Source organism: Leclercia sp. LSNIH8, from assembly GCF_002920195.1.
GTDB lineage: Bacteria > Pseudomonadota > Gammaproteobacteria > Enterobacterales > Enterobacteriaceae > Enterobacter.
In genome coordinates this window covers 114,650-345,335 of the sequence record NZ_PQJY01000001.1, presented here as the reverse complement: position 1 = coordinate 345,335, position 230,686 = coordinate 114,650, and the positions used below count along the sequence as shown (strand labels likewise).

Annotated in this window: 220 protein-coding genes, 1 tRNA gene, 1 other RNA gene, 3 pseudogenes and 1 other annotated feature (2 of these 226 cut by a window edge); of the genes and pseudogenes, 100 read left to right on the top strand and 125 right to left on the bottom strand. The window is 57.2% G+C overall.

Annotated features, from left to right (window positions below; translation table 11 throughout):
- Both mtnC and C3406_RS01655 read left to right on the top strand, forming a co-directional pair.
- Positions 1-146, top strand: the 3' end of a protein-coding gene (gene mtnC, locus C3406_RS01660) for an acireductone synthase (protein ID WP_103824187.1). 544 nt of this gene lie to the left of the window's left edge; only the last 146 of its 690 coding nucleotides appear in the window; the start codon falls outside the window, past its left edge; its stop codon occupies positions 144-146.
- Positions 143-685 carry a 1,2-dihydroxy-3-keto-5-methylthiopentene dioxygenase gene (locus tag C3406_RS01655; RefSeq protein WP_103824186.1) on the top strand — a complete coding sequence of 181 codons (543 nt, stop codon included), beginning with the start codon at positions 143-145 and terminating at the stop codon, positions 683-685. The genes mtnC and C3406_RS01655 overlap by 4 nt, the downstream gene beginning before the upstream one ends.
- A gap of 83 nt (positions 686-768) precedes the next feature.
- Here the strand turns inward: C3406_RS01655 and mtnA are convergent, their stop codons facing one another.
- The gene (mtnA, locus tag C3406_RS01650; RefSeq protein WP_103824185.1) at positions 769-1,800 is read right to left on the bottom strand and encodes an S-methyl-5-thioribose-1-phosphate isomerase; all 1,032 of its coding nucleotides are present in this window, start codon (positions 1,798-1,800) and stop codon (positions 769-771) included.
- Positions 1,801-1,905: 105 nt separating this feature from the next.
- On the opposite strand from mtnA, the gene mtnK reads away from it, so the two are divergent.
- The gene (gene mtnK, locus C3406_RS01645) at positions 1,906-3,105 is read left to right on the top strand and encodes an S-methyl-5-thioribose kinase (RefSeq protein WP_103824184.1); all 1,200 of its coding nucleotides are present in this window, start codon (positions 1,906-1,908) and stop codon (positions 3,103-3,105) included.
- A gap of 57 nt (positions 3,106-3,162) precedes the next feature.
- On the opposite strand, the gene C3406_RS01640 is transcribed toward mtnK, so the two are convergent.
- The 4 genes from C3406_RS01640 to C3406_RS01625 form a co-directional block, all read right to left on the bottom strand.
- On the bottom strand, positions 3,163-4,404 hold the full coding sequence (locus tag C3406_RS01640; RefSeq protein ID WP_103824183.1) for an LVIVD repeat-containing protein: 1,242 nt from the start codon (positions 4,402-4,404) through the stop codon (positions 3,163-3,165).
- Positions 4,405-4,489: 85 nt separating this feature from the next.
- Positions 4,490-5,554, bottom strand: coding sequence for a sugar ABC transporter substrate-binding protein (locus C3406_RS01635; RefSeq protein WP_103824182.1), 1,065 nt, complete (start codon positions 5,552-5,554; stop codon positions 4,490-4,492).
- Positions 5,555-5,574: 20 nt separating this feature from the next.
- Positions 5,575-6,570, bottom strand: a complete 996-nt coding sequence (locus tag C3406_RS01630) for an ABC transporter permease (protein ID WP_103824181.1) — start codon at positions 6,568-6,570, stop codon at positions 5,575-5,577.
- On the bottom strand, positions 6,567-8,069 hold the full coding sequence (locus C3406_RS01625; RefSeq protein ID WP_103824180.1) for a sugar ABC transporter ATP-binding protein: 1,503 nt from the start codon (positions 8,067-8,069) through the stop codon (positions 6,567-6,569). Before C3406_RS01625 ends, C3406_RS01630 begins: the two co-directional genes overlap by 4 nt.
- Before the next feature lie 158 nt (positions 8,070-8,227).
- Here C3406_RS01625 and C3406_RS01620 point away from each other — a divergent pair, with 158 nt between their 5' ends.
- The 4 genes from C3406_RS01620 to C3406_RS01605 all read left to right on the top strand — a co-directional run bounded on the left by C3406_RS01620 (position 8,228) and on the right by C3406_RS01605 (position 11,002).
- Positions 8,228-9,325 (top strand): oxidoreductase, encoded by a 1,098-nt coding sequence (locus C3406_RS01620; protein ID WP_103824179.1) that lies wholly within the window; start codon positions 8,228-8,230, stop codon positions 9,323-9,325.
- 61 nt (positions 9,326-9,386) lie between these two features.
- Positions 9,387-10,130, top strand: coding sequence for an SDR family NAD(P)-dependent oxidoreductase (locus C3406_RS01615; RefSeq protein WP_103824178.1), 744 nt, complete (start codon positions 9,387-9,389; stop codon positions 10,128-10,130).
- A 190-nt stretch (positions 10,131-10,320) separates the two neighbouring features.
- The gene (locus C3406_RS01610; protein WP_103824177.1) at positions 10,321-10,617 is read left to right on the top strand and encodes a type II toxin-antitoxin system RelE family toxin; all 297 of its coding nucleotides are present in this window, start codon (positions 10,321-10,323) and stop codon (positions 10,615-10,617) included.
- Entirely contained in the window at positions 10,598-11,002 is a 405-nt protein-coding gene (locus C3406_RS01605) for a helix-turn-helix domain-containing protein (RefSeq protein WP_103824176.1), read from the top strand. The genes C3406_RS01610 and C3406_RS01605 overlap by 20 nt, the downstream gene beginning before the upstream one ends.
- Here the strand turns inward: C3406_RS01605 and C3406_RS01600 are convergent.
- The 9 genes from C3406_RS01600 to entC all read right to left on the bottom strand — a co-directional run bounded on the left by C3406_RS01600 (position 10,999) and on the right by entC (position 19,418).
- Positions 10,999-11,196 (bottom strand): YbdD/YjiX family protein, encoded by a 198-nt coding sequence (locus C3406_RS01600; protein ID WP_014169079.1) that lies wholly within the window; start codon positions 11,194-11,196, stop codon positions 10,999-11,001. The genes C3406_RS01605 and C3406_RS01600 overlap by 4 nt on opposite strands.
- A 59-nt stretch (positions 11,197-11,255) precedes the next feature.
- Entirely contained in the window at positions 11,256-13,361 is a 2,106-nt protein-coding gene (gene cstA, locus C3406_RS01595; RefSeq protein WP_103824175.1) for a pyruvate/proton symporter CstA, read from the bottom strand.
- Positions 13,362-13,568: 207 nt separating this feature from the next.
- On the bottom strand, positions 13,569-13,949 hold the full coding sequence (bamE, locus tag C3406_RS01590) for an outer membrane protein assembly factor BamE domain-containing protein (RefSeq protein WP_231604225.1): 381 nt from the start codon (positions 13,947-13,949) through the stop codon (positions 13,569-13,571).
- Positions 13,927-14,445 carry a hypothetical protein gene (locus C3406_RS01585; protein ID WP_233210528.1) on the bottom strand — a complete coding sequence of 173 codons (519 nt, stop codon included), beginning with the start codon at positions 14,443-14,445 and terminating at the stop codon, positions 13,927-13,929. Before C3406_RS01585 ends, bamE begins: the two co-directional genes overlap by 23 nt.
- A 160-nt stretch (positions 14,446-14,605) precedes the next feature.
- Positions 14,606-15,019, bottom strand: a complete 414-nt coding sequence (gene entH / locus C3406_RS01580; protein WP_103824173.1) for a proofreading thioesterase EntH — start codon at positions 15,017-15,019, stop codon at positions 14,606-14,608.
- Complete coding sequence (entA, locus tag C3406_RS01575) at positions 15,020-15,772, bottom strand: 2,3-dihydro-2,3-dihydroxybenzoate dehydrogenase EntA (protein WP_199182740.1); 753 nt, start codon at positions 15,770-15,772, stop codon at positions 15,020-15,022.
- Positions 15,769-16,623, bottom strand: a complete 855-nt coding sequence (locus C3406_RS01570) for an isochorismatase (RefSeq protein ID WP_103824172.1) — start codon at positions 16,621-16,623, stop codon at positions 15,769-15,771. Before C3406_RS01570 ends, entA begins: the two co-directional genes overlap by 4 nt.
- A gap of 11 nt (positions 16,624-16,634) precedes the next feature.
- Positions 16,635-18,233 (bottom strand): (2,3-dihydroxybenzoyl)adenylate synthase EntE, encoded by a 1,599-nt coding sequence (entE, locus tag C3406_RS01565; protein WP_103824171.1) that lies wholly within the window; start codon positions 18,231-18,233, stop codon positions 16,635-16,637.
- A gap of 9 nt (positions 18,234-18,242) precedes the next feature.
- A complete protein-coding gene (entC, locus tag C3406_RS01560) occupies positions 18,243-19,418 on the bottom strand; it encodes an isochorismate synthase EntC (RefSeq protein ID WP_103824170.1) in 1,176 nt (391 codons plus the stop codon).
- A 187-nt stretch (positions 19,419-19,605) separates the two neighbouring features.
- On the opposite strand from entC, the gene fepB reads away from it, so the two are divergent.
- The gene (gene fepB / locus C3406_RS01555; RefSeq protein ID WP_103824169.1) at positions 19,606-20,565 is read left to right on the top strand and encodes a Fe2+-enterobactin ABC transporter substrate-binding protein; all 960 of its coding nucleotides are present in this window, start codon (positions 19,606-19,608) and stop codon (positions 20,563-20,565) included.
- A 111-nt stretch (positions 20,566-20,676) separates the two neighbouring features.
- On the opposite strand, the gene entS is transcribed toward fepB, so the two are convergent.
- Positions 20,677-21,912 carry an enterobactin transporter EntS gene (gene entS, locus C3406_RS01550; protein ID WP_103824168.1) on the bottom strand — a complete coding sequence of 412 codons (1,236 nt, stop codon included), beginning with the start codon at positions 21,910-21,912 and terminating at the stop codon, positions 20,677-20,679.
- Between the two features lie 111 nt (positions 21,913-22,023).
- Between entS and fepD the strand changes: the two genes are divergently transcribed.
- Genes fepD through fepC form a run of 3 tightly spaced genes read left to right on the top strand, consistent with a single transcriptional unit; the run spans position 22,024 to position 24,808 of the window.
- The gene (gene fepD / locus C3406_RS01545; protein WP_103178625.1) at positions 22,024-23,028 is read left to right on the top strand and encodes a Fe(3+)-siderophore ABC transporter permease; all 1,005 of its coding nucleotides are present in this window, start codon (positions 22,024-22,026) and stop codon (positions 23,026-23,028) included.
- On the top strand, positions 23,028-24,017 hold the full coding sequence (gene fepG, locus C3406_RS01540) for an iron-enterobactin ABC transporter permease (RefSeq protein ID WP_103824167.1): 990 nt from the start codon (positions 23,028-23,030) through the stop codon (positions 24,015-24,017). Before fepD ends, fepG begins: the two co-directional genes overlap by 1 nt.
- A complete protein-coding gene (fepC, locus tag C3406_RS01535; RefSeq protein WP_103824166.1) occupies positions 24,014-24,808 on the top strand; it encodes an iron-enterobactin ABC transporter ATP-binding protein in 795 nt (264 codons plus the stop codon). The genes fepG and fepC overlap by 4 nt, the downstream gene beginning before the upstream one ends.
- 96 nt (positions 24,809-24,904) lie before the next feature.
- Here the strand turns inward: fepC and entF are convergent, their stop codons facing one another.
- The 3 genes from entF to fes are packed head-to-tail and all read right to left on the bottom strand — an operon-like array spanning position 24,905 to position 30,197.
- The gene (gene entF / locus C3406_RS01530; RefSeq protein WP_103824165.1) at positions 24,905-28,771 is read right to left on the bottom strand and encodes an enterobactin non-ribosomal peptide synthetase EntF; all 3,867 of its coding nucleotides are present in this window, start codon (positions 28,769-28,771) and stop codon (positions 24,905-24,907) included.
- Positions 28,768-28,980: an MbtH family protein gene (locus C3406_RS01525; RefSeq protein WP_103824164.1), complete on the bottom strand. Its 213-nt coding sequence runs from the start codon at positions 28,978-28,980 to the stop codon at positions 28,768-28,770. The genes entF and C3406_RS01525 overlap by 4 nt, the downstream gene beginning before the upstream one ends.
- A gap of 14 nt (positions 28,981-28,994) precedes the next feature.
- Positions 28,995-30,197, bottom strand: coding sequence for an enterochelin esterase (fes, locus tag C3406_RS01520; protein ID WP_103824163.1), 1,203 nt, complete (start codon positions 30,195-30,197; stop codon positions 28,995-28,997).
- Positions 30,198-30,451: 254 nt separating this feature from the next.
- Here fes and C3406_RS01515 point away from each other — a divergent pair, with 254 nt between their 5' ends.
- Both C3406_RS01515 and C3406_RS26240 read left to right on the top strand, forming a co-directional pair.
- On the top strand, positions 30,452-32,692 hold the full coding sequence (locus C3406_RS01515) for a TonB-dependent siderophore receptor (protein ID WP_103824162.1): 2,241 nt from the start codon (positions 30,452-30,454) through the stop codon (positions 32,690-32,692).
- Positions 32,693-33,005: 313 nt separating this feature from the next.
- Entirely contained in the window at positions 33,006-33,275 is a 270-nt protein-coding gene (locus C3406_RS26240; RefSeq protein WP_199182741.1) for a hypothetical protein, read from the top strand.
- Positions 33,276-33,582: 307 nt separating this feature from the next.
- Here C3406_RS26240 and fdhF (C3406_RS01505) read toward each other — a convergent pair whose 3' ends face one another.
- The 7 genes from fdhF (C3406_RS01505) to C3406_RS01475 form a co-directional block, all read right to left on the bottom strand.
- Positions 33,583-35,730: a formate dehydrogenase subunit alpha gene (gene fdhF, locus C3406_RS01505; protein ID WP_103824161.1), complete on the bottom strand. Its 2,148-nt coding sequence runs from the start codon at positions 35,728-35,730 to the stop codon at positions 33,583-33,585.
- 150 nt (positions 35,731-35,880) lie between these two features.
- On the bottom strand, positions 35,881-36,894 hold the full coding sequence (locus C3406_RS01500; RefSeq protein ID WP_476629924.1) for a HoxN/HupN/NixA family nickel/cobalt transporter: 1,014 nt from the start codon (positions 36,892-36,894) through the stop codon (positions 35,881-35,883).
- Positions 36,895-36,914: 20 nt separating this feature from the next.
- Positions 36,915-39,137 (bottom strand): carbamoyltransferase HypF, encoded by a 2,223-nt coding sequence (hypF, locus tag C3406_RS01495; RefSeq protein ID WP_103824159.1) that lies wholly within the window; start codon positions 39,135-39,137, stop codon positions 36,915-36,917.
- A complete protein-coding gene (gene fdhF, locus C3406_RS01490; RefSeq protein ID WP_103824158.1) occupies positions 39,138-41,288 on the bottom strand; it encodes a formate dehydrogenase subunit alpha in 2,151 nt (716 codons plus the stop codon).
- Positions 41,289-41,328: 40 nt separating this feature from the next.
- Entirely contained in the window at positions 41,329-41,874 is a 546-nt protein-coding gene (gene hydN / locus C3406_RS01485) for an electron transport protein HydN (protein WP_103824157.1), read from the bottom strand.
- Positions 41,875-42,142: 268 nt separating this feature from the next.
- Positions 42,143-42,622, bottom strand: coding sequence for an Hcp family type VI secretion system effector (locus C3406_RS01480; protein ID WP_103824156.1), 480 nt, complete (start codon positions 42,620-42,622; stop codon positions 42,143-42,145).
- Between the two features lie 215 nt (positions 42,623-42,837).
- Positions 42,838-43,527 (bottom strand): hypothetical protein, encoded by a 690-nt coding sequence (locus C3406_RS01475; protein ID WP_103824155.1) that lies wholly within the window; start codon positions 43,525-43,527, stop codon positions 42,838-42,840.
- Positions 43,528-44,127: 600 nt separating this feature from the next.
- On the opposite strand from C3406_RS01475, the gene C3406_RS01470 reads away from it, so the two are divergent.
- Entirely contained in the window at positions 44,128-44,583 is a 456-nt protein-coding gene (locus C3406_RS01470) for a hypothetical protein (RefSeq protein WP_103824154.1), read from the top strand.
- Between the two features lie 236 nt (positions 44,584-44,819).
- Here C3406_RS01470 and C3406_RS01465 read toward each other — a convergent pair whose 3' ends face one another.
- A complete protein-coding gene (locus tag C3406_RS01465) occupies positions 44,820-45,311 on the bottom strand; it encodes a DinB family protein (protein WP_103824153.1) in 492 nt (163 codons plus the stop codon).
- A gap of 432 nt (positions 45,312-45,743) precedes the next feature.
- On the opposite strand from C3406_RS01465, the gene C3406_RS01460 reads away from it, so the two are divergent.
- Entirely contained in the window at positions 45,744-46,460 is a 717-nt protein-coding gene (locus C3406_RS01460) for an SDR family oxidoreductase (RefSeq protein WP_103824152.1), read from the top strand.
- 871 nt (positions 46,461-47,331) lie between these two features.
- Here the strand turns inward: C3406_RS01460 and C3406_RS01455 are convergent.
- The 15 genes and pseudogenes from C3406_RS01455 to C3406_RS01385 all read right to left on the bottom strand — a co-directional run bounded on the left by C3406_RS01455 (position 47,332) and on the right by C3406_RS01385 (position 57,999).
- Positions 47,332-47,568, bottom strand: a complete 237-nt coding sequence (locus tag C3406_RS01455; protein WP_103824151.1) for a hypothetical protein — start codon at positions 47,566-47,568, stop codon at positions 47,332-47,334.
- A gap of 220 nt (positions 47,569-47,788) precedes the next feature.
- Positions 47,789-48,163, bottom strand: a pseudogene (locus C3406_RS01450) (cell envelope integrity TolA C-terminal domain-containing protein).
- A gap of 164 nt (positions 48,164-48,327) precedes the next feature.
- A pseudogene (gene hycI / locus C3406_RS01445) lies at positions 48,328-48,736 on the bottom strand (hydrogenase maturation peptidase HycI).
- A complete protein-coding gene (locus C3406_RS01440) occupies positions 48,729-49,061 on the bottom strand; it encodes a DUF1493 family protein (protein WP_103824150.1) in 333 nt (110 codons plus the stop codon). Before C3406_RS01440 ends, hycI (C3406_RS01445) begins: the two are co-directional and overlap by 8 nt.
- Positions 49,062-49,070: 9 nt before the next feature.
- Complete coding sequence (locus tag C3406_RS01435) at positions 49,071-49,520, bottom strand: STM2901 family protein (protein WP_103824149.1); 450 nt, start codon at positions 49,518-49,520, stop codon at positions 49,071-49,073.
- A gap of 12 nt (positions 49,521-49,532) precedes the next feature.
- Positions 49,533-50,015 (bottom strand): Hcp family type VI secretion system effector, encoded by a 483-nt coding sequence (locus C3406_RS01430; RefSeq protein WP_103824148.1) that lies wholly within the window; start codon positions 50,013-50,015, stop codon positions 49,533-49,535.
- 188 nt (positions 50,016-50,203) lie between these two features.
- On the bottom strand, positions 50,204-50,659 hold the full coding sequence (gene hycI, locus C3406_RS01425) for a hydrogenase maturation peptidase HycI (protein ID WP_103824147.1): 456 nt from the start codon (positions 50,657-50,659) through the stop codon (positions 50,204-50,206).
- Positions 50,652-51,062: a formate hydrogenlyase maturation HycH family protein gene (locus C3406_RS01420; RefSeq protein ID WP_103824146.1), complete on the bottom strand. Its 411-nt coding sequence runs from the start codon at positions 51,060-51,062 to the stop codon at positions 50,652-50,654. The genes hycI (C3406_RS01425) and C3406_RS01420 overlap by 8 nt, the downstream gene beginning before the upstream one ends.
- Positions 51,062-51,826 (bottom strand): NADH-quinone oxidoreductase subunit B family protein, encoded by a 765-nt coding sequence (locus tag C3406_RS01415; protein WP_103824145.1) that lies wholly within the window; start codon positions 51,824-51,826, stop codon positions 51,062-51,064. Before C3406_RS01415 ends, C3406_RS01420 begins: the two co-directional genes overlap by 1 nt.
- Positions 51,823-52,368 (bottom strand): formate hydrogenlyase complex iron-sulfur subunit, encoded by a 546-nt coding sequence (locus C3406_RS01410; RefSeq protein WP_103178601.1) that lies wholly within the window; start codon positions 52,366-52,368, stop codon positions 51,823-51,825. The genes C3406_RS01415 and C3406_RS01410 overlap by 4 nt, the downstream gene beginning before the upstream one ends.
- A gap of 9 nt (positions 52,369-52,377) precedes the next feature.
- Positions 52,378-54,087, bottom strand: coding sequence for a formate hydrogenlyase subunit HycE (gene hycE, locus C3406_RS01405; RefSeq protein WP_103824144.1), 1,710 nt, complete (start codon positions 54,085-54,087; stop codon positions 52,378-52,380).
- A gap of 15 nt (positions 54,088-54,102) precedes the next feature.
- Positions 54,103-55,026 carry a respiratory chain complex I subunit 1 family protein gene (locus tag C3406_RS01400; protein ID WP_103824143.1) on the bottom strand — a complete coding sequence of 308 codons (924 nt, stop codon included), beginning with the start codon at positions 55,024-55,026 and terminating at the stop codon, positions 54,103-54,105.
- A gap of 2 nt (positions 55,027-55,028) precedes the next feature.
- Entirely contained in the window at positions 55,029-56,858 is a 1,830-nt protein-coding gene (gene hycC, locus C3406_RS01395) for a formate hydrogenlyase subunit 3 (protein ID WP_103824142.1), read from the bottom strand.
- A complete protein-coding gene (locus tag C3406_RS01390; protein WP_103824141.1) occupies positions 56,858-57,463 on the bottom strand; it encodes a 4Fe-4S dicluster domain-containing protein in 606 nt (201 codons plus the stop codon). The genes hycC and C3406_RS01390 overlap by 1 nt, the downstream gene beginning before the upstream one ends.
- Positions 57,464-57,540: 77 nt before the next feature.
- Positions 57,541-57,999: a transcriptional regulator gene (locus tag C3406_RS01385; RefSeq protein WP_158250557.1), complete on the bottom strand. Its 459-nt coding sequence runs from the start codon at positions 57,997-57,999 to the stop codon at positions 57,541-57,543.
- Positions 58,000-58,232: 233 nt separating this feature from the next.
- Here C3406_RS01385 and hypA point away from each other — a divergent pair, with 233 nt between their 5' ends.
- The 11 genes from hypA to C3406_RS01330 all read left to right on the top strand — a co-directional run bounded on the left by hypA (position 58,233) and on the right by C3406_RS01330 (position 69,007).
- Entirely contained in the window at positions 58,233-58,583 is a 351-nt protein-coding gene (hypA, locus tag C3406_RS01380; RefSeq protein WP_103178595.1) for a hydrogenase maturation nickel metallochaperone HypA, read from the top strand.
- 3 nt (positions 58,584-58,586) lie between these two features.
- Positions 58,587-59,459: a hydrogenase nickel incorporation protein HypB gene (gene hypB / locus C3406_RS01375; RefSeq protein WP_103824139.1), complete on the top strand. Its 873-nt coding sequence runs from the start codon at positions 58,587-58,589 to the stop codon at positions 59,457-59,459.
- A complete protein-coding gene (locus C3406_RS01370) occupies positions 59,450-59,728 on the top strand; it encodes a HypC/HybG/HupF family hydrogenase formation chaperone (RefSeq protein WP_103178593.1) in 279 nt (92 codons plus the stop codon). The genes hypB and C3406_RS01370 overlap by 10 nt, the downstream gene beginning before the upstream one ends.
- Entirely contained in the window at positions 59,728-60,849 is a 1,122-nt protein-coding gene (gene hypD, locus C3406_RS01365) for a hydrogenase formation protein HypD (RefSeq protein ID WP_103824138.1), read from the top strand. Before C3406_RS01370 ends, hypD begins: the two co-directional genes overlap by 1 nt.
- A complete protein-coding gene (gene hypE, locus C3406_RS01360; protein ID WP_103824137.1) occupies positions 60,846-61,856 on the top strand; it encodes a hydrogenase expression/formation protein HypE in 1,011 nt (336 codons plus the stop codon). The genes hypD and hypE overlap by 4 nt, the downstream gene beginning before the upstream one ends.
- A gap of 51 nt (positions 61,857-61,907) precedes the next feature.
- Complete coding sequence (gene flhA, locus C3406_RS01355; protein WP_103824136.1) at positions 61,908-63,992, top strand: formate hydrogenlyase transcriptional activator FlhA; 2,085 nt, start codon at positions 61,908-61,910, stop codon at positions 63,990-63,992.
- A 57-nt stretch (positions 63,993-64,049) separates the two neighbouring features.
- Positions 64,050-64,694 carry an enterobactin synthase subunit EntD gene (entD, locus tag C3406_RS01350; RefSeq protein ID WP_103824135.1) on the top strand — a complete coding sequence of 215 codons (645 nt, stop codon included), beginning with the start codon at positions 64,050-64,052 and terminating at the stop codon, positions 64,692-64,694.
- Between the two features lie 135 nt (positions 64,695-64,829).
- Complete coding sequence (locus C3406_RS01345; RefSeq protein ID WP_103824134.1) at positions 64,830-65,771, top strand: D-ribose ABC transporter substrate-binding protein; 942 nt, start codon at positions 64,830-64,832, stop codon at positions 65,769-65,771.
- A gap of 11 nt (positions 65,772-65,782) precedes the next feature.
- Positions 65,783-66,391, top strand: coding sequence for a DUF2291 family protein (locus tag C3406_RS01340; RefSeq protein WP_103178587.1), 609 nt, complete (start codon positions 65,783-65,785; stop codon positions 66,389-66,391).
- Positions 66,391-67,917 (top strand): sugar ABC transporter ATP-binding protein, encoded by a 1,527-nt coding sequence (locus C3406_RS01335; RefSeq protein WP_199182739.1) that lies wholly within the window; start codon positions 66,391-66,393, stop codon positions 67,915-67,917. The genes C3406_RS01340 and C3406_RS01335 overlap by 1 nt, the downstream gene beginning before the upstream one ends.
- 1 nt (position 67,918) lies before the next feature.
- Complete coding sequence (locus C3406_RS01330; protein ID WP_103824133.1) at positions 67,919-69,007, top strand: ABC transporter permease; 1,089 nt, start codon at positions 67,919-67,921, stop codon at positions 69,005-69,007.
- 478 nt (positions 69,008-69,485) lie between these two features.
- On the opposite strand, the gene C3406_RS01320 is transcribed toward C3406_RS01330, so the two are convergent.
- Entirely contained in the window at positions 69,486-70,439 is a 954-nt protein-coding gene (locus C3406_RS01320) for a sugar-binding transcriptional regulator (protein WP_103824131.1), read from the bottom strand.
- 174 nt (positions 70,440-70,613) lie between these two features.
- On the opposite strand from C3406_RS01320, the pseudogene C3406_RS01315 reads away from it, so the two are divergent.
- Positions 70,614-70,712 (top strand): annotated as a pseudogene (locus tag C3406_RS01315) (transketolase); the annotation flags it as partial.
- Here the strand turns inward: C3406_RS01315 and C3406_RS01310 are convergent.
- Genes C3406_RS01310 through C3406_RS01305 form a run of 3 tightly spaced genes read right to left on the bottom strand, consistent with a single transcriptional unit; the run spans position 70,711 to position 72,106 of the window.
- On the bottom strand, positions 70,711-71,211 hold the full coding sequence (locus C3406_RS01310) for an Hcp family type VI secretion system effector (RefSeq protein ID WP_103824130.1): 501 nt from the start codon (positions 71,209-71,211) through the stop codon (positions 70,711-70,713). The pseudogene C3406_RS01315 and the gene C3406_RS01310 overlap by 2 nt on opposite strands.
- 11 nt (positions 71,212-71,222) lie before the next feature.
- Entirely contained in the window at positions 71,223-71,567 is a 345-nt protein-coding gene (locus C3406_RS25900) for a putative T6SS immunity periplasmic lipoprotein (protein ID WP_146052357.1), read from the bottom strand.
- Entirely contained in the window at positions 71,564-72,106 is a 543-nt protein-coding gene (locus C3406_RS01305; protein ID WP_103824129.1) for a type IV secretion protein Rhs, read from the bottom strand. Before C3406_RS01305 ends, C3406_RS25900 begins: the two co-directional genes overlap by 4 nt.
- A gap of 760 nt (positions 72,107-72,866) precedes the next feature.
- On the opposite strand from C3406_RS01305, the gene C3406_RS01300 reads away from it, so the two are divergent.
- Genes C3406_RS01300 through C3406_RS01285 form a run of 4 tightly spaced genes read left to right on the top strand, consistent with a single transcriptional unit; the run spans position 72,867 to position 77,607 of the window.
- The gene (locus C3406_RS01300; protein WP_103824128.1) at positions 72,867-73,697 is read left to right on the top strand and encodes a transketolase; all 831 of its coding nucleotides are present in this window, start codon (positions 72,867-72,869) and stop codon (positions 73,695-73,697) included.
- A complete protein-coding gene (locus C3406_RS01295) occupies positions 73,690-74,640 on the top strand; it encodes a transketolase family protein (protein ID WP_103824127.1) in 951 nt (316 codons plus the stop codon). Before C3406_RS01300 ends, C3406_RS01295 begins: the two co-directional genes overlap by 8 nt.
- Before the next feature lie 34 nt (positions 74,641-74,674).
- On the top strand, positions 74,675-76,093 hold the full coding sequence (locus C3406_RS01290) for an L-fucose/L-arabinose isomerase family protein (RefSeq protein ID WP_103824126.1): 1,419 nt from the start codon (positions 74,675-74,677) through the stop codon (positions 76,091-76,093).
- Between the two features lie 14 nt (positions 76,094-76,107).
- Complete coding sequence (locus tag C3406_RS01285; protein ID WP_103824125.1) at positions 76,108-77,607, top strand: FGGY family carbohydrate kinase; 1,500 nt, start codon at positions 76,108-76,110, stop codon at positions 77,605-77,607.
- 96 nt (positions 77,608-77,703) lie between these two features.
- On the opposite strand, the gene C3406_RS01280 is transcribed toward C3406_RS01285, so the two are convergent.
- From C3406_RS01280 to C3406_RS01260, 7 genes are all read right to left on the bottom strand, one after another.
- Positions 77,704-77,856, bottom strand: coding sequence for a Hok/Gef family protein (locus C3406_RS01280; RefSeq protein WP_103824124.1), 153 nt, complete (start codon positions 77,854-77,856; stop codon positions 77,704-77,706).
- A 351-nt stretch (positions 77,857-78,207) separates the two neighbouring features.
- The gene (locus C3406_RS26235) at positions 78,208-78,348 is read right to left on the bottom strand and encodes a hypothetical protein (protein ID WP_197080127.1); all 141 of its coding nucleotides are present in this window, start codon (positions 78,346-78,348) and stop codon (positions 78,208-78,210) included.
- A gap of 702 nt (positions 78,349-79,050) precedes the next feature.
- The gene (locus C3406_RS26130) at positions 79,051-79,191 is read right to left on the bottom strand and encodes a hypothetical protein (RefSeq protein WP_158250556.1); all 141 of its coding nucleotides are present in this window, start codon (positions 79,189-79,191) and stop codon (positions 79,051-79,053) included.
- A 104-nt stretch (positions 79,192-79,295) separates the two neighbouring features.
- Positions 79,296-80,009 carry a GNAT family N-acetyltransferase gene (locus C3406_RS01275; RefSeq protein WP_103824123.1) on the bottom strand — a complete coding sequence of 238 codons (714 nt, stop codon included), beginning with the start codon at positions 80,007-80,009 and terminating at the stop codon, positions 79,296-79,298.
- A gap of 229 nt (positions 80,010-80,238) precedes the next feature.
- The gene (locus tag C3406_RS01270; protein ID WP_103178570.1) at positions 80,239-80,727 is read right to left on the bottom strand and encodes a cold-shock protein; all 489 of its coding nucleotides are present in this window, start codon (positions 80,725-80,727) and stop codon (positions 80,239-80,241) included.
- A gap of 95 nt (positions 80,728-80,822) precedes the next feature.
- Complete coding sequence (locus C3406_RS01265) at positions 80,823-81,068, bottom strand: YmjA family protein (RefSeq protein WP_103824122.1); 246 nt, start codon at positions 81,066-81,068, stop codon at positions 80,823-80,825.
- A 44-nt stretch (positions 81,069-81,112) separates the two neighbouring features.
- Positions 81,113-81,607, bottom strand: a complete 495-nt coding sequence (locus C3406_RS01260; RefSeq protein ID WP_103824121.1) for a GNAT family N-acetyltransferase — start codon at positions 81,605-81,607, stop codon at positions 81,113-81,115.
- 147 nt (positions 81,608-81,754) lie between these two features.
- On the opposite strand from C3406_RS01260, the gene C3406_RS01255 reads away from it, so the two are divergent.
- Positions 81,755-82,876 (top strand): YbdK family carboxylate-amine ligase, encoded by a 1,122-nt coding sequence (locus tag C3406_RS01255; RefSeq protein WP_103824120.1) that lies wholly within the window; start codon positions 81,755-81,757, stop codon positions 82,874-82,876.
- Positions 82,877-82,953: 77 nt separating this feature from the next.
- On the opposite strand, the gene C3406_RS01250 is transcribed toward C3406_RS01255, so the two are convergent.
- The gene (locus tag C3406_RS01250) at positions 82,954-85,656 is read right to left on the bottom strand and encodes a cation-transporting P-type ATPase (RefSeq protein ID WP_476629923.1); all 2,703 of its coding nucleotides are present in this window, start codon (positions 85,654-85,656) and stop codon (positions 82,954-82,956) included.
- 492 nt (positions 85,657-86,148) lie between these two features.
- On the opposite strand from C3406_RS01250, the gene C3406_RS01245 reads away from it, so the two are divergent.
- Positions 86,149-86,391 (top strand): DUF1158 domain-containing protein, encoded by a 243-nt coding sequence (locus C3406_RS01245; RefSeq protein ID WP_103824118.1) that lies wholly within the window; start codon positions 86,149-86,151, stop codon positions 86,389-86,391.
- Positions 86,392-86,399: 8 nt separating this feature from the next.
- On the opposite strand, the gene C3406_RS01240 is transcribed toward C3406_RS01245, so the two are convergent.
- Together C3406_RS01240 and C3406_RS01235 are read right to left on the bottom strand one after the other, a co-directional pair.
- Positions 86,400-86,741 carry a RamA family antibiotic efflux transcriptional regulator gene (locus C3406_RS01240; protein ID WP_103178564.1) on the bottom strand — a complete coding sequence of 114 codons (342 nt, stop codon included), beginning with the start codon at positions 86,739-86,741 and terminating at the stop codon, positions 86,400-86,402.
- Between the two features lie 32 nt (positions 86,742-86,773).
- Positions 86,774-87,877 carry an MBL fold metallo-hydrolase gene (locus C3406_RS01235; protein ID WP_103824117.1) on the bottom strand — a complete coding sequence of 368 codons (1,104 nt, stop codon included), beginning with the start codon at positions 87,875-87,877 and terminating at the stop codon, positions 86,774-86,776.
- Between the two features lie 190 nt (positions 87,878-88,067).
- On the opposite strand from C3406_RS01235, the gene C3406_RS01230 reads away from it, so the two are divergent.
- From C3406_RS01230 to nfsB, 3 genes are all read left to right on the top strand, one after another.
- Positions 88,068-88,658: a TetR/AcrR family transcriptional regulator gene (locus tag C3406_RS01230; protein WP_103829355.1), complete on the top strand. Its 591-nt coding sequence runs from the start codon at positions 88,068-88,070 to the stop codon at positions 88,656-88,658.
- Positions 88,648-89,019, top strand: a complete 372-nt coding sequence (locus C3406_RS01225; RefSeq protein ID WP_103824115.1) for an MmcQ/YjbR family DNA-binding protein — start codon at positions 88,648-88,650, stop codon at positions 89,017-89,019. Before C3406_RS01230 ends, C3406_RS01225 begins: the two co-directional genes overlap by 11 nt.
- Positions 89,020-89,095: 76 nt before the next feature.
- A complete protein-coding gene (gene nfsB / locus C3406_RS01220; protein WP_103824114.1) occupies positions 89,096-89,749 on the top strand; it encodes an oxygen-insensitive NAD(P)H nitroreductase in 654 nt (217 codons plus the stop codon).
- 36 nt (positions 89,750-89,785) lie between these two features.
- On the opposite strand, the gene C3406_RS01215 is transcribed toward nfsB, so the two are convergent.
- The 3 genes from C3406_RS01215 to C3406_RS01205 form a co-directional block, all read right to left on the bottom strand.
- Complete coding sequence (locus C3406_RS01215; protein WP_103178559.1) at positions 89,786-90,073, bottom strand: helix-turn-helix domain-containing protein; 288 nt, start codon at positions 90,071-90,073, stop codon at positions 89,786-89,788.
- Positions 90,054-90,383 carry a type II toxin-antitoxin system RelE/ParE family toxin gene (locus C3406_RS01210; RefSeq protein WP_103824113.1) on the bottom strand — a complete coding sequence of 110 codons (330 nt, stop codon included), beginning with the start codon at positions 90,381-90,383 and terminating at the stop codon, positions 90,054-90,056. Before C3406_RS01210 ends, C3406_RS01215 begins: the two co-directional genes overlap by 20 nt.
- A 137-nt stretch (positions 90,384-90,520) precedes the next feature.
- Positions 90,521-91,387, bottom strand: a complete 867-nt coding sequence (locus tag C3406_RS01205) for a helix-turn-helix transcriptional regulator (protein ID WP_103824112.1) — start codon at positions 91,385-91,387, stop codon at positions 90,521-90,523.
- A gap of 107 nt (positions 91,388-91,494) precedes the next feature.
- Between C3406_RS01205 and C3406_RS01200 the strand changes: the two genes are divergently transcribed.
- Together C3406_RS01200 and C3406_RS01195 are read left to right on the top strand one after the other, a co-directional pair.
- Entirely contained in the window at positions 91,495-92,931 is a 1,437-nt protein-coding gene (locus C3406_RS01200) for an MFS transporter (protein WP_103824111.1), read from the top strand.
- 66 nt (positions 92,932-92,997) lie between these two features.
- Positions 92,998-94,242 (top strand): mechanosensitive ion channel family protein, encoded by a 1,245-nt coding sequence (locus C3406_RS01195; RefSeq protein ID WP_103824110.1) that lies wholly within the window; start codon positions 92,998-93,000, stop codon positions 94,240-94,242.
- A gap of 1 nt (position 94,243) precedes the next feature.
- Here the strand turns inward: C3406_RS01195 and C3406_RS01190 are convergent, their stop codons facing one another.
- The 11 genes from C3406_RS01190 to C3406_RS01140 form a co-directional block, all read right to left on the bottom strand.
- Positions 94,244-95,218, bottom strand: a complete 975-nt coding sequence (locus C3406_RS01190; RefSeq protein ID WP_103178554.1) for a LacI family DNA-binding transcriptional regulator — start codon at positions 95,216-95,218, stop codon at positions 94,244-94,246.
- A 75-nt stretch (positions 95,219-95,293) separates the two neighbouring features.
- The gene (locus C3406_RS01185; protein ID WP_103824109.1) at positions 95,294-96,436 is read right to left on the bottom strand and encodes a Gfo/Idh/MocA family protein; all 1,143 of its coding nucleotides are present in this window, start codon (positions 96,434-96,436) and stop codon (positions 95,294-95,296) included.
- Positions 96,429-97,454: a sugar phosphate isomerase/epimerase family protein gene (locus tag C3406_RS01180; protein ID WP_103824108.1), complete on the bottom strand. Its 1,026-nt coding sequence runs from the start codon at positions 97,452-97,454 to the stop codon at positions 96,429-96,431. The genes C3406_RS01185 and C3406_RS01180 overlap by 8 nt, the downstream gene beginning before the upstream one ends.
- 14 nt (positions 97,455-97,468) lie before the next feature.
- A complete protein-coding gene (locus C3406_RS01175; protein ID WP_103181038.1) occupies positions 97,469-98,707 on the bottom strand; it encodes an MFS transporter in 1,239 nt (412 codons plus the stop codon).
- Between the two features lie 216 nt (positions 98,708-98,923).
- Entirely contained in the window at positions 98,924-100,312 is a 1,389-nt protein-coding gene (pheP, locus tag C3406_RS01170) for a phenylalanine transporter (RefSeq protein ID WP_103824107.1), read from the bottom strand.
- Between the two features lie 103 nt (positions 100,313-100,415).
- Positions 100,416-102,389, bottom strand: coding sequence for a PhoX family protein (locus C3406_RS01165; protein WP_103824106.1), 1,974 nt, complete (start codon positions 102,387-102,389; stop codon positions 100,416-100,418).
- A gap of 119 nt (positions 102,390-102,508) precedes the next feature.
- Positions 102,509-104,695 carry a TonB-dependent receptor gene (locus C3406_RS01160; protein ID WP_103824105.1) on the bottom strand — a complete coding sequence of 729 codons (2,187 nt, stop codon included), beginning with the start codon at positions 104,693-104,695 and terminating at the stop codon, positions 102,509-102,511.
- Between the two features lie 65 nt (positions 104,696-104,760).
- Positions 104,761-105,843, bottom strand: coding sequence for a YncE family protein (locus C3406_RS01155; protein ID WP_103824104.1), 1,083 nt, complete (start codon positions 105,841-105,843; stop codon positions 104,761-104,763).
- A gap of 267 nt (positions 105,844-106,110) precedes the next feature.
- A complete protein-coding gene (locus tag C3406_RS26750) occupies positions 106,111-106,914 on the bottom strand; it encodes a hypothetical protein (protein WP_146052356.1) in 804 nt (267 codons plus the stop codon).
- Positions 106,915-107,034: 120 nt separating this feature from the next.
- On the bottom strand, positions 107,035-107,379 hold the full coding sequence (yajD, locus tag C3406_RS01145; protein ID WP_103824102.1) for an HNH nuclease YajD: 345 nt from the start codon (positions 107,377-107,379) through the stop codon (positions 107,035-107,037).
- A 361-nt stretch (positions 107,380-107,740) separates the two neighbouring features.
- A tRNA-Arg gene (locus C3406_RS01140) sits at positions 107,741-107,817 on the bottom strand.
- Between the two features lie 220 nt (positions 107,818-108,037).
- On the opposite strand from C3406_RS01140, the gene folD reads away from it, so the two are divergent.
- The 5 genes from folD (at position 108,038) to C3406_RS01115 (ending at position 112,585) form a co-directional block, all read left to right on the top strand.
- On the top strand, positions 108,038-108,904 hold the full coding sequence (gene folD / locus C3406_RS01135; RefSeq protein ID WP_103824101.1) for a bifunctional methylenetetrahydrofolate dehydrogenase/methenyltetrahydrofolate cyclohydrolase FolD: 867 nt from the start codon (positions 108,038-108,040) through the stop codon (positions 108,902-108,904).
- Between the two features lies 1 nt (position 108,905).
- The gene (ybcJ, locus tag C3406_RS01130) at positions 108,906-109,118 is read left to right on the top strand and encodes a ribosome-associated protein YbcJ (RefSeq protein WP_023334767.1); all 213 of its coding nucleotides are present in this window, start codon (positions 108,906-108,908) and stop codon (positions 109,116-109,118) included.
- Between the two features lie 282 nt (positions 109,119-109,400).
- Positions 109,401-110,900: a PTS transporter subunit EIIC gene (locus C3406_RS01125; RefSeq protein ID WP_103826473.1), complete on the top strand. Its 1,500-nt coding sequence runs from the start codon at positions 109,401-109,403 to the stop codon at positions 110,898-110,900.
- A gap of 74 nt (positions 110,901-110,974) precedes the next feature.
- Positions 110,975-111,991 carry a Mal regulon transcriptional regulator MalI gene (gene malI / locus C3406_RS01120; RefSeq protein ID WP_103824099.1) on the top strand — a complete coding sequence of 339 codons (1,017 nt, stop codon included), beginning with the start codon at positions 110,975-110,977 and terminating at the stop codon, positions 111,989-111,991.
- Between the two features lie 72 nt (positions 111,992-112,063).
- Entirely contained in the window at positions 112,064-112,585 is a 522-nt protein-coding gene (locus tag C3406_RS01115; RefSeq protein WP_103824098.1) for a metal-dependent hydrolase, read from the top strand.
- Positions 112,586-112,666: 81 nt separating this feature from the next.
- Here the strand turns inward: C3406_RS01115 and cysS are convergent, their stop codons facing one another.
- A complete protein-coding gene (gene cysS, locus C3406_RS01110) occupies positions 112,667-114,052 on the bottom strand; it encodes a cysteine--tRNA ligase (RefSeq protein WP_103824097.1) in 1,386 nt (461 codons plus the stop codon).
- Positions 114,053-114,224: 172 nt separating this feature from the next.
- Here cysS and ppiB point away from each other — a divergent pair, with 172 nt between their 5' ends.
- The 7 genes from ppiB (at position 114,225) to mnmH (ending at position 118,947) form a co-directional block, all read left to right on the top strand.
- Positions 114,225-114,719, top strand: coding sequence for a peptidylprolyl isomerase B (ppiB, locus tag C3406_RS01105; protein WP_020685026.1), 495 nt, complete (start codon positions 114,225-114,227; stop codon positions 114,717-114,719).
- Positions 114,720-114,722: 3 nt separating this feature from the next.
- Positions 114,723-115,445 carry a UDP-2,3-diacylglucosamine diphosphatase gene (lpxH, locus tag C3406_RS01100; RefSeq protein WP_103824096.1) on the top strand — a complete coding sequence of 241 codons (723 nt, stop codon included), beginning with the start codon at positions 114,723-114,725 and terminating at the stop codon, positions 115,443-115,445.
- A 143-nt stretch (positions 115,446-115,588) separates the two neighbouring features.
- A complete protein-coding gene (locus C3406_RS01095) occupies positions 115,589-115,798 on the top strand; it encodes a YdgH/BhsA/McbA-like domain containing protein (RefSeq protein ID WP_103178537.1) in 210 nt (69 codons plus the stop codon).
- A 70-nt stretch (positions 115,799-115,868) separates the two neighbouring features.
- Entirely contained in the window at positions 115,869-116,057 is a 189-nt protein-coding gene (locus tag C3406_RS01090) for a hypothetical protein (RefSeq protein WP_103824095.1), read from the top strand.
- A gap of 171 nt (positions 116,058-116,228) precedes the next feature.
- Positions 116,229-116,738 (top strand): 5-(carboxyamino)imidazole ribonucleotide mutase, encoded by a 510-nt coding sequence (gene purE / locus C3406_RS01080; RefSeq protein ID WP_103824094.1) that lies wholly within the window; start codon positions 116,229-116,231, stop codon positions 116,736-116,738.
- Complete coding sequence (purK, locus tag C3406_RS01075) at positions 116,735-117,802, top strand: 5-(carboxyamino)imidazole ribonucleotide synthase (protein ID WP_103824093.1); 1,068 nt, start codon at positions 116,735-116,737, stop codon at positions 117,800-117,802. Before purE ends, purK begins: the two co-directional genes overlap by 4 nt.
- A gap of 74 nt (positions 117,803-117,876) precedes the next feature.
- On the top strand, positions 117,877-118,947 hold the full coding sequence (mnmH, locus tag C3406_RS01070) for a tRNA 2-selenouridine(34) synthase MnmH (protein WP_103824092.1): 1,071 nt from the start codon (positions 117,877-117,879) through the stop codon (positions 118,945-118,947).
- Between the two features lie 122 nt (positions 118,948-119,069).
- On the opposite strand, the gene C3406_RS01065 is transcribed toward mnmH, so the two are convergent.
- The 3 genes from C3406_RS01065 to ybbA all read right to left on the bottom strand — a co-directional run bounded on the left by C3406_RS01065 (position 119,070) and on the right by ybbA (position 123,495).
- Positions 119,070-120,215, bottom strand: coding sequence for a porin (locus C3406_RS01065; RefSeq protein ID WP_103824091.1), 1,146 nt, complete (start codon positions 120,213-120,215; stop codon positions 119,070-119,072).
- Positions 120,216-120,397: 182 nt separating this feature from the next.
- Complete coding sequence (gene ybbP / locus C3406_RS01060; RefSeq protein ID WP_103824090.1) at positions 120,398-122,812, bottom strand: putative ABC transporter permease subunit YbbP; 2,415 nt, start codon at positions 122,810-122,812, stop codon at positions 120,398-120,400.
- Positions 122,809-123,495, bottom strand: coding sequence for a putative ABC transporter ATP-binding protein YbbA (gene ybbA / locus C3406_RS01055; protein WP_103824089.1), 687 nt, complete (start codon positions 123,493-123,495; stop codon positions 122,809-122,811). The genes ybbP and ybbA overlap by 4 nt, the downstream gene beginning before the upstream one ends.
- On the opposite strand from ybbA, the gene tesA reads away from it, so the two are divergent.
- The 8 genes from tesA to C3406_RS01015 all read left to right on the top strand — a co-directional run bounded on the left by tesA (position 123,466) and on the right by C3406_RS01015 (position 131,371).
- Positions 123,466-124,089, top strand: a complete 624-nt coding sequence (gene tesA / locus C3406_RS01050) for a multifunctional acyl-CoA thioesterase I/protease I/lysophospholipase L1 (RefSeq protein ID WP_103178530.1) — start codon at positions 123,466-123,468, stop codon at positions 124,087-124,089. The genes ybbA and tesA overlap by 30 nt on opposite strands.
- Positions 124,079-124,888 (top strand): SDR family oxidoreductase, encoded by an 810-nt coding sequence (locus tag C3406_RS01045; protein ID WP_103824088.1) that lies wholly within the window; start codon positions 124,079-124,081, stop codon positions 124,886-124,888. The genes tesA and C3406_RS01045 overlap by 11 nt, the downstream gene beginning before the upstream one ends.
- A 57-nt stretch (positions 124,889-124,945) precedes the next feature.
- Positions 124,946-125,800, top strand: coding sequence for a co-chaperone YbbN (locus tag C3406_RS01040; protein ID WP_103824087.1), 855 nt, complete (start codon positions 124,946-124,948; stop codon positions 125,798-125,800).
- Positions 125,801-126,123: 323 nt separating this feature from the next.
- A complete protein-coding gene (locus tag C3406_RS01035; protein ID WP_103824086.1) occupies positions 126,124-126,978 on the top strand; it encodes a hypothetical protein in 855 nt (284 codons plus the stop codon).
- Between the two features lie 176 nt (positions 126,979-127,154).
- Entirely contained in the window at positions 127,155-128,066 is a 912-nt protein-coding gene (locus C3406_RS01030) for an SPFH domain-containing protein (RefSeq protein ID WP_103178526.1), read from the top strand.
- Positions 128,066-128,524, top strand: a complete 459-nt coding sequence (locus C3406_RS01025) for an NfeD family protein (RefSeq protein WP_103824207.1) — start codon at positions 128,066-128,068, stop codon at positions 128,522-128,524. The genes C3406_RS01030 and C3406_RS01025 overlap by 1 nt, the downstream gene beginning before the upstream one ends.
- 16 nt (positions 128,525-128,540) lie before the next feature.
- The gene (locus tag C3406_RS01020; RefSeq protein WP_103824206.1) at positions 128,541-130,685 is read left to right on the top strand and encodes a PA5441 family protein; all 2,145 of its coding nucleotides are present in this window, start codon (positions 128,541-128,543) and stop codon (positions 130,683-130,685) included.
- The gene (locus C3406_RS01015) at positions 130,655-131,371 is read left to right on the top strand and encodes a DUF3142 domain-containing protein (RefSeq protein WP_103824085.1); all 717 of its coding nucleotides are present in this window, start codon (positions 130,655-130,657) and stop codon (positions 131,369-131,371) included. The genes C3406_RS01020 and C3406_RS01015 overlap by 31 nt, the downstream gene beginning before the upstream one ends.
- On the opposite strand, the gene cueR is transcribed toward C3406_RS01015, so the two are convergent.
- Complete coding sequence (cueR, locus tag C3406_RS01010) at positions 131,368-131,778, bottom strand: Cu(I)-responsive transcriptional regulator (RefSeq protein WP_103824084.1); 411 nt, start codon at positions 131,776-131,778, stop codon at positions 131,368-131,370. The two genes, C3406_RS01015 and cueR, sit on opposite strands and share 4 nt — an antisense overlap.
- A gap of 106 nt (positions 131,779-131,884) precedes the next feature.
- Here cueR and copA point away from each other — a divergent pair, with 106 nt between their 5' ends.
- From copA to ybaK, 3 genes are all read left to right on the top strand, one after another.
- Positions 131,885-134,383, top strand: coding sequence for a copper-exporting P-type ATPase CopA (gene copA / locus C3406_RS01005; RefSeq protein ID WP_103824083.1), 2,499 nt, complete (start codon positions 131,885-131,887; stop codon positions 134,381-134,383).
- 75 nt (positions 134,384-134,458) lie between these two features.
- Positions 134,459-135,253 (top strand): TraB/GumN family protein, encoded by a 795-nt coding sequence (locus C3406_RS01000; RefSeq protein ID WP_103824082.1) that lies wholly within the window; start codon positions 134,459-134,461, stop codon positions 135,251-135,253.
- A gap of 199 nt (positions 135,254-135,452) precedes the next feature.
- Positions 135,453-135,932: a Cys-tRNA(Pro)/Cys-tRNA(Cys) deacylase YbaK gene (gene ybaK, locus C3406_RS00995; protein WP_103824081.1), complete on the top strand. Its 480-nt coding sequence runs from the start codon at positions 135,453-135,455 to the stop codon at positions 135,930-135,932.
- Positions 135,933-136,032: 100 nt separating this feature from the next.
- Here ybaK and ushA read toward each other — a convergent pair whose 3' ends face one another.
- Entirely contained in the window at positions 136,033-137,685 is a 1,653-nt protein-coding gene (gene ushA / locus C3406_RS00990; RefSeq protein WP_103824080.1) for a bifunctional UDP-sugar hydrolase/5'-nucleotidase UshA, read from the bottom strand.
- Between the two features lie 163 nt (positions 137,686-137,848).
- Here ushA and C3406_RS00985 point away from each other — a divergent pair, with 163 nt between their 5' ends.
- Together C3406_RS00985 and ybaL are read left to right on the top strand one after the other, a co-directional pair.
- On the top strand, positions 137,849-139,054 hold the full coding sequence (locus C3406_RS00985; protein WP_103824079.1) for an MFS transporter: 1,206 nt from the start codon (positions 137,849-137,851) through the stop codon (positions 139,052-139,054).
- Between the two features lie 234 nt (positions 139,055-139,288).
- A complete protein-coding gene (gene ybaL, locus C3406_RS00980; RefSeq protein ID WP_103824078.1) occupies positions 139,289-140,953 on the top strand; it encodes a YbaL family putative K(+) efflux transporter in 1,665 nt (554 codons plus the stop codon).
- Between the two features lie 75 nt (positions 140,954-141,028).
- Here the strand turns inward: ybaL and C3406_RS00975 are convergent, their stop codons facing one another.
- The 9 genes from C3406_RS00975 to C3406_RS00935 all read right to left on the bottom strand — a co-directional run bounded on the left by C3406_RS00975 (position 141,029) and on the right by C3406_RS00935 (position 150,505).
- A complete protein-coding gene (locus tag C3406_RS00975; protein WP_103824077.1) occupies positions 141,029-142,333 on the bottom strand; it encodes an inosine/guanosine kinase in 1,305 nt (434 codons plus the stop codon).
- A 62-nt stretch (positions 142,334-142,395) separates the two neighbouring features.
- Complete coding sequence (hemH, locus tag C3406_RS00970) at positions 142,396-143,358, bottom strand: ferrochelatase (RefSeq protein WP_103824076.1); 963 nt, start codon at positions 143,356-143,358, stop codon at positions 142,396-142,398.
- A gap of 246 nt (positions 143,359-143,604) precedes the next feature.
- Positions 143,605-144,249: an adenylate kinase gene (adk, locus tag C3406_RS00965; RefSeq protein ID WP_103824075.1), complete on the bottom strand. Its 645-nt coding sequence runs from the start codon at positions 144,247-144,249 to the stop codon at positions 143,605-143,607.
- A gap of 179 nt (positions 144,250-144,428) precedes the next feature.
- Positions 144,429-146,303: a molecular chaperone HtpG gene (gene htpG / locus C3406_RS00960; RefSeq protein ID WP_103824074.1), complete on the bottom strand. Its 1,875-nt coding sequence runs from the start codon at positions 146,301-146,303 to the stop codon at positions 144,429-144,431.
- 111 nt (positions 146,304-146,414) lie between these two features.
- Positions 146,415-147,020 carry a recombination mediator RecR gene (gene recR, locus C3406_RS00955; protein ID WP_103178512.1) on the bottom strand — a complete coding sequence of 202 codons (606 nt, stop codon included), beginning with the start codon at positions 147,018-147,020 and terminating at the stop codon, positions 146,415-146,417.
- Positions 147,020-147,352 (bottom strand): YbaB/EbfC family nucleoid-associated protein, encoded by a 333-nt coding sequence (locus tag C3406_RS00950; protein ID WP_014882811.1) that lies wholly within the window; start codon positions 147,350-147,352, stop codon positions 147,020-147,022. Before C3406_RS00950 ends, recR begins: the two co-directional genes overlap by 1 nt.
- A gap of 53 nt (positions 147,353-147,405) precedes the next feature.
- On the bottom strand, positions 147,406-149,334 hold the full coding sequence (gene dnaX, locus C3406_RS00945) for a DNA polymerase III subunit gamma/tau (protein ID WP_103824073.1): 1,929 nt from the start codon (positions 149,332-149,334) through the stop codon (positions 147,406-147,408).
- Positions 148,012-148,076 (bottom strand) — a sequence feature (DnaX frameshifting element). (Overlaps the previous gene by 65 nt.)
- A gap of 89 nt (positions 149,335-149,423) precedes the next feature.
- Positions 149,424-149,975 carry an adenine phosphoribosyltransferase gene (gene apt / locus C3406_RS00940; RefSeq protein ID WP_010428187.1) on the bottom strand — a complete coding sequence of 184 codons (552 nt, stop codon included), beginning with the start codon at positions 149,973-149,975 and terminating at the stop codon, positions 149,424-149,426.
- A gap of 152 nt (positions 149,976-150,127) precedes the next feature.
- Positions 150,128-150,505 (bottom strand): DUF454 family protein, encoded by a 378-nt coding sequence (locus C3406_RS00935; protein WP_103824072.1) that lies wholly within the window; start codon positions 150,503-150,505, stop codon positions 150,128-150,130.
- 50 nt (positions 150,506-150,555) lie between these two features.
- Between C3406_RS00935 and priC the strand changes: the two genes are divergently transcribed.
- Both priC and rsmS read left to right on the top strand, forming a co-directional pair.
- The gene (priC, locus tag C3406_RS00930; RefSeq protein WP_103824071.1) at positions 150,556-151,083 is read left to right on the top strand and encodes a primosomal replication protein N''; all 528 of its coding nucleotides are present in this window, start codon (positions 150,556-150,558) and stop codon (positions 151,081-151,083) included.
- 12 nt (positions 151,084-151,095) lie between these two features.
- Complete coding sequence (rsmS, locus tag C3406_RS00925; RefSeq protein ID WP_103824070.1) at positions 151,096-151,254, top strand: pleiotropic regulatory protein RsmS; 159 nt, start codon at positions 151,096-151,098, stop codon at positions 151,252-151,254.
- 29 nt (positions 151,255-151,283) lie between these two features.
- Here the strand turns inward: rsmS and mscK are convergent, their stop codons facing one another.
- A complete protein-coding gene (gene mscK, locus C3406_RS00920; protein WP_103824069.1) occupies positions 151,284-154,631 on the bottom strand; it encodes a mechanosensitive channel MscK in 3,348 nt (1,115 codons plus the stop codon).
- Between the two features lie 119 nt (positions 154,632-154,750).
- A complete protein-coding gene (acrR, locus tag C3406_RS00915) occupies positions 154,751-155,404 on the bottom strand; it encodes a multidrug efflux transporter transcriptional repressor AcrR (protein WP_103824068.1) in 654 nt (217 codons plus the stop codon).
- Positions 155,405-155,546: 142 nt separating this feature from the next.
- Between acrR and acrA the strand changes: the two genes are divergently transcribed.
- From acrA to C3406_RS00890, 5 genes are all read left to right on the top strand, one after another.
- Positions 155,547-156,740 carry a multidrug efflux RND transporter periplasmic adaptor subunit AcrA gene (acrA, locus tag C3406_RS00910; protein ID WP_103824067.1) on the top strand — a complete coding sequence of 398 codons (1,194 nt, stop codon included), beginning with the start codon at positions 155,547-155,549 and terminating at the stop codon, positions 156,738-156,740.
- Between the two features lie 22 nt (positions 156,741-156,762).
- Complete coding sequence (gene acrB / locus C3406_RS00905) at positions 156,763-159,903, top strand: multidrug efflux RND transporter permease subunit AcrB (protein WP_103178504.1); 3,141 nt, start codon at positions 156,763-156,765, stop codon at positions 159,901-159,903.
- A gap of 489 nt (positions 159,904-160,392) precedes the next feature.
- Positions 160,393-160,785 (top strand): Hha toxicity modulator TomB, encoded by a 393-nt coding sequence (gene tomB, locus C3406_RS00900; RefSeq protein WP_103824066.1) that lies wholly within the window; start codon positions 160,393-160,395, stop codon positions 160,783-160,785.
- Positions 160,786-160,793: 8 nt separating this feature from the next.
- Complete coding sequence (locus tag C3406_RS00895; protein WP_103826472.1) at positions 160,794-161,012, top strand: HHA domain-containing protein; 219 nt, start codon at positions 160,794-160,796, stop codon at positions 161,010-161,012.
- A 265-nt stretch (positions 161,013-161,277) separates the two neighbouring features.
- Positions 161,278-161,742 carry a YlaC family protein gene (locus tag C3406_RS00890; RefSeq protein ID WP_103178502.1) on the top strand — a complete coding sequence of 155 codons (465 nt, stop codon included), beginning with the start codon at positions 161,278-161,280 and terminating at the stop codon, positions 161,740-161,742.
- Positions 161,743-161,792: 50 nt separating this feature from the next.
- Here the strand turns inward: C3406_RS00890 and ykgO are convergent, their stop codons facing one another.
- Entirely contained in the window at positions 161,793-161,933 is a 141-nt protein-coding gene (ykgO, locus tag C3406_RS00885; RefSeq protein ID WP_103824065.1) for a type B 50S ribosomal protein L36, read from the bottom strand.
- A gap of 257 nt (positions 161,934-162,190) precedes the next feature.
- Between ykgO and C3406_RS00880 the strand changes: the two genes are divergently transcribed.
- Entirely contained in the window at positions 162,191-163,759 is a 1,569-nt protein-coding gene (locus tag C3406_RS00880) for an EAL domain-containing protein (RefSeq protein WP_103824064.1), read from the top strand.
- Positions 163,760-163,791: 32 nt separating this feature from the next.
- Here the strand turns inward: C3406_RS00880 and C3406_RS00875 are convergent, their stop codons facing one another.
- The 4 genes from C3406_RS00875 to yczE all read right to left on the bottom strand — a co-directional run bounded on the left by C3406_RS00875 (position 163,792) and on the right by yczE (position 169,154).
- A complete protein-coding gene (locus C3406_RS00875; protein WP_103824063.1) occupies positions 163,792-164,145 on the bottom strand; it encodes a DUF1428 domain-containing protein in 354 nt (117 codons plus the stop codon).
- Between the two features lie 59 nt (positions 164,146-164,204).
- Positions 164,205-167,291 (bottom strand): beta-galactosidase, encoded by a 3,087-nt coding sequence (locus C3406_RS00870; RefSeq protein ID WP_103824062.1) that lies wholly within the window; start codon positions 167,289-167,291, stop codon positions 164,205-164,207.
- A gap of 104 nt (positions 167,292-167,395) precedes the next feature.
- Positions 167,396-168,469, bottom strand: coding sequence for a LacI family DNA-binding transcriptional regulator (locus C3406_RS00865; RefSeq protein WP_103824061.1), 1,074 nt, complete (start codon positions 168,467-168,469; stop codon positions 167,396-167,398).
- Between the two features lie 76 nt (positions 168,470-168,545).
- Positions 168,546-169,154, bottom strand: a complete 609-nt coding sequence (gene yczE / locus C3406_RS00860; protein ID WP_103824060.1) for a membrane protein YczE — start codon at positions 169,152-169,154, stop codon at positions 168,546-168,548.
- Positions 169,155-169,238: 84 nt separating this feature from the next.
- Here yczE and yczR point away from each other — a divergent pair, with 84 nt between their 5' ends.
- Positions 169,239-170,660, top strand: coding sequence for a MocR-like transcription factor YczR (gene yczR, locus C3406_RS00855; RefSeq protein WP_103824205.1), 1,422 nt, complete (start codon positions 169,239-169,241; stop codon positions 170,658-170,660).
- 142 nt (positions 170,661-170,802) lie between these two features.
- Here the strand turns inward: yczR and C3406_RS00850 are convergent, their stop codons facing one another.
- Entirely contained in the window at positions 170,803-171,021 is a 219-nt protein-coding gene (locus C3406_RS00850) for a hypothetical protein (protein ID WP_032616855.1), read from the bottom strand.
- Positions 171,018-171,269 (bottom strand): hypothetical protein, encoded by a 252-nt coding sequence (locus C3406_RS00845; protein ID WP_039032396.1) that lies wholly within the window; start codon positions 171,267-171,269, stop codon positions 171,018-171,020. The genes C3406_RS00850 and C3406_RS00845 overlap by 4 nt, the downstream gene beginning before the upstream one ends.
- A 367-nt stretch (positions 171,270-171,636) precedes the next feature.
- Between C3406_RS00845 and C3406_RS00840 the strand changes: the two genes are divergently transcribed.
- The 4 genes from C3406_RS00840 to C3406_RS00825 are packed head-to-tail and all read left to right on the top strand — an operon-like array spanning position 171,637 to position 173,911.
- A complete protein-coding gene (locus C3406_RS00840) occupies positions 171,637-172,668 on the top strand; it encodes a DarT ssDNA thymidine ADP-ribosyltransferase family protein (protein ID WP_158250555.1) in 1,032 nt (343 codons plus the stop codon).
- 6 nt (positions 172,669-172,674) lie between these two features.
- Positions 172,675-173,400, top strand: a complete 726-nt coding sequence (locus C3406_RS00835; RefSeq protein ID WP_103824058.1) for a DarT1-associated NADAR antitoxin family protein — start codon at positions 172,675-172,677, stop codon at positions 173,398-173,400.
- A 12-nt stretch (positions 173,401-173,412) separates the two neighbouring features.
- Entirely contained in the window at positions 173,413-173,661 is a 249-nt protein-coding gene (locus C3406_RS00830; RefSeq protein WP_103824057.1) for a hypothetical protein, read from the top strand.
- Positions 173,648-173,911 carry a hypothetical protein gene (locus tag C3406_RS00825; protein ID WP_103824056.1) on the top strand — a complete coding sequence of 88 codons (264 nt, stop codon included), beginning with the start codon at positions 173,648-173,650 and terminating at the stop codon, positions 173,909-173,911. Before C3406_RS00830 ends, C3406_RS00825 begins: the two co-directional genes overlap by 14 nt.
- A gap of 22 nt (positions 173,912-173,933) precedes the next feature.
- Here the strand turns inward: C3406_RS00825 and ffs are convergent.
- Positions 173,934-174,030, bottom strand: an RNA gene (gene ffs / locus C3406_RS00820) — signal recognition particle sRNA small type.
- Between the two features lie 178 nt (positions 174,031-174,208).
- Here ffs and C3406_RS00815 point away from each other — a divergent pair.
- Entirely contained in the window at positions 174,209-174,520 is a 312-nt protein-coding gene (locus tag C3406_RS00815; protein WP_103824055.1) for an MGMT family protein, read from the top strand.
- A gap of 33 nt (positions 174,521-174,553) precedes the next feature.
- On the opposite strand, the gene C3406_RS00810 is transcribed toward C3406_RS00815, so the two are convergent.
- Positions 174,554-175,123 carry a YbaY family lipoprotein gene (locus tag C3406_RS00810; RefSeq protein WP_103178495.1) on the bottom strand — a complete coding sequence of 190 codons (570 nt, stop codon included), beginning with the start codon at positions 175,121-175,123 and terminating at the stop codon, positions 174,554-174,556.
- A gap of 208 nt (positions 175,124-175,331) precedes the next feature.
- Between C3406_RS00810 and tesB the strand changes: the two genes are divergently transcribed.
- The gene (gene tesB / locus C3406_RS00805) at positions 175,332-176,192 is read left to right on the top strand and encodes an acyl-CoA thioesterase II (protein WP_103824054.1); all 861 of its coding nucleotides are present in this window, start codon (positions 175,332-175,334) and stop codon (positions 176,190-176,192) included.
- Positions 176,193-176,288: 96 nt separating this feature from the next.
- Here tesB and amtB read toward each other — a convergent pair whose 3' ends face one another.
- The 5 genes from amtB to C3406_RS00780 form a co-directional block, all read right to left on the bottom strand.
- Complete coding sequence (gene amtB, locus C3406_RS00800) at positions 176,289-177,575, bottom strand: ammonium transporter AmtB (protein ID WP_032616850.1); 1,287 nt, start codon at positions 177,573-177,575, stop codon at positions 176,289-176,291.
- Positions 177,576-177,608: 33 nt separating this feature from the next.
- On the bottom strand, positions 177,609-177,947 hold the full coding sequence (gene glnK / locus C3406_RS00795; RefSeq protein ID WP_032616849.1) for a P-II family nitrogen regulator: 339 nt from the start codon (positions 177,945-177,947) through the stop codon (positions 177,609-177,611).
- 196 nt (positions 177,948-178,143) lie between these two features.
- Entirely contained in the window at positions 178,144-179,922 is a 1,779-nt protein-coding gene (locus C3406_RS00790; RefSeq protein ID WP_103824053.1) for a SmdB family multidrug efflux ABC transporter permease/ATP-binding protein, read from the bottom strand.
- The gene (locus tag C3406_RS00785) at positions 179,915-181,687 is read right to left on the bottom strand and encodes a SmdA family multidrug ABC transporter permease/ATP-binding protein (RefSeq protein WP_103824052.1); all 1,773 of its coding nucleotides are present in this window, start codon (positions 181,685-181,687) and stop codon (positions 179,915-179,917) included. Before C3406_RS00785 ends, C3406_RS00790 begins: the two co-directional genes overlap by 8 nt.
- Positions 181,688-181,717: 30 nt before the next feature.
- Positions 181,718-182,176: an Lrp/AsnC family transcriptional regulator gene (locus C3406_RS00780; RefSeq protein ID WP_168194496.1), complete on the bottom strand. Its 459-nt coding sequence runs from the start codon at positions 182,174-182,176 to the stop codon at positions 181,718-181,720.
- Between the two features lie 115 nt (positions 182,177-182,291).
- On the opposite strand from C3406_RS00780, the gene C3406_RS00775 reads away from it, so the two are divergent.
- Positions 182,292-183,338 (top strand): PLP-dependent cysteine synthase family protein, encoded by a 1,047-nt coding sequence (locus tag C3406_RS00775; RefSeq protein WP_103824051.1) that lies wholly within the window; start codon positions 182,292-182,294, stop codon positions 183,336-183,338.
- Positions 183,339-183,378: 40 nt separating this feature from the next.
- On the opposite strand, the gene cof is transcribed toward C3406_RS00775, so the two are convergent.
- Positions 183,379-184,197 carry an HMP-PP phosphatase gene (gene cof / locus C3406_RS00770; protein ID WP_103824050.1) on the bottom strand — a complete coding sequence of 273 codons (819 nt, stop codon included), beginning with the start codon at positions 184,195-184,197 and terminating at the stop codon, positions 183,379-183,381.
- Positions 184,198-184,297: 100 nt separating this feature from the next.
- Between cof and C3406_RS00765 the strand changes: the two genes are divergently transcribed.
- Together C3406_RS00765 and queC are read left to right on the top strand one after the other, a co-directional pair.
- Entirely contained in the window at positions 184,298-185,998 is a 1,701-nt protein-coding gene (locus tag C3406_RS00765) for an SgrR family transcriptional regulator (RefSeq protein WP_103824049.1), read from the top strand.
- Positions 185,999-186,064: 66 nt separating this feature from the next.
- Complete coding sequence (queC, locus tag C3406_RS00760; protein WP_103824048.1) at positions 186,065-186,760, top strand: 7-cyano-7-deazaguanine synthase QueC; 696 nt, start codon at positions 186,065-186,067, stop codon at positions 186,758-186,760.
- A gap of 54 nt (positions 186,761-186,814) precedes the next feature.
- Here queC and C3406_RS00755 read toward each other — a convergent pair whose 3' ends face one another.
- The 9 genes from C3406_RS00755 to bolA all read right to left on the bottom strand — a co-directional run bounded on the left by C3406_RS00755 (position 186,815) and on the right by bolA (position 197,182).
- Positions 186,815-187,213, bottom strand: coding sequence for a YbgC/FadM family acyl-CoA thioesterase (locus tag C3406_RS00755; RefSeq protein WP_103824047.1), 399 nt, complete (start codon positions 187,211-187,213; stop codon positions 186,815-186,817).
- Between the two features lie 96 nt (positions 187,214-187,309).
- Positions 187,310-187,696, bottom strand: coding sequence for a helix-hairpin-helix domain-containing protein (locus C3406_RS00750; RefSeq protein WP_103824046.1), 387 nt, complete (start codon positions 187,694-187,696; stop codon positions 187,310-187,312).
- 148 nt (positions 187,697-187,844) lie between these two features.
- The gene (gene ppiD, locus C3406_RS00745; protein ID WP_103824045.1) at positions 187,845-189,716 is read right to left on the bottom strand and encodes a peptidylprolyl isomerase; all 1,872 of its coding nucleotides are present in this window, start codon (positions 189,714-189,716) and stop codon (positions 187,845-187,847) included.
- Between the two features lie 210 nt (positions 189,717-189,926).
- The gene (gene hupB / locus C3406_RS00740; protein ID WP_002444653.1) at positions 189,927-190,199 is read right to left on the bottom strand and encodes a nucleoid-associated protein HU-beta; all 273 of its coding nucleotides are present in this window, start codon (positions 190,197-190,199) and stop codon (positions 189,927-189,929) included.
- 210 nt (positions 190,200-190,409) lie between these two features.
- Entirely contained in the window at positions 190,410-192,764 is a 2,355-nt protein-coding gene (gene lon / locus C3406_RS00735; RefSeq protein WP_103824044.1) for an endopeptidase La, read from the bottom strand.
- Positions 192,765-192,948: 184 nt separating this feature from the next.
- On the bottom strand, positions 192,949-194,223 hold the full coding sequence (gene clpX, locus C3406_RS00730; RefSeq protein WP_103178482.1) for an ATP-dependent protease ATP-binding subunit ClpX: 1,275 nt from the start codon (positions 194,221-194,223) through the stop codon (positions 192,949-192,951).
- 127 nt (positions 194,224-194,350) lie between these two features.
- Positions 194,351-194,974: an ATP-dependent Clp endopeptidase proteolytic subunit ClpP gene (clpP, locus tag C3406_RS00725; protein WP_032616835.1), complete on the bottom strand. Its 624-nt coding sequence runs from the start codon at positions 194,972-194,974 to the stop codon at positions 194,351-194,353.
- 260 nt (positions 194,975-195,234) lie between these two features.
- A complete protein-coding gene (tig, locus tag C3406_RS00720; RefSeq protein WP_103824043.1) occupies positions 195,235-196,533 on the bottom strand; it encodes a trigger factor in 1,299 nt (432 codons plus the stop codon).
- A 331-nt stretch (positions 196,534-196,864) separates the two neighbouring features.
- Positions 196,865-197,182, bottom strand: a complete 318-nt coding sequence (gene bolA / locus C3406_RS00715; RefSeq protein WP_039032378.1) for a transcriptional regulator BolA — start codon at positions 197,180-197,182, stop codon at positions 196,865-196,867.
- 304 nt (positions 197,183-197,486) lie between these two features.
- Between bolA and C3406_RS00710 the strand changes: the two genes are divergently transcribed.
- The 9 genes from C3406_RS00710 to C3406_RS00670 all read left to right on the top strand — a co-directional run bounded on the left by C3406_RS00710 (position 197,487) and on the right by C3406_RS00670 (position 207,063).
- Positions 197,487-198,065, top strand: a complete 579-nt coding sequence (locus C3406_RS00710) for a lipoprotein (protein WP_103178480.1) — start codon at positions 197,487-197,489, stop codon at positions 198,063-198,065.
- A gap of 43 nt (positions 198,066-198,108) precedes the next feature.
- Positions 198,109-199,584, top strand: coding sequence for a muropeptide MFS transporter AmpG (gene ampG, locus C3406_RS00705; protein ID WP_103824042.1), 1,476 nt, complete (start codon positions 198,109-198,111; stop codon positions 199,582-199,584).
- Between the two features lie 477 nt (positions 199,585-200,061).
- On the top strand, positions 200,062-201,009 hold the full coding sequence (cyoA, locus tag C3406_RS00700) for a cytochrome o ubiquinol oxidase subunit II (protein WP_103824041.1): 948 nt from the start codon (positions 200,062-200,064) through the stop codon (positions 201,007-201,009).
- Positions 201,010-201,025: 16 nt separating this feature from the next.
- Positions 201,026-203,017, top strand: coding sequence for a cytochrome o ubiquinol oxidase subunit I (gene cyoB, locus C3406_RS00695; protein WP_103824040.1), 1,992 nt, complete (start codon positions 201,026-201,028; stop codon positions 203,015-203,017).
- The gene (locus C3406_RS00690; protein ID WP_103178476.1) at positions 203,007-203,621 is read left to right on the top strand and encodes a cytochrome o ubiquinol oxidase subunit III; all 615 of its coding nucleotides are present in this window, start codon (positions 203,007-203,009) and stop codon (positions 203,619-203,621) included. Before cyoB ends, C3406_RS00690 begins: the two co-directional genes overlap by 11 nt.
- Positions 203,621-203,947, top strand: a complete 327-nt coding sequence (locus C3406_RS00685) for a cytochrome o ubiquinol oxidase subunit IV (RefSeq protein WP_103178475.1) — start codon at positions 203,621-203,623, stop codon at positions 203,945-203,947. Before C3406_RS00690 ends, C3406_RS00685 begins: the two co-directional genes overlap by 1 nt.
- Before the next feature lie 11 nt (positions 203,948-203,958).
- A complete protein-coding gene (gene cyoE / locus C3406_RS00680; RefSeq protein WP_103824039.1) occupies positions 203,959-204,846 on the top strand; it encodes a heme o synthase in 888 nt (295 codons plus the stop codon).
- Positions 204,847-205,099: 253 nt separating this feature from the next.
- Positions 205,100-205,432 (top strand): hypothetical protein, encoded by a 333-nt coding sequence (locus C3406_RS00675; RefSeq protein WP_103824038.1) that lies wholly within the window; start codon positions 205,100-205,102, stop codon positions 205,430-205,432.
- A 269-nt stretch (positions 205,433-205,701) separates the two neighbouring features.
- Positions 205,702-207,063 carry an MFS transporter gene (locus C3406_RS00670; RefSeq protein ID WP_103824037.1) on the top strand — a complete coding sequence of 454 codons (1,362 nt, stop codon included), beginning with the start codon at positions 205,702-205,704 and terminating at the stop codon, positions 207,061-207,063.
- A 29-nt stretch (positions 207,064-207,092) separates the two neighbouring features.
- Here C3406_RS00670 and C3406_RS00665 read toward each other — a convergent pair whose 3' ends face one another.
- Entirely contained in the window at positions 207,093-207,584 is a 492-nt protein-coding gene (locus tag C3406_RS00665) for a YajQ family cyclic di-GMP-binding protein (protein ID WP_103178471.1), read from the bottom strand.
- Between the two features lie 129 nt (positions 207,585-207,713).
- Between C3406_RS00665 and panE the strand changes: the two genes are divergently transcribed.
- Both panE and yajL read left to right on the top strand, forming a co-directional pair.
- Positions 207,714-208,625 (top strand): 2-dehydropantoate 2-reductase, encoded by a 912-nt coding sequence (gene panE / locus C3406_RS00660; RefSeq protein WP_103824036.1) that lies wholly within the window; start codon positions 207,714-207,716, stop codon positions 208,623-208,625.
- Positions 208,588-209,181 (top strand): protein deglycase YajL, encoded by a 594-nt coding sequence (gene yajL, locus C3406_RS00655; RefSeq protein WP_103824035.1) that lies wholly within the window; start codon positions 208,588-208,590, stop codon positions 209,179-209,181. Before panE ends, yajL begins: the two co-directional genes overlap by 38 nt.
- Positions 209,182-209,264: 83 nt before the next feature.
- Here the strand turns inward: yajL and thiI are convergent, their stop codons facing one another.
- Positions 209,265-210,713 carry a tRNA uracil 4-sulfurtransferase ThiI gene (thiI, locus tag C3406_RS00650; RefSeq protein ID WP_103824034.1) on the bottom strand — a complete coding sequence of 483 codons (1,449 nt, stop codon included), beginning with the start codon at positions 210,711-210,713 and terminating at the stop codon, positions 209,265-209,267.
- Positions 210,714-210,906: 193 nt separating this feature from the next.
- Between thiI and xseB the strand changes: the two genes are divergently transcribed.
- The 4 genes from xseB to C3406_RS00630 all read left to right on the top strand — a co-directional run bounded on the left by xseB (position 210,907) and on the right by C3406_RS00630 (position 214,976).
- The gene (xseB, locus tag C3406_RS00645; RefSeq protein ID WP_103824033.1) at positions 210,907-211,149 is read left to right on the top strand and encodes an exodeoxyribonuclease VII small subunit; all 243 of its coding nucleotides are present in this window, start codon (positions 210,907-210,909) and stop codon (positions 211,147-211,149) included.
- The gene (ispA, locus tag C3406_RS00640) at positions 211,150-212,049 is read left to right on the top strand and encodes a (2E,6E)-farnesyl diphosphate synthase (protein WP_103824032.1); all 900 of its coding nucleotides are present in this window, start codon (positions 211,150-211,152) and stop codon (positions 212,047-212,049) included.
- A gap of 24 nt (positions 212,050-212,073) precedes the next feature.
- Positions 212,074-213,936, top strand: coding sequence for a 1-deoxy-D-xylulose-5-phosphate synthase (gene dxs, locus C3406_RS00635; protein WP_103824031.1), 1,863 nt, complete (start codon positions 212,074-212,076; stop codon positions 213,934-213,936).
- A 65-nt stretch (positions 213,937-214,001) separates the two neighbouring features.
- Positions 214,002-214,976, top strand: coding sequence for an aldo/keto reductase (locus C3406_RS00630; protein ID WP_103824030.1), 975 nt, complete (start codon positions 214,002-214,004; stop codon positions 214,974-214,976).
- A 62-nt stretch (positions 214,977-215,038) separates the two neighbouring features.
- Here the strand turns inward: C3406_RS00630 and thiL are convergent, their stop codons facing one another.
- The 5 genes from thiL to nrdR all read right to left on the bottom strand — a co-directional run bounded on the left by thiL (position 215,039) and on the right by nrdR (position 218,648).
- The gene (thiL, locus tag C3406_RS00625; protein WP_103824029.1) at positions 215,039-216,010 is read right to left on the bottom strand and encodes a thiamine-phosphate kinase; all 972 of its coding nucleotides are present in this window, start codon (positions 216,008-216,010) and stop codon (positions 215,039-215,041) included.
- A 78-nt stretch (positions 216,011-216,088) separates the two neighbouring features.
- On the bottom strand, positions 216,089-216,508 hold the full coding sequence (nusB, locus tag C3406_RS00620) for a transcription antitermination factor NusB (RefSeq protein ID WP_032616814.1): 420 nt from the start codon (positions 216,506-216,508) through the stop codon (positions 216,089-216,091).
- Between the two features lie 21 nt (positions 216,509-216,529).
- Positions 216,530-217,000 carry a 6,7-dimethyl-8-ribityllumazine synthase gene (gene ribH, locus C3406_RS00615; protein ID WP_103824028.1) on the bottom strand — a complete coding sequence of 157 codons (471 nt, stop codon included), beginning with the start codon at positions 216,998-217,000 and terminating at the stop codon, positions 216,530-216,532.
- A gap of 90 nt (positions 217,001-217,090) precedes the next feature.
- On the bottom strand, positions 217,091-218,194 hold the full coding sequence (ribD, locus tag C3406_RS00610) for a bifunctional diaminohydroxyphosphoribosylaminopyrimidine deaminase/5-amino-6-(5-phosphoribosylamino)uracil reductase RibD (protein ID WP_103824027.1): 1,104 nt from the start codon (positions 218,192-218,194) through the stop codon (positions 217,091-217,093).
- A 4-nt stretch (positions 218,195-218,198) separates the two neighbouring features.
- Complete coding sequence (gene nrdR / locus C3406_RS00605; protein WP_103178462.1) at positions 218,199-218,648, bottom strand: transcriptional regulator NrdR; 450 nt, start codon at positions 218,646-218,648, stop codon at positions 218,199-218,201.
- Between the two features lie 153 nt (positions 218,649-218,801).
- On the opposite strand from nrdR, the gene C3406_RS00595 reads away from it, so the two are divergent.
- Positions 218,802-219,341, top strand: coding sequence for a SadB/YajI family lipoprotein (locus C3406_RS00595; protein WP_103824025.1), 540 nt, complete (start codon positions 218,802-218,804; stop codon positions 219,339-219,341).
- Positions 219,342-219,602: 261 nt separating this feature from the next.
- The gene (locus C3406_RS00590) at positions 219,603-220,487 is read left to right on the top strand and encodes a nucleoside-specific channel-forming protein Tsx (RefSeq protein ID WP_103824024.1); all 885 of its coding nucleotides are present in this window, start codon (positions 219,603-219,605) and stop codon (positions 220,485-220,487) included.
- A 163-nt stretch (positions 220,488-220,650) separates the two neighbouring features.
- On the opposite strand, the gene C3406_RS00585 is transcribed toward C3406_RS00590, so the two are convergent.
- The 6 genes from C3406_RS00585 to queA all read right to left on the bottom strand — a co-directional run bounded on the left by C3406_RS00585 (position 220,651) and on the right by queA (position 227,602).
- Positions 220,651-221,862, bottom strand: coding sequence for a hypothetical protein (locus C3406_RS00585; RefSeq protein WP_103824023.1), 1,212 nt, complete (start codon positions 221,860-221,862; stop codon positions 220,651-220,653).
- 278 nt (positions 221,863-222,140) lie between these two features.
- The gene (gene secF, locus C3406_RS00580; RefSeq protein ID WP_103824022.1) at positions 222,141-223,112 is read right to left on the bottom strand and encodes a protein translocase subunit SecF; all 972 of its coding nucleotides are present in this window, start codon (positions 223,110-223,112) and stop codon (positions 222,141-222,143) included.
- Positions 223,113-223,122: 10 nt separating this feature from the next.
- On the bottom strand, positions 223,123-224,970 hold the full coding sequence (secD, locus tag C3406_RS00575; RefSeq protein WP_103824021.1) for a protein translocase subunit SecD: 1,848 nt from the start codon (positions 224,968-224,970) through the stop codon (positions 223,123-223,125).
- Between the two features lie 25 nt (positions 224,971-224,995).
- Positions 224,996-225,328, bottom strand: a complete 333-nt coding sequence (yajC, locus tag C3406_RS00570) for a preprotein translocase subunit YajC (RefSeq protein ID WP_032616800.1) — start codon at positions 225,326-225,328, stop codon at positions 224,996-224,998.
- Positions 225,329-225,350: 22 nt separating this feature from the next.
- A complete protein-coding gene (tgt, locus tag C3406_RS00565; RefSeq protein WP_103824020.1) occupies positions 225,351-226,478 on the bottom strand; it encodes a tRNA guanosine(34) transglycosylase Tgt in 1,128 nt (375 codons plus the stop codon).
- 53 nt (positions 226,479-226,531) lie between these two features.
- A complete protein-coding gene (queA, locus tag C3406_RS00560; protein WP_103824019.1) occupies positions 226,532-227,602 on the bottom strand; it encodes a tRNA preQ1(34) S-adenosylmethionine ribosyltransferase-isomerase QueA in 1,071 nt (356 codons plus the stop codon).
- 92 nt (positions 227,603-227,694) lie between these two features.
- Between queA and acpH the strand changes: the two genes are divergently transcribed.
- Positions 227,695-228,276: an ACP phosphodiesterase gene (gene acpH, locus C3406_RS00555; protein WP_103824018.1), complete on the top strand. Its 582-nt coding sequence runs from the start codon at positions 227,695-227,697 to the stop codon at positions 228,274-228,276.
- 127 nt (positions 228,277-228,403) lie between these two features.
- Positions 228,404-229,006: a peroxiredoxin gene (locus C3406_RS00550; protein ID WP_040076949.1), complete on the top strand. Its 603-nt coding sequence runs from the start codon at positions 228,404-228,406 to the stop codon at positions 229,004-229,006.
- A gap of 43 nt (positions 229,007-229,049) precedes the next feature.
- Here C3406_RS00550 and C3406_RS00545 read toward each other — a convergent pair whose 3' ends face one another.
- Positions 229,050-230,435, bottom strand: coding sequence for a DUF3999 domain-containing protein (locus C3406_RS00545; protein WP_103826471.1), 1,386 nt, complete (start codon positions 230,433-230,435; stop codon positions 229,050-229,052).
- Positions 230,432-230,686, bottom strand: partial view of a DUF2339 domain-containing protein gene (locus C3406_RS00540; protein WP_103824016.1) — the final stretch only. 2,367 nt of this gene lie beyond the right edge of the window; 255 of the gene's 2,622 nt are visible here — the last part of the coding sequence; its start codon lies beyond the right edge, outside the window; its stop codon occupies positions 230,432-230,434. Before C3406_RS00540 ends, C3406_RS00545 begins: the two co-directional genes overlap by 4 nt.

The window sequence follows — 230,686 nt, the reverse complement described above, 5'->3', positions numbered from 1 at the left end:
TGTCGGATATTCATCAGGAGCTGGACGCCGCGGAACAGGCCGGTTTTCGCACCCTGCAACTGATTCGCGGCGATGAGGACGGGGCCAGCCACCACCATCAGGTGCATCAATTTGACGACATCAATCCGGAGCAGATCCCTTCATGAGCGCATTGACCATTTATTCAGATAAAGAAGCCAGCCAGCCGCAGTGGCACAGTACCGATGCTGAGGCGATCCAGCAGCAGCTGAACGCCCGCGGCGTTCGCTTTGAGCGCTGGGAAGCCGACCGCGATCTGGGTCGCGATCCGTCACCGGAGACGGTCATTAATGCCTACCAGCACGCCATCGATAAGCTGGTGGCGGAAAAGGGCTATCAGAGCTGGGATGTCATCAGCCTGCGCGCGGATAACCCGCAAAAAGAGGCCCTGCGGGCGAAGTTTCTCAATGAACACACCCACGGTGAAGATGAAGTGCGTTTCTTTGTCGAAGGTGCCGGGCTGTTCTGCCTGCACATTGACGACCAGGTCTGTCAGGTTTTATGCGAGAAGAACGACCTGATCTCCGTTCCCGCTGGTACGCCGCACTGGTTTGATATGGGCTCTGAGCCGAACTTTACCGCAATCCGGATTTTCGATAACCCGGAAGGCTGGGTGGCGCAGTTTACGGGCGACGCGATAGCAGATAGCTATCCGAGATTGCCGTAGTTCCATGCCCTGCCCGTCGGCGCTGCGCTTGCACGGGCCTACACACGGTTTGTAGGCCGGGTAAGCGTTAGCGCCACCCGGCATTATTCAGACCGCACTCCCCCAAAAGCCCCCTTCGCCACCTCGTCAGGCGTCACCACCCCGCTATCCAGCACCCAACCGCTAATTAACGCCGCAGGCGTGACGTCGAACGCCGGGTTATAGACCTGCGCCTCTTCCGGCGCCCACTGCACCGCACCGAAGCTCCCCGCCACGCCGGTCACTTCCCGGGCATCGCGCTGTTCAATGGGGATCGCCTCACCGTTCGGGCAGTTCGGATCGAGCGTGGTTTGCGGGGCGGCCACATAGAAGGGAATACCGTGGAATTTCGCCAGCACCGCCAGGGAGTAGGTGCCGATTTTATTCGCCACATCGCCATTAGCGGCAATGCGATCCGCCCCCACCCACACCGCGTCCACCAGGCCTTTAGCCATCAGGCTGGCCGCCATTGAATCGGTGATAAGACTATACGGCACGTCCAGTTCACCCAGCTCCCAGGCCGTCAGCCTGCCGCCCTGCAACAGCGGACGGGTCTCATCCACCCAGACGTTGCTGACCTTGCCCTGCTGATGGGCAAGGGCAATCACCCCCAGCGCCGTGCCTACGCCCGCCGTCGCCAGGCCACCGGTATTGCAATGGGTGAGCAGGCGGCTGCCGGGCTTCACCAGCGCGCTGCCCGCATGGGCAATCGCGTCGCAGAGCTGCTTATCTTCGTCGATCAGGCGCAGCGCCTCTGCCCCCAGCGCCGGGACAAAATCCTCCTGCCACAGCGCCTGTTTCATGCGGTCGAGATTGTTCATCAGGTTGACCGCCGTCGGACGCGAGGCGCGCAGGGTCTCCAGCGCCACCGCCAGTTCATCCCGGCTGTGGCCGTTTTCCGCCAGCAGCGCCAACAGCAGGCTGGCAGACAGGCCAATCAGCGGCGCGCCGCGCACGCGCAGGGCGTGAATGTGCCCCACCAGCGCCTCTACCGTTGTCGCATCCAGCCAGCGTTTCTCCTGCGGAAGCGCCTGTTGGTCGAGAATAAATAGCTGATTTTCCGTCACCCGCAGGCTGGTCGTCTGTAATCTCTGCATGTCGTTAATTCTCTGTTGCGTTGTTGTAGCACATTGTGTCAGGATAAAATTCAGATGTATAGACGTCTAAATGTCTTTATTACCGGAACAGATGAGGAACAGGCAATGTCGCAATACCATACCTTTACCGCTCAGGACGCCGTAGCGTATGCCCAACAGTTTGGCGGCCTCGACGATCCCGCCTCGCTGGTGGAGGCGCAGGAGGTAGGCGACGGTAACCTCAATCTGGTGTTTAAAATTTTCGATAACCAGGGCGTCAGCCGCATCATCGTTAAGCAGGCCCTGCCCTACGTGCGCTGCGTGGGGGAATCCTGGCCGCTGACACTGGATCGCGCCCGTCTCGAAGCACAAACCCTGGTGGAGCACTATCAGCACAGCCCGCAGCACACGGTCAAAATCCACCACTTCGACCCGGATCTGGCGGTGATGGTGATGGAAGACCTCTCCAGCCATAAGATCTGGCGCGGGGAGCTGATTAACAATGTGTTTTACCCCCAGGCGGCACGTCAGCTGGGGGAATACCTGGCTCATGCCCTGTTCCACACCAGCGATTTTTACCTGCATCCGCATACCAAAAAAGCGCAGGTGGCAAAGTTCCTCAACCCGGAAATGTGCGAGATCACCGAAGATCTCTTCTTCAACGATCCGTATCAGATCCACGAGCGTAATAACTACCCGGCGGCGCTGGAAAGTGATGTCGCCGCCCTGCGCGAAGACGCCCAGCTGAAAATTGCCGTCGCCGCCCTGAAACACCGCTTCTTCTCCCAGGCCGAAGCGCTGCTGCATGGCGACATTCACAGCGGCTCAATTTTTGTCGCCGAGGGCAGCCTGAAGGCCATTGACGCCGAGTTCGGTTATTTCGGCCCGATTGGATTTGATATCGGTACCGCCATCGGCAACCTGCTGCTGAACTTCTGCGGCCTGCCGGGCCACCTCGGCATCCGGGATGCAGCGGCCGGGCGTGAACAGCGCCTGATCGATATCCAGGAACTCTGGAATACCTTCGCGGAACGTTTCCAGGCGCTGGCAACGGAGAAGTCCCGCGATGCGGCGCTCAGCGTGCCGGGTTATGCCAGCGCGTTTCTGAAAAAGGTCTGGCACGACGCCATTGGCTTCTGCGGCACCGAGCTGATCCGCCGCAGCGTGGGCCTGTCACACGTGGCGGATATCGACACCATCCGTGATGAAGAGATGCGCCACGAATGCCTGCGCCACGCCATCACCCTTGGTAAAGCGTTAATCGTCATTGCCGACCGTATCGACAGCGTGGATGAGCTGGTGGCGCGGGTGCGTCAGTACAGTTAGGTGCGGTCTGTTTGCCCGGTGGCGGCTTCGCCTTACCGGGCCTACAAAACCTGTGCGCTATCCCAAATACTCAATCACCGACAACCCGCCGTTGTAATCGGTGCTGTAGATAATTCCCTGGGCATCGACAAACAGATCGCAGGACTGGATCACCTGCGGACGGTTGGGTCGCGTATCCATCATCTTCTCCGGTGCGGCAGGCACCAGCGCTCCGGTTTCCACCGGACGATAGGGATCGGAGATATCATAGGCGCGCACCCCGGCGTTCTGGTAGGTGGCAAAAATCAGCGTCGAGCTGACAAAGCTCCCGGGGCGGTTCTCATGCAGGTTATGCGGTCCGAAGTGCGCCCCTTTCGCCACATAATCCCGCTCGTTCGGCTGCGGGAAGGTTGCTATGCTGACTGGATTCGACGGCTCGCGAATATCAAACAGCCAGATCAGCTTCTCTCCATCCTCCTGATTGTCGAGCACCGCTTCATCCAGCACCACCAGCAGATCCCGGTCCGGCAGCGGCAGCGCGGTGTGGGTGCCGCCGCCAAACGGTGGGCTCCAGTTGCGATGGCTGATCAATTTCGGCTGGCTGCGATCCTTTACATCCAGCAAGGTCAGGCCGCCGTCGCGCCAGCTGCCGTAGGCAGTATCCCCGGCAATAATTGCATGATGCAGGGCGTAGCGTTTGCCTTCCGGCCAGTTTGGGGTCTCCCCTGCCGCCTGGTTCATCCCCGGTAGCCACCAGCGTCCCGCCACTTCGGGTTTACGGGGATCTGCCAGATCGATGGTCAGGAAAATGTAATCGGTAAAGCCGTCGATCAGCGCCGAGACGTAGGCCCAGCGTCCACCCACGTACCAGATGCGGTGAATGCCAATCCCGTTCAGCGACAGGAAACTGATTTCCCGTGGCTTATCCGGGGTCGAAATATCAAAGATGCGCAGCCCGGCGCTCCAGCCTTTGTCCTGCACGTCGCTGACCGTCTCCCCCACCTGGCGGGTGTAGTAGACCTTTTCGTCAGCAAAGCGGGCATCGGCAAACAGATCCCGGGCGTTGATCACCAGCAGCAGGTCGTCATGGGCCTGCAGATGCACGTTCCAGGTGCCCGGCGGCGCAGGCACATAGCCCGCCGCCTTCGGGTTCTTCGGATCGCGCACGTCGACGATGGAAAAGCCCTGGGACACCATATGCCCAATATAGGCGAAGCCGCGATTCACCATCAGCTGTACGCCGTCCGGGCGTCCGCCCTGGTCGCTGTGGCCGATTAAGCGCATATTGCGGCTGTATTCGGGAGTGGGTAATGCGGTCACGCAACCTCCTGTTGCCCGGTGGCGCTGCGCTTACCGGGCCTACAGTCCGTAGGCCGGGTAAGGCGCAGCCGCCACCCGGCAAAGTTTATTTTGCCTTCGCTTCTAACGTCGCGAACCACGGGGCGATAAAGTCGTCGGTCTGGCCCCAGCCTGGAATGATCTTGCCTAAAGAGGCCACGTTCACCGCACCCGGCTGCGCCGACAGCAGCGCCTGCGGAATAGCCGCAGCTTTAAAGTCATAGGTTGCAGGCGTCGCTTCCCCGGCAATTTTGTTGGCGATCAGACGCACATTCGTCGCGCCAATCAGCTTCGGATCGACCGCCACGCTCACCACCCATGGGCTGCCCGCTTCGCGCATCAGCTGCAGATCCTGGTTGGAGATATCGATGCTGTAGAGTTTGATCTCGGTGCGGCCATTCTCTTTCAGCGCTTTATAAGCGCCCTGGCTGAAGGCATCCCAGGTGCCCCAGATAGCGTCGATCTTGCCTTTCGGGTATTTCGCCAGCACCGCGCCCACCTTGTTGGCGGTGTCGCCCTGCACATCGGACGATACCGCCCCGATGGAATCCAGCTCTTTAATGCCCGGGTTCTCCTTCAGCAGCGCCTGGTAAGCGGTCTGACGGCGCTCCATCGGTGGGAAGCCCGCGACCCACAGCTTGATGATGTTAGCCTTGCCGTTAAAATCCTTCACCAGCTGGCCGAACGAGAGGTTGGTCAGGGAGGCGTCATCCTGCTGGGTCACCGTCACGCCCGGGATCTCCCCGTTCACCGCGGTATCGAACACCGCTACCTTGATTCCGGCATCGACAGCTTTTTTCACCAGCGCGGTAGAGTACGGATCGCGCCCCTGGGAAAGGATAATGCCGTCATATTTTTGGGTGATCGCCTGGTTAACGAAGTCCTGAAATTTGGCATCGTCGCCGTTGCTTAAAAAGGTGCTGACCTTAAAGCCGAGCTTTTTCCCTTCCTGAATCGCCCCGGCCACAAACTGGGTGGTGTTGTCGTCAGAGCCGAGGTTACGGATCACCGCGATGCGGATCTGCCCCTCGTGGTTAGCAATGGCCGCTGGCACCGGCGCAGGCGTCGCCGCATAGCCCGGCAGTGAACTCAGTAATCCCAGCGTCAGCAAAGAGAGTGCAACTTTTTTCATTCTGTTATCCCGTTGTGTTGTTAGCGTTTTTGTACGTACGTCATCGCCAGTGCCACTGCAAGCACCAGCCCTTTTATAATGTCCATGGCGTAATAAGGTACCGAGAGCATCACCAGCCCGTTAGAGAGCACCCCGAGGATCACCGCCCCTACCAGGGTACCCAGCGCGTTCGGTTTACCGGAGCCCGCCAGCGAAAAACCGATCCACGCCGCCGCCACCGCATCCATCAGATAGCCGCCGCCCGCATTCACCTGCGAGGAGCCAATGCGCGAGGCGAGCAGAATGCCGCCCAGTCCCGCCAGCAGCGAAGCGATCACATAGGCCGCCACCTTGTAGCGTGTGGTGCGGATCCCGGATAAGCGCGCCGCTTCCGGGTTACCGCCAATGGCGTACATCCGGCGACCGTGGGTGGTGAGCGACAGCCCCAGCTGCGCCAGCAGCGTCACCACCAGCATGATGATGACGATGGTCGGCACCTGCCCCAGCGCGCCAAAGGCTGCCGGGATGGTCCCCTCCGCCATGTCGCCGCTCGGCAGGACCATGTTTTCGGTAATCGACCCGCCGTAGCTGTAGGTCATCGCCACCCCCTGGATCACAAACAGGCTGGCAAGAGTGGCAAGCATGTCGGGAATGCGCAGAATGACGATCAAAAAGGCGTTAAACAGCCCCACCAGAGTACAGAGCGCGAGAGTGATCAGAATCGATTCGGTGGTGCCAAAGCCGTGCCAGACGAAGAGCGAGATCACCAGCGCATTCGCCAGCGACGCCGTCGACCCCACCGAGAGATCAAACCCGCCGATGGTCAGCGAGATGGAGACCCCGACGGCAATCACCGTCACAATGGCGATGGAGCGCAGAATGTTGATGATGTTATTGGGGTCGAGGAAGTTCTCCGACGCCAGGCCGAAAATGGCCACCAGCGCGACCACCGTCAGCAACATGCCCCATTTATAGAGAAAATCGAAAATGTGCTGACGGCCAGACGCTGCCGCATTGACTGAAAGGGCCTTGCTCACGACGCCGTTCCTCCGGTTGAATAATAAAGTAATGTCTCTTCGCGGGCGCTTGCCCCGTCCACTTCCGCCACGATGCGCCCGTCCCACAGCACGCAGATGCGGTCGCACAGCCCCACCAGCTCAGCGAACTCGCCCGAGGCGTAAATCACTCCTTTGCCTTCCCGCGCCAGGCCGTCAATAAGCTGGAACAGATCGGTTTTGGCCTTCACGTCCACCCCTTTAGTGGGCTCGTCGAAGATCAGCACCTGGGCGTTGCCGCGCAGCCACTTGCCAATCGCCACTTTTTGCTGATTGCCGCCGGAAAGGCGGCGCAGGACCTGCCCTGGCCCGCGGGTGCGCACACCCACCCGGGCGATCACCTCTTCCGCCCAGCGCCACGCCTGGCGATGACCAAACAGGCTCCAGCGCGAAAAGGTCTTATCCGCTGACACAGCCAGGTTCATGCTCACCGGCTCATCAATAAAAATGCCCTCTTTACGCCGCTCCTCCGGCACCAGCGCCAGCCCACGCAGCACCGAGTCTGCCGGGTCGCACGGCGTCCAGGGCTGATGGTTTAGCTCGCCCTTCGCCACCTGGCTTTTGGTCGCTCCAAAGAGCGCCTTGCAGAGTTCGGTTTTCCCGGCCCCCGCCAGCCCGGCGATGCCCAGGATCTCGCCCTTACGCAGATGCAGGGAGATATCTTTCAGCAATGCTTCGTCATGCAGCCCTTCCACCCGCAGCAGCGTTTCGGCGCTGTGCTTTGGTCGCGCAGGCGGGTAGAGATCGCTCAGTACATGGCCGAGCATCTTCTCGACAATCGCCTCTCCGCTGAGATCCGCCATCGGGCCGGACTCAATCAGCTTGCCATCGCGCAGCACCGTTAAGGTGTCGCAGATCGCCTTCAGCTCATGGATGCGGTGAGAGATAAACACCACCCCGATCCCCTGCTGTTGCAGGCGACGCACCACGGCGAACAGCCGCTCGCTCTCGTGGGCGTCCAGCGGCGCGGTAGGTTCGTCGAGAATAAGAAAGCGGCAGTGATGGGAGAGCGCACGCGCCAGCAAAATTTGCTGCTTCTCCGCCAGGGTGCAACTGTCGATGGAACGTCGCACGTCGAGGGAGACGTCGAGCTGCGCCAGCGCCTGCCGGGCCTGCTCGCGCATCGCGCTCCAGCGGAAGCGGTGTCCCGGCTGCGCCAGATGGTCAAGCATGATATTTTCTGCGATGCTGAGGCCGGGGATCAGCGCCACGTCCACCTCCTGCTGCACCAGGTGGATACCCAACTGTTTGGCATCCACCGGCTCACGAATGACGACGGGCTGATTGTTAATGCTGATTTCGCCCGCATAGTGGGCGTGCGTCCCGCACAGCACCGCCATCAGCGTGGACTTCCCGGCACCGTTCGCGCCCGTGAGCGCGTGCACCGATCCGCCCGTCAGGGTGAAATCCACCTGCGACAACGCCTGAAAGCCAGAAAAAGCCAGGCTGATGCCGCGCATCTCGAGGCGACTGGTTATCATCCGCTGCAATCCTGTATTAATCTTTTGATTTATAGAATTTTTCACAGCACTGGCTGGCTGGCAACGACGGAAAAAGCATAAGATAAAGCAAAATAGTATTAGCCATCCGGATGTCCAGACATAACATCAGGTTAGCGCTTCGCAAAAAGGAAACCCTCATGAGCAACACTGACATCCGCGTCGTTCCCGGCCCGGCAAACTACTACTCCCACCGCGGTGCTCTGGCTCGCCTGGACGATTTTTTTACCCCGGAGCAACTCTCCCGGGCGGTATGGATCTACGGTGAACGCGCCCTGGCCGGGGCCCGACCGTTCCTGCCGGAAAGTTTTGACGCGGCGGGGGCAAAACGGCTGTTGTTTAAAGGCCACTGTAGCGAGCGCGATGTGAATCAGCTTGCAAAAGCCTCCGGCGCGGATCGCAGCGTGGTGATTGGCGTCGGCGGCGGCGCTCTGCTGGATACCGCCAAAGCGGTGGCCCGCCGCCTGGGTCTGCCGCTGGTGGCTATTCCCACCATCGCGGCCACCTGTGCCGCCTGGACCCCGCTGTCGGTGTGGTACAACGACGCCGGGCAGGCGCTCCATTTTGAGATCTTTGACGATGCCAACTATCTGGTGCTCGTCGAGCCCGAGATCGTCCTCAATGCCCCGGCAGAGTATCTGCTGGCGGGGATCGGCGATACCCTGGCGAAGTGGTATGAAGCGGTGGTACTGGCCCCGCAGCCTGAACAGCTGCCGCTGACGGTGAGGCTCGGCATCAACGGGGCGCTGGCGATCCGCGACGTGCTGCTGGCGCACAGCGAGCAGGCGTTAGCCGACCAGACGCGGCGCGAGGTGACGCGTGAGTTTCATGACGTGGTGGACGCCATCATCGCCGGTGGCGGCATGGTCGGCGGGCTCGGGGAGCGCTACACCCGCGTGGCGGCAGCGCATGCGGTGCATAACGGCTTAACGGTGCTGCCGCAGACCGCGCCATTCCTCCACGGCACCAAAGTGGCGTACGGGATCCTGGTGCAGAGCGCCCTGCTCGGCCAGGATGATGTGCTGCGCGAGCTGGTCGCGGCGTACCAGCGCTTTAACCTGCCCACCACCTTGCGTGAGCTGGAAGTGGACATCCATAACCGCGAGGCGCTGGACCAGGTGATCGCCCATACCCTGCGCCCGGTGGAGTCGATCCACGCCCTGCCGATCGCCCTGACGCCAGAGGTTCTGCGCGCCGCGTTTGAAAAAGTAGAAAACCTCAGCCGCCCGGCGCATTGACGCCGGGAACTGGCCCTCTATACCTAATGATGATCATCACCACTCTCGTAACGAGGTCATCATGCAGATCGATTTAACAGGTAAAAAGGCGCTGGTTACCGGTGCCAGTCGTGGGATAGGCCGTGCCATCGCGCTGTCTCTGGCACGTGCTGGCGCCGATGTGGTTATCACTTATGAGAAATCCGCCGATAAAGCCCAGGCCGTCGCGGATGAGATCCGCGCGCTAGGACGGCACGCCGAGGCGATCCAGGCCGACAGCGCCAGCGCCCAGGCGATTCAGGATGCCGTCACCCAGGCGGCGCGAAGCCTCGGCGGGCTGGATATCCTGGTGAACAACGCCGGGATTGCGCGCGGTGGTCCGCTGGAGACGATGACCCTGGCGGACATTGATGCCCTTATCAACGTCAATATTCGCGGGGTGGTGATCGCCATTCAGGAGGCGCTGGTTCACATGTCCGACGGCGGGCGCATCATCAACATCGGCAGCTGTCTGGCGAACCGCGTCGCCCAGCCGGGCATCGCCATTTACTCCATGACCAAATCGGCACTTAACTCCCTGACCCGCGGACTGGCGCGCGACCTAGGACCACGCGGGATCACCGTCAACCTGGTCCACCCCGGCCCTACACACAGTGATATGAACCCGGAAGATGGCGAGCAGGCGCCCGCCCAGCGTCAGCTTATTGCCCTCGGGCACTACGGGCAGGCGGAGGATGTCGCCGCCGCGGTGACCTTTCTTGCCAGCCCGGCCGCCGGGCAGATCTCCGGCACCGGGCTGGATGTGGACGGCGGGCTGAACGCCTGACGCCTGCTCGCAGAACTGATGTATGCCTCTGTCGTCCGGCAGAGGCGTTTTCGACCCGCCTCGACAAACTGACTTTTGCCGCTTTTTCCGCTCTTCTCCTCGCCCTACAGTACCCCATAAGTAATTCGGAATTTATCTAATAGTCTTATTATTTCCTTATATTTTGTGTGGGCGTACAGTGGAGGTACGGATGAAGATTGTCTGGTCGCAGGCTGCAAAGAAAGCACTCACTAAAATCGACAGCCGGTATCGGCAGCGAATAGAAGCAAAGCTTGCGCAACTTAACGACCGCTCGGCTCCGCAACCCGATATCAAGAAAATATCGGGTTCTGAGAACCGTTTCCGTCTGCGAGTAGGTGATTATCGAATCTTCATAATCCTTCAGGATAATCACCATCAAGAATGTATTGTTTTAGACGTCAAACGCAGAACCACAACAACCTACCTGCACGAGGAGGATATGCCCTATGGCTGTTCAGATCATTAAGGACGATAAAGGGAATCCACAGTATGCCGTTATCCCTTATGACGAATACTTTTGGATGCACTTGCAGATGGCAGAAATCGACGATGAAACGGATGACGATCTGGAAGAGATTGAGATCGAGCACAATATATACGATGACGTCTTGTTGCCCGGCGAGGTGTGCAGCATCATGACCTGGCAAGATGTCAGCCTGCAGGCGGCCTGGCGCATCTACCGCGGTCTGTCCCAGCAGGAGGTGGCCGACAAGCTGGGCATCAGCCAGTCCGCCGTATCACAGCTTGAGGCCGTGGACTCCCGCCCGCAAAAACGCACCCGCGAAAAGCTGGCGGCCATTTATGGCTGTAAGCAGGAGCAGATCAGCCTCTACTTACCGAAAGAGGGTTAACAGCACTTCGCACCGCCTTTACCGCCGTAGCGGGCATCCTGGCGATCGCGGAAAAACGCTTCATAGGTCATCGGCGTCTGGTCAGGATGGTTGACGCGCATATGCTCGACGTAGTTGTCGTAATCCGGCACGCCGATCATCATTTTTGCGGCCTGCCCTAAATATTTACCGGCTTTTGACAGGGTATCGAACATCACGTTTCTCTCACAAAAAAGGTAGGCCGGGTAAGCGCTAGCGCCACCCGGCACACAGGTTAATGCGCCCCTTTCGCCTGGGTCACAATTTCTTCATAGTTGGCTGGCATCGGCTCATACGGCGTCTCTTTCGCCGTAGGTTTGTCCTGTTTCAGGGCAGCCAGCGCGGTCTTCAGAGAATAGAGCGCCAGCACCACAACCACAACCATAAAGAAGATGGTCAACCCGGCATCCAGACGGTTGTTAAAGACCAGCTGGGAGAGCTGCGACTCGGTGTACTGCGCCGGGATCTTGCCGCTGTCGATCATCGCCTGGAACTTGTTGGCGATGGCCAGGAAGCCCACTTTGGCATCGCTGCTGAAGGCTTTCTGCCAGCCTGCGGTCAGGGTACAGATCAGCAGCCAGGCGGTTGGCACCAGCGCGACCCAGGCGTAACGCTGGCGTTTCATCTTGAACAGCACCACCGCACAGAGCATCAGCGCCATACCGGCCAGCATCTGGTTAGCGATACCGAACAGCGGCCACAGGGTGTTAATGCCGCCCAGCGGATCGACCACCCCCTGATGCAGGAAGTAACCCCAGGCCAGGACGCAGAGCGCCGTCGCCAGCAGGTTGGCAGGCAGCGATTCGGTGCGTTTCAGGTTAGGTGAAATGACTCCCAGCAGATCCTGCAGCATAAAGCGCGCCGCACGTGTCCCGGCATCCACCGCCGTCAGGATAAAGAGCGCTTCGAAGAGGATGGCGAAGTGATACCAGAACGACACATCCATCAGACCGCCCAGCGCGCCGTGCAGAATGTAGGCCATGCCCACCGCCAGGGTCGGTGCACCGCCCGCGCGGGAGATAATCGACTGCTCGCCCACCTCGTTGGCGATCTGGGAGAGGGTATCCGGGGTAATGCTAAAGCCCCAGCCGCTGACCACCTGGGCCGCGGAGGCCACCACGTCGGCCGTACCGGCAGGCGCCAGCACCGCAATCGGACTGTTCATCGCAAAGTAGACGCCCGGATCGATAATGCAGGCGGAGACCAGCGCCATAATGGCAACGAAGGACTCCATCAGCATGCCGCCGTAGCCGATAAAGCAGGCCTGGTTTTCATTGGCCAGCATCTTCGGCGTGGTGCCGGAGGCGATCAGGGCATGGAAGCCAGAGACCGCGCCACAGGCGATGGTGATAAACAGGAACGGGAACATATTGCCGGACCAGACCGGACCGGTGCCATCAATAAACTTCGTTACCGCAGGCATGGTCAGGGTCGGGCGCATGATCAGAATGCCAATCGCCAGGCCGACAATGGTGCCGATTTTCAGGAAGGTGGAGAGGTAATCGCGCGGCGCCAGCAGCAGCCACACCGGCAGTACCGCCGCCACAAAGCCATAGCCCACCAGCATCCAGGTCAGCTGCACGCCGGTATAGTCAAAGTACGGTGCCCAGGTTGGGCTCTCTGCCACCCAGCCGCCGGAGATAATGGCGAAGACCAGGAAGACCAGGCCAATCACCGACACTTCGCCGATGCGCCCCGGGCGCAGATAGCGAATGTAGATCCCCATAAAGATTGCCAGCGGAATGGTAAAGGCGACGGTATATGTCCCCCACGGGCTGTGGGTCAGAGCTTTCACCACGATCATCGCCAGCACCGCGAGGATGATCACCATGATCATAAAGCAGGCCACCAGCGCAATCACCCCGGCGGTCGGCCCCATCTCCTCTTTCACCAGCTCGCCGAGGGAACGCCCGTCGCGGCGGGTAGAGACAAACAGGACCATAAAGTCCTGGACTGCGCCTGCCAGCACCACCCCGGCGAGGATCCAGATCATCCCCGGCAGGTAGCCCATCTGCGCGGCCAGCACCGGCCCCACCAGCGGCCCGGCCCCGGCAATAGCGGCAAAATGGTGACCGAACAGCACTTTTTTATCGGTTGGCACATAGTCCAGCCCGTCGTTATGGCGCACCGCAGGCGTCATGCGCGTCGGGTCAACCGAGAGGACGTTATGGGCAATAAACTTGCCGTAGAAGCGATAAGCAATCAGATAGATACAGGCCGCCGCGACGACTATCCACAGCGCATTGATCTGCTCCCCCCGGTTAAGGGCGATATAGCCTAGGGCAAAGGCACCCACAACGGAGAGCCCTGCCCATAAAAGGTATTTCCCTGAGTTGTTCATAGTCGTTGTCCGTTGTCGTGAAACAGTGAGATGTTACATTTTGTTTCTAGAACAACCCTTAAAATTTAACAACTTTAAAACGCAATAATGTGTGGTCAAACCAGAGATTTACACCACAGTGTTAAGCCGATCACGACCAGGCCCCCTGGGGGCTAACGAAAAATCCCCGCACAGAGGCGGGGAGCGAGAGAAAGCAAAGGCGCTTAATTACACCTTTTTATATTCACGGTGGGTAAGTACTTTATTTTCATTAAAGGTCAGCACCAGCGTCACGGATTCATCATAATTTACCGGAACGATAACATAGAGCGCACGTCCTTTGACTTTCGAGTGATATAACCACGTATTCTGGTGGTTGTAATCCTGCGGAATATCTGGTCGCCCCAGCAGAAGTAATACATCCTTTTTGGTCGTCTTACCCGGCACCAGTTTTTTATCCAGTTCGCTTTCCTGGAGTTTACTGACGCTTCCCTGTTGCGTCCGATCGATATTGCCAATACAACCGCTGAGCATCCCCATAAAAAATACCCCCGCCAGAATAAAGGCTGATGTTTTTATGGTGATCCTATTTACTGGTGTAACCTTCATATTGTTCGACCTTTTCGTCCAGGTAGATCTGATTTTCACTGTCATACTTCAGATGGGTCGCGTACAGGACGCAGTAGCCACTCTTATCCGAAACGGAAAGGCGGAACTCATAGGTTTCCCCTTTTTGCGGCACAAAGGTATAGCTTACAAAGCTGCAGCCATAGAGAAACCTGAACCCAACCCGGGTCGGCGTTCCGGCATACACCTTTGTGTCGTAATAGGTGTCTTTATAGCGATCCGGATCGTTGCTGGCTTTCGGGAAGCCCAGATCGTGGGTGGGTCGTAATACGACAAGGCTGGTAAAATCAACCGCACCATCTTTATTACCGTGCTGACTGATGGTAAACCCTGGCGGATTACCAATCATGCGGACATTTGCCGTATTTTGCTCGGAATCCGGCGGCGGCGTATAAGGTACTTTTCCCCAGTAGGTAGCGCATCCTGATAATAATAATGATGCAGCGAGCGCCCCTGGAATATATCCCATTTTTTTCATTGTCATTTCCTGTATATTCATGCCGCCGCGCAGCATAGCGAAAATTCGTAACGGCGACCATCCTGGCGCAATTAAAAAAAGGTTTTTTAGGATAAAGGTCCTATTAATGTCGTTAAGGTAAATACAAATGATTCAGGGCAAGAATAATCTCGCCCCGATATTAACCTAGCACCATCGTACTTAACCGGCAGGTACAGCAGCGCCGTCCCTGCTCGTCATAGACCACAATCTCCCAGCTCTGGCTGGTGCGCCCGAGGTGTAGCGGCTGACACACCCCGCGCACCTTGCCCTGCGCCACCGCCCGGTGATGGGTGGCGTTCAGCTCCGTGCCCACCACGCTCTGCCCGTCGCGGGTCATCAGAAAACCAGCCATCGAACCCAGGGTCTCCGCCAGCGCCGCCGAGGCGCCGCCGTGCAGTAAACCAAACGGCTGATGAGTCCGCGTATCTACCGGCATTTCGGCCTCCAGGGTGTCGTCTCCCAGCCGGGTGTAGACGATCCCCAGATGCGCCACCATCGTGTTCAGGCTGGTGGCGTTCAGCGCCTCCAGCGATAAATGACGTTTCCAGATCATCTAGGCCCCCAGCGTGGAGCCGCCGTCCACCACGATATCCTGCAACGTGATGTGGCTGGCGTGGTCGGAGGCGAGGAACAGCACGGTGCTGGCGATCTCCTCTGGACGGGCAATTTTCCCCAGCGGAATGCCGAGCTTAAACTGCTCGCCAAACCCGCGAATGCGCTGCTGCTCGGCATCGTCGCTTTTCCACAGGGTGCGCTGCATGTCGGTATCGGTGGAGCCCGGCGACACCAGGTTAGAGCGCACGCCGCTCCCCGCCAGCTCCAGGCCGACGGTGAGCGCCAGGCTTTTCAGCGCCGCTTTCGAGGCGCCGTAAGCGCTCATGCCGATGCGCGGCGTATGGGCCGCGTCGGAGGCCACGGTGACAATCGCCCCGCCCTGCTGACGACGGAACTGGCCCATCGCCTGCTGGAACAGGTTGAACGCCCCACCGACGTTGACCGCAAAGGTCTGCTGCCAGTCCGCCTGTGAGAGCTGGTCGGTGGCGCCCATGCGTAAAATACCGGCGGCATTCACCAGCACATCAAGCCGCTCGAGGCTCGCCAGCAGACGCCCGCAAACCGCGTTGACCTGCTGCGCATCCGCCACATCCAGCACTTCGGTGGTAAAGGGATATTCCGCCTGTGGGAATGCGACATCAAAGCCCGTCACCTCCGCGCCCGCTGCCGCAAACGCCCGGGCCGTGGCGTAACCGATGCCCTTTCCGGCCCCGGTCACCCAGACGGTTTTACCCGTGAAATCCAGCATCATTTCACCTCACGGGAGAGCAGTGCCCACCAGGCATCAAGGGTCGGGTTTTTCGCCAGCATCACGAAGTCGATATCGCCATGCACTTTGCGCCAGCGTGCCGCCAGGGCCATCATCCGCACCGAATCCAGACCGTAGTCGATCAGGTTTTCATCATCCATCGGCTCATCGGACTCATCCAGCAGAGGCAGGATGAGCTCGCGCAGCGCCGCTTTGCTGGCCGGCAGCGACGGCAGCAGCTCGTCGGTGGTCACCACGCGCCCGGAACGACCGGCCACATATTTGAGCGACATCAGGTGCTCGTCCCGGGTGAAGTCTGCCAGCGCATCGGCGACAAAGAACGGCTGAATGTCGCGCATAAAGGCGTCGGTGGCGGTGGTCATACAGCCGATATGGGCGTACACGCCGGTGATGATCAGCTGGTCGCGGCCGCTCTCTTTGAGCATCTGCTCCAGCGGCGAGCGGTGAAACGCGCTGTAGCGCCACTTCACCAGCACGGTGTCCGCTTCGTCCGGCGTCAGTTCAGCCACGATGCGCTGCTGCTCCGGCGAGCGGGTCAGGCCCGGCCCCCACATATCATTCAGCAGGGCGCGGTCCTCATCGCTCTGCTCTTTCGGCTGGGCGGTGTAGTAAACCGGGATCCCCTGCTGTTTGCAGTAGTCGCGCAGACGGGCGATGTTCGCCACCACCTGCGCCATCATCGGGCAGTTACCGCCCCAGAAGTTGAGGAAATACTCCTGCATATCGTGGATCAGCAGCGCGGCGCGCGCGGGCTCCATCGTCCAGCTCACTTTATTAGTCGGCAGATCTGCCGCGCCCGGCAGCGCGTAACCGGTTAATTTTGGAATTGCCATCGTCTTGCTCCTCAGCCCCGGGCCCGTTCGGCCAGCCACAGGCGTAATTGTTTTTTATCGACTTTCCCTACCGGCGTCAGCGGCAGTGCCTCCAGGCACTCGACGCGATCCGGCAGTTTGAATTCAGCCACGCCCTGCTCGCGCAGGAAGCGGCGCACCTCCACCGCGCGCAGGGGCTGTTTCACCACCAGATACGCGCAGCTCTTTTCGCCCAGCAAGCTATCCTCCATGCTGACCAGCGCGGCGTGGATCACCGCCTCGTGGCGCAGGAGCAGGTTTTCCACCTCTTCAGCGGCAATTTTTTCACCGCCGCGGTTAATCTGATCTTTCTCTCGCCCCTGCACGGTAATGTAGCCCTGCTCATCAATGGCGATCAGATCCCCGGAGCAATAAAAGCCGTTCGCATCGAAGGCGCTGGCGTTGTGCTCCGGGCTCTTGTAGTAGCCGCGGAAGGTGTAGGGCCCGCGGGTCATCAGGCGCCCCACCTCGCCGCGCGGCAGCGGATTACCGTGCTCATCGGCCACCCACACTTCGTCATCCGGGCACATCGGGCGACCCTGGGTATTGATGATGCGATCCGGCGTATCGTCGAGCGCGGTGTAGTTCACCAGCCCTTCGGCCATGCCAAACACCTGCTGGAGCTGACAGCCGATCTCTGCCGGAATACGGGCCGCCAGGGTGGCGGAGAGTCGCGCCCCGCCTACCTGCAACAGTTGCAGGGAAGCCAGTTGAGTATTACCCGCCCCTTCCGCAATGGCCTGTAACCACAGGCTGACCGCAGGCGGCACCAGCGAGGTGACGGTGATCTGATGCTGTTCGATTAGCGGGAAGCAGAGCGTGGCGCTTGGATCGTTCGCCAGCACCACGCAGCCCCCGGCCATAAAGACCCCCAGCGAGCCGGGGGAACTCATCGCGAAGTTATGCGCCGCCGGGAGCGCGTTCAGGTAACGGGTATCAGCGGTAATGCCGCAGATCTCGTTGCTGCGACGAATGCTGTAGTAGTAGTCGTTATGGGTACGCGGGATCAGCTTCGGCGTGCCGGTGCTGCCGCCGGAGAGCTGGAAAAACGCCACTTCGTCCGCCGGGGTTGGGCTGGCGATAAAATTTTCTGCCGGGCGGGCCATCGTTGCCTCCAGCCCGTCGCCGCGCAGCAGCACCACGCGCAAGGAACGGTGCTGGTCAACAAAGGTGTTGAGGAAGTCGTCGCCAGCAAAGAGACCGTGAGCGCGATCGGCAATCAGCAGCGCGGGTTCAATCTGGCTGGCGTAGGCGTTCAGCTCGCTGCGCTGATGGCTGAAGAGCGCATTAACCGGGGCCACGCCCACCTGTAACAGGGCGAAAAAGGTGATGTAGAACTCGGCGACGTTGCCCAGCTGTACCAGAGCGGTTTCACCCCGCTGAACGCCCTGCGCCTGCAATGCAGCTGCCAGGTTATTGACGGACTGCTGGAACTGGCCGTAGGTAAAGCGGCGTTCGCCATCGATAATCGCCAGCGCGTCGCTGTCGCCGTGGCGGGTGAGAATGTCCGTCAGGGGCAGATCCTGCCAGTAACCTTTTTCACGATAGCGGCGGGCAAATTCGTCGGGCCAGCGGGTAAAGGGAAGGGTCATGATTAATCCTTAATGCATACCAAAAACGTTGAGCATGGTGGTCAGCTTCACGCCGGTTTCACGCCATTCGGCCACCGGGGAAGAGGCCGGAACAATTCCAGCGCCGGCAAACAGACGTACGCTGTTGGCCTGAATACGTGCACAGCGGATGGTCACCACCCACTCGCCGTTGCCTTCGCTGTCGCACCAGCCGACGATGCCGCCGAACAGCTCGCGGTCGAACGGCTCCAGCTCGGCAATCAGCTCCTTCGCCGCCTGGTGCGGGAAGCCGCTCAATGCCGGGGTCGGGTGCAGCAGGCAGGCCAGGGTCAGGGCATTCTCATCTTCACGCGCTTCGCCTTCTACCGGGGTGGCGAGGTGCCACAGGGTCGGGGTGGTGACCAGCTGCGGCGAGGCGGGCATGGTAAGCTGATGGCTGCGCGGGGCCAGAACCGCCTTCATCGCCTGGGTGACCAGCTCATGTTCGTGGCGATCTTTTGCCGAGGCCAGCAGCTTGTTGCCCGCCTCGCGATCGAGCATATCGTCCGGCTGACGACGGGCCGAGCCTGCCAGCGGCAGGGAGCTGAAGTGGGCCCCCTCTTTACGCAGCAGCAGCTCCGGGCTGGCGCCGAGCAGCACCCCGCCATCCTCCAGCGGGACATGGAAGTTAAAGCTGGCCGGGTTCTGGGCGATCAGTTTTTCCAGCAGCGCGCCGCTGTCGAGTTTCTCTTCGGTTGCGATATCGATCAGGCGCGACAGCACCACCTTGTTGACGCGCGGAGTAGCGGTCAAAGCGGCGGCGCGGGCCACCATCTCTTCAAAGGCTAACTGGGCCGGGATCTCGGTGCGGGATTTGACCGTCAGCGGGGAGGTCCGGGCGGCATAACGGGCAGACTGCTGGCGCGCCGGGCGGGCAAAAGGTTGCCACTGCTCCGGGATAAACAGCGATGACGGCTGGCGGGTATCGAATGGAATAGCCCCTACCATCACCGGGTTAGCGATCCCGGCGGCTTTGGCATCGGCAAAGGCCTGGGCCAGCTTTTGCTGAAACGCGCTGGCCGGATCGTCGCCATTGACGGCAGGGGTCGTGAAACGGGCAAAGCAGCCAGACGTGGTGAAACTGCGGTAAGGCGACATAAAAAAGAAGCTCTCTTTTTCCAACGTGGTCGCGTTGTGCTGAACATCCTCAGCCAGTGACGTATCCATATCATCCTCCTGAAATGATAAAAGCAGTAAGAATTATTATCATTTATATTTTCGCTGGCTAACCTAATCCCAGAGCGCAATGGTGTCAACAGCCCAGCGTGTAACTTGTGCGACTATCGCTTGCATCCCTGCGGCTCATTCATGAAAATGAGAAGCATTAACTTCAACAAAAACAGGATGCCCCTTCGTGAAACTGCCCGCCTTTTGCCGTAACACCCTGCTTTTTATCAGCCTTTTATTTTCAGGATTAACCTCAGCCGTCGCCGCCGACTGGCCGCGTCAGGTGACGGACAGCCGCGGAACGCACACCCTTGAGAGCAAACCGACGCGGATTGTCTCCACCAGCGTGACCCTCACCGGCTCCCTGCTGGCCATTGACGCCCCGGTGGTCGCCAGCGGCGCCACCACCCCAAACAACCGGGTGGCGGACGATCAGGGTTTCCTGCGTCAGTGGGGTGATATCGCGAAACAGCGTAAGCTGGCCCGGCTTTACATCGGCGAGCCGAGCGCAGAAGCGGTGGCCGCGCAGATGCCGGATCTGATCCTCATCAGCGCCACCGGGGGCGATTCCGCCGTCGCGCTCTACGATCAGCTCTCCGCCATCGCCCCGACGCTTATCATCAATTACGACGATAAAAGCTGGCAGGCGCTGCTGACCCAGCTCGGCACGATTACCGGCCAGGAGCAGCAGGCCGCGGCGCGGATTGCGGAGTTTGATAAGCAGCTCGCCCGGGTGAAAGCGCAGATGACGCTGCCGCCGCAGCCGGTGAATGCCATTGTCTACACCGCTGCTGCCCACAGCGCCAACCTCTGGACTGCCGAATCCGCCCAGGGCAAGCTGCTGCAACAGCTCGGCTTCTCTCTTGCCACTCTGCCCGCCGGGCTGAATCCGTCCCAGAGCCAGGGCAAGCGCCACGACATTGTGCAGTTAGGGGGTGAAAACCTGGCGGCCGGTCTGAACGGCGAAGGGCTGTTCCTGTTTGCGGGGGATCAGAAGGATGTGGATGCGATCTACGCCAACCCGCTGCTGTCCCATCTGCCGGCAGTGCAGAACAAACGCGTCTGGGCGCTGGGCACCGAAACCTTCCGTCTGGATTATTTCAGCGCCACCCGGGTGCTGGAGCGGTTAGAGACCTTGTTTAAATAGTCGTGCCTGTTGATGCCCGGTGGCGCTGCGCTTACCGGGCCTACGGTTCGTGTCGGTGTAGGTTTTGTAGGCCGGGTAAGGCGTAGCCGCCACCCGGCACATTCCACCGCGTTAAACAGTGGCAACCTCCTGCCGAAACCGGCGTAGCTCCGCCAGCACCACCAGCAATATCGCCCCCACTATCGCCAGCACAAACCCGCTACTGCTCGCCGCGGCTACCGGGGTCATGATCGCCCCCAGCCCGCCGAGAATGGCGGCACCAATCGCATCGCCGGTAACGTTTTGCGCCGTCCACAGGCCGTTGATACGTCCGAGCATCGCCTCCGGGGTCTGGGTCTGGATCAGGGTGTATTGCAGCAGCGAACTCACCGCGCTCAGCCAGCCAAACAGCGCCAGGCAGATCACCCCCAGCGCCCAGACCGGCATCAGGCTGAAGAAGCCGATGGCAACAAACGAGGCCAGGGTCGCCAGCAGCATAATCAGCCCAGGACGGGCACTCTGCGCCAGATTGCCGCTGGTGAGGGCGCCAAAGGCTGCACCCAGCGGGATGGCGGCATAAAGCAGGCCAATCTGCGACACGCTCATCTGCCACGAAATCGCCAGCGCCGGATAGAGCACCCGCACTGCGCTCGCCATCGTCAACAGCCCACCCAACAGGGCGATGCCGCCAATCAGCGGGTTGCTGAACAGAAAACAGATCGCCGCCAGCAGCGACTTAAGCGGATGCTCGCGCGGCTGGGGCGGAGGCGGCAGCAGCGGCAGACGCAACAGAGTTAAGGTGGTGATAAAGGTGCCCGCCGCGGCGAGGCCGTAGTTCCAGGCCACATTTCCGGTGCCGAGCAGCAGGCCGCCGACCATCGGCGAGATTACCGATCCCAGACGCACGGTGAGCATGGTGATGGCCCCCGCCTGCATCAGGTTTTCGCGCCCCACCAGCGCAGGCGTCGCCGCCAGCAGCGCTGTCACCCCAAGCGAGGCAAAAAAGCCGTCCCACAGTCCCAGGGCATAGATGGCGATTAACGACGGCTCCGGCAGCATGGCGTTCAGACAGAGGCCGACAAAGCCCACCCCGCAGGTACCACGTGCCAGCAGAATCAGCTTCTTACGCTCGTAGCGATCCGCCAGCACCCCGCCCACCATCAGGCCGATAAACATCGCCCCGCCGGTGAGGGTGACGGAGAGCCCCACCAGCCAGCTGGAGTGGGTCATCATCTGGATTTGTACCGGGACGGCCACGCCGAGCAGGCCAAGGGATAAAATAGAGATAAAACGGGCAATAAAAACAGCACGAAACGCCGGATGGGTCTTCAGCAAACTCAGATTGAGCAGCCAGGATTGTCGGGTCATTACAAAGCCTTAATGGTTTCTTTTGTACCAATTCCATGGCCGCACATGCTAACATAGCTAAATAAGATAGATAACGATAATTACTATCATTATCAAATCATGGACGTAGCTATGTCGTACTCCCTTTCCGCGTCACGCGCCGTTGCCGTGCCCGGCTTACTGTTACTGCTCACGCTGGCGATTGCCCTCAGCCTGTTGGTGGGCGCCAAACCGCTGCCCTTTTCGGTAGTGGTGGATGCCCTCTCCGCCACCTGTCAAAGCGCCGACTGCACCATCGTGCGGGATGCCCGCCTGCCGCGCACCCTGGCCGGCCTGCTGGCCGGTGCTGCCCTCGGCCTCGCCGGGGCGCTGATGCAAACCCTGACCCGCAACCCGCTGGCTGACCCGGGCATTCTCGGCGTTAACGCCGGAGCGAGCTTCGCCATCGTGCTGGGCGCGGCGCTGTTTGGCTTTTCCTCTCCCGGCGAACAGCTGGTAATGGCGCTGTGCGGCGCCTTTGCCGCCTCGCTGCTGGTGGCCTTTACCGGCAGCCAGGGCGGCGGCCAGCTCAGCCCGGTGCGCCTGACGCTCGCGGGCGTGGCGCTCGGCGCGGTGCTGGAGGGCCTCTCCAACGGCATCGCCCTGCTCAACCCGGACGTTTACGACCAGCTGCGCTTCTGGCAGGCGGGGTCCCTGGATATCCGCACCCTGCAAACGTTGCAGGTGGTGAGCGTGCCGGTACTGATCGCCGCCGCCGTGGCGCTGCTGTTAAGCCGGGCGCTTAACAGCCTGAGCCTCGGGAGCGACACCGCTACCGCGCTCGGCAGCCGGGTGGCGCGCACCCAGCTTCTGGGATTACTGACCATCACCGTATTGTGCGGAAGCGCCACGGCGGTGGTGGGTCCCATCGCCTTTATCGGCCTGATGATGCCGCACATGGCCCGCTGGCTGGTGGGGGCCGATCACCGCTGGTCGTTGCCGGTCACCCTGCTTGCCACCCCTGCCCTGCTGCTGTTTGCCGATATCCTGGGACGGCTGCTGGTACCGGGTGAACTCCGGGTATCGGTGGTCAGCGCCTTTATCGGCGCGCCGGTGCTGATTTTCCTGGTGCGCCGCAAGCGTGGAGGTGGAGTGTGATGGCCCCTTCCCGTCGTTTAGTGTTCAGTTGCCTGCTGCTGGTGCTGGTGAGTCTCGCCGTGGCGATCGTCAGCCTGCAAAGCGGCGCGGTGACGCTCGATTTCTCGCAGGTCTTTAACGCCCTCACCGGCAGCGCGCCGCGCAATATCACCATGGTGGTGACGGAATGGCGACTGCCAAGGGTGATGATGGCCCTGCTGGTCGGCGCGGCGCTGGGGATCAGCGGTGCGATTTTCCAGTCGCTGATGCGTAACCCGCTGGGCAGCCCGGACGTGATGGGCTTTAACACGGGTGCCTGGAGCGGCGTGCTGGTGGCGATGGTGCTGTTTGGTCAGCACCTGACGGCCATTACGCTTGCCGCCATGGCGGGCGGTATTCTCACTTCGCTGATTGTCTGGGCGCTTGCCTGGCGCGATGGGATCGAGACCTTCCGCCTGATCATCATCGGCATCGGCATGCGCGCCATGCTGATGGCATTTAATACCTGGCTGCTGCTGCAGGCGTCGCTGGAGACCTCGCTCTCTGCCGGGCTGTGGTTCGCCGGGTCGCTCAATGGTCTGACGTGGGCCAAAACCCTGCCCGCCGCCCCGCTGATCCTGCTGATGTTTGTCTGCGCCCTGTTGCTGGTGAAGCGCATGCGGCTGCTGGAGATGGGCGATGACAGCGCCTGTGCGCTGGGGGTGAGCGTCGAGCGTTCGCGCCTGATGCTGATGCTGGTGGCGGTGGTATTAACCGCCGCGGCCACCGCTATCGCCGGACCAATCTCCTTTATTGCACTGGTGGCGCCGCACATCGCCCGCCGCCTGAGCGGCACCGCCCGCTGGGGATTAACCCAGTCGGCGCTGTGCGGATCGCTGCTTTTGCTGGCGGCAGATCTCTGCGCCCAGCGGCTGTTTATGCCGTATCAACTTCCGGTGGGGGTGGTGACCGTCAGTCTTGGCGGGATCTACCTCATCGTCTTGCTTGTTCAGGAGTCCCGCAAGAAATGAGTGCCAATCTGACCCGCCTGCGCGGCGACAATCTGACCCTTGGCTACGGTAAGAAAATCGTGGCCGAGGATCTGCAGGTGGCGATCCCCGACGGCCACTTTACCGCCATTATCGGCCCCAACGGCTGCGGGAAATCGACCCTGCTGCGCACCTTGAGCCGCCTGATGACGCCGCTGCACGGCAGTGTTTATCTCGATGGCGAGCAGATCCAGCGTTATGCCAGCAAAGAGGTGGCGCGCCGGGTCGGGCTGCTGGCGCAAAACGCCACTACGCCGGGGGATATCACGGTGCAGGAGCTGGTGGCGCGCGGGCGCTATCCGCACCAGCCGCTATTTACCCGCTGGCGTAAAGAGGATGAGGCTGCGGTAGCCAAAGCGATGCAGGCCACCGGCATTACCGACCTGGCGGCGCAGAGCGTGGATACCCTCTCCGGCGGGCAGCGCCAGCGGGCGTGGATTGCGATGGTGCTGGCCCAGGAGACGTCGATCATGCTGCTGGATGAGCCGACCACCTGGCTTGATATCAGCCATCAGATCGATCTGCTGGAGCTGCTGAGCGACCTCAACCGCACCCAGGGCTTTACCCTGGCGGCGGTGCTGCATGACCTGAACCAGGCCTGCCGCTACGCCACCCATTTGATAGCCCTGCGCGACGGCAAGATTGTGGCGGAGGGAGCACCGAAAGCGATCGTCACCCCGGATCTGATCGAGCGGATCTACGGCATGCGCTGCATGATTATTGACGATCCGGTGGCGGGCACGCCGCTGGTGGTACCGCTGGGACGGCGGTAGAAACACGCCGGGTGGCGGCTACGCCTTACCCGGCCTACAAAACCCTTATGGCACGAACCGTAGGCCCGGCAAGCGCAGCGCCGCCGGGCATTGTGGCTACCCCAATATCTCCTTTAACACCGGGCCGATGTGCTCAAACGCCTGCGGGGAGATGATATCCACGTGGGCGCAATCCTGATGGTAGACCTCTAACTCCCCTATCCACGGCGCCCAGGCCTGCTGCGGATCCATCGTTCGCGTGCGTTCGGCAACAAACAGCGTCGCTTTGCCGTCAAAGGTGGAACTGTGCGCCGTGGTCAGCAGGCGCACCGCATCGGCGTAGTTACCCTCAATGGCGCTAAACAGCTCCCCGGATGTTTGCCCCTGCCGGGCGGCGAGAAATGCCTGTCGCTCACGTTCAATCTCCGCTAAAACCTCAGGATCCAGGCCGTTGGCATCTTTTTCGGACCAGTTTTGCGTCTCCGGCGGCCAGGTGTCGAGCAGGCCGAGGAATGCCACCTCTTCTCCCTGCGCCCGCAGGCGGGCGGCAATGCCCTGGGCGAGGGTGCCGCCCAGCGAATAGCCGAACAGATAATAAGGCCCGTGCGGCTGTTGGGCGCGGAGCGTCGCCAGATGGTGCTCGATCACCTCGTCCAGGGTAGCGCCGTTTTGCATCGGCCCCGGGCGCGGCGACTGAATGCCCGTGATCGACCAGCGCGGATTCAGGTAGCGAGCCAGGACGCTGAACTGCCAGGCAAACCCGGAGGCGGGATGGAAGCAGAACAGCGTCGGGCCGTGGCTTTCGCGCAGAGGCAATAGTGTCTCGTAGCCCAGACGCTGAGCCTGCTCATCGCTGATGTCGGATGCCAGTAAGGCGCTCAGCTTGCCTACCGTCGGGGCCACCATCACCTGGCCGGGGGTCACCTGACGGGCAAAGTGGCGGCTGAGGCTGGCGGCAAGACGCATCGCCAGCAGCGAGTGGCCGCCGAGGGCGAAGAAATCCGCCTCGATGTCGTTGATCTCACACCCCAGCAGGGCGGAAAACGCCGCGGCGACAGTCCATTCGGCGTCGGTTTGTGGCGGGCGCCCCTGGGCTTTAACCGTCAGTTCCGGCAGCGGCAGCGCCTTGCGATCCAGCTTGCCGTTGGCGCTGAGCGGCAGCGCGCTCAATTGCAGCACGACCACAGGCACCATGTGCGGCGGCAGTTGGGCTTTCAGCGCAGTTAAAAGCGCATCGCGATCCAGCGGCAGGCCGGATTCCGAAACCACGTAACCCACCAGTTGCCGGGCATCGCCGCCGGTATCTGCCGCCTGGTTGATGACGCAGGCGTGGGTTACCGCCTGGGCCACGTCCGGCAGGGTCAGCATCGCCCGATCGATTTCGCCCAGCTCGATGCGCTGGCCGCGAATTTTCAACTGATCGTCGCTGCGGCCTAAATACTCCACCGCGCCGTTATCCAGCCAGCGGGCCACATCCCCGGTGCGGTACATGCGCTCGCCGGGGGCAAAGGGATCGGCGATAAAGCGGCTGGCGGTCAGATCCGGGCGGCCCAGATAGCCCTGCGCCAGCTGAATGCCGGTGAGGTACAGATCCCCTGCCACGCCGAACGGCACCGGGCGCATCATCCCATCCAGAATGCGCAGGCCGGTATTCCACACCGGGAAGCCAATCGGCACGCTGTTGCCGGTAACGGATGCCAGCTCCGGGCCATACGCCGGATACCAGCTGACATCCACCGCCGCTTCGGTGGGGCCGTACAGATTATGCAGCGGCACCTGGGTGAGCTGCTCCCACTCCCGGCACAGTGCGGTGGGCAGGGCTTCGCCGCTGCAGAATACCTGCTTCAGGCTGGCGCAGCAGGCAACATTTTCCGGGGTCAGCGACGCGACAAAGGCCGCCAGCATTGAGGGGACAAAGTGGGTGGTGGTGACGCCATATTTCCCGAAGAATTCCTGCATCGCCAGCGGATCGCGGTGCGCCTCCGGCTCGGCCATCACCAGCTTCGCCCCGGCGATAAACGGCCACCAGAACTCCCATACCGAGACGTCAAAGCTGCACGGCGTTTTTTGCGCCACCACGTCTGCGGCGGTGAGCGGGTAGTGGTTTTGCATCCACAGCAGGCGGTTGACGATGGCGGTCTGCCCGACCATCACCCCTTTCGGCCGCCCTGTCGAGCCAGAGGTGAAGATGATATAGGCAGTCTGTTCCGGCCTGCTCAGGTGCAGAGGTGTGGCATCCGCCGCAGGCAATAGTATGTTGTAACTAAAAATCGCCACCGGCAGATGATCAAAGCGCGGGCGCTGGTCGTCAGTAGTGATCAACAGCGAGGGTTGCGCATCCTCGATCATCATCTGCAGGCGATCGTCGGGATAGCCGGTGTCCAGCGGCAGCCACGCGGCCCCCGCTTCGACAATGGCATGCAGGGCCAGGGTCAGGAATACCGAGCGCGGGAGCGCCACCGCCACGCTGTCGCCGGGCTTCACCCCGCGCTCGCGCAGGAGATGCGCCAGGGCCACCACCTGCTCGCGCATCTGGCGGTAGGTCAGCTCGTATTGCGCATCGGCCAGCGCCGGGGCGTCCGGGGTTTTCGCCGCCTGCTCCGCCACCAGCCCGCTCAGGGTGGTGCGCGGCAGCGGAACCGCGGTCTGGTTAATCTTTTCCAGTTGTTGATATTCGGCATCAGAGACCGTTTCGGCCTCGCCGCAGCGCAGGTCGCTGTTAGCGGCAAACTGCGCCAGCAGCCCATGCAGGCGCTCGACGTGGCGCACCAGGGTGGCCTCGTCGTAACGCTGTTTATTGGCGAGGATCTCAATGCTCAGCCCGCCCTGCTCGTCCGGGAACAGCGCTATCTCAAGATCGTTGACCGGGCCGGTGGCGAGGGTATGGGTCACCGCCTGAACGCCGTCGATATCCAGCTGATAGTCGAAGACCTTGACGTTAAACACCGGGCCAAACAGCGCCTCGTCACTGGCGGCACGCCCGCTGTCGCGGACGATCTGCTCGGCGTCGTAACGCTGATGGCGGCGCATCTTTTTCATCTGCCCCGCCAGGCGCTGGGCCAGTTCCGGCAGCGTCTCCTGCGGGTTGATGTTCACCGCCAGGGGCAGGACGTTCAGCACCGGGCCGGTGGCGGTCAGCGCCGCGGAGCCCATCCGGCGCATAAAGATAAACCCGGCGGCGTAGCTCATCCGCCCGGTCAGGCGGGCGAGCCACAGAGCCACCAGCGCCAGGGCCAGGTCGGTGCGCTGGCTCTGGCTCTTATTCGCCAGATTGCTGAAGGCCTGGCGATCGGCGGTCAGCTTCAGACGCAAAATATCGGTTGTGGCGGCGCGCCCCGGCAGCGGCGCGCTGGAGAGCGACACCGGCGGCGGCAGCTGCCTGCGCTGCTCCGCCCAGAAGGCGCCGTCGCGGGCGTATGCGTCGCTCTGCTGGTAGCGCTGATACTCCTCCACCACTTCAGCAAAGGGGGTAAACGGCGATTCCGGCGTGGCTTCCCCCTTAGACCAGGCGCGGTAAATCGCGGCGATCTGCCGGGTAATGGCCGGGAAACTGAAGCCATCCACCACTAAATGGTGATAGCGCTGATACCAGTACCAGCGGTTATCCGCTACCTGAAGCAGCAGGTGGAAGGCCAGCGACTGGCCGCTGTCGACGCGCAGGTTCTGATTGAGGTCGGCCTGCATGGTTGCCAACGCGGCGGCATGCGGATCGGCGTGGTGGCGTAGGTCGATAATTTGCGGTTCCGGCAGGGTAGCACTCTCATCCACCCACTGCCCGATCTCGCCGTTATCCTCGGTAAACCGCATGCGCAGGGTATCGGCCTGCATCATGCCCGCCACCACCGCTTTCGCCAGCAATGGCGCATCCACCGGGCCGGTCAGCTCGACATAGTGGGCCACGCTCCAGGCGTTGGGCAGGTCGGAGAGCTGTTCCGCCATCCAGATCCCCGGCTGGGCCGCCACGAGAGGGTGTTTTATGCTCATGGAGTCACCTGTGCAAAATGGGCCGGGATCAGGGTTTGCCAGTGGGCCGCCAGCCACTGCTGACAGGCTTCCTGCGACTGTGCCTCACACACCACGTGCCAGCCGTCGGGCAAGACGCACTGCTGCGGCCAGAGGCTGTACTGATCCTGGGCGTTTTGCACAATGGTGAACAGACCCTGCGAATCGTCGAAGGGGTTACTGAATTCCATACCAGACTCCATTATTAAATAAGAGGCTGCCAGAGAGTCATCAGCCCCTGCGTCAGCCCTCCCCGCCAGCAAAGTGCATCATGTCCGCCGTCCACCGGACGCCAGAAAACCGGCTGCTGTGTCTGCTGTAGCTCGGCATACAGCGCCTGACAGGCGCGAAAAATCAGCGGTTCACGTCGCCCCGCCTCAAGGACGATGCGCAGCCCCTGCGCTGAAAGTTGTTGGTTTTTGAGTTGTTCGATGATCACGCCCTCCTGCTTGCCGCCGCGATGTGGCCACCAGAACGACCCCGACTGGCTGAGCACGCAGCCAAAGCGCTGGGGCCAGTGCAGCCCGGCATAGAGCGCCGAGAGGCCGCCAAAGCTTTGCCCGGCGATCACGGTGCGATCGGCGCGGTCGCTGAACGGCTCCAGCGCCTGCACCTGCGGCAGTAGCTCCTCCTGAACGGCGAGCCAGAAATCGGGATTGCAGGGGAGCTCGCGGCTGCGATGGTCGGTGTCGATGACGTCGATCAGCACGTAGACCGCAGGCGGCAGCTGGCCATCGAGGGTGAGCGCCGTCAGCGCGGGCCAGACCGGCATGCTCTCGGCCCAGAACTGGCCGTCCAGCAGCACCGCCAGCGGACGTGCGTCTGGGGATGCCTCGCCGGTGATAAAAATCCATACCCGGCGGATGTTGCCGAGCCTTGCGCTCTGCCAGGTGATGCACTGCGCCGGTTGATACGGGGTGTCCGGGCGATCCCAGCCAGGCTGTAATGGTGCCTCGGGCATTTCGAGAGCCGAGACCGGATGGCCGCGTCCGCCGCGCCAGTGCAGTGGGTTACGCGGATCGGCGATGGCCTTTGGCAGCAGCCTGCGCCAGCCTTCACGCAGGGCCATGCGGTCCGGGGGATCGCTGGCAAACACCGCATCCGCAAAGTCGTCGTCGCGTTCAGAGGGGATAAAACAGTAGCTGCCGCGCCAGTTGGGGCTGAACTCCCCCTGCCACTGCCAGACGTCGGTTCCGTCAATGCGCTCTAGCGTCTGGGGGCGGGCGTTATGGTGGTGATCGGTCACGCCGGTGATATAGAGCCACACCCTTTTTAGCGGCGAGGTCTGCTCCGTGCCCTGCGGGTCGCGCCAGCAGAACGTCACCCGATAATGATCCCCCTCCCGCACCCGGTCGGGCCCCTGTTTCGACTGCCACCAGGCATCACTTCCCGTTTCCAGCGTCGTCACCGATTTAACCCCATGATTTGTTCTGAATTGTTGATTAAAGATAAACAATATCGATAATATTATTGATAACTATTTGCATTTGCAATAGCGTATGGGCGCGCTGTGGGAAGCGCGAACAGTTAATAACCATGCTCTGCGCTGCGTACTGACTCAGGATCGAGGGGTTTTCGCAGACTGCGGGCGATCTCCTTCCGCCGCCTCACCCATTCGGGACGGAGCCATGAGGCATGCGGCATCGAAAAGCAGGACATACAATGAATAATAAGCGTCACTCACTGGCCTTACTGGTCAATCTGGGAATTTACGGTGTGGCACTGCCTGCGATGGCAGCCGAAACCGCCGGGCACGAAGATACCATGGTGATCACCGCCGCCGAGCAGAACCTGCAGGCACCGGGCGTCTCCACCATTACCGCGGATGAGATCCGTAAAAACCCGTCGGCGCGCGATGTGTCGGAGATCATCCGCACCATGCCGGGCGTTAACCTGACCGGTAACTCCACCAGCGGCCAGCGCGGCAACAACCGCCAGATTGATATCCGCGGCATGGGCCCGGAAAACACCCTGATCCTGATTGACGGTAAGCCGGTGACCAGCCGCAACTCCATCCGTCTGGGCTGGCGCGGCGAGCGTGACACCCGCGGCGACACCGGCTGGGTGCCGCCAGAGATGATCGAGCGTATCGAAGTGATCCGAGGCCCGGCGGCGGCGCGTTACGGTAACGGCGCGGCAGGCGGCGTGGTGAACATTATCACCAAAAAGGTCAGCAACGAGTGGCATGGCTCCTGGAACACCTATCTGAATGCCCCGGAGCACAACGAAGAAGGCTCCACCAAACGCACCAACTTCAGCCTGAGCGGCCCGCTGAGCGACGCTTTCAGCTTCCGTCTGTATGGCAACCTGGATAAAACCCAGGCCGACGCCTGGGATATCAACCAGGGTCATCAGTCTGAACGTACCGGCGCCTATGCCGACACGCTGCCCGCCGGACGTGAAGGCGTGGAGAATAAAGACGTGAACGGCGTGCTGCGCTGGGAGTTTGCCCCGATGCAGGCCCTGCAGTTCGAAGCGGGCTACAGCCGCCAGAACAACCTTTATGCCGGGGATACCCAGAACACCAACAACGACAACAGCAGCAACGGGTTGGTGAAGAAAAATTATGGCAAAGAGACCAACCGGATCTATCGCCAGAACTTCGCCCTGACCTGGACCGGCGGCTGGGATAATGGCATCACCACCAATAACTGGGCGCAGTATGAGCACACCCGCAACTCCCGTCTCGGCGAGGGGCTGGCGGGCGGTCTGGAAGGGCTGTTCAACAGCGATAAGTTCACCGATACCGACCTCTCCGACGTGATGCTGCACAGTGAGATCAACCTGCCGATCGACTTTATCGTCAACCAGAACCTGACCCTGGGCGCCGAGTGGGATCAGCAGCGGATGAAGGATATGTCCTCCAACGGCCAGACCCTGCAGGGCGGCGCCATTGCGGGAATGAGCGATAATCGCAGTCCTGACTCCGACGCGGAAATCTTCTCCCTGTTCGCTGAAAACAACATGGAGCTGACCGACACCACCATGCTGACCCCGGCGCTGCGCTTCGATCATCACTCCATCGTCGGTAACAACTGGAGCCCGTCCCTGAACCTTTCTCAGGGGCTGGGGGATGATTTCACCCTGAAGATGGGTATCGCCCGCGCCTATAAAGCGCCGAGCCTGTATCAGACCAACCCGAACTACCTGCTCTACAGCAAAGGCCAGGGCTGCTATGCCAGCGCCGACGGCGTGGGCTGCTACATGCTGGGTAACGAAGATCTGAAAGCGGAAACCAGCATCAACAAGGAGATTGGCCTGGAGTGGAAACGCGACGGCTGGCTGGCTGGCGTGACCTGGTTCCGCAACGACTACCGCGACAAGATTGAAGCGGGCTATGCGCCGATCGGCCAGACCTCTGCCGGGAGAACCCGCACCGATATTTATCAGTGGGAAAACGTGCCGAAGGCGGTAGTTGAAGGGCTGGAAGGCACCCTGAACGTGCCGGTCAGCGACGCCATCAACTGGACCAACAACATCACCTATATGCTGCAAAGCAAGAACAAGGAGACCGGCGACCGTCTGTCGATCATCCCGGAGTATACGCTGAACTCCACCCTGAGCTGGCAGGTGCAGCAGGATGTGTCGTTGCAGTCGACCTTCACCTGGTACGGCAAGCAGCAGCCGAAGAAGTACAACTACAAAGGTCAGCCGGTGAGTGGCTCTGAGAAAGACGAAGTGAGCCCGTACAGCATCGTCGGTCTGAGCGCGACCTGGGATGTGACCAAATATGTGAGCCTGACCGGCGGCGTGGATAACGTCTTCGATAAACGCCAGTGGCGTGCGGGAAATGCCCAGACGACGGGGAATGCGACGACAGGGGCGTATATGTATGGTGCGGGGGCTTATACCTATAATGAACCGGGGCGGACCTGGTTTATGAGTGTGAATACGCGGTTCTGATGGTTTGTCGGGTGGGGGAACATGTGGCGGTGGAGGTGGTTCCGTTCACCATACTTTCCTTGCTTCTCTGTAAACCACGTCACCCGTGAACGTGTTAAGGGGGCTATCGCCGCCCCCTTAACAATCCCGGCTCCCGGCAAGAAAATCGCCGCTACGCGGATTGTTCGCCCCGTCCCTGGGGCTCACCCCTTCGGGGCCAGCGCAAGCGCTGTCCAAAATTGCTCCCGGCAATTTTGTCCTCAGCTTATTCCTTCAGGCTTTCGGGTCGGGCACCAGCCTGCATCCCTGCAGGCTATGCCCTCTCGGCGCATCCATGCGCCTCGCCCCGGCCTTCCGGAAACGCTTCGGCGATTTTCAGCCGGACCAGGAAGCCGCTGTAAGGCCTTTGTTTTTTGTTATTTCTTCATCGCTGTTTTTTTGGTTTTGTAGGCCGGGTAAGGCGAAGCCGCCACCCGGCGTTGTTGTCGTGCTGCGCCCACGCCCGGCGGCGCTACGCTTGCACGGGCCTACAAAAACACAAAACCAGCACCAGCACCAGCACCAGCACCAGCACCAGCAAAATCACAGCACTGAAGAATCGTAAAAAGAATAAATGACTCACAGCGATGCCCGTGTCCGGCTGAAAATCGCTGAGGCGTTGACCGCAGGCCGGGGCGAGGCGCAGGGACGCGCCGAGAGGGGGCGACCTACAGGGATGTAGGATCGCCCCCGACCCGAAAGCCGAAGGGAATAAGCCGAAGGGACCGCGTAGCGGCGATTTTCCTGGCCGGGAGCCGGGGTTGCCAGGGGGGAGGCGGCGAGCCCCCTTGGCACGTTCACAGGTGACGTGGTTAACAGAGAAGCAGCGAACGTATGGTGAACGGAACCACCACAGCATCCGCATGTTCCCCTCAACCCATTGCCATCTCCCTAAGATGCTTCTTCAGCTTATGATACTCATCAATCACATACTGTTCCGCAGCCTGCTGGTCAGCAATCGCCTCCACACGCACGGCGCAATACTTATACTCCGGCGTTTTGGTAATCGGGCTCAGGTTCTCCGTCACCAGCTCATTACAAGCCCCGATCCACCACTGGTAGGTCATATAGACCGCCCCTTTGTTCGGACGATCGCTCACCTGCGCGCGGGTGATGACTTTGCCTTTACGCGACGTCACCCACACCAGCGCTTCATCCTCGATACCCAGACGTGCGGCGTCCGCCGTGTTGATCTGCGCATAGCCCGGTTCATCGGCCAGCGCCGCCAGCGCCGCACAGTTCCCGGTCATCGAGCGGCACGAGTAGTGCCCCACTTCACGCACGGTTGAGAGCACCAGCGGATACTCCTCCGTCAGCTTGTCGATCGGCGCAACCCAGTCGCAGGTATAGAGCTGCCCCAGCCCGTTCGGGGTGGAGAATTCCTTCTCGAACAGGTAATCGGTCCCCTGATCGGCCTCGGACTCGTCCCGGCACGGCCACTGGATATAGCCCAGCTCGCCCATCTTCTCGTAGGTGGCCCCATAGAAATCCGGACACAGATGACGCAGCTCATCCCAGATCTCCTGGGTGTTGTTGTAGTGCATCGGGTAGCCCATCCTCGTGGCAATTTCGCTGATGATCTGCCAGTCCGTTTTCAGGTCCCACTTCGGCTCAACCGCTTTAAAGAAGCGCTGGAAACCGCGGTCGGCGGCGGTGTAGACCCCTTCGTGTTCACCCCAGGAGGTGGACGGCAGGATCACATCCGCGGCGGCGGCGGTCTTGGTCATAAAGATATCCTGCACAATGACCAGTTCCAGCCCCTCAAACGCCTTACGCACCGCAGAGAGCTCGGCGTCCGTCTGGAGCGGATCTTCCCCCATGATGTACGCGGCGCGCACTTCCCCGTGGGCCACCCGGTGAGGCAGTTCGCTGATGCGATACCCGGTATGGGCCGGCAGTGAATCCACGCCCCAGGCTTTGGCAAACTTGGCCCGGTTTTCCGGGTTATTGATGTACTGATAGCCCGGATAGGTATCCGGCAGCGCACCCATATCACACGCGCCCTGGACGTTGTTCTGCCCGCGCACCGGGTTCACCCCTGCGTACGGCTTGCCGAGGTTGCCGGTCAGCAGCGCCAGGCTGGTGAGCGACCGCACGGTTTCCACGCCCTGGTAGAACTGGGTCACGCCCATGCCCCAGAGGATCGCCGCGTTTTCAGCCGCCGCGTACATCCGCGCCGCCTGGCGGATCTCCGCCGCGCTGACCCCGGTGATCTCTTCAACGGATTCCGGCGTATAGCCTTCGACGATCTTACGATACTCCTCGAAGCCCTCGGTACGCGCCGCCACAAAGGCGCGGTCGTAGAGTTCTTCTTCAATAATCACATGCCCCATCGCGTTGAGCAGCGCGATGTTGGAGCCGTTTTTCAGGGCCAGGTGCATATCGGCGATGCGCGCGGTTTCGATTTTGCGCGGATCGCAGACGATAATCTTCGCCCCATTGCGTTTGGCTTTGATCACGCGGTTCGCCACGATAGGGTGCGAATCCGCCGGGTTGTAGCCAAAAATAAAGACCATGTCCGCTTTTTCAATGCCGACAATGGAGTTGCTCATAGCGCCGTTACCGACCGACTGGTGCAGACCTGCAACCGATGGGCCGTGTCAGACGCGCGCGCAGCAGTCGACGTTGTTGGTGCCGACTGCCGCGCGGGCAAATTTTTGCATAATGTAGTTGGTTTCATTACCCGTGCCGCGGGATGAACCGGTGGTCATGATCGCGTCCGGGCCGTGCTCAGCCTTAATGGCGCTGAGCTTGCTGGCAACATAGTCCAGCGCTTCGTCCCAGGAGACGGCTTCCAGCTTGCCGCCGCGCTCGCGACGGATCATTGGCGTCTTCAGGCGCGGGGTGAGAATTTTGGTGTCGTTGATAAAATCCCAGCCGTAATACCCCTTCAGGCAGAGATCGCCCTGGTTGGTTTTACCCTGTGCTGCTTCAGCCTTGACGACTTTGCCGTTATTGACCACCAGGTTGATTTTGCAACCCGATGCGCAATAGGGGCAAACCGTGACGACTTTCTTCATCGGTGTTACTCCGTTGGTAATATGTCCCCAGCGGTATGCATTAACTATGCCAGCCTTACAATTAAAATTAAGTGATTGAAAATAAGAGGAATAAATGGCGGGAAGGGGTCCATTCGTCAAAAGTGTCATGACGAACGGACAGCGGTGACGTTAGCGTACGACCAGGGCGTCGTAGCCTTTAAAGCGGTAGTTGATTAACGAGATAACCCAGCAGGCGACAAACAGCCCGACCACGATAAACCCGGCATTGTCGAGATTATCGTTCAGCGCCGCGACGCCGTTCCACAGGCCACCTTCAAGGCCCAGCTTATCTGCCAGCAGGCCCAGCGCTTCCAGCCCGCCGATAAACAGCGCCACCACCACCGAGGTGCCAGTGATGGTCATATTGTAATAGAGCTTGCGCTGGGGCTTGTTGAAGGCCCAGCCGTATGCGCCCACCATAATCAGGTTGTCGAGGGTGTCGATCAGCGCCATGCCGCTGGTGAACAGCAGCGGGAAGACCATGATCGCCCACACCGACATGCCGCTGGAGGCACCCGCCGCGGAGATCCCCAGCACCCCGATCTCGGTGGCGGTATCAAACCCAAGGCCAAACAGGAAGCCCACCAGATACATGTGCCAGCTGCGGGTGACCAGGCGAAACGCCGAGCGGAACAGCCAGTTCATCACCCCGCCGCGGGCAAACGACACCGTTTCCGGCACACTTTCGCCGCGCTTCATTTTGTTAAAGCTGCCCCAGACGTCGCGCAGAATAACCAGGTTGACCAGCGCCATCGCCAGCAGGAAAAAGGCGGAGACCGCCGTGCCGATGGTGCCGCCGGTTTCGTGGAACCATGCCATATTGCGGCTGAACGCCGTAGCGGTAGCGGCGATAGCAATGGAGGCCAGCACCACAATCGTCGAGTGCCCCAGCGAGAACCAGGCCCCCACGCCGCAGGGACGCTTGCCCTGCTGCATCATCTTGCGGGTGACGTTATCGATGGCGGCAATGTGGTCGGCATCCACCGCGTGGCGCAGGCCATAGCACCAGGCCAGCAGGCTCGCCGCCAGCAGCGATGGCGTGGCGTGAAAGAGGTAGAACGCCAGCCCCCAGGCGAGAATATTGGTTGCGATTAACGCCAGCATCAGCGCCAGGGCTTTGGGATGGTTATTGAAATATTTCATGTACATAGTCAGATCCAGATTCAAAGAAAAGTCGCGGCGGCAATCACTGCCTGCCCAAAAGCCACCGCCCCGTCACCGGCGGGAAGCCGCCCGGGAAACAGCACGGTAAAATCGCTCAGCCAGAACTGCAGACGCTCGCGCAGCAGGCGGTTGTGCAGCACCCCGCCGCTGCAGACAACGGTGGAAAGCGCCCGCCGCCGGGCATGTTCGCCCGCAAGGGTCGCCAGCCCTTGGGCCAGCGCGTCGTGAAAGGCCCACGCCCGGGCGTTGTCCGGCGCCTGCCAGCCGAGCCACTGGCGCCAGAAGGTGGCCATATCCAGCTCGCCGTTGCGCACCGGCATCGTGACCGGGTGGCTCTGCGGGGCGGCGCTCAGGGCCAGGGCTTCCAGCCGACAGGCGGCCTCCCCTTCGTAGCTGATCTGTTCCGGGGCGCAGTTGAGCGCCGCGGCCACGGCATCAAACAGCCGCCCGGCGGAGGAGGCCAGCGGCGCGTTCACCCCGCGTTCAATCGCCCGGGCCAGCGGCTGCCAGGGTTTGTTCAGAAGCAGGGCGGCCTGCGGCAGCGTCCGCCACTCGGGGACAAACGCCTGCCACTGGGCCAGCAGGTTGCGCCAGGGCTGGCGCGCCGCCAGATCGCCGCCGGGCAGCGCCACCACCGGTAGCCCACCCAGCTTTTCGCAGGTGCGGTAGTTCACCCGCAGGCACTCCCCACCCCACAGCGCGCCGTTTTCCCCCTGGCCGATACCGTCCAGCACCAGGGCGATGACATCCCCGCAGTCCCGCGGCCAGCCGTGTTCCGCCATGCAGGCCGCGGCGTGGGCGTGATGATGCAGCACCTGATGCTGCGGATAGGGCATCTGCTGGCCGAGCTGCGTGGCGCGGTAGCCGGGGTGGGCATCGGTCACCACCCGCTCAGGGGTAAACTGCCAGATGTCCTGAATGGTGGTCAGGGCCTGCTGCCACTGACGTTCGGCATCGTCATCATGCAGATCCCCCAGATGCTGGCTCAGCACAGCCTGGCCGCCGCGCACCAGGCAGAAGGTATTTTTGCGATCCGCCCCCAGGCAGAGCAGCGACGGGGCCTGTTCAAATCCGGGCGGCAGGTGCAGCGCATCCGGCACAAAGCCTCTGGCGCGGCGCAGCATTTCCCCGCTGGCGCGCATCACCGAGTCGTCCATGCGCTGGACGATATCGCGGTTATGCAGCAGCCAGCCGTCGGCGATCCCGGCCAGATCGCGCAGCGCCTGCGCGTTGGTGAGCGCAGGCGGGCAGCCGTTCAGGTTGCCGGAGGTCATCACCAGGGGGCGATCGAGATCCTGCATCAGCAGGTGCTGGAGCGGATTGGCGGCCAGCATCACCCCCACCTCATTAAGCCCGGGGGCGATGGCCTCGCAGAAGAGAGTGTGTTTTGCCACCAGCACCACCGGCGCGGCCGGGGAGCGCAGCAGCGCCTGCACGTCGTCAGGCAGCCATGCGGCCAGACGCGCGGGGATCATCACCGCCAGCGGCTTGGTCGGGCGGCGTTTACGTTCCCGCAGCCTGTTTACCGCCGCAACGTTTTGCGCATCGCAGGCCAGATGGAAGCCCCCCAGCCCTTTTACCGCCACGATCCCGCCCTGTTTCAGCATCAATACGGCGGCCTTCAGGGCGGCTTCCCGCTCCTCTCGCGCCTCGCCGCACACCCAACTGACCTGCGGCCCACATTCCGGGCAGGCCACCGGCTGGGCGTGAAAGCGCCGGTCCGCCGGGTTGCGGTACTCCGCCTCGCAGGCCGGACAGAGCGCAAACCCCGCCATGGTGGTGGCCGGGCGGTCGTAGGGCATCGCCCGGATAATGGTGAAGCGCGGCCCGCAGTGGGTGCAGTTGATAAACGGGTAGCGGTAGCGGCGCTCGCGCGGGTCGTTCATCTCTGCCAGACAGGCCGGACAGGTGGCGGCATCCGGCACCACCTGGGTGGTCATCTGGCTGTGGGTGCTGGCACGAATGGTAAAATCCACCGGAGGCTGCGCCCAGCGCCAGGGCTGCTCCTGGATATCGTCGATACGCGCCAGCGGCGGACAGCCGACGGCAAGCTGGCGGATAAAGGCCTGCGCCCCACCGACGAGACGCACCTCCACCCCTGCCCCATCGTTGCAGACGTCGCCCTGAAGCCCCAGTTGCTGGGCCACCTGCCAGACACAGGGGCGGAACCCGACGCCCTGGACTTTACCGCGAATGCGCACCCGCGTGCCGTTTGTACTCATTTAACTCTCCACCGCCTCACGCAGGCGGGTTTTCATGTCGCGATAGGTAGTCTGGGCGTAGCGTTCCGCCCAGGGCTGATCGGCGATGGCGTCGATTTTGACGGCGCAGTATTTGGTTTCCGGCGTTTTCGAGACCGGGTCGAGGTTGTCCTGGGTCAGCTCGTTACAGGCCCCGATCCACCACTGATAGGTCATGTACACCGCCCCCTGGTTGATGCGCTCGTTGACGTCCGCCCGGCTGATCACCTTCCCGCGGCGGGAGCTGACCCACACCAGCTGGCGATCCTGAACACCCAGTTTTGCGGCGTCCTGCGGGTTCATCTGCACAAAGCCCGGCTCGTCCGCCAGGGCCTGCAGCGCGGCGCAGTTGCCGGTCATGGAACGGCAGGAGTAGTGCCCCACCTCGCGCACGGTGCAGAGCACCAGCGGATAGTCGGCGTCCGGGAGTTCTGCCGGTTTGCGCCAGGGGACGGCAAACAGCTGCCCTTTGCCGCTCGGGGTGTCGAAGCGGTTATCCGCATAGAGCCAGGGCGTGCCGGGATGGTCGAGGGTCGGGCAAGGCCACTGGACGTGCCCCATCTCACCCATTTTTTCCCAGGTAACACCGTAGAAGAGCGGGCAGAGCTCGCGCATCTCGTCCCAGATCTGCTGGTTGTCGCGATAGTGCATCGGGTAGCCCATCTCTGTGGCGATGAGGCTGATGATCTCCCAGTCGCGCTTGACGTTGCCTTTTGGCTCAACGGCTTTTTCAAAGCGCTGGAAGCCGCGGTCGGCACAGGTAAAGACCCCGCCATGCTCGCCCCAGGAGGTGGCGGGCAGCAGCACGTCCGCCGCCTCGGCGGTTTTGGTCATGAAGATGTCCTGCACCACCACAAAATCGAGGGCCGCAAAGCCTTTGCGCACCAGGCCCAGGTCCGCCTCGGTCTGGAGCGGATCTTCGCCCATGATGTAGTACGCTTTGACCTTACCCTCCAGGGCGAGGTGCGGCACCTCGGTGATGCGCACCCCCACCTGGTCATCCATCCGCGCAGGATCAACGCCCCACGCCCGGGCGAACTTCTCCCGCACCTGCGGGTCGGTCACATCCTGATAGCCGGGGAACTGGTTGGGTATGACACCCATGTCGCAGGCCCCCTGGACGTTGTTCTGGCCGCGCACCGGGCCGACGCCGCAGTGTTCGCGCCCGAGATTGCCGGTGAGCAGCGCCAGCGTCGAGAGCCCTTTCACCACGTCCACCGCCTGCCCGAACTGGGTGACGCCCATCCCCCACATCACGGTGGCGGACGGCGCGGCGGCGTAGATGCGCATCGCATCGCGGATCTGCCGGGCGCTGACGCCGGTAATGCCCTCGACGTTTTCCGGGGCGTATTCGCGCACCGTCTCGCGCAGCCTCTCCAGCCCATCGGTGTAGCGCGCCACGTAGTCGCTGTTGTAGAGGTTCTCCTCCAGCAGCGTATAAATGAAGGCGTTCACCAGCGCCATATTGCAGCCGTTTTTGATCTGCAGATGGCGGTCGGCGATGCGCGCGGTTTCGATTTTGCGCGGATCGCAGACAATCACCTTCGCGCCGTGCTGTTTCGCCTTGATCACCCGCCGGGCGACAATGGGGTGCGAGTCGGCGCAGTTGTAGCCGAAGATCAGCAGACATTTTGAATGCTCGATATCGCTGATGGAGTTGCTCATCGCCCCGTTGCCGAGCGTCTCCTGCAGCCCGGCCACGCTCGGGCCATGACACACCCGGGCGCAGCAGTCGACGTTGTTAGTGTTGAGCACCCCGCGGGCAAACTTCTGCATCACGTAGTTGGTTTCGTTCCCCGTTCCGCGGGACGAGCCGGTGGTCATGATGGCCCGTGGGCCATACTTCGCCTTGATCTCCCCCAGCCGCTTCGCGGTGTAGCAAATGGCCTCCTCCCAGGAGACCGGCACAAACTTGCCGCCTTTCTGGTAGCGGATCATCGGCTGGGTCAGGCGCGGGGTCAGCAGCCGGGTATCGTTGAGAAAATCCCAGCCGTAATAGCCCTTCAGGCACAGCTGATTCTGGTTGGTGACGCCCTGCGCCCCTTCCGCGCGGACGATTTTATTGTTGTCGACGACCAGTTTTAATTTACAGCCCGCACCGCAGTACGGGCAGACGCTGGTGATTTTTTTCATCAGTAACAGACCTGCTAAAAGTGAAAAGAGAGGCAGAGGCTTACAGCATCTGCGAGGAAACGGTGTTCAGCGCCGCGCGGCGGCGTTTCTCCTGACTCAACTGCTCAAGCTTCTGCCTGTCGATACAGACGATGGCATTGGTCGGGCAGGCCTGAATACAGGCGGGGCCGTCCGGCTGGTGGTAGCAAAGGTCGCACTTGTTGGCCTCGGCCTTCTCCGACATCAGGTTCAGCCCGGCGCCGATACTGCGCACAACCGGACGCAGCACCACTTCCATCGCGCCGTACGGGCAGGCCACCACGCAGGTTTTGCACCCGATGCAGCGCTCCTGGTGGACGTGAACAAAGTCGTTATCGCGGGTAATCGCCCCGTTCGGGCAGACGGTGGCGCAAGGGGCATCCTCGCACTGGCGGCACATGGTGGCGGTAGAGACGTTGACGCCTTTAATGACGTGAATGCGCGGCAGGAAGTTCTGCGGGGTTAGCGAGGCGCAGTCCTGTTCTTCGTGGTGGGAAACGACGCAGGCAACTTCACAGGTACGACAGCCTATGCATTTGCTGGCATCGGCGATGATAAAGCGATTCATTCTGATCTCCGGGAATGAGGGTTAGCTTGCCGGAGGTATGCATAAATTAGGCCAGGTATTAATTTATTGAAATTAAATGGTTTTTATCTGGTTGGGAGGTGTCATCGTCATAAGTGACGATGACAGGTTTGGCGTTTTCGCTTTAAATGATGAACATGCGTGAGTGCGATCTTCTTGCGAAGCAATCACATGAGCAGAAGGATAATCGGGCGTTGTTACGAGAGAACGCCGGAAACAGGCTGCTGGCGCAGCCAATTGTTTTTTCCCTTCATGAACAGCATCGATCATTCCATGAGTCACGGTAGATAATATTCCCGTCCGTGTATTTCCAGGTTATCGCCTCATAACGTAACTCCAGCGTTTCAAGATGAGTGCTACTCATCCCATTCGGAGCCAGATAGGGTGCAACCGTTGTAAATTTCACATTCTCCAGAATAATATTAAAATATTCAGCCTCTATACCTGAATCAAGGATTCGGTACATTTTAATTGTGGCTTTCTTCATCGTTCTTCCTTCACATACTGCACGATAAAGAAGAGGCGTGGTTCGGTCGAACTCTTTCACTATAGAGACAGGGCGATGGACTCGCGTCCCAGTTAGCTTTCCCAGATTCGGGTCCACCGGAATAGTGACGCCGTGGGAGAACGACTTAAGCTCAATTGAGCCTATCCTTAGCGGCATACTACAACTCCCTATAACTGGAGAGCCATTTTCATCTTCAAGCCATAAATGGGCAGGAGCAGACATACAACTTCCTTATTATTTGAAAATTAAAGTTGGGCTTTACCACTTCACGAAAATCAGAATCAACAAAAAAAACAGAGGTATAGGCCATAAAGGACCGTTTGGGAAAAAATGTAACAGAATGAACGCGAATAGTATTGTTAATATGGCCGGACCATAGTCGGAGAGTAAAGACTTAAATATGCGCCTGAATACCCTGTATATAATATTAATCATGGTTATCTAATCATCTTAGTGATGATATCGACTATGTCGCTATCTGATGTTGAATGAGAGAATGCTCCGGCTCGTTCAAATAATGGTTCTACCAGGAAATACATCATCTCCAGTTCCCGTGAGTACAACGCTGCGTAATAGGCTGGATATAAATATTTCAGACGTTGCGCACTGTCAGCCGCTTTCTGAATGACCCCATACATCCCCGCAATGGCGACAACCCCTCCGGCCTTACGGCCGACCAAAGCACTCATTTCAAGCCTCAGTTTCATTCCAACAGCAACACTATAAGCGACCGCTAGCGCGAATCCTGCGTTGGTAAGAGAACTTGCAGCTATATAAACGTTTACCGCCATTAACTTACTCTTGATATTCTCTAACTGTTCTGACGTTTTGTACTGAAATATCTGTTCAAAATAAATACGAAGCATTTCATAAGCAATATTATTATTCTGGAAGACATGTACAACGCCATTTTTAAAACGTATATCTTCGCTCTTTTGATTTCTGCAGACATCCTGATAATCATCAGTAAAACAGGAAGTATAATAAAGGGCACGTTTAGCACCTGCGCCTATGGTTTCTATCTGCGTGGAAACCACGTTTCTAACGCCTGTTAGTGCACGATCTAATTTTAAAGCGAGAATATTGTTTGCTTGTAAATAGCTAATAACGTCATTGTTATAGTTCATAGCCGCACCTGGCAATTTAGCTTTAGTCACAAAAGCGATTATAATAGGTGACGGTTGACGAGTAAATAAGCAAGTCACATTTAACAAATTATATTCTTATAAGATAAAGTCTAAATTCCCCATATATTAGCCATGGCATTTATAGATGAGGTCATCTACATAATTAAAGGTGATGTTTTGATATTTTCGCTGTGGGTGTTGAAAACGCGGAGTATGTCATTCTCATTACTAACCGTAGTATTAGTATTGTAGGCTGGGCAAGCGAAGCGCCCCCGGCATGGCCTTTCTGGAAGGCGCCTCGCAAACCTTAAAGTAACCCTGTGTAATTCAGGGTTAAGGCTTTTAATCCCGAAATCAGGCTCGTAAAGTGACTGCGTTGCGGCACATCTGCAACCGGGTGTAGGAACCCGTTAGCATGTAGCGACATTCACTATGTCGCGGCAGCGTTTATCCCGTTACAATTACGGTGGCGCTGGCGGAGCAGCCGAAAGGCTGGCCGTTTTCTATGTGCGCGGTATTCCTACCTCCGTCAGCGCTGCCTCCCTCGAGCGTAGGAACTCACAGGGTGGCTAATTTAAATAGCATGTAGAGGATGTCATGATGACTACTATCCCAACCCTGACCTACCCGCAATCTGACGAACAGGTTAATTCCCCTTCCCTGACGACGCCGCTTTCTGCTGCTGCGGATCTCTTCGAGACCGCCGATCATTGCGCCGCTCTGGTGAGCGTATTGATCGAAACTGACGACAGCGCATCCCGCACTGCGCTCTGTGAAGGTCTGCTGCACGCGCTGCGCCAGCTGCGTGAACGCTGTGATGCCAAACTCCCGCCGCACCTTATCGCGCAGTTGATCCAGGGGGAAACACTCACCTCCTGTATGCCGGACTGCTGGCAGGAAACCGCCCCCCAGGTGGACTACGCCCTGGCACTGACGCAGGCTATTCTGGGCGGCACACTGCCCCCCAGCGTCGAGAAAGAACTGGCGGGGCTGCTGCACGATCTGGTCTGGCTGCTGAATGAGTTTGTGAAGGAGCCGTATATCACCGTGCATTAACAGGGGCAGATATACGGTTAAGGCTTTCAGATAACAGATGATAAAGGGGCTGATACAAGCCCCTCATACATTCAAGGAGAGGGTTAGCTTTGGATGTTGCTGGTATTCGATTTTTATCAGCTTGCCATCATGGTTGTTATGGTCCGCCGACAGCGAAAGACGGACATTGATACATGCACTCAATTTTTTGCTTTAGGGCCAACAGGGTTTTAAATTTGCATGGCCCTGGCTCTCGTTTACTTGTGATTATGATCTCTGAGAAAAACGGTCAGCACATCCTTAGGCGGGGTGATACCACTTTCTGAAAGTAGCCAACCTACAGCCCCTCGATGATATGTCCCGTGGAACAGCACATGATTGAGCATATCACCCGCTTTCATTTCACCATCTCCGCCATCAACAAACTGGAATTTAATGGTTTCAGCAAGGTCAACGGGAAACAAAGAATTGACATGTTGAATATACCAGTCGGTACATTCAGTCATCGTTATCAGTAGCTCTTCAGCAGAGGGGGTCTCTGGCGTGTTCAGTGCAGTGTAGGAATGCTTCTGACCGGTAATGTTAGCTCTGAAGATCATATCAACCACATGTATGTGATTCATCAATCTGAGCGTCAGATGGCGCTTTTCTGCATTAGCAGGCGCATCAACTCTTTGAATCGCTTGTAGAGTTTCAATATCTATCCAGCGTTTGTATCGAAAAAGCGTAACTATCGTGTCAGTACCCATGCGTCACCTCTTTGATCTATTTTATGATCATATCAGTAACATGAAGGGCTCTCTACTCACTTCCGCTTCTGGCACAAAGCGACTTTTGCGCAAACTTTAATTAATGCATGTTCAAACCTCATAACGGCTACTGCTGGTATGAATTACAGCCCTCGAATTACCGCTGTCGGGAGAGCGCTGGTATTAGGGTCAGGTACTTTAATGAGTTGCTTTCATTTAATTAAACATAATGCCCTTATAAAAAGGGGGACTACTTTTGTCTAACGTCTGATTATGGCACGGAACTGACATGCTAACCGGGCTGGAGGTCCGCTGTGAGCGAGGAGCGAACGTTGGCAATTGTTCTGCTAGTCTAATAGACGGCGAACAAAAGAATGGGATTTCACTAACCATCTGATTCGCATCCATCCAAATGAGACAGAGGATTCTACTATGGAACCTTATCGTACTTTTCTTATCACTGGCGCAACCAGAGGGATAGGGAGAGCACTCAGTGACAAATTATCAGAACAGGGTCACCGGGTTGTGGGTATTGCCCGTAATGTTGATGCCAGCTTTCCGGGGGTTTTATATACGGCCGACCTGAGTAGCGCTGATGAGACTAACTTGATTTTATCAAAAATAGTCGAAAATCACGAAATTCACGGCATTGTAAATAATGTGGGTGTAGCCTTACCTCAACCACTTGGAGGCATTGATATTCAAACGTTCCAGAATGTCATGGATATAAACGTACGGGCGGCCGTTCAGATAACACAAGCGCTGGTTGGCAACATGAAGAGCAGAGGCTGGGGAAGAATTGTGAATGTGTGTAGCCGTGCTATTTACGGTGCAGCTGACAGAACAGCTTACGCAGCGGCAAAAAGTGCTTTGGTAGGTTGTACACGAACCTGGGCATTAGAGCTTGCTCAATTTGGCATTACCTCAAACGCGATTGCACCTGGACCAATAGAGACAGAGCTTTTTCATAAAACACGCCCCCCAGGAAGTGAAGCAGAACAACGTGTTTTATCGACCATTCCTGTGGGCAGGCTGGGTTCTCCTGCTGAGGTGGCTTCAGCCATTGCCTTTCTTTTATCACCAGAAGCAAGTTTTATTACTGGCGTAGTGCTGCCTGTTGATGGAGGAGGAAGTCTGGGAGGGCGTTAGAAACCTGTTTCTTGATTTCGTTTTCCGTGCACATTGGCCTACCATTTTTAATGTCCGCTTTTGGCACGGAGCGGACTAACTCACTGTGCAGAAGGTCTGCTCTGAGCGGAGAACGGAAGTTCAACAGAATTTTTACACAGTTAGTTTTCGAGTCGATTTTAATTCTTTCACAGATGAGTGAACCTGGCATCTACCATAAACGACGGAAGAGTAACTGCGACCCGTGTCATCAGTTATCTGACAATGGCACTTAAAAGGCTCACCTGATGTTGAGCATTTATTCAAATGTTCGTGTTCAGCATTAACGTTAAAGTCGATCGTAATGCTAGCTTCACTTATCCAAAAATCAGGGATTTGTTGCTTTCTTAATAAATGCGCGAGCATGGCTGCATAGCGGATTACAACGTAATGTCTCAGATTACAATGGGGGACACTCTTAGGAGGAGTAAGGAAAAAACCCATAGTGCTGAGGTTGTTATTAATAGCGAACAACTTTAACTGGCCAATAGTCCAGAATCCTTTGAAATCGTTGTTACGGCTTACAAAGCTCTCATTAAGAGCATTGGCTATGCCCCGCAATTCAATTCGGCGTGCCATTTTTTCCCCAATTGCTTGGTAAAAATTATGACAGCAACTGTAAGCTCTACGGATACCCAGTGCCAATCTTTAATGTGCTTTTCGTGATTCTGTACCGCTACTAAGTAACCAATATGCTTGGTTTTTTACGATTTCAGATCCTGCTCAAAGCGGAACGGGCTGAAGGAAAGGTCCCCAGTCCTCTATGAGCGAGCAGCAGACATTACGTTCACAACGACTGATTGTTACCGTTATATTTGATATAACATCCCTGTAATCCTGCTGCTATGCACGTTCAACGCCAGCGTTCCATTCGGTACCGGACAGTGATTCCATTCTCGGACATGGTATGAACATAACCGGGTTGGTTCAACGTCCGATCGATTGCCTTAGTACGATGCGTTTTATATTTTTGTCTAGCCTCTTCTGGAAAGTTTTCACCAGCCACCATTTCATCCCAGCTTTCATAGGATTTCTCCCCCGGAATCAAAATGACTTTCCAGCGCTGAAACCGACGTTCGATCTGGTCCATTTATTACATCACACCCAGTAAAGTTATCAATGATTCACCTTAACACACTGTAATCATATCCACATTAGTTCCACGCACTTTTTGAGATTTCCGTTTTTTCTATCATCAGCCGGTACTCTTCTGAGTGACAGGCTATTCATGTATTCATGACGCAGCTCGCTGTTGTATTAGCAACTTCTGCTCCTGGCACAAATCAGACATTAGAACAATAACCACCCAACTACCCCCGCATATCAAACCCAACCTTCTGAAAATCCCGATACACCTCCGGATTTGTAAACGCCGGGAACGTCGCTTTTTGAGCCGCCAACTTCACCGCCTCACAATAGGCTTTATTACCCTTACTGGTAGATATCTTCAACGCCCTACCATCCTGCGCAAATTCCATATGCAGCCTGCATTTTTTGCCCTTCCAGCGTTCTGGCTCAGTAATTTTATCCTCTATCGCCGCCTTAATACCCCGCGCCTGCGCGCCCCATTCATCCTGATCCTCCTAGCGGCCAGAACTGCAGCTACCTGTTGCTGAGGTTTTATGGCATCCCGAAGGCTGTAACGGCGCACATCCTGCCGCCAGGCTGACCACGACTGCAAGCATGAACATCTTCCCTGGCATTTCGGGTGCTCCTGTTAAAATTGTTGGCGCGTTATTTCCGGCATGGCGGATTATCACACTACGGCAGCCAATTTTACCTTGTCCGGAAAAGAAAAGAGCCCGCAAATCAGCGAGCTCCTTTCACAAAACCTCGTTAACCTGAACGCCTACAGCTCGCCAAACCCTAACGGCCCATCCCGGTCAATCAGGCTTTCATACACGGTTTCCACCGCCGCCTTCACCTTCTCCGTAATCGGATAATAAAACCCCACAATATCCGGCTGGACGCCTAAAAAGACCACCTCCCCACATCCCCCTTCAGCTGATCCACCAGATAATTAAGCGGCATATTGTGGGTGGTCATCATAAACATCTCGGCGATATCGTCCGGGTCGATGCGGCGGATCTCGCCCGGGTTGAGGCCCATATCCGTCGCATCGACAATCAGCAGGCGATCCGGGCGCAGCTCACGGATCGCCACCACATCGTTTTCCGGGGGCTGCCGCCGTCGAACACTATCCAGTCGCCGCGCGGTGAAACCCGACACTCGGTTAGCTGCTGGCGTGGCTTAATCAAATAACCACTTACCCGCTTCGGCAGATTCAGCGAACATACGTACAGTAAGTGGTAAGCGGGTTGCCTCAACGTCTTTCTGTTTAACGTTACCAAACCATCGTTTTAGCCGAGGAATATTCTGCCAGGGGAAATAGTAACTCCACTTCACATTTGACAGATCTACGTTGAATATCTGCTCATACTTAATCAAAACGTAATGTAGATCATCTCCTGGCACGTCAAATAAATCAGAATCCAGTACAAGCATTACCTCTTTGCCCTCATTGTCGAGTTCCTTCGAGATCTCTTTGTTGAATAATTCAAGTACCTCATTAGCGATTGTCATATTTTTGCATCAAAAAGATGTGAACTGAATACGGTCTTTAGGGCGAGCAATCAGGTTGTATTTTGCCTGAGTTTTACGTGAGACCTGGTACAATGAATTGACCAGCCCAACCCAGCCAATCCATGGAACATAACGAGCAATGACAGCGGCGAGACTATTAGTCGTTCTCATTCTTATACCGACGGGAGTTTTAACTCTCAAGCCAAAGGGTACTTTTGTATCCTTAAGCAGCATTCGTGCATACTTAGAGACAACACTCGTTCCTTTGATAGCCGTTCCTGGCTTCGTTCTTGTTTCCAGCCATGGTTGACCAGCAAGGATAGCAGCACCAGACGAAACCCCGATCCCGAATTCATCACAAAATTGCTCGAGGAATATCACATCAAATAGTTCGCCAGCCGTCAGGTTAGATTGACCGTGATAAAAGTATGTTCCGTTTCTTTCTTCTGTGGTATCCATCCACTCACCTCATTAAGCCGTCTGGCGTTCGTTCCATGCATCGGTGAAAATAATATTCCCATCGTTATGCTTCCATGTGATTGTTTCGTAGCGAAGCTCCACCGATTCAAGGTGATTGTTATTCCGATCATCTGGAGAAGCCATTGTAGGGGTAACTGAAACAATACGAACACCTTCAAGAAGAATATTGAAGTATTCCGCTTCCTGGCCTGCATCATTAATTTTATAGAATTTCAGTTCGCATTTAACTAAGCGCTGGCCCGTGGCTACTGCTTTATACAGGTATGGGGAGGAGGGGTCGAACTCTTTGGTGATCAGCATTGCCGAATGCTGGCGCGGGCCTGTTGGTTTACCGGTAAAATTATCGGTTGGTATGGATAAGTTATGGTGAAAACCCTTGAATTCGATGCTGTAGTCCCGGTGTTGAACATCGCAGCCACCTTTAATTAAAGCGCCGCCATCGTCGTAAAGCCACATGTTGCCAGGAATAGCCATTTCCACATCTCCGTGTTGTAAATCCATATTCTGAGTGTGGATTATACAGAAATAGCGCAGGAATTATACGGCAGGCATAAAAAAGCCGCTTACGCGGCTTCGGGATTAAACGTGGTCTGCTGGAGTCCCGCTGTGGATTTCGGCAAGTCTCAGCTATTCAGTTTTTAGATCCGTACAGAATCTCCCCCTCACAACTCCCCAAACACCAGCACCCCATCCCGGTCTACCAGACTTTCATAAACCCTCTCAACCGCCGCCTTCACCTTCTCCGTCATCGGATAATAAAACCCCACAATATCCGGCTGGACGCCTAAAAAGACCACCTCCCCCACATCCCCCTTCAGCTGATCCACCAGATAATTAAGCGGCATATTGTGGGTCGTCATCATAAACATCTCGGCGATATCGTCCGGGTCGATGCGGCGGATCTCGCCCGGGTTGAGCCCCATATCCGTCGCATCGACAATCAGCAGGCGATCCGGGCGCAGCTCGCGGATGGCGACAACTTCATTTTCCGGGGCGCTGCCGCCGTCGAATACCACCCAGTCGCCGCGCGGGGCTTCGCGGCACATTTCGGCCAGCAGCGGACCGGCGCCGTCGTCGCCCATCATGCTGTTGCCGACGCAGAGTAAAACATCAGTCACGTTGCCTCCGAACCATCAGATAGATGGCGTTTTCCTGGTGAATGGCGTGGAGCATGCCAAGCAGTGCTTCGCTCCACGCCTGCTGCTGCGCCGTCTGGCGCGCTATCGCGGCGTCGAAGGCGCTGGCCAGCATAGCAATATGATTACTGTCGATGACAATCTCCCCGTAGCGCGGCACACCCTCCATCTTGCGCCGCGCCTCGCTCCCCGCTTCGAGGGTGGCGATCCACTCCAGATAGGCCTCCCACGGGCAGGTGAGCGCCGCCTCCAGGCAGTCGATCACCCCCAGGTGGTGGCCGATGGCCAGGCCGTAGTAGATCACCTGCTGGGCATCAGCAGGCGTGTTGTCATTCTGGTCAATGAACTTGCGGCTGAGCTGGCTGAATACCACCGTCTCACTCATCACACACGCTCCTGCCCGACCACCTCGAGGAGGTTACCCACGATCTCGTTCAGGCGCGGATCGTTCTCCTGAGCCAGCCAGCGGGCCACGCTCTCGTCGCCCTCGATCAGATGGCGCATAAAGTCGTCGGCGATCTGGCGACCATAGCGATAACCCGCCAGGCGGCGGGCGGCGCGGTCGATGCGCACCCGCAGGGGCTGGACCATCTCCGGGTGCAGCAGTTCGGTGGGCTGGTTGTCCTGGCTGCCCGGCTCGCGGGCGTGGATTTTTTGCTCCAGCAGCCCCAGCGCCATGGCAAAGCCGTACAGCGTGGCAGCAGGCGACGGCGGGCAGCCGGGAATGTAGACATCCACCGGCACGATTTTGTCGGTGCCGCCCCAGACGCAGTACAGGTCGTGGAAGATGCCGCCGGAGTTGCCGCAGGCACCGTAGGAGATGCAGATCTTCGGATCGGGTGCCGACTCCCACGCCCGTAGCGCCGGAGAGCGCATGGCGCGGGTCACCGCCCCGGTGAACAGCAGAATGTCGGCGTGACGCGGGGATGGCACCACCTTGATGCCAAAGCGCTCGGTGTCGAAGATGGGCGACAGGGTGGCGAAGATCTCAATCTCGCAGCCGTTGCAGCCGCCGCAGTCCACGCGGTAGACGTAGGCGGAGCGTTTGATTTTTTTCAGCAGCGAGGCCTTCATGCTGGCGATGGACTCGTCCACCGTGACCGGGACCGGGATCCCCTGCTCGTTACGTGGCCCTAACAGTTCGCTCATCGTGTCGCTTCCTCCATTTCCCGGGTCAGCTGGATCTTGTCCGCCGGGGTCAGCCCCTGCAGGCGCTTGCAGTCCGGGCAGGTTTCAAAACTCTCGCGATGCGATTCGGCGCGCTGGTCGCCGTTGTGGCGCAGCAGGGCGATCGCATAATCAATCTCTTTCTGCACCGCATACGGGCGCTTGCAGACCCGGCAGTGACAGATGTCAAAGCGCGACTGTTGCAGGAAATCCGCTTTGCTCCACACCGCCAGCTCATACTCCTGGGAGAGTTTGATGGCGGTGGTCGGGCAGACCTCTTCGCAACGTCCGCAGAAGATGCAGCGCCCCAGGTTGAACTGCCAGGCCAGCTGGCCGAACTGCAGATCCGTCTCCACCGTCAGGGCATTGGACGGACAGGCGTTCACGCAGGCCGCGCAGCCGATACACTGCTGGGGATCGTGCTCCGGCTTGCCGCGCATATTTTTGTCGACCGCAATCGGCTGGAGGGGATAGGACTCCGTCACCGTGCCGGTTTTGATCACTTTTTTGATAAAGGTAAACATGGCAAGTCCTTATTTCAGCGGCGAATTTTTGCGTTCAATGCTGTAGCGCTCCAGCTCTTTGTACGGCACCACCTGGCTTTTCTTCTTGCGCACGTCCACCACCGTCATACGGTCGGTGCATGAGTAGCACGGGTCGAGGCTGCCGATAATCAGCGGCGCGTCGGAGACGGTGTTGCCGCGCAGCATGTAGCGCAGGGTCGGCCAGTTGGCGTAGGTGGCCGCCCGGCAGCGCCAGCGCCAGAGCTTCTGGTTGTCGCCGGTCATGCTCCAGTGGATATCGTCCCCGCGCGGCGCTTCGCTAAAGCCCAGCGCAAAGCGGTTCGGGATGTAGGTGAAGCCTTCCACCATCAGCGCGCCGCCCGGCAGGTTGTCCAGGCCGTAATCGATCATGTTCAGGGCGGTAAAGACCTCGTTAATGCGCACTTTCAGGCGGGAAATCACATCGCAGCCCTGCTCGCTGTGCACTTCCATCGGCAGCAGGCCGTAACCGACAAACGGGTGATCGGCGCGGGTGTCGCGGGCGTGGCCGCTGGCGCGCACCATTGGGCCGACGTTGCTGAAGTCGCGGGCGATCTGCGGGTCGAGGCGGCCAATGCCCACGGTGCGCTGGTCGATGTTCGGCGTGCTCAGCAGAATATCCACCAGATCCTGCACCTCACGGCGCATCTGCTGGGCCAGCTGGCGGGTGGCGATCATGTCCTCTTTCAGCAGATCGCGACGGATACCGCCGATCAGGTTCAGGCCGTAGGTTTTACGCGCCCCGGTGAGGATCTCCGCCATTTTCATGGAGGTCTCACGCACGCGGAAGAACTGCATAAAGCCGGAGTCAAAACCGACGAAGTGGCAGGCCAGGCCGAGGTTGAGCAGGTGCGAGTGCAGACGCTCCACCTCCAGCAGGATGGCGCGGATCATCTGGGCGCGTTCCGGCACCACGATCCCCATCGCGTTCTCCACCGAGGTGGTGTAGGCGGTGCTGTGGGCAAAACCGCAGATACCGCAGACGCGATCTGACAGGAAGGTCACTTCGTTGTAGCCCATCCGCGTTTCGGCCAGCTTCTCCATACCGCGATGGACGTAGAACAGGCGGTAGTCGGCGTCGATGATGTTCTCGCCATCGACGAACAGGCGGAAGTGGCCCGGCTCATCGGAGGTGACGTGCAGCGGGCCAATCGGCACCACGTTATTTTTTTTGTCGCCGAGTTCGTTGATGAACTCGTAGGTCTCTTTGTCGGTGGTCGGCGCCGGACGCTGGCGGTAATCCATGCTGTCTTTACGCAGCGGATAGAGTTCGTCCGGCCAGTCATCCGGCAGCACCAGGCGGCGCTCGTCCGGCAGCCCGACCGGGATCAGGCCATACATGTCGCGCACTTCGCGCTCGCCCCAGACGGCGGCAGGTACGCGCGGGGTAACGGAGGGGAACTCCGGCTTATCGGCATCCACCTCCACGCGCACGGTGAGCCAGCAGCGGGTGCCCTGCTCCATCGACAGCACGTAATAGACGGCGTAGCTGCCGCAGAGCTGGCGTTCATCGTTGCCAAAGAGCACCGACAGCCAGCCGCCCTGTTTGTAATAGAGGAACTCGACCACTTCCGGCAGGTAGTTAATTTTCACCGTCACGGTGATCTGGTCTTTGGTCTGCCAGGCTTCATCCAGCACTACGCCCGGGAAGGCCTGATGCAGTGCGGCGAGATAGTGTTGACCAATTTTTTCTTCAGACATGGGTATTCTCTACAGTCACGCCGCCAGCAAGGAGACGAAAGCTAAAAATGCCAGACCGAAACCGGTCCAGGTAATCCGTGAGGTGGCGTTAAAGCGCAGGCGCGCCATGCTGTTCTCAAACAGGGCGATCACCAGTACGCCCACGACCAGCTTGACCACGGCGATGACGACGGCCAACGCCAGGCCGCCTGCGGAGAAGTGGCTCATCTGCCCCCAGGGGATAAACACCCCGACGAACATCTGCAACACCACCAGCTGTTTCAGGCTGATGCCCCACTTGAGGAGCGCAAAACCCGCGCCGCTGTATTCCGACAGCGGGCCTTCCTGCAGCTCCTGCTCCGCTTCGGCAAGGTCAAACGGCAGCTTGCCCATCTCGATAAAGGTGGCGAAGGCGCAGGCGCACAGAGCAAGGAATAGCGTCACGGTGTGCGCCGCCGGCCAGTGGTAGATGGTGGCGGTTACCGCGCTGATGTGGGTGGTGCCTGCCACCTGGGCGGCGACCCACAGGCCGAGCAGCAGGATCGGCTCCACCAGCACGCCGAGCATCGCTTCGCGGCTGGCGCCAATCCCGGTGAACGGGCTGCCGGTATCGAGCCCGGCAATGGCGAAGAAGAAGCGCGCGATGGCGAAGAGGTAGATCAGGGTGATCAGATCCCCCAGCGCGGGCAGCGGCGAGGCGAGCGTAATCACCGGCAGTGCGCTGGCGATAGCGAACATCACGCCCACCATCACCAACGGCATCAGGCGGAAGACCCAGCCAGAGGCGGCCGGAGCCACGCTCTGGCGGCCCAGCAGCTTGATGAGATCGCGGTACTCCTGGAAGATATCCGGCCCCCGACGGGTATGCAGACGGGCGCGGGCCACACGGGTGATGCCCGCCAGCAGCGGCGCTGCGGCAAAGAGCACCAGCGCCTGAATCAGTGCGTAGATCAAAGTCATGTTCAGGCTCCTCGGGAGATAACGACAACCACCAGCACCGCCAGCTCAATCAGGGCGATACGGTGGAACAACACGGCGGTGCAGTCGCACTGCCAGCCGGGGATAAAGCGAACCGGGTTGAGCCATTTGCGCAGCTTCAGCACCGGCGCGAAAGACTCTTTCACCGGCATGGCGAAGCCGTGGGCGGTAATGACCATCGACTGCTCGTGGTCATAGCCGCAGACCCAGGCAAAGCCGCGGGCGCGGTTCGCCAGGCGGTTGCCTTTGAACAGCACCAGCACGATAAAGGGCAGCAGCAGCCCCGCCAGCAGCAGGAGAGTGATCATCGGCTGGGAGACGGTGTTTACCGTTCCGCCGTTCACCGGGAACAGGTGGCCGATCATCGGCAGAAGCCACGGCGCGGCTACGCCGCCCGCCACGCAGCAGAGCGCCGCCAGCACGGTGCTGGCGGTCATCAGCCACGGGGCGCAGCAGGCGTTTTCCGCCTCCGGGGTGCGCGGTGCGCCGAGGAAGGTGACGCCGTAGACTTTCGCCATACACATCACCGCCAGCGCGCCGGTGATCGCCAGCCCCGTAGCCAACAGTGGCCCCAGCAGGCGGGCAACAAAGGCATCGTGGGTGCCGAGGTTAAAGAAGGACTGATAGATCACCCACTCCCCGGCAAACCCGTTCAGCGGCGGCAGCGCCGCCATCGCCATCAGCCCCACCAGCATCGCCAGGGAGATGAGCGGCATTTTTTTGCCGATGCCGCCCAGCTTCTCGATATCGCGATGGCCGGTGCGATACCACACCGCGCCCGCGCCGAGGAAGAGCGTGGTTTTAAACAGGCCGTGGTTCACCAGGTGATAGAGCCCGCCGGTAAAGCCCAGCGCCACGAGCAGCGGGCTTTGCAGCGCGATGCCGGTCACCCCTGCCCCCAGGCCGAGCAGGATAATGCCGATGTTCTCCAGGGTGTGGTACGCCAGCAGGCGCTGGATGTTGTGCTCCATCAGGGCATAGAGTCCGCCGACAAAGGCGGTGATCATGCCCATCACCAGCAGCAGCACCCCGAGCCACAGCGGCGGCAGCGCCCCGCAAAGCGCGATGGTCAGCATCCCGTAGAGGCCCACCTTCATCACCACCGTGGAGAAGAGCGCCGCAGCAGGCGCGCTGGCGTTCGCATGCGCCTGGGGTACCCAGCCGTGCAGCGGGATCACCCCCGCCAGCAGGCCAAAGCCCGCCAGACCCGGCAGCCAGATGCTGGCCCCCGGCGCCTGGTCTGAGGCCATCGCCCCCATCGCCGCGAAGTCCAGGGTGCCGTAGTAGCGCCACGCCTGCCAGCAGGCGAAGGCCAGCAGCAGCGTCCCCAGACGTCCCAGCACAAACCAGAGCTTGCCGGACTGGGCGCAGCCGGTAAGAAACGCGCCGCACAGGGCCATGATCTCCGCCATCATCACAAGCCAGCCGAGGTTATCGACCATGATGGCGGCGACGGCGGCGGCCATCAGCAGGTTGGTCAGCAGGCCGTTACTTTTGGCCTGCGGGTGGCGATGCCAGGCGACGGTAAACAGGCTGATGAGCAGCGCCGGCAGGCCGATGGCGATAAGCCACACCGCCTGGATGCCGCTCATCTGGATGTTGACGTGAAGCCAGGCGATCTCCCCCGTCTGTGGGAGGTGCGGCGCGGCCAGCAGCGCAACTCCTCCTGCCGTCACCGCCAGGGCGCTGGCAATCGCCCCGCCAAAGCCGGTAATGGCGCCGCTAAGGGTGCGGTTGGCGCTGAACACCAGCGCCAGCACGGCGCTGACGAGGTACCAGCCCAGCGCCTGGTTAATTAACGAAAAAACAGTCATCAGCGCTCTCCTTGTTGCGACTGGAACAACGACAGATCGCCCAGATCCGTATTGATAGTGAGCTCGCGTTTACGCTTGCTGGCACGGGCGATATCCTGGTTATTCACCAGACGCAGGGATTTGGTCGGACAGGTGCGTACGCACGCCGGGCCGTCCGGATCGAAGTGGCACAGGTCGCACTTCACCGCGATGGCGCGCACGCCCGGCACCCAGTCGAGGAACGGGCTGACGCGGGCCGGAGCCGGGGGCGCCATCGGCGCTTTAGGGGTGTTGCTGTTGGCGGGGATCGCCAGCGGGCGACTGCCGGCAAACTCAATGGCGCCAAACGGACAGGCGATGCCGCACAGCTTGCAGCTGACGCACAGGCTTTCATTGAGCTGGATAGCGCCGTCAACGCGGGTAATGGCGTTGACCGGGCAGACCTGGGCGCAGGGGGCGTCTTCGCAGTGATGACAGAGCTGCGGCGCGGAGTCTTTACTGTTACGCATCACTTTCAGCCGCGGCTGGCTTTGCAGGCCATGCTGGCGATGGTTTTCTGAACAGGCCGCCTCACAGGTGTGGCAGCCGATACAGAGCGAGGGATCAGCAATTACAAAACGATTCACCTGGTTTCCTCTGGTGATAGTCATTTTTGACGAAAAACGGGCGGAAGTGTCATTTTCGACACCTGTCGACACCCGGCTCAGACCGCAGCGTGGTGCTGCGCGAGGACGGCGAGGGTCAGGGATTCGCCGCGCTGCGTTGCCTGCCAGATCGCGGCGTAAACTCCGCTGATTTTGTTCAGGAAATGGTTCAGCACCGCCTCACGCTGGTCGATGTTGATCTCGCCATCCAGCATGCCGTCGTCACCGAGACGGGCGCGGCCAATCAGCACGGTTTCGGGGTTATCGCGCTCTTCAACGGTGTAATTGAAGATATGCCCGTTGAACGCCTGCTCCGGCGTGACGCGGATAAGGAAGTGCTCGAACAGCCAGAAGCCGAGCCCGCTGTCGGTGTGGCAGCCCACGGTAAGGTGCAGGCTGGCTTTAGAGAGGGTGATGGCCTGAATCAACGAATTGCCGTAGTGGTTCCAGTGGGATCGCAGCACCCGCTGCTGTCCGGCAATGATGGTGGCCTTCTCACTTAATTCGGAAAGTGTCATGTGACGTACCTGATGCGTAATGTGTAAAGAGTTCGCTCCCTTAAGCACGTTTCGTGCCATTTTTTAATTTATTGAATTTTAAATAAAATGATTTTTAAAGCCGTTGGGATCACAAAAAATGACATGTCATTTCGTCATCTTTGACCGTGCGGCCTGTCCGCTCTCGCCACCCCTCCGCTAAAAGATGGCATCAATATTGCTTAATCCGGCCAGACTTTACCGGGAACAGCACAATGCACGAAATCACCCTCTGCCAGCAGGCGCTGGAATTGATCGAAAAACAGGCTCACCAGCATCAGGCGAAACGCGTGACGGGCGTCTGGTTGCGCGTCGGCGCCTTCTCCTGCGTGGAGAGCAGCGCCCTGCAGTTTTGCTTTGAGCTGGTGTGCCGAGAGACGGTCGCCGAAGGCTGCGCCCTGCATCTCGAAGAGCAGCAGGCGGAATGCTGGTGTCAGGATTGCAAAGCCTACGTCGAGCTGGTGACCCACCGCGTACGACGCTGCCCGCAGTGCGGCGGGGCGAACCTGAATATCGTCGCCGACGACGGGCTGCATATCACGCGTCTGGAAATTGAACAGGAGTAAACCATGTGTACCACCTGCGGTTGCGATCAGGGCAACCTTTATATTGAAGGCGATGAGCATAATCCTCACTCCGCTTTTCGCAGCGCCCCCTTTGCGCCGGCACACCGTCCGGCGCTGCGCATCACCCGCGTGGACGCTCAGGCTTTTACCCCGACAGAGCCACTGGCAGGCCAGCTGGATTACGGCCACGGCGAGGCGGGCACCCATGCTCCCGGCCTCAGCCAGCGCAAAATGGTGGAGATCGAGATGGACGTGCTGGGCAAAAACAACGACCTGGCCCGGCGCAACCGCGCGCAGTTCAGCGCCCGCAACCAGCTGGCGCTGAACCTGGTCTCCAGCCCCGGCTCCGGTAAAACCACCCTGCTGACCGAGACCTTAAAACGTTTGCAGCAGCGCGTACCCTGCGCGGTGATCGAGGGCGATCAGCAGACGGTGAACGACGCCGAGCGGATCCGCGCCACCGGCACCCCCGCCATCCAGGTCAACACCGGCAAGGGCTGCCATCTCGACGCGCAGATGATCGCGGATGCGATGGCGCGCCTGCCGCTGGAGGATGGCGGCATTATGTTTATTGAGAACGTCGGCAACCTGGTCTGCCCGGCGAGCTTCGATCTTGGCGAGCGCCATAAGGTAGCGGTGCTCTCCGTTACCGAAGGCGAGGATAAGCCACTGAAGTATCCGCACATGTTCGCCGCCGCCTCGCTGATGCTGCTGAACAAGGTCGACCTGCTGCCCTATCTGAATTTTGACGTGGAGAAATGCCTCGCCGCCGCCCGGGAAGTGAACCCGGAGATTGCGATTCTGCTGGTCTCCGCCATCCGCGGCGACGGGATGGACGCCTGGCTCGACTGGCTGGAGGCGCAGCGATGTGCATAGGCATTCCTGGAAAAATCAGCGCCATCCATGACGGCATGCAGGCCAGCGTGGAGGTGTGCGGTGTACTGCGCGATGTGGATCTCACCCTTGTTGGCGATTGCGACGAAAAGGGCCAGAGCCGTCTCGGCCAGTGGGTGCTGGTGCATGTCGGCTTTGCCATGAGCGTGATTAACGAAGAGGAGGCGCTGGATACCCTCGCCGCCCTGCAAAACATGTTTGAGGTGGAGCCGGACGTTGGCCCGCTGCTGTTTGGCGAGGAGCCCCGCTGATGCGCTTTGTTGATGAATACCGCGACCCGCAAAAGGTAATGCAGCTGATCGAGGCCCTGAAGGCCCGGGCCGGGCTGCTGGCCTACACCGCTGCCCGTCCGCTACGCATTATGGAGGTGTGCGGCGGTCACACCCACGCCATCTTTAAGTTCGGGCTGGATCAGCTCCTGCCCGACAACATCGAGTTTATTCACGGCCCCGGCTGTCCGGTCTGCGTCCTGCCGATGGGGCGGATCGATACCTGTATCGAAATCGCCAGCCATCCGGAGGTGATCTTCTGCACCTTCGGCGATGCGATGCGGGTGCCGGGGCAAAATGGCTCACTGCTGGACGCCCGCATGCGCGGCGCGGATGTGCGGATCATCTACTCCCCCGCCGATGCGCTGAAGCTGGCCCGGCAGAACCCGGATCGCAAGGTGGTCTTCTTCGGGCTGGGGTTTGAAACCACTATGCCCGCCACCGCCCTGACCCTGCGCCAGGCAAAAGCGCTTAACGTGCAGAACTTCTTCTTTTTCTGCCAGCACATCACGCTGATCCCGGTGCTGAAAAGCCTGCTGGCGCAGCCGGAAAATGGCATCGACGCCTTCCTGGCGCCGGGGCACGTCAGCATGGTGATTGGCACCCATGCTTACGACTTTATCGCCGCCGAACATCAGCGCCCGCTGGCGGTGGCCGGTTTTGAACCGGTGGATATGCTGCAGGGGGTGCTGATGCTGGTGGAGCAGAAGATTGCCGGCATAAGCCAGGTCGAAAATCAGTATCGCCGTATCGTCCCGGAAGGGGGCAACGCCGTGGCCCAGGCGGCCATCGCCGAGGTGTTCGGCATTGAAGGCGACAGCGAGTGGCGCGGGCTGGGGGTAATTTCGCACTCCGGTGTGCATCTCACCGAAGCGTATCGTCAGTTTGACGCCGAGCGTCACTTCCGCCCCCGGGCGCAACAGATTTGCGACGATCCCGAGGCGCGCTGCGGCGAGGTGCTCACCGGGCGCTGTAAACCGGCGCAGTGCCCGCTGTTTGGCGGCAAATGTACGCCACAAAGCGCCTTTGGCGCGCTGATGGTCTCGTCAGAAGGGGCGTGCAGCGCCTGGTATCAGTACCGTTCTCAGGAGTGTGAAAGTTGAAACAGATAACCCTCGCCCACGGCAGCGGCGGACAGGCGATGCAGCAGCTGATCGGCGAGCTCTTTATGCGCGCCTTCGCCAACCCGCTGCTGGACGAACAGGAAGATCAGGCCCGAATCCCGCTACACGAGCTGACCGCCCACGGCGACCGGCTGGCCTTTTCCACCGACAGCTACGTGATTGACCCGCTCTTCTTTCCGGGGGGCGATATCGGCAAGCTGGCCATCTGCGGCACCGCCAACGATGTCGCGGTAAGCGGGGCGATCCCGCGCTGGCTCTCCTGCGGCTTTATCCTCGAAGAGGGGCTGGAGATGGCGACCCTTGAGCGCATCGTCACCAGCATGGCCGCCACCGCGGCGGCGGCGGGCATTACCATCGTCACCGGCGATACCAAGGTGGTACCGCGCGGCGCGGCGGACAAAGTGTTTATCAATACCGCCGGTATCGGTTCAGTGCCCGAGGGGGTAAACTGGGGCATGCGCCAGATTGAGGCCGGGGATGTGCTGCTGGTGAGCGGCACGCTCGGCGATCACGGCGCCACCATCCTTAACCTGCGCGAAGGGTTAGGTCTGGAGGGCGATCTGCAGAGCGACTGCGCGGTGCTGACGCCGCTGATCCAGGCCCTGCGAGGCGAGCCCGGCATCAAAGCCCTGCGCGACGCCACCCGCGGCGGCGTGAACGCCGTGGCCCATGAGTTTGCCGCCAGCAGCGGCTGCGGGATTGAAATAGAAGAAGGCCGCCTGCCGGTGAAACCCGCCGTGCGCGGCGCGTGCGAGCTGCTGGGGCTTGATCCGCTCAACTTCGCCAACGAAGGCAAGCTGGCTATCGTGGTGGAACGCCAGGCGGCCGAACGGGTGCTGGCCCGGCTGCGGGAACACCCTTTAGGCGTGAACGCCGCTATTATTGGTGAGGTGGTTGAGCACAAAGGGGTACGACTTACCGGACTCTACGGCGTAAAACGGTCGCTGAATTTGCCCCACAGCGAACCACTGCCGCGAATTTGCTGATCCGGGCGGCGCATTCGTCTCTCATTTTTCTGGATACTCTGGATAAAACGCATGTCGTATACACCCACCAACGATCCTGTCGATCACGGATTGTTCGACATTACCCGTACTTTGCTGCAACAGACCGATCTTTGCGCCCTGGCGCAGGCGCTGACCCAGCATGTCCGGCAGATAAACCTCGCCGATAGCGTCCATATTCTGCTCTGGCAGTCTGAATCGCGCCGGGTTTATCTCTACAGCACCGATGAACAGGGCTGTGATATCCGCTACGAAGATGAGCCCCTGCTGGCGAGCGGCCCTTTTCGCCGCATGCTTTCCCGCCCGGACGTGCTGCACTGCACGGCGGCGACCTTTAACGAGACCTGGCCGCAGCTTGCCGCCCTCGATCGTTATCCCTCGTTTGCTCACTATTGCCTGACGCCCATCGCCGCCGATGGCCGCATCTTCGGCGGCTGCGAGTTTTTGCGCACCCAGGAGAAGCCCTGGAGCGACAGCGATTTTTCCCGCCTGCAAACCCTGACCCAGGCGGCCGGACTGGCCGTGGAGCAGATCCAGGCGCGGCTGCACAACAGCGACAACTACGACCTGCTGTGGCGGGAGCGTAACGATTTTCGCCTGCTGGTGGCGATCACCAACGCCGTGCTGTCGAAGCTCGACCTTGATGAGCTGGTGTCGGAGGTGGCGCAGGAGATCCAGCGCAACTTCGGCATTGACTCCATCAGCATGGTGCTGCGCAGCGATCGCAAAGGGAAGCTCCTTGTCTATTCCACCCACTACCTCGATAAAGAGGCCCCCCTGCACGACCAGAGCGAGGTGGACGAAAAGGGCACGCTGTCTGAAAAAGTGATGCGCAATAAGCAGATGCTGATGCTTAACCTGCATCACCGGGATCAGCACGCCCCCTACGAACGCATGCTGTTTGATATGTGGGGCGAGCAGGATCAGACCCTGTGCCTGTTCCCGCTGATGTTCCGCGACCGGGTGCTGGGCACCCTGAAGCTGGCGCAGTGCAAAGCCCAGGTGTTTACCCCGTCCAATCTGAAGCTGCTGAACCAGATTGCCGAACGTGTCGCCATCGCCGTGGATAACGCCCTCTCCTACCGGGAAATCAGCCATCTCAAGGAGCGGTTGATCGACGAAAACCTGGCCCTGACCGAACAGATCAACAACGTTGCCACCGATTTTGGCGAAATCATTGGCCGCAGCAGCGCCATGATGACGGTAATGAAGCAGGTGGAGATGGTCGCCCAGAGTAACAGCACCGTGCTGATCCTCGGCGAGACCGGCACCGGCAAGGAGCTGATTGCCCGCGCCATTCATAACCTGAGCGGGCGCCGCGATCGGCGGATGGTGAAGATGAACTGCGCGGCGATGCCTGCCGGGCTGCTGGAGAGCGATCTGTTTGGTCACGAACGCGGGGCCTTTACCGGCGCCAGCGCCCAGCGCATTGGCCGCTTTGAACTGGCGGACAAAAGCACCCTGTTCCTGGATGAAGTGGGCGATATGCCCATTGAGCTCCAGCCCAAGCTGCTGCGCGTGCTCCAGGAGCAGGAGTTTGAGCGCCTCGGCAGCAACCGCATCATCCACACCGACGTGCGGCTGATTGCCGCCACCAACCGCGATCTGACGCAGATGGTGGCCGACCGCGAATTCCGCAGCGATCTCTACTATCGTCTTAACGTCTTCCCGATCTTCCTGCCGCCGCTGCGCGAACGCCCGGAAGATATTCCCCTGCTGGTGAAATCTTTCACCTTTAAGATTGCCCACCGGCTGGGGCGCAACATCGACAGCATTCCGGCGGAGACCCTGCGCCAGCTCAGCAGGATGGAGTGGCCGGGCAATGTGCGCGAGCTGGAAAACGTGATTGAGCGTGCCGTGTTGCTCACCCGCGGCAATGTCCTGCAGCTTTCGATGCCGGATATCGATTTTCATCGCGCCAGCAGTGCCGCGCCGGAGACCGTGGTGAGCGATATCCGCGAAGGCGAGGAGGAGTATCAGCACATCGTGCGGGTGCTGAAAGAAACCAACGGGGTGATCGCCGGACCGCGAGGCGCAGCCCAGCGTCTGGGGCTGAAACGCACCACCCTGCTGTCGCGCATGAAGCGCCTGGGGATCGACAAAAACGCCCTCCTTTGAGCAACCGGGCCGCAAACAGGTTAAGATAGCGCTCCTTTTGTCCACCGCGAGAAGAACATGCAGACCACCCACGCCACATTTCTTCTCGCCGGACAGACCGTGCACCGCGTCACCTTCGAGCCCGCCACCTTCACCGAGGCCGATCTGCTCTGGCTTCCGCACCATCACCAGCTCTCTGACGCCGGACGCAAACGCAAAGCCGACCACCTGGCCGGGCGCATCGCCGCCTTTCATGCCCTGAACCGGCAGGCCATTCCCGGCATCGGCAGCAGCGGCGAACCGCTGTGGCCTGCCGGGGTGCGGGGCAGCCTCTCCCACAGCGGCACGCAGGCGGTAGCGATTTGCCGCGATAATGGCCTTGTGGGGATCGATTGCGAAGCGATTATCGCGGAAAACGAAGCGCGTGAGATTCAGGATGGCGTGATTGATCCTGCTGAAGCCCAGGTGCTGGCCGACTGCGGTTTACCCTTCGCGCTCGCCTTCACCCTGGTGTTTAGCGCCAAAGAGAGCCTGTTTAAAGCGCTCTTCCCACAGGTACAGGCGTGGATGGGGTTTGAATGCGCGCGCGTCACCTCCCTGACTGCCGACGCGCTGACCTTAATGCTGACCCGCCCACTTCCTCCCTTCACACAAAATCAGGTATTTACCGCGCACTGGCTGCGTAAAGACGCGACGGTCGTGACGCTGATTTGTGATGAATAATTGCTCAGGATCGTGATCCTTTTCTCCTTTTAAACAAATTAGCTGCCTGAACCGTAGACAGTTTTATCAGGCAGTCTTATCGTTACATTGAATAATAAATCATTATTGAATAAATATTCAATGTGGAGAAAAAGAATGAACACGACCTTTGTAAAATCCGCTTTACTGGCCTCAATGATCGCCGCTTCCGGTTCCCTGTTTGCCGCCGATAACGGACTCATTGCGATTATTACCCCTTCACACGACAACCCGTTCTTCAAGGCTGAAGCCGACGGCGCGGCGGCGAAGGCAAAGGAGCTGGGCTACACCACCCTTGTCGCCTCGCACGACGATGACGTGAACAAACAAAACCAGCTGATTGAAACCGCTATCGCCCGCAAGGCGAAAGCGATCATCCTGGATAACGCCGGGGCGGATGCCACCGTCGGTCCGCTGGAGAAGGCCAAAGCGGCAGGCGTCCCTGCTTTCCTGATCGATCGTGAAATCAACAAAACCGGCGTGGCGGTAGCGCAGATTGTCTCGAACAACTATCAGGGGGCGCAGCTCGGTGCGGAGAAATTCGTCAAGCTGCTGGACGGCAAAGGGAAATACGTTGAGCTGCTGGGCCGTCCGTCGGACACCAACGCCCACGTGCGCTCCCAGGGCTATCACGACGTCATCGACGACTACCCGGACATGAAGATGGTGGCGCAGCAGACCGCCAACTGGAGCCAGACCGAAGCCTTTACCCGTATGGAGGCCATTCTGCAGACCAACCCCGATATCGTGGGCGTGATCTCCGGTAACGACACCATGGCGCTGGGCGCCGAAGCCGCCCTGAAGGCCGCCGGGAAGAACAACGTGATTGTGGTCGGCTTTGACGGCAGCGACTACACCCGCGACTCGATCCTGAAGAACGGCAACATCAAAGCCACGGTGCTGCAGCCAGGCTGGCAGCAGGCGCAGATGGCCGTTGAGCAGGCCGACTACTACCTGAAAAACGGCAAAGCGCAAAAAGATGAGAAGCAGCTGATGGACTGCGTGCTCATCGACGAATCCAACGCCAGCAAGCTGAACCTGTTTAACCTCAGCAAATAAGCGGAGGCAGTATGCGATTAACACAATGGGGCGCCGCGCTGACAGGCGCAGCCGCCCTGTTGCTGACGGCCTGCACCGTGGTGGATCTGGATGAGAACGGCAAGCCGATTATGCCTGCCGATCCCAACGCCAAAGCGAGCTTTGACAACCAGACCCCACAGCAGATCGCGCAACAAACCTGGCAGCCGCGGATCCTCGACGCCGCGAAAAATCATGCCCTGGACGCCAGCGCCCTCTCCACCCAGCTGAACACGCCCGCAGCCACACCGCAGAGCGTCTTCGTGCGCCTCACCGGCAAGGTGGAGCGCGTGGATGCCAGCAACGCGCGTGAGCAGAAGCTGGTGATGACGGTGAACGGCCAGCCGGTGGAGATCCAGAGCGGGCCGGTGATGCGCGGCAACGCCATCCGCGACGCCGCCGGGTTCCGCTTCGATGAATTTACCAACCAGGTTCAGTATGCCCAGCTCTCCCGCGCCCTGAACCGCGAGGCGGCGAAGCATCTGCCGAAAATCGACGACAGCTGGAGCGGCAAAAATGCCACCGTGCTGTTCGCCACCACCCTGACGGGCGGCAAGGCGAATGAGGCGGCAGCGCTGGAACTGAAACAGGAGACGCCGTGATGAGCGATACCCCGGCAGACGACATTATCCTCAGCACCCGCGGGATCTCGATGCTCTTTCCCGGCACCGTGGCGCTGGATAAAGTCGATTACCGCGTCTGGCGCGGCAAAGTGAACGTGATTATCGGCGAGAACGGCGCCGGGAAATCGACGCTGATGAAGATCCTCGCAGGCGTCCAGCAACCCAGCCTCGGCGAGATGTGGCTGAACGGCAAACAGGTCTCGTTCGCCAGTACCCGGGATGCCGCCGCCCACGGCATTGGCATGGTACACCAGGAGCTGAACCTGTTTGAGAACCTCAACGTGGCGGAGAACGTCTTCCTTGGCCGCGAGCTGCAAAAAGGGATAACGCCGATCAACGAGGCGGAACAGGAGGCCCGCACCGCAGAGCTGCTGAAGCGCCTCGATCAGCCAATCTCCCCGCGGGAGCTGGTGGGCAATCTGAAGGTGGGACAGCAGCAGTTGATCGAGATCGCCAAGGCGCTGGCCGAGGACGCCGACATCCTGATCCTCGACGAGCCCACCTCGGCGCTGAGTAAAACCGAGGTGGAGATCCTGTTTCGGGTGATCCGCGAGCTGACCCGTCAGGGGGTCTCCATCATCTATATCTCCCACCGGCTGGAAGAGCTGATGGCGATAGGCGATGTGATCACCATTCTGCGCGACGGCAAATTCCAGGCCGAAGCGAAGGTGCAGGATATCGACGTGCCGTGGATTGTGCGCGAGATGCTCGGCAGCGACCCGGTGAGTAACTTCCTTGAGCCGGGCCGCACCTTCGGCGCGCCGGTGCTGGAGGCGGAGCACATCACCTGCGTCAACGCTGCCGGGAATACGGTGGTCAACGACGTCAGCTTCCAGGTCAAAGCCGGGGAGATCGTCGGCATCTACGGCCTGATGGGGGCCGGACGCACGGAGCTGTTCGAATGCATGCTCGGCACCGAGCGCAACTATCTGGGCAAGCTGTGGCTCGACAGTAAACCGGTGCCGCAGCGCTTAACCACCGCCGAGCGTATCCGCATGGGGATGAGCCTGGTGCCGGAAGACCGCAAACGCACCGGCATTTTTCCCGGCTCGTCGGTGGCCAGCAACCTGACCATCGCCAGCCTCTGGCGTCGTCTGCAGCGCGGCTTTGCCATCGCGCAAAAGGCGGAGCAGCAGGTGGTCGCCAGCACCATCGGCAATCTGTCGATCAAGGTCTCCACCCCGGAAGTAGAGATCCAGGCGCTCAGCGGCGGCAATCAACAAAAGGTGGTGATTGGCCGCTCGCTGCTGACCAACCCGAAGGTGCTCTTCCTTGATGAGCCGACCCGCGGCATCGACGTGGGGGCCAAAGCGGACGTGTTCCGCATGATGGTGCAGCTCTCTGAGCAGGGGATCGCGGTGGTCTTCTCCACCTCGGATTTGAAAGAGATTATGGCGGTATCTGACCGCATTCTGGTGATGTCCGGCGGCAAACTGACCGCCGATATTGTTCGCGATCGGGCCGAAGAGTCGGCACTGGTAACCGCAAGTGCTCAGGGGTTCTAAGATGAAAACGACACAGTCTGTCGCGCTGGCGCCGCATAAAGGGGCCGCGCTTTCCCGGGAAAATGTTCTGCTGCTGTTGCTGAAAATGCGCACCTTCATTGCGCTGTTTTTGATTGTCGGCTTCTTCACCATGACCGTGCCGGGCTTTCTCTCCACCGGCAGCCTGGTGATCATGATTAAGCATATCGCCATCAACGCATTTCTGGCGCTGGGGATCACCTTTGTGATCATCACCGCCGGGATCGACCTTTCTATCGGCGCCACCCTGGGGCTGTGCGGGATGATTGCCGGGTGGATGATCACCAAAGGGATTGTGCTGCCGATGTTTGGCATCGCCATCTTCCCGAGCGTGTGGGTGATTGTGCCCGTGGTGCTGCTGATTGGCGCGCTGATAGGGGCGGTGAACGGCTGGATCATCACCCGCTATAATGTGGCGCCCTTTATCTGCACGCTGGGCACCATGTACGTGCTGCGTGGCGCGTCGATGCTGACCTCTGACGGCCAGACCTTCCCGGGGCTCTCCGGCAATCCGCAGCTGGGGAATACCGGCTTTGATGAGATTGGCGCAGGCACGTTCCTCGGCATTCCGTGGGCCATCTGGATGATGATCGTGCTGGCGCTGGTCATCGCCTACATCGCCCGCCGCCTGCCCTTTGGCCGCCACGTCTACGCCATCGGCGATAACGAGCGCGCGGCAGAACTCTCCGGGGTGCGGGTCAAGCAGGTGAAAGTGCTGGTCTATACCCTGTCGGGGTTCTGCGCCGCCATCGCCGGGATTGTGGTTTCCGCCCAGCTGTTAGCCAGCCATCCGGCCAACGGCACCGCCTTTGAGATGAACGCCATCGCCGCGGTGGTGCTGGGCGGCACCTCGCTTGCCGGCGGCCGCGGCACTATTCTCGGCACCCTGATCGGCGCCTTCGTCATCGGCTTTTTAGCCGACGGCCTGGTGATGATGGGGGTGAGCGAGTTCTGGCAGATGGTGATCAAAGGGATTGTGATTATCGTGGCGGTGATTATCGACCAGATGCAAAACCGGATGCAGCAGAAAGCGGCGGTGGTGGCGCAGAAGGCGGTGATGGAAGGGAAGTAGCGACATTGTGCGAGGTTTATGCCGGGTGGCGGCTTCGCCTTACCCGGCCTACAGAGCTACTGAGCCAGCGATGAAAAAATTCCAGGAGAATACAAGGCTTACAGCGGCTCCCTGGTCCGGCTGAAAATCGCCGAAGCGTTTCCGGAAGGCCGGGGCGAGGCGCAGGGACGCGCCGAGAGGGCATAGCCTGCAGGGATGCAGGCTGGTGCCCGACCCGAAAGCCTGAAGGAATAAGCTGAGGACAAAATTGCCGGGAGCAATTTTGGACAGCGCTTGCGCTGGCCCCGAAGGGGTGAGCCCCAGGGACGGGGCGAACAATCCGCGAAGCGGCGATTTTCTTGCCGGGAGCCGGGATTGTTAAGGGGGCGGCGATAGCCCCCTTAACACGTTCACCGGTGACGTGGTTTACAGAGAAGCAGCGAACGCAAGGTGAACGGAACCATCACCTCAGTCGCATGTTCCCCCTCACCCATCGGGCTTACACCCCTTTCAACAAACTCCGCGCCGTCGGGTAATCGGTGATTAACACATCGATGTACTTCCCTTCCAGCGCCCCGCGAATGGCGTTGCGTTTCTCTTCCCCACCTGCGAGGGCGATTACCTGCGGGCAGGCGCGGATCTGCGCCAGCTCCATACCAATTACCGGATCTTCTTCCGCACTCAGCACCGGCTCGCCTTTCGCATCGTAGTAATGCAGGCAGATATCCCCTACCGCCCCGCGTTCGGCCAGCAGTTTGAGCATCTCTTCGTTGTAGTAGTTGCCGGAGTTTTTCAGCAGCTGCGACGGCTCCAGCTCGCCGATGCCGACGATCGCCACATCCACTTCGGCAAATTTGCTCACCACCGCCGCCACGTCCGGGCTGCTCACCAGCCGGGCGCGCTCCTCTACCGAGTGCTCAATACTTTGCGACGGCAACAGCCACGCCGGGCAGCCAAGATGCGCCGCCAGCTGCTGGGTAAGAATGGTCGCCTGCACGTTGCCGTTGGGACCCACGCCGCCAAGAAGCTGGATCACCCCCGCGGCGCGGATATTCTGCGGGTGCATCTCATCCACCATGCAGCGGATGGTGCTGCTCCAGGAGGAGATCCCCACCAGGTCTTCCGGACGCAGACGGGTTTCGACATAGTGCGCCGCCGCGCTGCCGATGGCGTGCTTGATCTGGGCACTGGACGGGTTCTCGCCCACGTCCACCACGATGGCCTGTCGAATGCCGTACTGCTCCTCCAGCGCCTTTTCCAGCGAGACAAAAATATTGGTAGGCTGAACGACGGTAATTTTGACCAGCCCCTCTTTCTGGCAACGCGTCAGCGCCCGCGATACGAAGGATTGTGAGAGGTGCAGCAGGGAGGCAATCTCGGACTGCTTTTTATTCTCGCTGTAGTAAAGTGTGGCGATCTTCACCAGCAATCGCTGTTCATCCTGTTTCGACATAACGTTCCCCTTAATCGGCTGTCGTTATTTTTATTCATCACTGAATATTTAACAAGCAAGCGCCCGCCCGATCCGCCAGGCAAATGTGATCCTTTTCTCCTTTCTTCGAAATTTGCCCGCTCAAACCGTAGACAAACCCCGGTTATGGCGCTGCACTCCCTGCTAAGGGGCCGACTAACGGCACAAGGCAGCAATAGCCAACGTCGGGTGTTTGTAGTGATTAGGGATGGTGAACTGGCCGAGGGCAGTAACTGGGAAGCCGCGTTCCATGCTATTTTTTCTGCTGGTTGTAACCCAATGGGCGGCTCCAGTCATCGTCATACTTGATATTCCCTTCGATATAAAACCACTCAATTCCTGAATAGGAGATTGCGATATTCTCCATCATTCCTGGCGTGCGAGAACCCGGGATATAAGCATGAGAAGCATTAACTGACATGATCACAATGCTGGTAAGCGTAATTCTGTAAATCTCGTATTCAATGCCAGCCTCGTTGATGTCGTAATAGTGTATTACTGCCTTTTGCAGCCGCTTACTTTGACAGACTGCAACCGCAAAATATGGCGAGGTTTTATCAATCTCTTTGTGCAGGGTAAAAGCGTTGTGTTCGCGCGAACCCATAAGTTTACCCGTGTTGCGGCATGTGTTCTGGTACACACCGTAACTGCTGTTCATAATTTCAATTGCACCCTCACGGTCCAGCGCCATACAACTGCCTTTGATCAGCTGTCCATTTTCATCATAGAGATACATATAAGCTGGTAATGACATCGTTATTTCCCTTATTGATTACTTGAGACGTTCCAGTCATTGTCGATAAAGAACACGTAGCGATAATTTGAACCATTAAGCGTGTACGACACGCCATAGGTATAACCCGGCCTAAGCATCAGGTTTAAACAGGAGCCTGGATAGGAGAGAGCAACGTGCTCATTAGTAGCAAATTCTTTGTATTCTCCACCCTGCATTGAAGAAATGTTATAGCGACTCAGGACGTCGGTTTTATCCACCGAAAAGCAAACATGCCCCTTATCAACGATGATCGAGCGCCAGGGGGCTGCACGATCGCCTTTACCACATCCGACAAGGGTTACAGATAACAGAATTAAGGATAAGTAGCGTTTCAATGCGGGAAACTCCCAAGCACTTTCTGATATCGAGCGATGAGTTTGAGGGTAGGCTCTGACGGGTCATAGTTTTTGAGGCGATACAGGTCGTTTCGATTACCGAATCCATATGTTTTCAGCAACCAGTAATCACTCACGATACATGCCTGATTTTCTATGCCATAGTCCATCAAATTTGGTTTATTAAGCTCATAGTTGTAATCAACAGCCCATGAGAATGCGCCACGCGTTCTTACCATCATCCCGCGCTGGTGTTGCCAGACATGCATCATTTCATGCAGAAATATGTGCTGACCGCCTATGCGATCGTTTTTGACGTGTGGCTGTGAAAAATCAGGCTCATACACCCCTTCCTGAAAATATATTTCGCCGTTTGGCGCCATAGCGACGTTGTTCGCCTGCATATTGAAAGGAAGATAGCTGCTGCGGTGAATCCATACTTCGTTATAACGAATACTAAAAGCGTAGAGCGTGCGAGCCAGATTAATTTCACCAAGGGTCAATAACCGCAGACCTCCGCGATTTATTCCATTCGACATATTATCCCTCCAATAAGAAGGATTTATCATATCAACGGTTTAAAATTGTACAATTGTTTATGTGCTGAATAAAAATAGACAATACATTGGTCTCGTTTATCATATTTCATATCGCTAAGCGTTAAACAGAGCACCTTTCTATTTTTCGTTAGCATAGCTAATATTTAAACAATTCATATTGGTATTTAAACAGCCCATTAATCCGGCATGACTGAGGTCAACATGTTTTATTAGTCTGCCTTCGTAACCCTTTGAAATAAAAATTACTACAATTGCCTTAGGTCTTGCCAAATCATTTTCTCTAAAGCTTTTTACAGCCCTTATGTTGACCGGCGACCTTGCAAGGATGAATGTGTCCTTCTGATTCTTCGCCCTTAATTCCCCTCTCGACGCGGATCATTCTGAAACAACTGGCGTAAAAACAGTATTACGCAGCGGTATGCCGCACCACGATGCGTTATTCCGCTCCGCCCGCAGGGCAATCACCTGTGGTCAGGCGCGGATGTGCGCCAGCTCCATGCCGATGACCGGGTCTTCTTCCGGGCAAATGTGATCCTTTTCTCCTTTCTTCGAAATTTGCCCGCTCAAACCGTAGACAAACCTCCTGACTGGGCATATCTTACATTACATGAATAATAAATCAGCATTGAATATATATTCAAAGCGGTCATAAATCCCTGCTCTGACAGAGAGAACAGGGAAATAGCTTACCCGGCTGGAATAATTATTCACATCAGATTATAAATTCAGGAGGTATGTTATGAATCCGTTTTCGCTCTCCATCGCGGAGCTCGAAACCCGGGCGCGCTCGATTCGTCGCCGGATCATCGTGCTGAATGCCGAAAGCCCGGCGGGCGGCCACACCGGGGCCGATCTGTCGCAGGTCGAACTGCTCACCGCCCTTTACTTCCGCATTCTGAACTGCTCCCCGCAGCTGAAGGATAGCGATGAACGCGATATCTATATCCAGTCGAAGGGCCATGCGGTGGGCGGCTATTACTGCGTGCTGGCCGAAGCCGGGTTTATCCCCGTTGAATGGCTCGCCACCTATCAACATGCCGACTCCCATCTGCCGGGCCATCCGGTGAAACATAAAACGCCGGGTATTGAATTGAATACCGGCGCGCTGGGGCATGGTCTGCCGGTAGCGGTCGGGATCGCCCTGGCGGCAAAACGCAACAACAGCAAGCGCCGGGTGTTTGTGGTGACCGGTGACGGGGAGCTGGCGGAAGGCAGCAACTGGGAGGCCGCGCTGGTCGCTGCCCACTATCAGCTGGATAACCTGTTCATTATCAACGACAAAAACAATCTGCAGCTGGCGGGCTCCACCAAAGAGATCCTCAATACCGATCCGCTGGATGAGAAATGGAAAGCGTTCGGCCTGGAGGTGACCGCCTGCAACGGCAACGACATGGCGGACGTGGTCGCCACCCTGGAAGGGCTGAAACCCAACGGCAAACCCCATGTGGTGATTGCCCACACCACTAAGGGCGCGGGAATTTCGTTTATTCAGGGACGGCCTGAATGGCACCACCGGGTGCCGAAAGGGGAAGAGATTGAACTGGCGCTGGAGGAACTGAAAGATGAGTAATAGCGAACACCTCGCCACGGTGATGGTGAATGCCTTTATTGACGCCGTTGAACGCGGCGTGGACCTGGTGCCGGTGGTGGCGGACTCCACCTCCACGGCGAAAATCGCCCCCTTTATGCAGCGTTTCCCGGGCCGCCTGGTCAACGTCGGCATCGCTGAGCAGACGCTGGTGGGCGCCGCTGCCGGTCTGGCAATCGGCGGCAAGATCGCCGTCACCTGCAACGCCGCGCCGTTTTTGATCTCGCGGGCTAACGAGCAGATCAAAGTCGACATTTGTTACAACAACACCAACGTCAAGCTGTTCGGCCTGAACGCGGGGGCCAGCTATGGGCCGCTCGCCAGCACCCACCACAGCATCGACGATATCGCCATCATGCGCGGCTTCGGCAATATCGAAATTTACGCCCCGTCGAGCCCGAACGAGTGCCGCCAGATCATCGACTACGCCCTCGACCATGTGGGCCCGGTCTATATCCGTCTCGACGGGAAAAACCTGCCGGAACTGCATGACGACACCTACCGTTTTACGCCGGGCAAGATTGACGTCCTGCGCAGCGGCCAGGACGTGGCGCTGGTGGCGATGGGCTCGACGGTACATGAAATTGTGGAAGCTGCTGCACAACTCGCGGAAGAAGGTATTGACGCCACTGTTATCAGCATTCCATCTATTCGTCCGTGTGATACCCAACAGCTGCTGGCCGCCCTCGCCCCGTGCAAGGCGGTGGTGAGCGTCGAAGAGCATAACGTCAACGGCGGCGTCGGCAGCCTGGTGGCGGAAGTGCTGGCCGAAGCGGGATGCGCCGTGCCGCTGAAACGGCTGGGGATCCCGGATGGACAATACGCGATTGCTGCCGACAGAGCGTCAACGCGGGCACGCCACGAGATTGATGTCGCTGGGGTGGTGAAGCACGCCCGGGAAATGCTGACGCGACAGGTTTGCTGAAAATAACAACAACATCTTACTGGAGAGAAAAGCAATGTCCCGAATTCCTCAACAACTGACAATGGGCGTGGTCATCGGCAACCGGGGGTTCTTCCCGAGCTATCTGGTAGCGGAAGCGCGCGAGCAGGCGATCGCCCTCTTTGGCCGTCTGGGTATCAACACCATTATGCTCGACCCCAGCCAGACCGAGCTCGGCGGCGTGGAAACCCGTCAGGATGCGAAAGCCTGCGCCGAACTGTTTCGCGCCCACCGCGACAGCATTCACGGCGTGGTGGTGCTGCTGCCTAACTTTGGCGATGAAAAAGCCATCGCCGAGACCCTGCGTCTCTCCGGCCTGAACGTGCCGGTGCTGGTGCAGGCCGAGGAGGACAACCTCGATAAAATGGGGCTGGCAACCCGCCGCGACAGCTTCTGCGGCAAAATCTCCCTCTGCAACAACCTGCGTCAGTACGGCATTCCTTTTACCCTTACCACCCAGCACGTCTGCGCCCTCGACGGGGAGGTGTTTGCGCAGGATCTGAAGCGTTTCGAGCAGGTCTGCCGCGTGGTAAGCAGCATGCGCGGCGTACGCGTGGGGGCGATCGGTGCGCGTCCGGCGGGCTTTAACACCGTACGCTACAGCGAAAAATTGCTGGAGAGACTGGGCATCGCCGTGGAGACGCTCGATCTGTCCGAAGTCTTTACCCGGATCAAAACCCTACGCGACGATGACATCCGCGTGGATGAAAAACGGCGGATCCTGATCGACAACGCCGACGCCAGCCGCATTCCGGCCGACAAGCTGGTGACCATGGCGAAGCTGTTTGTGGTCATCAGCGAGTGGGTGGCCGCCAACGATATCGACACCACCGCCATCCAGTGCTGGACTTCGCTGCAGGAGAACCTGGGCATTAACGTCTGCTCGATCATGAGCGTCATGTCCGGCCAGCTGATGCCGAGCGCCTGCGAGGTGGACGTGATGGGGGCACTCTCCATGTACGCCCTGGCCAGCAGCAATATGAACCCGGCCTCCATTGCCGACTGGAACAACAACTTCGGCGACGAGCGCGACAAGTGCGTGCTGTTCCACTGCGGTAACTTTGCTGCCGAAAGCCTGGAATCCCCGCATATGGGCACCGCCGACATCATCGGCACCACGGTCGGGAAAGAGAACACCTGCGGCGCGGTGCATGGTCGCCTGAAAAGCGGCCCCCTCACCTACTTCCGCCTGAGCACCGACGATCTGACCGGGGAAATTAAAGCCTACGTAGGCCAGGGCCAGTCGGTGGACGATCCGCTCGACACGGTGGGCTGCCGGGCCGTGATCCAGGTGCCGCATCTGGAGAACCTGCTGAACTGGATCTGCCGCAACGGCTTTGAGCATCACGTGGCGATGAACCACTCCGCCAGCGCGGAGATCCTGCATAAAGCCTTTACCCGCTACCTTGGCGTCTCAACTTACCTTCATCGTTAAGGCTGGAGGCCGCTATGTCGGTGAACAAAGACATTATCATCGCCCTCGACGAGGGCACCACCAATGCCAAAGCGGTGGCGCTGGATGCCAGCGGGCATGTGGTGGCGAGCTTCTCCCGGGCGCTGGCGATCCAGACGCCCCACGAAGGCTGGGTTGAACAATCCGCCGACCTGCTGGTGGAGGCCTCTCTGGAGGTGGTGGCCCGCGCGATGGCCACCGTCGGGGCAGAGAGAGTGGCGGCGCTGGCGATCAGCAATCAACGAGAAACCGTGGTGGGCTGGGAGCGGGCAACGGGCAAACCCATTGCCCCGGCGCTGAGCTGGCAATGTTCCCGCACCGCGGCCTTTTGCCACCAGCTGCGTGAGCAGGGCCACGGCCCGGAGATTAGAGCGGCCACGGGCCTGCCCATCGCGCCGCTGTTTTCTGCCTCCAAAATGCGTTGGCTGCTGGAGAACCCCCCCGACGGCACAGCGCGTGCCGCCCGGGGTGAGATCTGCCTCGGCACCGTTGACAGTTGGCTACTGTGGAACCTGACCCAGGGGCAGGCTTTCAACTGCGACTACGCCAACGCCGCCCGCACTCAGCTGATGAACCTGCACAGCGCCGACTGGGACCCGCAGATGCTGGCGCTGTTTGGCATCCCCCGCGCGGCCCTGCCTGATATCAAACCTTCCAGCGGACTGTTTGGTTACACCCGCGGCTGCCCCTCCATTCCGGACGGACTGCCGGTGATGGCGATGATCGGTGACTCTCACGCCGCGCTGTTTGCCCACGGTCTGGGGGCGGAAGGCTGCGTGAAGGCGACCTACGGCACTGGCTCGTCGGTGATGGCGCCGGTGGCCTCTGCCCGCAGCGAGGTGAGCACGCTGGCCACCACCGTGGCCTGGCACGACGGCGATACGCTGGTCTACGGGCTGGAGGGGAATATCCCCCATACCGGTGACGCGGTGGCGTGGATGGCGGACAGCACCGGCTTAAGCGAGCTGTCGCAGGCGGAGCTTATCCATGAGCTCAACACCCTCCCCCGCTCGGTAGACTCCACGCTCGGCGTCTACTTTGTGCCGGCATTGACCGGCCTTGGCGCGCCGTGGTGGAATGAAAACGCCCGCGGGATGATCCACGGCCTGAGCCGCGGCGTGAAGCGGGCGCACCTGATCCGCGCGGCGCTGGAGTCGATCGCCTATCAGATTGCCGACGTGGTGCAGGCGATGCGCGCCCATCCGGGCTTTGCCCTGAATGCGCTGATGGTTGACGGCGGGCCGACAAAAAACGACTGGCTGATGCAGTACCAGGCGGACCTGCTCGGCTGCCCGGTGATGCGCAGCGACGTGGCGGAACTCTCAGCGATGGGGGCGGCACTGCTGGCCCGTAAGGCGCTGTTTAACCTGACCACCGCCCAGCTGCGCCAGTATCTGCCGGAGCAGGTCACTTTTACGCCGGATATGGCGCGCCACGCCCGATTGCAGTCTCGTTGGCAGGCCTGGCAGCAGGCCGTTGCGCTGGTACGCCAATAAAAATGCCCCGTCCGGCGATACGCCAGACGGGGCAAATAAACGGGTGCCCGAACCAAACCGACCATTGGATAAGCGGGGATTGCTCCCCGCATACCGCTACTTCTTCGTTTCGTAAGCGAGAACAGCTTTCACTTCTACATCACGCTCCTTAAAGCTCAGCTCGCATAACGTTTCGCGAACCAGAAACGTGACGCCCAGCACAGTTAAAGCCAGCACCAGGATCGCCCAAAAGGCGTACTTGTTAAGCATGTCATTGCCTCCTTGCTAAGAAGAGGCTACCATCCAAATTGCTAGGTTTGGGTAGGTAGCCCCGGTTGATGGAAACATCTCCGGGGCTTTTGCTTTCTGCATCTCCAGACCTGCCTGAGCTCAGAAAGCATCAGGCACCCGCCGCAATACTACGCTCGCTCAGGTGAAAAAACCGCCTTTTCACTGGTTATTTAGCCAGGTAAATTACTTTTTCAGAAAACGTTTAGATGATGGCGTGAAGTACGTTAAATCGACGTCATCACCGGAGCAGAGTGCAGTCATGCCAGAGGCGTAGAAACGTCATTCTGTACTACCTTTTTTGTTTGACGAACCTGTACGCTGAGACGAGCTTCAGTTATCGGGGTTAGGCTGATGGTGCTGGCGATGAAGCATCAGGGCTTCCGCGATGATGTCCTGTTTGCTTTTACGCGTTTCGTAAGCGGTGGCCTGCACGTACTCACAAAGCTCTTCATCGATGCGTGCGCTCAGCATGGTTAACCGGGCATTTTTACTTTCACCTCGCGGTCTGCGCTTTGATGGATAACTTCTGATTTTGTCCACACTCCCTCCGCCTTAAGCATGCAGTTATTTCATGTCCTGAAATATGAAAGTCTGCTTAAAACATGTCAACATTCTAAATCTGAGACACATTTTGTTGAAGGTATGTTAAATCAGAAAGACTTTATCGAAAGATTATTTTCAAATGAAAGAAAGTGACATGTCTTACAATAGACAGATACACGCAGAACATTATGTTTGCGATTAGACTTCATCAAGAAGACTTTCATGATTGATAAAGTGGTCATCTTTACCGGGATGGTGCAAACTTCAGATGCACCAGAGCGTTATGCGCCTCACGAGAGTGATATTCAAAGAGGATGCCCCGATACCCGATGCGTTTGAGCTGAACGCTTTAGATAACCTCTACAAACTCAATCAAAGCAAAAGACTAAGTAAAGACTACTTTATCTAGTAACAACTTTTTAAAAATCGTCACCAAATAACATTATTAAGACAATTAAATAAGTCACTAAAGTTTGACTTTAGTCAAATAAGTCAAGGCGTATAAAGAGAGGTAACCGGACGATATCATGCCCACCAAAGAGGTGGGCGGACCTGTTTATCCGTGGTGGTGATGGTTGTAGCGCGCCTCACGAGCGTGCTCGCGTTCCCGCGCCTGTTTCTGCCCTGTCCTCAGGCGGTAACATCTGATCTGTTCTCCTGGCGCACGGCCGCAAACAGCCAGCGCCAGAAAAAGACCTTCACACCCGAACCCAGGAACATCGCCAGCCAGAGCCACGGGCTGTATTTGAGGCTGGTATGAATGACCTCCACCAGGTCAACGTGCAGATGATCGGCGACGGCATGCCCTTAATAGCAAAAGAAAATAAACGGCGCAGGGGCCCCTCTTTAGAGGCGCGCCTGCAATAAATTCACTGTTATGCCGTTTCGGGGCGAACGTGAAATGCCTCGAGGCGTTTGATCTGCCGTCCATCGTTATCAAAATTATCTGCGGCCAGCCAGCCACGCAGAGCCGCGTCCCGCTCCGGCCATTCGCTGTCTATGATGGAGAGCATATCGCTGTCGCGGTTACGGCCTTTACGCACCAGCTTCTGGCGCAGCCGCCCTTCCCAGGTAAAGCCCAGCCGCTCTGCGGCCCGGCGCGAGAGGATGTTCATCGAATCGCACTTCCACTCCAGACGGCGATAGCCTCGCTCAAAACCATATTTCAGCAGCAGCCAGATCGCCTCTGTGCCGAGCGGGCTGTTTTTCATTTTGCGCGACCAGGTGACATGCCCTATCTCCACCGAACCCAGCTGTTGCTCAATGGCCATATAACAGACCAGCCCGACGGCGCGCTCGCTCTGGCGATCGATCACTGCAAAAGGCACCAGCGCCTTATCCTGCACTTTGCCCTGCACCCAGCTGGCGGTCTCTTCCACGCTGGCAGGTTGATTGCTGGCAAGCCAGGTCCAGTCGCTGTCGTCGCCCAGCGCGTAGGCCTCGAACAGATCGCTCGCATGCTGGTGCGCATTCAGCGGCTCAAGGCGGCAAAAACGCCCTTCCAGCACCCCGCGCTCCAGTACACTGGCCCCCTGCCAGCCGGGAACAGGATCGTTAACCATCTGTCCCCAGATATTCATCTCCGGCACGCTGCTACCCCCTTTCTTTGTGAACGGTTTGTTATTTCACAATACAGGATTGTCTGCATAACAGTACTGTCGGGCGCGTTAATCGCGTAAATAATTCTTTATGCTGGGGATGTATCAGGAGAGAAGTTCGATGAGAGGACGACGGCGCTGCGCTTGCACGGGCCTGCATTTCGCGCCGCTTTGGTTTGCAGGCCGGGTAAGGCGCAGCCGCTACCCGGCAGGATGCAGATTACTTCAGGTTCTTGAGCATTTTTACCGTGGCATCCAGGTCAATCTCATCTTCGGAGAAGATAAAGGTTTTGCCCTGGAAGGTGGTGATAGCCAGTTTTCTTACCGTGCGCATTTCGCCCGCTTTGGCCGTTGATTTCGGCGCGATATTGCCCATCAGGCTCTTCACCGACAGCACGCCGTTCTCTTTATCAATCCGGGTTTCGGCGGGCTCTTCTTCGCTGTAGACCAGGTAAGATTTGATGGAGGTGATTTTATGGCGCTCGCCATCGAGGTAAATATATTTGCTCTCGGGGATCACCTTCACCGCATACGCCGACAACCCCTTGTTGTTGGTGGTCGGTTCAAACGTTACCGCGGCATCTTTCTTAATCAGATCGGGATTGGCGACCTTAATCACATGAAAATAGCGGTTATCGCCGTTTTCATCTTTGATAAATCCAAAGCCCTTATCTGCAAACCAGGTTGTGATTGTTCCGTTCATCGCCATTGCCGTTACCGCCTAATTAATCGTTACTAACTCAGTTTTTGCCGCGCGCAGTGTAAAGCACAACGCCTGCGCAGACTACGTCTTTCATGCAGTAACTACTCATTGCCCCACTGGTTCAGGAAATTGGCGATATCGTCAATGCGCTGGGTGTTGATGCCGGCTTCCACCGCCATCTCGGTCTGCGCCGCTTCACTGATCTCTTCGTTATTCATCAGGCGGGTGATCAACAGCTGGAAATAGAGCGCCAGCGAATCACGCTCTGACTCGTTGACCGGCTCGGCGGCTTCCGTCATGTACTCATCCACGATGTCATAATATTTAATCGGTACGTCGTTGCTCATGCGTTATCCTCAGGGTGTCAGTTGTTGCGAGGATTTTAGCATCCTCACAATATTTTTTCCGCGGGCGCCACAATAGACTTGCTCATGTTGACTCCGGTAATGCCAAAACCGCTGGTCTCGTAAAGATGCCGGGCACGGGTATTATCCCCTGCCACTCGCAGTCTGATCTCTTTAAAGCCCCTTTCGCGCAGATGCGCTTCAAAAACGCGAAGAGTCTGTTTACCCAGCCCCTGCCCCTGACAAGAGGTGAAAATATGAAAATCGTAGATAAACACTGAACGCATCATTGTATCGGGTTTGTACCAGAGATAACCGACAGGCCTGTTGGTCTGATCTATCGGCGCAACAAGAGAGAGTAAAACGTGTCCATGCGTATTCACGCCTTCAGGAAGCATTTCGGCAATTTCCTGCTTCGCTCTGGCAAGAGAATCGTGTTGAGAGAGTCCGTAGTTTGAGGCGATCTCCCCGGCATAATCATCAATAAAATAGTCCAGATAAGCAGGATACTCATCCTCTGTCAGGGGTCGAAATGAGACCATTGCTTGCTCCTTAATGTTAATAATCAGGCCAATATTAATAGCGATAACGACTCTGGAGCGTCAAGGTAGACTGGGCCTGTTCCATAGGGAAAGGGAGAACCTCACCCGTTGTCTATACTCAACTCATCACAGACAACGGAGTGCGCCATGCCTTTACCCGATTTTAAATCCTCTGAACCCTACACCCTCGGCATCGAACTGGAACTGCAGGTGGTTAACCCGCCGGGCTACGATCTGAGCCAGGACTCATCCGCCCTGATCGCCGCCGTGAAAAACGACATCAAAGCCGGGGAAGTGAAGCACGATATCACCGAAAGCATGCTGGAGATCGCCACCGGCGTCTGCCAGAACATCGACCAAGCGGCGGCGCAGTTTTCCGCCCTGCAGCAGAGCATTTTGCGGGCTGCGGCGGAACAGCATATTCAGATTTGCGGCGGCGGTACGCATCCGTTTCAGAAGTGGCAGCGTCAGGAGGTGTGCGAGGACGAACGCTACAACGCCACGCTTGAACGCTTTGGCTATCTGATTTTACAGGCCACGGTGTTTGGTCAGCATGTTCATGTGGGCTGCCGAACCGGGGATGACGCTATTTACCTGCTGCACGGGCTGTCGCGCTTTGTGCCGCACTTTATCGCCCTGGCGGCAACGTCGCCCTATATGCAGGGCACCGACACGAAGTTCTCCTCTTCGCGCCTCAATATCTTCTCCGGATTCCCGGATAACGGCCTGATGCCGTGGGTTAACAGCTGGCAGGAGTTCGAAGGGCTGTTCCGGCGTCTGAGCCACACCAGCATGATTGACAGCATCAAGGATCTACACTGGGACATTCGCCCGAGCCCCCATTTTGGCACCGTGGAGGTGCGGGTGATGGACACGCCGCTGACCCTCGCCCATGCCATTAATATCGCGGGGCTGATCCAGGCCACCTCCCACTGGCTGCTCACCACCCGGCCTTATAAGCACCAGGAGCGGGATTTTCTACTCTATCGCTTTAACCGTTTTCAGGCCTGCCGCTACGGGCTGGAGGGGATCCTGACGGACGTCCACACCGGGGAACAAAAAACCATTGCAGAAGATCTCGCCTGGCTGCTGGAGCGCGTAGCCCCTTCTGCGCAGAAGCTTGGGGCGTCGAGTGCGATTGAAGACATCGCCCGAAGCCTGAAACAGGAGAAGAGCGAGGCTCAGCGCATGCGGGACTTTATCGCAGACGGCGGCTCGCTCATTTCGTTAGTGCAAAAACAGTGCGAGGTTTGGGCGACCAGCCCGTAATCGCTCTGTTTTAACCTCCAAAGCGATCTTCTGAGGTGTGATAGTTTGGCCCTCTCCCTTTGGGAGAGGGCCAAACGTTATACCGCCTTACGGAACCTGCGGGTCAGTCGCTTCTCGATTTCGACGATGAAGAACATCGCGCCCGCGGTCGCCAGGGTTACACCCCAGTAGCGCAGCGGCAGCGCTTCGGTGCCGAACAGCATCTGCATAAACGGCAGGTAGATAATTGCCAGCTGCAGCAGCAGCAGCACGCCCGTCACCAGCCAGATACCTTTGTTCGCCAGCAGGCCGCGGTTCAGGGAGAAACCTTCGGTGTTGCGGCAGTTAATCATGTAGACCCACTGGGCACAGACCAGCATCTGCAGCAGCACGGTGCGGATGAACTCCGCGCTGTGGCCGCGCGGAGCCAGCCAGGCTTCCAGCGCAAAGGCGGCGACGGCGATCAGGGTGCCAACGAAGGCCACCCGCCAGACGGCATAACCATCCATCACGTGCTGCCCGCTCTGACGCGGCGGGCGACGCATGATGTTGCGCTCGGCGGCCTCAAACGCCAGCCCAAAGGAGAGCGTGGCGGAGGTCGCCATGTTCATCCACAAAATCAGCACCGGCGTCAGGGGAATGATGTTCCCCGCCAGCAGAGCAATCACAATCAGCAGCCCCTGCGCGAGGTTGGTCGGCATGATAAACAGAATGGTCTTCTTCAGGTTGTCGTAGACGCGACGCCCCTCTTTCACCGCGCTGGCGATGGTGGCGAAGTTGTCGTCCGTCAGGACCATATCCGCCGCCTCTTTGGTCACTTCCGTGCCCTTGATGCCCATCGCGATGCCCACATCCGCCTGGCGCAGGGCCGGGGCATCGTTTACGCCGTCGCCGGTCATACCGACGATTTCACCTTTCTCCTGCAAGGCTTTCACCAGACGCAGCTTATGCTCCGGGCTGGTGCGGGCGAAGATATCGTACTCCACCGCCGCTTTTGCCAGCTCGCTATCATCCATCTGTTCCAGCTGGGAGCCGGTCACCGCCTGGCCACTGTTGGCGATCCCCAGCTTCTGGCCGATGCTCATGGCCGTCTGCGGGTGATCCCCGGTGATCATCTTGACGCGGATCCCCGCCTGCTGGCAGGCATGAATGGCGTCGATCGCTTCAGGACGCGGCGGATCCATCATCCCGGCGATACCGAGGAAGATCAGGCCATGGCCGAGATCGTTGTGGGTTAACGTCTGCTCACCGTTCGCCGGTTTGTACGCCGCCGCCACCATACGCAGCCCCTGACGCGCATAACGCTCCATCTCGGCCTCCCAGTAGCTGCGGTTGAAGGCTTCGGCGCCATTGCGGGTCTGCTGCTGCGCGCAGAGAGCGAAAATAACGTCCGGCGCGCCGGTGATGAGGATCTGCTCCTCGTCACCTATCCGATAGTGGGCGCTCATGTACTTGTACTGGGAGTCAAACGGGATCTTGTTAATCAGCGTGGTGGTGACCGGTGCCAGCCGCGCTTTGGCCGCCAGTACCTTCAGCGCACCTTCGGTCGGCCCGCCGGTGATACGCCACAGGCCGCGCTCGTCCTGTATCATCTGGCTGTCGTTACACAGATCGATGGTGCGCAGATAGTGCTCCAGCACCGTACCCGGCTGGATCTGCACCGGCTCGTCGCTGCCCTCCAGAGAGATGTTGCCTTCCGGAGCATAGCTGTCGCCCTCAACGCGGTAGCAGCTGTCGGCGGTGATGATCGCCTTGACGGACATCTCGTTCATGGTCAGGGTGCCGGTTTTATCCGAGCAGACCACGGTCATCGCCCCCAGGGTTTCTACGGTGGGCAGTTTACGGATGATGGCGCGCTTGCGGGCCATCGCCTGCACGCCCAGCGACAGGATAATCGAGATAATGGCAGGCAGACCTTCCGGAACCGCCGCCACGGCCAGGCTAATCAAAGAGAGCAGCAGCTCACCGAGCGGCATGTCGCGCAGCAGCAGGCTAAAGACGAACAGCGCGGCCATCATCGCCATGATGATCCCGAAGATGGCCTTGCCGAGTTTGTCCATCTGCACCAGCAGCGGAGTGCGGTGCTTCTCGATCCCGGCCATCATCTGATTAATGTGGCCCAGTTCGGTCTCCTGGCCGGTGGCAATGACTACCCCAACGCCGCCGCCTGCGCTCACCGTGGTACCTGAGAAGACCAGATTGGTGCGATCGCCGAGCGGTAATTCCCCGTTCAGCGGCTGGGTGTGTTTATCCACCACCGTCGATTCGCCGGTGAGAATAGCCTCTTCAACGCGTAAATTATGCGCCTCAATTAAACGCATATCGGCCGGAATACGATCCCCGGCACGCAGAACAATAATATCCCCGGGAACTATTTCAGTTGTGGGTATTGTTTCATGATCGCCGTCACGAATAACACGAGCATCGCTGGCGAGCATATTCCGGATGCTGCTCAGTGATTTTTCGGCGTTACTTTCCTGAATATGACCAATTAACTCGTTAATGACCGACACACCCAGAATAACCAGGGTATCGATCCAGTGACCCATTATTGCCGTTAATAGTGCAGCGGCCAGCAATACATAAATCAGCACATCGTTAAAATGGGCCAGAAAACGCAGCCAGGCTGGTCTGGCTTTCTTCTCCGGCAGCGCGTTGCGGCCATGCTTGTCCAGGCGCGCCTGTGCTTGCGTGCGGCTCAGACCCGCCGCGGTGCTCTGCTGCGCGGCAAGCGTCTGCTCTACGGTCTGCTGATAGGCCATGTCTGGCGTGGTGGGCGGCGGCGTCTGGGTGTGGTGCATTTTGGTCATATTTCAGCTCCTTCAGATTGCGGTGAGCAAAAGCCTGAATTCCATATCTGCTTTTATAAATCTGTCGACAATATTGGGTTGTCAGGAAAATTAATTTATCGCACTATTATTGTTGTCGGCGGCATTAAACCGGTAACGTTTCATTTCACCAGAGCGCTTTTTACAAATTATTTCTAAACCGAAACTAAACGAGAGGGAACCATGTTTGGGATTTATCGCGGACGACGCCTGGCGTTATATATTTTTGTTGCCATTGTTATTGCGACGTTAATTGGAATGAGCACCTATACCTTTGTAAAACTATTCGCCGGAGGCTGACAATAATTGACATTAATGCAGGTTAATTGAATAGAGATTTTTCTGACAGGGAAATATCAGCGAATTAGCGGACAATTATTTATCGCGCCTGCGTCTGACGGTTGATATTGCTTTACGAAGCCCTATCCGTGACAATGTTATTTTTAACTGACGATTAACATAATCATGAGACACCCGTTAGAATCGCTGTTAACGGCAGGCGGCATTTTGTTGATGGCCTTTCTCTCCGTTCTGTTACTGCCTGCGCCGTCGCTGGGGCTGGTGGTGGCGCAAAAGCTGATGACCCTCTTCCATCTGATGGATCTGAATCAGCTTTACACCATCATCTTTTGCCTGTGGTTTTTACTGCTCGGCGCCATTGAATTCTTTATTCTGCGTTTCATCTGGCGCCGCTGGTTTGCGCGTTAAGTCTGCTGTTAATGCGCGCGACTGTGGTTATCCTTGCGATACGCCCCAGGCGGCTGGTTAAAGGTGCGGGTAAAGACGCGGGTAAAGGTCTGCTGGGAGTCAAAGCCGTAACGCAGGCAGATATCGTAGACCTTTTCATCCGATTCACGTAGATCCCGCGCCGCCAGCCGCAGCTTACGTTCGCGAATATAGCGCCCCAGACTCTCGCCTTTATACTGCATAAACAGCCGCTGTAAGTGCCATTTGGAGTAGCCCGCATGTCGGGCGATATCCTCGATACGCAACGGCTGATGAAGGTTGTCGTCGATCCACTCGACAATGGTGTCGATAACCTGAGCGGAAATAGTCATGCTGCTCTCCCCCTCTGCTCTTCGATTTAACATTATTCCCACCACGCACGAAATTGTTGCGTGGCATCATCTACCCTGACCGGCTCACCGAGCTCCGGAGTCAGCAGGCGATATTTTTTATCCTTGCTGGCCTGCGTAAGCTGGATCAGTGGGTCGTTCCAGGTGTGTTTTGCCAGCACAAAGCGCCCGGAGTGGCCCGGTACTACCGCGCTGGCATTAAGATCCGCCGCCGCCTGCGCCGTTTCGGCAGGCTGCATGTGGATGTACTTCCAGTCCTGGTCATACTGGCCGTTCTCCATGATCGCCAGATCGACGGCGCCGAAGCGCTCGCCAATGGCGCTAAAGTGCGGGCCATAGCCAGAATCACCGCTGTAGAACACTTTCGTCTCTGGGGTGACAAACATAAAGCTGCCCCACAGCGTCTGGTTGCGCTTGAGCCCGCGCCCGGAGAAGTGGCGCGCCGGCAGGACATGTACGGTGAGATCGTCGCTGATCTGCACCGACTGCTCCCAGTCCCGCTCCTCAATGATCGAGGGCTCCATGCCCCAGTAGCGCAGGTGCGATCCCACCCCGAGCGGCGTGACCACGCGCTTCACTTTGGGCAACAGGGCTTTGATGGTGGCGTAGTCGAGATGATCGTAGTGATCGTGCGAGATAATCAGCAGATCGATATCGGGCATCTCTTCGGCACGCCACGGGTACTCCCCGGCAAAGGCTTTATTGAGAAAAGAGAAAGGTGCGGCATAGTTGCTGAATACCGGATCGATCAGAATGCGTTTGCCTGCCAGCTGCAGATACCACGAGGAGTGGCCAAGCCAGACCAGCGTCTCTTGATCCAAGGGCAGCGTGGCCAGATCGGTTTTCACCAGCGGCAGCGGCTGGGCCGGACGTGCGTTCTCACGCTTCGTCACCAGAAAATCCCACCACGCCGCCAGCATGTTCTTATTGCCGGTAAAGCCGGGTGTCGGCAAGGTGTTATGGAACTGGCCGTCGCGATACTGCGGCGAAGCGGCAAACTCACTCAGCTGCGCGCCCTGTGGCGGCTGGCCGAACCCGGCATTGAGTACAAACGGCAAACTCGCCGCGGATGCAATCATCATCACTACCACCACGCTAACAATAAAACGCTTTTTCATATCCCGACCCGAATTCGCGCCCCATCCGATGGCCTGCGCGGGCAAAACTTGATTATGAGTGAGTAAGCACTCATTATAGAAGTGATGCGAAAGTCGTCAAGACGTTTTAAGATCTTTGACATTCCGCGTTGCAGCCCCACAAAGGGCATGATTCAATCGGGGTTTTTGCACATTACCTGGAGGAAATGCAGTGGCTCGTCCGAAAAGTGAAGATAAAAAACTGGCGTTGCTGGACGCGGCAACCACCGCGTTTGCCCAGTCCGGCATTGCGGCTTCTACCGCGTTAATCGCCCGCAGTGCAGGCGTGGCAGAAGGCACCCTGTTTCGCTATTTCGCTACCAAAGACGACCTGCTTAACGCCCTCAATCTGCACCTGAAACAGGATCTGTGCCAGACCATGCTGGCGAATATGGATCGCGCCCTGACCCAGCCGAAAGAGCATACCCGCAATATCTGGAACAGCTACGTTGACTGGGGGATCCGCAATCCGGTGGCCCACGGCGCCATCCGCCAGCTTGGGGTGAGCGAGAAGATCAATGCCGAAACCGAGCAGGCGGTGCATGAGATGTTCCCGGAGCTGCACGAGCTGTGCCGTCGCCATATCCGCCCGGTGTTTATGTCGGAAGAGTTCCAGCTGTTTGGCGACGCGCTCTTTTTATCCCTGGCGGAAACCACCATGTCCTTCGCTACCCGCGAACCGGCCCGCGCAGCCGAATTTAAGGCGCTGGGTTTTGAGGTGATGTGGCGAGCGCTGGCCGAAGAGGATAGCGATGGACAGTAAAACCCTCGCCGCCTGCGCAAAACAGGTGGCGCTGGAGCTGCCCTTTACCGAACACTGCTGGCCGTTTGGCCCGGATTACGATGTGTTTAAGGTCGGCGGTAAGATTTTTATGCTGATTGGCGTCGCGCGCGGGCGCCTGCACGTAAGCCTGAAGTCCGACCCGCAAAAATCGCTGCTCAACCAGCAGATCTACCGGGGCATTGAGCCTGGCTACCATCTGAATAAAAAGCACTGGATCTCGGTTTATGCGGCGGAGGATATCACCCCTGAGCTGATCGCCGATCTGGTCAATGATTCGTGGCATCTGGTGGTGGATAAGCTGCCGAAAAAAGAGCAAAAACGTCTGCGTCCGGGCCCTTAAGCGCTCGGAATGCCCTTACCTTTGTTCCTTTCCCTTTGTATCATTTTCCCTTTTGCATTAAACCCCAGGAGTCGTTATGGATATCATCTCTGTTGCCTTAAAGCGTCACTCAACAAAGGCCTTTGATCCGAGCAAAAAATTGTCTGCCGACCAGGCGGAACAGATTAAAACTTTGCTGCAGTACAGCCCATCGAGCACCAACTCGCAGCCGTGGCACTTTATCGTCGCCAGCACCGAAGAAGGTAAGGCTCGCGTGGCGAAATCCGCAGCCGGTGGCTTTGTCTTCAACGAACGCAAAATGCTGGATGCCTCTCACGTGGTGGTGTTCTGCGCCAAAACCGCGATGGACGATGCCTGGCTGAACCGCGTGGTGGAACAGGAAGAGGCCGATGGCCGCTTCGCCACCCCGGAAGCGAAAGCTGCCAACCACAAAGGCCGCACCTTCTTCGCCGATATGCACCGTGTCGATCTGAAAGATGACCACCAGTGGATGGCGAAACAGGTATACCTGAACGTCGGCAACTTCCTGCTGGGCGTGGCCGCAATGGGCCTGGACGCCGTGCCAATTGAAGGTTTCGACGCCGCCATCCTCGACGAAGAGTTTGGCCTGAAAGAGAAAGGCTTCACCAGCCTGGTGGTGGTGCCGGTCGGGCATCACAGCGTGGAAGATTTCAACGCCACGCTGCCGAAATCGCGTCTGCCGCTGAACACGATTGTGACTGAGTGCTAATGATTACTGGCACGCTGGGTTCCGGCGTGCCTGTTTTCAATAGAGCGTAATCTGCGGATGCTTAACGCCGCACACCAACGCATAACGCGTTAAGGTATCCAGACTCGCCCGGGTAATATTGGCTTCCATTCGGGAGACGGTTGGCGCGCTGACCCCCATGCGCTCCGCCACCTGAGCACGCGTCAGTCCCGCCTGTTTGCGCCACTGTGCCAGCATCTCCTGTAGCCGCGCCTTACGCTCTTCGGCGTCAAAGGCAGCCTGCACATCTGAATCGCTTAACAGCTCCGCTCTTAACGTATCCCAGTCAATGATCTTCTTGCTCATCCAACATCTCCTGTTGTCTTTTCAGTGCCAGACGGATTTCAGCAGAAGGCGTTTTCTTCGTCTTCTTGATAAATACACGCAACAGATAAATTGTTTTTTCCCGCTGGTAAACATAGATCCCGCGACTATGAATCAGACCGACGGTTCTTATTTCAAACAAACCATGGGGTAATGGCTTGCTGTCGGGCTCCCGAAGTGCCGTTGGGTTAGCACGCAATTTATCAAGCTGACGAATCAGCTTCGCCTGTACGCATGCAGGCAACGAGAGGATCTCTTCTCTGACTGCCTGATGAACGATAAGTCTGAACACGATTTTTCATCCCTGAAGATATTAGCATGTAAGGCAATTTGCATTAAAGGCTAATTTTGCCTTTCGTGATTTACCTTACACCCTTTATCCAGGTCAGACCGGAGTGACTTCTATTCCCTGAAAGCCCCTCGCAGAAATTATTTCTGTGCAGCCAGCCACGCCATTGCCCTCTCTCCCGCCTCATCCACCGGCAGATAGACCAGCAGCCGCGAGCCGTTGCGCGGGGCGGAGTACCAGTACATCTGCTGGAGATGAAAATCACCCAGTTCGGGATGGGTAAAGAGCTTGAGCTGGTTTTCCACGCCGCGCACGTCGTTGCGCTGGTGCCACAGGGTTTCAAACTCTTCAGATACCGCAAAGAAGCGTGCCAGTTTGGCCTCCCACTGCGGGTCGCCCCGGTGCTCGGCCATCGCCGCGCGAAAATAGGAGACAAAAATCGGCAACACGTCATCCCGCTTGCCCAGCCGGGCGCGCCACGCGGGGTGAGTGAGGAAGAGATAGATACAGTTGCGATCTTCCGGCGGAATGGCGTTAAAGTCGACGCCCATCAGATGGCCGAAGCTGTCATTCCACGCCACGATATCGAAATTCGGTTTCTGGATGCTGGCGGGTTTTGGCATCAGGGTATCGAGCAGACGGCGGGTGCCTTCGCTGATCCCCTCGCAGCAGACCGCCTGCGGCGCTTCGCCCGGCGGCAGGCCAGCCAGCAGAAAGAGGTGGCGGGCTTCGGTCGGGGTACATTGCAGCGCTTTCGCCACCCCCGCCATCACCGCGCTGGACGGGTTTACATTCCTGCCCTGCTCGAGCCAGGTGTACCAGGTGACGCCCACATCCGCCAGCATGGCCACCTCTTCACGCCGCAGACCCGGCGTGCGGCGGCGACCGCTGCGCGGCAGGCCAAGACGCTGCGGGTCGAGGCTTTCGCGTCGGGCGCGTAAAAAGGCGCCCAGCTGTTTACGGGTGTCATCCTGAAGTGCGGTGACCGGTTCAGACATCAGCGCCATAGTGCCCCCTGCATGGTAGTGCCAGTACCAGTATAAGCAAGAACTGGTACCCGTTTATCAGATGGTTGATGCTACGACCATCTGATGAATGACGCAATGGAGTCACCATGAATAGGTCAGTTGTTTCACCGGGCCGGGCAGGCCTGATATTGCTGTTAACCGGCCAGATGCTGCCGCTGATCGATACCTCGATCACCAACGTGGCGCTGGATTCCATCACCCACTCGCTGCACGCCACCGCCACCGAGCTGGAGCTGATTGTGGCGCTCTACGGGGTGGCCTTCGCCGTCTGTCTGGCGCTCGGCAGCAAGCTGGGAGATAACCTCGGGCGCCGCCGTCTGTTTATGTGGGGCGTGGCGAGCTTTGGCCTGGCCTCACTGCTGTGCGGCGTGGCAGGCAATATTGAGCAACTGCTGGCCGCACGCATCGTGCAGGGCGCGGGGGCTGCGCTGATCATGCCGCAGATCCTCGCCACCCTGCATGTGACGCTGAAAGGCACCGCTCACGCCAAAGCCATCAGTCTGTTTGGCGGCATCGGCGGGATTGCCTTTATCGTCGGGCAGATGGGCGGCGGCTGGCTGGTGTCGGCGGATATCGCCGGGCTGGGCTGGCGCAACGCCTTCTTTATCAACGTGCCGATCTGCCTGCTGGTGCTGGCCCTGAGCCGTCGTTTTGTTCCGGAAACCCGTCGCGATACGCCGTCGCGCATCGACTGGCCGGGCACCGCGCTGCTGGCCGCGATCCTCTGCTGCCTGCTGTTCCCGATGGCGCTGGGGCCGCAGTGGCACTGGTCCTGGCCGCTGAAGGCGATGCTTCTCGCTATTATTCCGCTGGGCTGGTTGATGGTGCTGAACGCGCGTAAAAAAGAGCGTGAAGGCGCCCATCCACTGATCCCACCGCGTCTGATGCAGCTCGGCAGCATTCGCTTTGGCGTGCTGATTGCGCTGCTCTTTTTCAGCGTCTGGTCCGGGTTTATGTTCTGCATGGCGCTGACCATGCAGACCGGGCTGGGGATGGCGCCATGGCAGTCCGGCAACAGTTTTATCGCCCTGGGCGTAACCTATTTTGTCTCGGCGTGGTTTGCCCCGCGCCTGATTGCCCGCTACAGCACCAGCACCATTCTGCTTACCGGCCTGGCAATTCAGATAACCGGCCTGCTGGCGCTCATCGCCACCTTCCGCATCTGGGGGCTGGAAAACACCGCCCTGACCCTCGCCCCGGCCACCGGGCTGGTGGGCTACGGCCAGGCGCTGATTGTGAACAGTTTCTACCGCATCGGCATGCGCGATATTCAGCCCGATGACGCCGGGGCCGCCAGCGCCATTCTCAGTACCCTGCAACAGGCGGCGCTCGGCCTGGGGCCTGCGATATTTGGCGCGATTTTGCTCCACGCCCTGCAAAACCATCAAGGGGATTACGCGGAGGCGATTAACCTCTTCCTGGCGGTAGAAACGGGCATGATGGTGGTGCTGGCGCTGGCGACCCTGCGGCTGCGCCATCGTCTTAGCCTGCCGGTCACGAAAGCCTGCCACGCGTCCCGGTAAGCCCCTGGGTTTGCATAATCGATCCGCAGCCGCCATTATGGCGGCTGCTTTAATACAGGAGATGTTATGCAGGAGTTTATTTCCCTGGTCGAAGAGTCAGGAATTGAAATTAATCACACCACTTCCCTCGTGATTATCTTTGGAATTATTTTTCTTACTGCACTGATTATTCACTTTATTCTGCACAAAGTGGTATTGCGGGCCTTCGAGAAACGCGCCCGGGCCAGCAGCCATTTATGGCTGCAAATCATCACCCAGAATAAATTATTTCACCGTCTGGCCTTTACCCTGCAGGGGATCATCGTCAACGTGCAGGCGGTATTGTGGCTGCAAAAAGGCAGCGACGCGGCAGAGATATTAACCACCTGCGCGAAGCTGTGGGTGATGATTTACGCCCTGCTGGCGTTCTTCTCGCTGCTGGACGTGATATTCAACCTGTCGCAAAAAATGGCCACCGCCTCCCAGCTGCCGCTGAAAGGCATCTTCCAGGGGATCAAGCTGGTGAGCGCCATTCTGGTGGGGATCCTGATTATCTCCCTGCTGATTGGTCAGTCCCCGGCCATTCTGATTAGCGGCCTCGGCGCAATGGCGGCGGTGCTGATGCTGGTGTTTAAAGATCCCATTCTCGGGCTGGTGGCGGGCATTCAGCTCTCGGCCAACGATATGCTCAAGCTCGGCGACTGGCTGGAGATGCCGAAATATGGCGCGAACGGCACGGTAACCGATATTGGCCTGACCACCGTCAAGGTGCGTAATTTTGATAACACCATTACAACCATCCCGACCTGGGCGCTGGTTTCCGACGCTTTTATCAACTGGAGCGGGATGTCAGCTTCCGGCGGACGACGGATTAAGCGCAGCCTGAATATTGATACCACCAGCATCCATTTCCTCGACGAACAGGAACAGCAGCGGCTGATTCAGGCGAAGCTGCTCAAGCCCTATATGGCCACGCGCCATGAGGAAATCACCCTGTGGAATCAGCAAAACGGGGAAGGTGAATCAGTGCTGAACCTGCGCAAAATGACCAATATTGGTACCTTCCGCGCCTATCTGAATGAATATCTGCGCAACCATCCGCGTATTCGCCAGGATATGACGTTAATGGTGCGCCAGTTAGCGCCGGACGCCAACGGCCTGCCGATTGAAATCTATGCGTTTACCAACACCGTCATCTGGGCAGAATATGAGGCGATTCAGGCCGATATTTTCGACCATATTTTTGCGGTGATCGATGAATTTGGCCTGCGTATTCACCAGTCGCCGACCGGAAACGATATTCGCTCCCTGGCCGGCGTGCTGGCAAAATAACTCAGGTGCTGGCGCGGGAAATAAAGCGCCAGTTCATCATCACCCGCTCCGTGGGCGCATCGGGGTTGTCGATTTTGTTCAGCAGCAAATCGACCGCCTTGCGCCCGATATCCCGCGATGGCTGTTCAATGGTGGTCAGCGAGACCATCTCCGACAGCTCGGTGCCATCGAAACCCACCACCGCGATATCTTCCGGCACGCGCAGCCCGGCCTTTTCGATAGCACGTAACGCTCCCGCGGCCAGGGTATCGGAGACCGCAAATACCGCATCCGGGCGCGGCTCTGTTGCCAGCAGTTTGCTCATCGCCGTCATTCCGGCCGCCGCGCTCAGATCGCTCGCATACTCTACCGCCTGATACGCCAGGTCGCGCAGATGCAGCACGCTTTTATAGCCCCGCTCGCGCAGGCGGGCATATTTGTAGCTCAGGTCGTGGTTGATAAGCGCAATCCGCTGTCGCCCGCCGTCAGCCAGGCGGCTGACCACATGCTGGGAGGCGTCCACATCATTGATCCCCACACAGGAGACCGCCCCCGCATCGGCGTATTCGGCGCACTGTACCCAGGGGGCATCGCCGATGAGTGCCGCCAGTTCGGGGAGGCGGGTGAAGGCATCCATGGTGATAATGCCGTCGACCATTTTGCCGGAGAGCAGGCTGAGCCCCGAGCGGGAGCGTTCAATATCGGAGCCGGAGTTGCACAGCAGAATGCGGTAGCCGTTTTTCTCCGCCTGCTCCTCAATGCCCTTCACCACCTCGGCGCAGAACGGGTTGGCAATGTTGGAGACCATCACCAGCACCATATAGCTACGCGCCGTGCGCAGCTGGCGGGCCAGAAGATTGGGCTGATAGTTCGCCTCTTTAATCGCCTGCAAGACGCGATCGCGGTTTTTGGCTTTGACGGTATCGCTGTTATTCAGCACGCGCGATACCGTCGCCACCGAGACGCCCGCCAGTTGGGCGATTTTCTGAATTGACATAGCGACGAGTGATCCTGCAGTTTGCGTTTGCAGCAGGCTACCATAAATGGGCTGCCCGGCGCACCGGGCAACGTGTTACTGCGCGACAGCGACCCAGCGCTGCTGCTGATGGCTTTTAACTATCGCATCAATGATATACATGACGCTCGCCCCATCATGGAAGGTAGCGAACACCGGCTTCTCCGGCATCCTGCCCGCCTGTACCGCCTGATAAAAGTGCGCCATCATATTTTTAAAGGCGTCCGGCCAGCCTTCGATATGGCCGCCCGGGAAGTGGGCGCTGTTCGCCACATCCCGGTTCATCAGGCCCGGATCGTCCGTCAGCGTCTGATTGGCCTGCGCCCGATGGCCTACCCAGAGCTGCTGCGGCACCTCCTGATCCCAGGCCACGGAACAAACGCTGCCGTTCACCTCAAGGCTGAGGCGGTTTTTGCGTCCGGCGCTCACCTGCGAGACGGTAAAGCTGCCCTTACTGCCATCGTCGAAGCGGAACAGCACCGAGCCGAAATCCTCGGTGGTGACGGGTTTGTCTTCATATACCGCATCGCCCGCCTGGCTGAAGGTCGGAGTACCGGCGACGTTCGCCTTGCGGGTCGGCCAGACGATAGCGAGGTCGGCCATCACTTCGGTGATGCGCAGCCCGGTCAGGAACTGAATGGTGTCGCACCAGTGGGAACCGATATCGGCCACCGCCCGCGATGCGCCCCCGAGCGCCGCATCGACCCGCCAGTTGTAGTCGGTTTCCAGCAGCATCCAGTCCTGCAGATAGCTGCCGTGGGCGGCAAAGAGCCGTCCGAGGGAGCCCTGCGCCACCATGCTCGCCGCCTGGCGCACCATCGCAAACTGACGGTAGACAAAGCTCACGCCGTGTATCACCCCCGCCTGTTCCGCCAGCGTGACCAGCTCCCGGGCCTCTTCTGGCGTCATGCACAGCGGCTTTTCAGAGAAAACATGTTTACCGGCACGCAGGATCTGGCGGTTGATCGCCGCATGCAGATGGTTAGGGGTGCAGTTGTGCACTACGTGCAGCTCCGGGTGCGCCAGCAGTGCCTCCACGCTGTCGTAAGCGCGGGGAATATTCAGCGCCCGGGCTTTCTCTTGCGCCTGTTCCAGCGAGCCATCGCAGAGGGCGACCACCTGCACAAACCCCAGGCGGCGCAGGGCTTCGATATGCGCCGGGCCGATAAAGCCGCTGCCGATAATGCCGACGTTAATCATCACGCTCTCCTGCGGCGAAATCATCAAATGCCCGATCGGATACCGGGATAATGTGGCGGGAGATAAACTCGCGCCCTTCCCGCGCCCCGGTTTCGCCATCTTTCAGGCAGCACTCCCACTCCAGCACCGCCCAGCCGTCGTAGTCGTACTGGGTCAGCTTGCTGAAGATGCCCTTAAAGTCGATCTGCCCGTCCCCCGGCGAACGGAAGCGTCCGGCGCGGTTGATCCAGCTCTGATAGCCGCCATACACCCCGCTGCGCCCGTTGGGACGGAATTCGGCATCCTTAACGTGAAACGCCTTGATGCGGGTGTGGTAGTGATCGATCCAGGTCAGATAATCGATCTGCTGCAACAGCAGGTGGCTTGGGTCGTAAAGCATGTTACAGCGCGGGTGGTTGTCTACCAGCGCCAGAAAACGCTCGAAGGTGACGCCGTCGTGCAGATCTTCTCCGGGATGAATTTCATAGCAGACGTTAACCCCCTGCTCATCGAACGCATCCAGAATGGGTCGCCAGCGGCGGGCCAGTTCGCTGAACGCCTCCGCAAAACGCGTCTCGTTATGTGGCGGCCAGGGATAGATAAACGGCCAGGCCAGCGATCCTGAGAAGGTGGCGTGGGCGGTTAAACCGAGCCGTGCCGAGGCGACCGCCGCCTTTTTCACGGTATCGGTCGCCCAGGCCTGGCGGGCGCTGGCGTTACCGCGCACCGCCGGAGGAGCGAAGTTATCGAACGCCTCGTCGTAGACCGGATTGACCGCGATAAGCTGCCCCTCCAGATGGGTGGAGAGCTCGCTAATGACCAGCCCTTTTTCCGCCAGCCTGCCGCTTATCTCGTCGCAGTAGGTCTGGCTTTCTGCCGCCTGCTCGACGTCAAAAATCGCTTTATGGTTGCAGGGCATTTGCAGCGCTTTGTAGCCCTTTTCCGCCGCCCAACCGGCCAGCCCGTCGAGGGTGTTGAACGGGGGTTGTGCCCCGATAAACTGCGACAGAAAAATACCCGGGCCTTTAATCGTCCTCATACCACCTCCAGAAATTACGCCTTGTCATCGTCATATTTGAACGAGACAAGGAAAACGAGTGCAATCACGGCAGCAGCTACCGCCGGGATCCACCAGAATGTTACCCACGCCTGTGGCACGGCCTGCCCCGCGACCAGGCGGTTGTAGAGCGCGCCGGAAATTTGCGAGCCCAGCAGCATGCCGATACCGTAAGTGAACATCACGATCATGCTCTGCGCCTGGCCTTTGACCTTTTCGCCCGCCACGCGGTCGGTATAGATAAAGCCCACCACAAAGAAGAAGTCATAGCAGACGCCATGCAGCAGGATGCCGAGATAGAGCAGAATGCGCCCCTCTTCACTTACCCCCAGGGCAAACATCGCGTAGCGGACAAACCACGCCAGCATGCCGATCAGCAGCATGTATTTAACACCCAGACGGCGGAACAGCAGCGGGATCACCAGCATAAAGAAGATTTCGGACATCTGGCCGAAGGACATGGCGGTACTGACATCCGCGATCCCGGCATCCGCCAGGTAAGAGGCGGTATAAGCGTAGTAGGTGCCGAGCGGGACGGAGATCAGCATCGCGCACAGGCAGAAGATAAAGAAGTGACGGGTTTTCAGCAGGGCGAAAGCGTCGGCGCAGAAGAGATCGCGCACCTTCACTGGCATCCCTTTGGCCGGGGCAGGCGTGTGCGGCAGCGTCAGGCTGTAGAGTGCCAGCAGGACGGAGCTGGCCGCCGCCACGTGGAAGATGGTGATGCTTGCGGCCACGCCGGTAACGCCGATAAAGATCCCCGCCACAATCCAGCCGATGGTGCCAAACACGCGGACCACCGGGAAGGTCTTGTCGACGTTCGCCAGGCTGTGGAAAGCGATGTTATTGGTCAGCGCCAGGGTTGGCATGTAGCAAAGCGTGTAGCCAAACAGCAGGCCGATTAGCAGCGCGCCGTTCTCCGCGATCAGCGCCCCCGGCACGAACCACAGGATCGCCGCCCCGGCCAGGTGCATCACCGCCATCACCTTCTGCGAGGCGAAGAAGCGGTCCACCAGCATCCCGAGCACAAACGGCGATAAAATAGAGGCGATCGGCCCGGCAGAGAAGGCATCGCCAATCAGCAGTGACATGTTGTGCTGGGTCATCACCAGACCGAGCGTTACCGACCAGCTACCCCAGATAAAAAATTGCAGGAACATCATTAGGGAGAGGCGCGGTACCAGCAGCCGGTACTCCCCTGTCACCTTTCCACTACTTTCAGTTGTCGACACCATGATAAGCCCCACCCTTAAAAAGTAATCGATTACAAACCGCATCAAATAAAAAGTAATCGATTACAAAATAAAGATCCTGGGGATCGGTTAAGAAGTGCGAGAGGGGTCACGATAAAGGTGAAGTGGGGTGCGCGGGGGTGCCGGGTGGCGGCTTCGCTTACCCGGCCTACAGCATCGTAGGCCCGGCAAGCGCAGCGCCGCCGGGCAGAAACCGCACTACTTTTTGCGGGAGAGTTTAAACGCCGCAAACAGGAAGACAATCCACACCGGGAGCAGGATCGCCGAGGTGCGCATGCCGTCCATGGTGCACATCAGCACCAGGATCATCGCCAGGAAGGCGATACAGAGATAGTTACCCGCCGGGTAGAGCAGCGCTTTGAACTGCGTCTCGCGCCCTTTGCGACGCATCGCTGCGCGAAAACGCAGGTGGGCCAGACAGATCATGATCCAGTTCAGCAGCAGCGTTGCCACCACCAGCGCCATCAGCAGGCCAAAGGCTTCGTGCGGCAGCAGGTAGTTGATCAGCACCACCAGCGAGGTAATGCCTCCGGAGAGCAGCAGCGAATTGACCGGCACGCCGCGACGGCTGACGCGGGTCAGGAACTTCGGCGCGTTGCCCTGCACGGAGAGACCAAAGAGCATCCGGCTGTTGGAGTAGACGCCGCTGTTATAGACCGACAGCGAGGCCACCAGAATCACGAAGTTAAGCGCCGATGCCACCAGGTTGCTGATCAGATCGTGGAAAATCATCACGAACGGGCTGCTGTCGGACTTCACTTCCACCCACGGGTAGAGCGCCAGCAGGACGACCAGCGAGCCGATATAGAACAGCAGAATACGGTAGACCACCTGGTTGACCGCTTTCGGGATGCTCTTGTGCGGATCGCGGGCTTCGGCGGCGGTAATGCCGATAAGCTCCAGTCCGCCAAAGGAGAACATGATCACCGCCAGCGACAGCACCAGCCCTTTCCAGCCGGTGGCGAGGAAGCCGCCGTGCTGCCACAGGTTGTCGATAGTTGCCCGCTCGCCGCCGTGTCCGGAGAAGAGCATCCACAGGCCAAAACCGATCATGCCGATAATTGCCAGCACCTTGATCAGGGCAAACCAGAACTCCGTCTCGCCATACAGGCGCACGTTCACCAGGTTGACGGCGTTAATGATGATGAAGAACGCTGCGGCCCAGACCCAGGTGGGTACGTCCGGGAGCCAGTACTGCATATAGATGCCCGCGGCGGTCAGCTCCGCCATGCCCACCAGCACGAACATCACCCAGTAGTTCCAGCCCGACAGGAAGCCCGCAAAAGGGCCCCAGTATTTGTAGGCGAAATGGGCAAAGGAGCCGGAGACCGGCTCTTCAACCACCATCTCACCGAGCTGGCGCATGATCAGAAAGGCGATCATGCCCGCAATGGCATAGCCCAGCAGCACGGCGGGGCCGGCCATCTGAATGGCGGGCCCGATGCCGAGGAACAGTCCGGTGCCGATAGCGCCACCGAGAGCGATAAGTTGAATATGTCGATTTTGTAAACCACGATGGAGCGTCGGTGTCTGTTCCGACGCGGCTTCAGCAGTACTTTTGTCTGAAGCGGATGAGGCGTTTCTCACGGCCTGGCCCTGTCTCTTTTTGAGGAAGGGGCACCTTTTAACACTTCAGGCAGACAGGAGCAAGTTAAACGCCGGGCAACGGCTGCTGCCCGGCGGGAGGGGATCACGAACCGATGATACCGCCGTCCGCTTTGGTGATGACGACCGTTGACGCGCGAGGACGTCCGTTCGGGTTGTTGTCCGGCCAGTTGGAGACGGCGCGCGGGTTTGCCGGGTCGGTAATGTCGTCCCCACCCTCACCCGGATGCTGAATATTGATAAACAGCGTGCGATTGTCCGGGGTGAAGGCGATACCGGTAATTTCGCAGCCGCGCGGGCCCGTCAGGAAGCGGCGATACTCGTTGGTGCCCGGAATGGTCGCCACCATCTGGTTATTGCCCATCCCCTCGTAGGCTTTCTTGTTAATGGTGCTGGAGGAGACGTCAGTCTGGATCCAGAGCACGCCCTGATGGTCGAACGACAGGCCGTCCGGGCTGCCGAATTCGGCCCCCTTCATGCTGCCCTTCGCCTTTTCATCCGTCGTGTCCGTGCGTCCGGCCAGCACCAGAATATCCCATTTGAAGCGCAGGGCCGCAGGATCGTTCCCCTCTTCGAGCCAGTGCATGATGTGGCCGAAGGTGTTATTGGCCCGCGGGTTGGCCGCATCCACCGGCGCTTTGCCCTCTTTACCGCGATCGCTGTTGTTGGTCAGGGTGCAGTAGACGCTGCCGCTGCTGTGGGGATCGACCGCGATCCACTCAGGGCGATCCATTTTGGTCGCGCCCACCGCATCCGCCGCCAGACGGGTTTTGATCAGCAGATCGCCCTGGCTTTCGAAGCCCTTGCTCTTATCAAGCCCGTTCTGGCCGAAGACCAGCGGCAGCCACTCGCCGGAGCCGTCGTCGTTGAAGCGGGCGACGTAGAGCGTGCCGGTGGTCAGCAGCTGCATGTTGGCATCGCGATCCGCCGGGTTATATTTATTGTCGGAGACAAATTTGTAGATGTACTCAAACTTCTGGTCGTCGCCCATGTAGGTGACCACGCGCTTATCGGCGGCCAGAGTGACAGCGGCGCCTTCATGCTTGAAGCGCCCTAACGCGGTGTGCTTGCGCGGCGTGGAGTCCGGATTATAGGGGTCGATCTCAACCACCCAGCCAAAGCGGTTGGGCTCGTTAGGGGTTTTATCCACGTTGAAGCGGTCGTCCACTTCGCTCCAGCGGTAGGACTCATCGCTGTCGCTGATGCCGTAGCGCTTCTCCAGCGCGTTCCGCTCGCCTTTCTTAACAAAAATATCTGACCAGTTCTCTTCGCAGGTGAGATAAGTCCCCCACGGGGTGTGGCCGTTGGCGCAGTTCTGCATGGTGCCGAGCACCCGCTCGCCCTGCGGATCGGCGGCGGTTTTCATTAAATCCTGCTGACGCGCCGGGCCGGTGATCTGCATCGGGGTGTTGACCGTGATGCGGCGGGCGAAGCTGGAGGGGCGAACCACTTCCCAGTCACTGCCGTTCTTTTTCACTTCGATAACCGACACGCCCATCGCGTTTTGGCCTTTACGCGCTTTGTCCAGGCTCCAGTTGGCGGTGCCGTCGGTAAAGAGCATCCCGTTGTCGATATACTCATGGTTCATCGCCAGCAGGCCGTGGCCGGGGTTCTCCTCCCCCTGCGGTAGGCTGAACCACGCCATACCGTCATGGTGCATGCCCGCCTGGGCCGCCTGCTCGTCGGTGGTGTTGCTGGCGTCAAATTTGAATGCCGGCATGGCGCCTTTGATGCCGGTGGCATCGCCCCAGCGGTAGAAAGGCTGGGCAATATAGCCCTCGGGCACCCTGACCGTGTCGTCGGTGGAGACCGGAATGCTGGTAAAGCCGAGCGAAACCGCCTTGCTCAGGGCGGAAGGCTGTGAAACCGCCGCAAGGGCGCTTTCAGGCTTGAGCAGGAACGGGAAAGAGGCGGCGGCACCGGCTACGGCGCCCATCTGCAGGAAGCGACGGCGGGAGAGAAACATCTCCGCCACGCTGGAAAATACCGGGTTAGCGCTGGGATTGCTGACATCGTCACGATGTTCTTTTTTGAATACGGACTTAAGAGGTTTACCCACGATGGCTTCCTTTCTTTTGGCTAAGAAACGATAAAGTGGGAACACTATAAGAACAATTGATTACATTTTTATAACAGTCGGACGATGGGGCATCCCTGCCCCGATAACAAGGAACGAACTCAGAACTCGTAGCCGACAGAAACCTTAAAGGTGCGCGGCTCACCCTGGAAGAGGTAGGTGCCGCTGTCATCCACGCTTGCCCAGTAGTTCTCATCGGTGACGTTTTCGATCCCGGCGCGAACGGTCATCTGGTTCTGGTCATTGTTCACCGCGAAGCGGTAACGCACACCCAGATCCAGCGTGGTGTAGCTATCCAGCTTCTTGCTGTTGGCGAGATCCGCATACTGCGAGCCAGAGTGGTTCACCCGGGCGGTGGCGGTCAGGCCATCGACGGGTTTGATGTCATACTCGGCCCCCAGCACGCCGTAGAAGTTCGGCACGCCAATCGCGTCGTTGCCCTGGTTAACGCCGTTGTTGGTTTTGGTCAGCTCCGCCTGCAGCCAGGTGGCGCTGGCGTTCAGACGCAGGCCCAGCATCGGCTCGCCAAAGATGTTCAGCTCCACACCGCGGTTACGCTGTTCGGCATCCAGACCGTAGTATTTGGTCTGGCTGTCGAGAATGGCGGACGGCATTTTGATCTCAAACAGCGCCAGCGAGCCGCCCACGCGACCGAAATCGGCCTTCACCCCCACTTCGTTCTGTTTCGAGTGGACGATACCGGTGCTCTGACCGTAGTTGATGGCGGTGTTTGGCGCGGTTTTACCCGGCTGCAACGCCTCGGTGTGGTTAGCATAGAGTGACACCGTCTCCCACGGCTTGTAGACCACACCGTAGGTAGGCATCCAGCGGTCGCCATCGAAGCTGTCAGCCGCATTTTCCGCCCCGGTGATTTTGTTATAGCCGCGGATCACCACCTTCTGATGACGGGCGCCGACGGTAAACAGCAGTTTATCGTCCAGCACGCCGAGGGTGTCGCTCAGCAACCAGCCCTGAGTGCGGGTGCGGCCGCTGGTCAGCGGATCGCTATAGTTGCCGCCTGAGCCGTTGAAGTTGGTGCTCGGCGGCGCATCCACGCCGGTGTTGTGGTAGATGTTGGTGACCGGGTTATCTTTCGCGGCCGACATCTTCCACGCAATTTTCTCGTTTTTGGTCATCGCCGAGTAGCCGACGTTCACCTTGTGCGAGACAAAGCCGGTATCGAAGTTACCGCGAATGCCCGCCATGCCGCTCACGCTGTCGCTGAGGCGGTTGGTATCCAGACGGGACGCGGTGGCTTTGCCGCTCTTGTCCACCAGCTTCGCGCCGCTGTAGAGCCCCTCTTCATGGGCGTGCTGGGCACCGAGACCGGTATAGGCGGTCCAGTTATCGGTGATGTCATACTCGCTGCGCCACATGCCGAATTCGTTTTCGATATTGCTGTAGGCCCATTTCTGGGAGTAGTTGCGATCGTTTTTCGGCGGCTCCGGTACAAAATCCACGGCGGAGACGTTGACCCCGGTTTCTGAGCCGTGGAAGGTTTTCTTCTGATAACCCAGATCCACGGAACTGCGGAAGTTATCGCCCGCATAGTCCAGACCGGTGGAGAGCAGCGTGGTGCGACGGCGGTCGTTGGCGACCGGCGCTTCCCCTTCCCGGTGAACCACGTTGACGCGGGCGCCAAACTGGTCGTTGTCACCGAAGCGACGTCCGGCATCCAGGGTGGTGCCAATCTGGGAATCCGAGGTGTAGTCCACGCCCACTTTCGCCTGCGGCGTGGCGCCTGCATGTTTCGGCTCAAGGTTGATCATCCCGCCCACGCCGGAGCTGGCCGCGCCGTTCATCAGGGAGTTGGCGCCTTTGAAGATCTCAATGCGCTCCACCATCTGCGCGTCCACCACCTGACGCGGCAGCACCCCGGAGAGTCCACCGAAGGTCATATCATCCCCGTCGAACTTCAGGCCGCGAATGCGATAGCTCTCCGCGCTGTTGCCATAGCCCTGCACGGACTGGACGCCCGCATCGTTAGCCACCACGTCGGCTATGGTGCGCGCCTGCTGATCTTCCACCAGCTTCGAGGTGTAACTGATGATGTTAAACGGCACGTCCATGGCATTTTGCTGCCCGAGCATCCCCATGCGCCCGCCGTTTGCCACCTGTCCGTCCAGGAAGGCTGGCACCAGCTGGTCGCCGCCGGGTTTAAAATCGCTGGCAGCGGCCTGCACCACGAGGGTCTCTTCTTTTTTGTTCTCCGCCGCGACGGCGGAATGGGCGATGGTGCCGATGGCGAGGGCCAGCAGCGTTTTATTCATTTTTCTGGTGTGGTTCATGATTAACTCTTTCAACGTGCGCGCAAAATGGCCCGTTGCCGGGCCTTGATTGTTATAAAAAAAGACTATTTCAGGGCGATACGTACCACGCTGTCCGGCCCGTTGGTGGAGTGATCTTTGTTGAACGGCTGTTTAACGGTGACGTACAGGGTCTGACCATCCGCCGACAGCAGCAGGCTGTTCGGGTTTGGCGGCAGATCCCAGCTCTGCTTCACTGCATAGGTGGTGGCATCCAGGCTCAGCAGCTTGCCGCTTTCGCGCTGGGTGATGTACAGCTCGTTGCGTTTAGCATTGAACTTCACCGCCAGCGAGTCGCCCACGTCGAGCTGTTTGATGAGTTCTCCGCTGCGGATATCCAGCACCAGCGTGGTTTTGGCTTTGGAGTTGTCGGTGACAAACAGGCGACCGGTGGCGGGATCCTCCGCCAGGTTGAGCAGCAGCGCCGGTTTATCGCCAAGCGGCTTCCAGCGTTTTTCGATGCGGTTGCTGCGGGGGTCAATAATCAGAATTTCGCCGCCGCCGTTGGCCACGTAGAGACGCCCGGTTTGTTCAGACCACAACAGGCCGGTCACCCACTGCCCGGCGTTTTTGATGGTTTTTTTCAGCGTCAGGGTCTTCGCATCCACCACCCACATGACCGCTGGATCGCCCACTCCGCCGATATAGAGTAGGTCGTTATGCAGCAGCACCTGACGCGCGCCGTACGGATAGCCCTCTTTATTGCGCTCGGTAAACAGCAGACGTTTTTTAACTTTGCCGTCTTCAGTGCTGATGGCGCTGATCCCGCCGTCCAGCGAGTTAGTGGCATAGACCGTTTTGCCGTCCGGGGAGATAGCGAGCGCGAAGTTTTTCAGATCGGTATGGCTGCGACCGGTGGTTTTGAGGGTCGCCGGATCGAGCTTGTAGACCACCCCGCCCTGCACATCCTTGAAACCCTCCGAGCTGGCAACATACAGCGCATCCTCTTTCGGGCTCAGGACCATTTCGTACAGGCCGTCAGCCAGATCGCGTTTTACGAGGTTGGTCTGCGCCGGGGCAGCAGGTTTCGGGATATCAGCAGCAGGTTGGGTTGTGGCAGTGTGCTGTGCAGCACAGCCGCTGAGAGAGACAGCCACCAGCAGCGCCAGGGTAGAAAATTTCTTTGACATCAGGAGCATCCTTTACCGTACAAATCGAATTTGCGGTGGACGTCTGCGTCGCATAAGTGTTGCGATTATGGTTGTGATATCGGAGCTTACGCCCCGTGCAGAGTCACCATTAACACTCAGTGTTCCATGTGAGATCTGCGCTCACTGCTCTTGCGGAAAAGTTTCTGTGCACCCGCAAACACTAAAGAGAATGAGAACTATACTCATTATCTTTATATGATCAAGTGTAAACAGGGGCAACAAAGTAAAAAGGGAGATGAGCGCGGGTTACTCTTTGCGGGCCTGCAACACAAAGGGGGAGTGCTGTTCGTCAACCGGCATGCTTTTCAACACCGCAGGCTGGGCGCCAGACAGCTCCGTCATCCCCAGCGCCGAAAAGACGCCGCTGTTGATGACCTCATCCGAAAACGGCACATTGCCGTTTTCCTGACGAATAATCGCCTTACTGAGGGCGCGTAATATGTTAGGCGAGGTCACATCCAGCCGGGTGGTGGGCGAGACGCCGAGCGCCTGGCTGACATTCTGGATATAGGCGGTGGTATCGTTGTTATCCTGCGGTGGCGCCCAGCGGGAGATAATTTTGCTGATGGTATCCAGCCCGCGTCGCTGGTAGGAGAGCAGGTTGACCCCCAGCGCGCGTATCCCGTGTTCGGGGGTGGCAAAGGTGGCGAAACGCCCGTCAGTGCCATTCTGCCCCAGCCAGCTAAATGCCCAGCTGGCTTCCAGATTGCCGGGGTTGTTATTGCGAATCCCGCGAACGCCTGCGCCTGGCGCCCTCCAGGCGGGACCGGAGCGGCTGTTTTTGTACTCAGACAGGCGGTTCATCAGCGCGATTTGCTTCTCACTCCAGCCCTGGATACGGGCGTACTGATCCAGCTGACCAAACGAGGCGGGCGTTGCGGCAACGGAGGTCTGGCGGGTATCAGCGGAATTGAGCGTCGGGATAGCAGGCTGCGAAACGATCGGTTGCGATGCGTGGGATACCTGCTGAAAAGAGGCCGGGACGCTGGTCTGTGACGCCCCTGAAGATGCGGTCTGAGCCGATAGCGTCGCCACTTGCTGCGTGTTCATGCTCTGCTGCTGGACATAGTAATGCGCAATACCGGACATCATTTCCTCTGAATACTCACCCGTTATCTGTTCGGGCGTTGCCGGGTTCGCGTCGCTTGCCCGGCCTGGGCACGACATGAATTATTTTTTGTTGAGCATCGATTTCAGATCGGCAAACGGGTTGTAGGTGGCTGTTCCCACATCCTTTTGCGCATCCTCACCCGCCACCACGGTGGTTCCGTACATGTCGGCTTCGGTGTACTTCGAATGCTCGTGGTCGTGGCAGAACAGGCACAGCAGCTCCCAGTTACTGCCATCCTCCGGGTTATTGGTGTGGTCATGATCGATATGGTGAACCGTCAGTTCACGCAGGTTTGAATAGACAAACTCCCGCGAGCAGCGTCCGCATACCCAGGGATAGATTTTGAGGGCTTTCTCACGGTAGCCGCTTTCCAGCCGCGCGTAGTTTTTGGGGATCAGAGCCATTGCCGGTGTTACCTGTCAGAAGGTGAGACGAGAATGCCGCTACTATATCGCAGAATGGAACCGAAGGTTAAACGAGGTTTCGCGCGATTTTGTAAACCGTTTTCTGGTCATTCGCCGCGGTTTCTTCAGCCAGCCCCTCGCGTATGCGTACAGCAGCCCCCGAAAGATTGGGTCACTTTTAGGAAAGCAGATTTAAGAGGGGAGTGGATACAGAATATTAGCTATTCGTGAGTAGGTTAAATATTGTGTGTGAAGCTGATGCTTAGTGGTGGGATTTTAGGGGCAGGAAACATACACGGCAATTTACCCGGCGTGATTTATTGGTGAGGTGGGAGATTTGTCGTAACTTATTGATTTTGAATGGCACGCCCTAAAGGATTCGAACCTTTGACCTACGGCTTAGAAGGCCGTTGCTCTATCCAACTGAGCTAAGGGCGCACAGAGAAGAAACTTCGCAGTGGTGAAGCGCGTGGAATTATACGGTCAACTCCGGTTGAGTCAATTGATTTTAGTACAATCCTCTTTCAGTTCATACCCATGCCCCTCCTTAGCGCCGCTTAACAGGAAAATCCGCAAAGTGTGACTGACAGCAGCGCGCGCTTCTGACAAAATATGCTCATCCCCCCTTTCACTCCTTACAGACGGAATCTTCTCTCTGATGGCAGCAAAGATTATTGACGGTAAAACGATTGCGCAGCAGGTGCGCTCTGAGGTTGCGGAAAAAGTGGCAGCACGTCTGGCCGCAGGAAAACGCGCCCCTGGGCTGGCGGTTGTGCTAGTCGGCAGCAACCCGGCTTCACAAATTTATGTCGGCAGCAAACGCAAAGCGTGCGAAGAGGTCGGCTTTCTCTCCCGCTCCTACGATCTGCCGGAAACTACCTCGGAAGCAGAGCTGCTTGAGCTGATCGATACCCTGAACGCCGATAAAGCAATCGACGGCATTCTGGTTCAGCTGCCGCTGCCTGCGGGCATTGATAACGTGAAAGTACTGGAACGTATCGCGCCAGACAAAGATGTGGACGGCTTCCACCCGTACAACGTGGGCCGCCTGTGCCAGCGCGCGCCTCGCCTGCGTCCCTGTACGCCGCGCGGCATTGTGACCCTGCTGGAGCGTTATAACATCGACACCTACGGCCTGAACGCCGTGGTGATTGGCGCGTCCAATATCGTCGGTCGCCCGATGAGCATGGAGCTGCTGCTGGCTGGCTGCACCACCACTGTGACCCACCGCTTTACTAAAAACCTGCGCCAGCACGTCGAAAATGCTGACCTGCTGATCGTGGCGGTCGGCAAGCCGGGCTTTATCCCGGGCGAGTGGATCAAGGAAGGCGCCATTGTGGTGGACGTGGGGATTAACCGTCTGGAGAGCGGCAAAGTGGTCGGCGACGTGGTGTTTGACGATGCCGCCGCCCGTGCCTCTTATATCACCCCGGTTCCGGGCGGCGTAGGTCCGATGACCGTTGCAACACTGATTCAGAATACTTTACAAGCATGCGTTGAGTATCACGACGTAGAGGAAGCGTAAGATGGCGACATTTTCATTAGGTAAACACCCGCATGTTGAGCTGTGCGATCTGCTGAAGCTCGAAGGCTGGAGCGAGAGCGGTGCCCAGGCGAAGATCGTCATTGCTGACGGTCTGGTCAAAGTTGATGGCGTGGTGGAAACCCGCAAGCGCTGCAAGATCGTGGCCGGACAGACCGTCAGTTTTGAAGGCCAGAGCGTGACTGTAACGGCCTGAGCCGTCTGATGCCCGGCGGCGCTGCGCTTGCCGGGCCTACGTACGGGCTCTGTCTGTAGGCCGGGTAAGGCGCCAGCCGCCACCCGGCAATTCTCTTCACTATTCCCCCACGACCATCACGGTTAATTATCGATCAACTTCAAATAATCACTATTTCATCTGTTAAAAGGTGAGAATTCAGTTGCGCGGATTTCACCCTTTCATCACGATAAGTAGAACGTTCTACTAAAACGTTCTACTCACTATAACAGCGCTCACAGAGTGCACTCGGGGGAAATCAGCATGAGTCTGATATCAGGGTTTGTTAAATCGCTGTCGAAACTGTCGATGATTGGTCGCGCATTAATGCTGCCGATCTCGCTGCTTCCCGCTGCGGGCCTGCTGCTGGCTTTCGGCGATAAATTCCACCTGCCGTTGATGATGAACGCGGGCGGCGTCATTTTTGATAACCTGCCGATGCTGTTTGCCATCGGCTCTGCCGTCGGCCTGGCGTCAGAATCGGGTATCGCCGCGCTGTCGGCAGCGGTGGCGGTGTTTGTCACTAACATCACCATTGGCACCGTGCTCGGCATTACGCCGGAGATGGCCTCCCAGGGCGGCAAGTACGCCATGGTGGTGGGCATCCCGACCCTGCAGATGGGCGTCTTTGGCGGCCTGCTGTGCGGGATCCTCGCCGCGTGGTGCTATAACCGCTTCCACACCATGCAGCTGCCGGAGTTCCTCGGCTTCTTCTCCGGAAAGCGTTTTGTGGCGATCGCCACGGCGTTCCTCTCATTTGTGATGGGGCTCCTGCTGCCGTACGTCTGGCAGCATATCCAGGCCGGTATCGACGCGCTGTCGGTGATCGTTAACGGTGATAACCAGGCGGCCTCGACCTTTATCTTTGGTCTGGTGGAGCGTGCGCTGATCCCGCTGGGTCTGCACCATATCTGGTATCCGTCGTTCTGGTACTCGTTCGGGGATTACACCACCCAGGCGGGCCAGGTGATCCACGGCGACCAGACCATCTGGTTCAAGATGCTGGAAGAAGGGGTGAAATCCTTCAGCAGCGATACCTACCAGAACGCCGGTAAATTCATGCAGGGCGAGTTCCCGCTGATGCTGTTCGCACTGCCTGCGGCCTGTCTGGCGATGTACCACGAAGCGCACACCAAAAACAAAAAGATTGCCGCCGGTATTCTCTTCTCTGCGGCGCTAACCTGCTTTCTGACCGGGATCACCGAGCCGGTGGAGTTCACCTTTATCTTCGTGACGCCGATCCTCTACGTCTTTAACGCCATCATGGCGGGCCTGGCCTACATGACCATGTACCTGCTGCATGCGCATATCGCCAAGTCCTTCTCTGCGGGCTTTATCGACTACCTGTCGTTCGGGATCCTGCCGTCGTTCAACGGCTACCAGACCAACTTCCTCAACGCCATTATCATCGGTGTCCCGATGGCGCTGATTTACTACTTCACCTTCCGCTTTGTGATCCGTCGTTTCGACGTGAAAACGCCGGGCCGCACTGAAGTGACGGCCAATGCGGACGATAAAACCGATACCGAAATCGCTAACGAAATCATCGGCCTGCTGGGCGGCGCGCAGAACATCAACTCTGTCGGCTCCTGCATCACCCGCCTGCGTCTGGAAGTGGCGAAGAGCGATGTGGTGGACAAAGACGGTCTGAACGGCCTCGGCGCACGCGGCGTGGTCTTCGTCGGTGACTCCGGCATTCAGGTTATCTTTGGCGCCCGGGCGCAGTTTATCGTCCAGACGATGTCCACCCTAATCGGTAAATAATAAGCTGCCTGTCCGACACGTCTCCTGTACTCTTACGGGAGGCGTTGTCTTATCAGGCATTTCAGGGAGAAGATGTGAAGAAGGTCAGCATCATTGATGTCGCCAGAGAGGCAGGGGTTTCGGTCTCTACCGTCTCGCTGGTTCTGCGTCAGAAAGGAAAGATCTCAGAGGCGACGATCGAAAAAGTCCACGCCGCCATCACCGCCCTGGGCTACGTGCATAACGTGGCCGCCGCCAATCTTCGCGCCAACACCTCCAACCTTATCGGCCTGATCCTGCGCGATTTCAGCGACAGCTTTTCCATCAAGGTGATGGCAAGCATCGTCCAGGAGCTGGAAAAGCAGGGGTATATGGTCTTTCTCGGCCAGCCGCTGAACGACGGTGAGCATCTTGAGCGCTGCCTGCTCTCCTTTAAGCAGCAGGGCGTCGCCGGGGTGATCTACCTCTCCTCCAGCGCCCGGCAGGCCACCCTGCCCGCACTGATCCGCCAGTGCCCGCTGCCGCTGGTGGCGGTCTCCCAGTCGCTGCTCAACGAAACCTGCAATCTGGTAATGCGCGATAACCGCCAGGCGGCGCATCTGGCGACCCGCTATCTCATTGAGCGGGGCCATCGCAATATCGCCTATATCGGTGGCCGGGAAGGCGACTTAATCCGCGAGCAGCGGTTGCTCGGTTTTCGCAGCGCGATGACGCAAAACGGGCTGGTGTTCCGCGATGAATTCGCCCCCGTCTGCAGCGACGATACTCAGGCGGTGAGTTTCGCCACCCGTCAGTTACTGGAGAAGAACAACACTATCACCGCCCTGCTCTGCCACTCCCCGGATGCGATGATCGGCTCCATCTCCGGCATTCATCATGTCGGGCGCACCGTGGGGAAAGATGTCTTTCTTACCCAGCAGGTGGCGCTGGTGGGGTTTGAGGATATGCTGCACGTTAACCTCACCTCCCCGTCCTTTACCTATGTCTCATCCGCCAGCGAAGAGACGGGGCGTCAGGCGGCGGGGTTAATGATCCGCCAGCTAAAAGAGCCTGAGCTGCAAACCCAGCGCATTACTCTCTCCGGGCAGCTCGTCGCCCGGGAATCGGCATAATTCAGATTTACGCCCGGCTCTGCGTTAAGCCGCGCTCTGCTATATTTCCATGATTTGCCATGGATAATCTTTATGCCAACCATTATTACCCACGCTGCTGTGCCGGTTTGCCTCGGCTTAGGGCTGGGCAGCCGGGTGATCCCCCCTCGCCTGCTGTTCGCCGGGATCGTTCTCGCCATGCTGCCGGATGCCGACGTACTCGCGTTTAAGTTTGGCGTCGCCTACGGCAATATTTTTGGCCATCGCGGGTTTACCCACTCGCTGCTCTTTGCCTTTGTGGTGCCATTACTCTGCGTGCTGGTCGGGCGACGATGGTTCCGGGCGGGACTGGTGCGCTGCTGGCTGTTTTTAACCGTGTCGCTGCTGTCGCACAGCCTGCTGGATTCGGTGACGACGGGCGGGAAAGGGGTCGGCTGGCTGTGGCCGTGGTCGGATGAACGTTTCTTTGCACCGTGGCAGGTGATCAAGGTCGCGCCTTTTGCGCTCTCGCGTTACACCACGCCCTACGGGCATCAGGTGATTATCTCGGAACTGCTGTGGGTGTGGCTGCCGGGGGTTATCGTGATGGGTTTGTTATGGTGGAAGCGGCGTTAAAAAAGCCGGGTGGCGGCTGCGCCTTACCCGGCCTACAAAAACCCATGTCCGGCAAGCGATGCGCCGCCGGACATGATGGACTTACTTACGGCGCCAGGTGGTGCCCTGCGGGCCATCTTCCAGGATGATGCCCATCTCGGTGAGACGGTTACGCGCGGCATCGGCCGCGGCCCAGTCTTTCGCCTGACGCGCTTCCAGACGCGCCTTGATTAACGCTTCAATTTCAGCTACTTCTCCGCCATCCGTCTGCGCACCGCTCTGCAGGAACGCTTCCGGCGCCTGCTCCAGCAGACCCAGTACGCCAGACAGTTTACGCATATGAGAGGCCAGCGCATTAGCCGCATGCGCATCTTCCCCTTTCAGACGGTTCACTTCACGCGCCATATCGAACAGCACAGAGTAGGCTTCCGGGGTGTTGAAGTCGTCATTCATCGCCTCGATAAAGCGGGCTTCAAACGCCTCGCCGCCCGCAGCCGCCACGGAGGTGTCGGTCCCGCGCAGGGCGGTGTAGAGACGCTCCAGGGCAGAACGCGCCTGCTTGAGGTTCTCTTCGCTGTAGTTCAGCTGGCTGCGATAGTGGCCGGACATCAGGAAGTAGCGGATGGTTTCGGCATCGTAATACTTCAGCACGTCACGCACGGTGAAGAAGTTGCCCAGCGATTTGGACATCTTCTCGCGGTCAATCATCACCATCCCGGAGTGCATCCAGTAGTTCACATACTCGCCGTCGTGGGCGCAGGTGGACTGGGCAATTTCGTTTTCATGATGCGGGAACATCAGGTCAGAACCGCCACCGTGAATATCGAAATGGTTACCCAGCTGTTTGCAGTTCATGGCCGAACACTCAATGTGCCAGCCCGGACGGCCCGCGCCCCACGGGGATGGCCAGCTTGGCTCACCCTCTTTGGACATCTTCCACAGCACGAAGTCCATCGGGTTGCGTTTAACCTCAACCACGTCCACGCGCGCCCCGGCCAGGAGCTGATCCAGATCCTGGCGGGAGAGCTGACCGTAGTGCGGATCGGTCGGCACGTCGAACATCACGTCGCCGTTGTCCGCCACGTAGGCGTGGCCTTTAGCAATCAGTTGTTCGGTGATCTCAATGATCTCAGGGATATGGTGCGTCGCGCGCGGCTCCATGTCCGGGCGCAGAATATTCAGCGCGTCGAAATCCTTGTGCATTTCGCCAATCATACGATCGACTAAATCGACGAAGTTTTCCCCATTTTCATTCGCGCGTTTGATAATTTTGTCGTCGATATCGGTGATATTGCGTACATACTTAAGGTTGTACCCAAGGAAGCGCAGATAGCGCGACACCACGTCGAAGGCAACAAAAGTACGGCCATGGCCGATATGACAGAGATCGTAAACGGTAATACCACACACGTACATGCCTACTTCTCCGGCATGAATAGGTTTGAATTCCTCTTTTTGGCGCGTCAGTGTGTTGAAGATTTTTAACATCGAAGATTCCATGTGAGACGTGTGTGGGTGAAAACAGCATATTCTAATGGTAATTCAAACCCGAAGCAGCACGCAATGCAAGGTGATCGCGTCGTGAGGTTATGCTATAACAAGCGCTTATTGTGGCCCCAGGCGGGGTCGAAGCACCACTATAACGGAACAGGATGCAAAAATGGTTACTTTCCACACTAATCATGGCGATATCGTAATCAAAACCTTTGATGACAAAGCGCCTGAAACAGTTAAAAACTTCCTGGACTACTGCCGCGAAGGTTTCTACAACAACACCATTTTCCACCGTGTCATTAACGGCTTTATGATCCAGGGCGGCGGTTTTGAACCTGGCATGAAACAGAAAGAGACCAAAGAGGCGATCAAAAACGAAGCTAATAACGGTCTGAAAAACACCCGCGGTACCCTGGCAATGGCCCGTACTCAGGCGCCACACTCTGCCACCGCGCAGTTCTTCATTAACGTAGCAGACAACGACTTCCTGAACTTCTCTGGCGAAAGCCTGCAGGGTTGGGGCTACTGCGTGTTTGCAGAAGTGGTTGAAGGTATGGACGTGGTTGACAAGATCAAAGCCGTTTCTACCGGCCGCAGCGGCATGCACCAGGACGTTCCAAAAGAAGACGTTGTAATCACAAGCGTGACCGTCAGCGAATAATTCGTGGCGACACTCTTTATTGCAGATCTGCACCTGCAAACAGAAGAACCGGCGATCACCGCCGGTTTTCTGCGTTTTTTACAGGGCGAAGCCCGCCACGCCGATGCGCTTTACATCCTGGGGGATCAGTTCGAAGCCTGGATTGGCGACGACGATCCGAACCCGCTGCACCGCGAGATAGCGAGTGCGCTTAAAGCGCTGGTCGACTCTGGCGTCCCCTGCTTCTTTATCCACGGCAACCGCGACTTTCTGCTGGGCAAACGCTTCGCCCGGGAAAGCGGCATGATCCTGCTGGCGGAAGAGACCGTCCTTGACCTGTATGGCCGATGCGTCCTGATTATGCATGGCGACACACTCTGCACCGACGATACCGGCTATCTGGCGTTTCGCGCCAAAGTGCATACCCCCTGGATCCAGACGCTCTTTCTCGCCCTGCCGCTGTTTATCCGCAGCCGTATCGCCGCGAAGATGCGCGCCGGCAGTAAAGCTGCCAACAGCAGCAAATCGATGACCATCATGGACGTGAACCCGCAGGCGGTGGTCAGCGTGATGGAGAAACACCAGGTCCAATGGCTGATCCACGGCCATACCCATCGCCCGGCCATGCACGACCTGACCGCCAACGGCGAGCAAGCCCACCGCGTGGTGTTAGGCGCCTGGCATAGCGAAGGATCGATGATTAAGGTCACGCCCGAAGGTGTGGAACTGATCGCTTTCCCTTTCTGAAATCCCCGCCTGAAAATTATTCAATTTTTTTGAACTCTTCCCGCAAATTGTTTTGATTTTAATCACACTTTGGTCGGCCTATGATTACTCACATCAGGGCAACAACGCCCTACTCGAGACAAATCAGCTTAAGGAATACGACCATGAAATCCATCAAAACTTTCGTTGCAGTTGCCGCACTTTCTCTGATCTCTTTCGGTTCTTTCGCCCAGAGCGTAAGCGCCACCGCCTCTACCATTGACCGCGCCGAAGCCAAAATTGCCGCTCAGGCCGCTAAAGAGGGTGCCGCCTACAAAATCACCAGCGCCCAGTTCGACAACCGCGTGTACATGACCGCTGAACTGACTAAATAATTTAACGCATTGCCGTGCCGCCAGATAAAAGACCAGCGACAGCGACAATACGATGAACAAGGAAAAGAGAATGAAAAATATCAGTATCGTCAGCGCCCTGCTGCTGGCCGCCTCACTGTCATCTGGCGCAATGGCTGCAGAGCATCATGTCTCCACCCCGGAGGCGGGTTCGAATATCGACACGGCTGTGCATCAAAATCATATTGATGTAAGCCACGCCTTTGATAAAGAGAACCTGACTGCAGGCAATCTCCTGTAAATTGTCAAAGCAACCTGTGAAAAGACCGCCTTTCGGCGGTTTTTTTGTGGCAGAAAGCGCGGGATTTTGCCGGAAGTTTTAGCCGCGCAACCGTTTTCCTTGCCTGTGTATCGTGCTATTCTCTCTCACCTCAAAAGCCGAGAGTTGTGCACCACAGGAGTTTTAAGACGCATGTCTTCCAGCAATAATCCGGCGCGTGTCGCCATCGTGATGGGGTCCAAAAGCGACTGGGCTACCATGCAGTTCGCCGCCGAAATCTTTGACATCCTGAACGTTCCTCACCACGTTGAAGTGGTCTCCGCGCACCGCACCCCCGATAAACTGTTCAGCTTCGCCGAAAGCGCGGAAGAGAACGGTTATGAGGTGATTATTGCCGGTGCCGGCGGCGCCGCGCATCTGCCCGGCATGATTGCCGCCAAAACCCTGGTGCCGGTGCTCGGCGTCCCGGTTCAGAGCGCAGCCCTGAGCGGTGTCGACAGCCTCTACTCCATCGTGCAGATGCCGCGCGGCATTCCGGTAGGGACGCTGGCGATTGGCAAAGCAGGCGCAGCTAACGCCGCACTGCTGGCCGCTCAGATCCTGGCAACTCATGATAAAGAACTGCATCAGCGCCTGGTCGCGTGGCGTACCGCCCAGACCGACGAAGTACTGGAGAACCCGGACCCGCGAGGTGCGGCATGAAGCAGGTTTGCGTCCTTGGTAACGGTCAGTTAGGCCGTATGCTGCGCCAGGCTGGTGAACCCCTGGGGATCGCCGTCTGGCCGGTCGGGCTGGACGATGAACCTGAAGCCGTGCCGTTTCAGCAGAGCGTCATCACCGCAGAAATCGAACGCTGGCCAGAAACGCCGTTAACCCGCGAGCTGGCTCGTCACAACGCCTTTGTTAATCGCGATGTCTTCCCGATTATTGCTGACCGTCTGACGCAAAAGCAGCTGTTCGACGATCTGCATCTCGCTACCGCGCCGTGGCAGCTGCTGAGTGAAAAAAGCCAGTGGCCGGGTGTGTTTGACTCTCTGGGCGAACTGGCGATCGTTAAGCGCCGCGTGGGCGGCTACGATGGCCGCGGCCAGTGGCGTCTGCGCGCCGGGGAAACCGACCAGCTGCCGGACGAGTGCTACGGGGAGTGCATCGTTGAGCAGGGCATTAATTTCAGCGGGGAAGTGTCGCTGGTAGGTGCTCGTGCCCACGACGGCAGCACGGTCTTTTATCCCCTGACCCATAACCTGCATCAGGACGGGATCCTGCGCACCAGCGTGGTCTTCCCGCAGGCCAACGCAGCGCAACAAGCGCAGGCAGAAAGCATGCTCTCTGCCATCATGCAGGCGCTGGGCTACGTGGGCGTGATGGCGATGGAGTGCTTCGTCACCCCGGAAGGCCTGCTGATCAACGAGCTGGCACCCCGCGTCCACAACAGCGGCCACTGGACGCAAAACGGTGCCTCCATTAGCCAGTTTGAACTGCACCTGCGCGCCATCACCGGCCTGCCGCTGCCGCTGCCGGTGGTCAACAGCCCGTCGGTGATGATCAACCTGATCGGCACCGATCTGAACTACGACTGGCTGAAGCTGCCGCTGGTGCATCTACACTGGTACGACAAAGAGGTGCGTCCGGGTCGTAAAGTCGGCCATCTCAACCTGAATGACAGCGATATCCCTCGTCTTTGCGCAACGCTTGAAGCGATTGTCCCGCTGCTGCCGCCGGAGTACGCCAGCGGGATTGCCTGGGCGCAGTCAACGCTCCGCTAAGCCTCACCGCCGGGGAGTTGACCTTCCCCTTCCCCGGCGTAAAATCCTGCCCATTGTTGTTTTGAGGGATCCTTATGAACGATGGGACGGACTACCGCGCCATACTTGCTACCGACACGCCATTAATTGACGTGCGTGCCCCCGTGGAATTTGCTCAGGGCGCCATGCCTGCGGCACACAACCTGCCTTTGATGAACGACGACGAACGCGCCGCCGTAGGGACCTGCTACAAGCGCCAGGGTCCGGAGGCGGCACTGGCGCTCGGCCACCGTCTGGTAAGCGGTGAGACGCGTGAAGAGCGGCTGGAGGCCTGGCGCGCCGCCTGCCTTGCTCACCCGCAGGGCTATCTCTGCTGCGCCCGGGGCGGACAGCGCTCGCATATCGCGCAGGCGTGGCTGAAAGAGGCCGGGGTGGATTATCCGCTGATCGTCGGCGGCTACAAGGCGCTACGCCAGGCGGCTATCCAGGCGACCGTTGAGCAGGCACAAAAACCCAGCGTACTGATTGGCGGCTGCACCGGGAGCGGCAAAACGCTGCTGGTAAAGGCGCATCCTGAGGGTGTCGATCTCGAAGGACTGGCGCACCACCGCGGCTCGTCGTTTGGCCGCACGCTGGCCCCGCAGCTTTCGCAGGCCAGTTTTGAAAACCATCTCGCCGTCGAGTTGCTGAAAAAGGACGCCGCGCGCTGGGTGCTGGAAGATGAGGGGCGGATGATTGGCTCCAACCACCTGCCGGAGTGCCTGCGCGACCGCATGGCGCAATCGCCGATTGTGGTGGTTGAGGACTCGTTTGAGGTGCGCCTTGAGCGCCTGCGCGAAGAGTATTTCGAGCAGATGTGGCAGGCCTTTCGTACCGCGCGTGGCGAAGAGGCGGGCTGGCTGGAGTACGCGGAGTATCTGCATCACGGCCTGTTTGCCATTCGCCGCCGCCTTGGGTTACAGCGATATGCCGAATTGACCGCCCTGCTGGACAGCGCTCTGGATGAACAGCAGCATACCGGCAGTACGGAGGCGCATCTCAGCTGGCTGGCGCCGCTGCTCAATGACTATTACGACCCGATGTATCGCTATCAGCTGGAGAAGAAGGCGGAGAAGATTGTCTATCGCGGAACGTATGGGGACGTGGCGGAGTGGCTGAGCCGCTGACAGAACGCCGGGTGGCGCTGCGCTTACCCGGCCTACACCGTTCCAGTACGCGCAGTGCAACCGGAAACAAACCGCACCGCACGTAGCCCCGGATCGCTGCGCGCTACCGGGGAACAGACGACTCAGAAATCGTAGCGCAGACGCACCAGGTTCATATCGCCCAGATCGTCGGTGCTGGAGGTGAACACGTGCTCGTAATCGACGCGGAAGCCGTAGTCCAGCTGGAAGCTGACGCCTAAGCCGTTGTCGATGCGCTGGTAGTTGCGGCCATTCATGGTCTCGATACGGTCACCCATGAAGTAAGGCTGGATCGATTTCACCGCATACTGACCAATCGGGAATTTATAACCGGCAAAGTACTCAATACCCCACGCATCACCCGCGAAGTAGTCGTTTACCGACACTTTTTTGCTGGTCATAAAGTTCTGATACCAGCCGCCGCCAGCGGAGAAGGTCCAGTTGTCTGGAGTCCAGCTCAGCGCGGTACCGAGGATGTTCTGATCCCAGGTTTTGCTGTCGCCGTTATCCGGGTTACGCATGTCGGCGCGGGTGTAGTTCCAGGCCGCGCCCCAGGTCAGATCGGTGGTCAGACGATAATCCAAGCCCAAAGAACCGCCGCCTTTACGCTTGTAACGGAGGCCGTTGCCCGGCAGATATTCGCTATCTTCGAACAGGTACGAGGCGTAGAGATCGGCATCGCCGAGGGTTTTCTTGTATTTCAGCATCTGGCGGGAACGGTAAGAGCCGTCGTAGTCACCGTTGATGCCATTACCCGGGGCCTGGCCGATCATGTCGTAGTCCCAGATATCGGTTTTCGCGCCGACCACATCGTAATAGACGCTGTTCTGCTGACCGAAGGTCAGGGTGCCCCAGGTGTCGCTCTTCAGGCCGGTGTAGAGCATACGACGGGAGGTGTCGTGCGCGCCGTCCGCATGGTGGTTGTCCCAGTTAAACTGCGCCGGAATGTTCACACCCAGCTCGTAGTAGCTGACCCAGCTGATGTCATCAAACAGGTAGTAATCCGCCACGAAACGGAAGCGGGTACCGCCGTCAAAGCCGTTACGCTTGTAGCTGTTCTTGCCGTCGTCGCCGGTCATGTTCTGAAACTGCGGACGAATACTGCCGCCAACGGTGAAATTCAGACGGCTCAGCGGGTTGCCCGCCTGCGGATCTTGTTTAAGAACGGTGATTTCAGCCTGGGATGCAAAAGAGGTCAATGCCACTGCTGCGCCAATAGCCACTGCCAGCGCTTTTTTATTTATAGTCACTGTTTTTCCTTGTTAAACACACTGCCATTTATTTAGCAGGTGAATATTAACCAGGATTTATCTGTCCGTGTTGCCCGGTTTTTAATGTTTTGTGCCGCTAAAAACAATTGATTTATCTTTTTATGCTACTTAGCCATCACGTGCCAGTATAAAAACTGGCATGTGATAGTTCAGGAAAGGAATTAACCGGAGAACTGGCGGAACAGGGCTTTGCCTTTCAGTAAACGCGCCCCCAGCCAGCCGCCACACAGCGAAAGCAGTACCGCTCCGCTCAGGGGCAGGATCACCCACAGCCGCCAGTCCGGCTCCCACGGGAAGTCAAATACCCGGGTTTGCAGCACCGCCAGCGCGGTTTCTGCCCCAATGGCCGCCACCAGGCCAGCCACCAGCCCCAGCAGGGCGAACTCGCTCCACAGCGTGGTGCGCAGCAGCTTTTTACCTGCCCCCAGGGTACGGTAGACCACCAGCTCCTGATGACGCTGGCGCATCCCGACCTGCACCTGGGCCAGCAGCAGCAGCACGCCGCAAATTGTGACCAGCACCACCATCACCTCCAGCGCCCGGCTCACCTGCTCCAGCACCTGCCCGACCTGTTTAAGGATCGCGCCGATATCCAGCAGGCTGATGGTCGGGAACTCGCGGTTAAGCTGGGTCAGCATGCCGTTGACGTTCTCCCAGCGGAAGCTGGTGAGCCAGCTCTGGGGCTGTCCGTCCAGCGCCCCGGCGGGGAAGATAAAGAAGAAGTTAGGCCGCAGACTCTCCCAGTCGACCTTGCGCAGGCTGGTCACTTTCGCGCTGAAATCCTGGGTATCACCGGTAAAGGTCACCGTATCCCCCAGGGCGACGTTAAGGCGTTTTGCCAGCCCCTCCTCCATGGAGACTTCACCCGCTTTTGGCGGCCAGCTTCCGGCGGTGATCGGGTTATGATCCGGGCGCTTATCCTGCCAGGTGAGGTTCAGCTCGCGGTTGAGGGATTCATCTTTATTGCCCTCGGTGGACTGTCCGTTAATCTGGGTCAGGCGCGCCCGCACAATGGGGTAGTAAGACTCCGGGATAATCTGATGTTCAGCGAGAAACGCTTTCAGGGGCGTTACCTGCTCCGGGGCGATGTTGATCAAAAAGTAGTTCGGGCTTTCTGGCGGGAGTTGCTGTTGCCAGCGATCGAGCAGGTCGCCGCGCAGCACCAGCAGCAGCGCCAGCAGCATAAACGACAGCGAAAACGCCGACAGCTGGCTGAGGGTCGACCACGGCTGGCGCAGCAGGCGATTCACCGCCAGACGCACCGGCAGCGATTTTACCGTGAGCCCTTTCAGCACACTGAGCAGCATCCAGCCCAGCACGCCGCAGAGCAGCGCCAGCACGACGGCGCCAGCCAGCACCGCCCACAGCAGCATGCTCCCGCCCATCAGCCAGGCGAGGAGCATCACCACCACCGCCACGATAGCCGGAATGTAATATTTCAGCGGCCAGACGCTGGCCACCACGTCGCGACGCAGAACGCGCAGGGGCTGTGTCGCCAGCAGCAGGCGGTAAGGACGCAGCCCCACCAGCAGCGAAATGACGGTCATCGCCCCGATCGCCCAGAGCCACGGCCACAGGCTGGCAGGGGGCAACGCAACGGGCAGTACCGGCTTGAGGAGTACCATCAGCACTTTTTCAAACAGTAGCCCCATCATCCCGCCGGTGAGAGCCGAGAGCGTCAGCACCATCAGCCACTGACCGATAATCAGTTTGCGCAGCTGCGCCCTGCCCGCCCCCAGCGTTTTGAGGATCGCCACCAGATCGTAACGGCTGCGGCAGTAGTGGCCCATGGCGACTGCTACCGCCGCCACCGCCAGCAGCAGCGTGAGCAGCGCCGAGAGCAGCAGGAACTGCTGGGAACGCTCCAGTGATTTGCCAAGCGCGCCCTCCTCCTGCTCCATCCCGGACCAGCGGTGCTCTGCCTTCAGCTGCGGCAGGAGCCATTTTTCATAACGTTCCAGTTGCGCGGGCGTGCCGCCAAACTTAAAGCGCCAGGTGACGCGGCTGCCGGGCTGTACCGCCGCGGTTTTGGCGACATCGGCGGTGTTCATCAGCAGACGCGGTGCCATCTGAAACGGATTGAATCCGGCGTCCGGCTCCTGCACCACCTCCCCAGCGATTTTCAGGGTGGCATCGCCGACATCAATACTGTCGCCGGTTTTTAAATTCAGCAGCGCCATCAGACGCGACGCCAGCAGCACCGTGCCCGGCGCAGGCTTCAGCCCCGGCGGGTTGGTCTGGAGCTCGCCGTAGAGCGGATAGATATCATCGACCGCCTTCACGCTCGCCAGCTGCGGCGTCTCGGCGGCAAAGGTCATGGTCTGGAAACTGATCTGCTCGCTGACCTTCAGCCCCTCTTTTCTCGCCTCCGCGATCCACGCCTGCGGCACCTCGCGGGAGCTGCGCAGCGTCCGGTCGCCAGCCATAAACTCGCGGCTTTGCTGGCTGAGCCCCTTTTCCATCCGATCGCTGACGCTGCCGAGCGCCAGCACGCAGGCCACCGCCAGGCTTAGCGCCAGCCAGACAATCAGCAGCGAGGGGGAGCGCCATTCGCGCCAGAACCAGCGGGCAATCATGCTTCCTCCTGCAGTTCGCCATTGACCAGGCGCAGGCGGCGATCGCAGCGGGCGGCCAGCTGCGGATCGTGGGTGACGAGGATCAGCGTCGTGCCGTGTTCACGGTTCAGGGAAAAGAGCAGATCGGCAATTTTGTCTCCAGTCTGGCGATCGAGGTTGCCGGTGGGTTCGTCGGCAAACAGCACATCCGGGCGACCGTTAAACGCCCTGGCCAGCGCCACGCGCTGCTGCTCGCCGCCGGAGAGCTGTGCAGGAAGGTGATCGAGGCGTTTACCCAGCCCCAGCTGTTGCAGCAGCGCGCTGGCGCTCTCCCGGCTCTGGGCGGTGTTCTCGCCGCGCAGCAGGCCCGGCAGCTCGACGTTCTCCAGCGCGTTAAGGGTTGGGATCAACATAAACGACTGGAACACAAAGCCAATGTGCTTTGCCCGCAGGGCGGCGCGCGCCTCTTCATCGAGCTTATGCAAGGGTTGCCCGACCAGGTTGACCTCGCCGCTGCTGCCGTCATCCAGACCGGCGAGGATCGCCAGCAGCGTGGATTTGCCGGAGCCCGATTCACCAATCAGGGCGATGCTCTGCCCGCGTTTGACAATGAGTTCAACTCCGGTGAGGATGGAAAGCTCGTGCTCACCCTGACCCACGGACTTCTTAAGATGATGAACTTCAACAATGTTTTCCGCTGGCATTTGCCCTTCCTGTTTTTGATGCTGTTCTCATTTCGCGCCGCAGCTGCGGACACGCTATTAATTCTGGGTGACAGTCTGAGTGCTGGCTACCGGATGGCGGCCAGTGCCGCCTGGCCTGCGCTGCTAAATGATAAATGGCAGAGCAAAACGTCGGTTGTTAACGGCAGCATTAGCGGGGATACCTCCCAGCAAGGGCTCTCCCGTCTGCCTGCCCTGCTGAAACAGCACCAGCCGCGCTGGGTGCTGGTGGAGCTTGGCGGCAATGACGGCCTGCGCGGTTTCCAGCCACAGCAGACCGAGCAAACCCTGCGCAAAATTTTGCAGGATATCCGCGCCGCGAACGCCCAGCCGTTGCTGATGCAAATTCGACTGCCTGCCAACTATGGTCGTCGGTATAATGAAGCCTTTAGCGCGATATATCCGAAGCTTGCTAAAGAGTTCGATATTCCGCTGCTGCCCTTTTTTATGGAAGAGGTTTACCTGAAACCGCAGTGGATGCAGGACGACGGCATTCACCCCAATCGGGACGCCCAACCGTTTATCGCCGACTGGATGGCAACCCGGTTGGCTCCATTAGTTAAACATGACTCGTAATTTAACGGAGATCCTGACAGGTAAAGTTATGCAAAAATCGGTCTTAATTACAGGATGTTCCAGTGGCATTGGCCTGGAAAGCGCCCTTGAGCTGAAGCGTCAGGGGTTCTGGGTGCTGGCTGCCTGCCGTAAACCGGAAGATGTTGAACGGATGAACGGCATGGGCTTAACCGGCGTACAGCTGGATCTGGATTGTACCGACAGCATTGAGCGCGCCGCCGATGAGGTGATCGCTCTCACCAATAATCGTCTGTACGGGCTGTTTAACAATGCCGGTTTCGGCGTTTACGGCCCGCTGCAGAGCGTCACCCGCCAGCAGCTTGAAGCGCAATTCTCTGCCAATTTTTTTGGCGTTCATCAGCTGACTATGAGCCTGCTGCCAGCCATGCTACCGCACGGCGAAGGCCGGATTGTGATGACCTCCTCAGTTATGGGGCTTATCTCTACCCCGGGTCGCGGGGCTTACGCCGCCAGCAAATATGCGCTGGAAGCCTGGTCAGATGCCCTGCGCATGGAGCTCCGTCACAGCGGCATTAAGGTGAGCCTGATTGAACCGGGCCCTATCCGCACCCGCTTTACCGACAACGTCAATCAAACCCAGGCTGACAAACCGGTGGAAAATCCCGGTATCGCCGCCCGTTTTACCCTGGGGCCGGAGGCGGTGGTCGCCAAAGTGCGCCATGCTTTTGAGAGCAAAAACCCCAAACTGCGTTATCCGGTCACGCTGGTGACCTATGCCGTCGGCCTGCTGAAGCGCCTGCTGCCTGGCCGGATGATGGACAAATTTTTACAGGGTTGAGTTGAAGCCACGCGCCACGCCCCCATGTAAACAGAAACTCATAATTGGGATAGCCGCATGTCCGTACAGAATATTGTCAACATTACCGAAGCCAACCTGCACCAGACCCTTGAACAGTCGATGACCAAACCGGTGCTGTTCTACTTCTGGTCTGAACGGAGCCAGCACTGTCTGGAGCTGACCCCGGTGCTCGAGAAGCTGGCAGCCCAGTATAACGGTCAGTTTATTCTGGCGAAGCTGGACTGCGACGCCGAGCAGATGATTGCCTCCCAGTTTGGCCTGCGCGCCATTCCTACGGTTTATCTGTTCCAGAACGGTCAGCCGGTGGATGGCTTCCAGGGCCCGCAGCCGGAAGAGGCGATCCGCGCCCTGCTGGATAAAGTGCTGCCGCGCGAAGAGGAGCTGAAAGCGCAGCAGGCGGCGGCGTTGATGGCCGAAGGCAAACATGACGAAGCTCTGCCGCTGTTGAAAGAGGCGTGGCAGCTCTCCGGTCAGAATGGTGAAATTGGCCTGCTGCTGGCGGAAACGCTGATTATCTTAAAGCGTTCTGAAGAGGCCGAAGTGGTGCTCAAAACGATCCCATTGCAGGATCAGGATACCCGCTATCAGGGGCTGGTGGCGCAAATTGAACTGCTGAAACAGGCGGCGGATACGCCGGAAATTCAGCAGCTGCAACAGCAGGTTGCCGACAACCCTGACGACGCGGTACTGGCGAGCCAGCTGGCGCTGCAACTGCATCAGGTGGGTCGTAACGAAGAGGCGCTGGAACTGCTGTTCAGCCATCTTAAAAAGGATCTGGCTGCGGCAGACGGCCAGGCGCGCAAAATGTTCCAGGAAATTCTGGCCGCCCTCGGGACGGGTGATTCACTGGCTTCGACCTATCGCCGTAAACTTTACGCTCTGCTGTACTGATTCTGCCAGCTGGCCGGTCAGTGCCGTCTTAAATACTCTGTCAGCCGCCGTTATGGCGGCTTTTTTATCTCTGCCGGTAGCGTTTATTAAGTCTTTCTGATGTTTAATTTTAAACAAATGTTAATCAGACTTTAACGATGTAAAATATAGCCTTTGTTATGTCCACGTTTCTGGACGATTAGCCCGCCTGGAGTAACGTTTATCTTCCATTTGTGATCGTCGCAAAACTCCCGCACACGGTGCCATTGGCCTCCTCTGGCAGGATGGTGTTAAACTTTTTCGTTATGAAAAGGCCACGCTAATAACTATAGGAAGTATGCGGCATGACACATATCTTTTATGAGTTCACCTCTCTTAAGCCGGGTGTTCCTGATGTAGAAACATTAATGCAAGTCATCCGCTCATCGGCAGAGACCAGCTTCGTTATTGGCCCGGAAGTCGTTGATTTCGTCAAAAAAGCGCTGATCGTCAACACCACCATCGTCAGCTTTAAAAACTGCAAATTTGCTTTCGACAACGGCACACATTTCATTGAATTTGATGGCAAAGGTAAGTCGAAGCGTTACAACGAAGTTCCGCACTGGTTTGTCTCCCCGGCAGATTTCTCCCGCTCTCAGTGGCTGATCAACCATAAGCTTTCGGATGTGATGGCGACGACGTTTATCGACGTGCTGATGTCTTACCCGCTGAAAGAGCGCCGTGCCCACTGCAATCTGCTGTTTGGTTTAGACTTGCATAAGACAGGTATCGTGCCGTCCAGTACGCCTGCGGCAAGCAAAATCGGCAATAAAAACGGTAAAACCACAAAACCGAAAATTATCGAACTGGGCTCCTTTGAACTGTTCAGCCAGTTCTTTGACCGCCTGAAAAGCGCCGTGGCGGAAGATCGCTTCCCGACCCTGCAGGTGCTGACGGGGATCGACGATCTGTCGAAAGCGCCAAATAACCTTAAACAGGGTATCCGCACCTGGTTTAAAGCAATCACCGGCGATCTGCCACCGAATAATAAGCGCGTCGAAGCGGGTAACGCCGGTCTTTTCTGCGCCCCGGTGCGCGAGCAGCTGCAGCAGATTGAAGCGATGGGGCTGGAAAAATATTATGCAGGGCTGTCGCGGGCGATCGTTGAGGCGGGCGAGCAGTATATCGCTGACTTCTCTTACACTCATCCCGAAGCCTGATCTTCTCCGTTGACGGAAACACGCGTTGCCCTGCTATTTTTAGCGGGGCTTTTTTATGTCTGAATCCAGCCCGGCTCGTTGATTTGGCGGGAATTTACCCCTGTTTGCCGGTATACTTATGCGCAACAAACGAACAGTTTTAATCGCAACATGGAATACAAAACAGGAGGTTTTACATGTTCATCGTCATCCCTATTTTGATCTTCGTGGCGCTGGTGATCGTCGCCGCCGGTGTCAAAATCGTTCCGCAGGGCTACCAGTGGACGGTTGAGCGTTTTGGTCGATATACCACGACACTGCAGCCGGGCTTAAGCCTGGTCGTGCCGTTTATGGACCGCATTGGCCGCAAAATCAATATGATGGAGCAGGTTCTCGATATCCCGTCTCAGGAGGTTATCTCCAGGGATAACGCCAATGTCACCATTGATGCGGTCTGCTTTATTCAGGTGATTGACGCGCCGAAAGCGGCTTACGAGGTCAGCAACCTTGAGCTAGCCATCATAAACCTCACGATGACGAATATTCGAACCGTGCTGGGTTCAATGGAGCTGGACGAAATGCTCTCCCAGCGCGACAGCATCAACACCCGCCTGCTGCACATCGTCGATGAAGCCACCAACCCTTGGGGTATTAAAGTCACGCGTATTGAGATCCGCGACGTGCGCCCACCAGCAGAGTTGATCACCTCCATGAACGCCCAGATGAAGGCCGAGCGAACCAAGCGCGCCTACATTCTGGAGGCCGAAGGGGTGCGTCAGGCGGAGATCCTGAAGGCTGAAGGGGAAAAACAGTCGCAGATCCTCAAAGCCGAGGGCGAACGCCAGTCGGCCTTCTTACAGGCTGAAGCCCGTGAACGTTCGGCGGAAGCCGAAGCCCGCGCCACGAAAATGGTTTCGGAAGCCATCGCAGCCGGGGATATCCAGGCGGTTAACTACTTTGTGGCGCAGAAGTACACTGAGGCGCTGCAGGCCATCGGCTCGGCTGATAACAGCAAGGTGGTGATGATGCCGCTGGATGCCAGCAGCCTGATGGGCTCGATCGGTGGCATCGCGGAGCTGATCAAAAACAGCGGCAACGAGCGCAAATGATGATCGAGATGATTGCTGCGCATCCGCACGTTTTCTGGCTGAGCCTCGGCGGCCTCCTGCTGGCGGCAGAGATGCTCGGCGGCAACGGCTATCTGCTGTGGAGCGGCGTGGCAGCCGTTATCACCGGGCTGCTGGTGTGGTTCTTACCGTTCGACTGGGCATGGCAGGGCGTGCTGTTTGCCCTGCTGACCCTGATTGCCGCCTGGCTCTGGTGGCGCTGGCTCTCAAGGCAGGTGCGCGCCCAGAAACCCGCCGATGCCCGGCTCAATCAGCGAGGTAAACAGCTGGTGGGGATGCAGTTTACCCTGGACACCGCCCTGGTTAACGGGCGCGGTCATATGCGCGTCGGCGACAGTTCATGGCCAGTTGTGGCCGACGAGGATTTAAGCGTCGGCACCAAAGTTGAGGTGGTGGCCGTAGAGGGGATCACCCTTCGCCTCCGGGCCCTTTCCCGATAAGAACAGGAATAGCATGATGGTCAGGAAGACAACGCTGGCACTCAGCGTTAGCGCCTTACTGGTGAGCGCCGCTCCGGCATTTGCCTCATTTGATATGGAAGACTGCAACTGGAGCGATGAGCACTGTCTGCTGAAAGGCGACCCGGTGCTGACGCCCGGCAACGACTCCCGCGACAACCTGCTGCGCCTGCTGAGCGAAGCCAAATCCTTTGCCCTGCCCGTGCAGTCGATGCCGGTGGATATCACCCGCTCCCGGGATTTCTATTTTGCTTACCACCCGGAGTGGGGTGAACGGGTGGCACCGACCACCACAGCGGCGGATAAACCGGCTGAAAATAGCGTTCTTAGCCAGCAGTTGGCCGCATTGCAGCTCGAGGCCATTGATACCCAGAAGGACACCGAGCAAGAAAACCGCTTCGTCTCGAATACTGCCGACAGCCTCAGCCAGTTTTTTGCCGCGCTGCTGGCTGACAATGCGCTGACGGCGGAACAGCGACATGCTCTGGCACAGGCGCGCATAGCGATTTACTCTGGTGCAAGCCAGAACTACATTGCCAGTACTCTGGAGAATCTTCCGGCAAATTCGTTTTCTCTGCTGTATAAATTTTATCTGACAGGTGCAGCCCATTTCTATGACGGGGATTATGACAGCGCAGAACGAGACTTCACTATTTTGGTTAAACGCGACAGTCCATGGCTGGCAGAAACCGCGCAGTATATGCTGATGCGCACGGCGCTGAATAAAAGCAGCGAGTTCAGCCACGGAGAGTATGGCGATTTTCTTCTCGAGGATATTAGGCGGCCAGCCGCTGAGCAGGCGCAAAAAGAGGCGCGAGCCTATCTTCAACGCTGGCCGCAAGGGCAGTATGCCCGTTCAGCGCAGGGCATGCTGCGGCGCATCAACTGGTATTTGCAGGCATGGCCTCAGCTGGCAGTACTGTATGAGCAGAGTTTTCAGCAGGCTATTGATGCTCAGACGCTACGCGGGCTGGTAACCGAATACGATAATGTCTTTGGCATGCACTTTTTTATGACCGCCGTGAAAGAGGCTTTCCCCGACGCGCCGCTGGTCAGCTATATCGAACTGCTACGCGCCCTTCGCCTGAACAGCGACGAGAAACCGACCCTGACGCAGGAGGATCTCGACAGCAGCAAACCGGCATTTGAACAGAGCGGCAAGCTGGCGCTGTGGCGCAATTTACAGTTGAACCTGTGGCAGGCGACAGATAACCATACTGCCATCCTGCAGGCCGTTAAACCGGCAGAAACACTCCCGGCGCACGACATTGTCGCCTTCAGCGAGCAGGTACTTTACGGCGACGCGCTGATGGCGCAAAAGCAGTGGCCTGAGGCGCGTGATTTCTGGCTTAAGCTGCTCAAACTCAGTCAGGATGCTGAACAGCAGCAGTACGTGCAGTCCAGACTGGCGGCCACCCTGGTCTATAGCGGCAATACAGAGGCGATATTTGCCGCGGATAGCGCTATCACCAGCCTGCGTTATCGCTCCCGGGTGCTGAAAGCGGTAGCCTCGCCTGAGCGGTTACGCCAGCAGGCCAGTCAGGGGCCCAACAACGAAGAGCGGACCATTGCGCTGCATACCCTGCTGGTGCGCGACTTAACGGAGAACCGCTTTAGCGACTGGTTAAATGACAGAAAGCTCGCCAGCGCGATAACGTCGCCAGTCATTGGCAAAGCGTTTGACGATGTTAACCTGAGCGTATTCGACTGGAACGGTGATGCCGCCGAAGCCGGTTATGTGTGTCGTAGTCTGGATAAAACCGTGCAGGTGCTCAGCCAGAACGCCGAAGATGCCCATGCCCTGAACTGTCTGGGCGAGTTTTTCCGCACAACCAATACCCGTGTCGATCTGTGGAAAGAGAGTGCGGGCAACGGTCTGCTGGAGGCGGCCATCCACCGCAAAGAACCTTACGGGCAGTTCGACAGACAGGCTTACTACCAGCAGGTCATTACCTCACCGAAGGCGGAACATGAAGATAAGAGCTATGCGCTCTATCGGGCCATCATGTGCTACGCCCCGTCCGGCTATAACGAATGTGGCGGAACCGATGTGGACAAAGCCCAGCGCAAAGGCTGGTTCTCGCAGTTAAAAACGCAGTATCCGGGCAGTCCGTGGGCGCAAAAACTCAAATACTACTGGTAGCCGCGCTGCTGGCCGGAGAGGCGCAGGCGGCAGAAATCGTTACCGCCCACGAGCATCCGGCCTTCTGGCTCTGGTCAGGGGTGAAGGCCAGCGACGCACTGAAAGAGGCGCAAACGGTCTATCTCCATCAGGGCGAAGTGCTGGCCCGTCCCGATGAGGTAGTGTTTCAGCGCCTCGGCCTGCCGGTCAGTCGCCTGACCTTTCCCTCCATCTGGCTGACCGTGCGCTTTACCACCCTTGAGGTGCCGCCGACCATCGTGCCGAGAATTGTCCGCCTGATGCAGCGCTGGCAGGCCGCCGGAAATCAGGTGGTGGGGTTACAGGTCGATTTTGATGCCGCAACCCACCAGCTGGCGGACTATGCGCGCTTTTTGCGCACACTTCGCCAGCAGCTGCCGCCGGAGTTTGCGCTGGGGGTGACCGGGCTGCTGGACTGGGCGAAAACCGGCGATGTCGCCACGCTGAATAGCCTGGCAGTGGATGAACTGGTGATCCAGAGCTATCAGGGCCGCCACACGGTAGCCAACTATCAGGCCTATCTGCCCGCGCTTGCCCGGCTGCGCATTCCCTTTAAGCTCGGGCTGGTACAAAACGGCCAGCGGGATGTGCAGGCCGAAGCGCAACTGCAACGATCCCCGTGGTATCGCGGTACGGTGGTGTTTATGCTCAACCCGGCCCGGCGTTAAGCCTTCACCTTACGATGGCAGCAGCCGGAGAGATTATCGATGATCGGACAGTCGGCGCTCTCATCCCCCGGGCAGCTCTCGGCCAGGGCCAGCAGCCGATCGCGCATCGCCTGTAACTCTACAATATGTCGCTCAATTTCAGCCACTTTATCCAGCGTCCGGCTTTTAACGTCGGCGCTGTGGCGGGCAGGATCGTTAAACAGCGTCACCAGATCGCCGCACTCATCCAGATTGAACCCCACCTGACGCGCCTGGCGCAGCAGCGTGAGTTCATCAAGGTGCTTTTGCGTATAGCTCCGGTAGCCGTTCTCACTGCGCAGCGGCGGTGTCACCAGCCCTTTCTCTTCGTAAAAACGAATCGCTTTGCTGGTTAAGCCGGTTTTTTTGGCAACATCACTGATATTCACGTTTCCCCCTTGACCTTCCCCTTGATGGAAGGTTTAACCTTCATAACAGTTAGATGAAAGTGTCCCTCCGGTCAATATCTGGCTGGAGATTTATAAGGAGCTAATTATGTCTCAAACCATCGATCTGACACTGGACGGCCTCTCCTGCGGCCACTGTGTCAAACGCGTTAAAGAGAGTCTGGAGCAACGCCCGGACGTTGAACATGCAGAGGTGACCATCGAGCACGCGGTCGTCACCGGCAGCGCCAGCGCCGATGCCCTGATCGACACCATCAAACAGGCCGGTTACGGTGCGGCGTTAAGCCACCCAAAGGCTAATCCGCTGACAGCGTCAACAACTCCGTCGGAAGCACTGACAGCGGACCCCTCTGAGCTTCCGGCAGCTCACGACAGTGATGACAGCCAACAGCTGTTGATCAACGGCATGAGCTGCGCCAGCTGCGTCACCCGGGTGCAGAACGCCCTGCAGGCGGTTCCGGGTGTGGCACAGGCACGGGTCAATCTGGCGGAACGCACTGCGCTGGTGATGGGCAATGCTTCCGCCGCTGATTTAGTGCAGGCCGTTGAGAAAGCGGGCTACGGCGCCGAGGCGATTGAGGATGACGTCGAACGGCGGGCGCGCCAGCAGGAGACGGCCATTGCCACCATGAAACGTTTTCGCTGGCAGGCGATTGTTGCCCTGCTGGTAGGTATCCCGGTGATGGGCTGGGGTATGCTCGGCGACAACATGATGGTTACCGAGGATAACCGCACGCTGTGGCTGGCGATTGGCGTGCTCACCCTCGGAGTGATGATCTTCGCGGGCGGCCACTTTTATACCAGCGCCTGGAAGAGCCTGAAAAACCGCACCGCCACCATGGACACCCTGGTGGCGCTGGGTACCGGCGCGGCCTGGCTCTACTCGATGAGCGTAAACCTCTGGCCGCAGTGGTTCCCGATGGAAGCCCGCCATCTCTATTATGAAGCCAGCGCGATGATTATCGGCCTGATTAACCTCGGCCATATGCTGGAGGCGCGGGCCCGCCAGCGCTCCTCAAAAGCGCTGGAGAGATTGCTCGATTTAACCCCGCCGACCGCCCGGGTAGTGACCGAACACGGTGAACAAAACCTGCCGCTGGCCGAGGTTCAGGCCGGGATGATCCTGCGTCTGACCACCGGGGATCGCGTCCCGGTGGACGGGGAGATCACCCAGGGCGAAGCCTGGTTTGACGAAGCGATGCTTACCGGCGAGCCGGTACCGCAGCAGAAAAGCGACGGGGAGAGCGTTCATGCCGGTACTGTCGTGCAGGATGGCAGCGTGCTGTTCCGCGCAAGCGCTGTCGGCAGTCATACCACGCTGTCGCGCATTATTCGGATGGTGCGCCAGGCCCAGAGCAGCAAACCGGAGATCGGCAAGCTGGCGGATAAAATCTCTGCCATCTTCGTGCCGGTGGTGGTGGGTATCGCCCTGTTCAGCGCCGCTATCTGGTACTTTTTTGGCCCCGCACCGCAGATTGTTTACACCCTGGTGATCGCCACCACGGTGTTGATCATCGCCTGTCCGTGCGCCCTGGGGCTGGCGACGCCGATGTCGATTATCTCCGGCGTCGGACGTGCCGCGGAGTCGGGCGTGCTGGTGCGCGACGCCGACGCCCTGCAACGCGCCAGCACTCTCGATACGCTGGTCTTTGATAAAACCGGTACCCTCACCGAAGGTAAACCGCAGGTGGTTGCCGTCCATACCCTGGGTGGGATAAGCGAAGGCGATGCTCTGCACCTGGCCGCCGCGCTCGAACAGGGTTCCAGCCACCCGCTGGCGCGAGCGATTCTGGAGAAAGCAGATACCGTCCTGCCACAGGTAAATAACTTCCGCACCCTGCGTGGCCTTGGCGTCAGCGGCGAGGTGGATAACCGCACCCTGCTGCTCGGTAATCAGGCGCTGCTTGCGGAAAATGGTATTGATACCAGCGCGCTGGATGAACATCTGCACACCTGGGCCACCAGGGGCGCAACGCCGGTGTTGCTGGCGATTGACGGGCGGGCCGCGGCGCTGTTTGCCATCCGCGATCCGCTGCGCGCAGACAGCGTGACCGCACTGCAACGCCTGCACCGGGAGGGTTATCGTCTGGTGATGTTGACCGGCGATAACGCCACTACCGCACAGGCTATCGCCAGGGAAGCTGGCATTGATGAGGTGATTGCGGGCGTACTGCCGGATGGCAAAGCGGACGCGATTATCAAACTGCAGAAGCAGGGGCGCCGGGTGGCGATGGTTGGCGACGGCATCAATGATGCTCCGGCGCTGGCACAGGCCGATGTCGGGATTGCGATGGGCGGTGGCAGCGATGTCGCTATCGAAACGGCGGCCATCACCCTGATGCGCCACAGTCTGACCGGCGTGGCCGACGCGCTCGCCATCTCGAAAGCGACGCTGCGCAACATGAAGCAGAATTTGCTGGGGGCCTTTATCTACAACGCCTTCGGTATTCCTATCGCCGCCGGGATCTTATGGCCGCTGACCGGCACGCTACTGAACCCGGTGGTGGCGGGTGCCGCTATGGCCCTCTCCTCGATTACGGTGGTCAGTAACGCCAACCGCCTGTTGCGCTTTAAACCTAAAGCGTAACGTTGCTGCAGGACAAGGACGTCTTGCGCCACTCCTCCCCACGCGCTAGCATGAATTTTTCATCAGGGAGCGCGTATGGGTCTGTTTCAACGTCTGAAAGCATCGTTTCGCGCCCTCTTCCCCCGCCGCTATCGCTGGCCTGGTCTTGATATCACCCTTCCCGGCGGACAGCATCTGCATCTGGTCGGCAGCATCCATATGGGGACGCGGGATATGTCTCCCCTGCCCGATGGCCTTGTTACCCGCTTGCATCACGCCGACGCGCTGATCGTCGAAGCGGATATCTCCGGGGATGAGTCGCCCTTCGCAGGACTTGCGATCCCGCCTCCGCTGGCGGAGCGCCTCAGCCCGACCCAGCTTACGGAACTGCAACGGGTCGCCGGGGAGCTTGGATTATCGCTTAATCAGCTTGAGAGCCAGCCGCTGTGGCAGATCGCCATGGTGTTGCAGGCTACCCAGGCGCAGCGGTTGGGGTTACGGGGAGATTATGGCATCGATTACCAATTGCTGAATGCCGCGCGTACGCAGAACCTACCGGTCATTGAGCTGGAAGGAGCTGCCAGCCAGATCGCCCTGCTGCGCCAGATGCCAGACGACGGTTTGCTGCTGCTGGAAGATACCCTGACTCACTGGCACACCAATGCCCGCCTGCTACAAACCATGGTGAGCTGGTGGCTGGACTCCCCCCCTGTCGTCGACAAGCTGGCGCTTCCGGCGACCTTCAGCGAATCGCTGTATGATGTGCTGATGCATGAGCGTAATCAGGCGTGGTGCGAAAAGCTGCACGCATTGCCGGCCGGGCGGTATGTGGTGGCGGTAGGGGCGTTGCATCTGTACGGCGAGGGGAATTTGCCGTCGCTACTGAGATAAAAAAGTGGCCAATATTTCTATTGGCCCGTCAAAGAGGAATTTCATCATTGTTATTATGCCGGAGGAGACCCCCGGTTCAGCAGATTGTCGCTCAAAGTGACCATCACTGCCAACACTATTGCGCAAGATGGTGCTATTTTTTAGCCGCTTTTCAGGCGTATTCTTAAGGCGTTTATTGTCCGGGCTAAGAAGGATTGCTATGACTCCCGCCGTTAAATTACTCGAAAAAAACAAGATTTCGTTTCGGATCCACAGCTATGACCACGATCCGGCTGAAACCAATTTTGGTGATGAAGTGGTGCGTAAACTAGGTCTGAATGCGGATCAGGTCTATAAAACATTGCTGGTCGCGGTCAATGGCGATATGAAACATCTCGCCGTGGCGGTGACCCCGGTTGCCAGCCAACTGGATCTGAAGAAAGTGGCCAAAGCGCTGGGCGCCAAAAAAGTGGATATGGCCGACCCGATGGTGGCGCAACGCACCACGGGGTATCTGGTGGGCGGGATCAGCCCATTGGGGCAGAAGAAGCGCCTGCCGACGCTGATTGATGCACCTTCACAGGCGTTTGAAACGATCTATATTTCCGGCGGCAAGCGCGGGATGGATATTGAACTGGCGGCGAGCGATCTGGCGAAAATGCTGGATGCGCAGTTTGCGGACATCGCGCGTCGGGATTAAAAAACGCCGGGTGGCGCTGCGCTTACCCGGCCTACTAAACCCAAAACCGCAGGATCCGTAGACCGGGTAAGGCGAAGCCGCCACCCGGCACTGACGGCACTTACTGCCAGCTCACTTCACCCTGCGGTTCATAGGCGTTCACATCCAGCGGTGAGTTCTGCTGGATGTACTGCTTCAGCACCTCGGCATCAATAAAGCCGGTATTCACATAGCCTGGTTTATCATCAATGTGCGGATAACCATCGCCGCCGGTGGCGTTGAAGCTCAAGGTCGCCATACGGTAGGTTTTTGCCGGATCAACCGGTTCACCCTTGATCTTCAGGTCGTTGAGCACCCCACCCTTCGCCACAAAGCTCACGTTGGCAAACTGCGGATAGGCGCCGGAGTCCGGTTTCATCTGCGCAACCGCGGTGAGATAGTCGGTGACTTCTTTACCGCTCATATCGACATAGACCAGCACGTTGCCGAACGGCTGCACCTTGAGGACATCTTTATAGGTAATATCGCCGCCCTCAATGGAGTCGCGGATGCCGCCGCCGCTCATCACCGCAAAATCGGCATTGGTGCGCGCCATTTGCGCGGCCAGGATCAGATGGCCCATATTGGTCTGTACGAAGCGCACCTTGCTGCGATCGCCTTCCAGTCTGCCATTGAGCGTGCCGATCTTCACATCCAGCTGCGCTTTACCTTTATTCTGGAACGGCGTCAGCAGGGAGAGCATCTGTGGGTTTTCCGCAATTTCTGGCGTATAGAGAACGCGCTCGCTCTGGCCGTTATCGTAGGTCACCTTCTTCTTCAGGTTGACCGGGATCAGCTTGTAGTGAACCAGCTTCATCTCGCCGTTACGGAATTCGAAATCGGCCCGGCCCACATATTTGCCCCACTCGTGCGCCTGCACAATCCAGATCCCGTTCTGCTTATCTGGCGCGCACGGCGTGCCTGGCACATAGTCCACCTGCTTTTTATTTTCCGAAGCCATGCAGACAGGATCCTGGGAGTGACCACCCACGATCATCGCCAGGGAGCCCGCCGGCAGGCTGCGCGCCATCTCGACATCCCCCGGCGCATTCGAGCCATGCTCGCCATTATCGTAATGGCCCATATGGGTGGTAGCGATAATCACGTCCGGCTTTTCGTTCTGCTGTAACTCCTGGATCACCAGCTTCGCTTCGTCAGCCGGTTTACGGAATTCGATATCGGTGAAATATTCCGGGTTGCCGATTTTCGCCGTGTCGTCGGTGGTCAGCCCCACCACCGCAATTTTAATATCCTGGCGTTTGAAAATGGCCCAGGGCTTAAATAAACGCTCGCCGGTGCTTTTCTGATAAATATTGGCGGAGAGGAACGGGAATTTGGCCCACTTCTCCTGCTGGCGTAATACTTCGATGGGATTATCAAACTCATGGTTGCCCACGGCCATCGCATCGTAGCCAATCAAATTCATGCCGCGGAAATCGGGCTCCGCATCCTGTAAATCCGATTCCGGCACGCCGGTATTAATGTCGCCGCCGGAGAGGAGCAGCACGCTACCGCCTTTTGCCGCCACCTCTTTACGGATCCCATCCACCAGCGTTTTCTGTGCCGAAAGGCCGTATTCGCCATATTCGCTGCGCCAGAAGTGGCCGTGGTGATCGTTGGTATGCAGGATGGTGATGTTATAGGTTTTATCTTTTTCCCAGGCCTGGGCCGGCAGGCTGAGCAGCCCACACGCCGCAATGATTGCCAGCGCGACGCCTCGCTTCATTAACTTCATTTCTTCACTCCCTGATGCATAGACAAACGCAAAAATTACAATGAGTAATCAGAATAGACAAATATGTTTTCAGAATTGCGACTTTCCTCAAATGTCGGGGAAAGGTATGTTAGGCGAATAATAATTACATCCTGCACTTCCTATAACAATCGACGTGGTATTTATGGCAATCAGTGAATCTACTCCACCGGTGTCGGCTGCTAAGGCTCGCACCTCATTTGGTATTCTCGGCGCAATCAGTCTTTCGCATCTGCTGAACGATATGATCCAGTCGCTTATTCTGGCGATTTATCCCTTATTGCAGTCCGAGTTCTCTCTTACCTTCGTGCAGATCGGCATGATCACCCTCACCTTCCAGCTGGCCTCATCGCTGCTGCAACCGGTGGTGGGCTACTGGACGGACAAATATCCGATGCCGTGGTCGCTGCCCATTGGCATGTGCTTTACCCTGAGCGGCCTGATCCTGCTGGCGATGGCGGGCAGTTTCGAGGGCGTACTGGTCGCGGCCGCACTGGTGGGAACCGGCTCATCGGTCTTCCACCCGGAGTCGTCCCGCGTGGCTCGTATGGCCTCCGGTGGCCGTCACGGGCTGGCGCAGTCGCTGTTCCAGGTAGGTGGTAACTTCGGCAGCTCCCTCGGCCCGCTGCTGGCGGCGGTAATTATTGCCCCCTATGGCAAAGGCAACGTGGCCTGGTTTGTACTGGCCGCGCTGCTGGCGATTGTGGTGCTGGCGCAAATCAGCCGCTGGTACGCCGCCCAGCACCGGGTTAATAAGGGCAAACCAAAAGCGCCAGTTATCAATCCCCTTCCGCGTAACAAGGTTATTCTGGCGGTCAGCATCCTGCTGATGCTGATTTTCTCCAAATATTTCTATATGGCGAGCATCAGCAGCTATTACACCTTTTACCTGATGGAAAAATTCGGATTATCGGTACAAAACGCCCAGTTTCATCTCTTCGCCTTCCTGTTTGCCGTCGCCGCCGGGACCTTTATTGGTGGGCCACTGGGTGACAAAATCGGGCGCAAATATGTGATTTGGGGCTCTATCCTTGGCGTTGCGCCGTTTACGCTTATTTTGCCCTACGCAACACTGTGGTGGACGGGTGTTTTAACCGTGATCATTGGTTTTATTCTTGCCTCTGCGTTTTCTGCCATTCTGGTCTATGCCCAGGAGCTGCTTCCGGGACGTATCGGCATGGTTTCCGGGCTGTTTTTTGGTTTCGCCTTCGGGATGGGCGGCCTGGGAGCGGCAGTGTTAGGGCTGATTGCAGACCATACCAGCATCTTTTTGGTCTACAAAATCTGCGCTTTCCTGCCTCTTCTCGGGATGTTGACTATATTCCTGCCTGATAACCGGCATAAAGCCTGATTTATCTGCGGCCAAACTCCAGGTTTGGCCGCGCCCTTCCCTACTGCCATAAGCCTTTCTTAGCACAGCCTCTTAAAAATCGTCATGTTCTGTTTTTGTTTAACCCTTATTGCTGTTTTACTCAAATTTCAATAATTATTCATAAACATAATCATTAAATTTGTCATAAACTATTACTCGGCTTTTTGGTTTTTGGACCAAAAATGGATTAACTCAGCAACGAAAGGAGACGGAATGCACCACGCCACACCGCTTATCACCACCATTGTTGGTGGACTTGTACTCGCATTTATACTCGGCATGCTTGCCAACAAACTTCGTATTTCGCCTCTGGTGGGCTATTTATTAGCGGGCGTGTTAGCCGGGCCTTTTACCCCGGGTTTTGTTGCTGATACTAAACTTGCTCCGGAGCTGGCGGAGCTTGGCGTGATCCTGCTGATGTTCGGTGTGGGTTTGCATTTCTCCCTGAAGGATCTGATGGCGGTAAAGTCGATCGCCATTCCCGGCGCGATCGCCCAGATAGCCGTGGCGACGTTACTGGGTATGGCGCTTTCAGCGATGCTGGGCTGGCCGCTGATGACCGGCATTGTATTTGGTCTCTGCCTTTCCACCGCCAGCACCGTGGTGCTGCTGCGCGCGCTTGAAGAGAGACAGCTGATTGACAGCCAGCGGGGGCAGATCGCCATTGGCTGGCTGATTGTTGAAGATCTGGTGATGGTCTTAACTCTGGTGCTGCTGCCTGCGGTCGCCGGAATGCTGGAAAAAGAGAACGTGGGCTTTGCCTCGCTGGCGCTGGATATGAGTATCACCATCGGTAAGGTAGTGGCCTTTATCGCCATTATGATGCTGGTGGGCCGTCGCCTGGTGCCCTGGATCCTCTCCCGCAGTGCCGCCACCGGTTCGCGCGAGCTGTTTACTCTTGCCGTGCTCGCCCTGGCGCTGGGTATCGCCTTTGGCGCCGTTGAGCTGTTTGATGTCTCCTTCGCCCTCGGCGCGTTCTTTGCCGGGATGGTGCTCAATGAATCGGAACTGAGCCACCGCGCCGCCCACGATACCCTGCCGCTGCGCGACGCGTTTGCGGTGCTGTTTTTCGTCTCCGTGGGGATGCTGTTCGACCCGCTGGTGTTGATTGAACAGCCGCTGGCGGTGCTCGGCACGCTGGCCATCATTATCTTCGGTAAGTCACTCGCCGCTTTCTTCCTGGTGCGTATGTTCGGCCACTCGCCGCGTACCGCGCTGACTATTGCCGCCAGTCTCGCCCAGATTGGTGAATTTGCCTTTATTCTCGCCGGGCTGGGCATGGCGCTGGATCTGCTGCCGCAGGCCGGGCAAAACCTGGTGCTGGCGGGGGCGATCCTCTCAATTATGCTCAACCCGGTGCTGTTCGCGCTGCTGGAAAAATATCTCGATAAAACCGAAACCCTCGAAGAGCAGACCCTGGAAGAGGCGACGGAAGAAGAGAAACAGATCCCGGTGGATATCTGTAACCACGCCCTGCTGGTGGGTTTTGGCCGCGTCGGCAGCCTGCTGGGTGAGAAGCTGATGGCCCAGGGCATTCCACTGGTGGTGATTGAAAACTCCCGTACCCGCGTGGATGAGCTGCGCGCGCGTGGGATCCGGGCGGTGCTGGGGAATGCGGCGAACGAAGAGATCATGAATCTGGCGCATCTGGACTGCGCGCGCTGGCTGCTGCTGACCATTCCCAACGGCTATGAAGCGGGTGAAATTGTCGCCTCGGCGCGAGAAAAGTGTCCGGATATTGAAATCATTGCCCGCGCCCATTACGACGACGAGGTGGATTATATCACCGAGCGTGGCGCGAATCAGGTGGTAATGGGTGAGCGCGAAATTGCGAATACGATGCTGGCGCTGCTGGAGAAAAAGGCGGTGATGGGGTAAAAAAAAGCCTGCTAGCGCTTCGCTTAGCAGGCTCACACGTCGCCCCGGCAAGCGCAGCGCCGCCGGGGGATGGGCTTATCTGTCCCAGTAGGACTCTTCCAGACTGTCTTCCCGCTCCGGCAGGCCGCGCGTTAAGCGCGGTGAGTGCTGGTTCAGCACCTGATAGCTCACGCGGTTTGCGTACTTACATACCTGTGCCAGCGACGAATAGGTCAGCCAGTTAAACTTGTGTTTGCTGGAGTTCGGCACGTTGGTACGGTGGAACGCGTTGGCAGTGATATCGTGCAGCAGCGCCGCCAGCGCGCCGTCGCCTGCGCCGTTGGTGTTCATGATCTTCTCCGGGCCGCCCATGTACGGGGCGATATGCGAGAAGATACGCAGCGGATTAACACAGTCTTTGTGGCGCATGGCGCGGCTGAATTCAAACTGGTTGAACTCGGCAATCGCCCCTGGCAGCAGCGGATGCTGGGTTTTGCGCTTCGCCTCTTCTTCGGTGAAACCGGCCATATACAACCCTACCGGCCCGGCAGTGCAGAGCACCAGATCGACCCAGTCCAGCGCCTTATCAGATGCCAGCAGCGGATCGCTCTCCCCGGTCAGGGCTTCGGCCTCTTCTTCGTTCATCGCCAGAATCGAGACGTGCTCTTTCAGGAACGCCTGCCACCACTCCGGGTTATCGGCGATGACAAATTTGGTGCCCAGGGTAAGGACCACCGGCACGTTGTATTTCTTCGCATATTCCACCGCCTTCATGGTCGCTTCCGGCATCGGCTCGCCGGGCTTGCAGCGCACCAGATAGGAGGTCAGCACCAGTGCAGATGCCCCGGCAATCACCTCTTCAGGAATGCTCTCGGCGCGCAGCTGGTTCATATGGCCAGGGCTGATGGCGAAGGTGCGCTCGCCAGATTCACCGATCAGCGTAAAGCAGCGGCCAATCGCCCCGTCCACCCCCTGGAGGTAGTTCAGATCGGTCCGGCTGGAGGTGTTGCAGAGATAACGGTAGGCGTAACTGCCGATTTCGACATTGCTGCACATCACGCCCAGCAGTACGGAGCGGTCGTCCGCCAGCACAGAGTAGTTGTGCATGGTGTTGCCGATGGTCCCCCCGGCAAACTGATGGGTGATCAGGTTATCCCGCACCAGCTCCTGATAGAGCGCTTCCGCTACGTCGTCGTCAATCACCAGAGAGTGCCCGGCGCTCAGGCCGTAACGTTCGACAAACGCATCGTCCACTTTAGCTTCAATATCCACCAGCGTCTGGTCGATACCCACCACCCAGGCGGCACTGGACTCATTTTCCGGCTGAATTTGCTGCAGCAGCGGATCGCGGGCGTTAACGGGAAAGTAGTGTTTGGATTTACGTTTACCGGGAAATTTCATGTTCTGAGCTATGAGTGACGGATGGGCCGGGAATGGTAGCACAAACCCGGCGCAGAGTGCGATCAGCGGCTGCGGGTCACCAGTGACGCCATCATCTCGATGTGCTCAGGATTGTCGTTAAGCGCCGGAATATACTCGTACTTTGTCCCGCCCGCTTCGAGGAAGAACTCCCGGTTTTGCACCGCGATCTCTTCCAGGGTTTCCAGACAGTCTGACGCAAAGCCCGGCGACATCACCTGGATATGCTTCACCCCCTTCTCACCCAGCATTTTGAGGGTCTCATCGGTATAAGGAGTCAGCCACGGCTCGCGGCCAAAGCGCGACTGGAAGGTCATCATCACCTTCTCGGGCGGCAGGCCGAGGGCGGACACCAGCTCACGGGTGGTATCGCGGCAGCGCTGCGGATAGTCGTCCCCTTCGTTGGCGAATCGCTGCGGGATGCCGTGATAGGAGAGCAGCAGCAGATCCGGCTCGCCGTGTTTCTCAAACGACGCGCGGGCGCTGCTGGCAAGGGCGTTGATATAGAGCTCGTTATCCGCGTAGTCGCGAATAAAGGTCACGCCGGGAATGCGACGACGGGTTGCCAGAATGCGCGCCAGCTCATCCCAGACGGCTGCCACAGTGGAGCAGGAGTATTGCGGATAGAGCGTCAGCACCACAATGTGATCAACGCCCTGCGCCAGCAGTTCATCGACGGCGCTTTTCAGGGAAGGTTTGCCGTAGCTCATGCCCAGCGCTACCGGCATATCCGGCAGACGGGCGGCCAGCGCTTTCTCCTGACGACGGCTGTAGACCATCAGCGGCGAGCCCTCTTCCATCCAGACGGACTGATAGAGCTTTGCCACGCGCGGCGAACGGATCGGCAGAATCACGCCGCGCAGCAAAGGCCACCACAGCAGGCGTGGGGTATCCACAACGCGCGTATCGCTTAAAAATTGTCGCAGGTAGCGTTTTACCGCCGCTGGAGTAGGTGCTTCGGGGGTTCCCAGATTGGCAAGCAGGATGCCGGTTTTCGCCTGACTCATTCACGCCTCATAACCTTTTAACAGGCTGATAAGTGTATCTGAAAAGTGCGTAAACGGAACCAATTGCAGTAAAAGGTAGAATGAGAATTTTTCTCACCCGGGGACCCGGGTGAGAACCCACGTCATCCTTCAGGCTGCCTCTTTGTTGGCTGCGCACTCTCACCCCAGTCACATAGTAATCTATGTTCCTGGGGATTCGCGTGCTTGCCGCCGCGATGCAGCCCGAATGATTTAGTGGGGGCGTGATTAGCCGAGGATCTTTTCCAGCTCTGCACGAACGTCAGCGACAGGCTTAGTACCGTCGACTTTTGCGTATTTGGTGTTACCCGCCTGCGCTTCTTTAGAGTAGTAGCCGATCAGCGGCGCGGTCATCTGATGGTATTCCACCAGGCGCTTACGCACGGTCTCTTCCTGATCGTCTTTACGGGTGGTCAGCTCTTCGCCGGTCACGTCGTCTTTACCTTCCACCTGTGGTGGATTGAACTTAACGTGGTAAACGCGGCCGGAAGCAGCGTGTACGCGACGACCGATGATACGGTCAACAATCAGTTCGTCCGGTACGTCGAACTCCAGCACGTAGTCTACGTTGATGCCCGCTTCTTTCATGGCATCCGCCTGCGGAATGGTACGTGGGAAGCCGTCCAGCAGGAAACCGTTACGGCAATCTTCCTGAGAAATGCGTTCTTTAACCAGAGCGATAACCAGCTCGTCGGTCACCAGTTTGCCGGCGTCCATAATGTCTTTCGCCTGTTTACCCAGCTCGGAGCCAGATTTAACAGCGGCACGCAGCATGTCACCCGTAGAGATTTGCGGAATACCGTATTTCTCCATGATGAACTGAGCCTGAGTTCCTTTACCCGCGCCCGGAGCGCCAAGCAGAATAATACGCATTGCGAAAATCCCCTCAAAAGTCGATTCAATTTTTCAAAAAGCGCTAAACAATACCACCAGAACGGGTATCGCTCAAGAAAGGCGGGAAGGCTGAAACGGTTAATGAGGGGAATTTATTAGTGGGTGCAGGCAGATAACCTGCACCCTTATTCTCTCTTCAGCGAAGAGAGGGAAGTAATTTACGCCAGCAGCAACGCATTCACGCGTTTGATGAACTGGTTAGGATCTTCCAGCGTGCCGCGCTCGGCCAGCAAAGATTGATCCAGCAGCAGTTCAACCCACTCGGCGAAGCGGGCTTCGTCCTGGGTCTCGGCTGCACGTTTCACCAGCGCGTGATCCGGGTTGAGTTCAAAAATGTATTTCACCTCCGGCACAGCCTGGCCCGCGGCGGCGAACAGCTTCGCCATCTGGGTACTCATCTCGTCAGCATCAGTGGTGACGATGGCCGGGGTATCGGTCAGACGGTGGGTGAAACGCACCTCTTTCACGCGATCGCCCAGATGGGTTTTCACGCGCTCAACAAACGGCTCCAGCGCTTTTTCTGCCTCTTTCGCGGTATCGTCCACTTCATCCGCCAGCTTGTCGATGGACTCATCGGCTTTGGCAACGGACTGGAACGCTTTACCGCTGAACTCGGTCAGGTAGTTCATCATCCACTCATCGATGCGATCGGAAAGCAGCAATACTTCGATGCCTTTCTTACGCAGCAGCTCCAGGTGCGGGCTGCTCTTCGCCGCGGCATAGCTGTCGGCGGTGATGTAGTAGATCTTCTCCTGCCCTTCTTTCATGCGGGAGATGTACTCTTCCAGCGACACATTCTGTTCGGAAGAGTCGGTGTGCGTGGAGGCGAAGCGCAGCAGTTTGGCAATGGCTTCAACGTTAGACGGATCTTCCGCCGGGCCCTCTTTCAGCACCAGGCCGAACTGTTTCCAGAAGGTCTGGTATTTTTCGGCGTCGTCTTTCGCCAGCTTATCCAGCATCTGCAGGGCACGTTTGCTCAGCGCGGTGCGCAGATTACGGGTTACGGTGCTGTCCTGCAGGATCTCACGGGAGACGTTCAGCGGCAGATCGTTGGAATCAATCAGGCCGCGTACAAAGCGCAGGTAGTTCGGCATGAACTGTTCGGCTTCGTCCATGATGAACACGCGCTGCACGTACAGCTTCAGGCCGTGCTTGTGATCGCGGTTCCACATATCCCACGGTGCCTGCGCCGGGATGTAAAGCAGGCTGGTGTACTCCTGCTTCCCTTCCACACGGTTGTGGCTCCAGGTCAGCGGATCGGTAAAGTCATGGGCGATGTGCTTGTAGAACTCGTTGTATTCGTCGTCTTTGATTTCAGACTTGTTACGCGTCCACAGCGCCTGCGCTTTGTTGATCTTCTCCCAGGAGATGACGGTTTCGCCGTCTTTCTCTTCCTGTTTTTCGATCTCTACCGGCAGGGCGATATGGTCAGAATATTTGCTGATGATGGAGCGTACGCGCCAGTCGTTGAGGAAATCGTCTTCCCCTTCGCGCAGGTGCAGGGTGATCTCGGTGCCGCGATCGGCTTTGGTGATGTCAGCAACGGTATATTCACCTTCGCCGTGGGATTCCCAGAATACGCCGTTTTCGGCGCTTTCGCCTGCCGCGCGGGTGCGTACGGTAACTTTATCCGCCACGATGAAGGCGGAGTAGAAGCCCACACCGAACTGACCAATCAGCTGGCTGTCTTTGGCCTGATCGGAACCCATCGACTGCAGGAAGGCTTTGGTGCCGGATTTAGCGATGGTGCCGAGATGGTCAATGGCTTCATCACGGGTCATACCGATGCCGTTGTCGGCGATGGTCAGGGTGCGGTTCTCTTTATCAAATGAGACACGCACGCGCAGTTCGCCGTCACCTTCATACAGCTCTGGCTTCGAGAGCGCACGAAAACGCAGCTTGTCTGCCGCATCAGAGGCGTTAGAGATAAGCTCGCGCAGGAAAATTTCTTTATTGGAATAAAGAGAATGGATCATCAGGTGCAGAAGCTGTTTTACCTCTGACTGGAAACCACGGGTTTCTTGTCCTTTCATACTAAGTCGACCTCAACAATGCCATTTAATGGGGTTTAAAAGCGTTGAGGGAGAGATGGGGATACGGGGGATTTTTTTCAAGCGGAGGCCACGACTGCAGCCTCCGTTTGGTCAGAAATTAATCTTGTGACGTCCTGCCAGAGAGTGGGACAGCGTAGTGCCATCGACCATTTCCAGCTCGCCGCCCACCGGCACACCGTGGGCGATTCGACTGGCATCGACGCCCGACTCCGCGCACAGCTCGGCGATATAGTTGGCTGTTGCCTCCCCTTCCACCGTTGGGTTGGTGGCGAGGATCACCTCGTTAATCGTTTCCGATTTCAGACGCTGTTCAAGGCGGTCCAGGCCGATATCATCCGGACCAATGCCGTCCAGCGGCGACAGGTGCCCCATCAGCACAAAATAGCGGCCGGAAAACTGCCCGGTCTGCTCGATGGCGTAGATGTCCGCAGGACTCTCCACCACGCAGATCTGACCATTTTCCTGACGACGCGGGTTGGCGCAGATGTTACACACCTCCTGCTCGGTAAAGGTGCGGCAGTCGGCACAGTGGCCAATTTCTGACATGGCGCGGGTCAGGGCCTGCGCCAGACGCATGCCGCCGCTACGATCGCGTTGCAGCAGGGTAAACGCCATGCGCTGCGCCGACTTCGGGCCTACGCCCGGCAGGCAGCGTAGCGCTTCCATTAACTGCGTAAGCAGCGGACTGGTTTGCATCAGAATGGCATCTTAAAGCCCGGTGGCAGCTGCATTCCGGAGGATACAGAGGCCATTTTTTCTTTCTGAGTTTCGTCGATACGGCGCGCAGCATCGTTAAACGCAGCGGCAACCAGATCTTCCAGCATCTCTTTGTCGTCTTCGAGCAGGCTTGGGTCGATCTCCACGCGACGGCAGTTGTGTGCGCCGTTGATGGTCACTTTGACCAGACCTGCGCCCGATTCGCCAGTGACTTCCATCTGTGCGATCTCTTCCTGCATCTTCTGCATTTTTTCCTGCATCTGCTGGGCCTGCTTCATCAGACCACCCAGACCGCCTTTACCACCAAACATAGGCTTCTCTCTTCTTTCACGTTAAAGATAACAACCGTAAGTCAGACTCACGATCAAATGGGTCGAATACTCTCTTCATCCAGTTCTGCATCGAAGTAGCGCTGCAGGGTCTGAATGTTATTATCCGCGATAATTGCCTCACGCGCCTGCGCGAGCTTCTCTTCATAAATGGCCTGACGCCACTCCAGCGGGGTACGGACCGCCGGATTATCATCTTCAATGATAGTCAATTCAACCGGCGCACCCTGTAATGTGGAGAGCGCCTCAGTCAGCACCTGCTGCGCGCTCGCCGAATTCAGGTGACGCTGGCCCGGACGCAGATGCAGGCAGATGCGGTTGCCCTCCTGCTCACGCCAGGCGTTGAGCGCAACCTGCTCCACCAGCTTCGGCAGCTTCAGTTTACTGACCTCTGCCGCCCAGGCATCGCGCGCAAGCGACTCTTCCGCCAGCTTCGCGGAGAGCTCCGGCGTCTTCTCGTGCTCCAGCGCCTTTTTCAGCGCCTTCGGCGTGGCAATCTCCACCTTCACCTCTTCGGTGACGGTGGTGGCTTTCCAGCGATAGGCTTCTTGCTTCACCGGCGCCTTCGGCTCAGAAGTGACCGATGCCGAACGCGACTGGACACGATCCGTGACCGAAGCCAGACGTTCAAGCGCGGCGTTATTTACCGGCCGCGCTCTTGCAGGCGCTGCCGGTTCACTCTTTTTTGGTCTGGGTGCTCCCTGCGCGCGCTGTAGCTGGCTGCGGGCAGCAAGCACCGAACTGGTGGCGTCCGACAGCGGCACATTTTGCGGCGATGGCGCTGCCGGCTGTACTGGCACCTGCTGCGGTGACATAACCGCCGTCGGCGCGGCCGGTGCGAACGACTGCGGCTGCACCTCGGGTTCCGGCAACGGCATGCGCGGATGGAACGCCAGCGCGCGCAGCAGGGTCATCTCAACCCCCATACGTCTGTCGGGCGCGAACGGCAACTCTTTGCGGCCAATTAACAGGGTTTGATAGTAAAGCTGTACATCCGTTGGCGGAATGGTTCGCGCCAGCTCGCGCATCCGCTGTTCAATCGCGGCCATATCCGGGCCCAGCGCCGCCGGGGAGAGCTGCACCATCGCAATACGGTGCAGCAGGCTGAGCATCTCAACCAGCAAGGCTTCCCACTCCACGCCGCGTGAGGCTGAGGCGTTGACCAGCTCCATCACCCGCTCGCCGTTGGCCTCGACAACCGCTTCAATCAGCGACAGCGCCTGATCGTCATCCAGCGTGCCGAGCATGGTGCTCACCGCCTGGGTGGTCAGCTTGCCTTCGCCGCTGGCAATCGCCTGATCGGTCAGGCTGAGGGCATCACGCAGGCTGCCATCGGCGGCACGCGCCAGCAGCTGCAGCGCCCGCGGTTCATGGGCAACCTGCTCTTCGTTCAGGATGTATTCGAGCCGATCGCGGATCTGCGTGACGTCCAGCGCCTTCAGGTGGAACTGCAGACAGCGGGACAAAATAGTGACCGGCAGCTTTTGCGGATCGGTGGTCGCCAGCAGGAATTTAACGTGTGCAGGCGGTTCTTCCAGCGTTTTCAGCAGGGCGTTAAAGCTGTGGCGCGACAGCATGTGCACTTCATCGATCAGATAGACCTTGAAGCGGCCACGCGCCGGGGCGTACTGGACGTTATCCAGCAGATCGCGGGTATCTTCGACTTTGGTGCGCGATGCGGCATCGATCTCAATCAGATCGACAAAGCGCCCCTGCTCGATTTCACGGCAGTTATCGCACACGCCGCACGGCGTGGCGGTGATCCCGGTTTCGCAGTTAAGGCCTTTCGCCAGCAAACGGGCAATAGAGGTTTTACCGACGCCACGGGTGCCGGAAAAAAGCCAGGCGTGATGGATACGGCCTAGCGATAAGCTGTTCGCCAGGGCGGTCAGCACATGTTCCTGGCCGACAACGTCAGCAAAGGTTTGGGGTCGCCATTTACGGGCTAACACCTGATAACTCATGGGCAGGCTCTGCAACGCTGGAAGGTGGATATTCAGGGGGGTAATGCTAACACAACCTCACCCGTTGGGCGAGGTTGCGGGCGGGAGGATTAATGTCCCGGGAATGGCACGAGGCTGTAGCTGGTGATGCCCTGTTTTTCGAGGCGCTGTTCACCGCCTAGATCGAACAGGTTGATGATAAAGGCCGCATCGGTTACTTCACCACCCAGGCGACGGATCAGCTTCACGGTCGCTTCAATGGTGCCGCCGGTGGCCAGCAGATCGTCAACCACCAGCACTTTATCGCCTGGCTTGATCGCATCAACGTGGATCTCAAGCTGGTCGGTGCCGTACTCCAGCTCGTAGCTCTCGGCGATGGTTTCGCGAGGCAGTTTGCGCGGTTTACGCACCGGTACAAAGCCCACGCCCATTGCCAGCGCAACCGGGGCGCCAAACAGGAAACCACGGGCTTCGGTGCCTACAACTTTGGTGATCCCAGCGTTCTTATAACGCTCAACCAGCAGTTCAATGCTGAGCGCGTACGCTTTTGGGTCTTCCAGCAAGCTGGTGACATCACGGAAAAGAATGCCAGGCTTCGGATAATCCTGGATGCTTTTGATGCTGTTTTTAAGAAATTCAAGCTGCTGCGCAGTTGCGGTCATAAATGGATGCCTGATGAAAACGGTGTTACTCACGGAGCGGATAAAGGGTTGGTCAAAGTAACAATTGTTTAACCTTTAACCAGGCCCGCCCGTGCTCGAAAACGGTCGAATTTACTGGCTGCGCACAAGAAATGCAACAGCCAGTCTGAGGATTATTGCTTTTGTTGCTTTTCATCAACAACGGGGATCCGCCACATGAAAATGAGCAGGCAAGTGAGGATCGCCAGCAGCAGGATCCGTACCCACATCATTTTGACCAGCCATAATGAAATGGCGAAGGTCACCAGGATCAGCGCAATGGCCCGCGGCTTAGCCCCGGGCGGCATCGCACGGTACTGTTGCCAGTGGCGCAGATAGCCGCCAAACCATGAGCGGTACAGCAGCCAGTGGTGAAAACGTGGCGAGGAGCGGGCAAAGCACCACGCCGCAAGCAATATAAAAGGGGTAGTCGGCAGAAGGGGTAAAACGACACCCAGCGTGCCGAGCACTACCGCAAGCCAGCCAATGATGATTAGAATAGTACGCTGCATAATGCGAATCGGTATCAAACTGAACGGCTACTGTACCACTGGAGTGCGGATTGAAAACAGCCTTGCTTTTACAGACACTGCAAAATCAGCTGTCGGCCCTGCGCACGCAGGCCTCCCCGCTGATGCAGCACGCCACGCTGAAGCCGCGCTTTGACCGGCAGCTGTTCCGCACCCGCAGCACGGTGATGAATGCCTATCTGGATGAAGCCCAGCACAACCTGGATGAGCTGCGTCACGCCGTGGAAAAGGGGCAATCTGAGCAGGTGGCCTGGCTTGCCGGTCATCTGGCGGAACAGATTGCCGCCCTGCATCGGGAGATTGCCGCCTGGCCGCTACGCGTCTGGGACAGCTCCTCTGCCGGCACCACAAAATGGCAGCGCAAGCGTCTGGAACACCAGGAGTTTGAACGTCGGCTCTGTGAAATGAAAAATGAACGCACGGCGCGGCTGAATCAGGCCGAAACGCTGGAAGAACAGCAGATGCTGATGCGCGAAATCACCGCCCTGGAAGGACGGCTTGAACGTTGCCGCAAGGCACTGGATGACATTGAACGCGTTATCGCGCGTCTGACCCGTTAACAGGAGTAGTGTGTGTCACTGGAAAACGCCCCCGACGAAGTCAAGCTGGCCGTCGACCTGATCATGTTGCTGGAGAACCATGCTATCCCCACTGAAACAGTGCTGAAAGCGCTGGAGATTGTGAAGCGGGATTTTGAAGGGAAATTACCCTCCCCCCTGCCCTCTCCCTGAAAGGGAGAAGGCGAGAGCGAGGGGGCGCATCACGCTGGGGTCGGATCGTCACCCTTAATGTCACGTTTCACTTCAGTGTGCTCGTCGCCCTTCTCATTGCGCAGATGCACTTCCAGCTGGTTAAACGCGATATTGATGTTGTTCTCGCGACACATACGTTCGATAGTGCGGTTCAGTTCATCCACCGTATAACTGCGATCGCGCAGTTCACGCACGTACAGACGCAGCTCATGATCTAACGTACTCGGCCCAAAGGTCGTAAAGAAGACGGCTGGCTCCGGATCATGCATCACTTTTGGATGATCCATCGCCGCTTTCAACAGGACATTTTTCACCGTCTCCAGATCGGAACCGTAGGCCACGCCGAGGCGGATCACCACGCGGGTAATGGTGTCCGACAGCGACCAGTTGATCAACCGCTCGGTGACGAACGCTTTGTTCGGGATGATCACCTCTTTGCGATCGAAGTCAGTGATGGTGGTCGCACGGATACGGATCTTGCTGACGGTGCCCGAGAAGGTGCCGATGGTAACGGTATCGCCGATACGCACCGGACGTTCGAACAGAATAATCAGGCCAGAGACGAAGTTCCCGAAGATCTCCTGCAAACCGAAACCAAGGCCCACCGACAATGCTGCCGCCAGCCACTGCAGTTTGTCCCACGACACCCCGAGCGAACCGAAGACGGTCATGGCACCCACCACCAGAATCACATAGTTCAGGATGGTGGTAATGGCGTAGGAGGCCCCCTGGCGCATATTCAGGCGCGAGAGGATCAGCACCTCCAGCAGGCCGGGTAAGTTGCGGATCAAGGCCCATGCCACCACCGACGAGACCAGCGCGAACAGCAGGCTGCCCATGGTGACGTTTTTCACCACTGCGGCCCCCGCTTCGGTGCCGCTGTAGTGCCATAGCGTAATGCTATCGAGATAGGCAAAGACGGTGATTAAATCAGACCAGATCGCCCAGAACATCACGCCGAACAGAGCAATCATCACCAGCATGGTGATACGCAGCGTCTGCTGGTTGACCTGCTCCAGGGCGATGGTCGGCTCTTCCTGCGGTTCAGCACCTTCGGCCCCCTCTTTCACCATATTCTGCCGACGCGCCAGCGCGCGGCGATAGGCAATACGGCGGGCGGCAACGCTCAGCCCGCGCAGCACGGTCTGATAGAGCAGGTTCCAGAAGATCACCAGATAGACGGTTTCAATCCAGCGCCCTGACAAACGCAGCGTGGTATAGAAATAGCCGGTGGCCGTCAGCACCATCAGCGCGACAGGGATAATAGAGAGTACGGTGACCGTCACCAGGCGAATGGTATGCGACTCTTTGTCACGCCAGCTGTCACGGAATATCGGCCACATCAGGACGCTTATCAGTAGCAGGTTAAGCAGGATCACGAACTGCCCCAGCACATCATCCATCAGATGGAGCGGAGAGAGTTCCGCCACCACCGACCAGAAGTGCAGCGGCAACAGCGCCAGGCTGATGCGCACAATCTGGCGGCGCCAGTGACTGGTCAGCTGCGCAGGCATATTGAAGTGGCTCACCGCCACGCCGTCTTTTTCCAGTACTTTCCAGCACAGGCCAAAGACCAACCAGAACAGCGCCAACTTTTTGCTGAAGGCCCACAGCAGATCGCTGATATTGAGCTGCATGGTGAGCAGGATCAGCCCCGCCGCCAGAATTAACAGGCAGACCGGCAGGGCGCGGATCAGATCGATAAGAATCGCTTTTGGGGTATGAAGCTGGCTGTCATTACGCAACTGCCCGACTTCATTCGCCAGCTTCGCCTGGTACTTTTTCAGCCAGCCAAGACGCCAGCGGATTAAACCGGCAATCAGCAACAGCGGCAGACCCGCCAGGAAGGCAAAGGCCACCGCCGGGCCGGCTTTTTCCCAGTTAACGGTGATTTTCATCCCATTAATCTGGTCTTTTAGCATGCCCGGGAAGGATTTTATCCAGTCCCAGTCCATCGGTTTGTTGCTGTTTACCCAGAAGATTTGCTGGGTGAGGATCTCCTGTAGGCTTTTGGATACGCTCACCAGCTGCTGCTGGTTGATTTGCAGGTTAATCGCCATCATCAGCTGATTACCCAGCTGTTTGTTCATCTGGTCCAGCAGCTCGCGACGCATATCCACCACCTGCAGCAGCGCGTCGTGAACCTCTTCATTGACCTCGCTGCTGTGCCCCTCTTCCAGCTTCGCGACGAAAGCATCGCTCTGGAACAGGGCATCACGCTGCTGGTTGACCTCAAACTGTTCAAGACGCAGATCCGCAATGCGGTTGGTCATGTCCTCCAGCTCATCGGCAGAGGGTAAGGTCTGCTGTTGCTGATAAAGGATACGCGACAGCAGCAGGCTGCCTTTCAGAACGGCGATCTGCTCCTTGATATTGCGTTCTGACTGCAGGGCGCGATCCAGCCAGTTTTTGACTTTGATGTTCTGCTGAACCAGCGAGTTGCCGTTTTCGGTGGCGGCTATCAAACGCTGGCTGAGCTGATGGTTAACATCCAGCTCCTGCTTCACCAGCGGGTTTTCCTGGATACGCGCGGTTTCGTCCGGATTGACGGCTTCCTGAGCGGTTTTCTCTGTCAGGGTCAGTCGCTTGCTGTTAACCGCTTCCTGCAGCAGTTGCAGCTGGTGCTCCAGACGGTTGATATTCGCGGTGACGTAGTCGCGCTGTTTTTGCAGGGTATCCTGCAGGACGGTATTGCCTTCCAGGCTCTTGCGCTGCTGTTCGATCTGGGCGTTCAGCAGAAGCTGCTGCGTCATGAGCAACGTTTGCTGCGTGGGGCGTAACGCCGCCTCGCCCACCGCGGTGCCGTTCAGGCGATTGCGGATCTGCTGCAGCTCCTGAGAGGCGGTATACATCGCGTTCTGTACGCGCTCCGGCTGAGTTTGCAGGGAAACCAGCTGGCTGTTGTAGGTTGAGAGATCGCTCTGGGCGGTTTGTAAGTCGTCGAGCAACTGCGATACGCGCAGTTCCAGCTGGCGTAATGAGAGCGTGGCCAGCGTTTTGCGGGTTTCGTCATCATTGTCCACATCGCTCAGCGCATTCAGGCTTTCGGTCGCCTTACGCATTGCTTCCGGCGCCTGGGCCACTTTCTGGCGTAATTGTGTGGTTTCGGCCTTGATCCGCTCAAGCTTATCAATAGTCTCAAGGGTTTCCGTCAGGTCTTTTTGCACCAGCTTATCCTGCGGATTGAGCTCTTTTTGTTTGCTCAGGGCATCAAGCTGGCTCTGAATATCTGCCCGGGTTGGCGTGTCGCTGGTGTTATCACCACGTGCAAACGCAACCGGGGAGGCCAATAAGGCAAAAAAGAGAAGCAAAATAAAGGCAAAAACAGGATGCGATTGGCGTGTGTAATGCGACATAGTAATGTGTAATTTGTGTGATGAATGACCGGGATGACCGGGATGACCGGCGTGAAGAATATCACGGCAGTCGAAAGCAAAATAGCGTGAACTGTTGGCTCCTGGATAATTCCTGGGAGTCAGGCCAGAAGCGGCTCAGGCTGCGCCCGTAGCGTGGGACAGAGCTGGTACATCTCCAGCAGGATCGCGACATAATCACGGGCTTCACGTTGCAGATCAAAAGTCTGGGGAGCAAACAGCCAGTTTTCCATAATGCCGGAAATATAGCTGCGCATCAGAATGGCGGCGCGACGGGTCAAAAGATTAGCCGGGAGCATATTGGCTTTAATACAGTGCGTCAGGGTTTGTTCGATCCGGTCGTAACTGGCCAGACAGAGACTGCGCTGCGCCTGCTGCACCACCGCCATCTCCCCAACAAATTCACATTTATGGAAGATGATCTCCATCATAAGACGACGTCGTTCTTCAATAACTGTCGCCTCAAGGATATAGACCAGAATCTCTCTTAAAACTGAGAGTGGATCGTCAGGGAATTTTGCCCGATACTCAGTCTCAAGATCTCCAATACTGGATTCTGAAAGCTCCCAAATTTCACCAAATAAATCTGACTTATTTTTGAAATGCCAGTAAATCGCTCCCCGGGTAACCCCAGCAGCCTGAGCAATCTGTGCCAGAGAGGTGGAGGAAACCCCCTGTTGCGAAAACAAGCGTAAAGCGACATCAAGGATGTGTTGGCGTGTTGCAAGTGCTTGTTGTTTGGTTTTTCGTGCCATGCGCAGGTGAATTTACAGGAGCCAGATTTACATACATTTATGAATGTATGTACCATAGCACGACGATAATATAAACGCAGCAATGGGTTTGTGGACGCTTGATCCATTGATCAATTTGAAATCGGAAACTCGAGGTTTACATATGAACAAAAACAGAGGGTTAACGCCTCTGGCGATCGTTCTGATGCTCTCAGGCAGCTTAGCGCTTACAGGATGTGACGAAAAACAGGCTCAACAAGGAGCGCAGCAGGTGCCAGAGGTTGGTGTCGTGACGCTCAAAACCGAACCTCTCCAGATGACAACAGAATTACCCGGCCGAACCAGCGCTTACCGTATTGCTGAAGTGCGTCCACAGGTAAGTGGCATCATCCTGAAACGTAATTTTACTGAAGGCGGCGATGTTAAAGCGGGCGAGTCTCTGTATCAGATTGATCCTGCAACTTATCAGGCGAACTACGAAAGCGCGAAAGGCGATCTGGCCAAAGCGCAGGCTGCTGCAAAAATTGCCCAGCTGACCGTCAACCGTTATCAGAAACTGTTGGGTACCCAGTACATCAGCCAACAGGAATATGACAGTGCGCAGGCGGATGCCCAGCAGGCTAATGCTGCGGTCGTCGCTGCGAAAGCTGCCGTTGAAACCGCGCGTATCAACCTGGCCTATACCAAAGTGACCTCCCCTATCAGCGGCCGTATTGGTAAATCCGCTGTGACCGAGGGTGCGCTGGTACAGAACGGCCAGACCACTGCGCTGGCGACTGTGCAGCAACTTGACCCGATCTATGTCGATGTCACCCAGTCGAGCAACGATTTCCTGCGTCTGAAACAGGAGCTGGAAAATGGCACCCTGAAGCAGGAAAACGGCAAAGCAAAAGTTGAGCTGGTTACCAGCGACGGCATCAAGTTCCCGGAGACCGGCAGCCTCGAGTTCTCTGACGTGACGGTTGATCAGACTACCGGTTCAATCACCCTGCGCGCCATCTTCCCGAACCCGAACCATACGCTGTTACCGGGTATGTTCGTTCGCGCCAGCCTGGAAGAAGGGATCAACCCAACCGCACTGCTGGTACCACAGCAGGGCGTGACCCGCACTCCGCGCGGCGATGCCAGTGCGATGGTGATTGGCGCTGAAGACAAAGTCGAAGTTCGTCAGATTAAAGCAACCCAGGCGATTGGTGATAAATGGCTGGTGACTGACGGTCTGAAAGATGGCGATCGCGTCATCATTACCGGATTACAAAAAGTTCGCCCAGGCGCCAAGGTAAAAGCGCAAGAGGTCACGTCTGACAATCAACAACAAGCCTCAGCAGGCGGTCAGTCAGAACAACCTAAGTCTTAACTTAAACAGGAGCCGTTAAGACATGCCTAATTTCTTTATCGATCGCCCCATTTTCGCGTGGGTGATCGCCATTATCATCATGCTAGCCGGGGGACTTGCGATCCTGAAGCTGCCTGTCGCGCAATATCCAACCATTGCGCCGCCAGCAATTTCAATCGCCGCAACCTACCCAGGGGCTGATGCAAAAACGGTGCAGGACACCGTCACGCAGGTTATCGAACAGAACATGAACGGTATCGATAACCTGATGTACATGTCCTCCAACAGTGACTCAACCGGTACTGTTCAGATCACCCTGACCTTCGAGTCAGGTACGGATGCGGACATTGCCCAGGTTCAGGTACAGAACAAACTGCAGCTGGCGATGCCACTGCTGCCGCAGGAAGTACAACAGCAGGGTGTGAGCGTGGAGAAATCCTCCAGTAGCTTCCTGATGGTTGTCGGCGTTATCAACACCAACGGCACCATGACGCAGGAGGATATTTCCGACTACGTGGGCGCTAACATGAAGGACGCTATCAGCCGTACTTCTGGTGTCGGTGACGTTCAGCTGTTCGGTTCTCAGTACGCGATGCGTATCTGGATGGATCCGAACAAACTGAACAACTTCCAGCTGACGCCGGTTGACGTGATTAACGCCATTAAAGCGCAGAACGCCCAGGTTGCAGCCGGTCAGTTAGGCGGTACGCCGCCGGTTAAAGGCCAGCAGCTGAACGCCTCGATCATCGCCCAGACCCGTCTGACCTCTGCGGATGAGTTCAGTAAGATCCTGTTGAAGGTGAATCCGGACGGTTCTCAGGTGCGCCTGCGCGACGTGGCGAAGGTGGAACTGGGTGGTGAAAACTACGACGTGATCGCGAAGTTTAACGGCCAGCCGGCATCCGGTCTGGGGATTAAACTGGCGACTGGCGCCAACGCCCTGGATACCGCGACGGCGATTCGTGCCGAACTGAAGAAAATGGAACCGTTCTTCCCGTCAGGCCTGAAAATCGTCTACCCGTATGACACAACGCCATTCGTGAAAATCTCCATCCACGAGGTTGTGAAAACGCTGGTAGAAGCGATCATTCTGGTCTTCCTGGTCATGTATCTGTTCCTGCAAAACTTCCGTGCGACGTTGATTCCAACCATCGCCGTACCGGTGGTTCTGCTCGGGACCTTTGCTATCCTGGCGGCCTTTGGCTTCTCGATAAACACCCTGACGATGTTCGGGATGGTGCTGGCGATCGGCCTGCTCGTGGATGACGCCATCGTGGTGGTCGAAAACGTCGAGCGTGTGATGTCCGAAGAGGGACTCCCGCCGAAAGAGGCGACCCGTAAATCGATGGGCCAGATCCAGGGCGCCCTGGTCGGTATCGCCATGGTGCTGTCAGCGGTATTTATCCCGATGGCCTTCTTCGGTGGTTCTACCGGTGCGATCTATCGTCAGTTCTCGATCACTATCGTTTCCGCGATGGCCCTGTCGGTACTGGTGGCACTGATCCTGACCCCGGCCCTGTGCGCCACCATGCTGAAACCGGTGGCAAAAGGCGATCACGGCGAGAACAAAAAAGGCTTCTTCGGCTGGTTTAACCGCATGTTCGATAAGAGCACGCACCACTACACCGACAGCGTAGGAAATATCCTGCGCAGCACCGGTCGTTATCTGCTGCTCTATATCATCATCGTGGTCGGCATGGCCTACCTGTTTGTTCGTCTGCCAAGCTCATTCCTGCCGGACGAAGACCAGGGTGTATTCCTGACCATGGCTCAGCTGCCTGCGGGTGCTTCCCAGGAACGTACCCAGAAAGTGCTGGATGAGGTGACGGATTACTACCTGAACAAAGAGAAAGCCAACGTTGAATCGGTGTTTGCGGTTAACGGCTTCGGCTTTGCGGGTCGTGGTCAGAACACCGGTATCGCCTTCGTCTCTCTGAAAGACTGGGCTGAGCGTCCGGGCGACGAGAACAAAGTTGAGGCCATTACGGGTCGTGCGATGGGCACTTTCTCGCAGATTAAAGATGCGATGGTCTTCGCCTTTAACCTGCCAGCGATTGTTGAACTGGGTACGGCAACCGGCTTTGACTTCCAGCTTATCGACCAGGGTGGTCTGGGCCATGAGAAACTGACTCAGGCGCGTAACCAGCTCTTTGGCGAAGTTGCGAAACACCCTGACCTGCTGGTTGGCGTTCGTCCGAACGGCCTGGAAGATACGCCGCAGTTCAAAGTGGATATCGATCAGGAAAAAGCCCAGGCGCTGGGCGTCTCTATCAGTGACATCAATACCACACTGGGCGCAGCCTGGGGCGGTAGCTACGTCAACGACTTCATCGACCGCGGTCGCGTGAAGAAGGTCTACGTGATGTCTGAAGCGCAGTACCGTATGTTGCCAAGCGATATCAACAACTGGTATGTGCGCGGCAGCAACGGACAGATGGTGCCATTCTCAGCCTTCTCCACCTCACGCTGGGAATACGGTTCGCCACGTCTGGAACGTTACAACGGTCTGCCATCCATGGAGATCCTGGGTCAGGCGGCACCGGGCAGAAGTACCGGTGAGGCCATGAACCTGATGGAAGAACTGGCCGGTAAACTGCCAGCAGGCATCGGCTACGACTGGACGGGGATGTCCTATCAGGAACGTCTGTCCGGCAACCAGGCCCCTGCCCTGTATGCTATCTCCCTGATTGTGGTGTTCCTCTGTCTGGCGGCGCTGTACGAGAGCTGGTCGATTCCGTTCTCCGTTATGCTGGTCGTTCCGCTCGGCGTTATCGGCGCCCTGCTGGCCGCCACGTTCCGTAGCCTGAATAACGACGTTTACTTCCAGGTGGGCCTGCTGACAACCATTGGCTTGTCGGCGAAGAACGCGATATTAATCGTCGAATTCGCCAAAGATCTGATGGATAAAGAAGGGAAAGGCCTGATTGAAGCGACGCTGGAGGCGGTACGTATGCGTCTGCGTCCTATTCTGATGACCTCGCTAGCCTTTATCCTCGGCGTTATGCCGCTGGTTATTAGCTCGGGTGCAGGCTCCGGTGCACAGAACGCCGTAGGTACCGGTGTAATGGGCGGGATGGTGACCGCAACCATCCTGGCCATCTTCTTCGTGCCGGTCTTCTTCGTGGTCGTACGTCGTCGTTTCAGCCGTAAGAACGACGAAACCGAACACAATCATCCGGTGTGATGACCCCGATTCGGGTTTAAACCTTAAAAAGGCCGCATATGCGGCCTTTTTTTCAGCAATTAAAAATCATAAAATTAGCTTATTGAGGGTTTATATATTTAATGTAACCCTTAAACGGCTTATCATATTTAACCTGGTTCTATTACAGAAATTCTCAATTTTTTGCGTCACGTCTTAGGTATTAAGAGTATTCCTGGTGTTTTTTTGATTTTAAACGCTCGGACCTATGATTTTAAGTGTGGCCGGAAAATCACATAGGGGATAAGTAAAGAGCTGTATCAGGATAAAACAATATATAACATAGCGACCGCCAGAGCCTGTAAAATGCTGCGTAATTGTAATTTTTCGTAATAGCGCGGTGAAATCCTGATTAGAGTAGATTATAGTTAAAGCAAGAGGCATAACAGTAGTCATTGACACTGAGTCAGTTGTACCCTTCCCGACAACGATGTTCGGTGAGTAAAAAATCACTCAAAAAGGGGATGCGCTATGGACGAATACTCGCCCAAAAGGCAAGATATTGCACAGTTGAAATTCCTTTGTGAATCCCTGTACCATGACTGCCTGACCAATCTCGATGAAAGCAACCATGGCTGGGTAAATGACCCTACTTCTGCCATTAATTTGCAGTTAAACGAGTTGATTGAGCATATTGCTACCTTCGCGCTTAATTATAAAATTAAGTATAACGAAGATAATAAGTTGATTGAGCAGATTGACGAATACTTGGATGACACTTTTATGTTATTCAGTAGCTACGGCATTAACGCACAGGATTTACAAAAATGGCGTAAATCGGGCAATCGGCTTTTTCGTTGTTTTGTCAATGCGAGTAGAGCTAATCCGTTAGTTTCTCCGGTTAAAATTATTACAAACAATTAGGTGAATTTATGTCTGATAAACCATTAACCAAGACTGATTATTTGATGCGTTTGCGACGCTGTCACTCCATTGACACCCTGGAACGCGTCATTGAAAAAAATAAATACGAGCTTTCTGATAATGAGCTTGCGGTATTCTATTCAGCAGCCGATCATCGTCTGGCTGAACTTACGATGAATAAGCTGTACGATAAAATCCCAACCGCTGTATGGAAGTTTGTACGCTGATTGTCTCTCACAACTGTCAGAGATAAAGACTCTACTTTCAGATGTTTCATCCTTTGCATGACAGGCCGTTCTCCATCGCTGGGCTAGTGCCATCGTTGGGGGGGAAGCATTGCGTTGTACTGAACAGCCAGCCATCTCATCCCACCCGCCCTTTCCTGGTAACTGTTATGATATTTCTTAGCATAACTGTTACTGTCCACAAACATTGTGGTCACTTAAAATATACGGATCCTTCGTATTAAGTTGAATTCAGAAAGGGCAGAAGATGACCGAGATACAACGCCTGCTTACCGAAACCATTGATGATCTCAATGTTCGCGAAAAGCGTGACAACAAGCCGCGCTTCAGCATCAGCTTTATTCGCAAACATCCTGGTCTGTTTGTCGCCATGTATGCGGCGTGGCTTGCTACGCTGGTGGTGATGCTGCAATCCGAAACGCTGATTGGTTCCGTCTGGTTGCTGGTTGTTTTGTTCATCGTCTTTAACGCCTTCTTCTTCTTTGACGTTAATCCGCGTTATCGCTATGAAGATATTGATGTGCTTGATTTCCGGGTCTGCTACAACGGTGAGTGGTACAACACGCGCTTTGTGCCTCCTCAGCTGATCGAAAATATTCTGCATTCCCCTAACGTCGAGTCGCAGCAAAAAGAGAAACTGCAGAAGATGATCGCCACGAAAGGCGAGCTCTCTTTCTACGATGTCTTCACCCTCTCCCGCGTAGCCGCCTGACCCCGACTCTGGCCTGCCGCCGACATCAGCGGCAGGCATCTTTATCCCGCTTAACGTCTCTTCTTACGCCCCTGCACCGCCTTAAAGCGCGGATTAGATTTACAAATGACATATAGCCGCCCTTTACGCTTCACAATCTGACAATCAGGATGGCGTTGTTTAGCGCTGCACAATGAATTCAGAACCTGCATGTCTACCTCAATATGATTTGTTATAACATAACAATTAGCATATCCGAGTAGAGGTGCAAAAACAACCTGCGCCTGTAACGATCGTCGGGTTTTCGCTCTGTGAAAAAGTCACTTAAAATGATATTTAATTCAGTGTCTCAATTGCTGAATGAATTCACTCTCAACAGCGTGCTATAACACTACACTTCAACGGCTTTTTCGTTTTAATGTCATCGGCTTGGGCGCCCTATACCGGCGTTATAAAAGGAAACAGGAGCATGACAACCCGACACCTGGTCAGTGTGGTTACATGTGTACTCATCATTGCTGTCCTTGTTCCTGTCTGCCTGAGCATCTGGCTGGCACACCGCAATGCAGAAGATAAGTTTGTCGATGATCTGAATAGTTACTCTTCGCGCGTACAGATACGTACCGACAGAGTGATTAGCCAGGCGGAATCCGCTCTGAAGGAGATGCACTCTTTTAACGGAACACCCTGTACTTACGAACATGCGATGGCGATGCGCCGCGCCTCCTTTTCCTGGCGCTACATTCAGGAAGTCCTTTACGTTGAGGATCTGAAACCGCGCTGCTCGTCGCTGGAACAAGTGAGCCATGCCGCCCCGTTTCCGCCAGCATTGCGCATCACCGCCGATGGCTACCGGGCCTGGGTCACCTCACATAACGATCTGGGCCTCGACCGCTATATGGCTGCGATTGGCACAGAGCACTACATTGTCATGATCGATCCGGCCTCGCTGATCGATGTGATCCCCTTTGGCTCATGGCCGATCGACGTCGCCCTGGTGGGGCTTCGCCGCAATATCGTTTTTGCCAGCAGCAACAAGCTGGATATGCAGGTGTTCCACGAAATGCAGCGCAATGGCAGCACGAATTTTCAGCATAACGGCGTGATGTACAACCGGCACGACGTATCTGACCTGGGCTTCACCATTGTGACGTGGTCCTCCCTGACTCCTTTGCAAAAGAGCTGGCATCACCAGCTTATTTTCTGGCTGCCTTTTGGCATCCTGATCAGTCTGCTGACGGCCTGGTTTATATTGCGCGTGTTACGCCGTTTGCAGTCGCCCCGGTATCGTTTAATAGATGCGATTAATGCCCGGGAATTCCAGGTTCATTTCCAGCCGATTGTGAATCTGAACAGCGGCAGACTCACCGGTGCGGAGGCCCTCGCACGCTGGCCGCAGCCGGACGGCAGCTATCTGTCACCCGATATTTTTGTCTCTCTGGCGGAACAGACGGGCCTGACCAACCCGCTGACGACACTTATCATTGAAAAAGTGTTTGAGGATATGGGCGAATGGTTACGCCAGCATCCGGGCCACCATATCTCGATAAACCTGGCGCCGGAGGATTTGATCTCGGGTACCGTGCTCCCGCTGCTGAGCCGCCTGCTGAATCAGTGGCAACTGCACCCTTCGCAGATTGCGCTGGAGCTCACCGAGCGCGGGTTCGCCGATCCCGCGGTTAGCGCCCCGGCTATTGCCGCATTCCGACGTGCCGGGCACTCTGTCTATATTGATGATTTCGGAACGGGTTACTCCAGCCTCAGTTACCTGCAGGATCTGGATGTCGATACGCTGAAAATTGATAAGTCGTTTGTGGATGCGCTGGAATATAAAAATGTCACCTCGCACATCATAGAGATGGCCAAATCGCTCGATCTGGACATGGTGGCAGAAGGTATTGAAACCGAAGGCCAGCTGGCATGGCTTCGTCTCCACGGTGTGCAGTACGGTCAGGGCTGGTTTTACAGCAAGGCGCTGCCGAAAGAGGCGTTTATCCAGTGGGCGGAAACGAATCTCGATCCCGAGAGCCACGCTTAGCGCCCGGCGGGAAGCGCCGTCGGGCGTCACGCTTATTCGTCCAGAAGCGGCGAGAAGCCGCCATAAATCATCCGTTTACCGTCGAATGGCATCGATTCGCCAAATTCTTTCATTCGGGGATCGTTCATCATCTTCCGGTTCGCTTCGTCGCGCACCTCTCTGGAAGGATATTCAATCCAGCTGAAGACCACTTCTTCGTTCTCTTCCGCCTTCACCGCCAGGCGAAAGTCCGTTAATTTGCCGTCGGGTACGTCATCTGCCCAACACTCTACAATACGCAGCGCGCCAAACTCTTTAAACAGCGGCGCGGCCTTCGCCGCCAGCTCGCGATAAGCCTCCTTATTATTCGCGGGAACGGCAACCACAAAACCATCGACATACTTCATCAGATAAACCTCCGAAGTGAATGTGCGGCCACGCGGTGTGGCCGCATCAGCGATTAAGTTTAGTTCTGTTGCCAGCTAAAGGCGTAACGCACCTTTTTCACCTGCAGGATAAACTCCGGAGAGACGCTTGGGCTCCAGGAGTCATCGCCCCCAACGCCCATATGGAACGCGTCGAGGTTCAGCCAGCAGCCGGGCTCCTCACGTAACAGATGGTGATGCGAGGTCTCGCGCAGCTGCGTCTGACTGTAGCGACTTACCGAGAAGTGAAAATCACCCTCCAGCTGATGCTGCCCTACATTCAGTTGACGCGTATCGCAGCGCAGGCCGTTGTCGGTCGGAAAAATGTAAGGAGTGTGCAGCTCAGCAAGCGGCAGTTCCCAGCGTCCCTGACGGGCAGCGAGCTTGCGATCCGGGTAGTTCTCATGCGGCCCGAGACCTTGCCAGCTTACGGTCTGCGGCGTCTGTGCCAGCTGACAGCTCAGCCCGATTCGGGCAGGCTCTGGTATATCACTCGCCACCTGCACCTCAACGTCGCCGTGCAGCACGCCCTGGCTATCGATGCGCCAGCATTTACGGCTCAGGAACAGCACCTGATTGTTGTGCTCCCAGGCCTGGAGCGTGGCGATCGTTACCCCCTGCGCCAGCTGCTCCCCCTCGCACTGCAGCAAACGCGGCGTCAGGCTGTACATCCCTGCCGCCTTCCAGCGTTCCACCCAGGCATTCGGATCGATGCGGGTCACTTCGCTGACGCCGATATCGTTATCCAGCGGGGCGCGGGTAAAGTTATCGGTCAGCGGCGAAAGCAACGTCGGCACGCCGTCGCGCCACCATTGCGTCAGGTTGCCGCTGGTGCGATCAAACTGCCAGCGCTGCTGCTGATGGGTTATGACCAGCGCGTCATCCTCACGGATCAGCTGTGGAATAGTCCCGGCAGCCTTTGGCGTCGCGATGCATAACGGCGCTGGCAAGGGCCATTGTTCCCAGGCGCAAAGGTGGTTTTCAGCGGACCACGGCGTGGCGGCAGGCTGAATAGTCTCAACGTTCAGCCACAGTTCGCCCGGCGCAGATGCCCACTGCGGCAGCGCGATCTCCAGCCGTTGCGTCCCTTGTGGCGGAATGTCCAGCGCCACAACGTCGGTGGCCAGCACGTCGCCATCGCGCATCACCGACCAGCGTAACTGCTCGTTGTCCGTGGTGCGGAAGAGATAATCGCTCTGCACCTCCAACACCAGCGGGGAGTGGCTTTGCAGGGTAAAGGTGAAGAACTGCTGCGCGCGCTGGGCCTCATAGAGGGCCGGATGCGGCGTGCGATCGGGGAAGACCAGCCCGTTCAGACAGAACTGTCTGTCATTCGGTTTATCGCCAAAATCGCCACCGTATGCCCAGAAAGGGTTGCCCTGTTCGTCATGCTTCGTCAGCGCCTGATCCACCCAGTCCCAGACGAAACCGCCCTGCAGACGAGGATGTTTGCGGAAGGCTTCCCAGTATTTAGCGAACCCGCCAAAGCTGTTGCCCATCGCGTGCGCGTATTCGCAGAGGATCAGCGGACGCGTCTCATCCGGCATACCGATCCATTTTTTAAGGGACCATTTCGGTACCGCCGAGAAGGGTTGATCCTGATCGACGCGGGCATACATCGGACAGACGATGTCGGTTGCCGCCGTATTCGCCCCGCCGCCCTCATACTGCACCGGACGGCCAGGATCGGTGGTTTTCACCCAGCGGTAAAGGGCGTCATGGTTGGCGCCATGACCGGATTCGTTGCCCAGAGACCAGATGATGATCGAGGGGTGGTTACGATCGCGCTGTACCATGCGGGTGACGCGTTCGCTCATGGCAGGCAGCCAGCGCGGATCGTCAGCCAGGCGGCTCATCGGCACCATGCCGTGAGTTTCGATGTTGGCCTCATCCACCACATAGAGCCCATAGCGATCGCACAGGCGATACCAAAGCGGGTGGTTAGGGTAATGCGAGCAGCGCACGGCGTTAAAATTGTGCTGCTTCATCAGCTCAATGTCGCGGCGCATGGTGGCTTCGTCCATTACCTGTCCGCGCTCAGGGTGATGTTCGTGACGGTTTACGCCACGGATCAGCAGCGGCTTGCCGTTGAGCTTCAACAGCCCGTTTGCGATCTCGACACGACGGAATCCCACATCGCAGGCTTCAACGTCCAGGATCTGGCCCTGCGCGTCACGCAACACGAGGGTCAGCCGGTAAAGAGTGGGGATTTCCGCACTCCACAGCGCCGGGTGTTCCACCTTCAGAGAAACATTTACCCTCTCCTGCCAGCTACCGCGCTCATCGACAACCGCAGAGCCCGGCTTGCCGATGGCGCTGGCGATACGCTCTCCGTCCCGCCACAGGTTTACGCTCACCTCGCACTCTGCGTAGTCGTTCCCGCCAAGGGTCAGCCCCAGCTGGAGCTGCGCGCGGTCATAATCAGCGTTCAGCTCCGTCACAACGTGATAATCGGCGATATGGGTATCCGGTTTATGCAGCAGGGTAACGTCGCGGAAGATACCGCTCATCCGCCACATGTCCTGATCTTCGAGATAGCTGCCATCGCACCAGCGCAGCACCATGACCGCCAGCCGGTTGCTGCCTGCCCGCAGGAACGCAGACACGTCAAACTCCGCAGGTAGACGGCTGTCCTGGGAGTAGCCCACCCACTGCCCGTTGCACCAGAGGTGAAAGGCGGAATTGACACCGTTAAAGACCAGCCGCGTCTGGCCGCTTTCCAGCCAGCTGGCGTCCATCTCAAATGTGAGCGAGTAACAACCGGTCGGGTTCTCAGCCGGGACAAACGGCGGATTCACCGCAATTGGATAGGTGACGTTGGTGTAGATCGGCGTATCAAAGCCCTGCATCTGCCAGTTGGAGGGAACGGGCATCACCACCGCATCCGCGCAATCCTCCTGCGTCCAACTGTCGGGAACCTGCTCGGGTGCAAGAAAGAAGCTGAACTGCCAGTCACCGTTCAGCGAGCGGATGGCCGGGGTTGGCTCCTCATCCCGCGCGGCCTGCTCGTCACGCCAGCCGCTCAGCGGCACGTGGGCAGGAAGTCGGTTCCATTGGGTGACACCGGGATTTTCCCAGTCACGACGGGCAAGAAGTGTGCTGAGGGTCAGCGGAGCTGGATGGGACATAGTTACCTCTTTGCGAAGCGCTCACAATTTATGGCTACAATGCCCTGTCAGGGTAACAGGGTAAAGCGGGAGAGCGTCATGAAGCGATGGCGATCACAAAAGTGTTAACGACGCGCCAGCTGTTCGGCCAGCAGCGCCAGCGATTTAAGCTGACGGGCCAGATCGTCACTTCCCTGCGGGATCCCTTCCCGGGCGGTGGAGTGGCGCTCGATAAGCGTCACCGGCAGGCGGGTTTGCGTCGGGGCCGCATCGGTAGTGCCCTGTTGCGCCAGCAGCCACTCCACGCTGCGCAGCCCCGCCTCACGAAACGCCTGACGAACCGTGGTCAGCGGCGGGGTAAACCACGCGCTGTCGGTGGTATCGTCAAAACCGACCACCGAGATCTGGCCCGGCACAGCAATGCCCTTTTCGGCACAGGCGCGCATCACGCCAAGGGCCATCTGATCGTTCGCCACCAGGATCCCCTGCGGGAGAGTCGCCCCGGCCAGCAGCTGATGGCCTTTTTCGTAACCTGAAGCCGCGCTCCAGTCCCCCTCCGCGACCGCACACGGTGCCAGCCCCGCCTCGCCTAAGGCAGACAACCAGCCGGCAAGACGCGCCCGGGCAGAGACGGAACTTTGCGGCCCGCCAAGCAGGGCGATCCGCTGATGGCCCAGCCCCAGCAGATGTTGCGCCCCCAGAGTAGCCCCTTGCCCGGCATCAAACACCAGGCTGTGTACCCGGGCGTCAGGGGAGACATCCAGAAACAGTACCGGGACCGGAAGGGCCTGCGCCTGCAGGCTTTCTGCCCGGGCGTCTTCAAGCGGCACGTTGACCAGCAGTCCTTCCACGCGCTGGGCCAGCAGCTCCTGCAGCGCCGCCATGCATTGCTGGGGATTTTCCACCATCGAGATCAGCACGCTCGCCCCGCGCTCGCCTGCCCGGGTCTTCACCGCCGAGGCAATTTGCGAAGGAGCATGCAGGGCCAGATCGGTGGTAATCAGCCCCAGGGTAAGGGTGCGTTTACCGGCCAACTGCTGGGCGCCGCGATTGGGAACATAGTGCAGCTCGGCCATCGCCTGCAGCACTTTCTCCCGGGTCCGGGCCGAGACGTGGGCCGCATCATTAATGACCCGTGAGACGGTTTGATAAGAGACGCCCGCGAGGCGGGCAACATCGTAGAGCGTTATGGCTTTCATGCGCTTCGCGTTGCAGTGACAGAGGTACCTATTCTGTCATAACGCCTGGCGTAAAGCATGTGAGCGCTTCGCAAAATCAGACAACGCGCTCAGGCTGCGGGGCTAGCGGGCGCGGTCTCTGACGAAACCACGGCAGACAGATCTGGATCAGCGGGCCGATGCTTAACGCATAGAGCACGGTACCGACACCAAAAGTGCCCCCCAGCAGACAGCCAGTCAGCAGAACTGAAATCTCAATCGCCGTACGCACGCTGCGAACCGACCAGCCGGTGCGGGCGTTAATGCCGGTCATCAGGCCATCACGCGGCCCGGCGCCAAATCCGGCCCCGATGTACATGCCGGTCGCCAGCGCATTAACGATGACCGCGCTGACCAGCAATACGCAGCGGGCCATCAGCGAATCGATAGCAGGAATAAACGCCAGCGCGACATCGGCAGCCAGGCCAATGGCAATGACGTTACTGATAGTGCCGAGCCCCGGGCGCTGGCGCAGCGGGATCCACAGCAGGAGCACCAACACGCCGGTCAGAATGATGACGGTGCCAATATCCATTCCCAGCAGTTTTGCCACCCCCAGGTGGAAGACATTCCACGGATCGGCCCCCAGATCCGCGCGCACAAACATCGCCGTTGACAGGCCATAGAGGCTTAATCCGACGTAAAGCTGAAGTAATCGACGTAACATGATCGCTCTCCGGTGGTTTCTGCTTTTATCATTGCCTGAAATGGCCCTATGATTAATGACCAGTTTTCAAAAAGTGGACTGCCTGTGTCATCACGTCGATTTGGAAGTCAGTCATTAGTGCGTCTGCTGGGTCACTGGCAGGAGAGCCCCTCCCGTACCCCGCTGTGGCGTCAGCTGACCGATGCCCTGCGCCTGCTGATCCTGGACGGCAGGCTGGCGCTGGATACACGCCTGCCGGGAGAGCGGGAGCTGGCTTTAACGCTGGAAGTCAGCCGGACCACCGTCAGCAGCGCCCTTGCCCATCTGCGGGATGAGGGCTACCTCGAAAGCCGACACGGCAGCGGATCGCGGGTGATCCTGCCCGACAGCCGCACGCCTCCTACCCGTGCCAACGCCAATGCGGCGCTGGATCTCTCTACCGCCGCCCTGGGCGCCGGGCCGGAGATCCATCAGGCCTATACCCACGCCCTGACCGCCATGACGCAGCATCTGACGCAAACCGGCTATGACCAGCTGGGATTGCTGGCCCTGCGCGAAGCCATCGCCGCACGCTATACGGCGCGCGGCCTGCCGACCCGGGCAGAAGAGGTGATGGTGGTGAACGGCGCCGTCAGCGGGCTGGCGCTGGTACTGCGCATGTTCACCGGGCCAGGCGATCGGGTAGTGGTGGATCACCCCACTTACCCGCTGGCTATCGCGGCGATTCAGGGGGCATCCTGCCGCCCTGTCGGGGTGTCTTTGCCGGAGACCGGCTGGGATATTGACGGCTTTGCCGCCACCCTCGCCCAGACCGCGCCGCGCCTGGCTTATCTGATGCCGGATTTCCACAATCCCACGGGCCGCTGCATGGATGCGACGAGCCGGCAAGCTATCGCCGCGGTGGCTGCCCGGGCCCGTACCCTGCTGGTTGTCGATGAAACCATGGTGGATCTTTGGTTCGATGCGCCTCCCCCTCCGCCGCTGGCTGCCTTCTGCCCGAACGGCAATGTCATTACCCTCGGCTCGGCGGGAAAAAGTTTCTGGGGCGGCCTGCGTCTGGGCTGGGTTCGCGCTCCGGCGCGCACCATCGCCACGCTGGCGCAAACGCGCGATACGCTCGATCTCGGCTCGCCGCTGCTGGAACAGCTGGCGACCCTGTGGTTGATTGAGCAGGGCGAAACCTTTTTACCTGCCCGACGGCAGATGCTGCGTGAGCGACGAGATGGCTGTGCCGCGCTACTGCGGGAGCATTTTCCCGACTGGCGCTTCCAGGTGCCGGAAGGGGGCTTATCCTACTGGGTGGAGCTGCCGGATATGCTGGCCACTCAGCTCGCCACCCGTGCCGAAGCGGCGGGTATTCATCTGGGGACCGGGACGCGATTCGGGCTTTCCGGGGCGTTTGACCGCTACCTGCGCATGCCCTTCTCTCTGGAGCCAATGGCGCTGGAAAACGCCCTGGTGCGGATCAAGCCGCTGTGGCTGGCGCTGATTAACGGTGGGCAAAACGTAAAACGTACCCTGGTGTAATCACCTTTTCGCCGTGGGCGAGTGCAACGCTGATATTAATTACGGGAAAAAAGTGAGCGGGCGCACAAATAATCGCGCATAACGGACAATTTAAAAATGTCTGACTGTAGTTGTTACAGTCAGACATTTTCAGCATGGGAGGTCAGTGCTGAGCAGGAATAGGAAAACCTTTCAGGGAAATAACAAAACTATCGCCTTCTTTCTTTATTTTTGCGCCGGTATCACACCAGTCAGACGCAATTCGAAAGAACTCATCACTGCCAACGTCCCAGCCCAGGCGGACATGTTTGACATAGCCAGAGCGCAGAAGCGTGCAGGCTTCGGAGTAGCTACTGGCGGTTGATTGTTGATGTTGTTTCATTTTTTCTTCTTCAGAATTTTTCTTAGTGCTTTGATTTCTTTAGGAGTAAATGGAGCTACACTCTCTTCTTCCGTATGCTGATTGTCGATATCCTCCTCCGTCACTCCTGCCTCATCTGCTACAGCAAATGCCATCTGCAGCAGCTTCTCAGTGGTAACGCTGAGATTCTCATTATTCACTTCGGCATAATGACGAAGTTTCTCTTTCAGCGCTTCGTCAATTTTTACATTCAGGACTGCAGTCGTCATCGTTTTTACATCCCTGGCTATTTTTTCTTAAATTAATACACGAAGTTAACATTATTATCCAGATATATATTCTCTGCTTATACATCATAAAAATGTCACACTTACCCTGCAGAAAATTTATGACAGAATAATGACAGCTATGTTTCATTATGATGACAATTTGCGAAATATACAGGTCAGTTTAAAAATATATAATATGCACACTATTGGTGTGGATAATGGTGTCGAGTCAGGGCATCTGCCATTACCTATCTCCCTCACCAAAAATAGTAGGATATCCATATGCTGCTTGAAGCAGGAGAAGAAGAGGAAATATTATTCAAATCTTTTCAACACATTAGTTAGCAGCGGAAAGCTGGAGCATATTATGTGGACTGCGATCGTAATATTCTTTGTTTTAGCGATCATCGGCAATTTGCTCGACAAAAAGAAAGCTACCCCCCCTTCTTCCAGACATAAATCTCCAACTTCATCAACTACAACAGTACAAAAGAATGACATCAGCCGCAGTACATCTGCGCAAACGAGGACGTCGTGCGCTGATCTGCCTCCGACAAACCCTTTTGTGAGGGTTCCCGTAACAACAGCCAATGTAGCATTGAGCATGCACGATGCCCGGGCTATGCTGGACAAGATCGAAGGATTTCGTGATTTTTTATTAACCCGCTATGCAATAACCGGGTTAACGCATCTCTCCCCCGCCTATGCGTCCGATCTGCACCATGCTTTTATGTGCACCGTAGGTCATCTGCATTTTTACGCTATCCAGCATTTTGACTGGCGAAGCGTCGTCGATTTCAGCGCGGTGAAGCGCAAACCCATTCCTGCGCTCTACCACTTCACTCACCTGTCGAATTTACAGAGTATTCTTGAGCACGGCATTCTTACGCGTAAACAACTGGATACTTCTGATCATGTCTTCCGTTACAATGATGAATTACGCCTGGATGGAGTTCGCGATTCGATTTCTCTGTCTATTGGACACGTAAATAACAAAATGCTTTTTAAATACACGCAAGGACTGCGCGATCATGAGTGGGTCATACTTAAAATCAAATCGGAACTGATATCTGGCCCGAAGACCCCCTCCTTCGATCATACGCAACTTTTGCAGAATAATGTTTTCTGTCGGAATAACGCGGCATCCTCTGAAATGACGGCTCTTAGTATTCGTGAGCGTCAGAGCTGGCAGGCGTTTCAGCATCTGTTTGCCGATGAGCATGGTGAAGACAGCGGGGAACGTCCATACGATGTACAGGCTGAAGTCCTGCATCTGTCCACCATTCCGCTGCACTTTATCAGCGACATTATTTTTTACGCGGCAGAAAACGTTCCAGCCTGGCTAACCGCTACAAATACCAATATTGTTATCGATCCTACCCGTTTCTCATTCAGGTAATTTTTTATGGCGAACCGCCCGGTCTTTATCCCTAAAGCAGAGGGTCCAGCTCTGGTTGAGATTGTTAACGTAGATTTTGCATGGTCTGCGGGCCTTTCTCTTCCCCAAAAGCAAAAATCAATCGCTTCCTTACACAGCAATTTTCGTCAGCGTTTTCCCGAAGCAAATGTACTAGAAGTATCCAGTAAATCTGAGGCGGAATTGGGACGTAATCTCAGCGCGTTCAATATGGGCATAACCAGCCGAAATGGGCAGTTTATCAGCGTCGAATCCCTGTTTCAGTCGTCTAAAGTGTTTACCTCTGCTGACGGTATCAAGGGGCCGTTTCGCGAATTAATGATGATGCCTCCAAAAGAGGCAAAACAATCAGAATTGCTGAAAAACTCCGGGCAACTTAAGCATTTCTCGTTTCGTCCTAATGAACAGCGCGAAGCGGAGATTTGGGCGTTGGAACCTAAAACCGCTTTTTACGACTGGCTGTATCTCAATGCGCTAAATATTGTTCCATGGAAAGAGCAGCTACTGACTTATAAGGCATTCACAGATATTGAGTTTAATCCCAGTAAATCAATCAATTGCCAAGCTTACTCAGTTGCCCTGTGGTGCGCGCTTCGCTTACGAGGGCTGGTGAACGAAGTAATCCCCCCACACCATGCATTTATTAGCATGATTGAGCAATTTACTATCCATAACACCAGCGATGGTAATACCCAAAATATGAGCCTGTTTTGAGGAGAAGTGTCTATGGTTAGACCGTCTAAGGTTGAGTTTGATGTTGAGGATATTCTTAACAAAGATAAGTTTTCTGCTATCCCACTGGCTCGTCGCAAAGAGATTGAGCAAGAAGTACAGCAGGAATATGTCGCGCGACTTAATGCTGTAAAAGCCCAAGTTGAAATATTGATGCCACAACAACGTGAAGAATTCCATCATATGCTGACAAACCTCCTGGCGCAGATCTCATTTACAAGGAACATTAATGAGCGAAAATAAAATTCTTGCCCAAGTGGCTGCCTCATTGAAGCCCATTAACGACAGCTTGAATACCCTGAATGAAAATGCAGGACGATGGGCTGAAGAGTTTCGCTACCGTATGTATCTGGAATCGCTGCTCAAAATGGAGATAAAAGCCATGGAAACGGCCCTAAACATGGTGCTCGATAAAGCCAGAGCAGAGGAGGAATATCGTAAACTCGAGGAAATGGAGAAGAATGCAGTACTGAGTGGATTCAATAAAAGTTAAGAAAAGTACAAATGGGTGGGGGCCCTGCCAGCTACATCCCGGCACACACGTCGTCTGCCCTGGCTGCTTCCTTCCGGACCTGACCTGGTGAACAGAGTAGCGTTGCGGGAGAACCAACAGAGCCCCCATTGAGAGCGTTGTTAACCAACGCGCTGGCGCATTATCACTGTACGGGATAGCAATTGCAAGTTAACCGCGTCCGGGTGATGTTTTATTGCGCAAAGCGTTTACAGAGTGGGCGCTTTCTTCCTGTCTTGTCCGTAAATCTTTATCATGCCCTTAACACAGGAGCACAAAATGGACGAGCACGACTCTTTTCCCCAGCGGGTATGGCAGATAGTGGCCTCAATTCCCGAAGGCACGGTCACCACCTATGGCGAGGTGGCGCAGCTGGCGGGTTCTCCCCGTGCAGCGCGGCAGGTAGGCGGCGTGCTGAGAAGGCTGCCTGAAGGCAGCACCCTGCCCTGGCATCGGGTGGTCAACCGCCACGGGGCGATCTCCTTAACCGGGCCAGATTTACAGCGCCAGCGTCAGGCCTTACTCAGCGAAGGTGTGCAGGTGTCGGGAAGTGGGCAAATTGATATGCAGCGTTATCGCTGGCGGTACTGAACTGCCCCTCTCAGACGAGAGGGGCATGAAACATTAAAGCTGGGTTGGGGCCGGGGTAGCCGTAGAGGGGCTAACCTGGGTTGGTGACGTTGACGGCACCGTTGTCGGCGCACCGCCGCCAGGCTGCAGCGGTAGCGAGGTCTGCTGTACCGGCACCAGGACCAGATCGGCTTTGGTACCACCCTGGTTGATCACCGGTTTAACGATATCGGTCATCAGGACAACCTTATCATCGATGGTGATAGCTGCGCTCAGCAGGATGCGGGCGTTAGGCTGAACATCCGCCGGGTTAAACGGCAGTTCAAATTTAAATGGCGCCTGTTTACCCTCGGTACGCGTCGCCCGCTGCGCCAGAACCTTCGATGGCGAATCCGCCAGCGAGGCATCAGACAGGGTAACGGTTAACACTGCATCCGGCGGTAAAGCCACCTTCTGGCGGATCCAGATTGTACCTGAGACATTTGGCTGCTGAATGGTCGGCTGCGTCGCTACGCCAGCAGTATTAGGGTTCGGCGCTGGCGTCTGAATGTCTGCGCTTTTGTCCGCGCAGGCAGAGAGAGCAACCGCTACCGCTAAACCACTTAACATGTGCACGAGTTTCATTGAGTTCTCCTTATCATCAATGCACCAGCGGGATCGATACCGCCAGATGAGTGGTTAACATAAAGATAACGAGACTAAGTGTGGCACAGATCAATTATTTATGCCTGGAATCCCCCTGTTATTCAGATTATTGCACCCATCGGACCACTTGCATTTCTGCGTTATACTCTGCGTATCTTTCGCCACGGCGTATTAATTGAGGACGACTATGAGTCAGGCACTAAGCAATCTGCTGACATTATTAAACCTGGAAAAAATTGAAGAAGGACTCTTTCGGGGACAAAGCGAAGATCTGGGATTACGCCAGGTTTTCGGCGGCCAGGTTGTGGGACAAGCCCTCTACGCTGCTAAAGAGACCGTACCTCAGGAGCGCTTTGTGCACTCCTTTCACAGCTATTTTCTGCGCCCTGGCGACAGCCAGAAGCCCATCGTGTATGACGTTGAAGTCCTGCGCGACGGCACCAGTTTCAGCGCCCGCCGCGTGGCGGCGGTGCAAAACGGCAAGCCAATCTTCTATATGACCGCCTCATTCCAGGCGCCGGAGCCGGGCTATGAGCATCAGAAAGCGATGCCCCCTGCCCCCGCGCCAGACGAGTTGCGTTCCGAGACGGACATTGCCCGCGCGCTGGCGCATCTGCTGCCCCCGCAGGTTAAAGAGAAGTTTCTTTGCGATAAACCGCTGGAGATCCGCCCGGTTGAGTTCCATAACCCAATGAAGGGCCATATCGCCGAGCCTGCCCGTCAGGTCTGGATCCGCGCGAACGGCGCGATGCCGGAAGATTTTCGCGTGCATCAATATCTGCTCGGTTATGCCTCCGACTTCAACTTCCTGCCGGTTGCCCTGCAACCGCACGGTGTGGGCTTCCTCGAGAAAGGGATGCAGGTTGCCACCATCGACCATTCAATGTGGTTCCACCGTCCGTTTGATATGAATGAGTGGCTGCTGTACAGCGTGGAGAGTACCTCGGCGTCCAGCGCCCGCGGGTTTGTTCGTGGTGAGTTTTATACCCAGGATGGCGTGCTGGTTGCTTCCACCGTGCAGGAAGGGGTGATGCGCAACCGCGGCTGATATGAAAAAGCCGGGTGGCGGCTTCGCCTTACCCGGCCTACAAAAGCACAATCCGTAAGCCCGGCAAGCGAAGCGCCACCGGGCAATACTTTAACTTTATGCGTTGTATGCGTTCTCGCCGTGGCTGTTGACGTCCAGACCTTCGCGCTCCTGCTCTTCCGGTACGCGCAGCCCCACCGTCATGTCCGCCAGTTTGTAGCCGATAAAGGCCACCACACCCGACCAGACCACCGTGATGGCGATACTTTCCAGCTGAACCAGAACCTGATGGCCCATGGTCACGCCTTCCGCATAACCCACGCCGCCAAGGGACGTTGAGGCGAAGAAACCGGTCATGATGCAGCCGATGATGCCGCACACGCCGTGCACGCCAAAGACATCACACGGGTCGTCCACACGCAGAACACGTTTCAGCGCCGTTACGCCCCACAGACCGGCCAGACCCGCCACAATACCGATGATCAGCGCGCCACCGACACCAACGAAGCCACAGGCTGGGGTGATGCCAACCAGACCGGCAATGGCACCGGAACAAGCACCCAGCAGCGAAGGCTTACCGCGTACCGCCCACTCGCCAAAGATCCAGGAGAGGATAGCGCCCGCCGTCGCCACAACGGTATTCACGAAGGCCAGCGCCGCGATTTCATTTGCTGCGCTTGCTGAGCCGGCGTTAAAGCCAAACCAGCCGAAGTAGAGGATCGCGGTGCCGGTAAAGACCATCGGCAGGTTGTGCGGTTTGAACGCCTCTTTGCCAAAACCGACGCGTTTGCCGATCAGGTAAGCCCCCACCAGCCCTGCGACCGCGGCGTTGATATGCACAACGGTACCGCCCGCAAAGTCCAGCGCGCCATGAGAAGCCAGCAGGCCGCCACCCCAGACCATATGCGCCACCGGCACGTAGGAGAGCGTGAGCCACACCACCACGAAGATCAGCACGGCGGAGAAGCGGATACGTTCCGCCAGCGCCCCGACAATCAGCCCGACGGTGATACAGGCGAACGAGCCCTGGAACGCCACATGGATGTACTGATAGAAGCTGCCCATGACCGCGGTCAGCTCGATATTTTTCAGCATCGCCCAGTTAAAGCTGCCGAAGAAGGCGTTGCCTTCCCCGAAGGCCAGCGAGTAGCCGTAAACCACCCACAGCACACAAACCAGCGCAAAGGTCACCGTCACCTGGGTGAGCATGGAGAGGACGTTTTTGCCGCGGATCAGGCCGCCGTAGAAGAGCGCGATCCCCGGAATGGTCATAAACAGCACCAGCGCGGTGCAAATCATCATAAAGGCGTTATCGGCTTTGTCTGCTACCGCGGGTGCAGCCATTGCCAGCCCCGGCAACAGCGCCAGAGACCCCAGACCTGCTTTAAGTGTTGTTGTGTTCATTTTCTCGATCCCTATCACTGTGTGCCTGCTGTTTTACAGTGCCGCTTCGTCGGCTTCGCCTGTACGAATGCGAATAACGCGTTGCAGCTCAGCAACGAAAATTTTGCCGTCGCCAATTTTGCCGGTGTAGGCTGCTTTGCTAATCACGTCGATGACTTCATCCAGCTGATCGTCGGCAATCGCCACGTCAATCTTCACCTTTGGCAGGAAGTTAACGCTGTATTCCGCGCCACGGTAGAGCTCCGCATGCCCCTTCTGTCGACCAAAGCCTTTCACCTCGGTGACGGTCAGCCCTTGAATACCCATTGAAGAGAGTGCTTCACGCACGTCTTCGAGCTTAAATGGTTTGATTACCACGGTAACCAGCTTCATATATCCCCTCCAGTCAGAATTCGGTTTTGGCGAGCTAACGAAGGAGGTATTGCAAGGGGTGTGCCAAAAGTGAAAAGGGCGTGAATACGAGGCATAACGATAGATGGCGAAAAAAAACGCACCATGACAGTGCAGGGTGCGTTTCATTTTTGCACCAACCGATTCAGCGGCTGGCAGGTTGCTTAATTTTAGTGCATCAGGCGCTGAGGGACTCCTCCCGCGCGCTGGCGGCCAGCTCTTCGCCAGCGAGCTGCAGTTGATACATTTGCCAGTAACGCCCTTTCGCCTCAAGCAGTTGCTTATGGGTGCCGCGCTCAACCGCCTGGCCACGATGAAGCACCAGAATGGTATCTGCCTCAACAATGGTCGACAGACGGTGGGCAATCACCACCAGGGTGGTGTGCTCGCGTACCGCCGCCAGCGCCTGCTGGATAGCCTGCTCGGTGCCGGAATCGATGCTGGCGGTGGCTTCATCGAGGATGAGCACCTGCGGCGTATCGATCAACACCCGGGCCAGCGCTAATAGCTGCTTTTGTCCGACTGACAGGTTATTCCCCTGCTCGCCCAGCCGGGTATGAATGCCGTCGTGCAGGCCACGAGCCAGCTCCGCCAGCTGCACTTTCTTCAGCACTTCCCATACCTGCTCTTCGCTAAACGGCCGCCCCAGCGTCACGTTGGCATAGAAGGTGTCGGCCAGAACCACCGGATCCTGCTGCACCATCGCCACCCCTTTACGCAACACGGCGTGGCTCAGGGTCGACAGCGGGCGCCCATCCAGACGAATTTCACCCTGCGTGAGCGGGTAATAGCCCATCAGCAGGCTGGCGAGGGTACTTTTACCGCTGCCGGTATGCCCTACCAGCGCAACAAAGCTGCGGGACGGCACCGTCAGGTTGATATCCTGCAATACCAGCCGATCGTCGCGATAGGCAAAGGAGACCTGATCAAATTCAATCGCGCCGCTTTGCAGCTCACGCTCGTCATCGCCATAGGCCTGGCGCGGGCGATCCATCAGCTCAAAAACGCGCTCACCGGCGACCACCGCCTGCTGCAACATCGACTGCTGGGTGGTGAGTTCAATCAGCGGCTCATTAAGACGGCCCAGATAGCTGATAAAGGCATACAGCACCCCCACTTCGATGGTGCCACGGGCGGCAAAGCCAAACTGCATCAGCAACCCGCACAGCACCAGCGCCGAAAAGAGGCTTAACAGCGGACGCAGCAGGAAACCGTCCAGACGCAGGGTCTGCATGCGGGCCATGTAGTGTGAGCGGCTGGCCTCGCCCATCCGTTCGCCAAAGCGCGCCTGCTGACGGAACTGCTGAATCACGCTCATGCCATTGATGACCTCGTTAAAGCCATCGTTGATATCCGCCAGATAGGTCCGCACCCGGCGCACAATCGGTGTGCTGTAGCGCTGGTAGATGATCATCACAATCATCACCGCCGGGAAAATCGCCATCGCCACCAGCGCCATGCGCCACTCCAGGCTGAACATCGCCACCAGCATGGCACCCACCAGCGCCGCGCTGCGCAGCACCGTCGCCACCACCGTGACATAGAGATCGCGGATCACTTCCGTATCGTTAGTCACGCGGGAGATAATCTGCCCGACAGGCTGGGTATCGAACGCGCTCAGCGGCTGGCGCAGCGCGGCGTCCATCACGTCGGTGCGCAACTGCTGCACCACCCCCACGGCAGCCTGGTTAAAGAGCAGCGACTGGGCATAGTGCAGCCCCGCCGCCAGCAACTGTAGCCCGACATAAGCCACCGCCAGCCCGGTAACTAAACCGAGCGGCAGATAGTTTTTCGCCACCATGTTGTCGATGAAATAGCTGATCAGCAGCGGCCCGGTCACTTCGGCTATTGCCGCAACCCAAAGTAGCACTACCGCCAGCGTCAGCGGCTTACGCCACGGCGAGCCATACGCCAGCAGGCGCTTCAGGGTAGGCCACAGCTGGGAAAAACTACGCATCGGCGGCCTCCTCGTCCGTTTCCGGCACCTCATCCAGCGCCGCTTCCAGTTGTTGATAACGGTACATATCGCGATACCAGCCCGGCTGTTCCGCCAGCTGTTCATGCTGCCCGCGCTGGGCAATGTGCCCGTGCTGCATCACCAGAATTTCGCTCGCCTCGGTCAGGGCCGAGAGACGATGGGCGCTGATGATCACCGTGCGCCCCTCCCCCCACTGTCGCAGGTTATGCAGGATCTGATGTTCAGTACGGCCATCGACGGCGGAAAGGGCATCGTCGAGAATCAGGATCTCGGCGTTAAGCAGCAGCGCGCGGGCGATGGAAATACGTTGTTTCTGCCCGCCCGACAGCATCACGCCGCGTTCGCCCACTTCGGTTTCATAGCCCTGCGGCAGGCGCAGGATATCGTCATGGACGCTGGCGAGACGGGCGACGTGCTCGATCTCCTCGCGTGTGGCGTGCGGACAACCCAGCGCAATATTATTCGCGACGGTATCGGAGAAGAGGAACGGCGTCTGGCTCACCACCGCAAGGCGGCTGCGCCAGCTATCCAGCCGCAGCTGCGGGAGCGGAATATCGTGGAAGCGGATCTCACCCTGAGGGATATCGAAGTGACGCTGGATCAGCGACAAAATCGTGCTCTTTCCGGCGCCTGTTGGGCCGCAGATGCCCAGCATCTGCCCCGGTTGCAGCGTAAAGTGGACGTTTTGGAGCGTCACCTGTTCCGTCTGCGGATAGCTAAAGGCGCGCACGGCGACATTCAGCTCGCCGCGTCCGTTTGGTACTGTCTCGCTACCGTCGTTGACCACCGGCGCTTCGGCGAGCATGGCGCGGATCCGGCTGTAGGCCGCACTGCCGCGCTCGACAATGTTGAACATCCAGGCCAGGGCCAGCATCGGCCAGATCATCAGCCCCAGATACATGGCAAAGCTGGTCAGCTGCCCGAGCGTCAGCGAGCCGTTAATTACCATCCAGCTTCCGCCACCAATGGCCAGCAGGTTAGCGGTGCCGATGGCGATATAAATCGTGGGATCAAAACGGGCGTCAATCCGGGCGACGCGCAGGTTTTTAGCCCCGGTATCCGCCGCGTCGGCGGCAAACAACGCCGACTGACGATCCTCCAGGCCAAAGGCTTTGATCATCCGGATACTGGTCAGGCTCTCCTGAGTACGGTCGTTAAGAGAGGAGAAGGCCGCCTGCGCCAGCTTGAAGCGCTGGTGAAGCTGGTCGCCGTAGCGTTTGATCGCCAGGGCCATCAGCGGCATCGGCAGCAGTGCCAGCAGGGTTAACTGCCAGCTGATTTGGGTCGACATGACAATCAGCACCGCACAGCCCATCACCAGCGAGTCCACGAGGGTTAATACCCCTTCCCCGGCGGCAAAGACCACGCGATCCACGTCATTGGTGGCGCGGGCAATCAGGTCGCCGGTGCGGTGACGCAGATAAAACTCCGGATGCTGGCGGCTGAGCTGGCGGTAAAAATCTTCCCGCAGCTCGACGGCAAGCTGGTATGACGCACCGAATAACAGCACGCGCCAGACATAGCGCAGCAGGTAGACCACCACCGCCGTCAGGACCAGCGTGCCGATCCACATCATCACCCGTGCGGCGGTGTAATGCTGTTCCGTAACGCCATCCACAACGTAGCCCACCACTTTTGGCGGGATGAGCTGCAGAATGGCAATAATAATAAGCAGGGCGACTGCACCGAGGTAGCGTTGCCACTCCCGGCGAAAGTACCAGCTTAACTGAGCAAATAATCGCACGCGGTCTTTTCCTGAGGATTGTATTCCGGGTTATTCAATGGGTAAGGCGGTGGTGTATTTTATCTGTTCCATCGCAAAGCTGGAGGTGACATCCGACAGACCCGGCACGCTGTTGACCAGCCGTTTATAGAAGTCATCATAGCGCTTCATGTCTGCTACCTGTACGCGCATCAGGTAGTCATATTCGCCCGCCATGCGCCAGAAGCCCAGCACTTCCGGCATCTGTGAGACCACGCTGACGAATCCGCAGTACCAGTCGCTGCTGTGGTGCTGCGTTTTTATCAGCACAAACGCGGTCAGGCCAAGCCCCAGTTTTTCGGGATCGAGCAGCGCCACACGCCCCAGCAATATGCCTTCGTCTTCGAGACGTTTCAGGCGTTTCCAGCAGGGCGTGGTGGTCAGATTAACGGCATCCGCCAGCGCCTGCAAAGAGAGGGTGCAGTCGCTTTGCAGTAAGGAGAGCAGCTTACGGTCAATTTTATCTAGCATAACCACCCCGCAGAGAAAATTTTTCTCCTTACATTCTATTTTAAAGGCCAGATAGCAACAATTTTTTCTGTGCTTTTCGCTATGCTGGGCACAAAATGACAAATGGATAACTTCGATGAATAGCACCTGGGTCAAAAACGCCATCAGTGAAATTAACGCTGATTATCAGCGCTCGGCGGACACTCACCTTATTCACCTTGCCCTGCCCGGTTTTCCGGGTATCCAGCTCTATCTGAAAGATGAAAGTACCCACCCCACCGGCAGCCTGAAGCACCGTCTGGCGCGCTCGCTGTTCCTTTACGGGCTGTGTAACGGCTGGATCAATGAAGGCACCACCATTATTGAATCCTCCTCCGGTTCCACCGCCGTCTCCGAGGCCTATTTCGCCCGCCTGCTCGGCCTGCCGTTTATCGCCGTCATGCCATCCTGTACGGCGAAACGTAAAATCGAACAGATCGAATTTTACGGCGGGCGCTGCCACTTTGTGGAAAGCGCCTGTGAAATTTATGCCGCCTCAGAGATGCTGGCCCGGGAGCTGAACGGCCACTATATGGACCAGTTTACCTTCGCAGAGCGGGCCACCGACTGGCGCGGCAATAACAACATTGCCGACAGTATCTTCCGCCAGATGCAGAATGAGCCCCACCCGGTGCCGGCCCATATCGTGATGAGCGCGGGTACCGGCGGCACCTCGGCCACTATTGGCCGCTATATTCGCTGCCAGGGTTACGATACCCGTCTTATGGTCGTGGATCCGCAGAACTCTGTATTCCTGGATTACTGGCAGCAGCGCGATCCTGCTCTGCGCAGCCCGGTGGGGAGCAAAATCGAAGGGATTGGCCGCCCGCGCGTCGAACCGTCGTTTATCCCGGACGTGGTGGACGAGATGCTCCGCGTGCCGGATGCCGCGAGCGTCGCCACCGCCCTCTGGCTGGAAACGCAGTTGGGCCGCAAGGTGGGGGCCTCAACCGGCACCAACATGTGGGGCGCGTTACAGCTCGCCGCGCGGATGCGTGAGGCTGGGCAAACCGGCTCTGTCGTGACGCTGCTGTGCGACAGCGGTGAGCGCTATCTGGAGACCTATTACAATGCCGAATGGGTGAAAGCGAATATTGGCGATGTGGCGCCATGGCTTGCGGAAATCACCCGACTGGTAAAATAAAAAAAGCCAGACGTTCGTCTGGCTTGCTGGAAGGGTCTCACTATTCGGGGGAATAAGGAAGATCAGGTGTATCCAGCCAATGGGTTAAGAAGTGGGACACGGCCTCGTTGCGGCAGTGTCCAATAACCGGTAAATGTGCGAGCTCGGCGATCAGCTGTGGCATCGCATTGCCCATAATCAGGCCGCGTCCCACGCTGCCCAGCATCTCGCGATCGTTCATCGCATCGCCAAACGCCATACACTCCTGCAGGCTCAGACCCAGATGTTCGCTCAGCACCGCCAGCGCGGAGCCTTTGTTGCACCCTACCGGCAGCACCTCCAGACAATCTATGGCCGAGAAGGTGAGATGCGCGCGGCTGCCCAGCGCCTCGTTAAGTTGAATGCGCAGGCGGCACAGATCGTCATGATCGCCGCAGAAACAGATTTTGGTCACCGCATGGGCCGGGATACGGCGCAGATCGGTCAGTTGATACTGGAAGCCGCTGTAGACGTGCGCTTCGAGCAGCGCCGGGATTTCCTTGCCTGTCAGCCAGCCGGTATCGTTAAAAACGTGAATGCTGGCCTGCGTATCCCATGTGCTGTGCAGCACCTGTTCTGCTACATCCGGGGCGAGATCCTGACGATAAAGCACATCCCCTTCCAGAGAGTGAATGCGCGTGCCGTTGCCGGTAATCAAAAAGGCGTCGAGGGAGAGCGCCCCCATTAAATGACGCATCTCCAGCACATGACGGCCCGTGGCGAAGGTGAGCGTGATATCGCGCTCACGCAGCCGCTTAAGCACGCTTAGCGTCTTATCACCTAAACGGTGATCCGGCATTAACAAGGTGCCGTCCATATCAAATGCCGCCAGCCGCGCCATGGGAACTCCAAAAATGTGAAGGGGTAACTTGTGCAACAGTATTGCCTGGTATATACGGAAGTAATACTGAATAGATGGAAATTATTGTTCCGGGTTTACGATGCGCCAGCTTAATCGACTTAATCAGTACCAGAGACTGTGGCAGCCCTCTGCCGGTGCGTCCCAGCAGGTCAGCGTGGCAGAGCTGGCGAGCCGCTGTTTTTGCAGTGAACGGCACGTCCGCACCCTGCTGCGCCAGGCCCAGGAGGCGGGCTGGCTAAGCTGGCATGCGCAGTCCGGACGCGGAAAGCGCGGCGAGCTGCGCTTCCACGTCTCGCCGGAATCGTTACGTAACGCGATGATGGAAGAGGCGCTGGAAAGCGGACATCAGCAGAACGCCCTGGCGCTGGCCCAACTGGCACCCCAGGCGCTGCGTGCCCTGCTGCATCCTTTTCTGGGCGGGCAGTGGCAGAATGACACCCCGACGCTGCGTATTCCCTATTACCGTCAACTCGATCCGCTCCAGCCTGGTTTTCTGCCGGGCCGCGCTGAACAGCATCTTGTAGGACAGATCTTTTCCGGACTGACCCGGTTCGACGATACCCGCAGCGAACCCGTGGGCGATCTGGCGCATCACTGGGAGATCTCGGCCGACGGGCTGCGCTGGCATTTCTACATTCGCTCCACGCTGCACTGGCACAATGGGGATAAAGTCGAGGCGGCCCAGCTCCAGAACCAGCTGGCGAAGCTGCTTACCCTGCCCGCGCTGCGCAAGCTCTTTAACAGCGTGAGGCAAATTGAGGTCACCCATCCTCAGTGCCTGACCTTCGTACTACATCAGCCGGATTACTGGCTGGCGCACCGCCTGGCAAGCTACTGCAGCCGTCTCGCCCACCCAGAAGAGCCTCTGACGGGGAGCGGGCCGTTTCGGCTGGCGATCTTTGAGGCGGATCTGGTCCGGCTGGAAAGCCACGAGCAGTACCATCTCGGACATCCTCTACTGAAAGCGATTGAATACTGGATCACGCCTCAGCTTTTTGACCAGGATTCAGGCACCAGCTTTCGCCATCCGGCGCAGATTGCCATCGGTGAGCCGGAGGAGCTTGCCAGCCTGCGGCCGGTCAGTAACAGCATCAGCCTCGGTTTTTGTTACCTCACGCTGAAACAGAGCGACCGTTTAAGCGAGGCGCAGGCCCGCAGGCTGATCGACATTATTCATCACACGTCGCTGCTGCATACCCTGCCACTGGACGAAAACCTCATCACGCCGACCCAGGAGTTGCTGCCGGGCTGGTCAATCCCGCAGTGGACGCGGGAACAGGAGGCCGTTCTGCCGGATACGCTCACCCTGCTTTATCACCTGCCGGTGGAGTTGCATACCATGGCGGAACAGCTGAAATGCTATCTGGCGCAGGAAGGATGTCAGCTTAGAGTGATGTTTCATGACGCTAAAACCTGGGATGGCTGCACCGCCCTGGCGGAGGCGGATATCATGATGGGGGACAGGTTAATTGGCGAGGCGCCAGAGTACACCCTGGAGCAGTGGTTGCGCTGCGATGCCCTGTGGCCTTATCTGCTCAGCGCGCCGGAATTTGCGCACCTGATGGCGACCCTGGATGCCGTTCAGACCCAGCCCGACCCATCTGCCCGCCATCTGGCGCTGAAAGAGGTTTACTCCCGTCTGATGGCGCGTGGCGTGCTGACGCCCCTGTTCAACTATCAGTACCAAATCAGCGCCCCGCCGGGGGTAAACGGCATCCGCCTGAATCCGCGCGGCTGGTTTGACTTTACCGAGGCCTGGCTGCCTGCGCCGAAAACGTGAAGAAGCTGGTCGCCGCCACGGGCAGACGTTACCATAGGTTTTTAACCGTCAAAGTTGGGAAGATTAATGAAACGTGCCGTTGTCGTGTTCAGTGGAGGTCAGGACTCCACGACCTGTCTGGTTCAGGCTCTGCAGCAATATGATGAAGTCCATTGTGTGACTTTTGACTATGGTCAGCGCCATAGCGAAGAGATTGAGGTCGCGCAGAAACTGGCGGTGAAACTCGGCGCACGGGCGCATAAGGTGCTGGATGTCACTCTGCTCAACGAACTGGCGGTGAGCAGCCTCACCCGGGACAGCATTCCGGTGCCGGACTACGAACCGGATGCCGAGGGGATCCCAAATACCTTCGTACCAGGGCGTAATATCCTCTTCCTGACCCTGACGGCCATCTATGCTTACCAGGTGAAAGCCGAGGCAATCATTACCGGCGTGTGCGAAACCGATTTTTCCGGCTACCCGGACTGCCGCGACGAGTTTGTTAAAGCCCTCAACCACGCCGTGAACCTCGGCATGGCCAAAGATATCCGCTTCGAAACGCCGCTGATGTGGCTCGATAAAGCCGAAACCTGGGCGCTGGCCGACTACTGGGGCAAGCTGGATCTGGTGCGTAACGAAACGCTCACCTGCTACAACGGCATTCAGGGCGATGGTTGCGGCCAGTGCGCCGCCTGTAACCTGCGCGCCAACGGTCTGAATCACTATCTGGCGGATAAAGCCGGGGTGATGGCGGCCCTGAAAAAGAAAACCGGTCTTAACTAATTCGGGCCAGTCTGCCGGGTGAAGGTTCTGCTTCGCCCGGCATCAGAAGCGGGGTTATTTGATTAACAGCTCCAGCTTCTCACGTAACTCCCCCTCCAGCGGCAGCGCTTTCTGCGTTTTCAGATCGATGCAGACAAAGGTAATTAACGCATCTGCCACCACCTGTCCTTCCGGCTCCAGGGTGATCACCTGACTCAGTACTCCACTTTTCCCGTTTAACTGCTGTAGCTCGCTGGTCACGGTGAGTAGATCGCTGAGCACTGCGGGACGGCGATAGTTGATATTGATGTTCGCCACCACAAAAGCGATACGGTGTGCGGTCATCCACTTAAAGCTGTCGCTGTTTTCCAGTCCATCCCAGCGCGCCTCTTCGAGGAACTCCAGATAACGGGCGTTATTAACGTGTTGGTAAACATCCAGGTGGTAGCCGCGAACTTTGATTTGGGTCTGCATAGCGCAATAGCCTTCAGGATAGTTAATTATAAGATTCAGAGGTCATAACTGGTATGACCTCTTTATCCTGGCAAATTTTTGCCACTGTGCAAGTTATTACAGCATCAGATGCGCAAGATTACGTTCCACCAGCGCCCCACCCATACCCGGAACCTGCCGGAGATCGTCCAGGGTTTTAAACGGACCGTACTCTTCGCGGTAACTGACGATCGCCTGGGCTTTCTTTATCCCTACGCCATTCATTACCTTTGCCAGCTCCTCTGCCGATGCAGTATTAATGCTGACCCGCCCCCCTTCCTCTTCGCCATTATTGCTGCTCGCGACGGCTTTCGACTGCGGTGACGACGTGGCGGAGGCCGACGGCTCAGATTTGCTTTGTGTGACCTGCGTTTTCGCGACCGAGGGTGACGCCAGCGCGCTCTGGCTCAACCCCGCCGTTACGATGGCAAGCGTGACAAAAAGGGCTTTGATTCCATGTTTCATGCTGTTTTCTCCTTGTTTGTTGACAGCCCCCTTACCTTATTCGGGCCGCTTTTCAGGAACAAACAGCAGATTGCAGAAATGGAAAAGGCCGCGAAAGCGGCCTTTTGGTATTGCAGTATGTTGCTTAAGTTTGCGAGCAGCGCCGTAATTACTGCTGAGTGATGATATCGCCCAGCTTAATTTTGGCTTCTTTACGCAGGTTGCTCATCAACGCTTCGAAAGCGATTTGCGCGTTGTTCTGGGTGATCCCCTGAACCATCGCTTTCTTCTGCGCTTCCGGCATGGTGCCCGCTTTGACTTCATCCAGCGCCAGAATCACCACGTTGCCCTGCATATCGTTGGCGATACCAAAGCTCGGTTTGTCTTTCGCAGGCTGGTTCAGGGTAAATGCCGCCTGGCTGATCGGATCCTGACCGGTACGGCTCAGGGTCTTCGCCTCACCAAAGCTGAGGCCAGCCGCTTTCAGCGCCTCATCACCTTTACCGGCTTTCAGCTCAGCCAGCAGCTTTTCAGCATCCAGCTTCGCCTGCTGCACGGCTTTGTTATGCTTCACCAGCGCAGTAATCTGATCTTTCACCTCGTCCAGCGGCTTAACAGCCTCCGGCTTGTGCTCACTCACACGCAGAACAAAGGCGCGGTCGCCGTCCACGGTAATGATGTCGGAGTTGCTGCCCGGGGTGCCGTTTTCGCCCACCAGACCGCCACTGAAGATGGCATCCGCCACTGGCTTGAAGTTCAGCTCTTCCGGCAGGTTGTCACGATCAAACCAACCGGTGGTGACCGCTTTCGCGCCCGCAGCCTGCTCAGCACCCGCCAGGGATTCGTTGTCGTTGCTGGCCGCATCGCTCACTTTCTGCTGCAACGCATAGAAGCCATCCAGCGCTTTCTCCTGCTTCACTTTCGCCGCGATCTCATCATGGACGTCAGCCAGCGGTTTGGTTGTCGCAGGGGTGATATCATCCAGACGTGCCACCAGGAAACCGACGGAAGATTTAATCACGCCAGAAAGTTGACCTTTCTCTTTCAGGCCGGCATTTTTCAGCTCGTCCGGAGTGGTCGCCTCTTCCAGCCAACCCATGTCACCGCCGTTTTTCGCAGAGATGATATCGGTGGACTTCTCTTTTGCGACCGTTGCAAAGTCGGTGCCTTTGTTCAGCTCATCCAGCGCCGCTTTAGCGTCAGCTTCCGTTTTGGTCTGGATCACGCTGTAACGGTTACGCTGTGGCTGAGTGAACTGATCCTGATGCTGATCGTAGTAAGACTGGATCTCCGCATCGGTGGCGTTTTGCTGCATCGCAGCCGCATCCAGCTTGATGTAGCTCACGCGGAACTGTTCCGGGGCGGTGAAGTTGTTTTTGTTCTGCTCGTAGTAGCTTTTCACCTCTTCGTCGCTCGCCTGCTGTTTAGCAGCCAGGGCGTTAACGTCAAAAGTGGCTTCGCGCACGATACGCTGCTGAGCAACCAGCGTCGCCAGCTCGTCCGCTTCGCCCTTAAGCATGAAGTCGGTGCCCACAACAGCGTTAATAAGCTGCTGAGTGGTGAGCTGATTGCGCAGTGCCTGAGCGTATTGATCCGGCGTCATCCCCATCTGATTAACGATGGCGGTATAACGGGTGTTATCGAATTTGCCATTATTCTGGAAAGCAGGGGTCGCGAAAATCGCATTCTTCACCTGGTCATCGCTGATGCTCAGACCCAGTTCACTGGCATACTGATCCAGCAGCGCTTCATCGATAAGACGGTTCAGCGTCTGCTGACGCAGGTTCTTCATGTACCCTTCGTTCGCCGCCAGCTCAGAGAACCGGTCGCCCAGTTGTTGCTGCATGCGGTTACGTTCACCGGCAAATGCATTCTCAAACTGCCCACGGCTAATTTCCTGGTCGTTCACTTTTGCGGCGTAGTTTGCACTACCGCCAATCAGGTATCCGCTCACGCCGGTCAATATGAACGACACGATAATGATACCGAAAATAATCTTGAGCACGAGACTGTTAGCAGCCGTGCGTAAGCTGTCCATCATGGTGTAACCACACTCCGCTGTAGGTGACTGGTGACCTGACGCTGGCGGAATCCTGACCGCAGCGCGTAAAGGCGTATTGTGACAAGAAACCGGGGCTATTGTCAGCCCACAACTCGCATAAACTCACATAAATCAGGTCTGGACAAACAAAAAAGGCACATCAAATGATGCGCCCTTGTACTTTTCAACTTCCCTGAAGTAAGAAAGCGATCAGTTTACCGCGTCTTTCAGCGCTTTGCCGGCACGGAAGCCAGGCACTTTAGCAGCAGCGATGGTGATCTCTTTACCGGTCTGAGGGTTGCGGCCAGTACGGGCAGCACGCTCTTTAACAGCAAAAGTACCAAAACCTACCAGCGCTACGTCGTCCCCAGCCTGCAGAGATTCGGTAACAGAAGCAATCAAAGCATCTAACGCACGTCCAGCCGCAGCTTTGGAGATGTCAGCACCCGCAGCAATTTTGTCAATCAGTTGAGATTTATTCACTCTTCTCTTCCTCTCTTTATAATTTATATCGCGTCTGAATCCTTCACAACGCGACCGCGCAGCAGTTATATCAGGCCTGCCATGACCTTACAACACCCGTTGTTGATGGCTAGCCCAATCAGCAATCTAAATTAGCTATACAAAAAAAGGCTGGCAAGCCCGAAATAGCTCACCAACCTTTTTTTTATTGACGCTCTTTGCGCGAGGTCACTATTTTGCGGTCACAACCTGCATTCCTGAAGGCTCATTCTGCAACGCAAGTGTCAGAACTTCCTCAATACGTTTCACCGGATGAATCTCCAGATCGGCGATAACGTTATCCGGAATCTCTTCCAGATCGCGCTTATTCTCATACGGGATGAGGACCGTTTTAATGCCACCGCGGTGTGCCGCCAGCAGTTTCTCTTTCAAACCGCCAATCGGCAATACCTGACCACGCAGCGTGATTTCGCCGGTCATTGCCACATCGGCACGAACCGGGTTACCGGTCAGGCAAGAAACCAGCGCGGTACACATAGCGATACCTGCGCTTGGGCCATCTTTCGGCGTTGCCCCTTCCGGCACGTGAACGTGAATATCGCGTTTTTCGTAGAAGTCCGGATTAATACCCAGTTTTTCCGCACGCGCGCGCACCACGGTCAGCGCAGCCTGAATGGACTCCTGCATCACTTCCCCCAGCGAGCCGGTGTAGGTCAGCTTACCTTTACCCGGTACGCAGGCGGTTTCAATGGTCAGCAGATCGCCGCCAACTTCCGTCCATGCCAGACCCGTTACCTGTCCGACGCGGTTTTCGCTGTCCGCACGGCCATAGTCGTAGCGCTGAACACCGAGGTATTCGTGCAGGTTGTCGCCAGTGATTTCAATGTGCTTCAGCGATTTATCGAGCAGCAGCTGTTTAACCGCTTTACGACACAGCTTGGAGATTTCACGCTCCAGGCTACGCACGCCCGCTTCACGGGTGTAGTAACGAATAATGCCGATAATCGCGCTGTCATCAACGGTCAGTTCGCTCTCTTTCAGGGCGTTACGTTCAATCTGCTTCGACAGCAGGTGACGACGGGCAATGTTCAGCTTTTCGTCTTCGGTGTAGCCAGAAAGACGGATCACTTCCATACGATCCAGCAGCGGTGCCGGGATGTTCATGGAGTTAGAGGTCGCCACGAACATCACATCGCTCAGGTCGTAGTCCACTTCCAGGTAGTGATCGCTAAACGCCACGTTCTGCTCTGGATCCAGCACTTCAAGCAGGGCAGAAGCCGGATCGCCACGCATATCGGACGACATTTTGTCGATCTCATCCAGCAGGAACAGCGGGTTTTTAACGCCCACTTTCGCCATCTTCTGGATCAGTTTGCCCGGCATTGAGCCGATATAGGTCCGGCGGTGACCGCGGATTTCCGCCTCGTCACGCACGCCGCCCAGCGCCATACGGATGTATTTACGACCGGTGGCTTTGGCAATGGACTGCCCCAGAGAGGTTTTACCCACCCCCGGCGGCCCGACCAGGCAGAGAATTGGCCCCTTGAGCTTATTCACACGGCTCTGAACCGCAAGATACTCAAGGATGCGATCTTTGACACGCTCAAGACCGTAGTGGTCGGTATCCAGGATCTCCTGGGCCTGACGCAGGTCTTTTTTGACCTTGCTGCGGGCGTTCCACGGAACCTGAACCATCCACTCGATATAGCCGCGTACAACGGTCGCTTCAGCCGACATCGGAGACATCATTTTCAGCTTCTGCAGCTCTGCTTCCGCTTTCTCTTTCGCCTCTTTCGGCATTTTCGCCGCGTCGATCTTACGCTTCAGCGCTTCGTTTTCGTCCGGCGCGTCGTCCATCTCGCCGAGCTCTTTCTGAATGGCCTTCATCTGCTCGTTCAGATAGTACTCGCGCTGCGATTTCTCCATCTGCTTTTTCACGCGGTTGCGAATGCGTTTCTCAACCTGCAGCAGATCGATTTCAGACTCCATCATTGCCATCAGGTATTCCAGACGCTCATTGACGTCGGACATCTCCAGCACGGACTGTTTGTCCGCCAGCTTCAGCGGCATGTGTGCAGCGATGGTATCTGCCAGACGTGCAGGATCGTCGATGCTGTTCAGCGACGTCAGCACTTCTGGTGGGATTTTTTTGTTCAGCTTGATATAGCCTTCAAACTGACTGATCGCGGTGCGAACCAGCACCTCCTGCTCACGCTCGTCCAGCTGAGGTGAGTCAAGGTATTCGGCTTTTGCTGCGAAGTGTTCGCCATCATCAGATAGCGTGGTAATACGCGCACGCTGCAGCCCCTCGACCAGCACCTTGACGGTGCCATCAGGCAGCTTCAGCATTTGTAAAATAGAGGCCACGGTCCCGACGGTGAAAAGATCGTTTACACCCGGCTCATCCGTTGATGCTTCTTTCTGCGCAACCAGCATGATTTTTTTATCATGATCCATGGCGGCTTCAAGGCAACGGATAGATTTTTCCCGCCCTACAAATAAGGGTATGACCATGTGCGGATAAACCACCACATCGCGCAACGGCAATACGGGGATTTCAATGCGTTCAGAACGCTCAGGATTCATAGAGCTCTCTCTTAGTTTAGTGTCCGCCTGGTAAGCTGGTCATGAGACTGTGCTTCACATAACCATTAACATGTAATCCAGTATATGGGGATGTTTCCCACACATTCAACGCCATGTTTACGGAAAAATAAAAGGGGGGATTAAATCCCCCCTTTTTGATTAACTACTTGTATGCTCTGGTGAATTATTCGCCAGATGCCTGCTGCGCTTCCGGCGTACCGTAAATCAGCAGCGGCTTGCTTTGACCGGCAATCACAGACTCGTCGATGACCACTTTCTCGACCTCTTCCAGAGAAGGCAGGTCGTACATGGTATCAAGCAGGGCTGCTTCAACAATAGAACGCAGGCCACGCGCACCGGTTTTACGCGCCATCGCTTTCTTGGCAATCGCGTCCAGCGCTTCGTCGCGGAATTCCAGCTCAACGCCTTCAAGATTGAACAACGCCTGATACTGCTTGGTCAGGGCGTTTTTCGGCTCTTTCAGAATTTGAATTAGCGCATCTTCGCTCAGTTCTGTCAGCGTGGCGACAACCGGCAGACGACCAATGAACTCAGGGATCAGACCAAACTTGATCAGATCTTCTGGCTCAACCTGCATCAGCAGTTCGCCTTCTTTCGCTTTTTCAGACTTCGCTTTTACGGTGGCGCCAAAGCCAATACCCGAGCCGGTTTCAACACGGTTAGCGATGACTTTATCCAGACCGGCAAACGCGCCGCCACAGATAAACAGGATCTTGGAGGTATCAACCTGCAGGAACTCCTGCTGAGGATGCTTACGACCGCCCTGCGGTGGAACCGCGGCTACCGTCCCTTCGATCAGTTTCAGCAATGCCTGCTGCACACCTTCACCGGACACGTCACGGGTGATCGATGGGTTATCGGATTTACGCGAGATTTTATCGATCTCATCGATATACACGATACCGCGCTGTGCCTTCTGCACATCGTAATCACATTTCTGCAGCAGTTTCTGGATGATGTTTTCCACATCTTCACCCACATAACCGGCTTCGGTCAGGGTGGTGGCATCCGCCATAGTAAATGGAACATCCAGCAGACGTGCCAGGGTTTCTGCCAGCAGGGTTTTACCGGAACCGGTTGGGCCGATCAGCAAAATGTTACTTTTGCCCAGCTCAACGCCGTTGCTGTTATCCCCGTTACGCAGACGTTTGTAGTGGTTGTACACCGCCACTGCCAGCACTTTTTTCGCCTGTTCCTGACCGATGACATAGTCGTCAAGATGATGACGAATCTCATGCGGGGTCGGTAACGCGCTGCGCTCACGGTGTGGTGCGACTTCTTTAATCTCTTCGCGGATGATGTCGTTACATAAGTCGACACATTCGTCGCAGATATACACGGATGGCCCGGCAATCAGTTTGCGCACTTCATGCTGGCTTTTGCCGCAAAAAGAGCAGTAAAGCAGTTTGCCCGATCCATCTTTGCGTTTATCTGTCATGAGTCAAAACCTCTTTTTAAGTTCTTTGTGCCGCACATGACGACGCAAATGCCATTCTCAGACGCAAGCTGCTCGTAAGCAAAGTGCCGCCCTACCATAGTATAGCGGCACACCCGCGTCGTGGGCATCAATTACGATGGGTCAAAATGGAGTCGACTAAGCCGTACTCAACTGCCTCTGGTGCGGACAGGAAGCGATCGCGCTCGGTATCACGCTCGATCTGCTCAAGTGATTGACCCGTGTGGTGAGCCATAAGTTCATTCATGCGCCCTTTAACTTTCAGAATTTCACGGGCGTGAATCTCAATGTCTGTCGCCTGGCCCTGGTATCCGCCCAGCGGCTGGTGGATCATAACGCGCGAGTTAGGCAGGCAGAAACGCTTGCCTTTCGCCCCTGCGGTCAGCAGGAATGCGCCCATCGATGCCGCCTGGCCCATACAAATGGTGCTCACATCAGGCTTGATGAACTGCATGGTATCGTAAATGGACATCCCGGCGGTGATAACGCCACCCGGGGAGTTAATGTACAGGTAAATGTCTTTTTCCGGGTTTTCCGCTTCCAGAAACAGCATCTGCGCCACGATCAGGTTCGCCATGTGGTCTTCCACCTGGCCGGTCATGAAGATAACGCGTTCTTTAAGCAGACGGGAGTAGATATCAAAAGAACGTTCACCGCGAGAGGTCTGTTCAATAACCATTGGCACCAGCGCCATATGGGGTGCAAAGTTATCTCGTTCGCCACTGTATGACATTTCCGTCTCCTGGATAAAAAATGAAAATACCTGCTGTACTGATTGTAACCTTGCGGACGGATTATCAGCCAGTCTCTTTAATACTACTTCCCCACTAATGGGGATGGCTCAGCCCTATTTCAAGCATAACAATCTTTTGTTGTAACGCTAACACTGAAAAGGCGTTTTATCACGCTTCGTGATTTATAACTGTGATAAAAAAAACCCGCCGCCGAAAGGCAACGGGTTTTTTGCTCAAACTTTAAACAAAGCGGGCAGAATTACGCCTGCTGGTTCATCAGTTCGTTGAAAGAAGTGGCTTTTTCGGACACTTTCGCTTTGGCCAGAACCGCTTCAACAGCCTGCTCTTCCAGGGCGACATTGCGCATGTTTTCCATCAGCTCTTTGTTGCTGCCGTAGAAAGCAACAACTTCTGACGGATCTTCATAGGCAGAAGCCATCTCTTCGATCAGGCCTTTAACGCGCTCTTCGTCAGCTTTCAGCTCGTGGGTACGAATCACTTCGCCCAGCAGCAGACCAACGACAACGCGGCGTTTAGCCTGCTCTTCGAACAGCTCGCGTGGCAGTTCCAGCGCTTGCTTCTCGTTACCACCGAAACGCTGTGCAGCCTGACGGCGCAGAACGTCGATTTCGCTGTCGATCAGCGCAGACGGGATTTCGATCTCGTTAGCTTTAACCAGACCTTCGATAGCCTGAGACTTCACGCGGTTACGCACGGCGCCTTTCAGCTCGCGTTCCATGTTTTTACGCACTTCTGCACGCAGACCTTCAACAGAACCATCTTCAACGCCGAAACGTTTGATGAAATCTTCAGTCAGTTCTGGCAGCTCGCGGTCTTCAACTTTCTTCAGGGTAATGGCGAATTTAGCCGCTTTACCTTTCAGGTTTTCAGCGTGGTACTCTTCCGGGAAGGTCACATCGATGGTGAACTCTTCGCCAGCGCTGTGGCCTTTGATACCCTCTTCGAAGCCTGGGATCATACGACCCTGGCCCATCGCCAGTACGAAGTCAGATGCTTTACCGCCTTCGAACTCTTCGCCGTCTACAGAGCCGGTGAAGTCGATGGTGACACGGTCTTCTGCGTCAGCAGCGCCGTCTTTATCTTTCCAGGTCGCCTGCTGCTTACGCAGGGTGTCCAGCATGCCGTCAACGTCAGCTTCAGTCACTTCAACGACAGGTTTTTCAACTTCAATCGTTTCCAGGCCTTTCAGCTCAACTTCTGGATAGACTTCGAACTCTACCGCGTAGGTGAAGTCTTCGCCCAGTTTGTATTCACCCGGAACATAGGTCGGGGAACCGGCTGGGTTGATTTTTTCTTTGATGATCGCGTCAACAAAGTTGCGGCTCATCAGGTCACCCAGCACGTCCTGGCGAACAGAAGCGCCATAACGCTGAGCAACGACATTCATCGGTACTTTGCCCTTACGGAAGCCGTCAATACGGACTTTCTTCGCTACGTTGACCAGCTCGCTTTTTACAGCGTTTTCGATGCTGTCAGCAGCGATTGTAATCGTTACACGGCGGCCAAGGCCTTGAGTGGTTTCAACTGAAACTTGCATCTTGTTACCTCAAAAAAATCACAGTGCTCGGTCAACTCTGAATTTGCCTCGCAATACCGGGATGCTCTCTTGTAGCAGATTCACATTCCCTGTCGCCAGAATCATCCCGAAGACATTCATTAAGACGCGGCATTATAGCGGCATCACTTTAGTGAGTCGAGAACGGTTGGCGTATGTTGCTGCGGCTTTTTTCACAAATTAAGGCTATTTTTAGCCTTAAAATCGCGCCACCGACTCAAAACCCGGACAAAACAAAACGGCCCGCAGGCCGCTTTGACGTAATCTTTATGCAACATACTGGAAAAGCTCCTGCTGTTGCAAACAGGATTTATTACGCGATCGTTCCGGCTCCCCGGCACGGTGGCGATGCGAAAATCGTATCCTGTAACCCCTTCCACTCTTTGATTGTATAAGTGTGGAGCGCCAGCGCATGGACCGTGGTCGAGAGCTCTTCCGTCAAGGTTCCGTAAATCATACGGTGACGGTTGAGAAAACGCTCGCCAGCGAAACGGTCACTGACCAGCACCACCTTAAAGTGGCTCTCAGAGCCTGCCGGTACGTTATGACGATAGCTTTCGTCGACGACTTCAAGGAACACAGGTTCAAACGCCGCCCTTAACTTATCTTCAATCTGTTCACGTATCATCATGAAATTACTCCTCCGACAACGCTGAGATGTCACCCATCCCTTTAAATGTTAGCCGCTTTTACCGCTTGCATAACAACAAGACAACAAAAATTTAGCTTTCGTCTGATTTTCTCATTCAACCGTATGAAGTCCTATAAGGGAAGCGTCGTTTTGTCGTTCGAATAACGGAAAAGCGTTTCAGGTGGTCAGTTTTCAGACAAGGCGATGAATTTACATGCGTTGACCACTTCCCCTTGCCGTTGGCGATGTTATGATGGCGGCAATTTTTATCTCTATATGCTTACGATTCGTTGAGAGCCTGAACATGTTAAAAAAACTCTTTTTCCCTTTAGTCGCCCTGTTTATGCTGGCTGGCTGCGCGACCCCGCCAACCACCATTGATGTTTCGCCAAAGATCACCCTGCCACAGCAGGATCCAAGCCTGATGGGCGTGACCGTAAGCATTAACGGCGCAGACCAGCGTCGCGACCAGGCGCTGGCGAAAGTTACCCGCGACAACCAGGTTGTCACCCTGACCGCTTCCCGCGATCTGCGTTTCCTACTGCAGGAAGTGCTTGAGAAGCAGATGACCGCTCGCGGTTATATGGTTGGCCCAAGCGGCGCGGTAGATCTGCAGATCATCGTCAACAACCTGTACGCTGACGTCTCTCAGGGCAACGTGCGCTATAACATCGCCACCAAAGCCGATATCGCCATCATCGCTACCGCGAAGAACGGCAACAAGATGAACAAAAACTACCGTGCAAGCTACTCTGTTGAAGGTGCGTTCCAGGCCTCTAACCAGAACATTGCTAACGCGGTTAACAGCGTGCTGACCGACACCATCGCCGATATGGCGCAGGACACCAGCATTCACGAATTCATCAAGCAGAACGCACGTTAAGTCTGCCTGCTGACCCGGCCACCGGTCGGGTCAGTATTACCTCATGTCCAGTCATTACTTACGCATTTTCCAGCAGCCTAAATCAGCTATCTTGCTGATCCTCGGTTTTGCCTCCGGTTTACCCCTTGCCCTGACATCCGGCACGCTCCAGGCATGGATGACCGTCGAAAATATCGATCTTAAAACCATCGGCTTCTTCTCGCTGGTCGGTCAGGCCTATGTGTTTAAGTTTTTATGGTCACCAATGATGGACCGCTACACGCCGCCTTTCCTCGGTAGGCGTCGTGGCTGGTTGCTGATGACCCAGGCGATGCTGCTGCTGGCGATTGCCGCCATGGGCTTCCTTGAGCCTGCGTCACAGCTGCGCTGGATGGCTGCGCTGGCGGTGGTGATCGCATTTTGCTCTGCGTCGCAGGATATCGTTTTTGATGCCTGGAAAACGGACGTGCTTTCAGCCGAAGAGCGCGGCGCCGGTGCCGCCATCAGCGTGCTGGGTTACCGTCTGGGCATGCTGGTCTCAGGCGGACTGGCCCTGTGGCTGGCGGACAGATACCTCGGCTGGCAGGGGATGTACTGGCTGATGGCCGTCCTGCTTATTCCCTGCATGATCGCCACAATTCTTGCCCCGGAACCGAGCGATGTGATCCCGGTCCCCCGCTCCCTTGAGCAGGCTGTGGCTGAACCGTTGCGCGACTTTTTTGGCCGTAACAACGCCTGGCTCATTCTGCTGTTGATTGTGTTGTACAAACTTGGCGATGCGTTTGCGATGAGCCTGACCACCACCTTCCTGATACGCGGAGTGGGCTTCGATGCTGGTGAAGTGGGGGTCGTTAACAAAACGCTGGGGCTGATTGCCACCATTATCGGCGCACTGTATGGCGGCGTATTGATGCAGCGTTTGAGCCTGTTCCGTGCCCTGCTGATCTTCGGCATCCTGCAAGGTATTTCAAATGCGGGTTACTGGCTGCTCTCCATCACCGATAAGCATATGCTCAGCATGGCAACGGCGGTGTTCTTCGAAAACTTGTGTGGTGGGATGGGGACAGCGGCGTTTGTCGCGCTGCTGATGACCCTGTGCAATAAATCGTTCTCCGCCACACAGTTCGCCCTGCTCTCGGCGCTCTCTGCGGTAGGTCGCGTCTACGTTGGCCCTATCGCGGGCTGGTTCGTTGAAACGCACGGCTGGGCGGAGTTCTATCTGTTCTCTGTGTTTGCGGCCATTCCTGGGCTGCTCCTGTTATTAATATGCCGCCGTTCGCTGGAATATACCCAGCAAACCGAACACTTTATGGAAAGGACGCTCTACCCGTCCGCCTATCGCTTCGCCTTAAGAGTCTTGCTGGCAGGCTGTCTGATGCTGGCGCTGTGGCTTGTCGTGGCGATTGTGAATGCCACGACCACCCTCGATCTGCCATTTACCCTGCTGCTGCTTGATGTGGGTGCGCTGCTGGCGATGGTCGGGATCGTGACCGGTGCGCTTCTCGATTATCTGGCCATGCGTAAAACCCAAACGACGTAAAATGATAAAAAACGGTTATTTGCCGTTGTAATCACCTTGTGAAATTATAACGGTAAATAAATCTGTCCAGTTCAAAATAATATTTGTTGTTTCGTGCGTCTTAGAATTCCGGAAATTATTGGAAGCGGTAATAAACCCTATTTTCCTTTAACCGATTCAGCAACCGAAAGATTAATTTTCCGTTTTTTAATTGTCTTTTTATTGCAAATTATTTGTTAATTATTTGTGTCTTTTTCACAATGGTTATACCAATTACCCCCTTTCCCCTCCCGACAGGACCGGATTCGTTATAAGCCGCGTATGACGGGACTCCTGTCCGGGATTGGCTATACTTTGCAACATGTGTGACTTATCCGGCAGAACCCGGTAACACGTTACTGACACAGTCCTAATGATGTTTACAGTAATGTAACCTTCCCGTAAAATGCCCCCACACTTTAAACGCCACCAAGGTCCCCGTGGAATTGAGGTCGTTAAATGACACTTAGGAAATACAATAAAGGTTTGGGCTGGTTGTCGTTAATTGCAGGCACTGTATTACTCAGTGGCTGTGATTCTGCGCTTCTGGACCCCAAAGGACAGATTGGACTGGAACAACGTTCCCTGATTCTGACGGCTTTCGGCCTGATGATGATCGTCGTTATTCCTGCCATTTTGATGGCTATTGGTTTCGCCTGGAAGTACCGTGCGAGCAACAAAGATGCGAAGTACAGCCCTAACTGGTCACACTCCAATAAAGTGGAAGCTGTGGTCTGGACGGTGCCTATCCTGATCATCCTGTTCCTTGCCGTGCTGACATGGAAAACCACTCACTCGCTCGAGCCGAGCAAACCGCTGGTTCACGATGAGAAACCTATCACCATCGAAGTGGTCTCCATGGACTGGAAATGGTTCTTCATCTACCCGGAACAGGGCATTGCTACCGTGAATGAAATCGCCTTCCCGGCGAACACTCCGGTAGAGTTCAAAGTGACCTCTAACTCCGTGATGAACTCCTTCTTTATTCCGCGTCTGGGCAGCCAGATTTACGCGATGGCCGGTATGCAGACTAACCTGCACCTGATTGCCAACGAAGCAGGCACCTATGACGGTATCTCCGCCAGCTACAGTGGTCCGGGCTTCTCTGGTATGAAGTTCAAGGCCATTGCCACACCTGACCGTGCCGCTTTCGACCAGTGGGTCGCTAAAGCGAAACAGTCCCCGAACACCATGTCTGACATGGCTACGTTCGAAAAAGTGGCAACGCCTAGCGAATACAACAAAGTGGAGTACTTCTCTAACGTGAAACCGAATTTGTTCAAAGATGTCATTGGCAAATTTATGGGACATGGCAAGAGCATGGACGTGACCCAGCCTGAAGGCGAGCACAACTCGCACGAAGGTATGGAAGGCATGGACATGAGCCACGCGGAAACCGCTCACTAAGGGGCCGAGGAAGAAAATGTTCGGAAAATTGACACTGGATGCAGTGCCGTACCATGAACCTATTATCATGGTTACGATTGCTGCAATTATCATTGGTGGCGCGGCCTTAGTTGGCCTGATCACTTACTTTGGTAAGTGGAGCTACCTGTGGAATGAGTGGCTGACTTCGGTCGACCACAAAAAACTCGGCATCATGTACTGTCTCGTCGGTATCGTCATGTTAATTCGTGGCTTTGCGGATGCGATCATGATGCGTAGCCAGCAGGCGCTTGCCTCCGCAGGCGAAGCAGGCTTCCTGCCACCGCACCACTACGATCAGATCTTTACCGCTCACGGCGTTATCATGATCTTCTTCGTGGCGATGCCGCTGGTTATCGGTCTGATGAACGTGGTCGTGCCGCTGCAAATCGGTGCGCGTGACGTTGCGTTCCCGTTCCTGAACAACCTGAGCTTCTGGTTCACGGTTGTCGGTGTGATTCTGGTTAACCTCTCTCTGGGCGTCGGTGAGTTCGCGCAGACCGGTTGGCTGGCCTATCCGCCGCTATCGGGAATTGAATACAGTCCTGGTGTAGGTGTTGACTACTGGATTTGGGCGCTGCAGCTCTCCGGTATCGGTACTACCCTGACCGGTATTAACTTCTTCGTGACCATCCTGAAGATGCGTGCCCCAGGCATGACGATGTTCAAGATGCCAGTATTTACCTGGGCATCTCTGTGCGCCAACGTCCTGATTATCGCCTCTTTCCCAATTCTGACCGTCACCATCGCGCTGCTGACTCTGGATCGCTATCTGGGTACCCATTTCTTTACCAACGATATGGGTGGCAACATGATGATGTACATCAACCTGATTTGGGCCTGGGGTCACCCGGAAGTGTACATTCTGGTTCTGCCGGTGTTCGGTGTCTTCTCCGAAATCGCGGCAACCTTCTCGCGTAAACGTCTGTTTGGTTACACCTCGCTGGTGTGGGCAACCGTATGTATTACCGTTCTGTCGTTCATCGTTTGGCTGCACCACTTCTTCACCATGGGTGCGGGCGCGAACGTAAACGCCTTCTTCGGTATTACAACCATGATTATCGCAATCCCTACCGGGGTTAAGATCTTCAACTGGCTGTTCACCATGTACCAGGGCCGTATCCAGTTCCACTCAGCAATGCTGTGGACCATCGGCTTCATCGTGACCTTCTCCGTCGGTGGGATGACCGGTGTACTGCTGGCTGTTCCAGGTGCTGACTTCGTTCTGCACAACAGCCTGTTCCTGATCGCGCACTTCCACAACGTTATCATCGGCGGCGTCGTCTTCGGCTGCTTCGCTGGCGTAACCTACTGGTGGCCAAAAGCGTTCGGCTTCACGCTGAACGAAACCTGGGGTAAACGCGCGTTCTGGTTCTGGATTATCGGCTTCTTCGTGGCGTTTATGCCGCTGTACGTGCTGGGCTTCATGGGTATGACCCGTCGTCTGAGCCAGCAGATCGATCCGCAGTTCCACCCAATGCTGCTGATTGCAGCGGGCGGCGCGGCGCTGATTGCCTGCGGTATCGCATGTCAGCTGATTCAGTACTACGTCTCTATCCGTGACCGTAACCTGAACCGCGACCTGACCGGTGACCCATGGGGTGGCCGTACGCTGGAGTGGGCAACCTCTTCTCCACCGCCGTTCTATAACTTTGCCGTTGTGCCGCACATTCATGAGCGTGACGCATTCTGGGAAATGAAAGAAAAAGGCGAAGCGTACAAGCAACCTACGCATTACGAAGAGATCCACATGCCGAAAAACAGCGGTGCGGGCATTGTCATCGCCGCCTTCACTACGGTATTTGGTTTCGCAATGATCTGGCACATCTGGTGGTTGGCGATTGTTGGCTTTGCCGGCGTCGTAATTAGCTGGATTGTGAAGAGCTTTGACGAGGACGTGGACTACTACGTACCAGTCCGTGAAGTCGAAAAACTGGAAAACCAGCATTTCGATGAGATTTCTAAAGCGGGGCTGAAAAATGGCAACTGATACTTTGACGCACTCAACTGCCCACGCGCATGACCACGCGCACCACGATACAGGGCCGACGAAAGTTTTCGGCTTCTGGATCTACCTGATGAGCGACTGCATTCTGTTCTGCTGTCTGTTCGCGACCTATGCCGTTCTGGTGAACGGCACAGCGGGCGGCCCGACCGGTAAGGACATTTTTGAGCTGCCGTTCGTTCTGGTTGAAACTGCCCTGCTGCTGTTCAGCTCCATCACCTACGGCATGGCGGCTATCGCCATGTACAAAAACAACAAGAGCCAGGTTGTCTCCTGGCTGGCGTTGACCTGGTTGTTTGGTGCTGGCTTCATCGGGATGGAAATCTATGAATTCCATCACCTGATCATGGAAGGCTTCGGCCCGGATCGCAGTGGCTTCCTGTCAGCGTTCTTCGCGCTGGTCGGTACCCACGGTCTGCACGTGACTTCCGGTCTGATCTGGATGGCTGTTCTGATGTTCCAGATTTCCCGTCGCGGCCTGACCAGCACTAACCGCACCCGTATTATGTGCCTGAGCCTGTTCTGGCACTTCCTGGATGTGGTTTGGATCTGTGTGTTCTCTGTAGTCTATCTGATGGGGGCGATGTAATGAGTCATTCTAACGATCATGGCGCTTCCCACGGCAGCGTAAAGACCTACATGACAGGGTTTATCCTGTCGATCATCCTGACGGTCATTCCGTTCTGGATGGTGATGAGCGGTACTGCTTCTCACGCGGCAATTCTGGGCACCATCCTGGTTACCGCGGTAGTGCAGATTCTGGTGCATCTGGTTTGCTTCCTGCACATGAACACCAAGTCTGATGAAGGCTGGAATATGACAGCATTCATCTTTACCGTGATTATCATCGCAATCCTGGTAGTCGGATCCATCTGGATTATGTGGAACCTCAACTACAACATGATGGTTCACTAAGAGCGGCGAGTATGTTTAAGCAATACCTGCAAGTAACAAAACCAGGCATCATCTTTGGCAACCTGATCTCGGTGATCGGAGGGTTCCTGCTGGCTTCTAAAGGCAGCATCGATTACGCCCTCTTTATCTCCACGCTGATTGGGGTGTCACTGGTGGTTGCGTCCGGTTGTGTATTTAACAACTACATCGACATGGATATCGACAGGAAGATGGAAAGGACGAAAAATCGGGTGCTGGTAAAAGGCTTGATGTCTCCTGCCGTCTCGCTGGTGTACGCCACCTTGCTGGGTATTGCTGGCTTTATGCTGCTGTGGTTCGGCGCCAACCCTCTGGCCTGTTGGCTGGGGGTGATGGGTTTCGTGGTTTATGTGGGCATCTATAGCCTGTATATGAAACGTCACTCCGTCTACGGCACGTTGATTGGTTCTCTCTCCGGCGCTGCGCCGCCGGTGATTGGCTACTGCGCAGTCACCAACGAGTTCGACAGCGGTGCGCTCATCCTGCTGGCTATCTTTAGCCTGTGGCAGATGCCCCACTCCTACGCCATTGCGATTTTCCGCTTTAAGGATTATCAGGCAGCGAACATCCCGGTTCTGCCGGTGGTGAAAGGCATCTCCGTCGCCAAGAACCATATCACGCTCTATATCATCGCTTTTGCGGTGGCTACGCTGATGCTCTCCCTGGGCGGTTACGCCGGATATAAATATCTGGTTGTTGCTGCAGCGGTGAGCGTCTGGTGGCTCGGCATGGCGTTGCGCGGTTATAAAGTGGAAGATGATAAAGTCTGGGCGCGTAAGCTGTTCGGCTTCTCCATCATCGCCATTACCGCACTGAGCGTCATGATGTCTGTAGATTTTATGGTGCCAGATTCACATAACCTGCTGACTTACGTCTGGTAAGTTTTAATAACCTTACGTCTGCCCGCCAGACGTAAGCATAAAATAGCCCGCCACCTTAACGGTCGCGGGCTATTTTTATATTAAAGACAAATAATTCACGACATATAAATATAAACAAAATATCGATCAAGCCAAAAAGAGAACATATAAACCGCTGCAAATAATATTAACTACCCAACGATATGGACCAATGGTAATCTTCGCCGTGGGTAATTAGCCCACTCATTAATTTCATTCCATAAGGAAATACAAAATGAAAGAATTATCAGTTCAAGAAATTCAGTTCGTATCCGGCGGTTTTAACCTGTTCGGCGCGTTAAGCGGTTTCAACAGCTTCCTGGCTAATGCGTCTCAGAGCTTTGGTACCTTCGCCCTGAACTCCGGTGCAGCATTCGCTGACTTCGTCGCTGAAAGCGCCACTGCGTTTGGTGATTTCCTGAAGGGTGATTCAAACTGGAATGGTTTCCTTACCAATGGTGCTAACAGCTGGAATAAATTTACCGACACTGCCGGTAAAAACTGGTCCGAATTTAAGGATAATGCTTCCTCTAGCTGGAACAGCTTCCTGGATGGCGCCAACGCGTAATTCGCTATGAATATAGAGTCAGGGGCTTTGCCCCTGACTCTAGACTTTTAAATTTATTAAATCCCCTTTTATTTTTTATAATTATTACTGCTCTTTTTGTCGTGAACTACCGTTCCTCTCTCTATTAACGTGATAGAAAAAAATTACTCACCCTGCCCCCGGTTTAATCGCACGAATCATTAACTCCAGAAATAATTGTTTATCATCGCTCTGTTTACCCCGTCCCGCTCTCAGACTACACTGGACGCGCTTTTTAGACAGAGGTGGTAATGAACGACTATAAAATGACGCCGGGCGAGCTACGCGCTACCTGGGGTTTGGGGACGGTTTTTTCACTGCGCATGCTCGGCATGTTTATGGTTCTGCCAGTCCTGACGACATACGGCATGGCGTTACAGGGCGCAAGCGAGGCGTTGATTGGCCTTGCCATCGGCATTTACGGCCTTGCGCAGGCAATATTTCAGATCCCCTTTGGCCTGCTCTCCGATCGCGTCGGCCGTAAACCGTTAATCGTCGGCGGGCTGCTGGTGTTTGTCGCCGGTAGCGTGATTGCCGCCCTCTCCCACTCTATCTGGGGCATTATTCTCGGTCGCGCCTTGCAGGGCTCCGGTGCCATCGCCGCCGCCGTGATGGCGCTCCTGTCCGATCTGACCCGTGAACAGAACCGCACCAAAGCGATGGCCTTTATTGGCGTGAGCTTCGGCGTGACCTTTGCCATCGCCATGGTGCTGGGCCCGATCATCACTCATGCTCTTGGGCTACATGCCTTGTTCTGGATGATTGCCGTACTGGCGACGCTGGGTATCGCCCTGACGATATGGGTAGTGCCTGACAGCAAAAACCATGTGCTGAACCGCGAATCGGGAATGGTTAAGGGCTGCTTCAGCAAAGTGCTGGTTGAGCCGCGCCTGCTGAAGCTCAACTTCGGCATTATGTGCCTGCACATTTTGCTGATGTCCACCTTCGTCGCCCTCCCCGGCCAGCTTGCCGCAGCGGGTTTCCCCGCAGCCGAGCACTGGAAAATCTACCTGGTGACCATGCTCATCTCGTTTGTCTCCGTGGTGCCGTTTATTATTTATGCCGAAGTGAAGCGCCGGATGAAGCGCGTCTTTATCACCTGCGTCGCTCTGTTGTTGATTGCGGAAATTGTGTTGTGGGGCTCAGGCCCGCACTTCTGGGAGCTGGTTGCAGGTGTACAGCTGTTCTTCCTTGCGTTCAACCTGATGGAAGCCCTGCTGCCGTCCCTGATCAGTAAAGAATCCCCGGCAGGCTATAAAGGCACGGCAATGGGGATCTACTCCACCAGCCAGTTTATCGGTGTGGCAATCGGCGGCTCTCTGGGGGGCTGGGTCGATGGCATGTTCGATTCGCAAACCGTTTTCCTTGCAGGTGCGCTGCTGGCAACGCTCTGGCTGCTGGTCGCCAGCACCATGAAAGAACCGAAGTATGTCAGCAGCCTGCGGGTGGAAATTCCGTCTGATGTGAATATCAGCGATGCCTTAAAACAGCGACTTGAAGCCAAAGAGGGTGTCAGTGAGGTATTACTGGTGCCTGAGGAGCGCAGTTTGTATGTCAAAATCGACAGTAAAGTGACAAACCGCTTCGAAGTTGAACAGGCACTGAGAGCCTGAAAAAATGCCCGGCTAAGCCGGGCATTTTCTTAATCGCGGAAGTTCTTGAACTGGAACGGCTGGCCGAGATCGCCGCCGCGTACCAGCGCCATCACGCTCTGCAGATCGTCGCGGGATTTCCCGGTTACACGAATCTCTTCGCCCTGAATCTGCGCCTGCACCTTCAGCTTGCTGTCTTTGATGAGCTTAACGATCTTCTTCTGAACCGCGCTCTCAATGCCCTGCTTCAGTTTGGCTTCAACAAACCAGGTTTTACCGCTGTGGACAAAATCTTCCGGTACATCCAGAGACGTCCCCTCAATGCCGCGCTTCAGCAGCTTGGCACGCAGGATATCCAGCAGCTGATTCACCTGGAAATCAGACTCACTCAGCACTTTAATCGTCTTATTTGCGTCATTCAGCTCAAATGAAGCCTCAACGCCACGAAAATCGAAGCGAGACTCAACCTCGCGGCTGGCGTTGTCCACGCCGTTACGTACTTCCTGGATATCAACTTCGGAAACAATATCGAAAGATGGCATCTTTTCTTCTCCCTTCACTTTTGTTGCGTTGCATAATACCCGCTACGAGGCATAACTCAACAGAAGCTTAGTTGTCGACGCTATACTAAATGCTGTAACACCTGGCGCAGTTGCAGGTGAGGAGGAACGATGAAAATTACCGTGCTCGGATGCGGGGCATTGGGACAACTTTGGCTCACCGCACTTTGCAAACATGGGCATGAAGTACAGGGCTGGCTGCGCGTGCCACAGCCCTATTGCAGTGTAAACGTGATTGAAGAAGATGGGAGTATCTTTAACGAATCTCTTATCGCTAACGATCCTGATTTTCTGGCGCAAAGCGATCTGCTGCTGGTCACCCTGAAAGCCTGGCAGGTTTCCGATGCGGTCCGGGTGCTGGCAACCACCCTCCCCCGCACCTCTCCGATCATGTTGCTACACAACGGCATGGGCACCATTGAAGAGCTAAGACACATTCACCAGCCGCTGCTGATGGCAATCACCACCCATGCAGCCCGCCGGGATGGCAATGTGATTGTTCATGTCGCCAGCGGCATGACGCATATCGGCCCTGCCCGCGACCAGGCGGGCGACTACAGTTATCTGGCGGATCGCTTTCAGCAGGTGCTGCCGGATGTCGCCTGGCACGATAACATTCGCCCACAGATGTGGCGCAAGCTGGCGGTAAACTGCGTGATCAATCCGCTGACTGCCCTGCTGAATTGCCCGAACGGTGAGCTTAAACATCACCCTGAGGAGGTGGCAACCCTGTGCGCCGAGGTGGCCGCGGTGGTGGAGCGGGAAGGCATTCACACCTCGGAAGAGGACATTCGCTATTACGTCGAAGAGGTCATTGAGAGTACCGCGCAGAATATCTCCTCGATGCTGCAGGATATCCGCGCCCTGCGCCATACTGAAATTGACTACATCACCGGTTACCTGCTAAAACGCGCCCGGGCGCACGGTATCAGCGTGCCAGAAAATGTCCGTCTGTATGAACAGGTTAAACGTAAGGAGAGTGAGTATGAGCGCGTCGGCACTGGTATGCCTCGCCCCTGGTAGCGAAGAGACCGAAGCGGTCACCACTATCGATCTGCTGGTTCGCGCCGGGATTAGCGTCACAACGGCAAGCGTCGCCAGCGATGGCAACCTGGTTATTACCTGCTCTCGTGGGGTGAAGATTGTGGCAGATGCACCGCTGGTGGAAGTCGCCGACGGTGATTACGACGTTATTGTCCTGCCGGGTGGTCTGAAAGGCGCGGAGTGCTTCCGCGACAGCCCGCTGCTGGTCGAGACGGTCAGGCAGTTCCACCATTCCGGGCGGATCGTCGCGGCCATTTGCGCGGCGGCGGCTACGGTGCTGGTTCCGCACAATATCTTCCCGATTGGCAACATGACCGGTTTCCCGACGCTGAAAGATCGCATTCCCGAAGAGCAATGGGTGGACAAACGTATGGTCTGGGATCCGCGCGTCAACCTGCTCACCAGCCAGGGGCCAGGTACGGCGATTGATTTTGCGCTGAAAATTATTGAGCTGCTGGTCGGGCGCGAAAAAGCCTATGAAGTGGCCTCATCGCTGGTGATGGCGGCGGGGATCTACAACTATTACGAAGCGTAGAAATTGCCCGGCGGCGCTACGCTTGCCGGGCCTACAAAGCACGAGTAGGCCGGGTAAGGCGTAGCCGCCACCCGGCACAACCACTACGGGCGATACACCTTTACATTGGTAAAGCCCTGCTCGCGCAGATAGAGCGCCTGCAGACGGCTCATCACACCGCGCTCACACCACAGCAGATAGGTTTTGCTCTTATCGAGATCGCCAAATTTGGTGCTCAGCTTGTAGAACGGCAGCGAGGCCACTTCTACTCCCTCCGGCTCAAACGGCTTCGCATCCTGCTCATCAACGGAGCGGATATCCAGCAGCACGTCATCCGGGCCGAAACCGTTAACGGTCTCCACTTCGACGACTTCCTGCTCGGTCTGCTGGGCGATTTCGCGGATATCGATGTTAGAGGCTTCCTCCACCACTTTATCAAGAATGGAGAAATCGAAGTTCTCTTCTTCCGCTTCGATCTTCGCCTTCACCGCTTTTACGGTTGGGCTCTTCGAGATCACGCCGCAGTATTCTGGCATGGTGCGGGCAAAGTCTTCGGTACCGATTTCACGCGCCAGGTCGATGATGTGCTCTTTGTCGTGAGAGATCAGCGGACGCAGGATCAGCGTATCCGACACATTGTCGATCAGACGCAGGTTGGTCAGGGTCTGGCTGGAGACCTGACCCAGCGCTTCGCCGGTCACCAGCGCCTGTACGCCATAGCGTTCAGCGACTTTCGAGGCTGCACGCACCATCATGCGCTTCAGCACCACGCCCATCTGGCCGTCATCCACTTTCTCGAGGATTTCACCCACCACAGGTTCAAAGTTAATCGCGACAAAACGCACGCGGTGGGAGCTGCCGAAACGGTTCCAGAGATAGTGCGCAACCTGACGCACGCCAATTTCATGGGCGGCGCCGCCAAGGTTAAAGAAGCAGTAGTGTACGCGGCAGCCGCGACGCATCAGCATATAGCTGGAGACACCGGAGTCGAAACCGCCGGAGATCAGCGACAGCACATCTTCCTGAGTACCAATCGGGAAACCGCCAATCCCTTCATAGCGCCCCTTAATCAGCAGCAGACGGTCGTTTTCGATTTCAAGGTGAACGGTCACTTCCGGGTTGGTCAGACGTACGCGCGCAGATTCAACGTGCTGATTCAGACCGCCGCCCACGTAACGTTCTACTTCAATCGAGCTAAACTCATGTTTACCGCGACGCTTGGCGCGCACGCAGAAAGTTTTGCCTTCGATCTGATCGCGATACTGTGCCAGCGCTTTTTCGAAGATGTCGTGCAGGGAAGTGAATGGAACATCTTCCACTTCCAGAATATGGTGGATCCCCGGGATGCGGGTTAAGGCATCACGAATGTCCAGGCGCTTGTTTTCATCTTTAGCGCGGACTTCAACATGATCCCAGTGACGCACGACGGCAAGGGTCTCGTCGTAGTGCTTCAGAACGTTACGAATGTTCCCGGTTAAAATTTTAATAAAGCGCAAACGCACAGATTGGCTTTTGATGGTGATTTCCGGGAACAATTTAATGATAAACTTCATGGCGGCAATGTTTCTTTGGCAAGCATTTAAGCTTGTAATGGAAAAGTACAGCAGCCCCTTTAACCGAAGGCTGCTTCCAGGCGCGCAAGTATACCACCATCAAGCGCCTCCTGTGCACATTGCGCGTTATTTGATAATTACCCTGAGTCCGATACCATATCAGGGATAAAAAACTGAGAGTCAGACATTCACTATGCCGAAGAAAAACGATGCACCCGCCAGTTTCGAAACTGCGCTGAGTGAACTGGAGCAAATCGTTACCCGTCTGGAAAGCGGCGACCTGCCGTTAGAAGAGGCGCTTAATGAATTCGAACGCGGCGTGCAGCTGGCGCGCCAGGGCCAGGTAAAGCTGCAACAGGCGGAACAGCGCGTGCAGATCCTGCTCTCCGACAATGAAAACGCTGCCACCACACCCTTCACCCCGGATGCCGAGTAGATGGATTTTTCGAACCAGCTTCAGGCGTGTGTCGAGCGAGCTAACGACGCACTGCGCCGTTTTATAGAACCACAGCCTTTTCAGAACACTCCACTGGTTGAGGCCATGCATTATGGCGCACTGTTAGGCGGTAAGCGCCTGCGTCCTTTTCTGGTCTATGCCACCGGCAGAATGTTCGGGATCAGTCTGGATACGCTGGATGCCCCGGCCGCTGCGGTGGAGTGTGTTCATGCCTATTCGCTGATCCATGACGATCTCCCGGCGATGGACGACGACGATCTGCGCCGCGGCCAACCAACCTGCCATATTAAGTTTGGCGAAGCGAATGCCATTCTGGCAGGCGATGCCCTGCAAACGCTGGCGTTCTCGATCCTGAGCGATGCACCGATGGTGGAAGTGGCGGATCGCGACCGTCTGGCGATGGTTTCGGAGCTGGCGATGGCCAGCGGCGTTGCCGGTATGTGCGGCGGTCAGGCGCTGGATCTGGAGGCGGAAGGCCGTCAGGTTAATCTGGAACAGCTGGAGCGCATTCATCGTCACAAGACCGGGGCACTGATTCGCGCCGCCGTTCGTCTGGGGGCGCTGAGCGCGGGTGAGCGAGGACGCGAAGCCTTGCCGATTCTGGATCGCTACGCAGAAAGTATCGGTTTAGCGTTCCAGGTTCAGGATGACATTCTGGATGTCGTGGGCGATACTGCAACATTGGGTAAACGTCAGGGTGCCGATCAGCAGCTTGGCAAAAGTACCTATCCCGCCCTTCTGGGCCTTGAGCAAGCCCGACAAAAAGCCCGGGACCTGATTGCGGATGCCCGTCAGTCGCTTGAGCAACTGGCTGCGCAGTCGCTGGATACCTCGGCACTGGAAGCGCTAGCGGACTATATAATCCAGCGTGATAAATAACGAAAAAACCACGATGAGTCTCTGATGAGTTTTGATATTGCCAAATACCCGACACTGGCGTTGGTTGACTCCACCCAGGAGTTACGTCTGTTGCCGAAAGAGAGCCTGCCGAAGCTGTGCGACGAGCTGCGTCGCTATCTGCTCGACAGCGTAAGCCGCTCCAGCGGCCATTTCGCCTCCGGGCTTGGCACGGTGGAACTCACCGTGGCGCTGCATTATGTCTACAACACCCCGTTCGATCAGCTGATCTGGGACGTAGGCCATCAGGCTTATCCGCACAAAATTCTTACCGGCCGCCGCGATAAAATTGGCACCATTCGCCAGAAAGGCGGCCTGCATCCGTTCCCGTGGCGGAGCGAAAGCGAGTACGACGTGCTGAGCGTCGGCCACTCCTCCACCTCGATTTCTGCCGGGATCGGGGTAGCGGTCGCGGCGGCTAAAGAGGGCAAACAGCGCCGCACCGTCTGCGTCATTGGCGATGGCGCGATCACCGCCGGGATGGCCTTTGAGGCGATGAACCACGCGGGTGATATCAAACCAGACATGCTGGTCATCCTCAATGACAATGAGATGTCGATTTCTGAAAACGTCGGGGCGCTGAACAACCACCTGGCGAATCTGCTCTCCGGCAAGCTCTACTCCACCCTGCGTGAAGGCGGCAAAAAAGTGCTCTCCGGCGTGCCACCCATTAAAGAGCTGCTGAAGCGCACCGAAGAGCACATCAAAGGCATGGTGGTTCCCGGCACGCTGTTTGAGGAGCTGGGCTTTAACTACATCGGCCCGGTAGACGGGCATGACGTACTGGGACTGGTCTCCACGCTGAAAAACATGCGCGACCTGAAAGGCCCGCAATTTCTGCATATCATGACCAAAAAAGGTCGTGGTTATGAACCGGCGGAAAAAGATCCGATCACTTTCCACGCGGTACCTAAGTTCGACCATACCAGCGGCTGCCTGCCAAAAAGCAGCGGCGGCATGCCGAGCTATTCGAAAATCTTCGGTGACTGGCTGTGCGAAACCGCCGCCAAAGACAGCAAGCTGATGGCCGTGACTCCGGCGATGCGCGAAGGCTCCGGTATGGTCGAGTTTTCCCGCAAATACCCGACCCAGTATTTTGATGTCGCCATTGCCGAGCAACATGCGGTGACCTTTGCCGCGGGCCTGGCGATTGGCGGTTACAAACCGGTGGTGGCGATTTACTCCACCTTCCTGCAACGCGCCTACGATCAGGTGATCCACGACGTCGCGATCCAGAAACTGCCGGTGCTGTTCGCCATTGACCGGGCGGGCATTGTCGGTGCCGACGGCCAGACGCACCAGGGGGCGTTCGATCTCTCCTTCTTGCGCTGTATCCCGGATATGGTGGTGATGACCCCGAGCGACGAGAACGAATGTCGTCAGATGCTGTTCACCGGCTATCACTATCAGGATGGCCCAACGGCCGTGCGTTATCCGCGCGGTAACGCGGTTGGCGTTACTCTCGAGCCGCTGGCAAAACTGCCGATTGGTAAAGGCGTCGTCAAACGTCGCGGTGAAAAGCTGGCGATCCTCAACTTCGGTACGCTGATGCCGGAAGCGGCAAAAGTGGCGGAATCCCTTAACGCGACGCTGGTGGATATGCGCTTTGTGAAACCGCTCGATGAGGCGCTGATCCTGGAGATGGCATCTGAGCACGAAGCGCTGATCACACTCGAAGAGAATGCGATTATGGGCGGCGCGGGCAGCGGCGTGAACGAAGTGCTGATGGCGAAGCGTAAAGTTGTGCCTGTTCTGAACCTCGGCCTGCCGGATCACTTTATTCCGCAGGGCACCCAGGACGAAGCACGCGCCGAAATCGGCCTGGATGCCGCAGGTATCGAAGCGCGCATCGCCGCCTGGCTGGCATAATCCCTCCCCTTTCCGCTCCTGCTATGCTTAACGGTACGTTTTAAGCAAACAGCAGGAGTGGAACCATGCAATACAATACATTAGGAAAAACGGATCTTAAGGTTTCCCGTCTTTGCCTGGGCTGCATGACCTTTGGTGAACCGGACCGGGGTAAACACGCCTGGACGTTGCCGGAAGAGAGCAGCCGTCCGATCATCAAACACGCCCTCGAAGGCGGCATTAACTTCTTTGATACCGCCAACAGCTACTCCGACGGCAGCAGCGAAGAGATTGTTGGCCGGGCGCTGCGCGATTTTGCCCGCCGCGAGGAGGTGGTGGTTGCCACCAAGGTTTACCATCAGGTAGGCGATCTGCCGGAAGGCCTCTCCCGGGCGCAGATCCTGCGCTCCATTGATGACAGCCTGCGCCGCCTGAACATGAAGTATGTCGATCTGCTGCAGATCCACCGCTGGGATTACAACACCCCGATTGAAGAGACGCTGGAAGCGTTGAACGACGTGGTCAGGGCAGGCAAAGCGCGCTATATCGGCGCGTCGTCAATGCATGCCGCGCAGTTTGCCGAAGCACTGGCACTACAGGAACAACACGGCTGGGCACCGTTCGTCACCATGCAGGATCACTACAATCTTATTTATCGCGAAGAAGAGCGGGAGATGCTGCCCCTCTGCTACCAGCACGGCGTGGCGGTGATCCCATGGAGTCCGTTGGCGCGCGGGCGTTTAACCCGTCCGTGGGGCGAAACCACTGCCCGCTCGGTATCCGATGAATTTGGCAAAACGCTGTATGACGAAACCGAGGCCAACAACGCGCAAATCGCTGAGCGCTTAACGGGCGTTGCCGAGGATCTTGGCGTAACGCGCGCCCAGGTGGCGTTGGCATGGGTGCTGAGCAAACGGGGCGTAGCCGCACCGATTATCGGTGCCTCGCGGGAAGAGCAGCTGGATGAGCTGATCAACGCCGTGGATATCACCCTGACGCCGGAGCAGATTGCCGAGCTGGAGACACCGTACAAGGAGCATCCGGTGGTGGGTTTTAAATAGATGTGAACGCATTTGTAGGCCGGGTAAGCGCAGCGCCACCCGGCAATACAAGCCGCACAACGTTACGCGAAGTGGTCGTAACCTTTCCAGTCGAGCGTCACCGGCTCGCCGTTCTGCACAAATTGCAGCCCTTCGCTCTCCGGCATAATCTGGCCGATACAGGTAAACCCAGCCCCCAGATTGGCTAACGCCACATCCAGCGTGCCGCGGTTCAGCTCGGGTACGGTAAAGCACAGCTCATAATCTTCACCGCCGGAGAGCGCCCAACGCAGCGCCTGCTCTGGCTCCACATGCCTGCGCATCGCCTCAGAGAGCGGGAACAGATCGAGGTCGATCCGTGCGCCCACGCCGCTGGCTTTCAGGATATGGCCCAGATCGGAGATCAGGCCATCGGAGAGATCGATAGCTGAACTGGCGCGATCGCGCAGCGCCTGACCGTGCAGAATACGCGGCGTCGGGCGCAGATGGCGTTGCACGAAATAGGCCGCGTCATCGGCGTTTTCTACCATCAGGCGCTTCTGCAAAATCGCCAGCCCTGCCGCGCTGTCTCCCGGCGTACCGGTGACATAAATCCAGTCGCCCGGCTTCGCGCCAGCGCGTTTCAGCGCGCGGCCTGCTGGTACGTAACCGTGGATCGCCAGGGTCATCGACAGCGGCCCGGCGGTCGTGTCGCCGCCGATCAGCTGCATATCGTAGTAGTTAAGCTGTTCAAACAGCGCGTCGCTGAAGGCTTCAAGCCAGCTTTCATCGACCTCTGGCAGGGTCAGCGCCAGGGTTAACCACGCCGGATCGGCCCCCATTGCCGCCAGATCGCTCACGTTTACCGCCAGCGCTTTGTACGCCAGATCGGCAGGATCAATATCCGGCAGGAAATGGTTACCGCACACCAGGGTGTCGGTGCTGATCGCCAGCGTCTGTTTTTCGGGAATATTGAGAAGTGCACAGTCGTCGCCGATGCCGGTTTCCACATCGCGACGCGAGCTTTTGACTCGGTCAAAATAACGGGCAATCAGGGAAAATTCGCCACATGCCATACGTTATGCCTCAGCAAAGAAAATAAAAAAACCGGAGCCCGCACCACCCAAAGGCAGTACGACACTCCGGCTTGCGGATCACTTTTTACGGGGACGGATCGCAGGTGCAGCTTTATCCAGCACGCCATTCACAAATTTGTGGCTGTCTTCAGCACCGAAGGTTTTCGCCAGTTCGATCGCTTCGTTGATGGCCACTTTGTAAGGCACATCGTCACGTTTAGACAACTCAAACAGTGCGATACGCAGCACCGCTTTTTCAACCTGGCCCAGCTCTTCGAGCAGACGGGACAGGTACGGCTTCATCAGACCGTCGAGATACGCGCTATTAGTCGCCACTCCCGACAGCAGTTCACGGAAGTACACGACGTCAACGTCTTTGACGTCTTGTTCCGCCAGGAACTGGTATTCAACATCAGCGATGTCGTTCTGGGACAACTGCCAGGAGTAAAGTGCCTGAACGGCACATTCACGGGCGCGGCGACGAGCAGCAGGTTTCACGGAATTCCCCTTACAAAAAAATCAGGCCTTGATGGCTTTCAATACATTGATCATTTCAAGCGCGGTCAGTGCAGCTTCTGCACCTTTGTTACCGGCTTTGGTGCCAGCACGTTCGATGGCTTGTTCAATACTTTCAGTGGTGAGTACGCCGAACGCGACAGGAATTTCTGCATCCTGCGCCACGTGCGCCAGACCGTTGCTTGCGCCACCCGCAACATATTCAAAGTGCGCGGTACCGCCACGAATCACCGTACCCAGTGCGATTACCGCATCGTATTTGCCGGTTTTCGCCAGTGCGCCCGCTGTCAGTGGCAGTTCGTAAGCACCCGGAACCCAGACAACGGTAATGTTTTCGTCTTTCACCTGGCCGATACGTTTCAGGGCGTCAATCGCGCCATCCAGCAGGCTGTCGTTGATGAAGTTGTTGAAACGCGCAATGGTGATGGCGACGCGAGCGTCCGGGGTAGCAACGGCTGCTTCAATAATGTTCATACTCTTCCTTAACGGGTTCATTTGGTGGCCCCGCAGGGGGGCGGATTTTATCATAATATTTTGCGCACTGCTTCCCTATTTAGGCAAGCCTTACGCGGTGGTCAGGTGAAGACAGACATCCGGCCCAACCGGACGTATTTCGCTGAAGCTAAATGCCGGTGCATCCGCCAGTTTTTCCAGCCCTGGCAAGGCGCACAGGCCGCGCGCGTCGCTGCCTAACAGTTTAGGCGCAAGATAGACGATCAGCTCATCCACCAGCCCCGCCTGCAACAGCGCCCCGGCGAGCGTCGGGCCAGCTTCGACCCAGATACTGTTGATCTGCTGTTTGCCCAGCAGCATCATCAGCACCACTAAATCGAGATGTCCTTTATGCTCCGGCACCAGAATGGTGCGCACGCCTTCCGGCCAGCTGCGCGCATCTTCCTGAGTGCGGGCAAACCAGGTCTCGCCTGGCTGCTGCGCAATGCGGTGCTCAGGGGTAACAAGATTCTGTCGGTCGACCACAATCCGCAGCGGCTGGCGTAAATTCTCTTGCGGATAGAGTGCCTGAGTATCCGCGTTTAGCTCATCCCAGCGCACGGTCAGCGCAGGATCGTCGGCCAGCACGGTGGCATGCGTGGTGAGGATAGCATGGCTTTGCGCGCGCAGACGTTGCACATCGCGCCTTGACTGTGGGGAGGTGATCCACTGGCTTTCACCGCTGGCCATTGCCGTGCGGCCATCCAGCGACGCGCCAAGTTTTAACTGCACGTAAGGGAAACCGGTCCGCATCCGCTTGAGAAAACCTTTATTCAGGCGTTCGGCTTCACTCATCATCAGGCCGTGGCTGACCTCGATCCCAGCCTCCTGAAGGCGGTACAGACCGCGCCCGGCTACCTGCGGATTAGGATCCTGCATCGCCGCCACAACCCGTGAAACGCCAGCGGCAATCAGGGCATCGCAGCAAGGCGGGGTTCGGCCATGATGGCTACAAGGCTCCAGCGTGACGTAGGCGGTTGCGCCCCGCGCCTTCTCGCCGGCCATGCGCAGGGCATGGACTTCGGCATGCGGCTCACCGGCACGGTAGTGAAAACCTTCCCCGACGATCTCGCCATCCTTCACAATGACGCAGCCGACATTTGGATTGGGATGGGTGGTAAAACGCCCGCGTTGCGCCAGCTTGAGCGCTCGCGCCATGTAAATCTCATCCAGCATGGGCTTAATCCTGTAGGCGGGCGATCTCTTCGCCGAACTCTTTGATATCTTCGAAACTGCGATACACGGAAGCAAAGCGGATATAGGCAACTTTATCGAGCTTTTTGAGCTGCTCCATCACCAGGTTGCCGATCATTTTACTCGGCACTTCGCGTTCGCCGGTGGCGCGCAGCTGGGTTTTGATGTGATTAAGCGCCATTTCAACGTCATCTGCGCTCACTGGCCGTTTTTCCAATGCCTTAAGCATCCCGCTGCGCAGTTTTTCTTCGTTGAACGGTTCGCGGATGTCGTTACTTTTCACCACACGCGGCATCACCAGCTCTGCCACCTCAAAGGTGGTGAAACGTTCGTTACACACCAGGCACTGCCGACGGCGGCGCACGGACGAGCCCTCTCCCACGAGTCGGGAGTCGATTACTTTGGTATCCACGGCGAGACAGAATGGGCAATGCATACGGTGTCCTGACTATCGGGTTGACTGAACTCTATTTTACCCCGAACTGGCCTCACAACAAAGAAGGAGCGTTTTTGAGATAAAGGATCTATACGAACACCTGCGTCGTTGACTACCCTTAGCAGAATCCGATATTTCAGGGAAATAATTGCCATGACAAGACGTTACCTGAGGATCCTGCTGGTGGGAAGCCTCTTTAGCATCAGCGCCTGCGCGCAGCAAAGCGAAGTTCGTCAGATGAACCAGAGCATCAGTTCGCTGAATACGACCATGAACAAGCTCAACCAGGAAACCGTCAAAATCACCCAGCAGAATGCGCTGAACGCTAAATCGACCAGCGGCGTCTATCTGCTGCCAGGGTCAAACACCCCTGCCCGACTGAACAGCCAGATAGGCACGCTGCGTATGTCGCTGATGAATGTTGCGCCTAATGCCGATGGCACCCGGGCCACGCTGCGCATCCAGGGCGAATCCAACGATCCGCTGCCAGCATTTAGCGCCACCGTAGAGTGGGGCCAGATCCAGGGCACGACCGACAGCTTCCAGGAGCTGAACGTTCAGACCCAGCTCATTAATGCTCCGGCCAGTGTGCTGGCCCCCAGCGATGTTGATATCCCACTGCAGCTAAACGGCATGACGCCCGATCAGCTCGGCTTTATCCGCATCCACGATATTCAGCCCGTCGCACAATAATCCCCCTGCGGAACGTGTTCGCGTTCCGCTCCCTTCTTTGGTTACAAACATTGGCAACAGAAATGTTTGCTATTACAATCCGCTCCTTCAAAAATACGCAAACGTGAACGCAATCGATTACGTATGTGAGAGAACTGTGAAACAACACATATTTTTGTGAGCAAGGATTCCTATAATAGGCTCCCAGAAACACGAAATATTTAGAAACGCAATTCGCGCCTTTTTCACTCCCGTCAGGGATTTCAAATCAGTGGCATTATTATGAAAAAAACATTACTCGCAGCCGGTGCAGTCCTGGCGCTCTCTTCTACGTTCTCTGTGCAGGCAGCGGAAAACGATAAACCAGAGTACGTCTCCGACTGGTGGCACCAGAGCGTTAACGTCGTCGGCAGCTATCACACCCGTTTTGGACCGCAGATCCGCAACGATACCTACCTGGAATACGAAGCGTTTGCCAAGAAAGACTGGTTTGATTTCTATGGTTACATGGATGCGCCGGTCTTCTTCGGCGGTAACACTGACGCCAAAGGTATCTGGAACCACGGTTCCCCACTGTTCATGGAGATCGAACCACGCTTCTCTATCGACAAGCTGACCGGCACCAGCCTGGCGTTTGGTCCGTTCAAAGAGTGGTACTTCGCGAACAACTACATCTATGACATGGGTCGTAACAAGTCCGGTCGCCAGAGCACCTGGTACATGGGTCTGGGTACTGACATCGACACCGGTCTGCCGATGAGCCTGTCCATGAACGTCTATGCGAAATACCAGTGGCAGAACTATGGCGCGGCGAATGAAAACGAGTGGGATGGCTACCGTTTCAAAGTGAAATACTTCGTGCCAATCACCCAGTTGTGGGGCGGTAACCTGAGCTATATCGGCTTCACCAACTTTGACTGGGGTTCAGATCTGGGCGACAATGACTTCCGTGACCTGAACGGTAAGAAAGCGCGCACCAACGACTCTATCGCCTCCAGCCACATTCTGGCGCTGAACTACGATCACTGGCATTACTCTGTAGTAGCGCGTTACTGGCACAACGGTGGCCAGTGGAACGACGACGCCAGCCTGAACTTCGGCGACGGTGACTTCAGTGTTCGTTCTACCGGCTGGGGTGGTTACCTGGTTGTGGGTTACAACTTCTGATCTGTTCCAGAAGACTAGCTTGAAAACAAAGCACCGGACGAAATGCTCGTTCGGTGCTTTTTTATGACAATACCGGTCTGCTAAAAAGTAAATGGACTGAGCCAATAGCTAATCGCCAGTAAAATCGCCACACACAGACAGCGTCGGGGGAAGGTTGAGAACATTACCAGATCTCCTGCACGTAACCGGAACGCTGTCGTTCTTTGCGTAATTTTTCAAGCTGCTTACGCAGACGTAGCCAGTAAGACACGCGTTTTGAGCACAAGCGGGTAAGTTGAATCGCCAGGTCACTTGCCCCGAGAAGTGCGCCACAGCACATGAAGATGACTGAAATCAGCGTCTCAATCGCCCTGCCGATAGCATGCCAGTTCCAGTGGAATTCACCCGCGCTCAAGGCAAAGCCAGCCCCAAACAGCAATGCAATCACCAGCATGCAAGGGGCGAAAATGAACAGAACAGAATGATAAAATGTCGCGACGCTTTGATCGCTGCGATACCAGTTTCCGTTAGTGATATAACAGCTGCCGTCAGTATAGTTATAGATACCGACTGCTTGATTACTGTGGTGGTTAAAAATAGTTAACAGGTGGTCGCCAACGCCGATAAAAGGCGCATGCACTTTATAGAAAAAGGGCAAAATTTTATTCATCTGGCTACGCCATGTCGGATCGCCCATTCGCCAGTTCAGTGATAACGGCCTTCCCTGACAAACATACACGAGCGCTATGCCGGAGTTATCAGAAATGTATGATGTCCACTCCCCCCCTCTGACCGCAGTGACCTGATGTTTTATCTCACTCAACTGCGGGCCAAAATCAGAGAAACCTTTTGGCATCGCATCAGGAAACGGCAGCGTTAACAACGAACAGCCAATATCTTTGCAAAATGCCGTATCACCGCGTTTTGCCTGTTCCAGCCTTTTCAGTAGTTCTCTAACGCGCGGTGAAGTTCTCAAACACACGGCATGGAGATCCTCCAGACCATAGGTGAGCAAGATCATCGTGACAACGAAAAACAGCAGCATCATCAAATAACCTGATGTAAACATCATCGAGGCGGAAACAAAAAATACTGTGACGCTGGTAAATAGACGGATAAAAGGAAGAGGTAAGGCTGGGCGTGCACCCGCCGTATTTAGCGTTACAGTGCCGTCTGTAATCCAGTCAATCCAGTAACTTCCATCGTTTAAACGATGGGTACCCATAAAGATCTGGCTGCCCGGCTTTAACAGGTCAAAGTTGACATTTTCATCAAAAAAAGACTTATCAGTATAAAAAGTATGCTGAGGTGTTATCAGGCGCAGATAGCTGCTTTTGGGATTGTTGCCCGCAGTAAAACCGTGAAACTGCAAAGTGAAATAGTGCGTATTTTTCATTAACTAACATCCGTGTTAAACGTGCAAAAAGCATCCATGATTTTAAGTCGTATGGCGAAGCTATCGCATCACTAACAGGTTCCGACGCAGCATCACCCACAGAAAATTGTTTTAACGCTTTGTCGCGATAGCCGCTTTCCAGTCGCGTAGAATTTTGGGGAGTAATAGCCAGAGGTGTATCAAACGCTGGAGCAAACCCCGTTGTACGTTGCCCTGTTTTATTAATGATAAAAAAAACCGCAGCACTGAGGCTACGGTTTTTTTAAGCAGAGGCCGGGTTACGGAAGAATAGACGGCTGATCCGCCCCTTCTTTTTCGACTTTCTGCTGGAGCAGGTGCTCGCGCTTCATGCCAAGTTTCAGTGCCAGTGCGGACGCCACGTAGATGGACGAGGCCGTACCGATGGAAACACCGATCAGCATGGTCAGCGAGAAGCCTTCCAGAATCGGACCGCCGAAGAGATACAGCATCAGGATCACCATCAGGGTAGTCCCGGAGGTGATCAAGGTACGGTGCAGCGTCTGGGTCAACGACACGTTAAAGATTTCGTACGGCGTACCGCGACGGATCTTACGGAAGTTTTCACGGATACGGTCCGATACCACGATACTGTCGTTCAGCGAGTAACCGATAACCGACATCAACGAGGCCACAATGGTCAGGTCGATCTCGATATGGAACAGCGACAGAACGCCCATGGTGATCACCACGTCGTGCGCCAGAGCGATAACCACCCCGGCAGCCAGACGCCATTCGAAGCGGAAGCCGACATACGCCAGGATACAGAGCAGCGCCACCAGCAGCGCCATCGCACCGGTCTGGGCCAGATCAGCACCCACGCTCGGGCCAACGAATTCGATACGTTTTACCGTCGCATTCTGGCTGGTCGTTTCGTTAATCACGGTCACGACCTTGCTGCCCAGCTCCTGGCTGCCGTTGGCATCCTTCACCGGCGGCATACGCACCATGATGTCACGGCTGCTGCCGAAGTTCTGCAGCAGCGGCTCTTCAAAGCCCACTTTTTGCAGCGACTCGCGCATCTGGTCCATATCGACCGGTTTTTCCAGGGTGATCTCAATTACCGTACCACCGGTAAAATCGAGACCCCAGTTAAAGCCCTTCACGCCGATGATGGCGATGGACAGAATCAGCAGAAAACCTGATATGCCAAAGGCCCAGTAGTCCCAGCGCATAAAGTCCCAGACTTTACGGCCGTAGTTCAATTGTTCAACAGTATATTCCTGTGCCACAACGCACTCCTCAGATAGACAGCTTTTTAACGCGCTTGCCGCCGTACAGCAGGTTCACGATGGCACGGGTGCCGACGATAGCGGTAAACATTGACGTTGCCACACCAATACCGGTGGTGATAGCAAAGCCCTTGATCGCGCCGGTACCCACTGCATACAGGATAATAACCTTAATCAGTGTGGTTACGTTCGCATCAAAGATGGAGCTGAAAGCGCCACGGTAACCTTCGTCAATCGCCTGTTGGACTGAGCGACCATTGCTCAGTTCCTCTTTAATACGTTCGTTTATCAGTACGTTGGCGTCGACCGCCACCGCAAGGGTTAGAACGATACCCGCAATCCCTGGCATGGTCAGCGTTGCCCCCGGGAGCAGGGACATAATGCCGACAATCAGCACCAGGTTTGCAATCAGCGCAGAGGTCGCAATCAGACCAAACTTCTTGTAGAAGAAGACCATGAAGATGATGGAGATCGCCAGACCCGCCAGACACGCTTCCAGACCCTGAGTGATGTTCTGCATCCCAAGGGTTGGACCGATGGTACGCTCTTCAACAATCTGAATTGGCGCAATCAGCGCACCGGCACGCAGCAGCAGCGACAGCTGACGGGCTTCGTTCGGGTTGTTGATACCGGTGATACGGAAGCTGTTACCCAGGCGAGACTGGATATTGGCGATGTTAATCACCTCTTCCTCTTTCACCAGAACCGCACGACCGTTGGCATCTTTTTTACCGCTGTCTTTGTACTCCACGAACAGGGTCGCCATCGGCTTACCGATATTGTCCTTGGTGAAGTTAGACATGATGTTACCACCCGCGCTATCAAGCGAGATGTTAACCTGCGGCTGGTTGTATTCATCCTGGCTGGAGGTGGAGTCAGTGATGTGGTCACCGGTCAGGATCACACGCTTGTACATCACAACCGGCTGGCCTTCACGGGTCTGTTTCACTTCAGAGTCGCCCGGAACGCGGCCAGATGCGACAGCAGACTGATCGACGTTGGTGTTAACCAGACGGAATTCCAGGGTCGCGGTTGCGCCGAGAATCTCTTTGGCACGCGCGGTATCCTGGATACCTGGCAGTTCAACCACGATACGGTCAGCACCCTGACGCTGTACCAGCGGTTCAGCAACGCCGAGCTGGTTTACACGGTTACGCAGGATGTTGATGTTCTGCTGAACCGCGTATTCACGCGCTTCTTTCAGACGCTCATCGGTCATCACCGCACGCAACTGGTTGCTGCCCTGAGAAGAGAGCACCAGGTCACGATGACGCTGGGTCAGATAATCCATCGCCTGGTCGCGGGCATTGCTGTCGCGAAACGCGATGCTCATCCCGTAATTATCTTCCTTACGCACGGTGGTGTAAGGGATGCCTTTTTCGCGCAGATCGCTACGCAGGCTGTCGATATTTTGTTCCTGGAGTTTGCCCAGTGCGGTTTCCATATCCACTTCCATCAGGAAGTGAACGCCGCCACGCAGGTCGAGACCGAGTTTCATCGGCTCAGCGTTGATAGCAGCTAACCAACGCGGCGTTGCAGGAGCAAGGTTCAACGCCACGACATATTTATCACCCATCACGCCCATCAGCGCTTCACGAGCGCGGAGCTGCGTGTCGGTGGAGTCGAAGCGAGCAAGAATTGCGCCCTCTTCCAGTGCCACAGACTTAGCGGTAATTTTTTCTTCTTGTAAAGTTTTCTGGACCTGGATCAGCGTTTGCTCACTGGCGGCGACGCCGCGCGCGCCAGTGATTTGAACAGCCGGATCCTCACCATACAGGTTGGGAAGCGCATACAGCAGGCCGACGACAATGACGACGACCAGCATGACGTACTTCCACAAAGGATAACGGTTTAACACGGCAGTTCCCTTTGGGAAAAGTTAATTACAGCGCTTTCATGGTGCCTTTCGGCAGAACGGCAGCAACGAAGTCACGTTTGATAACCACTTCAGTGGTATCGTTCAGTGCGATAACGATATAGCCGTTATCAGCGACTTTGCTTACACGACCTACCAGACCACCGTTAGTCAGCACTTCATCGCCTTTCGCGATGGAGTCCATCAGCTTTTTGTGCTCTTTGGTGCGCTTCTGCTGTGGACGCAGGATCATGAAATAGAAGATCAGACCGAACACCACCAGCATCAGAATCAGAGACATCGGGCTGCCCTGCGCCGGTGCACCTGTTGCCGCTACCGCATCAGAAATAAAAAAGCTCATTAAATTTCCCTCATTAAATAAATTAATCAACGTTCAAAGGTGGAACATCCCGACCCTGTCGTTGGTAAAAATCGGTCACGAAGCTCTCTAATTTACCCTCTTCAATAGCCTTGCGTAAACCAGCCATTAAGCGCTGGTAATAGCGAAGGTTATGAATCGTATTGAGTCGCGCGCCCAGTATTTCATTACAACGATCAAGATGATGCAAATAGGCACGAGAATAATTGCGACAGGTATAGCAATCGCACTCGGCATCGAGTGGGCTGGTGTCGCTTTTATGCTTCGCATTACGGATTTTTACCACGCCATCGGTCACGAACAGGTGACCATTACGGGCGTTGCGGGTCGGCATAACGCAGTCGAACATATCAATGCCGCGACGTACGCCTTCAACCAGATCTTCTGGTTTACCGACGCCCATCAGGTATCGAGGTTTATCTGTTGGAATTTGCGGGCAAACATGCTCCAGAATACGGTGCATATCTTCCTTCGGCTCCCCTACAGCCAGACCGCCGACAGCGTAGCCATCAAAACCTATCTCTACCAGACCTTTAACAGAGATATCGCGTAAATCTTCGTAAACGCTGCCCTGAATAATGCCAAACAGCGCATTTTTATTGCCGAGGCTATCAAAACGGTCGCGGCTGCGCTTCGCCCAACGCAGCGACATCTCCATCGAGCGTTTGGCGTAGTCCCAGTCCGCCGGATGTGGCGTACATTCGTCGAAGATCATCACGATATCGGAGCCGAGATCGTACTGAATCTCCATTGATTTTTCAGGATCGAGGAAAATCGGGTCGCCGTTAATCGGGTTGCGGAAATGCACACCCTTTTCGGTGATCTTGCGGATATCACCCAGGCTGAAGACCTGGAAGCCGCCGGAGTCGGTCAGGATCGGTCCTTTCCACTGCATAAAGTCATGCAGATCCCCGTGCAGCTTCATGATCTCCTGACCAGGACGCAGCCACAGGTGGAAGGTGTTACCGAGGATAATTTGCGCGCCAGTGGCTTCAACTTCTTCCGGTGTCATCCCTTTTACGGTGCCGTAAGTGCCCACAGGCATAAAAGCGGGCGTTTCTACTACGCCACGATCAAACACCAGGCGGCCACGGCGAGCGCGACCATCGGTGGTATCGAGTTCAAATTTCATTTTTTCTCCTGCACCAGAAAAACAGTCCGGCGCGTTAAACCAGTGCCGCGGACTTATTCCCCGACACGTTCATTCAAAGCCTGCGGATTGTACGTGATAAACATCGCGTCACCGTAGCTAAAAAACCGATATTTTTGTTCTACCGCAGCCTTGTAAGCATTCATGGTGTTTTGATAACCCGCAAATGCCGATACCAGCATGATCAGGGTCGATTCCGGCAAATGGAAATTCGTTACCAGCGCGTCGATCACCTGATATTGATAACCTGGATAGATGAAGATTTGTGTGTCGCCAAAGAAGGGTTCGATCAGATCGTTTTTGGCGGCCTGGGCTGCGCTTTCCAGCGAGCGAACCGAGGTGGTGCCAACCGCAATGACGCGGTTACCGCGCGCTTTCGCTGCCAGTACCGCATCCACAACCTCCTGCGGCACTTCGGCATATTCGGAGTGCATGATGTGGTCTTCAATGCTGTCCACACGCACCGGCTGGAAAGTACCCGCGCCGACGTGCAGGGTCACAAACGCCATCTCAATGCCTTTTGCGCGCAGTTTCTCCAGCAGCGGTTCATCAAAGTGCAGGCCCGCGGTCGGCGCTGCTACCGCGCCAGGCTTCTGGCTATAGACGGTCTGATACAGCTCGCGGTCGGCCTCTTCATCCGGACGCTCAATGTACGGCGGCAGCGGCATGTGGCCGATGCTGTTGAGGATATCCAGTACCGGACGCTCATCGTTGAACTGCACTTCAAAGAGCGCATCGTGGCGCGCCACCATGGTGGCATTGATGCTCTCGTCATCCCCCAGCAGCAGCTCCGCGCCCGGCTTCGGTGCTTTGGAAGCGCGAATATGTGCCAGAATACGTTTATCATCGAGCATTCTTTCGACCAGCACTTCAATTTTGCCGCCGCTGGCTTTACGGCCAAACAGACGGGCCGGGATCACGCGGGTGTTATTGAACACCAGCAGGTCGCCCGGGTTGAGCTTGTCGAGCAGATCGGTGAAGGTACCGTGCGTCAGCGCACCCGTCGGCCCATCCAGCGACAATAAGCGACAGCTACTGCGCTCCGGCATAGGATAGTGGGCAATCAGGGACTCGGGTAAATCAAAAGAGAAATCGGCGACGCGCATGGCATATACTCGTGACTTAAAAACAGGCGGCTTAGTCTAGTGCTCACACCTCTTTGCTGCAACAACTAGCCTCGCTTCGGATAACGAATCGCATGAATTTTCTCGCTCACCTGCACCTCGCTCATCTCGCTGACAGCTCCCTTTCCGGCAACTTGCTGGCCGACTTCGTGCGCGGCAACCCCGCTGAGGCGTATCCCGCCGACGTGGTGGAAGGCATCTTCATGCACCGCCGGATTGATGTCCTCACCGACAACCTGCCCGAGGTCAAAGAGGCAAAGGAGTGGTTCCGCCCGGAGACCCGGCGCGTGGCGCCCATTACGCTGGATGTGATGTGGGATCACTTTGTCTCCCGCCACTGGGCTCAGCTCTCCCCGGAGATGCCGCTGCCGGAGTTTGTCCGCTACGCCCATGCGCAGGTGGCGATCATTTTGCCCGATTCACCGCCGCGTTTTGTGAATCTGAATAGCTATCTGTGGTCGGAGCGCTGGCTGGAGCGCTATAGCGAGATGGATTTTATTCAGCGAGTGCTTAACGGCATGGCCAGCCGCCGTCCGCGTCTCGATGCCCTGCGCGACTCCTGGCAGGATCTGGATGCCCATTACGACGCCCTGGAGACCCGTTTCTGGCAGTTTTATCCGCGGATGATGGAACAGGCGAAACATAAGCAGCTTTAATATAAATGTGATTGATAGGTAAAAGCTGGGTTAACGATTGTCAACGCCTCTTTGTCTTTCAGGTGAACACTCTCTATACTGGCCCGCGTTGCGTTCTAAATAACCTTAGTAATTACAGGAGAATCATATGGTTCTGGTAACTCGTCCGGCTCCGGATTTTACAGCTGCAGCCGTTCTGGGCAACGGTGAAATCGTTGAGAACTTCAACTTCAAACAGCACACCAACGGTAAAGCCACCGTTCTGTTCTTCTGGCCGATGGACTTCACCTTCGTTTGCCCGTCTGAGCTGATCGCGTTCGACAAGCGTTACGAAGAGTTCCAGAAGCGTGGCGTAGAAGTGGTTGGCGTCTCCTTCGACTCTGAGTTTGTACACAACGCATGGCGTAACACCCCTGTCGACAACGGCGGCATCGGTCCAGTGAAATACGCGATGGTTGCGGACATCAAACGCGAAATCCAGCAGGCTTACGGTATCGAGCATCCGGACGCGGGCGTTGCCCTGCGTGGTTCCTTCCTGATCGACGCGAACGGCATCGTGCGTCACCAGGTGGTGAACGATCTGCCGCTGGGTCGTAACATCGACGAAATGCTGCGTATGGTTGACGCGCTGCAGTTCCACGAAGAGCACGGTGAAGTGTGCCCGGCTCAGTGGGAAAAAGGTAAAGAAGGTATGAACGCGTCTCCAGACGGCGTTGCTAAATACCTGTCTGAGAACGTATCCAGCCTGTAATTGGCACGGTTTACGAAAAAGGCCCGCAGATGCGGGCCTTTTTTTATGCCTTACGCTGTGTCTCCCGCCAGATGCGCCAGGCCATACCGGCCAGCAAAATCACGCCCGCAATCAGCACGCCCCACACCAGCAGCGTATTCATCCTGCTCTCCCGCTCGGCCGCGGAGGTGGCGGTCAGACGCCCCTCGCCGCCTAACGCGACATTATCCTGAATGTCAGCCTGCGGCAGGTTTGCCATATCATAGGTTTTGCGCAGATCGGCAGGGATCAGCATGTCGGGCTCCACGCTGGCAGGCTTTGCCGCTCCGTTGCCCCAGGCAAGCACGTACGGCGCTTTCCCCTGCGCGTTGAACACCAGGTCATAGCGGTCGCGATGCCCCGTGACGCTCGGCAGGTATTCTGGCAAACGCGCATTCAGCGTCGTGATTTTCACCGCCTGCACCAGGCCCCCGTTAAGCGAAACCGGTGCAGACATTTTCCCTTCCAGACGGTAGAGAACCACTTTTTTCAGCGGGTGCCATGCCTCTTTTTCGCTACTCCGCCACGCTATCTCCACGGGAAGCACGCCATCGCCATTCAGTGAGATGCTGACAGCACTTAGCGGCTGCGGCCGCGTCCAGTGCCACTGAACTTCACTTGTTGATAACTGTTCTCCTTCCCCCTCCAGGCTGATCTCTTCCGGGGCCGCCTGCGCAGGTGCGCTAATTGCGTTTACGCCGGTCAGGGTTATCTCCTGGCTCTGCGTATTCAGCACCAACATAAGATAGCGATTCGCATCGGGAGATAAAACCATATCGGTATCGATCCGATCGAGCTTAAGGCGATCCTGGCCGCTGACGACGTCCAGCAGTGGTATACCCTCGCGCAGGGTATACCACTGCTTAAGATCCTCGCTGTAATAGACCGACGCCGTTCCCTGCCACGGCGTCTGAGGACTATTCCAGAGCAGCTGCAACTGGGACAGGGCCATCTCGCCCGTCGTCTGCTCCGGCAAGGTCAGCAGATAATGTTGCCCGGCTGCGGCGGCTTTTTGCCCCTCGAGCACAATCTCTACGCCGTTTCGGGAGCGGAGCAGGATTTTATCGCTATCCTCATCCCCGCGCGCAGGTGCAAGCGGCGAGGCGTTCAGAGGAAAGAGGCGAAGTGGTGTGGATTGCACTGACGCCTGCGGACGCGTCGCGGTGACCAGGCTGAAGGGAACCGGCTCGCCCGACTGATTAAAGACACGGACATCATGCAGATCGGGTGACGTGCTCTGCTCATAGACGGCAAGCGGCAGCATCACCCGATACCACTGGGAAGAGACGGACGTATCCAGTGAACGTCCAAAGGCATAGTCCCGGGGCGATTCCGTTTGTCCCTCGTCGCAAAACGCCGGGCCGGAAAGCGCCAGCAGCGCGCTACACGCTACCGCTTTCATCCATTTCATTTTTCATCTCCTGTTTTGGGCGGCAGCGGTGAGAAGTAACCTACGATCAGTACCAGGATCGCCACGCCGATAAACGCCACCGCGCGCGACAGCCCGCCTCCGCCCGCGCTGTCTACCAGCATCAGTTTAACCATCACGACACCCAGCAGCGCAGCGCCGCAGAGCCACTCCTGCCGGGAAGCCCGACGGGTGGCATGGATCATGACCACCAGCGCGCTCAGCATCCAGAACAGGGCAAAACAGGTCTGGAC

Bases quoted from the DNA above. Each gene is read 5' to 3' on its own strand.
- C3406_RS01655 (WP_103824186.1), top strand. From the start codon at position 143: ATGAGCGCATTGACCATTTATTCAGATAAAGAAGCCAGCCAGCCGCAG.
- mtnA (WP_103824185.1), bottom strand. From the start codon at position 1,800: ATGCAGAGATTACAGACGACCAGCCTGCGGGTGACGGAAAATCAGCTA.
- mtnK (WP_103824184.1), top strand. From the start codon at position 1,906: ATGTCGCAATACCATACCTTTACCGCTCAGGACGCCGTAGCGTATGCC.
- C3406_RS01635 (WP_103824182.1), bottom strand. From the start codon at position 5,554: ATGAAAAAAGTTGCACTCTCTTTGCTGACGCTGGGATTACTGAGTTCA.
- C3406_RS01625 (WP_103824180.1), bottom strand. From the start codon at position 8,069: ATGATAACCAGTCGCCTCGAGATGCGCGGCATCAGCCTGGCTTTTTCT.
- C3406_RS01620 (WP_103824179.1), top strand. From the start codon at position 8,228: ATGAGCAACACTGACATCCGCGTCGTTCCCGGCCCGGCAAACTACTAC.
- C3406_RS01615 (WP_103824178.1), top strand. From the start codon at position 9,387: ATGCAGATCGATTTAACAGGTAAAAAGGCGCTGGTTACCGGTGCCAGT.
- C3406_RS01610 (WP_103824177.1), top strand. From the start codon at position 10,321: ATGAAGATTGTCTGGTCGCAGGCTGCAAAGAAAGCACTCACTAAAATC.
- C3406_RS01605 (WP_103824176.1), top strand. From the start codon at position 10,598: ATGGCTGTTCAGATCATTAAGGACGATAAAGGGAATCCACAGTATGCC.
- C3406_RS01600 (WP_014169079.1), bottom strand. From the start codon at position 11,196: ATGTTCGATACCCTGTCAAAAGCCGGTAAATATTTAGGGCAGGCCGCA.
- cstA (WP_103824175.1), bottom strand. From the start codon at position 13,361: ATGAACAACTCAGGGAAATACCTTTTATGGGCAGGGCTCTCCGTTGTG.
- bamE (WP_231604225.1), bottom strand. From the start codon at position 13,949: ATGAAGGTTACACCAGTAAATAGGATCACCATAAAAACATCAGCCTTT.
- C3406_RS01585 (WP_233210528.1), bottom strand. From the start codon at position 14,445: ATGAAAAAAATGGGATATATTCCAGGGGCGCTCGCTGCATCATTATTA.
- entH (WP_103824173.1), bottom strand. From the start codon at position 15,019: ATGATCTGGAAACGTCATTTATCGCTGGAGGCGCTGAACGCCACCAGC.
- entA (WP_199182740.1), bottom strand. From the start codon at position 15,772: ATGATGCTGGATTTCACGGGTAAAACCGTCTGGGTGACCGGGGCCGGA.
- C3406_RS01570 (WP_103824172.1), bottom strand. From the start codon at position 16,623: ATGGCAATTCCAAAATTAACCGGTTACGCGCTGCCGGGCGCGGCAGAT.
- entE (WP_103824171.1), bottom strand. From the start codon at position 18,233: ATGACCCTTCCCTTTACCCGCTGGCCCGACGAATTTGCCCGCCGCTAT.
- entC (WP_103824170.1), bottom strand. From the start codon at position 19,418: ATGGATACGTCACTGGCTGAGGATGTTCAGCACAACGCGACCACGTTG.
- entS (WP_103824168.1), bottom strand. From the start codon at position 21,912: ATGACCCGACAATCCTGGCTGCTCAATCTGAGTTTGCTGAAGACCCAT.
- fepD (WP_103178625.1), top strand. From the start codon at position 22,024: ATGTCGTACTCCCTTTCCGCGTCACGCGCCGTTGCCGTGCCCGGCTTA.
- fepG (WP_103824167.1), top strand. From the start codon at position 23,028: ATGGCCCCTTCCCGTCGTTTAGTGTTCAGTTGCCTGCTGCTGGTGCTG.
- fepC (WP_103824166.1), top strand. From the start codon at position 24,014: ATGAGTGCCAATCTGACCCGCCTGCGCGGCGACAATCTGACCCTTGGC.
- entF (WP_103824165.1), bottom strand. From the start codon at position 28,771: ATGAGCATAAAACACCCTCTCGTGGCGGCCCAGCCGGGGATCTGGATG.
- C3406_RS01525 (WP_103824164.1), bottom strand. From the start codon at position 28,980: ATGGAATTCAGTAACCCCTTCGACGATTCGCAGGGTCTGTTCACCATT.
- C3406_RS01515 (WP_103824162.1), top strand. From the start codon at position 30,452: ATGAATAATAAGCGTCACTCACTGGCCTTACTGGTCAATCTGGGAATT.
- C3406_RS26240 (WP_199182741.1), top strand. From the start codon at position 33,006: ATGCGCCTCGCCCCGGCCTTCCGGAAACGCTTCGGCGATTTTCAGCCG.
- C3406_RS01500 (WP_476629924.1), bottom strand. From the start codon at position 36,894: ATGAAATATTTCAATAACCATCCCAAAGCCCTGGCGCTGATGCTGGCG.
- hypF (WP_103824159.1), bottom strand. From the start codon at position 39,137: ATGAGTACAAACGGCACGCGGGTGCGCATTCGCGGTAAAGTCCAGGGC.
- fdhF (WP_103824158.1), bottom strand. From the start codon at position 41,288: ATGAAAAAAATCACCAGCGTCTGCCCGTACTGCGGTGCGGGCTGTAAA.
- hydN (WP_103824157.1), bottom strand. From the start codon at position 41,874: ATGAATCGCTTTATCATCGCCGATGCCAGCAAATGCATAGGCTGTCGT.
- C3406_RS01480 (WP_103824156.1), bottom strand. From the start codon at position 42,622: ATGTCTGCTCCTGCCCATTTATGGCTTGAAGATGAAAATGGCTCTCCA.
- C3406_RS01475 (WP_103824155.1), bottom strand. From the start codon at position 43,527: ATGAACTATAACAATGACGTTATTAGCTATTTACAAGCAAACAATATT.
- C3406_RS01470 (WP_103824154.1), top strand. From the start codon at position 44,128: ATGACTACTATCCCAACCCTGACCTACCCGCAATCTGACGAACAGGTT.
- C3406_RS01465 (WP_103824153.1), bottom strand. From the start codon at position 45,311: ATGGGTACTGACACGATAGTTACGCTTTTTCGATACAAACGCTGGATA.
- C3406_RS01460 (WP_103824152.1), top strand. From the start codon at position 45,744: ATGGAACCTTATCGTACTTTTCTTATCACTGGCGCAACCAGAGGGATA.
- C3406_RS01455 (WP_103824151.1), bottom strand. From the start codon at position 47,568: ATGGACCAGATCGAACGTCGGTTTCAGCGCTGGAAAGTCATTTTGATT.
- C3406_RS01440 (WP_103824150.1), bottom strand. From the start codon at position 49,061: ATGACAATCGCTAATGAGGTACTTGAATTATTCAACAAAGAGATCTCG.
- C3406_RS01435 (WP_103824149.1), bottom strand. From the start codon at position 49,520: ATGGATACCACAGAAGAAAGAAACGGAACATACTTTTATCACGGTCAA.
- C3406_RS01430 (WP_103824148.1), bottom strand. From the start codon at position 50,015: ATGGCTATTCCTGGCAACATGTGGCTTTACGACGATGGCGGCGCTTTA.
- C3406_RS01420 (WP_103824146.1), bottom strand. From the start codon at position 51,062: ATGAGTGAGACGGTGGTATTCAGCCAGCTCAGCCGCAAGTTCATTGAC.
- C3406_RS01415 (WP_103824145.1), bottom strand. From the start codon at position 51,826: ATGAGCGAACTGTTAGGGCCACGTAACGAGCAGGGGATCCCGGTCCCG.
- C3406_RS01410 (WP_103178601.1), bottom strand. From the start codon at position 52,368: ATGTTTACCTTTATCAAAAAAGTGATCAAAACCGGCACGGTGACGGAG.
- hycE (WP_103824144.1), bottom strand. From the start codon at position 54,087: ATGTCTGAAGAAAAAATTGGTCAACACTATCTCGCCGCACTGCATCAG.
- C3406_RS01400 (WP_103824143.1), bottom strand. From the start codon at position 55,026: ATGACTTTGATCTACGCACTGATTCAGGCGCTGGTGCTCTTTGCCGCA.
- hycC (WP_103824142.1), bottom strand. From the start codon at position 56,858: ATGACTGTTTTTTCGTTAATTAACCAGGCGCTGGGCTGGTACCTCGTC.
- C3406_RS01385 (WP_158250557.1), bottom strand. From the start codon at position 57,999: ATGACACTTTCCGAATTAAGTGAGAAGGCCACCATCATTGCCGGACAG.
- hypA (WP_103178595.1), top strand. From the start codon at position 58,233: ATGCACGAAATCACCCTCTGCCAGCAGGCGCTGGAATTGATCGAAAAA.
- hypB (WP_103824139.1), top strand. From the start codon at position 58,587: ATGTGTACCACCTGCGGTTGCGATCAGGGCAACCTTTATATTGAAGGC.
- C3406_RS01370 (WP_103178593.1), top strand. From the start codon at position 59,450: ATGTGCATAGGCATTCCTGGAAAAATCAGCGCCATCCATGACGGCATG.
- hypD (WP_103824138.1), top strand. From the start codon at position 59,728: ATGCGCTTTGTTGATGAATACCGCGACCCGCAAAAGGTAATGCAGCTG.
- flhA (WP_103824136.1), top strand. From the start codon at position 61,908: ATGTCGTATACACCCACCAACGATCCTGTCGATCACGGATTGTTCGAC.
- entD (WP_103824135.1), top strand. From the start codon at position 64,050: ATGCAGACCACCCACGCCACATTTCTTCTCGCCGGACAGACCGTGCAC.
- C3406_RS01345 (WP_103824134.1), top strand. From the start codon at position 64,830: ATGAACACGACCTTTGTAAAATCCGCTTTACTGGCCTCAATGATCGCC.
- C3406_RS01340 (WP_103178587.1), top strand. From the start codon at position 65,783: ATGCGATTAACACAATGGGGCGCCGCGCTGACAGGCGCAGCCGCCCTG.
- C3406_RS01335 (WP_199182739.1), top strand. From the start codon at position 66,391: ATGAGCGATACCCCGGCAGACGACATTATCCTCAGCACCCGCGGGATC.
- C3406_RS01330 (WP_103824133.1), top strand. From the start codon at position 67,919: ATGAAAACGACACAGTCTGTCGCGCTGGCGCCGCATAAAGGGGCCGCG.
- C3406_RS01320 (WP_103824131.1), bottom strand. From the start codon at position 70,439: ATGTCGAAACAGGATGAACAGCGATTGCTGGTGAAGATCGCCACACTT.
- C3406_RS01310 (WP_103824130.1), bottom strand. From the start codon at position 71,211: ATGTCATTACCAGCTTATATGTATCTCTATGATGAAAATGGACAGCTG.
- C3406_RS01305 (WP_103824129.1), bottom strand. From the start codon at position 72,106: ATGTCGAATGGAATAAATCGCGGAGGTCTGCGGTTATTGACCCTTGGT.
- C3406_RS01300 (WP_103824128.1), top strand. From the start codon at position 72,867: ATGAATCCGTTTTCGCTCTCCATCGCGGAGCTCGAAACCCGGGCGCGC.
- C3406_RS01295 (WP_103824127.1), top strand. From the start codon at position 73,690: ATGAGTAATAGCGAACACCTCGCCACGGTGATGGTGAATGCCTTTATT.
- C3406_RS01290 (WP_103824126.1), top strand. From the start codon at position 74,675: ATGTCCCGAATTCCTCAACAACTGACAATGGGCGTGGTCATCGGCAAC.
- C3406_RS01285 (WP_103824125.1), top strand. From the start codon at position 76,108: ATGTCGGTGAACAAAGACATTATCATCGCCCTCGACGAGGGCACCACC.
- C3406_RS01280 (WP_103824124.1), bottom strand. From the start codon at position 77,856: ATGCTTAACAAGTACGCCTTTTGGGCGATCCTGGTGCTGGCTTTAACT.
- C3406_RS26235 (WP_197080127.1), bottom strand. From the start codon at position 78,348: ATGCTGAGCGCACGCATCGATGAAGAGCTTTGTGAGTACGTGCAGGCC.
- C3406_RS01270 (WP_103178570.1), bottom strand. From the start codon at position 80,727: ATGGCGATGAACGGAACAATCACAACCTGGTTTGCAGATAAGGGCTTT.
- C3406_RS01265 (WP_103824122.1), bottom strand. From the start codon at position 81,068: ATGAGCAACGACGTACCGATTAAATATTATGACATCGTGGATGAGTAC.
- C3406_RS01260 (WP_103824121.1), bottom strand. From the start codon at position 81,607: ATGGTCTCATTTCGACCCCTGACAGAGGATGAGTATCCTGCTTATCTG.
- C3406_RS01255 (WP_103824120.1), top strand. From the start codon at position 81,755: ATGCCTTTACCCGATTTTAAATCCTCTGAACCCTACACCCTCGGCATC.
- C3406_RS01250 (WP_476629923.1), bottom strand. From the start codon at position 85,656: ATGCACCACACCCAGACGCCGCCGCCCACCACGCCAGACATGGCCTAT.
- C3406_RS01245 (WP_103824118.1), top strand. From the start codon at position 86,149: ATGAGACACCCGTTAGAATCGCTGTTAACGGCAGGCGGCATTTTGTTG.
- C3406_RS01240 (WP_103178564.1), bottom strand. From the start codon at position 86,741: ATGACTATTTCCGCTCAGGTTATCGACACCATTGTCGAGTGGATCGAC.
- C3406_RS01235 (WP_103824117.1), bottom strand. From the start codon at position 87,877: ATGAAAAAGCGTTTTATTGTTAGCGTGGTGGTAGTGATGATGATTGCA.
- C3406_RS01225 (WP_103824115.1), top strand. From the start codon at position 88,648: ATGGACAGTAAAACCCTCGCCGCCTGCGCAAAACAGGTGGCGCTGGAG.
- nfsB (WP_103824114.1), top strand. From the start codon at position 89,096: ATGGATATCATCTCTGTTGCCTTAAAGCGTCACTCAACAAAGGCCTTT.
- C3406_RS01215 (WP_103178559.1), bottom strand. From the start codon at position 90,073: ATGAGCAAGAAGATCATTGACTGGGATACGTTAAGAGCGGAGCTGTTA.
- C3406_RS01205 (WP_103824112.1), bottom strand. From the start codon at position 91,387: ATGGCGCTGATGTCTGAACCGGTCACCGCACTTCAGGATGACACCCGT.
- C3406_RS01200 (WP_103824111.1), top strand. From the start codon at position 91,495: ATGAATAGGTCAGTTGTTTCACCGGGCCGGGCAGGCCTGATATTGCTG.
- C3406_RS01195 (WP_103824110.1), top strand. From the start codon at position 92,998: ATGCAGGAGTTTATTTCCCTGGTCGAAGAGTCAGGAATTGAAATTAAT.
- C3406_RS01190 (WP_103178554.1), bottom strand. From the start codon at position 95,218: ATGTCAATTCAGAAAATCGCCCAACTGGCGGGCGTCTCGGTGGCGACG.
- C3406_RS01185 (WP_103824109.1), bottom strand. From the start codon at position 96,436: ATGATTAACGTCGGCATTATCGGCAGCGGCTTTATCGGCCCGGCGCAT.
- C3406_RS01180 (WP_103824108.1), bottom strand. From the start codon at position 97,454: ATGAGGACGATTAAAGGCCCGGGTATTTTTCTGTCGCAGTTTATCGGG.
- C3406_RS01175 (WP_103181038.1), bottom strand. From the start codon at position 98,707: ATGGTGTCGACAACTGAAAGTAGTGGAAAGGTGACAGGGGAGTACCGG.
- C3406_RS01160 (WP_103824105.1), bottom strand. From the start codon at position 104,695: ATGAACCACACCAGAAAAATGAATAAAACGCTGCTGGCCCTCGCCATC.
- C3406_RS01155 (WP_103824104.1), bottom strand. From the start codon at position 105,843: ATGTCAAAGAAATTTTCTACCCTGGCGCTGCTGGTGGCTGTCTCTCTC.
- C3406_RS26750 (WP_146052356.1), bottom strand. From the start codon at position 106,914: ATGAACACGCAGCAAGTGGCGACGCTATCGGCTCAGACCGCATCTTCA.
- yajD (WP_103824102.1), bottom strand. From the start codon at position 107,379: ATGGCTCTGATCCCCAAAAACTACGCGCGGCTGGAAAGCGGCTACCGT.
- folD (WP_103824101.1), top strand. From the start codon at position 108,038: ATGGCAGCAAAGATTATTGACGGTAAAACGATTGCGCAGCAGGTGCGC.
- ybcJ (WP_023334767.1), top strand. From the start codon at position 108,906: ATGGCGACATTTTCATTAGGTAAACACCCGCATGTTGAGCTGTGCGAT.
- C3406_RS01125 (WP_103826473.1), top strand. From the start codon at position 109,401: ATGAGTCTGATATCAGGGTTTGTTAAATCGCTGTCGAAACTGTCGATG.
- C3406_RS01115 (WP_103824098.1), top strand. From the start codon at position 112,064: ATGCCAACCATTATTACCCACGCTGCTGTGCCGGTTTGCCTCGGCTTA.
- cysS (WP_103824097.1), bottom strand. From the start codon at position 114,052: ATGTTAAAAATCTTCAACACACTGACGCGCCAAAAAGAGGAATTCAAA.
- ppiB (WP_020685026.1), top strand. From the start codon at position 114,225: ATGGTTACTTTCCACACTAATCATGGCGATATCGTAATCAAAACCTTT.
- C3406_RS01095 (WP_103178537.1), top strand. From the start codon at position 115,589: ATGAAATCCATCAAAACTTTCGTTGCAGTTGCCGCACTTTCTCTGATC.
- C3406_RS01090 (WP_103824095.1), top strand. From the start codon at position 115,869: ATGAAAAATATCAGTATCGTCAGCGCCCTGCTGCTGGCCGCCTCACTG.
- purE (WP_103824094.1), top strand. From the start codon at position 116,229: ATGTCTTCCAGCAATAATCCGGCGCGTGTCGCCATCGTGATGGGGTCC.
- purK (WP_103824093.1), top strand. From the start codon at position 116,735: ATGAAGCAGGTTTGCGTCCTTGGTAACGGTCAGTTAGGCCGTATGCTG.
- mnmH (WP_103824092.1), top strand. From the start codon at position 117,877: ATGAACGATGGGACGGACTACCGCGCCATACTTGCTACCGACACGCCA.
- ybbP (WP_103824090.1), bottom strand. From the start codon at position 122,812: ATGATTGCCCGCTGGTTCTGGCGCGAATGGCGCTCCCCCTCGCTGCTG.
- tesA (WP_103178530.1), top strand. From the start codon at position 123,466: ATGAACTTCAACAATGTTTTCCGCTGGCATTTGCCCTTCCTGTTTTTG.
- ybbA (WP_103824089.1), bottom strand. From the start codon at position 123,495: ATGCCAGCGGAAAACATTGTTGAAGTTCATCATCTTAAGAAGTCCGTG.
- C3406_RS01045 (WP_103824088.1), top strand. From the start codon at position 124,079: ATGACTCGTAATTTAACGGAGATCCTGACAGGTAAAGTTATGCAAAAA.
- C3406_RS01040 (WP_103824087.1), top strand. From the start codon at position 124,946: ATGTCCGTACAGAATATTGTCAACATTACCGAAGCCAACCTGCACCAG.
- C3406_RS01035 (WP_103824086.1), top strand. From the start codon at position 126,124: ATGACACATATCTTTTATGAGTTCACCTCTCTTAAGCCGGGTGTTCCT.
- C3406_RS01030 (WP_103178526.1), top strand. From the start codon at position 127,155: ATGTTCATCGTCATCCCTATTTTGATCTTCGTGGCGCTGGTGATCGTC.
- C3406_RS01025 (WP_103824207.1), top strand. From the start codon at position 128,066: ATGATCGAGATGATTGCTGCGCATCCGCACGTTTTCTGGCTGAGCCTC.
- C3406_RS01020 (WP_103824206.1), top strand. From the start codon at position 128,541: ATGGTCAGGAAGACAACGCTGGCACTCAGCGTTAGCGCCTTACTGGTG.
- copA (WP_103824083.1), top strand. From the start codon at position 131,885: ATGTCTCAAACCATCGATCTGACACTGGACGGCCTCTCCTGCGGCCAC.
- C3406_RS01000 (WP_103824082.1), top strand. From the start codon at position 134,459: ATGGGTCTGTTTCAACGTCTGAAAGCATCGTTTCGCGCCCTCTTCCCC.
- ybaK (WP_103824081.1), top strand. From the start codon at position 135,453: ATGACTCCCGCCGTTAAATTACTCGAAAAAAACAAGATTTCGTTTCGG.
- ushA (WP_103824080.1), bottom strand. From the start codon at position 137,685: ATGAAGTTAATGAAGCGAGGCGTCGCGCTGGCAATCATTGCGGCGTGT.
- C3406_RS00985 (WP_103824079.1), top strand. From the start codon at position 137,849: ATGGCAATCAGTGAATCTACTCCACCGGTGTCGGCTGCTAAGGCTCGC.
- ybaL (WP_103824078.1), top strand. From the start codon at position 139,289: ATGCACCACGCCACACCGCTTATCACCACCATTGTTGGTGGACTTGTA.
- C3406_RS00975 (WP_103824077.1), bottom strand. From the start codon at position 142,333: ATGAAATTTCCCGGTAAACGTAAATCCAAACACTACTTTCCCGTTAAC.
- hemH (WP_103824076.1), bottom strand. From the start codon at position 143,358: ATGAGTCAGGCGAAAACCGGCATCCTGCTTGCCAATCTGGGAACCCCC.
- adk (WP_103824075.1), bottom strand. From the start codon at position 144,249: ATGCGTATTATTCTGCTTGGCGCTCCGGGCGCGGGTAAAGGAACTCAG.
- htpG (WP_103824074.1), bottom strand. From the start codon at position 146,303: ATGAAAGGACAAGAAACCCGTGGTTTCCAGTCAGAGGTAAAACAGCTT.
- recR (WP_103178512.1), bottom strand. From the start codon at position 147,020: ATGCAAACCAGTCCGCTGCTTACGCAGTTAATGGAAGCGCTACGCTGC.
- C3406_RS00950 (WP_014882811.1), bottom strand. From the start codon at position 147,352: ATGTTTGGTGGTAAAGGCGGTCTGGGTGGTCTGATGAAGCAGGCCCAG.
- dnaX (WP_103824073.1), bottom strand. From the start codon at position 149,334: ATGAGTTATCAGGTGTTAGCCCGTAAATGGCGACCCCAAACCTTTGCT.
- apt (WP_010428187.1), bottom strand. From the start codon at position 149,975: ATGACCGCAACTGCGCAGCAGCTTGAATTTCTTAAAAACAGCATCAAA.
- C3406_RS00935 (WP_103824072.1), bottom strand. From the start codon at position 150,505: ATGCAGCGTACTATTCTAATCATCATTGGCTGGCTTGCGGTAGTGCTC.
- mscK (WP_103824069.1), bottom strand. From the start codon at position 154,631: ATGTCGCATTACACACGCCAATCGCATCCTGTTTTTGCCTTTATTTTG.
- acrR (WP_103824068.1), bottom strand. From the start codon at position 155,404: ATGGCACGAAAAACCAAACAACAAGCACTTGCAACACGCCAACACATC.
- acrA (WP_103824067.1), top strand. From the start codon at position 155,547: ATGAACAAAAACAGAGGGTTAACGCCTCTGGCGATCGTTCTGATGCTC.
- acrB (WP_103178504.1), top strand. From the start codon at position 156,763: ATGCCTAATTTCTTTATCGATCGCCCCATTTTCGCGTGGGTGATCGCC.
- tomB (WP_103824066.1), top strand. From the start codon at position 160,393: ATGGACGAATACTCGCCCAAAAGGCAAGATATTGCACAGTTGAAATTC.
- C3406_RS00895 (WP_103826472.1), top strand. From the start codon at position 160,794: ATGTCTGATAAACCATTAACCAAGACTGATTATTTGATGCGTTTGCGA.
- C3406_RS00890 (WP_103178502.1), top strand. From the start codon at position 161,278: ATGACCGAGATACAACGCCTGCTTACCGAAACCATTGATGATCTCAAT.
- ykgO (WP_103824065.1), bottom strand. From the start codon at position 161,933: ATGCAGGTTCTGAATTCATTGTGCAGCGCTAAACAACGCCATCCTGAT.
- C3406_RS00880 (WP_103824064.1), top strand. From the start codon at position 162,191: ATGACAACCCGACACCTGGTCAGTGTGGTTACATGTGTACTCATCATT.
- C3406_RS00875 (WP_103824063.1), bottom strand. From the start codon at position 164,145: ATGAAGTATGTCGATGGTTTTGTGGTTGCCGTTCCCGCGAATAATAAG.
- C3406_RS00870 (WP_103824062.1), bottom strand. From the start codon at position 167,291: ATGTCCCATCCAGCTCCGCTGACCCTCAGCACACTTCTTGCCCGTCGT.
- C3406_RS00865 (WP_103824061.1), bottom strand. From the start codon at position 168,469: ATGAAAGCCATAACGCTCTACGATGTTGCCCGCCTCGCGGGCGTCTCT.
- yczE (WP_103824060.1), bottom strand. From the start codon at position 169,154: ATGTTACGTCGATTACTTCAGCTTTACGTCGGATTAAGCCTCTATGGC.
- C3406_RS00850 (WP_032616855.1), bottom strand. From the start codon at position 171,021: ATGAAACAACATCAACAATCAACCGCCAGTAGCTACTCCGAAGCCTGC.
- C3406_RS00845 (WP_039032396.1), bottom strand. From the start codon at position 171,269: ATGACGACTGCAGTCCTGAATGTAAAAATTGACGAAGCGCTGAAAGAG.
- C3406_RS00840 (WP_158250555.1), top strand. From the start codon at position 171,637: ATGTGGACTGCGATCGTAATATTCTTTGTTTTAGCGATCATCGGCAAT.
- C3406_RS00835 (WP_103824058.1), top strand. From the start codon at position 172,675: ATGGCGAACCGCCCGGTCTTTATCCCTAAAGCAGAGGGTCCAGCTCTG.
- C3406_RS00830 (WP_103824057.1), top strand. From the start codon at position 173,413: ATGGTTAGACCGTCTAAGGTTGAGTTTGATGTTGAGGATATTCTTAAC.
- C3406_RS00825 (WP_103824056.1), top strand. From the start codon at position 173,648: ATGAGCGAAAATAAAATTCTTGCCCAAGTGGCTGCCTCATTGAAGCCC.
- C3406_RS00815 (WP_103824055.1), top strand. From the start codon at position 174,209: ATGGACGAGCACGACTCTTTTCCCCAGCGGGTATGGCAGATAGTGGCC.
- C3406_RS00810 (WP_103178495.1), bottom strand. From the start codon at position 175,123: ATGAAACTCGTGCACATGTTAAGTGGTTTAGCGGTAGCGGTTGCTCTC.
- tesB (WP_103824054.1), top strand. From the start codon at position 175,332: ATGAGTCAGGCACTAAGCAATCTGCTGACATTATTAAACCTGGAAAAA.
- amtB (WP_032616850.1), bottom strand. From the start codon at position 177,575: ATGAACACAACAACACTTAAAGCAGGTCTGGGGTCTCTGGCGCTGTTG.
- glnK (WP_032616849.1), bottom strand. From the start codon at position 177,947: ATGAAGCTGGTTACCGTGGTAATCAAACCATTTAAGCTCGAAGACGTG.
- C3406_RS00790 (WP_103824053.1), bottom strand. From the start codon at position 179,922: ATGCGTAGTTTTTCCCAGCTGTGGCCTACCCTGAAGCGCCTGCTGGCG.
- C3406_RS00780 (WP_168194496.1), bottom strand. From the start codon at position 182,176: ATGCTAGATAAAATTGACCGTAAGCTGCTCTCCTTACTGCAAAGCGAC.
- C3406_RS00775 (WP_103824051.1), top strand. From the start codon at position 182,292: ATGAATAGCACCTGGGTCAAAAACGCCATCAGTGAAATTAACGCTGAT.
- cof (WP_103824050.1), bottom strand. From the start codon at position 184,197: ATGGCGCGGCTGGCGGCATTTGATATGGACGGCACCTTGTTAATGCCG.
- C3406_RS00765 (WP_103824049.1), top strand. From the start codon at position 184,298: ATGCGCCAGCTTAATCGACTTAATCAGTACCAGAGACTGTGGCAGCCC.
- queC (WP_103824048.1), top strand. From the start codon at position 186,065: ATGAAACGTGCCGTTGTCGTGTTCAGTGGAGGTCAGGACTCCACGACC.
- C3406_RS00755 (WP_103824047.1), bottom strand. From the start codon at position 187,213: ATGCAGACCCAAATCAAAGTTCGCGGCTACCACCTGGATGTTTACCAA.
- C3406_RS00750 (WP_103824046.1), bottom strand. From the start codon at position 187,696: ATGAAACATGGAATCAAAGCCCTTTTTGTCACGCTTGCCATCGTAACG.
- ppiD (WP_103824045.1), bottom strand. From the start codon at position 189,716: ATGATGGACAGCTTACGCACGGCTGCTAACAGTCTCGTGCTCAAGATT.
- lon (WP_103824044.1), bottom strand. From the start codon at position 192,764: ATGAATCCTGAGCGTTCTGAACGCATTGAAATCCCCGTATTGCCGTTG.
- clpX (WP_103178482.1), bottom strand. From the start codon at position 194,223: ATGACAGATAAACGCAAAGATGGATCGGGCAAACTGCTTTACTGCTCT.
- clpP (WP_032616835.1), bottom strand. From the start codon at position 194,974: ATGTCATACAGTGGCGAACGAGATAACTTTGCACCCCATATGGCGCTG.
- tig (WP_103824043.1), bottom strand. From the start codon at position 196,533: ATGCAAGTTTCAGTTGAAACCACTCAAGGCCTTGGCCGCCGTGTAACG.
- bolA (WP_039032378.1), bottom strand. From the start codon at position 197,182: ATGATGATACGTGAACAGATTGAAGATAAGTTAAGGGCGGCGTTTGAA.
- C3406_RS00710 (WP_103178480.1), top strand. From the start codon at position 197,487: ATGTTAAAAAAACTCTTTTTCCCTTTAGTCGCCCTGTTTATGCTGGCT.
- ampG (WP_103824042.1), top strand. From the start codon at position 198,109: ATGTCCAGTCATTACTTACGCATTTTCCAGCAGCCTAAATCAGCTATC.
- cyoA (WP_103824041.1), top strand. From the start codon at position 200,062: ATGACACTTAGGAAATACAATAAAGGTTTGGGCTGGTTGTCGTTAATT.
- cyoB (WP_103824040.1), top strand. From the start codon at position 201,026: ATGTTCGGAAAATTGACACTGGATGCAGTGCCGTACCATGAACCTATT.
- C3406_RS00690 (WP_103178476.1), top strand. From the start codon at position 203,007: ATGGCAACTGATACTTTGACGCACTCAACTGCCCACGCGCATGACCAC.
- C3406_RS00685 (WP_103178475.1), top strand. From the start codon at position 203,621: ATGAGTCATTCTAACGATCATGGCGCTTCCCACGGCAGCGTAAAGACC.
- cyoE (WP_103824039.1), top strand. From the start codon at position 203,959: ATGTTTAAGCAATACCTGCAAGTAACAAAACCAGGCATCATCTTTGGC.
- C3406_RS00675 (WP_103824038.1), top strand. From the start codon at position 205,100: ATGAAAGAATTATCAGTTCAAGAAATTCAGTTCGTATCCGGCGGTTTT.
- C3406_RS00670 (WP_103824037.1), top strand. From the start codon at position 205,702: ATGAACGACTATAAAATGACGCCGGGCGAGCTACGCGCTACCTGGGGT.
- C3406_RS00665 (WP_103178471.1), bottom strand. From the start codon at position 207,584: ATGCCATCTTTCGATATTGTTTCCGAAGTTGATATCCAGGAAGTACGT.
- panE (WP_103824036.1), top strand. From the start codon at position 207,714: ATGAAAATTACCGTGCTCGGATGCGGGGCATTGGGACAACTTTGGCTC.
- yajL (WP_103824035.1), top strand. From the start codon at position 208,588: ATGAGCGCGTCGGCACTGGTATGCCTCGCCCCTGGTAGCGAAGAGACC.
- thiI (WP_103824034.1), bottom strand. From the start codon at position 210,713: ATGAAGTTTATCATTAAATTGTTCCCGGAAATCACCATCAAAAGCCAA.
- xseB (WP_103824033.1), top strand. From the start codon at position 210,907: ATGCCGAAGAAAAACGATGCACCCGCCAGTTTCGAAACTGCGCTGAGT.
- ispA (WP_103824032.1), top strand. From the start codon at position 211,150: ATGGATTTTTCGAACCAGCTTCAGGCGTGTGTCGAGCGAGCTAACGAC.
- dxs (WP_103824031.1), top strand. From the start codon at position 212,074: ATGAGTTTTGATATTGCCAAATACCCGACACTGGCGTTGGTTGACTCC.
- C3406_RS00630 (WP_103824030.1), top strand. From the start codon at position 214,002: ATGCAATACAATACATTAGGAAAAACGGATCTTAAGGTTTCCCGTCTT.
- thiL (WP_103824029.1), bottom strand. From the start codon at position 216,010: ATGGCATGTGGCGAATTTTCCCTGATTGCCCGTTATTTTGACCGAGTC.
- ribH (WP_103824028.1), bottom strand. From the start codon at position 217,000: ATGAACATTATTGAAGCAGCCGTTGCTACCCCGGACGCTCGCGTCGCC.
- ribD (WP_103824027.1), bottom strand. From the start codon at position 218,194: ATGCTGGATGAGATTTACATGGCGCGAGCGCTCAAGCTGGCGCAACGC.
- nrdR (WP_103178462.1), bottom strand. From the start codon at position 218,648: ATGCATTGCCCATTCTGTCTCGCCGTGGATACCAAAGTAATCGACTCC.
- C3406_RS00595 (WP_103824025.1), top strand. From the start codon at position 218,802: ATGACAAGACGTTACCTGAGGATCCTGCTGGTGGGAAGCCTCTTTAGC.
- C3406_RS00590 (WP_103824024.1), top strand. From the start codon at position 219,603: ATGAAAAAAACATTACTCGCAGCCGGTGCAGTCCTGGCGCTCTCTTCT.
- C3406_RS00585 (WP_103824023.1), bottom strand. From the start codon at position 221,862: ATGAAAAATACGCACTATTTCACTTTGCAGTTTCACGGTTTTACTGCG.
- yajC (WP_032616800.1), bottom strand. From the start codon at position 225,328: ATGAGCTTTTTTATTTCTGATGCGGTAGCGGCAACAGGTGCACCGGCG.
- tgt (WP_103824020.1), bottom strand. From the start codon at position 226,478: ATGAAATTTGAACTCGATACCACCGATGGTCGCGCTCGCCGTGGCCGC.
- queA (WP_103824019.1), bottom strand. From the start codon at position 227,602: ATGCGCGTCGCCGATTTCTCTTTTGATTTACCCGAGTCCCTGATTGCC.
- acpH (WP_103824018.1), top strand. From the start codon at position 227,695: ATGAATTTTCTCGCTCACCTGCACCTCGCTCATCTCGCTGACAGCTCC.
- C3406_RS00550 (WP_040076949.1), top strand. From the start codon at position 228,404: ATGGTTCTGGTAACTCGTCCGGCTCCGGATTTTACAGCTGCAGCCGTT.
- C3406_RS00545 (WP_103826471.1), bottom strand. From the start codon at position 230,435: ATGAAATGGATGAAAGCGGTAGCGTGTAGCGCGCTGCTGGCGCTTTCC.